At 38.2% G+C, this 171,366-nt stretch carries 160 protein-coding genes, 4 pseudogenes and 1 riboswitch (1 of these 165 running past the window's edge); of the genes and pseudogenes, 39 read left to right on the forward strand and 125 right to left on the reverse strand.

The genetic code is table 11. The features are described 5' to 3' along the window. The 4 genes from ACS604_RS03730 to pobA all read right to left on the reverse strand — a co-directional run. Positions 1 to 361, reverse strand: the start of a protein-coding gene (locus tag ACS604_RS03730; protein WP_474770113.1) for an ABC transporter ATP-binding protein. It extends 842 nt beyond the left edge of the window; the window shows 361 of its 1,203 coding nt (coding positions 1-361); it begins with the start codon at positions 359 to 361; its stop codon lies beyond the left edge, outside the window. Between the two features lie 22 nt (positions 362 to 383). Further along, the gene (locus tag ACS604_RS03735) at positions 384 to 1,421 is read right to left on the reverse strand and encodes a putative 2-aminoethylphosphonate ABC transporter substrate-binding protein (protein WP_474770116.1); all 1,038 of its coding nucleotides are present in this window, start codon (positions 1,419 to 1,421) and stop codon (positions 384 to 386) included. A gap of 91 nt (positions 1,422 to 1,512) precedes the next feature. Then, the gene (locus ACS604_RS03740; protein WP_016141407.1) at positions 1,513 to 2,235 is read right to left on the reverse strand and encodes a UTRA domain-containing protein; all 723 of its coding nucleotides are present in this window, start codon (positions 2,233 to 2,235) and stop codon (positions 1,513 to 1,515) included. Between the two features lie 173 nt (positions 2,236 to 2,408). Continuing rightward, the gene (gene pobA, locus ACS604_RS03745; protein ID WP_474770119.1) at positions 2,409 to 3,623 is read right to left on the reverse strand and encodes a 4-hydroxybenzoate 3-monooxygenase; all 1,215 of its coding nucleotides are present in this window, start codon (positions 3,621 to 3,623) and stop codon (positions 2,409 to 2,411) included. A 141-nt stretch (positions 3,624 to 3,764) separates the two neighbouring features. Here pobA and pobR point away from each other — a divergent pair, with 141 nt between their 5' ends. Beyond that, the gene (gene pobR, locus ACS604_RS03750; RefSeq protein ID WP_474770121.1) at positions 3,765 to 4,580 is read left to right on the forward strand and encodes an IclR family transcriptional regulator PobR; all 816 of its coding nucleotides are present in this window, start codon (positions 3,765 to 3,767) and stop codon (positions 4,578 to 4,580) included. 62 nt (positions 4,581 to 4,642) lie between these two features. Here pobR and ACS604_RS03755 read toward each other — a convergent pair whose 3' ends face one another. The 10 genes from ACS604_RS03755 to ACS604_RS03800 all read right to left on the reverse strand — a co-directional run bounded on the left by ACS604_RS03755 (position 4,643) and on the right by ACS604_RS03800 (position 14,371). Beyond that, entirely contained in the window at positions 4,643 to 5,026 is a 384-nt protein-coding gene (locus ACS604_RS03755) for a carboxymuconolactone decarboxylase family protein (RefSeq protein WP_474770123.1), read from the reverse strand. Then, positions 5,023 to 6,480, reverse strand: a complete 1,458-nt coding sequence (locus ACS604_RS03760; RefSeq protein WP_224991625.1) for an NAD-dependent succinate-semialdehyde dehydrogenase — start codon at positions 6,478 to 6,480, stop codon at positions 5,023 to 5,025. Before ACS604_RS03760 ends, ACS604_RS03755 begins: the two co-directional genes overlap by 4 nt. Before the next feature lie 138 nt (positions 6,481 to 6,618). Next, positions 6,619 to 7,788, reverse strand: a complete 1,170-nt coding sequence (locus ACS604_RS03765) for a hypothetical protein (protein ID WP_474770126.1) — start codon at positions 7,786 to 7,788, stop codon at positions 6,619 to 6,621. Between the two features lie 25 nt (positions 7,789 to 7,813). Further along, entirely contained in the window at positions 7,814 to 9,220 is a 1,407-nt protein-coding gene (locus tag ACS604_RS03770) for a purine-cytosine permease family protein (protein ID WP_000081163.1), read from the reverse strand. Between the two features lie 38 nt (positions 9,221 to 9,258). Beyond that, positions 9,259 to 9,402 carry a hypothetical protein gene (locus ACS604_RS03775; RefSeq protein ID WP_075382724.1) on the reverse strand — a complete coding sequence of 48 codons (144 nt, stop codon included), beginning with the start codon at positions 9,400 to 9,402 and terminating at the stop codon, positions 9,259 to 9,261. Between the two features lie 122 nt (positions 9,403 to 9,524). Further along, positions 9,525 to 10,994, reverse strand: coding sequence for a (Z)-2-((N-methylformamido)methylene)-5-hydroxybutyrolactone dehydrogenase (tgnC, locus tag ACS604_RS03780; RefSeq protein ID WP_031947972.1), 1,470 nt, complete (start codon positions 10,992 to 10,994; stop codon positions 9,525 to 9,527). An 11-nt stretch (positions 10,995 to 11,005) separates the two neighbouring features. Then, on the reverse strand, positions 11,006 to 12,043 hold the full coding sequence (gene tgnB / locus ACS604_RS03785; protein WP_004793333.1) for a flavin-dependent trigonelline monooxygenase oxygenase component: 1,038 nt from the start codon (positions 12,041 to 12,043) through the stop codon (positions 11,006 to 11,008). Positions 12,044 to 12,045: 2 nt separating this feature from the next. Further along, positions 12,046 to 12,978: a flavin-dependent trigonelline monooxygenase reductase component gene (gene tgnA / locus ACS604_RS03790; RefSeq protein ID WP_151962535.1), complete on the reverse strand. Its 933-nt coding sequence runs from the start codon at positions 12,976 to 12,978 to the stop codon at positions 12,046 to 12,048. Positions 12,979 to 13,008: 30 nt separating this feature from the next. Next, positions 13,009 to 13,800 (reverse strand): alpha/beta fold hydrolase, encoded by a 792-nt coding sequence (locus ACS604_RS03795; RefSeq protein ID WP_474770141.1) that lies wholly within the window; start codon positions 13,798 to 13,800, stop codon positions 13,009 to 13,011. Beyond that, on the reverse strand, positions 13,769 to 14,371 hold the full coding sequence (locus tag ACS604_RS03800) for an amino acid synthesis family protein (RefSeq protein WP_151962534.1): 603 nt from the start codon (positions 14,369 to 14,371) through the stop codon (positions 13,769 to 13,771). The genes ACS604_RS03795 and ACS604_RS03800 overlap by 32 nt, the downstream gene beginning before the upstream one ends. Positions 14,372 to 14,523: 152 nt before the next feature. Between ACS604_RS03800 and ACS604_RS03805 the strand changes: the two genes are divergently transcribed. Both ACS604_RS03805 and ACS604_RS03810 read left to right on the forward strand, forming a co-directional pair. Further along, entirely contained in the window at positions 14,524 to 15,186 is a 663-nt protein-coding gene (locus tag ACS604_RS03805; protein WP_061874539.1) for a GntR family transcriptional regulator, read from the forward strand. 62 nt (positions 15,187 to 15,248) lie between these two features. Beyond that, the gene (locus tag ACS604_RS03810) at positions 15,249 to 15,533 is read left to right on the forward strand and encodes a DUF1330 domain-containing protein (protein WP_474770144.1); all 285 of its coding nucleotides are present in this window, start codon (positions 15,249 to 15,251) and stop codon (positions 15,531 to 15,533) included. 67 nt (positions 15,534 to 15,600) lie between these two features. Here the strand turns inward: ACS604_RS03810 and ACS604_RS03815 are convergent, their stop codons facing one another. The 10 genes and pseudogenes from ACS604_RS03815 to ACS604_RS03860 all read right to left on the reverse strand — a co-directional run bounded on the left by ACS604_RS03815 (position 15,601) and on the right by ACS604_RS03860 (position 25,011). After that, positions 15,601 to 16,245, reverse strand: coding sequence for a glutathione S-transferase family protein (locus ACS604_RS03815; RefSeq protein WP_353154735.1), 645 nt, complete (start codon positions 16,243 to 16,245; stop codon positions 15,601 to 15,603). 103 nt (positions 16,246 to 16,348) lie between these two features. Further along, positions 16,349 to 16,606, reverse strand: a pseudogene (locus tag ACS604_RS03820) (TetR/AcrR family transcriptional regulator); the annotation flags it as partial. 134 nt (positions 16,607 to 16,740) lie between these two features. Then, on the reverse strand, positions 16,741 to 18,057 hold the full coding sequence (locus ACS604_RS03825; protein ID WP_353154738.1) for an MFS transporter: 1,317 nt from the start codon (positions 18,055 to 18,057) through the stop codon (positions 16,741 to 16,743). Positions 18,058 to 18,170: 113 nt separating this feature from the next. Further along, positions 18,171 to 19,109, reverse strand: a complete 939-nt coding sequence (locus ACS604_RS03830; RefSeq protein ID WP_474770147.1) for a hydroxymethylglutaryl-CoA lyase — start codon at positions 19,107 to 19,109, stop codon at positions 18,171 to 18,173. Further along, positions 19,106 to 20,299, reverse strand: a complete 1,194-nt coding sequence (locus ACS604_RS03835) for a CaiB/BaiF CoA transferase family protein (RefSeq protein ID WP_474770150.1) — start codon at positions 20,297 to 20,299, stop codon at positions 19,106 to 19,108. Before ACS604_RS03835 ends, ACS604_RS03830 begins: the two co-directional genes overlap by 4 nt. Positions 20,300 to 20,410: 111 nt before the next feature. Continuing rightward, complete coding sequence (locus ACS604_RS03840; RefSeq protein ID WP_174739043.1) at positions 20,411 to 21,337, reverse strand: LysR family transcriptional regulator; 927 nt, start codon at positions 21,335 to 21,337, stop codon at positions 20,411 to 20,413. A 277-nt stretch (positions 21,338 to 21,614) separates the two neighbouring features. Next, complete coding sequence (locus ACS604_RS03845) at positions 21,615 to 22,205, reverse strand: cytochrome b (protein ID WP_174739045.1); 591 nt, start codon at positions 22,203 to 22,205, stop codon at positions 21,615 to 21,617. 12 nt (positions 22,206 to 22,217) lie between these two features. Continuing rightward, complete coding sequence (locus ACS604_RS03850) at positions 22,218 to 23,282, reverse strand: catalase family peroxidase (RefSeq protein ID WP_474770153.1); 1,065 nt, start codon at positions 23,280 to 23,282, stop codon at positions 22,218 to 22,220. 33 nt (positions 23,283 to 23,315) lie between these two features. Continuing rightward, on the reverse strand, positions 23,316 to 23,948 hold the full coding sequence (locus ACS604_RS03855) for a hypothetical protein (RefSeq protein ID WP_474770156.1): 633 nt from the start codon (positions 23,946 to 23,948) through the stop codon (positions 23,316 to 23,318). Between the two features lie 202 nt (positions 23,949 to 24,150). Continuing rightward, positions 24,151 to 25,011 (reverse strand): EamA family transporter, encoded by an 861-nt coding sequence (locus ACS604_RS03860; RefSeq protein WP_474770159.1) that lies wholly within the window; start codon positions 25,009 to 25,011, stop codon positions 24,151 to 24,153. 118 nt (positions 25,012 to 25,129) lie between these two features. Here ACS604_RS03860 and ACS604_RS03865 point away from each other — a divergent pair, with 118 nt between their 5' ends. After that, complete coding sequence (locus ACS604_RS03865) at positions 25,130 to 25,597, forward strand: Lrp/AsnC family transcriptional regulator (protein ID WP_474770163.1); 468 nt, start codon at positions 25,130 to 25,132, stop codon at positions 25,595 to 25,597. A gap of 87 nt (positions 25,598 to 25,684) precedes the next feature. Here the strand turns inward: ACS604_RS03865 and eat are convergent, their stop codons facing one another. Next, complete coding sequence (gene eat, locus ACS604_RS03870; protein WP_004793358.1) at positions 25,685 to 27,100, reverse strand: ethanolamine permease; 1,416 nt, start codon at positions 27,098 to 27,100, stop codon at positions 25,685 to 25,687. Between the two features lie 180 nt (positions 27,101 to 27,280). Here eat and ACS604_RS03875 point away from each other — a divergent pair, with 180 nt between their 5' ends. The 3 genes from ACS604_RS03875 (at position 27,281) to qhpR (ending at position 31,025) form a co-directional block, all read left to right on the forward strand. Next, positions 27,281 to 28,282, forward strand: coding sequence for a phosphotransferase enzyme family protein (locus ACS604_RS03875; RefSeq protein ID WP_013198390.1), 1,002 nt, complete (start codon positions 27,281 to 27,283; stop codon positions 28,280 to 28,282). A 74-nt stretch (positions 28,283 to 28,356) separates the two neighbouring features. Beyond that, positions 28,357 to 29,682, forward strand: coding sequence for an HAD family hydrolase (locus ACS604_RS03880; RefSeq protein ID WP_474770166.1), 1,326 nt, complete (start codon positions 28,357 to 28,359; stop codon positions 29,680 to 29,682). Positions 29,683 to 29,990: 308 nt separating this feature from the next. Next, positions 29,991 to 31,025 carry an AraC-like transcriptional regulator QhpR gene (gene qhpR / locus ACS604_RS03885; protein WP_474770371.1) on the forward strand — a complete coding sequence of 345 codons (1,035 nt, stop codon included), beginning with the start codon at positions 29,991 to 29,993 and terminating at the stop codon, positions 31,023 to 31,025. 149 nt (positions 31,026 to 31,174) lie between these two features. On the opposite strand, the gene ACS604_RS03890 is transcribed toward qhpR, so the two are convergent. From ACS604_RS03890 to ACS604_RS03905, 4 genes are all read right to left on the reverse strand, one after another. Next, positions 31,175 to 32,515 carry an aspartate aminotransferase family protein gene (locus ACS604_RS03890; RefSeq protein ID WP_002157177.1) on the reverse strand — a complete coding sequence of 447 codons (1,341 nt, stop codon included), beginning with the start codon at positions 32,513 to 32,515 and terminating at the stop codon, positions 31,175 to 31,177. A gap of 245 nt (positions 32,516 to 32,760) precedes the next feature. Beyond that, positions 32,761 to 33,318, reverse strand: a complete 558-nt coding sequence (locus ACS604_RS03895) for a TetR/AcrR family transcriptional regulator (RefSeq protein ID WP_474770169.1) — start codon at positions 33,316 to 33,318, stop codon at positions 32,761 to 32,763. 694 nt (positions 33,319 to 34,012) lie between these two features. Then, a complete protein-coding gene (locus ACS604_RS03900; RefSeq protein ID WP_474770172.1) occupies positions 34,013 to 34,471 on the reverse strand; it encodes an Imm26 family immunity protein in 459 nt (152 codons plus the stop codon). Between the two features lie 110 nt (positions 34,472 to 34,581). Next, complete coding sequence (locus ACS604_RS03905) at positions 34,582 to 34,812, reverse strand: hypothetical protein (RefSeq protein ID WP_474770174.1); 231 nt, start codon at positions 34,810 to 34,812, stop codon at positions 34,582 to 34,584. A 227-nt stretch (positions 34,813 to 35,039) separates the two neighbouring features. Between ACS604_RS03905 and ACS604_RS03910 the strand changes: the two genes are divergently transcribed. After that, positions 35,040 to 35,621, forward strand: coding sequence for a histidine phosphatase family protein (locus ACS604_RS03910; RefSeq protein ID WP_474770177.1), 582 nt, complete (start codon positions 35,040 to 35,042; stop codon positions 35,619 to 35,621). Between the two features lie 64 nt (positions 35,622 to 35,685). Continuing rightward, positions 35,686 to 36,192 carry an SMI1/KNR4 family protein gene (locus ACS604_RS03915; protein WP_182917387.1) on the forward strand — a complete coding sequence of 169 codons (507 nt, stop codon included), beginning with the start codon at positions 35,686 to 35,688 and terminating at the stop codon, positions 36,190 to 36,192. 88 nt (positions 36,193 to 36,280) lie between these two features. Here ACS604_RS03915 and ACS604_RS03920 read toward each other — a convergent pair whose 3' ends face one another. The 14 genes from ACS604_RS03920 to paaA all read right to left on the reverse strand — a co-directional run bounded on the left by ACS604_RS03920 (position 36,281) and on the right by paaA (position 52,999). Then, on the reverse strand, positions 36,281 to 41,434 hold the full coding sequence (locus ACS604_RS03920) for a DUF4011 domain-containing protein (RefSeq protein ID WP_474770180.1): 5,154 nt from the start codon (positions 41,432 to 41,434) through the stop codon (positions 36,281 to 36,283). A 198-nt stretch (positions 41,435 to 41,632) separates the two neighbouring features. Further along, the gene (locus tag ACS604_RS03925; RefSeq protein WP_440202205.1) at positions 41,633 to 42,016 is read right to left on the reverse strand and encodes a PaaI family thioesterase; all 384 of its coding nucleotides are present in this window, start codon (positions 42,014 to 42,016) and stop codon (positions 41,633 to 41,635) included. A 75-nt stretch (positions 42,017 to 42,091) separates the two neighbouring features. Further along, positions 42,092 to 42,697 (reverse strand): DapH/DapD/GlmU-related protein, encoded by a 606-nt coding sequence (locus tag ACS604_RS03930; protein WP_440202206.1) that lies wholly within the window; start codon positions 42,695 to 42,697, stop codon positions 42,092 to 42,094. Next, positions 42,684 to 43,649 carry a phenylacetic acid degradation operon negative regulatory protein PaaX gene (gene paaX, locus ACS604_RS03935; protein WP_000062822.1) on the reverse strand — a complete coding sequence of 322 codons (966 nt, stop codon included), beginning with the start codon at positions 43,647 to 43,649 and terminating at the stop codon, positions 42,684 to 42,686. Before paaX ends, ACS604_RS03930 begins: the two co-directional genes overlap by 14 nt. A gap of 53 nt (positions 43,650 to 43,702) precedes the next feature. Next, on the reverse strand, positions 43,703 to 44,992 hold the full coding sequence (gene paaK / locus ACS604_RS03940; protein WP_004702409.1) for a phenylacetate--CoA ligase PaaK: 1,290 nt from the start codon (positions 44,990 to 44,992) through the stop codon (positions 43,703 to 43,705). A gap of 40 nt (positions 44,993 to 45,032) precedes the next feature. Next, positions 45,033 to 46,241 (reverse strand): 3-oxoadipyl-CoA thiolase, encoded by a 1,209-nt coding sequence (gene pcaF / locus ACS604_RS03945; RefSeq protein ID WP_114182637.1) that lies wholly within the window; start codon positions 46,239 to 46,241, stop codon positions 45,033 to 45,035. Between the two features lie 12 nt (positions 46,242 to 46,253). Further along, positions 46,254 to 47,792, reverse strand: coding sequence for a 3-hydroxyacyl-CoA dehydrogenase (locus ACS604_RS03950; protein ID WP_474770194.1), 1,539 nt, complete (start codon positions 47,790 to 47,792; stop codon positions 46,254 to 46,256). Between the two features lie 2 nt (positions 47,793 to 47,794). Beyond that, a complete protein-coding gene (gene paaG, locus ACS604_RS03955; protein WP_474770196.1) occupies positions 47,795 to 48,586 on the reverse strand; it encodes a 2-(1,2-epoxy-1,2-dihydrophenyl)acetyl-CoA isomerase PaaG in 792 nt (263 codons plus the stop codon). Further along, complete coding sequence (locus ACS604_RS03960; RefSeq protein ID WP_474770199.1) at positions 48,586 to 49,359, reverse strand: enoyl-CoA hydratase-related protein; 774 nt, start codon at positions 49,357 to 49,359, stop codon at positions 48,586 to 48,588. The genes paaG and ACS604_RS03960 overlap by 1 nt, the downstream gene beginning before the upstream one ends. A gap of 8 nt (positions 49,360 to 49,367) precedes the next feature. Beyond that, the gene (gene paaE / locus ACS604_RS03965; protein WP_049836275.1) at positions 49,368 to 50,429 is read right to left on the reverse strand and encodes a 1,2-phenylacetyl-CoA epoxidase subunit PaaE; all 1,062 of its coding nucleotides are present in this window, start codon (positions 50,427 to 50,429) and stop codon (positions 49,368 to 49,370) included. A gap of 23 nt (positions 50,430 to 50,452) precedes the next feature. Further along, positions 50,453 to 50,953, reverse strand: a complete 501-nt coding sequence (gene paaD, locus ACS604_RS03970; protein WP_474770202.1) for a 1,2-phenylacetyl-CoA epoxidase subunit PaaD — start codon at positions 50,951 to 50,953, stop codon at positions 50,453 to 50,455. Positions 50,954 to 50,969: 16 nt separating this feature from the next. Continuing rightward, complete coding sequence (gene paaC, locus ACS604_RS03975; RefSeq protein ID WP_174759748.1) at positions 50,970 to 51,725, reverse strand: 1,2-phenylacetyl-CoA epoxidase subunit PaaC; 756 nt, start codon at positions 51,723 to 51,725, stop codon at positions 50,970 to 50,972. Positions 51,726 to 51,737: 12 nt separating this feature from the next. Further along, positions 51,738 to 52,028 (reverse strand): 1,2-phenylacetyl-CoA epoxidase subunit PaaB, encoded by a 291-nt coding sequence (gene paaB / locus ACS604_RS03980; protein WP_000389648.1) that lies wholly within the window; start codon positions 52,026 to 52,028, stop codon positions 51,738 to 51,740. A gap of 32 nt (positions 52,029 to 52,060) precedes the next feature. After that, a complete protein-coding gene (paaA, locus tag ACS604_RS03985) occupies positions 52,061 to 52,999 on the reverse strand; it encodes a 1,2-phenylacetyl-CoA epoxidase subunit PaaA (protein ID WP_004793398.1) in 939 nt (312 codons plus the stop codon). A gap of 265 nt (positions 53,000 to 53,264) precedes the next feature. Here paaA and paaZ point away from each other — a divergent pair, with 265 nt between their 5' ends. Beyond that, positions 53,265 to 55,367 carry a phenylacetic acid degradation bifunctional protein PaaZ gene (paaZ, locus tag ACS604_RS03990; RefSeq protein WP_353154814.1) on the forward strand — a complete coding sequence of 701 codons (2,103 nt, stop codon included), beginning with the start codon at positions 53,265 to 53,267 and terminating at the stop codon, positions 55,365 to 55,367. Positions 55,368 to 55,411: 44 nt separating this feature from the next. Here paaZ and ACS604_RS03995 read toward each other — a convergent pair whose 3' ends face one another. Next, the gene (locus ACS604_RS03995) at positions 55,412 to 56,791 is read right to left on the reverse strand and encodes an L-serine ammonia-lyase (RefSeq protein WP_353154817.1); all 1,380 of its coding nucleotides are present in this window, start codon (positions 56,789 to 56,791) and stop codon (positions 55,412 to 55,414) included. 353 nt (positions 56,792 to 57,144) lie between these two features. On the opposite strand from ACS604_RS03995, the gene ACS604_RS04000 reads away from it, so the two are divergent. Both ACS604_RS04000 and ACS604_RS04005 read left to right on the forward strand, forming a co-directional pair. Further along, on the forward strand, positions 57,145 to 58,053 hold the full coding sequence (locus ACS604_RS04000) for a DMT family transporter (RefSeq protein ID WP_353154820.1): 909 nt from the start codon (positions 57,145 to 57,147) through the stop codon (positions 58,051 to 58,053). Between the two features lie 356 nt (positions 58,054 to 58,409). Next, entirely contained in the window at positions 58,410 to 59,033 is a 624-nt protein-coding gene (locus ACS604_RS04005) for a hypothetical protein (RefSeq protein ID WP_353154823.1), read from the forward strand. 74 nt (positions 59,034 to 59,107) lie between these two features. Here the strand turns inward: ACS604_RS04005 and ACS604_RS04010 are convergent, their stop codons facing one another. The 3 genes from ACS604_RS04010 to ACS604_RS04020 form a co-directional block, all read right to left on the reverse strand. Continuing rightward, entirely contained in the window at positions 59,108 to 59,542 is a 435-nt protein-coding gene (locus ACS604_RS04010) for an I78 family peptidase inhibitor (RefSeq protein ID WP_443272148.1), read from the reverse strand. 159 nt (positions 59,543 to 59,701) lie between these two features. Continuing rightward, positions 59,702 to 60,169 carry a redox-sensitive transcriptional activator SoxR gene (soxR, locus tag ACS604_RS04015; protein ID WP_174741631.1) on the reverse strand — a complete coding sequence of 156 codons (468 nt, stop codon included), beginning with the start codon at positions 60,167 to 60,169 and terminating at the stop codon, positions 59,702 to 59,704. A 199-nt stretch (positions 60,170 to 60,368) separates the two neighbouring features. After that, entirely contained in the window at positions 60,369 to 60,662 is a 294-nt protein-coding gene (locus ACS604_RS04020; protein ID WP_013198273.1) for a hypothetical protein, read from the reverse strand. Positions 60,663 to 61,101: 439 nt separating this feature from the next. Here ACS604_RS04020 and ACS604_RS04025 point away from each other — a divergent pair, with 439 nt between their 5' ends. Beyond that, positions 61,102 to 61,761, forward strand: coding sequence for an epoxyqueuosine reductase QueH (locus ACS604_RS04025; RefSeq protein ID WP_034596265.1), 660 nt, complete (start codon positions 61,102 to 61,104; stop codon positions 61,759 to 61,761). Positions 61,762 to 62,038: 277 nt separating this feature from the next. On the opposite strand, the gene pdxR is transcribed toward ACS604_RS04025, so the two are convergent. Continuing rightward, the gene (gene pdxR, locus ACS604_RS04030) at positions 62,039 to 63,517 is read right to left on the reverse strand and encodes a MocR-like pyridoxine biosynthesis transcription factor PdxR (RefSeq protein WP_474770232.1); all 1,479 of its coding nucleotides are present in this window, start codon (positions 63,515 to 63,517) and stop codon (positions 62,039 to 62,041) included. Between the two features lie 111 nt (positions 63,518 to 63,628). Here pdxR and ACS604_RS04035 point away from each other — a divergent pair, with 111 nt between their 5' ends. Beyond that, positions 63,629 to 64,084, forward strand: a complete 456-nt coding sequence (locus ACS604_RS04035; RefSeq protein WP_174758631.1) for a GNAT family N-acetyltransferase — start codon at positions 63,629 to 63,631, stop codon at positions 64,082 to 64,084. 38 nt (positions 64,085 to 64,122) lie between these two features. On the opposite strand, the gene ACS604_RS04040 is transcribed toward ACS604_RS04035, so the two are convergent. The 4 genes from ACS604_RS04040 to ACS604_RS04055 form a co-directional block, all read right to left on the reverse strand. Beyond that, positions 64,123 to 65,280, reverse strand: coding sequence for a winged helix-turn-helix domain-containing protein (locus ACS604_RS04040; RefSeq protein WP_474770235.1), 1,158 nt, complete (start codon positions 65,278 to 65,280; stop codon positions 64,123 to 64,125). A gap of 130 nt (positions 65,281 to 65,410) precedes the next feature. Continuing rightward, positions 65,411 to 66,592, reverse strand: a complete 1,182-nt coding sequence (locus ACS604_RS04045; RefSeq protein ID WP_296514240.1) for a cyanate transporter — start codon at positions 66,590 to 66,592, stop codon at positions 65,411 to 65,413. Beyond that, the gene (locus ACS604_RS04050; RefSeq protein WP_296514243.1) at positions 66,592 to 67,074 is read right to left on the reverse strand and encodes a nucleoside deaminase; all 483 of its coding nucleotides are present in this window, start codon (positions 67,072 to 67,074) and stop codon (positions 66,592 to 66,594) included. The genes ACS604_RS04045 and ACS604_RS04050 overlap by 1 nt, the downstream gene beginning before the upstream one ends. 16 nt (positions 67,075 to 67,090) lie before the next feature. Continuing rightward, a complete protein-coding gene (locus ACS604_RS04055) occupies positions 67,091 to 67,759 on the reverse strand; it encodes an ankyrin repeat domain-containing protein (RefSeq protein WP_216069828.1) in 669 nt (222 codons plus the stop codon). Between the two features lie 148 nt (positions 67,760 to 67,907). Between ACS604_RS04055 and ACS604_RS04060 the strand changes: the two genes are divergently transcribed. Next, positions 67,908 to 68,765, forward strand: coding sequence for a LysR family transcriptional regulator (locus tag ACS604_RS04060; RefSeq protein ID WP_151962506.1), 858 nt, complete (start codon positions 67,908 to 67,910; stop codon positions 68,763 to 68,765). Here the strand turns inward: ACS604_RS04060 and ACS604_RS04065 are convergent. The 18 genes from ACS604_RS04065 to ACS604_RS04150 all read right to left on the reverse strand — a co-directional run bounded on the left by ACS604_RS04065 (position 68,762) and on the right by ACS604_RS04150 (position 90,396). Further along, positions 68,762 to 69,715 carry a M15 family metallopeptidase gene (locus ACS604_RS04065; protein ID WP_474770239.1) on the reverse strand — a complete coding sequence of 318 codons (954 nt, stop codon included), beginning with the start codon at positions 69,713 to 69,715 and terminating at the stop codon, positions 68,762 to 68,764. The two genes, ACS604_RS04060 and ACS604_RS04065, sit on opposite strands and share 4 nt — an antisense overlap. A gap of 7 nt (positions 69,716 to 69,722) precedes the next feature. Then, positions 69,723 to 70,346, reverse strand: coding sequence for a hypothetical protein (locus ACS604_RS04070; RefSeq protein ID WP_474770242.1), 624 nt, complete (start codon positions 70,344 to 70,346; stop codon positions 69,723 to 69,725). Positions 70,347 to 70,358: 12 nt separating this feature from the next. Further along, complete coding sequence (gene icmH / locus ACS604_RS04075; protein WP_004793176.1) at positions 70,359 to 71,165, reverse strand: type IVB secretion system protein IcmH/DotU; 807 nt, start codon at positions 71,163 to 71,165, stop codon at positions 70,359 to 70,361. A 17-nt stretch (positions 71,166 to 71,182) separates the two neighbouring features. Then, a complete protein-coding gene (gene tssK / locus ACS604_RS04080) occupies positions 71,183 to 72,547 on the reverse strand; it encodes a type VI secretion system baseplate subunit TssK (protein WP_005304041.1) in 1,365 nt (454 codons plus the stop codon). Between the two features lie 16 nt (positions 72,548 to 72,563). After that, a complete protein-coding gene (gene tssA, locus ACS604_RS04085) occupies positions 72,564 to 73,658 on the reverse strand; it encodes a type VI secretion system protein TssA (RefSeq protein WP_474770246.1) in 1,095 nt (364 codons plus the stop codon). A 21-nt stretch (positions 73,659 to 73,679) separates the two neighbouring features. Next, positions 73,680 to 76,361 carry a type VI secretion system ATPase TssH gene (gene tssH / locus ACS604_RS04090; protein ID WP_474770248.1) on the reverse strand — a complete coding sequence of 894 codons (2,682 nt, stop codon included), beginning with the start codon at positions 76,359 to 76,361 and terminating at the stop codon, positions 73,680 to 73,682. 148 nt (positions 76,362 to 76,509) lie between these two features. Further along, the gene (locus tag ACS604_RS04095; RefSeq protein WP_005304032.1) at positions 76,510 to 76,773 is read right to left on the reverse strand and encodes a PAAR domain-containing protein; all 264 of its coding nucleotides are present in this window, start codon (positions 76,771 to 76,773) and stop codon (positions 76,510 to 76,512) included. 16 nt (positions 76,774 to 76,789) lie between these two features. After that, on the reverse strand, positions 76,790 to 77,557 hold the full coding sequence (locus ACS604_RS04100) for an OmpA family protein (RefSeq protein WP_474770250.1): 768 nt from the start codon (positions 77,555 to 77,557) through the stop codon (positions 76,790 to 76,792). Between the two features lie 2 nt (positions 77,558 to 77,559). Continuing rightward, positions 77,560 to 78,519 carry a type VI secretion system-associated protein TagF gene (gene tagF / locus ACS604_RS04105; RefSeq protein WP_474770251.1) on the reverse strand — a complete coding sequence of 320 codons (960 nt, stop codon included), beginning with the start codon at positions 78,517 to 78,519 and terminating at the stop codon, positions 77,560 to 77,562. Positions 78,520 to 78,556: 37 nt separating this feature from the next. After that, positions 78,557 to 82,378, reverse strand: coding sequence for a type VI secretion system membrane subunit TssM (gene tssM, locus ACS604_RS04110; RefSeq protein ID WP_474770253.1), 3,822 nt, complete (start codon positions 82,376 to 82,378; stop codon positions 78,557 to 78,559). Between the two features lie 30 nt (positions 82,379 to 82,408). Beyond that, positions 82,409 to 83,818 (reverse strand): hypothetical protein, encoded by a 1,410-nt coding sequence (locus ACS604_RS04115; RefSeq protein ID WP_312822783.1) that lies wholly within the window; start codon positions 83,816 to 83,818, stop codon positions 82,409 to 82,411. Then, positions 83,815 to 84,813 (reverse strand): type VI secretion system baseplate subunit TssG, encoded by a 999-nt coding sequence (tssG, locus tag ACS604_RS04120; protein ID WP_296514276.1) that lies wholly within the window; start codon positions 84,811 to 84,813, stop codon positions 83,815 to 83,817. Before tssG ends, ACS604_RS04115 begins: the two co-directional genes overlap by 4 nt. Continuing rightward, on the reverse strand, positions 84,777 to 86,588 hold the full coding sequence (gene tssF, locus ACS604_RS04125) for a type VI secretion system baseplate subunit TssF (RefSeq protein ID WP_474770255.1): 1,812 nt from the start codon (positions 86,586 to 86,588) through the stop codon (positions 84,777 to 84,779). Before tssF ends, tssG begins: the two co-directional genes overlap by 37 nt. A 16-nt stretch (positions 86,589 to 86,604) precedes the next feature. Next, complete coding sequence (gene tssE, locus ACS604_RS04130) at positions 86,605 to 87,081, reverse strand: type VI secretion system baseplate subunit TssE (protein ID WP_002048404.1); 477 nt, start codon at positions 87,079 to 87,081, stop codon at positions 86,605 to 86,607. A 78-nt stretch (positions 87,082 to 87,159) separates the two neighbouring features. Next, entirely contained in the window at positions 87,160 to 87,663 is a 504-nt protein-coding gene (locus ACS604_RS04135) for an Hcp family type VI secretion system effector (RefSeq protein ID WP_003651052.1), read from the reverse strand. 49 nt (positions 87,664 to 87,712) lie between these two features. Next, complete coding sequence (gene tssC, locus ACS604_RS04140) at positions 87,713 to 89,194, reverse strand: type VI secretion system contractile sheath large subunit (RefSeq protein WP_004793199.1); 1,482 nt, start codon at positions 89,192 to 89,194, stop codon at positions 87,713 to 87,715. Then, positions 89,187 to 89,690 carry a type VI secretion system contractile sheath small subunit gene (tssB, locus tag ACS604_RS04145; protein ID WP_003651049.1) on the reverse strand — a complete coding sequence of 168 codons (504 nt, stop codon included), beginning with the start codon at positions 89,688 to 89,690 and terminating at the stop codon, positions 89,187 to 89,189. The genes tssC and tssB overlap by 8 nt, the downstream gene beginning before the upstream one ends. 16 nt (positions 89,691 to 89,706) lie before the next feature. Further along, a complete protein-coding gene (locus tag ACS604_RS04150) occupies positions 89,707 to 90,396 on the reverse strand; it encodes a hypothetical protein (RefSeq protein WP_174730278.1) in 690 nt (229 codons plus the stop codon). An 823-nt stretch (positions 90,397 to 91,219) separates the two neighbouring features. Between ACS604_RS04150 and ACS604_RS04155 the strand changes: the two genes are divergently transcribed. Continuing rightward, positions 91,220 to 92,224: a formylglycine-generating enzyme family protein gene (locus ACS604_RS04155; protein WP_144730972.1), complete on the forward strand. Its 1,005-nt coding sequence runs from the start codon at positions 91,220 to 91,222 to the stop codon at positions 92,222 to 92,224. Positions 92,225 to 92,226: 2 nt separating this feature from the next. Here the strand turns inward: ACS604_RS04155 and ACS604_RS04160 are convergent, their stop codons facing one another. From ACS604_RS04160 to ACS604_RS04205, 10 genes and pseudogenes are all read right to left on the reverse strand, one after another. Then, positions 92,227 to 95,193, reverse strand: coding sequence for an ATPase (locus tag ACS604_RS04160; protein WP_474770259.1), 2,967 nt, complete (start codon positions 95,191 to 95,193; stop codon positions 92,227 to 92,229). Further along, complete coding sequence (locus tag ACS604_RS04165) at positions 95,194 to 97,980, reverse strand: DUF2345 domain-containing protein (RefSeq protein WP_474770260.1); 2,787 nt, start codon at positions 97,978 to 97,980, stop codon at positions 95,194 to 95,196. It lies immediately after the preceding gene. Between the two features lie 345 nt (positions 97,981 to 98,325). Then, positions 98,326 to 98,664: pseudogene (locus ACS604_RS04170) on the reverse strand (hypothetical protein); the annotation flags it as partial. A 15-nt stretch (positions 98,665 to 98,679) separates the two neighbouring features. Continuing rightward, positions 98,680 to 99,048 carry an AHH domain-containing protein gene (locus ACS604_RS04175; RefSeq protein ID WP_474770372.1) on the reverse strand — a complete coding sequence of 123 codons (369 nt, stop codon included), beginning with the start codon at positions 99,046 to 99,048 and terminating at the stop codon, positions 98,680 to 98,682. Positions 99,049 to 99,054: 6 nt separating this feature from the next. Further along, a pseudogene (locus ACS604_RS04180) lies at positions 99,055 to 100,341 on the reverse strand (RHS repeat-associated core domain-containing protein); the annotation flags it as partial. 88 nt (positions 100,342 to 100,429) lie between these two features. After that, the gene (locus ACS604_RS04185) at positions 100,430 to 101,584 is read right to left on the reverse strand and encodes a hypothetical protein (RefSeq protein WP_474770261.1); all 1,155 of its coding nucleotides are present in this window, start codon (positions 101,582 to 101,584) and stop codon (positions 100,430 to 100,432) included. 82 nt (positions 101,585 to 101,666) lie between these two features. Then, positions 101,667 to 102,353, reverse strand: a complete 687-nt coding sequence (locus ACS604_RS04190; RefSeq protein WP_474770262.1) for a GAD-like domain-containing protein — start codon at positions 102,351 to 102,353, stop codon at positions 101,667 to 101,669. Beyond that, the gene (locus ACS604_RS04195; RefSeq protein ID WP_238611029.1) at positions 102,350 to 104,029 is read right to left on the reverse strand and encodes a polymorphic toxin type 15 domain-containing protein; all 1,680 of its coding nucleotides are present in this window, start codon (positions 104,027 to 104,029) and stop codon (positions 102,350 to 102,352) included. The genes ACS604_RS04190 and ACS604_RS04195 overlap by 4 nt, the downstream gene beginning before the upstream one ends. A 2-nt stretch (positions 104,030 to 104,031) precedes the next feature. Further along, positions 104,032 to 106,899 (reverse strand): DUF2345 domain-containing protein, encoded by a 2,868-nt coding sequence (locus tag ACS604_RS04200; RefSeq protein WP_474770264.1) that lies wholly within the window; start codon positions 106,897 to 106,899, stop codon positions 104,032 to 104,034. A gap of 104 nt (positions 106,900 to 107,003) precedes the next feature. Beyond that, positions 107,004 to 107,900 carry a LysR family transcriptional regulator gene (locus tag ACS604_RS04205; RefSeq protein WP_238612351.1) on the reverse strand — a complete coding sequence of 299 codons (897 nt, stop codon included), beginning with the start codon at positions 107,898 to 107,900 and terminating at the stop codon, positions 107,004 to 107,006. A 98-nt stretch (positions 107,901 to 107,998) separates the two neighbouring features. On the opposite strand from ACS604_RS04205, the gene ACS604_RS04210 reads away from it, so the two are divergent. From ACS604_RS04210 to ACS604_RS04225, 4 genes are all read left to right on the forward strand, one after another. Further along, positions 107,999 to 109,339 carry an MFS transporter gene (locus tag ACS604_RS04210; protein ID WP_474770265.1) on the forward strand — a complete coding sequence of 447 codons (1,341 nt, stop codon included), beginning with the start codon at positions 107,999 to 108,001 and terminating at the stop codon, positions 109,337 to 109,339. Next, entirely contained in the window at positions 109,332 to 109,733 is a 402-nt protein-coding gene (locus ACS604_RS04215) for a hypothetical protein (RefSeq protein WP_151962487.1), read from the forward strand. The genes ACS604_RS04210 and ACS604_RS04215 overlap by 8 nt, the downstream gene beginning before the upstream one ends. Before the next feature lie 95 nt (positions 109,734 to 109,828). Continuing rightward, positions 109,829 to 110,773 (forward strand): ABC transporter permease, encoded by a 945-nt coding sequence (locus ACS604_RS04220; protein ID WP_474770266.1) that lies wholly within the window; start codon positions 109,829 to 109,831, stop codon positions 110,771 to 110,773. Next, positions 110,773 to 111,654, forward strand: coding sequence for an ABC transporter ATP-binding protein (locus ACS604_RS04225; protein WP_024433808.1), 882 nt, complete (start codon positions 110,773 to 110,775; stop codon positions 111,652 to 111,654). The genes ACS604_RS04220 and ACS604_RS04225 overlap by 1 nt, the downstream gene beginning before the upstream one ends. 50 nt (positions 111,655 to 111,704) lie before the next feature. Here ACS604_RS04225 and ACS604_RS04230 read toward each other — a convergent pair whose 3' ends face one another. The 5 genes from ACS604_RS04230 to ACS604_RS04250 all read right to left on the reverse strand — a co-directional run bounded on the left by ACS604_RS04230 (position 111,705) and on the right by ACS604_RS04250 (position 115,658). Continuing rightward, complete coding sequence (locus ACS604_RS04230; RefSeq protein ID WP_474770268.1) at positions 111,705 to 112,727, reverse strand: ABC transporter substrate-binding protein; 1,023 nt, start codon at positions 112,725 to 112,727, stop codon at positions 111,705 to 111,707. Further along, on the reverse strand, positions 112,724 to 114,535 hold the full coding sequence (gene atzF, locus ACS604_RS04235; RefSeq protein ID WP_312822736.1) for an allophanate hydrolase: 1,812 nt from the start codon (positions 114,533 to 114,535) through the stop codon (positions 112,724 to 112,726). The genes ACS604_RS04230 and atzF overlap by 4 nt, the downstream gene beginning before the upstream one ends. A 12-nt stretch (positions 114,536 to 114,547) precedes the next feature. After that, a complete protein-coding gene (locus ACS604_RS04240; protein ID WP_174727976.1) occupies positions 114,548 to 114,982 on the reverse strand; it encodes a CopG family ribbon-helix-helix protein in 435 nt (144 codons plus the stop codon). A gap of 4 nt (positions 114,983 to 114,986) precedes the next feature. Continuing rightward, the gene (locus ACS604_RS04245; RefSeq protein WP_474770270.1) at positions 114,987 to 115,112 is read right to left on the reverse strand and encodes a hypothetical protein; all 126 of its coding nucleotides are present in this window, start codon (positions 115,110 to 115,112) and stop codon (positions 114,987 to 114,989) included. 192 nt (positions 115,113 to 115,304) lie between these two features. Beyond that, positions 115,305 to 115,658, reverse strand: coding sequence for a winged helix-turn-helix transcriptional regulator (locus tag ACS604_RS04250; protein ID WP_151962481.1), 354 nt, complete (start codon positions 115,656 to 115,658; stop codon positions 115,305 to 115,307). A 92-nt stretch (positions 115,659 to 115,750) separates the two neighbouring features. On the opposite strand from ACS604_RS04250, the gene ACS604_RS04255 reads away from it, so the two are divergent. Beyond that, positions 115,751 to 116,287, forward strand: a complete 537-nt coding sequence (locus tag ACS604_RS04255; protein ID WP_474770272.1) for an NAD(P)H-dependent oxidoreductase — start codon at positions 115,751 to 115,753, stop codon at positions 116,285 to 116,287. A gap of 40 nt (positions 116,288 to 116,327) precedes the next feature. Here the strand turns inward: ACS604_RS04255 and uca are convergent, their stop codons facing one another. From uca to ACS604_RS04280, 5 genes are all read right to left on the reverse strand, one after another. Beyond that, positions 116,328 to 119,933, reverse strand: coding sequence for an urea carboxylase (uca, locus tag ACS604_RS04260; RefSeq protein WP_474770273.1), 3,606 nt, complete (start codon positions 119,931 to 119,933; stop codon positions 116,328 to 116,330). A 2-nt stretch (positions 119,934 to 119,935) separates the two neighbouring features. Then, positions 119,936 to 120,589 (reverse strand): urea amidolyase associated protein UAAP2, encoded by a 654-nt coding sequence (locus ACS604_RS04265; protein WP_257258594.1) that lies wholly within the window; start codon positions 120,587 to 120,589, stop codon positions 119,936 to 119,938. A 15-nt stretch (positions 120,590 to 120,604) separates the two neighbouring features. Next, positions 120,605 to 121,345 (reverse strand): urea amidolyase associated protein UAAP1, encoded by a 741-nt coding sequence (locus ACS604_RS04270; protein ID WP_474770275.1) that lies wholly within the window; start codon positions 121,343 to 121,345, stop codon positions 120,605 to 120,607. 28 nt (positions 121,346 to 121,373) lie between these two features. Further along, positions 121,374 to 121,469: riboswitch (guanidine-I (ykkC/yxkD leader) on the reverse strand. A gap of 189 nt (positions 121,470 to 121,658) precedes the next feature. Beyond that, positions 121,659 to 122,822, reverse strand: a complete 1,164-nt coding sequence (locus ACS604_RS04275; RefSeq protein ID WP_474770277.1) for a zinc-dependent alcohol dehydrogenase — start codon at positions 122,820 to 122,822, stop codon at positions 121,659 to 121,661. A 236-nt stretch (positions 122,823 to 123,058) separates the two neighbouring features. Beyond that, positions 123,059 to 124,009, reverse strand: coding sequence for a 3-hydroxyacyl-CoA dehydrogenase NAD-binding domain-containing protein (locus ACS604_RS04280; protein ID WP_004793237.1), 951 nt, complete (start codon positions 124,007 to 124,009; stop codon positions 123,059 to 123,061). A gap of 203 nt (positions 124,010 to 124,212) precedes the next feature. Between ACS604_RS04280 and yddG the strand changes: the two genes are divergently transcribed. From yddG to ACS604_RS04295, 3 genes are all read left to right on the forward strand, one after another. Then, on the forward strand, positions 124,213 to 125,145 hold the full coding sequence (gene yddG, locus ACS604_RS04285) for an aromatic amino acid DMT transporter YddG (RefSeq protein WP_474770279.1): 933 nt from the start codon (positions 124,213 to 124,215) through the stop codon (positions 125,143 to 125,145). Between the two features lie 127 nt (positions 125,146 to 125,272). Next, positions 125,273 to 125,704 (forward strand): SRPBCC family protein, encoded by a 432-nt coding sequence (locus tag ACS604_RS04290; protein ID WP_004793242.1) that lies wholly within the window; start codon positions 125,273 to 125,275, stop codon positions 125,702 to 125,704. Between the two features lie 420 nt (positions 125,705 to 126,124). Beyond that, positions 126,125 to 126,358 carry a hypothetical protein gene (locus ACS604_RS04295; protein WP_004793244.1) on the forward strand — a complete coding sequence of 78 codons (234 nt, stop codon included), beginning with the start codon at positions 126,125 to 126,127 and terminating at the stop codon, positions 126,356 to 126,358. Positions 126,359 to 126,412: 54 nt separating this feature from the next. Here the strand turns inward: ACS604_RS04295 and ACS604_RS04300 are convergent, their stop codons facing one another. Further along, the gene (locus ACS604_RS04300; protein WP_474770280.1) at positions 126,413 to 126,967 is read right to left on the reverse strand and encodes a TetR/AcrR family transcriptional regulator; all 555 of its coding nucleotides are present in this window, start codon (positions 126,965 to 126,967) and stop codon (positions 126,413 to 126,415) included. Between the two features lie 745 nt (positions 126,968 to 127,712). On the opposite strand from ACS604_RS04300, the gene ACS604_RS04305 reads away from it, so the two are divergent. After that, positions 127,713 to 127,955, forward strand: coding sequence for a hypothetical protein (locus tag ACS604_RS04305; RefSeq protein WP_474770282.1), 243 nt, complete (start codon positions 127,713 to 127,715; stop codon positions 127,953 to 127,955). A gap of 580 nt (positions 127,956 to 128,535) precedes the next feature. After that, positions 128,536 to 128,832 (forward strand): helix-turn-helix domain-containing protein, encoded by a 297-nt coding sequence (locus ACS604_RS04310; RefSeq protein WP_474770284.1) that lies wholly within the window; start codon positions 128,536 to 128,538, stop codon positions 128,830 to 128,832. 84 nt (positions 128,833 to 128,916) lie between these two features. Here the strand turns inward: ACS604_RS04310 and ACS604_RS04315 are convergent, their stop codons facing one another. The 14 genes from ACS604_RS04315 to ACS604_RS04380 all read right to left on the reverse strand — a co-directional run bounded on the left by ACS604_RS04315 (position 128,917) and on the right by ACS604_RS04380 (position 141,591). After that, positions 128,917 to 129,216, reverse strand: a complete 300-nt coding sequence (locus tag ACS604_RS04315) for a hypothetical protein (RefSeq protein WP_144731020.1) — start codon at positions 129,214 to 129,216, stop codon at positions 128,917 to 128,919. Positions 129,217 to 129,259: 43 nt separating this feature from the next. Then, on the reverse strand, positions 129,260 to 129,571 hold the full coding sequence (locus ACS604_RS04320; protein WP_144731022.1) for a hypothetical protein: 312 nt from the start codon (positions 129,569 to 129,571) through the stop codon (positions 129,260 to 129,262). A 206-nt stretch (positions 129,572 to 129,777) separates the two neighbouring features. Beyond that, positions 129,778 to 130,998 (reverse strand): chloride channel protein, encoded by a 1,221-nt coding sequence (locus ACS604_RS04325; protein ID WP_474770286.1) that lies wholly within the window; start codon positions 130,996 to 130,998, stop codon positions 129,778 to 129,780. Between the two features lie 301 nt (positions 130,999 to 131,299). Further along, complete coding sequence (locus ACS604_RS04330) at positions 131,300 to 133,018, reverse strand: acetyl/propionyl/methylcrotonyl-CoA carboxylase subunit alpha (protein WP_474770288.1); 1,719 nt, start codon at positions 133,016 to 133,018, stop codon at positions 131,300 to 131,302. After that, entirely contained in the window at positions 133,018 to 134,601 is a 1,584-nt protein-coding gene (locus ACS604_RS04335) for a 5-oxoprolinase subunit B/C family protein (RefSeq protein WP_474770290.1), read from the reverse strand. Before ACS604_RS04335 ends, ACS604_RS04330 begins: the two co-directional genes overlap by 1 nt. A 33-nt stretch (positions 134,602 to 134,634) precedes the next feature. Next, positions 134,635 to 135,450, reverse strand: coding sequence for a putative hydro-lyase (locus ACS604_RS04340; RefSeq protein ID WP_474770292.1), 816 nt, complete (start codon positions 135,448 to 135,450; stop codon positions 134,635 to 134,637). Between the two features lie 2 nt (positions 135,451 to 135,452). Beyond that, entirely contained in the window at positions 135,453 to 136,217 is a 765-nt protein-coding gene (locus tag ACS604_RS04345; RefSeq protein WP_353157706.1) for a LamB/YcsF family protein, read from the reverse strand. Between the two features lie 34 nt (positions 136,218 to 136,251). Then, positions 136,252 to 137,505, reverse strand: a complete 1,254-nt coding sequence (locus ACS604_RS04350) for an NRAMP family divalent metal transporter (RefSeq protein ID WP_081399177.1) — start codon at positions 137,503 to 137,505, stop codon at positions 136,252 to 136,254. A 340-nt stretch (positions 137,506 to 137,845) separates the two neighbouring features. Further along, positions 137,846 to 138,757: a LysR family transcriptional regulator MumR gene (gene mumR, locus ACS604_RS04355; RefSeq protein ID WP_004793262.1), complete on the reverse strand. Its 912-nt coding sequence runs from the start codon at positions 138,755 to 138,757 to the stop codon at positions 137,846 to 137,848. A 90-nt stretch (positions 138,758 to 138,847) separates the two neighbouring features. Next, a complete protein-coding gene (locus ACS604_RS04360) occupies positions 138,848 to 139,027 on the reverse strand; it encodes a zf-HC2 domain-containing protein (RefSeq protein WP_004793264.1) in 180 nt (59 codons plus the stop codon). After that, positions 139,021 to 139,641 (reverse strand): RNA polymerase factor sigma-70, encoded by a 621-nt coding sequence (locus tag ACS604_RS04365; protein WP_004793266.1) that lies wholly within the window; start codon positions 139,639 to 139,641, stop codon positions 139,021 to 139,023. The genes ACS604_RS04360 and ACS604_RS04365 overlap by 7 nt, the downstream gene beginning before the upstream one ends. After that, the gene (locus ACS604_RS04370) at positions 139,638 to 140,399 is read right to left on the reverse strand and encodes an HvfC family RiPP maturation protein (RefSeq protein WP_474770294.1); all 762 of its coding nucleotides are present in this window, start codon (positions 140,397 to 140,399) and stop codon (positions 139,638 to 139,640) included. The genes ACS604_RS04365 and ACS604_RS04370 overlap by 4 nt, the downstream gene beginning before the upstream one ends. Further along, positions 140,350 to 141,213 (reverse strand): HvfB family MNIO-type RiPP peptide maturase, encoded by an 864-nt coding sequence (locus tag ACS604_RS04375; protein WP_151962465.1) that lies wholly within the window; start codon positions 141,211 to 141,213, stop codon positions 140,350 to 140,352. The genes ACS604_RS04370 and ACS604_RS04375 overlap by 50 nt, the downstream gene beginning before the upstream one ends. A 69-nt stretch (positions 141,214 to 141,282) precedes the next feature. Further along, positions 141,283 to 141,591 (reverse strand): HvfA family oxazolone/thioamide-modified RiPP metallophore, encoded by a 309-nt coding sequence (locus tag ACS604_RS04380; RefSeq protein WP_004793273.1) that lies wholly within the window; start codon positions 141,589 to 141,591, stop codon positions 141,283 to 141,285. 162 nt (positions 141,592 to 141,753) lie between these two features. Here ACS604_RS04380 and ACS604_RS04385 point away from each other — a divergent pair, with 162 nt between their 5' ends. Continuing rightward, a complete protein-coding gene (locus ACS604_RS04385; RefSeq protein WP_174742040.1) occupies positions 141,754 to 142,356 on the forward strand; it encodes an HvfX family Cu-binding RiPP maturation protein in 603 nt (200 codons plus the stop codon). Here the strand turns inward: ACS604_RS04385 and ACS604_RS04390 are convergent. The 12 genes from ACS604_RS04390 to ACS604_RS04445 form a co-directional block, all read right to left on the reverse strand. After that, on the reverse strand, positions 142,353 to 143,150 hold the full coding sequence (locus ACS604_RS04390; RefSeq protein ID WP_474770296.1) for an SDR family NAD(P)-dependent oxidoreductase: 798 nt from the start codon (positions 143,148 to 143,150) through the stop codon (positions 142,353 to 142,355). The genes ACS604_RS04385 and ACS604_RS04390 overlap by 4 nt on opposite strands. 92 nt (positions 143,151 to 143,242) lie before the next feature. After that, entirely contained in the window at positions 143,243 to 144,187 is a 945-nt protein-coding gene (locus ACS604_RS04395) for a DUF4424 family protein (protein ID WP_474770298.1), read from the reverse strand. Positions 144,188 to 144,309: 122 nt separating this feature from the next. Next, positions 144,310 to 144,654: a hypothetical protein gene (locus tag ACS604_RS04400; protein ID WP_174746471.1), complete on the reverse strand. Its 345-nt coding sequence runs from the start codon at positions 144,652 to 144,654 to the stop codon at positions 144,310 to 144,312. Between the two features lie 315 nt (positions 144,655 to 144,969). Next, positions 144,970 to 145,428 (reverse strand): hypothetical protein, encoded by a 459-nt coding sequence (locus ACS604_RS04405; protein WP_238612373.1) that lies wholly within the window; start codon positions 145,426 to 145,428, stop codon positions 144,970 to 144,972. Positions 145,429 to 145,680: 252 nt separating this feature from the next. Then, complete coding sequence (locus tag ACS604_RS04410; protein ID WP_004793285.1) at positions 145,681 to 145,875, reverse strand: hypothetical protein; 195 nt, start codon at positions 145,873 to 145,875, stop codon at positions 145,681 to 145,683. A gap of 171 nt (positions 145,876 to 146,046) precedes the next feature. After that, positions 146,047 to 146,364: a hypothetical protein gene (locus ACS604_RS04415; RefSeq protein WP_353157694.1), complete on the reverse strand. Its 318-nt coding sequence runs from the start codon at positions 146,362 to 146,364 to the stop codon at positions 146,047 to 146,049. Positions 146,365 to 146,494: 130 nt separating this feature from the next. Beyond that, the gene (locus tag ACS604_RS04420) at positions 146,495 to 147,187 is read right to left on the reverse strand and encodes a hypothetical protein (protein ID WP_474770300.1); all 693 of its coding nucleotides are present in this window, start codon (positions 147,185 to 147,187) and stop codon (positions 146,495 to 146,497) included. A gap of 2 nt (positions 147,188 to 147,189) precedes the next feature. Next, complete coding sequence (locus tag ACS604_RS04425; protein ID WP_474770301.1) at positions 147,190 to 147,747, reverse strand: hypothetical protein; 558 nt, start codon at positions 147,745 to 147,747, stop codon at positions 147,190 to 147,192. Between the two features lie 176 nt (positions 147,748 to 147,923). Continuing rightward, positions 147,924 to 148,628 (reverse strand): hypothetical protein, encoded by a 705-nt coding sequence (locus ACS604_RS04430; RefSeq protein WP_474770303.1) that lies wholly within the window; start codon positions 148,626 to 148,628, stop codon positions 147,924 to 147,926. A 284-nt stretch (positions 148,629 to 148,912) separates the two neighbouring features. Then, complete coding sequence (locus ACS604_RS04435) at positions 148,913 to 150,208, reverse strand: serine hydrolase domain-containing protein (RefSeq protein WP_443272035.1); 1,296 nt, start codon at positions 150,206 to 150,208, stop codon at positions 148,913 to 148,915. 12 nt (positions 150,209 to 150,220) lie between these two features. Next, positions 150,221 to 151,387, reverse strand: coding sequence for a carbohydrate porin (locus ACS604_RS04440; protein WP_474770304.1), 1,167 nt, complete (start codon positions 151,385 to 151,387; stop codon positions 150,221 to 150,223). A 264-nt stretch (positions 151,388 to 151,651) separates the two neighbouring features. Further along, the gene (locus tag ACS604_RS04445; protein WP_474770306.1) at positions 151,652 to 152,203 is read right to left on the reverse strand and encodes a TetR/AcrR family transcriptional regulator; all 552 of its coding nucleotides are present in this window, start codon (positions 152,201 to 152,203) and stop codon (positions 151,652 to 151,654) included. 678 nt (positions 152,204 to 152,881) lie between these two features. On the opposite strand from ACS604_RS04445, the gene ACS604_RS04450 reads away from it, so the two are divergent. Next, positions 152,882 to 153,640, forward strand: coding sequence for an HD domain-containing protein (locus ACS604_RS04450; RefSeq protein WP_474770308.1), 759 nt, complete (start codon positions 152,882 to 152,884; stop codon positions 153,638 to 153,640). 136 nt (positions 153,641 to 153,776) lie between these two features. After that, complete coding sequence (locus tag ACS604_RS04455; RefSeq protein WP_174766390.1) at positions 153,777 to 154,397, forward strand: NUDIX hydrolase; 621 nt, start codon at positions 153,777 to 153,779, stop codon at positions 154,395 to 154,397. A gap of 78 nt (positions 154,398 to 154,475) precedes the next feature. Here the strand turns inward: ACS604_RS04455 and ACS604_RS04460 are convergent, their stop codons facing one another. Then, complete coding sequence (locus ACS604_RS04460; protein ID WP_474770310.1) at positions 154,476 to 155,075, reverse strand: TetR/AcrR family transcriptional regulator; 600 nt, start codon at positions 155,073 to 155,075, stop codon at positions 154,476 to 154,478. Positions 155,076 to 155,255: 180 nt separating this feature from the next. Between ACS604_RS04460 and ACS604_RS04465 the strand changes: the two genes are divergently transcribed. From ACS604_RS04465 to ACS604_RS04475, 3 genes are read left to right on the forward strand one after another with little or no spacing between them, the layout of a single operon-like run. Continuing rightward, the gene (locus ACS604_RS04465; protein ID WP_474770311.1) at positions 155,256 to 156,308 is read left to right on the forward strand and encodes a sugar phosphate isomerase/epimerase family protein; all 1,053 of its coding nucleotides are present in this window, start codon (positions 155,256 to 155,258) and stop codon (positions 156,306 to 156,308) included. A gap of 7 nt (positions 156,309 to 156,315) precedes the next feature. Continuing rightward, positions 156,316 to 157,215, forward strand: coding sequence for an alpha/beta fold hydrolase (locus ACS604_RS04470; protein WP_474770313.1), 900 nt, complete (start codon positions 156,316 to 156,318; stop codon positions 157,213 to 157,215). Then, a complete protein-coding gene (locus ACS604_RS04475) occupies positions 157,199 to 158,113 on the forward strand; it encodes an alpha/beta hydrolase (protein ID WP_474770315.1) in 915 nt (304 codons plus the stop codon). The genes ACS604_RS04470 and ACS604_RS04475 overlap by 17 nt, the downstream gene beginning before the upstream one ends. Before the next feature lie 141 nt (positions 158,114 to 158,254). Here the strand turns inward: ACS604_RS04475 and ACS604_RS04480 are convergent. Further along, a pseudogene (locus tag ACS604_RS04480) lies at positions 158,255 to 159,626 on the reverse strand (EAL domain-containing protein). Between the two features lie 391 nt (positions 159,627 to 160,017). On the opposite strand from ACS604_RS04480, the gene ACS604_RS04485 reads away from it, so the two are divergent. Next, positions 160,018 to 160,716: a DUF1826 domain-containing protein gene (locus tag ACS604_RS04485; RefSeq protein WP_474770374.1), complete on the forward strand. Its 699-nt coding sequence runs from the start codon at positions 160,018 to 160,020 to the stop codon at positions 160,714 to 160,716. 48 nt (positions 160,717 to 160,764) lie between these two features. Here ACS604_RS04485 and ACS604_RS04490 read toward each other — a convergent pair whose 3' ends face one another. Continuing rightward, on the reverse strand, positions 160,765 to 161,235 hold the full coding sequence (locus tag ACS604_RS04490; RefSeq protein ID WP_151962451.1) for a Csu type fimbrial protein: 471 nt from the start codon (positions 161,233 to 161,235) through the stop codon (positions 160,765 to 160,767). 516 nt (positions 161,236 to 161,751) lie between these two features. Here ACS604_RS04490 and ACS604_RS04495 point away from each other — a divergent pair. The 5 genes from ACS604_RS04495 (at position 161,752) to ACS604_RS04515 (ending at position 167,482) form a co-directional block, all read left to right on the forward strand. Further along, positions 161,752 to 162,189 (forward strand): DUF2147 domain-containing protein, encoded by a 438-nt coding sequence (locus tag ACS604_RS04495; protein WP_004793326.1) that lies wholly within the window; start codon positions 161,752 to 161,754, stop codon positions 162,187 to 162,189. A gap of 539 nt (positions 162,190 to 162,728) precedes the next feature. Then, positions 162,729 to 165,368, forward strand: a complete 2,640-nt coding sequence (gene mutS, locus ACS604_RS04500) for a DNA mismatch repair protein MutS (protein WP_474770316.1) — start codon at positions 162,729 to 162,731, stop codon at positions 165,366 to 165,368. Between the two features lie 61 nt (positions 165,369 to 165,429). Beyond that, positions 165,430 to 165,960, forward strand: coding sequence for a GNAT family N-acetyltransferase (locus tag ACS604_RS04505; protein WP_474770317.1), 531 nt, complete (start codon positions 165,430 to 165,432; stop codon positions 165,958 to 165,960). Between the two features lie 344 nt (positions 165,961 to 166,304). Continuing rightward, the gene (fdxA, locus tag ACS604_RS04510) at positions 166,305 to 166,628 is read left to right on the forward strand and encodes a ferredoxin FdxA (protein ID WP_003650851.1); all 324 of its coding nucleotides are present in this window, start codon (positions 166,305 to 166,307) and stop codon (positions 166,626 to 166,628) included. 131 nt (positions 166,629 to 166,759) lie between these two features. After that, on the forward strand, positions 166,760 to 167,482 hold the full coding sequence (locus ACS604_RS04515; protein ID WP_174727366.1) for a D-Ala-D-Ala carboxypeptidase family metallohydrolase: 723 nt from the start codon (positions 166,760 to 166,762) through the stop codon (positions 167,480 to 167,482). Between the two features lie 45 nt (positions 167,483 to 167,527). On the opposite strand, the gene ACS604_RS04520 is transcribed toward ACS604_RS04515, so the two are convergent. Further along, positions 167,528 to 167,974, reverse strand: a complete 447-nt coding sequence (locus ACS604_RS04520; RefSeq protein ID WP_353157679.1) for a GNAT family N-acetyltransferase — start codon at positions 167,972 to 167,974, stop codon at positions 167,528 to 167,530. 201 nt (positions 167,975 to 168,175) lie between these two features. Here ACS604_RS04520 and ACS604_RS04525 point away from each other — a divergent pair, with 201 nt between their 5' ends. Next, on the forward strand, positions 168,176 to 168,844 hold the full coding sequence (locus tag ACS604_RS04525; RefSeq protein ID WP_353157677.1) for an O-methyltransferase: 669 nt from the start codon (positions 168,176 to 168,178) through the stop codon (positions 168,842 to 168,844). A 116-nt stretch (positions 168,845 to 168,960) separates the two neighbouring features. On the opposite strand, the gene ACS604_RS04530 is transcribed toward ACS604_RS04525, so the two are convergent. The 4 genes from ACS604_RS04530 to ACS604_RS04545 form a co-directional block, all read right to left on the reverse strand. Beyond that, entirely contained in the window at positions 168,961 to 169,803 is an 843-nt protein-coding gene (locus ACS604_RS04530; protein ID WP_004793411.1) for a universal stress protein, read from the reverse strand. 155 nt (positions 169,804 to 169,958) lie between these two features. Then, a complete protein-coding gene (locus ACS604_RS04535) occupies positions 169,959 to 170,570 on the reverse strand; it encodes an acyltransferase (RefSeq protein ID WP_353157675.1) in 612 nt (203 codons plus the stop codon). After that, positions 170,563 to 171,162 (reverse strand): IMPACT family protein, encoded by a 600-nt coding sequence (locus tag ACS604_RS04540; RefSeq protein ID WP_004793414.1) that lies wholly within the window; start codon positions 171,160 to 171,162, stop codon positions 170,563 to 170,565. Before ACS604_RS04540 ends, ACS604_RS04535 begins: the two co-directional genes overlap by 8 nt. A gap of 92 nt (positions 171,163 to 171,254) precedes the next feature. Next, positions 171,255 to 171,366: hypothetical protein (locus ACS604_RS04545; protein WP_474770376.1), on the reverse strand; the 112-nt coding region annotated here is incomplete at its 5' end.

The following is a 171,366-nucleotide window of genomic DNA, read 5'->3' on the forward strand; positions in this document are numbered from 1 at the left end:
AGTTTTGAAACACAATGCCACAGCGACGTTTTTCAGCACTCAGCAAAGTAATATCTGTTCCCTTTTTTATAACCTTTCCATAATCAGGTTTTTCTAGACCTGCAATTATACGTAGCAATGTGGTTTTACCGCACCCTGATGGCCCCAAAAAGCTGACGAACTCGCCTGCTTTCAGGTCTAAATTAATATGCGTGAGGGCCTGAAAGTGTTGAAATTTTTTTTGAATATCCACCACTTCTAAAACTGAGGGGCCATGTTCAGGATATTTATAAGTCGTTAAGGTCGACAATAAATGCCCTGCTAACTCGGCCTTTTGGTTTTGACCTAGCAGCGATGATTGCAATGACGAAGGTATTTGCATAATGAGGCCCTTATTCAAAAGATCACTTTTCAAAACGCTTTGACCATTCAGCCAAAATACGTTCACGCTGTTCGGCCGCCCAATAAAAATCATTTTTTACAAGCAGTTGAGGAAGGTTTTTCGGGAAACTCATGGTGGTATTTTCAATGCCTTTATAAGCGACCATTGAAAAGTTATGTGCATAGGCTTCATTTGCCGCTTTGCTTACCGACCAATTTATAAATTTTTGTGCGCTACTTAATTTCTTGGTTCCTTTCACAATCGCTGAGGCTTCCATTTCCCAACCTAACCCTTCAGTTGGATAAACCACTTCCAAAGGTGCGCCATCTGCTTTTAATTTAAATGCTGGATAACCGAAAGAAATACCAATTGGAATTTCGCCTTGTGCGGCCATTTTGCAAGGTTTTGAACCAGAGTGAGGATATTGCGAAATATTTTTATCTAAAGCCTGCATATAATCCCACGCCTGCTTTTCACCCCAGATCTGCATCCAAGCAGTCACATCTAAATACCCTGTACCACTTGAAGCCGGATTTGGCATCACAATCAGGTTTTTATAAATTGGGTTGGTTAAATCTTTCCAAGTTTTTGGAATAGGTAGCTTACGTTTTTCTAATTCGACTTTATTTACACAGATTGCAGATTCCCATGCATCCATACCCGTCCAAGTCGGTACAGGTTTTTGACTTACAAATTCGGGTTTTAAATTTTGGACACCTTCAGGTTTAAAAGGCTCAAGCATGTCTTTCTTTTCCATGACCAGCAAACTGGTTAAAGCCACACCAAAAACCACATCCGCTTGCGGGTTTTTCTGTTCTGCCAAAAGTTTTGCGGTAATTACACCTGTTGAATCACGTACCCATTTTACTTTGAGTTCTGGATAAGCTTTGTGTAATTCTTCTTGGTATTGTTTAAGCTGGTCGGCTTCCACTGCCGTATAGACTGTAATTTCTTCTGAGTTTTTTGATGTTGCTGATGAACATCCCATTTGAAAAGCGACCACTACACCTAAAACTGATGCAGTGCCAAGTTTAATTGTCTGTTGAACATACTGTTTCATCTGCAAACCATCGAATGCAATTATTTGATGATCTTATTTCAACAGGTTTATATGACAGTTTGATTAATCTGGTTTAAACCAGATTGTATTTTTATGCTCGTGCTTCGAAATGTAAATCTAAGACATCGTGTAGCCAATATTCTTGGTCAACATCGGTAATCACGCCCTTTTCATTTCTGTTACTACGGCAAATATATAAACCGAGTGCACCGACATTGACATGAAGCGCTTTGGCCTGTTGTTCCGATAAAGCTGTTGGATAGAGGTTAATGTCGGCTCTGGTGATATGGCAGTTATATTCATTTGCCATCAGTAAAGTAATGGATTGCTTGAGATCATGAGTTAAAAACTCAGGAAAAAGCTCGGCATTCACACGTAAATGTTCAACCAACACAGGACGTCCATTAATACAGCGACGACGCCAAACTGAATAAATCGGATGCCCTTTTTCAACTTTTAAATGCTTGGCATCCCAAGAAGTGGCCTGAGTCAGTTCACTGGAAATCACTTCTGTAGAAGGTTCATAGCCTTGTTCAATCACAAACTGGTTAAAGTTTTTTGTCGATTGAGGGTGATAAATAATACGCGGAGAACGAACATACCAACCACGGCGGTCTAATCGATAAATCAAACCATCAGTTTCCAAAGCCAGCAAAGCTTCACGTGCAGCAACCCGAGTGGTTTGGAATTGCTCAGATAGCACTCTTTCCGATGGGAGTTTTGCGTGGGCGTCTAATACACCAGATTCAATATCGTGGGCAATTGCATCGCGAATAGGAATATATTTAGGTATGCGTGCTTGGTCCTGTTCCATACAAACTTAGAATTTATAAATAAAGAAATTAATAGCAATATACTGAAAAAATATGACAAAAGCTTTTATTAATGCTGATCTTTTAAGCAAAGCGCACCGCATCTCAGACTTTTTCCAACTAAATTTTCCCATAGAAAAAGGGCATCTATGTGCCCTTTTATCTTTTTTAATTGTTAACTCGCATGTTTAAAACTATCAATTTGCTTAATCTCATAAGGCAAACCGACATAGTTTTCGGCTAATGTAGTTTTACCCGCAATCGAACCCAGTACATAACTTAGCTCTGCTTGCTTAATCTTATGATCAAACTCACTTTCAGTTTCAAAACGATGCAACAAGTGAGTCATCCACCAAGAAAAACGTTCAGCTTTCCAAACACGTTGTAAGCATTTTTCAGAGTATTCACTTATACCTTGTTCTGAACCCTCAACATAGTATTCAACAAGTGCACTTGATAAATAGGCAATATCAGAGGCAGCGAGATTTAGGCCTTTTGCTCCAGTCGGTGGAACAATATGCGCAGCATCACCTGCTAAAAATAGTTTTCCGAAACGCATTGGCTCAGTCACAAAGCTACGTAACGGCGCGATACTTTTTTCAATAGAAGGTCCTGTCACTAGCTTTTCACGGCTTTCAGGGTCTAGGCGGTTTTTTAACTCATCCCAAAATTTTTCATCAGACCAATCTTCGACGTGATCTGTTAAAGGCACTTGTAAATAATAGCGACTGCGCGTTTCTGAACGCATACTGCATAAAGCAAAGCCACGTTCTGACTGTACGTAAATGAGTTCATCAGCTACAGGTGGAACATCGGCCAATACGCCTAACCAGCCAAACGGATAAACTTTTTCAAAAGTCTTAATTTTATCTTCGGGCACGCTGGCACGGCAGACGCCATGATAACCATCACAACCTGCTATAAAGTCACACTGAATTTGATAGGCTTTACCTTGGTACTCAAACTCAACTTTCGGCGCAGTGTAGAAATCTTTCACCTGTACATTTTGAGCTTCATAAAATGAAGTGAGCTGTGCTGCTTCACGGGCAGTCATTAAATCTTTAGTCACTTCGGTCTGACCATATACGGTCACTTGTTTTCCACCCGTGAGTGCTGCTAAATCAACCCGATGCAATTCACCGTTGGTTAAGATTTCAATGCCCGAATGCGGTAATCCTTTGTCTTTTAGGTTTTGGTCAACGCCTGCTTGTTTCAGTAAGTCGACCGAAACTTGTTCTAAAATTCCTGCACGAATCCGTGAAGCCACATATTCAGCACTACGTTGCTCAACAATAATATGATCGATGCCAGCTTTATATAGAAGTTGCCCAAGCAATAACCCTGCTGGTCCAGATCCAATAATTGCAACCTGTGTCTTTAAAATATCCATAACTTCATCCTTGTTTCATCCTGACTTTTAAATTACTGGCTTTAAGTTTTGTTCACTATGTATTCAAGACGAAAATAACCGTTTATCATTTAGTTTGTCCGAATAGCGGACAGAAACAACCAAAATAATAGGAATGAATGGATGCCTTCTCTCGATGCTTTTTTAGAGCACCCGACCTCGCATGAGAAAATTCGTCAAGATGACTACATTGCAGGATTAGCTAAAGGCTTGGCTTTACTGGAAGCTTTTGGAACAGATCGGCAACGGCTTAATGTCACTCAAGTGGCTGAGCGAACCGGTATTAGTCGTACAGCGGCAAGGCGTTATTTAAAAACTTTAAAATACTTAGGCTATTTAGAAACAGATGAACATTACTTTTGGTTAACCCATCGTGTGCTGCGCTTTTCGAGTTCTTACTTAAGCTCTGCCCACCTGCCTAAAGTCGCTCAATCATTTTTAAATCTTTTGTGCGCGCAGACGTCTCTGACTTTTTCGATTGTAGTTTTAGACGATAATGAAGTCGTACCCATTGCCCGTAGCTATTTACCGCAGCAAGATAATTTGCGTGTAAGCCCTTATGGTATGCATTTAGGCAACCGACTCCCTGCCCATGCAACTTCTACGGGTAAAGTATTGCTGGCAGCACTACCCGAAGAAGCTCAACACACGTGGGTAAAAAATTACGGTTTAAAGCGCTTAACCCCTTTTACCCTTATAGATGAGTCAAAGTTTTTTGAAGTGCTTAAGGGCATTTCATTATCGGATTATTGTCTTTCTAAAGAAGAACATGAACTTGGCGTAATTGCGATTGCCGTGCCCGTTTTTAATGCACAAGGTCAAGCGGTGGCAGCGCTTAACTGCATGTCTCAAACCAACCGCGTACAAGAAGATTATTTAGTTCAGCAAATTTTGCCCTTGCTGCGTAACACGGCAAATGAACTCAGAAATGTGATTTAAATTATATAAATAAGGCCTTGTCCACTTGAACAAGGCCTTTTTATAATATTCAAACCGAAAGTTTATTGCTCAGATTCAAACTCTTTAATTGCCTCTTTAGCAATACGAAAGCTATCTACAGCAGCAGGCACGCCACAGTAAATTGCCACCTGTAAAAGCACTTCACGAATTTTCTCTTTAGGCACACCATTTCGAAGTGCGCCTTTAACATGTAGTTTTAATTCATGTGGACGATTTAAAGCTGAAATCATTGCCAAGTTAATTAAACTGCGCTCAGGCTTACTTAATTCTTCACGTCCCCAAACAGCTCCCCAGCAATATTCAGTCACTAACTCTTGAAGAGGAAGATTAAATCCATCGGCATTGTTGATTGAATTATTTACATATTCTTCGCCAAGCACTTGTTTACGGATTGCTAAACCCTTTTCAAATTTTTCATTACTCATATATTCAATCCTCCAAACAAGGTGTATTTAATTTCTAGATAATCTTCAATACCGTATTTGGAACCTTCACGCCCCAAACCAGACTGTTTAATTCCACCAAAAGGCGCAACTTCATTTGAAATAAGGCCTTTATTAATTCCAACCATGCCATATTCGAGCTGTTCACTCATTCGCCAAGCACGGCCTAAATCTTTGGTATAACAATATGCAGCTAAACCAAATTCAGTTGCATTTGCCATTTCTACCGCTTGTTGCTCGGTTTCAAATTTAAATACGGCTGCCAGTGGACCAAACGTTTCTTGAGTTGCCACATCCATATCAGCGGTAACATCTGCAATCAGTGTCGGTTCAAAAAATAATTCACCCGCTGTATGCTTTTTACCACCAATCACAAGACGACCATTTTTATCTAAGGCATCTTGAATATGTGCTTCAACTTTTTTCACCGCATTAGCATTAATTAATGGCCCAATATCATGTCCTGCTTCTAATCCATTACCAATATTAAAGTTTTGAATTTTTTGGCTTAAGGCAGCAATAAATTTTTCATAAATGCCAGCCTGCACCAAGAATCGATTGACGCAGACACAGGTTTGCCCCGCATTTCTAAATTTGGCAATGAGCGCTCCCTCAATTGCCGCATCTAAATCGGCATCATCAAATACAATAAACGGCGCATTGCCACCCAACTCTAAGGAAACTTTTTTCAAGGTTTTTGCTGAACGCTCAAGCAACATTTTGCCGACGGGTGTTGAACCGGTAAAAGTAAACTTGCGTACAACATCACTTTCAAAAATCGCGTCACCAATATGAACCGCGTCGCCCGTAATCACACTAAAAATTTCAGCAGGCACGCCAGCTTGTACAGCTAAGTCGACTAAAGCCAAAGCAGTAAAAGGCGTTTCAGGAGCCGGTTTTACAATACAAGGACAACCCGCAGCTAAGGCGGGAGCAACCTTGCGCGTAATCATGGCAGCCGGAAAATTCCAAGGTGTAATAGCTGCAACGACACCAATAGGCTGTTTATTTACAACAATACGAGCATCGGGATATGGGCTTGGAATAATATCGCCATACACTCGTTTCGCTTCTTCGGCAAACCATTCAATAAAACTGGCAGCATATAAAATTTCACCTTTGGCTTCGGCTAAAGGCTTTCCTTGCTCACTTGTTAAAATAAAAGCCAAGTCATCTGCATTTGAAATAATTAAATCAAACCATTTTTTTAAAATAATTGATCGATCTTTTGCTGTTTTATTTTTCCATAACGGCCAAGCTTCTTTGGCAGCTTCAATGGCACGCTCGGCCTCAGCCTTACCCATATTGGGGACAGTACCAATCACTTCTAATGTCGCCGGATTTAAAATTTCGGATGTTTGTTGATGGTCTGCATCGCACCACTTTCCAGCAACAAAGGCTTGCTGACGAAATAAAGCGAGTTCATTAAGCTGCATGATCATTATCCTGTTGAGATCTTCTGCATTGATAGTGGAGCGATAGATAAATTAAATAGCTCACCATCAACCTTGTATTATGGCATACCAAAAATTAATTTAAAAAAATTTTCGGTATGCCCGAATGTTTAAATGTTTTTAGAAATAATAAAACAGCGTTAAGTTAAGCAACTTATTCCACTGGTTATCATCCCCTTGTGCCAATGAATCTTGAGTCCCCCCAATGAACGGGTCATTTTTACTCATGATGTATTCAGCCACCAAAGAAAGCTGTTTATGGTCAATAGACACACCAATAATATTACGGATTGAATCTTTCATATTGTCCTGATCTTTATCGTACTGACTGTACATAAAGTACGGCGTAATGTTTCCAATCTGCTTAACATTTTTGAAAGAGTAGCCCACATCTGCGGTATAGAACGTTCCTTTGTTCGCGACATAATATTCAGTGTCGTAAGAACCCATAAGTGACTGATTAGAATTAAGCTGATCCTGATTAGTTACATCATTTTTACCACCTGTAAGGGTCATATTAAAATTGCCATAATTGGCTTTACCAAAAAGTGCCCATGCATGACGACGGCCATCACTCGAAGCGGCTTTATTTTCAATATCCGATGTCCAATATGAACCACCGAGCTGTGTGGTTAAACCATTAATTCCAAGATTTACATCTTGAGTCACTCGGCCCACCCACATGTTTTTTTCTTGCAAATCGGTTTTATTCGGATCATCTGAACTCACGTAGTTTGCTGTATAACGACCTGAATCTTGGGTAGAGCCTGTGTAGTTTCCACCATCTACCGCAAAATACCCCACATCAAATTTGGTTGCTGTCGGCAATTCAAAATGATAATTCAAACCAAGATTATGAACATCTTCTAAACCTGCGGTTGTGCTCATACTTCCATATAGGCTATTGCCCCAGAAACGTCCCGGCCCAAATGGAATCGGTTGAACACCTGCCACCACCTGATCTGTTTTATTTAATTTGTATCCTACATACCCATCAACCAATGTAGAAAAATCACATAGACGGTCATATTGATAACAACGATATTCCGCATGACCAAATAACGGTCCACGCTCGTAGGCCAGTTTTAACTGCGCAGCATCAAAACGAATTTTTTGATCAGAAGCAGACTCTCCATAGTGTTTATCTTGATAGTTAGCGCGAACATAGCCTGATACGGTGAGCTTACCGTATTCACCATCGGTATCTCCAAAACTTACACCTGCGTAACTTGGATAAATTACGGCCATCAATGCTGTGCTTAGAGCCGCTTGTAAATAGCTTTTTTTCATTGTCGGATTCCTTTCACTACAATGCTTATTGAGGTAATTTTGCGTTTAATGCAGGTGCTGAACATTTAATCTTTCCTAGATTAAAGACGTAATACACCACCAGACTCACCACCAATCCAATGACCCAAGAAATATCCGCATCTGGAATTACATCGGCCAATGCACCTGTGAAAAACGCATTTTTTAAGAATGGAATTTGTACCGCAATCCCAATGAAATAAGCCGTAAGCGCTTTTGCATTAAATTTGCCGTAAATACCACCATCACGTGCAAAGATCGACTGAATGTCATAAGACTTTTTATTCACTACATAGAAATCTAGTAAATTAATAGACACCCATGGCACCAAAATAAATAACAAAGCAAAAATCACATTCAAGAAGAAACTAATAAAGTTACTTGATGCCCAAAGTGCCGTTAAAGTCGCTAGAACTAACACAATGATTGATAACACGACTCGGATATTTCGGCTTGGCATCCACTGCCCTGCAAAAGTCTGAATAGAGGTAATACAAGACAGAACCGCACCGTATAGGTTCATGGCATTATGACCAATGATATTGCATAAGAACAAAATCATAAGAACATAACCGAACAGCCCAGTACCCGACTTTACCGCTTCCATAGCATCTGTGGTTGAGCCAATGCTGACCGCAATCGTACCAAATGCCATCGCAAAAATAGTTCCTAACGATGCGCCTAAATAGGTAAAAATAAATGGCTTATAAATACCAATCGACTTCGGTAAATATCGTGAATAATCTGAGGTATAAGGCGAGAAACTAATTTGCCATACAGCACACAACCCAAACATGGCAAACCAGCCTTTCATATTGAAAGAGCCTTTGGCGAGTACATCTGCATTAATATGCGGCACCATAATCATGAGGCCGATCAGCAACGAACCACCCATAAACCAAGTTCCGATTTTATTGAACTTATGAATAAAGTGATAACCGATTACGCCAATTGTGGTTGCTGCAATTGCGCCAATCACGGTCGCGGTTGGCACTGGAATGGCAGGAACAACGGTATGCAGGGTTTTGCCTGACAAAATAATGTTAGAGATGAAAAAACCTAAATAAATGAGGGTAGTAAACAGTACAACCAGCAATGCCCCATAACGCCCAAACTGTGCGCGGCTCTGAATCATTTGAGGAATGCCGACCTGCGGACCTTGCGCAGAGGTTAAAGCCAGAATCGCTGCACCAAAAAAATGTCCACAGCAGATCGCAAGCAATGCACTTACAATATTGAGGTTAAAGGTTAAAATTGACATTGCACCCGTAATCACGGCAAGCGGTGCAATATTGGTACAAAACCATAATGTGAATAGATCGCGAACTTTCCCATTACGTTCAGAGGGAGCAACATAATCAATAGAATGACTTTCGATAGCGAAAGCATTATTGCTATTTTCGTTTTGGCTCATATCCTTAATCTCTCTTTGAGGAATTCATTTCCTCAACATCAAAAAATCTGCCCAGCCAAAGTCATTTCAATATGACTCGGCTTCATCTTTTTATTTCCTTTTACAAACAGCTCATTTCTCTGTTTGTGTTGTTTTAGCCAAGAAAAAGGTAAAGCCAGTCCGATCAATACTTGATTAAGCATCGATACATCTAGTTTTACGTTTTCAACTATTTAAAGCTTTAGGCGATTACTGGGTTTGACTGATTCATTTTTTCATCCTTGAAATTAAAATCCCGTTATATTTTCATACCTCAAGTCATGACTTATCTCATGACAAATGGGTCATCAATTGGCTCATCTGAAGTACGTAACCAAACTGTTTTGGTGGCGGTGTAATCTAAAACCGCATTTGCGCCACCTTCCCGACCATGTCCCGAAAGCCCATGTCCACCAAAAGGTGCAAGTGGTGAAACAGCTCGGTAAGTGTTTAGCCAAACAATTCCCGACCCAATGACTTTGGTCATACGGTGAGCACGGCTTAAATTGGTGGTAAAAACGCCAGCCGCCAGCCCGTAAGGCGTGCTATTGGCTTTTTGCACAGCTTCCGCTTCATCTTTGAAACTATCTACCGATAAAACCGGACCAAATAGTTCTGTGGTAATGCAATCTGCTTGAGGTGCATTGGTGCAATCTAAAATGGTCGGTGGATAGTAATAACCTGCTCGCTCAAGGCTTTTACCGCCAGTAAGAAGTTTTGCCCCTTGCTGGATTGAACTTGCAACAACTTGCTCGATTTTTTGGCGTTGGCGTAAGGTACAAAGCGGTCCAAACTCGGTTGTCATCTCATGAGGTAAACCAATTTTTATGGTTTGTACACGCTCAACCAAACGCTGAACAAATTCATCTTTAATGCTTTCTTCAACCAGTAAGCGTGAACCTGCCACACAACTTTGCCCAGTAGCAGCAAAAATAGCAGCGACCTGAGCATTTACCGCACTTTGAATATCTGCATCAGCAAATACAATAAATGGTGATTTGCCACCTAATTCGAGTGAAACTTTTGCAAGATTTTCAGCCGAGTTACGTACAATGTGTCTTGCCGTTTCTGGACCACCTGTAAACGCAACATGAGCAACGTCCGGATGGCTACTCAGCACGGCGCCACATTCAGGTCCGAAACCAGTAATCACATTGACCACTCCAGCGGGAAAACCCGCTTCATGGACCAATTTAGCAAAAGCCAATAATGGTCCAGGGCCGTCTTCAGAGGCTTTTAACACGACTGTACAACCTGCCGCTAAAGCTGGGCCGACCTTCACTGCCGATAGAAATAACTGACTATTCCAAGGAACGATTGCAGCAACCACACCTACTGGTTCACGAACAATCCATGCTTGCATGTCTGCCTTATCAATTGGTAGAAAACTACCCTCTAATTTGTCGGCAATACCTGCATAATAGCGATAATATTCAGCGACATAGGCAATCTGGCTCGATGTTTCACGAATAATTTTGCCCGTGTCACTGGTTTCAATTTGAGCCAATTGCGGTGCAGCTTTTTCAATTAAATCAGCCAGTTTATAGAGCAATTTACCGCGCTGTGAAGCAGTTAAACCTGCCCAAGCCGGTGCCTTTAACGCACTTGATGCGGCCTGAACTGCTCGATTGACTTCATCGGTTCGAGCTTCCGGCATGTGTGCCCAGACTTCACCTGTTGCAGGATTAATACTTTCAAAAGTCGCTGCACCAGATTCAAACTGACCATTAATATAAAGCTGAAAATCTGCTGTCATGATATTCGCCTCTATGCAAATGCCGGCATAACTTCATTGATCATACGTTCTAATGAGGCTTTTTTACGTTCAAAGCTCATGCCCGTATCAATCCAGAAAGAATATTCGTTATAGCCCATCGCTTCATAAGCTTTTAAGCGGTCAATCACTTCTTGGGCTTGCCCAATCACGTTATTTTTGCGCATCGCTTCAGGTGTATAAAAAGGATGTGCAGCAATTTCTTCAGCACTTAAAGGTGCGATTAAACCTTGATTAATTTCACGCTCATTTTTAAACCATGCGCCGAAATAGTTATAGAAGGTATTGATTTCATCTGCTGCCAATTGAGCATCTTCTTCACTATCTGCCACATAGGTATGGCGAAGCAACATAATTTCAGGGCGCTGAATTTCATTGAACTTTTCGCAAGCTGCATTGAAATGTCCCATGAGTTTTTCAACTTCTTCGTCACCTAAATGCAAAGGCGTTACCTGTACATTACAGCCATTTTGCACAGCAAATTCATGGCTATTTGGATCACGAGCAGCAACCCAAATTGGTGGATGCGGTTGTTGAAGCGGTTGAGGTGCGGAGGTGGTTTTTGGAAACTGCCAAAATTCACCGTTATGCTCATAATCGCCTTTCCAAAGGTTTTTAATGGCAGGAATCATTTCACGTAAACGCTGACCTGCACTCCATGCATCCATGCCCGGAACCATACGTTCATATTCAAACGAATAAGCACCGCGAGCAATACCAATATCTAAACGGCCATTGGTAATAATGTCGGTCATTGCAGCTTCACCTGCAAGTTTAATCGGGTGCCAGAATGGTGCTACCACCGTGCCTGTACCTAAACGAACATTTTTGGTTTTATTGGCTAAATCGACCAGATTTAAAAATGGGTTGGGTGCAATGGTAAAGTTCATGGCATGGTGTTCGCCTGTCCAAACCGCATGCATACCGCCACGGTCTGCAATCTGACAAAGCTCAATCATTTCATCATAAAGCTGCTTCTGGGTTTGCTGATCAGAAACACGTTCCATATGCACAAATAATGAAAAACGCATGATTAAACTTCCTCTTTAACGATTTGACGAACTGTACCTGTTGTCTGATTTCCGTAATAAACACCATACGTTTTCAGATGGTTTTCTTTGCGATAGCGCATCAGCATACTTTCTAAAGCACCGTCTACAAACTCTAGCTTTTCAAGATCATTTAAATCGACAAACTGACCTTTAGTGGCTTGAGCTACGGGTGTGTTGCATAAAAATGAAATATATTGCTGCTGGTTTTCAACGTTTTCATATACAGAGTAAATGAAGTTGGCAGAAGCATCTGGCTGATATTCTGCAAAGATTTTCTCAAGCGCTTTATCAGCACCGTCTTTATCTACCATCACATGTGGAATAGTCCATTTATGTTCGGCAGTTTCTTCAAGCAAAATGGTATTTTCATGACCAATGATCGCACTCATCACCACTTTAGGACCAGAGATGACCTCGGCAGAAAGTTTGGCTGGTGTGAAATATCCACCACGATAATAACCAAGACCTGCAAAACCTGTCGAAGCAAAATCTTCAACTTTACCAATTAAAATAGCGTGGTCACCTGCATCGACAACCTGATAAGTTGTACAGTCAAACCAAGCACTCACATGATCGATCAGCGGGTTTTGGCAAGCACTTTTTGACCATGAAAGATTTGCAAAACGGTCTTCGCTTGGACGAGCAAAGGTATTCGAAACATCCTTTTGCTCTTCTGCCAAAATATTAATTGCAAAATGAGTGGTATTTGCAAAGTTATGATAATTGCTTGATGTCTTGGCAATACTTACTAGAAGTAAAGCTGGGTCCAAAGACACCGAAGCAAAAGAGTTCGCTGTAAAGCCAAGTGGCGTTCCATCTTCTTTACAGGTTGTGACCACGGTAACGCCCGTCATAAATGACCCGAAAGCATCACGTAATTCACGTATTTTATTAATTGTATCCATTTCACTCATTGTTATATTCCTTCAGCAATGTGTGGCAATTTAAACGCTGGTTTCCAACCACGCTTGCATTGCATTATTCACTTTATCAGGTGCAGTTAAGTTCACCATGTGACGTTCATTTTCAATGACAATTGCAGTGCCATGCTTTGCCTGATTCGCCATTTGCACAGCCATTTCTGCAGTTGAGTTAGGATCATCCGTTCCGGTCAACACCAAAGCAGGACAAGTAATCTTTGACCAGTCATCTGCATAGGTTTCATCGCCTTGCGCAAAAGCAGAATATGCAGTGGTATAACCAGACAAGTCGACATTTTCGAGCCATGATTTCACTTTGGTTGCTGCTATACGCTCGACTTCGCTTTCACCAAACCAGCGCTTTAGCGGAGTCTCAACATCAATACGACCTGTTTTTAACTCTTCAGCTCTTTGGATCACGGCATTACGTGCTTGTGTTGTACGTTTATATACACCATTGAGCACAGCCATCCGTTTAACTAAATCAGGACGGGTAACGCTAACACCTGTAGTAATTAGCGAGCCCATTGAATGCCCAGCTAAATTTACAGGTCCTAAATTTAAGGCTGTAATAAATTCGATGGTCCATTCAACAAAATCTTGTAACTTTGCTTCTGCCGGTAATTTGGTGCTTTGACCATGTCCCGGCATATCTACTGAAATGACATGATAATGTTTAGAAAAATATTCAATTTGTGGATACCATGCCGCAGCTTGCATTCCCACTCCATGGATTAGAACCAGAGGCTCTCCTTCGCCTTGCTCAAAATAGTGAGCAATACGGTTATTTGACAGCTGCAGGGTTTTTGACATCATGACCTAACTCTTCCAAATCTTTATAACGATCACCAATACGATGATGTGGTCGACCACCTGTTGCTGCACCAATTACAACAACCAGCTCATCGGCAGCAGGTGCATCTGGAATTGCAAATTGCAATGTTAAGTAATGAGAACGGCGGCCTTCGTCATTTTTATCCATCATTGGAATTAAAATCGGCGCGTTTGCTGGGCCACGGGTATTGTTAAATGCCAAATAAGATTTCGCACCAACAGCACTACGGTAAGTATTACCAAAATGTAAGGTATGAATTAAAGCTGATGCATGTTCAAGTTCACCGTTTAAGCCCACCACTGCACTTTTACCAAAAGCTTCAACGGCTTCGCCCGAACCCACTTCATCAAGAATAAGCTTGGTTAAATGTTCGCTTAAGATTGGTGCAATACGGCGAATTTCTGGTGCTAGGTCTTCTACATAACCTTGCCCTGCCCACGGATTTTTAATGACCGCGGCGGCTGCCACCATTTTTAAAGGCTTTGCTGCTTCTTTGCCGCCATCTACATAAGTGGTTTCTACATGAAGCACTGTTTTACGTATGAGTTCCATTGCTCTTCCTTGCAAGTAAATTATCTTGTCATTCGTATTATGGTATACCATAATACATACTGAAAAAAAAGCAAGAGTTTGCTATGCTAATTTTTATTGAAAAACATGTGATGAAACTCAACATGTTAAAAAACAGGAAAATTTAATTATTTATGAATCTTAAAATTGAAAACCCGCCCGTAACATTACGAGAGCTGTGTTTAGATAAAGTGCGCAATGCCATTATTACGGGCTATTTCCCTTCAGGAAAAAGACTGGTTGAAAGAACGTTATGTGAAGAACTTGGCGTGAGCCGTTCTGTAGTTCGCGAAGTGATTCGTTATTTAGAAGCAGAAGGTTTAGTCGAGATTTTGCCAAACAAAGGCCCTATCGTTTCGCTACTTAACTGGGACATCGCTTCACAAATTTATGAAATTCGTCTTTTGTTAGAGCAAAGTGCTGTGGTTGACTGCACTAAAAACCTCGATGAAAAAACTGCTGAAAAATTAAAGCTTTTATTAGAAGATCTTAAAGCTGCTTTTGCTGCCGATGACATCAATCTGATTATTGCGACCTCAACCCAGCTTTACCAAACCATCTTTGCTACCGCAAAGCACCATATTGCTTGGGAAGTGGTGCAACGTTTAAATGGTCGAATTAGCCGCCTTCGTGCCATGACCATGAAATCAACAAAACGTGAAATTTCAGGTTATCAACGTATTAAAAATATGTGTGAAGCCATCTATCTTCACAAAGACCCTGAAAAGGCAAAACAGGCGGTTGCTGAACATATTGCTGAAGCTGCTGCTGTCGCAAAAAATATTTTAGATGCGTGAAATCACAAATTTTAGGAAAAGGTAAATAGACCTTTATTTAATAAATTATAGGGAAATACGATATGTCTGCTTACTGGATTGCTCATGTCACCATTCATGATATGGAACAATATAAACAATATATGGCTACTGCTCCGCAAGCTTTTCAAAAGTACGGTGCCAAGTTTCTTGCCCGTGGCGGTGCCTCAGAAGTTTTAGAAGGACAAGAGTTTGAACGTCACGTGGTGATTGAGTTTCCAGATATGGAAACTGCACGTGAATGTTACTTTTCACCTGAATATCAGCTTGCCAAAAGCAAACGCCAAGACTGCTGTGATGTTATGGTGAGTTTTGTTGAAGGGATCTAAATTCCTGAATTGATTTCTCTACTTGAGAAATCAATTCTTTTTTTAAGTGCTTAAGACCATTTCGTTTTTAGGCATTGGTTTGATGATGAAGATTTTGTTCTATAGACATGGCTTTTTGCCAGCTTTCTAAGCTTTCTAGACTTTTTACATATTGTTCAATATTGAGATATTTTGAGCGAATATTTAATGAATTAATTAGACCGTAGACTACGAAACCAATCATAAAATCAGCACCCGTTAAGCTATTGCCTACTAAGAATTTTTTGCCTACTAATTGTTGATCTAAATACGAAAATACTTTATCCAACTCAGCATGCGCATATCGGTCCAAGAATTTTAATTGAGTACCATTTTTTAACTCAATCGAATTAAAAATACTTAATAAATATGGAACCATAGCCGAACTTTCTGAAAAATGAATCCATTGTAAATAATCAAGATAACTGTCTGAATCTTTCGCAGGCATAAGTTGTGGAGCAAACTTTTCAATCAAAATTTCTACAATTGCACCTGACTCTGCAATCACTTTTCCATTAAGTTCAATCACAGGTGATTTTCCTAAAGGATGAATGTTTTTTAATTCTTGAGGTGCGAGATTTGTAGTTTTATCTCGAAAATAACTTTTTAATTCATAAGTTTGATTAATTTCTTCAAGTAACCACAGAATGCGAAATGAGCGTGAAGCATTTAAATGATGAAGAATAATAGACATTAATTTTCTCTTTTAAACTAGAAGGACAACAAAGTAAGACCTCACTATATAGACCTATAGACGACCGGTCTAATATTTTTTGTTATCAGCCCAGCATTTTACATCACCTACCTAAACTGCATAAAAAACAATCCAGCACCTTTTCCCTCTCATCCACTTGATTTGAGTCTAAAAGTTGAATGATTGCACCTTCAATCATATATAAAAACAGTTTGGCGTCTTGAAAAGTCGTATCGGTTTTTAGTTTTATAAGCTGGCTATAAATTTCATTGATGAGCCATGTTCGATATCTCACCGCGATTTGATAGGTGTTTGGATAGATCAGGTTCGTTTCAAAAATGGCTTTAAATAATAGAAAGTACAGTTCCTATAAATATGCTAACCCACTTAGAATATAATTATAAAAATTATAAATAATCATCATGTTATATCACTTTAATATTAACTACACTCATGCCACAGCCAACTAAATGGCTTTGAGCATGAGTGAATCGTTTAACCTTTCTCTTGTAATCGTTTTGGTGTAGCCCATATCAATAGTGCAATACACACAACACATAAGCTTGCAATAATATATAGTGCGGGTGTTGTGCTTCCTGTTATGTCTTTAATATGACCAACCATAATAGGACTAACAATTCCCCCCATTTGTCCTAATGTATTAATGAGCGCTGTGCCACCAGCAGCACCTGCCCCCGCTCCAACCAAGACTTTGGGCGGTAAATTCCAAAAAGAAGGAATTGCAGCAACAATACCAGCCCCTAATAACGCAAGTGAAATCACCACCACAACTGGGTTGGCATCAAAGAAACCTGCTGTAAAGAAACCAATAGCACCTAAAGAGAGTAAACCAGCAGTAAATTTTAAACGCTCCCCAGATTTATCTGCTAAACGTCCAACAATTACCATTGTAATTGCTCCCATGAGGTATGGAATAGCACTAAGAAAACCAATCATTTGGGTATCATCAATACCTGAGCTTTTTATTAACTGTGGCCCCCAGAAATTTAGACCATAAGATGCAATTTGAATCAGAAAATAGATAACGCCTAAAATTAATAATCCCGGGGTTTTAATGGCAGCCCATAATGAATGAGAGGCTTTTTCTGGTTGTTTAGGCTCAACCAAACGTTTCAAATGAGCTTTTTCTGAGGTTGATAACCACTGCGCATCATCAATACGATCTTTTAAGTAAGTAAGAACACAAAGACCAAGTAAAACACAAGGTACGCCACCCACTAAAAATAACCAATGCCAGCCACGCATGTTCATCACACCATCAAGTGATGACAACAACACCCCTGAAATTGGTCCTCCAAAGATGCCTGAAAAGGCAGAAGCAAGAAAGAATAATGAAATAATTCGACCACGATAAGTTTGGGGAAACCAAAGCGTCATGTAATAAAGCACACCCGGTGCAAAGCCTGCCTCCATTGCACCAATCAAGAAACGTAATACGTAAAATTGCCATTCAGTAGTCACAAACACCATTAAGGTCGTTGCAACACCCCAAGAAACCATGATGCGTGCAATCCATTTTCTCGCACCAAATTTATGTAGCAATAAATTACTGGGTACTTCAAATATTACATAACCAATTACAAATAAACTGGCACCGAGACCATAAGCTGTATTACTTAAGGATAAATCAGCTTGTAACTGAAACTTGGCAAAACTGATGTTGATACGATCAAAAAAGGCAAATAAGTAACACACCATAATTAATGGCATGATTTTCCATGCTACTTTTTTTATTAATTGCTTTTCGGCAATTGCTTCAGCCGATAATTCCATGCTTTGCTTTAAACTCATTTATTTTCTCCTGAAAATGAGCCTCAAGACACGTTCCATCAAGATTTTAAAGACGAGTTGACCGAAGACGATACGCATATCGCCTTATTTCCAACTATCTTGAATGACGTATCTTAATTAAGTGATTTGATATAATCCGGTATCGGATGTAAGTCTGTATTTCGTCCCGCTTTGGCAAGTTGGCTTGGCGTGTCATGCCCTAAAAGTGCGGGTAAGGTTCTCGAAAGTTGAATGAGAGCATCCAAATCAATAGTGGTCGGTATTCCCATTTCTTCACACATATTGACCAAATCTTCAGTACAAATATTTCCCGAAGCCCCCGGTGCAAACGGGCACCCACCTAAACCACCCAATGCAGCATCAAACCGTCTTGCTCCAGCCTCGTAAGCTGCAAGAACATTAGTTAGCCCCAATCCACGTGTATTATGAAAATGTAGGGTCAGTTGCTCAGGCGAAATTAACGATAAAACGTGAGAGACAATTCTTTTCACTTGCACGGGGTTCGCCATACCAGTGGTATCTGCCAAGGTAATATTATGAATACCCAACTCTAAATAATGTTCAACTAAGCTAAACACTTCTTTTTCACTAATTTTGCCTTCAAATGGACAACCAAATGTTGTTGCTACAGTTCCGTTAAACTGTGTTTTACCCTGTAGTTGCTCCACAATTTCGGTAAATCCTGCAAATGATTGAGCTTTAGTCATTCGCATATTGGCAAGGTTATGAGTTTGGCTAGCTGAAAGAACAAGATTTAACTCATTTGCATTGGCTTCAACTGCCCGAAGCGCACCTTTTAAATTTGGAATTAAGCCAACATAAATAATATCTTTATGGCGCGTAATTCCAGTAAAAACCTCACCACCATCTCGCAAATTCGGAATGGCTTTTGGCGAGACAAAAGACCCTGCTTCAATTCTAGAGAAACCCATGGTTGACAACTGATTAATTAAATCAATTTTCTTATTGGTGGGCACCCAAGTCGGCTCAATTTGCAAACCATCTCGTGGAGAGACTTCTTGTACAACAAGTAAGTCGGAAAATGCTGTCATTGCACTACTCCTGATACACGCAGGCTTTCAATATCTTCAACTTGATAACCGTATTGTTTTAAAACAGATTCGGTATGCTCACCCAACTCAGGGCCACGCCATTTAACCTGCCCCGGTGTTTCAGAAAGCTTAGGAACAATACCCGGCATTTTCACCACTTGACCATCGGGCAACTCGGTTGAAAGCAACATATCACGTGCATGGAAATGCGGATCATTGACCATATCGGCTACAGAATAAATTCGCCCAGATGGAACCTCAGCCTGTTCAAGCTGCTGCAAAACCTCATCAATTGAATGCTGTCGACTCCATGATTCAATTGCAGCATCTAGCAAATCACTCTGTTGCGCACGCCCATCGTTGTGTTCAAACTCAGGTCGATTCGCCAAATCTTCACGACCAATTACATGCATTAAGCGCTTAAAAATTGGGTCACTGTTTCCCGCAATCACAACAAAAGCATTGTCCTTCGTTCGATAGGTATTTGAAGGTGCAATACCCGGCAAAGAACCTCCAGAACGCTCCCGAATAAAACCATGCAAGTCGTATTCTGGGACAACACTTTCCATAATATTGAAGACACTTTCTGCAAGTGACACGTCAACAATCTGTCCATTACCATTATTCGTTTTAATATTCACAATCGACATTAAAGCGCCAATCACTGCATGTAATGAAGCAAGTGAGTCACCTAAACTCACCCCAACTCGTGCAGGCGCAGAGTCTTGTGAACCTGTGGTATAGCGAATTCCGCCCATTGCTTCACCAATTGCACCAAAACCGGGTTTATCTTTATATGGACCAGATTGCCCATAACCAGATATGCGAACAAAAGTTAGTTTAGGGTTAATTGATTTTAAGGTTTCCCAATCAAGGCCTAATTTTTCAAGGGCGCCGGGACGCATGTTTTCGACCAGAATGTCTGTGTCGACAATCATCTTTTTGATTAAAGCAATTGCTTCTGGTGACTTAAGATTAAGTGCTAAAGATTTCTTATTACGTGACTGTAAATACCACCACAAAGATGTTCCGTGATGTAACTTACGCCATTTACGAAGTGGATCACCTTTGCCAATAGGCTCAATTTTTATGACTTCCGCACCGAACTCGGCAAGAATTCGTGTTGCAAAAGGAGCTGCAATTAGGGTACCTATTTCAAGGACTTTTATTTTCTCAAGGGCTAGGCTCATAACAATCCATATTATATCTACTTCCGATAGAGTTAAATTTATGGTGCAATGAGCAGTAATACAATTCTTAAAAGATCAACAAGCCTTCGTGGTTTGCGAAACCTATAAAATTTATTCAGATGTAATTTCTTTATGGGGGTGCATAAAATATTCTTTCAAAAGCAGAGTTACTGGATTTAAAAACTCATCATGTTTGGACACCAGATATAAATCTCTTTTTGCCCAATTATCGGTTAACTCTACACTTGCCAGCCCCAAGGGTTTACCAAAGATTTCGAAAACCTTATGAGGCAAAATTCCAATCCCCATACCAGCCTGCACCATACGGCAAACCGCATCAAAACTCGTCACCAATATCCTGAGTTTAAGCTGCTTTCCTAGCGCTTCAGACTTTTGCTGCAAAATCCGATTAATCGCACTTTGGGTATGCAATCCAATAAAGTCGTAATCTAATGCATCTTCAAAAGAAATAATTTTCTGTTCACTTAAATATTGCTGGTTTTGTATAACCACGACCAGCCGATCGCTACGATAATGATAATAATCCAGATCTTCTGATAAGTTCTCAGCAATGCAGATGCCTAAGTCGGCAATTTTATTACTTACATTTTGGATAATTTCTATACTTGGACGTTCTTCAAGCTCAATCTTAATTTGAGGGTTTTCAACAATAAATGGATGCAGACTTTCGGGTAAAAACTGAATGATCGTTGATAAATTTGCCTGTAATCGTACAAAACCTTTAATGCCTATTTTATATTCTTCTAACTCAACCGAAGCTTTATAAACCGAGTCTAAAATGGTTCTGCAATGGTAAAGCAGACTTTCACCAGCAGGTGTAATTTGCATGCCTTTACCATCACGAATAAACAGTTTGGTTCCAATCAAATGCTCCAAATCAGTCAAACGCTTACTTGCAGCAGATAGCGCAATCATATTTTTTTCAGCGGCCTTGCTCAGAGATTTTTCATCACAGACTGTTTGAAATATCTTTAAAGTCACTAAATCTAGTTTTCGAATAATATTTTCAATATGCATTACACATTACCAATCTTATAACTTGAAGCTCATAAGGCTATGACAAATATTTAGAATTATAGGAAATTTATATTTTCCCATTGTTAGACAGATAAAATATATTAAATTTAAATATTATCAATCATTTAAAACTTTAAACCAAAATCGAATGTAACTTAAATAGAACATCTTTCATTCCAAATTTATTTGTTTTAACTCCATCAAAATATGTCACCATTTCCACTGACTTATCCCTCTTATCCGCCTGATCTGAGCTTAAGAGCTGAATAACTCCTTCTCAATCCACACTCTTCTTTTCATTATCTCTATTAGACTCAGTAGAAGAACCCAAAGCCATACTTGAGAATACGCCATCGCGATAAACCCATGCATGTAATAACGCAGCAGACAGATGACCAATAACGACAGCAAATAACAGCCAAGCCAAAACTCCGTGTAGAGTGCGAAACCATGCATAGAGCGTAGAGTTGGTTGGAGCGATTGGTGGAAGGTCCCAACCCGGAAATAACGTTACAGGCCAATTACCTGCCGAAAGCGTTGCCCATCCGAGCAATGGCAAACTAAACATCAAAAGATAAAGTAGCCAATGTGATGCATGGGCAATAAACGCCTGCCAACGGGGTACAGTCGGCGGCAAAGGTGGAATTGGAAAATAGAGTCGATTTATTAATCTTACGATGACCAACAATAAGATTGCGATTCCTAAAGGACGGTGAATATCGATTAACCACGGACGCCAAGTGATTGAGGTTGTCATTCCTACACCAATAAATAGCATAGCCAAAATTGCTACCGCCATAGCCCAATGTAGTATTCGAGCAGTCAAGTTAAAATAACGTGGAGTATTATCGTTAGATTTGTTTTGCATGGCTGATCTCTCCTATTTACCCACGGCATCCGTTGCTTTGCCAAATCCAATTTCACGTAAGCGAGCATTGTAAGACTGCGCATAGATACCTGCTCTTGCTGCGAGTACCGGATCATCTGATAACTCAATTCCGGGTGGAACCAAGGTTGGGTCAAAGTTAATATCACGGCAAACACCATTTACCTGTTCAGTCACATTTTTGACTTCCAATGTTCCCGCTATAACTTCTTTACGTTCTTTTGGCCAAGGTTGAGATGGGTCATTCACCGTGTCTCCCGGCTCAGCAAGTTGCAAAACTAAATCCCAATACAGCGGCCCTTCAGCTAAACGTTTTTTGATATCTTTAAATAAGAAATCATGGCCAGCTTGATCACGTTGTTCTTTGGTCAGACTAATAAATTTTGAATGAGGACGCATAGACCAACGCACTGGCTGTTCTTGTCCATTGGCAGCCCGCAATATAAATGCATTTACCACATAAAATTCTGCGCCACTAAAACTACCAGTTAATGGCATCTTTGCCTTTTGTTCAATAGACTTACGCGCTTCGGGATATTCTTTTAAGAAAGCTTCAACAAGGACTGGATCAGGTTTACCAGTAGATGGAACTGGTTTAAATGCTTTTTGCTGCGCCAAAAAACCTTCAGCATTTCGCGTAGGGAAATAGGGAAAGTTGTTTAATTTCATGCGCCATTGTGAATGATCAGCTGCAGAAAGTAATAAAGCCATACTGACTGTTGCTGTAGAATTATCTGCCGCATGCGGGTTACCACTTCCAATAGAAAATCGACCAATTGCTGGTATATCAGACTTGGTAAATACAGTCGCTTTAGAGAGTGCTGCCGCTGCACCATTACTGTGGTACATGCCATCAAAACAAATACCCTTACCGTGTGCACGTCGATATCCGGGATCAAATTTACTTAATGATTCGCCCAAAAATGTTTTGCTTGTGATTCGATGTCCAAATAGACCAGCGACCCAAGCAAATGCCAATACTAAAGAGCCCGCGATTAAAGCAATACCTACAAATGGCAACCAATACTTTTTTAGAGTTTTAAAATTCAAATTATTCATTATTAATCCTGTGTAAATTGTATGGCTGCATCCCTAAAGAAGATTTTGATTAGGTAGTAGTAAAATAGGGTCTTCAATATCGTAACCAGTTTCTTCTGGAACCCCCAGATATTTAACGACAACCAACCTCTTATTTTGTTTAGGTACGCTATAATTTTGGGAAATTTTTATTGCTTTGGTGTAATGAACCGCAATGTGCGTCTTACTTTGTAAAGATGGCGATTTTACAACATATTCTGTTTTATATTGCGTGATCTTCCCTGAAGGATCAAACCAAGATGTTACTTGTTTCTGATGCGTTTTTAAGGTCTGAATTTTTACAGTCTTACTATTACTTATGATCAAAGGGGTTAAATTTTTTTTAATTTTATTGAGAGCCTTATCAAACGCTGTACTATCTTGATCATAATCAATCTTATGTGTTTTTGGATTGATATAGAGCGATTTAACTTCAATAAGTTTGTCAGGCGATTTACTATTTAATAGATAATAATATAGTTGTGGTAGGCGTCCTCGACCATCTTCGTAGTGTCTTAATAAATAAAGTTTTTTCTCTTTTTGCTGATAACCCAATACTTCAATTTTTTGTCCACCACTCACTGTCGCATAACTATGCGCGGACAACGTAAGAATCGTGCTAAAAGTTAGAAATTTTAGAAATTTCATCAGTTCATATCCTTGTGATCTTGTAATCATATTGTATAAATATCAATCAGATTAAAATTGCACTTCAGTAAGTGATACTTGCTGTTTTTATATTCTATTTGTACAGAGGTAGCCTTTTTAAGGGGGCTCTATTTATTATTTCTCTCCCCCTTCAAATCGATTCATCTAGCTTTTAGACATAAGTCATCATAAATGAATGGTCTTATGCAGTATTACGTTTATAGGAGAAATAAGAACATCCGGCACACGATGCCATAATAATTGCTATTCCAACGATCTGAAAATGATTTAATCGTTCATCTAAAATTAGCCATCCAGCCAAAGCACTCACCGCGGGTGATGCACTCACTAATATTCCAAAAACTCGCGGATGCAGTTTTTTCATCGCAACCATATCTAATATAAATGGAATCGCACTCGCTAGCATCGCCATGAGCAAACATGTAAGAAGAATCTTATAACTATCAAAAATATGGATAATGTGAGATGCACCTAAAGGTGTGGCAAACAAAGCTGCTAGGAACATTCCAGTTGCAACCGAGCTTCCGCCACCTTGTGCAACTTTAGACCCATAAATAATATATAGCCCCCAACCTACTGCTGCCAATAGAGCATACGTCATACCAATAAAGCTGAAGTTATTATTTGAATTGCCCATGGGTAAAAGAAGCAAACCAATAAGCGATACTCCTCCCCAAAAATAATCTAATTTATTTTTAGACATTAAAATAGCAACCGTAAGTGGCCCTAACACTTCGATGGAAATCGCGATTCCAACAGACATATAAGAAAATGCTTTATAAATTAAAGTATTCATTAAAGTGAGGATTGCCCCATAAATAATTAGATTTTTCCAATTGGTCTGTTTATTCCAGTCTCTCCAAGGTTTAAAGGCAATCCACAAAAAACATGCTGCTAAAGCAAGTCGAGTTAAGGTCACTCCTTCTGCACTAAGAATTGGAAAAAGGGCTTTTCCTATTGATGCCCCTATTTGCACAGAAACTAAAGATAGAAATGCGGCTGCAAATGCCATGCCTTGCTTGGAGTTTGTTTCAATCATCATATTTACCGCTATGGGAATGATTGAAATTTTAATTCTATATATTCAATATATTTCTTCTATTTCACTCAATAAAACGATTAAATAACTCTATATTTAAAGCTTAATGAGAGATTTACTCATGCCAGAAATTTCTTTAGATAATTTTGATTATGCAATCTTAAGAATACTGCAAAAAGACAATAAGACTTCGCATCGAGAAATTTCTGAAAAAATTGGTCTATCCTCCGCTTCCGTTCAAAGACGTATATCTCGTATGGAAGAAAAGGAAATTATTTTAAAAAATTGCGCTATTTTAAATCCGCTAAAATTTGGTGAAAAAATTACGTCTATCATTGAGGTCCGACTTAGCGAAGACCGCTCTGCGGTTATGGACAGAGCGAAGCAATACTTTGCTTCTGTTGAAGAGATTCAACAGTGCTACTTTGTGAATGGAGGCGTCTCTTTTATCATTATCATGCTGAGCAACAACTTATCTCATTTTGAAAGTTTAGTTAGAAAACATTTCGCCGATAATGAAGACGTAAAAACATATCGAACCTTAATTGTTTTGGACCGTGTAAAAGTAAACTTTGAGTTAAATATCTAAACTTTTTTATTTTGGTTTTAAACATTTTAGTCGTTTTATAACACTTAAAAAGAGGCCGAAGCCTCTTTATTTTTACTGCACTCAAACTCAGTCATCAATCATGGCGAACTCTTGTTCAGGCGTACCTTTCACCAAATGGTGACGGCTATATAACAAGTAATAGAGTATAAATCCGACATAAATCAGCGCGGCCAATAACCAAACTTTTGGATTTACCATTAACCCTGCCACTACAGCAACAGCAGCAAGAATTAAAGCGATACAAGACGTCCATATTCCTCCTGGCGTTTTATAAGGACGTGGTAATTCAGGGCGAGACAAACGTAATTTGATATGTGAGAGCATCATCAACACATAAGAGATTGTTGCACCGAATACTGCCATTAAAATGAGTAAGTCACCCTCACCTGTTAAAGAGAGCAAAAAGCCAATAATGCCCGGAATGATAATGGCCCAATATGGCGCTTTATTTTCATTGGTAAGCGATAAGTTTTTTGGTAAATATCCCGCACGTGACAATGCAAAAATTTGACGCGAATATGCATAAATAATTGAGAAGAAACTTGCGACAAGACCCGCAAGACCTACAAAGTTAACAAAACTTGCCAACCATGTGTGCTGACCATATACGGCAATGAGTGCATCAACTAAAGGTGCTCCTGAATTTTTTAAAGCATTTGAGCCGGCAGCACCTGCGCCTAAAAATAAAATTAAAAGTGCAAACGACGCCAATATCAACATTGAACCAATCAAGCCTCGTGGCAACGAACGTACTGGATCTTTTGCTTCTTCGGCAGCCAGTGGCACCCCTTCAACTGCAAGAAAAAACCAGATGGCATAAGGTACTGCGGCCCATATTCCCATATAGCCAAACGGTAAAAAGCTACTCGCACCTGCATTAGCGCTGACTGGAATATCAAACAAACGTGCGCTATCAAAATGTGGAAGCATCGCGACGATAAATACGACCAGTGCAATACAAGCAACGGCGGTAATTCCAAACATGATTTTCAGCGCTTCACCTGCACCTTTCAGATGAATGCCCATAAAAACTAAATAGCAAATTAAATAAACGGCCCAACCGCCAATTCCAAAGAGTGATTGGCAATATGACCCAATAAATACAGCAATGGCAGCAGGTGCAATTGCATATTCAATTAAAATCGCAGTCCCTGTGAGGTATCCTCCAAAAGGACCAAATGCAACACGGGCAAAACTATAGCCACCGCCAGCAGTGGGCAACATTGTTGACATCTCAGACATTACAAAGCTCATGCAAAGATACATAAACGCGACGATGACTGTTGCAATAAAGAGTCCTCCCCAGCCGCCTTGTGCCAGTCCAAAATTCCAACCCGCAAAGTCACCCGAAATGACGTAAGAGACACCCAGCCCCACTAAAAGTAACCAACCTACTGCCCCCTTTTTTAACTGACGTTTTGCAAAATACTCTGCGTCCTGTTGTAAAGCACCAACATCCACGCTTAATTCAGACTCTTTCATTGTCGTATGCCTTATCGACTAAATTTACACCACCAATAGTTGCGCAAAAGATATTCATAAAACTTGACAGCAAAACATCTCCCCGACCACTTGAAGTCAAGTTGATTCATTTTTTCTTTTATAAGATCGACGGCATCTCAACACGAAACGTGTTTAAAAATTAAATTGAGGAGATGGGTTATGTCTGTAGAACAAAATGAATTTTTAAGCCAAGTTCAATTACAAATACTGGCAGAACAAGCAATTAAGCAATATCCATCAGACTATCAAGGACAGGTCAAACTACTGTGTCAGTCTGAAAATGCAACCTATCAAGTTTCGACTGGATCTGCCCGATATGCACTTCGAATTCACCGTCCCAACTATCACAGCAAACTCGATATACAAAGTGAGCTTGAATGGTTAGATGCTTTAAATGCGAGTGGAATCCAAGTTCCTGTTGCGATTGCAGATCAATCGGGTGAACGCGTAATTACCTTGAAACTATCGAATGATATTTATCGTTATGCAGTCCTTTTCAACTGGGTTGAGGGCGACATGCCGACTGTTGAAGTTGACCCCACTGCATTTGAACAATTAGGGCAAATTACCGCAAAGTTGCACGTACATAGTAAGACATGGCAAGCACCTGAAAACTTTCAGCGTATTGTGTGGAATCATGAAACCATGGTTGGTGCAGATGGACACTGGGGAAACTGGAAAAATGCACCTCATTTAAGACCACAAGATCACGGCGTAATTGAAGAAGCTATTGCACAAATTTCGAAAGATTTAAATTTCTTTGGCAAAACCCAAGAACGCTATGGACTGATTCATGCCGATTTGCGTTTAACCAATCTCTTACTACAACAAGAACGTATCGGTGTGATCGATTTTGATGACTGCGGCATGAGTTGGTTTATGCATGACCTCGCTGCTGCGATTAGCTTCAATGAACATTATGCAAATGCACCTCATTGGGTTGATTACTGGTTAAAAGGCTACGAGCGCGTAGGTCATATTCAGTCTGAAGAATATGAAATGATCCCGACTTTTATCATGCAACGCCGCATTCAAATGATGGCTTGGAATGGTTCTCACGCACAAACAGAAATGGCTCAAAGTCTTGGCGATCAATGGTCCAATGAAACCGTGCGTCTCTGTAAAAAATATTTAAACGGACAAATGCCTGTCGGAATTTGAAAAGTGATTTAGATCGCTTTTCTTAATTTTCAATTTTTAGTTTTTAAATTTTATAGAATTTAAAGGAAGGGTTTATGCAAGCTACCCATCAACTGAGCAAAGTTGCCAAAGCACTATTACTCACCAGTAGTCTGGCAAGTATGATTGCTCTAAGCGCATGTAACTACAACCCTCTACAAAGCACATCTCCCGCAGTCGCTATTCCCAAAAAGGAATATATCCAAAAAGGTCAATGGGATGCTTTTAACTTTGACCAACTTAATCAATTAATTGCTACCTATGGAAAAGATAGCCCGAACTACAATCCTGACAAACGCCCGTATATCGTCACTGACTTTGACAATACCTCGGTATTTTTAGACATCGAAGAAGCAACTTTAATTTATCAGCTTGAACACTTAGCGTTTAATGTCACGCCAGAGCAGCTTAATCAGATTATTCGTAAAGGAATTAGCTCGCAAAACTTTGTAGCGGCCTACAATAACCAGCAAGGCCAAGCCGTCAATATTGATAAAATCGCCCCAGATATTATTGCGAGCTACTCATGGCTTTATCACCACTATAGTGGTCTAAAAGGTAAGCAAAGTCTGGATCAAATTAAACAAGATCCGCATTATCTCGATTTCATTACTAAAATGAGATATCTATATGCGGCGATTGGAGACACCTTTGATCATGAAGTTGCATATCCGTGGGTTACTTATTTATTTACAGGGCTTACCGAACAAGAAGTCCGTAATTTGGTGAAAGCAACAGTGGCTTGGCAAATGCAGCAACCGATTGGACCTGTAACATGGACCTCTCCCGCAGCGCTTTCAGGCCAAGCAGGCGTTGTGAAAACCACTTGGGAAAATGGTTTAAGACCATACCGTGAAATGCAAAATCTATTTAAGGCCTTTCAGGACAATGGTATTGATGTCTATGTCTGCTCAGCCTCTTTTATTGATGTGATTAAGGAAATTATTTCTAATCCAGAGATCGGCTATAACATTAATGAAAAAAATGCCTACGCCATGGAGTTAGAACGAGATACTCAAAATCGAATTTTACCTGAGTTTCGTCATGGCTATGCGCAGACTCAAGGTAAAGGCAAAACCGCAACCATCCAGCGCTTTTTAGTCTCTAAATATGGTTATGGGCCAATTTTTATCGCAGGTGACAGTGAAGGCGATCAAAATATGATGCAAGATTTTGCGGCGACTCAGAAGGTTCTAATTATTAATCGATTGCGTAGTCCGAGTTCTGATATTGGAAAGTTTTCTCAGCAAGCTGTGCAGAGCTATGGTCAAGCCAATACTAAGTTCTTACTACAGGGCCGCGATGCCAATACAGGTCAATTTAGACCTTCAATGGCTAGTTTAAGTTATGGTGCACAAACGGCAAAAACTACAAAAAATTAGTATTTCACTTATTTTCTCATGCCTACAATACATGTTGTATGCATGAGAAGCCGCTTAATTTCTTGTTTTAGTTCTGCCCTTTTTGCCTATCTCTAATGCATTTTCTGCCTTCTTTTAGTTCGCTACCCAACGTTAAATACAACTCTTGATCTCTTCTTAAAGAATCAAACCTGAAACTTAAAACAGCAAAACATAAGTCATTATTTTATAAAAGTTTTTAACAACACAAAATCATGGACGCAAGCAAAAACTGGTATGGCTTTTGCTTAATATAAGAATAGTTAGGAATAAATATCATGAGACTTGACATGTTACATCTCAACCCAGCTCATCTTGTCGATTCAAATATGTGTAATCAAGGTGTATTGTCTGCAGCTGCCTCTGGATTAAGCGAGTTTATTCGTCAAAAAGGTGCAGATGTTGATCGCGTTTTAGGTATTAGTGGTATTAATCCTGAACTTCTAATCAGCCCAACGTTGAGCTTACAACTGCCCAATTATTGCAAGGTGCTAGAACAGGCAGCACTGGTTTCTGGTTGTGATAATTTTGGCCTGCATTATGGTCAACAGTTTCAACCGAAATCATTAGGGCTCATTGGGTACATTGGTCTTTGTTCAAATACATTAGAGTCTGCACTCATGAACATGACCAATAATTTTTATTTGCATCAGAAAGATACGCTTAATCGAATGATCGATTTAGGAGATAGCTGGCGCATAGATTATCAGGTTCAACACGGCGCGATTTTAACTCGCCGCCAAGATGCAGAACTGACCATGGGCATGTTTATGAATGTGATTCGTGAAGTGATGGGTCCTCATTATTCACCTCGCGCGATTCACTTTGAGCATACTCGACCTGAATTCTGGCAAGAACACAGCAAATTATTTAACGCGCCTGTTTATTTTGATCAACCTTTTAACTCCATCATCATTTCAAAAAAAGACGTCCAGCATACTATGCCGGGCCGTGATTCTATTTTATTAACAGTAATTTTAGATACGCTGCTGTTACTCAATCGCTCTTCTCAAAGCCAAAGTCTTGCAGATCAGGTTCGCTCTCACATCCAACTTGAACTGAGTGAAGGTGAACCAAACCTTGAAAAAATCGCTCACGATATTGGTTTAACGAGTTGCACCCTTACCCGCCGTTTAAAAAATGAAGGACTGACCTTTACCCATTTAGTCGATCAGGTTCGTTGTGAATTGGCCGAACATTATATTAAGCAGAAAAATATTCCAATTTCAGAAATGGCATTCTTGTTAGGTTATTCAGAAGTAAGTGCTTTATCGCGTGCATTTAAACGCTGGTTTGGTGTTACACCACGTCAATTAAGACACTAAAACATTGCAAATACAGGCCTTGAATAAAGGCCTTTTTATTGTTTAAGCAATTCGAGATAACGTCTAAAGACACATAAGATAATTGAACAACAAAATACCCTTCAAATTAGCTTTAACATCCAACTTGAAGGGTATTTTTATAGAAGGTCTTACTTTAATTTTGTTAATGCTTGATCTAAAGCACCGACTAACCAATCGATATCTTTTATTTGGAAAGCCAAAGGTGGGCGCAGTTTCAATACATTGCCATAAGGACCTGCAACTGAGGTTAAAACTCGATGAGTATTTCTAAGCTCTTCAATAAGGTTCAAAGCCAATGCTTTATTCGGCTCTTTTGTGGCTCTATCTTTAACCAGTTCAAACCCTATAAACAGACCAGCGCCACGGACATCACCGACCATTTCATGTTTATCCATAAGTTTAGTGAGTTCTTTGAGAAGTAGTCCTCCCACATATTTGCTATGGGTTTGCAACTCTTCTTCCTGAATGACTTTAAGTACAGCCTGTGCCGCTGCCATAGAAACAGGATTCCCACCAAAGGTATTAAAATATGGAATTTTATCGCTAAAAGCAGCGAGGACTTCACTCTTGGCCAAAAGTCCTGACACTGGAACTCCGTTACCCATTGGCTTACCTGTGGTAATGATATCAGGCACAACATTGTGACGACCAAAGCCCCAAAAAGAGTCGCCAGTGCGTGCGAAACCCGGTTGTACTTCATCAGCAATAAAGATACCGCCATTGGCATGCACAACATCAACCGCTTTTTGTAAGAACCCAACAGGATTAGGCATTACACCGTCAGAAGAAAATATTGAGTCCGCTAAAAAACCTGCAAACTTGATCCCTTTTGCATTCATATCATCAATTTGTTGTTGGATTTGCTGTGCGAACCATGTACCTAAATCATCAGTTTGAATTCGATAATAATCAGGTGCTGGAACTAGACGAGTTGTAGCATCTAAAGGCTGCTCAGTTCCAAGCGCTGGAGAGCATCCTGAGGTTAAGCTACTGGTTCCATGATACGACTCTTGAGAAACAATAATTCCTGTACCGCCGCTATATTCACGAGCAATACGAATCGCTAAATCATTTGCTTCTGAGCCCGTACACATATACATGGCACGGTCAATTTCATCAGGAGTGGTTTGTAAAAGTTCTTCGGTATAATCCAAAATATTTTCATGTAAATAACGGGTATGCGTATTGAGCATTTTCATTTGCTCATTTACCGCTTCAATCACCGCAGGATGACAATGACCAATGCTGGCAACATTGTTGTAAACATCCAGATATTGATGACCTGCTGCATCCCATAAATATTGCCCCTGTCCTTTCACCAGATGCACAGGATTACGATAAAACAAGCGATAGGATTCACCTAAAATTTTATTTCTTTTATCGGTCAGTTTGCGGGTAGCATGGTCCAGCTCAGCAGCATGTTCTGGACGAAAGCTATTGGTATCCATAATGGTTGAACGCGTACCCATGAATGACTCCTCTATTTATATTCAGCATACTTTTGCATGAGACGATGACTGACGTAGGCAACTCATATGCTGATTCGAAATATTTCAGTATTTGATTGAAGTTACGCAAACCATATTGCTTAAGTATCTTTAAAAAAACTTGACCTCAAACCACTTAAGCCACGATTTGAAGTCAACTCTCAAAGTTCATCCAATAGCTATTTTAGAATTAAGGCTTATGCCTTCCCCCAAATAAGCCGAAACGTCTAAAGAAAGATATTAGAAATCATATTCCAGTGGCTTTCTCTGTTGTCTGCTCCATCTGAGCTTAAGTGCTGAATAATTGTGCCTTCAATCATATATAAAAATAGTTTGGCATCTTGAAAAGTTGCATCGGTTTTTAGTTTTATAAGCTGGCTATAAATTTCATTCATTAGCCACGTTCTATATTTAATTGCAACTTGATAGGCTTTTGGATAGCTCAGTTTCGTTTCAAAAATGGCTTTAAATAGTAAGTAGTAAAGCCCGTCTAAGTCGGTATGTAAAAGATAAAGTTCTTTGAGTTTATCCCCCCTAGCACTTGCGTCTTTGCCGTACTCAGCAATTGAAACCACTTTTTCTTTTAACCGCTCTTTTTGTACGATTAGACAGATTTCAATAAACCGCTCTTTAGAATGAAAGTAGTTATAAAAAGTCGCTTTTGGAATTCCGCACTCTTTCACAATTCGGTCGACCCCAACCATATGAAACCCAAAATGATGAAATAAATGAATCGACTTATTTATGACTTGCATGGCACGTGCAGGGAGAACTAAATTTCGCATCGTTTCACCGTTATAAATTCTTGTTGTTTGCAAATGAGATACTTTTTTGGGAGAAAAAAAGGCGCAGCAAAGCCGTAAAGACTGTGCGTGGCACATCTCGAGTTTGTTATTGCTAAGTTTTAAATAAAAAGACTTAAAGCCTGAAAACCTTAGGGCATTCAAGCTGCTTTAAATTTTTAAGCTGTGTTGTTATAGCTTATGGCATTGAGAGCCAAGAAATAATGGATGTGCAAAGCCAACTCCTTTTTATTGGGAGTTCTGCCAGACATTAAAATTATGGTGGCAGAACGAGAAAGGGTTCGCGGACTGGGTAAGATAAACCAGCACACCCGAAGGTGTCCCTCTCCCGTCCTACCGCTACGGGAGGAGACGAGGAGTTTACACATAAGACTATCCCTCAGAAAGGAATAAATCTGATGTGATCTTACAGCGGTCCGCGACGACCGTCTGGCAATGTGGCCAGCAGGCAAAGGATAAGCTTCACATTTATTGCAGTCAAGCACGCAAAATGCCATTTGATTTAAATTAAATCATTAGAAAAGTAAGGCTAAATAATGAGGGAGTTATTGTTAAGTGGGGGTTATAGAGGGAGGATTTTTAGGCTTATTACGGTGCTAATTTTGAAATGTAAGTGGGAAATTAGAGATTTATTATCTCTTTAATATAGCTTCGTTCCCCGTATCAGAATACTTACTTAAGGCTCTGGTTTTAAATCTTCAACCCATACATTAGGTACACCTGAAAAATAATCTCTCAATCTATCTTCCACATGCTCTGGCTCCCAGACCACTGCACATTCTAAATCTTTAATTTCCTCATATGTTGCAGGCAGAATATTACCTTGGTGATAAATTGAGAACTCCTTGGTAATCACATCCTGCATGAAATATTTATTTGGTATCGCCAAATCTGCCTTAATAGGCTTATTGTCAATCACTACCCACTGACCAGAAGTAATAGCATATTTCATTACGGGCACTCGAAATAATTCTTTTGCTGAATAAATCTTATCGAGACCAAGACTAGAAATATTATCTGTAAAAAAGTCATAAAAAAGTGTTTCCTCTTTATTTATGACCCGACCAAATGCATATTGACCATTTTTTAAATCAATTTGTAATAAAGCACCCTCTTTAAACCTTTGCTTTTTCATGTATTAAACCCCTTGTACGCTCAGTGTCATAATATTTTCAAGTGAGTCCTAATTAATAATTACCCCCATATTTCCCGCTTGATATCTGATACGCAATCTCCTTTAATATTTTAACTAGATAACATAAATTGATTGAATAACTTTTTAACCTCTGAAGTAGTGTTTGTTTTACCAAAAAAGAATGAAACTTGATTTGTTTCAAGCTTTATATGGAAAAGTACAGAATGCTTTTCTGTTAGAAAATCTTCAAATTGATCTGCAAGCTCCAAATTTCGACAAACTAGTATTACGCCGTATTCAGGATCTTCCATAATTTGTACATTAGAAATTAGGTTATTCATTTACTACTGCTCTAAAGTTAGATCGCGTTTATATCCTTTACTCTTAGGATGAATGTTAGGGTTATAAAAATATTAGATGAAAAATTTGAGCCTTCAAATATTATTAATTGGAATTTTAAACAAAATTCTTGGCATATTAAGAGAAATTGGGAAACTTATAGTAAATAGCAAAAACTCTTTGGAGTTGGGATTAGCTCCACCGCTCCCAAGAGTTCAACGGAACTAATATGAGTATTTTTCTGATCAGACATGCTGAAAGTGAAGCCAACATTAATGGAAAAACCTTGTCGCATGCTTCAATTACTTTAAGTGAAAATGGGCATAAACAAGCTCAAGAACTATGTTTAAAACTTCCAGAGATTGACCATGTGATTGTGTCTCAATATTTGCGTACACATCAAACCGCCGCCCCACTACTAGAAAAATATAATCTCACTTATGAAGTAGATGAACATTTGCATGAGTTTAGCTATTTGTCTGAGCGTAAGTGTGCCCATACCAATATGGATGACCGTAAAACTTGGGTAAATGCATATTGGGAGAAAATGGATTATCAGCATAAAGATGCCGATGATGCCGAGTCTTTTGAAGATCTATATATACGAGTTCAAGCTTTTCATGAAAAGTTAAAGGCTTTGAATGAAAACTATGTCCAAAAGAATTTGGCTGTATTTAGTCATGGACAGTTTTTACAACTTTTGATGATGCAAATACAACAACCTCAACCAATTTCAAAAGATTTAATGCGGCAATTTAGATACAATCTGGGCTATCAGCCAATTAGAAACACTCAGTTTTTTACTTATTGAACTGATAAATTTCATATAAGGTATATAATTTTAGAAACTCTTTAAAATAATGAATAGAGAACTTATGACTCAATTTCCAGATTTACTTAAGAAGTTACACCAATTAGATTTTGATTATGCTGATGGAGATGGTATTGATTTTGAGCCATACCAAGATTTCTTATCACCTGAAGAAACAGCAGGATTTTTAACAGCTTGGACTGGGAATCCTCAAGCTGATGCTAGTACATTATTATTTTTTGGCCAAGATGGTACAGGTGGGTGTGCTGCTTTTTGGATAGTAAATAAAGACAAAAATATATTAGATCAACCCATTGTATTCTTAGGATCAGAAGGAGAAATGGGAGTTGTAGCGAAAGATTTTAATGATTATCTTTGGTTGTTATCACAGAATCATGGTCCATTTGAATCTATCGAATATCCTGAAGCTAACACTCAAATTAATAATGATTTTCTGACTTTTGCAAAACAGAATTCTAAATCTAATTCTAGATCAGTTACTGAAATTCTAAATGATGCTCAAAGTTCTTATCCTAATTTTAAAACTTGGATAGAAGACATGATTCGATAATGAAATGCCTATTAATACAATGGGTATTAGATAAAACGAGATCTGGCAAAAAAACAGATAAGGTCACCCTTATCTGTTTTTATACAATTTAAGCCACATCTTCTTTAGATTTTATCTCTTCTAATACATTTACCAATTTAGTTAAGTTTTGCTCTGGATCTAACCACCAATCTACTGTCCAAACCGATAAAACTTCCCAACCTAGTCCATTTAAAACAGTTGGTCTCAGCTGATCACGGTCTCGTGCGGTAGCTGCTTTAGCATAGTTTTCACCATCCACGATAATACCAGCAATATAACTACCCGAATTCAAATCATCCTTAATAGCTAGATCTACACAACTATCGCCCTGACCTATTCCAAGGTCCACACTCCAGCCTTGTTCTTGCAGCTTAGTTTGTAGGTACTGTACGAATTCTTTTTTGCTCTGCTGTTTACTTTGATCAGAATAATTTAAATGCAACTGACCACTTCGAGCAAAAATGAGGAAGTCTTTTAGATCCCTTACCCCTTCGCTATTGGTACGTGCCAAGTTAATTTCTTCTGGACTCAAGGCAGAGAAAACATGTAATCCTTGACGGGCACGAGTAATTGCTACATTTAAACGGCGCTGTCCACCTTGACGGTTTAACGCACCAAAATTCATTGATAAGCGACCATCCTGATCTTTAGCATAGGTAATTGAGAAAACGATAATATCGCGCTCATCCCCTTGTACATTTTCTAAATTCTTAACGAATAAAGGTTCAATGCCTGATTTACTCAATGTCTCTAACTCAGGATGATTTGCCAGTTCATTATCCAGTAAATCTTCAATCAGCTTTTGTTGGGTCATATTGAAAGTTACAACACCAAGAGTCAGAGGGTTCTCCTGTCCTAATTGTGACTGTAAATGCTGAATAATAAATTCAACAATTGCTTTCGCTTCATTACTATTGGTACGCGTATCGCCTTTATCATAGACACCCTCAACCATATGCAGTTTTACAGCAGTATCTTTAGCAACAGGTGCAGGGAAAGTAAATAAACCACCTTTGTAATATTTCTGATTACTAAACTGAATGAGGCTTTCATAACGACTGCGGTAATGCCAGTTCAAAGCTAATTCTGGTAACTGAGCAGCAAGACATTCATCCAAAATACTTTCTAAGTCTTCAGTTACTTCCTCATCGACCTCTTCTTCAGAATCTCCTTTACCAAAGAAACTTGTTGGGGGCATTTGTTTATTATCGCCCACCACAATGGACTGCTTACCTCTCGCCAAAGCACCAATCGCATCCCATACAGGAATCTGTGATGCTTCATCGAAAATTACCACATCAAATTTTGCTTCAGTATCCAGATATTGAGCAACTGATAACGGACTCATTAATAAACATGGTTTTAACCCAACTAACACGTCAGGAATCTGACGCATTAATTCACGTACAGGAATATGACGGCGCTTTTTACCTAACTCTTTATTGAGAACAGTCCACTGAGCCTTATGTTTATCTTGTTCACTAAAAATAGCATTCCAACGATGAATAATCTCATGACTCGCAGCAAGCTGGTGATCTTTGTCTTGTTGTGCAAAGGTCTGGATTTTCTGTTCATGCCGTTGACTGTTGAACTGATTTAATTCAGGGTGTTGACTAAATTGATGAGTAATCCAGTGTCTCGCTAAATTAATATTCAAGCGCTTTAAAGCAGCATCCAGTTCCAATGGAGTATCTAAAAGTTCAAAGGCCAAAGGTTTTAACCCCTGTTTAATTAACTGGCTCTTTATAGCCTGCCAATTTAACCAATGTCTCCAAGATGAACTGTGTTGTTGCAATTGCTGCTGTCTTTCAATAATTTCATTAAAATTAATATCTAGGTATGGAGTAAATTGAACATCATTTTTCAGTGCGTGATCATTTAGCAATTGACTGAATGTATTTTCCACTTGAGCTATGTTTTGTTTTATTTCATCCAAACTATTATTTTTACTAAATTCTACGGCTTTTAATAAAGTTGCTTGGTCTGTAATTGTTGATGCAACTATTTGCTTAATTTCTTGCCACTGATTGTGAATAGCTTCAAAACTTTGCCATGCGCTATCTTCACCCTGCCAGTAAGGACCAAGTTTACTTGCCAACTGATTTTCACATTCAGTGAACTGTTTTTGTTGACTTTGGATATGTTGCAAAATTGGTAAGTCATGTGCAACCGCCAAAGCTGTAGGACGTTGAGTAGAGCTTTGATAAGTTTTGACTAAGTTTCTCAGCTGGAACTTAGCGAACCATGAGAATGGGAAAATTTTTGATTCTGCTTCACGCCATTTAAAGGCAATTTGACTTAAATCTGCTTGATAAATTTGAGATTGATATTGTCCAACCAACGAAGAACGCTGCTGTCTTAAATCTTGGACTAACTGCTTCGCTTGCGTAATAGTGTTTAAATCTAAATCTTTAATAATACTTAGTAATTTTAAATCGGTTTGCTGAACAAGAGCAGATAATGCCGTAAAAATAGAAACATCATGTTTAACCTGACTCAGATTTTGCTTTTCACCAAACCCGAAAACTTCTTGCCAAGTAGAAACTGAATTTTGCAAACGTTGTATCTGGTCTACAAGTTGATCTTGTAATATCTGATATTGTTCTTGCCATGCTAAGCTCCAAATCGGCTCAGCCAAACCTTCTGCAAAACCATTCAATATATCTTTCGCATTTCCGTTGACGAGCTGACGTAAACCTATGGCTTGTGTCACGGTCTCATTCAGTAGCTCACGTTTTTCTGCTGTCAATGTTGCAATACTGATATCAAGAAAACGTAAATGCGGTGTATCCCGATAACGAAGTTCATCACTCATTGCTGCATACAAACTCCAACCAATAGGATGTGGTGTATGCAGGTTTTTTACATGTTGATTCAGCTCATCACGGGTTTGAATGAGTCTGTCTGAGAGTTTCTGCCATTCTGTTGTTTTAGGTTGAGCACTTAAAAAGTAAGGATCATTATTTTTCTGCGCTCTTTCTCTCAGTTGATCGAGTACTTCCATTTTTTGAGATTTTGATGAGTGTAGCTGCAAGCACAGTTCACTTAAGCCAATTTGTGTCAAACGGCGATAAACGACTTCTAAAGCAGCCATTTTTTCAGAGACGAATAATACCGATTTACCATCTGCCAAACATTGAGAAATCATATTGGTAATGGTCTGTGACTTACCTGTTCCAGGGGGACCTGATAACACAAAAGTACGCCCCAATGCCGCGGACATGACTGCCGCTAACTGCGAAGAGTCAGATGATAATGGCGTAAATAATTGTTGTGGCTTATATTGTTGGTCTAATTGAGCAGGTTGCGGGAATTCATCTTGTTTAATAAAAGGTTCCCGTGGGGATTCAATCAGATGATTTACCACAGATTGATTTTTTAGTTGATCCATCCGTGAAGACAAATCAAGCCACATTAAATATTTTGAGAATGAGAACTGACCAATTGCAGCCTCAGCTTTTACTTCCCATCCTGCTATATTTACAATCGCCTTTCGTACAATATGTAAAACCTTATTAACATCTATGCCGGAATCATCTGTTGGTAAAGGATTTAAGCCCGCAATATCAAGTTCAAAATCCTGTCTTAATAATTGTAGTAAAGTAGAGTTAAAACGTGGCTCATCATCATACATAAATAGACGATAGCCTGTTTTAGCTGTCTCACGTGTAATCTGTACAGGAATGAGTAGTAACGGTGCCTTAAATGTACGTTTTGAGCGTTCGGACTCTCTCCATTCAAGAAAACCAACCGCAAGAAATAAGGTATTGGCCCCTCCTTCTTCTAATGCAGTACGCGAAGCACGATAAATCTCAACTAAACGCTTGGTTAATGTGCCACTATCTAAAGAACTAAATAGTAATCTTCTTGCAAGGCTCTCATCTACATACTGATAAATATGCTGACTTTCATTTTCTCGTTGTACTCCTTTAAGAGAAATAGTATCAATACTTCCAAAGAAAAATCCCTCTTGATTTGCAAGCGTATCTTCAAGCTTACCAAGCGTTTTCTCAGAACACTGTAATGGGATGCTGTAACGATTATCTTTAAAATTTAATAGCTTGTTTCTTAGACTTAAATCTAACAAACGCCGTAACCAGCGATCTACTCTTGTCACTTTATTTTCGGTTGTCTGTGCTTCTACACCATACGCAGGGGTAGAAGTAGGTATCCATTCAACCTCTGTGTCATCCACATAACTTTTCTTGTCTTGTAATGTAGAGATTGGCTTAATTCCTCGTAAGCGAGATTGTCTCACATCTATTGCAAAATAAAATTTCTCAGCAACATCATTAATATGAACTAATGCAGCATCAAGAGCTTTGTTAAGTTTTGCTTGTTGGGTTAATAATGTTGTCTCAATAAAAACTATTTCCCCTAACACATTTCTTTTTCTAAGTGCTTGAACATCATCAATAATCAGGTCAATATTTGGAGTTTCACTCAACCAGACACCGAGGTACGCATGTCCCTCTTCAATAATAAGTAAAGTATCTAAACCAATTTGTTCAGCTAATGCGCTTAATAGCAATGTTGTATCTAAACAACATGCTAGCTTTTCTTCAAAAATTTGTTTCACTAAACGTACACGTTGCCCGCTTTTAACAAAGCTTGCTGGACTAACAATATAATGAATGTCTTGTTCCAGTAAGGACTCCCAAATTGCGTTCAACTGAGATAAAACAGAATCTCTATCTCGATCCAAATACCCATTTAATGAACCTAATTGTTTTGATTTTAGAATTTCACTCGCTTTAACAAGAATTGGACTAAGTGCTGAAGCATTAGGTTGTGAAAAACTTGCCAACAACTCAATTGGCTGACGTTCTCCGCCCCAAGTATCAATGGTCAATACATCGATTTCTATCTGTTGTTCTGCTAGTAGTTTTTCATTTTCATTTAACCAAACTACTTCGATACTTCCTTTAATATTCTCAGGTATCTCTTGCAATAATTTAATATCAAAAGCTAATTTTGGTTTATCAAGAGCCAAGACTTGATTGGCTTCCAAACTCGCGATATTGATGATGTGTTCTTTGAAATACTCAGGATTAGAACGAATAACGATTCGAGAACCAGAAATTGTTTCAGTTGAAGAGATTAGAACTTGTCGAATAAGGGGCACTGAATTTTGCTGTAAAACAAAGTTCAAAGCTGATGCACAATCAACCTTTAATGAATATTCAGGATTAGGTTGTTGTTTATTATCAATTTCTGGCACTATTGCCCCCTTATCTATTTTATTAAATCTAATTAAAGACGTATTTAAAAAACTAAAGTTACAATATTAAATGATATATGTCTTATTTTGAAATTAAACAAACCGCAATATTGAAATAAACAGCAAGTTCTTGCTGCGTTACTATGTGTTGATTCAGCTATTTTATTTATATGACATGAGACTCATAACCTCATAATATTACGGCGCAAGTCTGTAACACGTAGATGTAAATAAAGCGACTCTATTATTCAAGCCATCTGTTATCACTACTTCATAATGCGCAAATTTTTTACTACTTCCGACCTTGGTTGCCGTTGCAAATAACATTCTATCTTTAACACCGCTCATATAGCGAACATCTGCCTGTAGGCCAGTATATGGCGCATCCCCTGCATTACAAGCCATCGCAAAAGCAATATCGGCTAAAGAAAATATGACACCACCATGCACCCCGCCCAAGGCATTCGTGTGTTCGTCTTTTACATTAAGCTTGCAACGCGCCTCATCAAAACTGCGATGCAGCACTTCAACACCTAATAGCTCTGCGAATTGATCAACCGCAGTATTTTCCATTTTTTGCACAGACGTCTCCCTACTCGTGCGAGTATTCCTTAAGTATTAAACCTATGTGTATTGAAATCGACTAATTAAAAGTCGTTAAACGCTATCTTGTTTAATCTGATAGTTTGAAGAACTAAAGTCCTTATAGGTCAGGCGGTCATCCGACTCTGAGCTTAATGGCTGAACTTCTTGCATTGAGTTTAAGCAGCGCTGTGCAAGCTCAATGTATTCTTGCGTGCCTCTAGTTTTCCACTTTTTTTCTTGTTCTGACAAATCACGTGTAACCTTGGCAGGACTGCCCATTGCCAATACATTTGCCGGAATAATATCTTTGGTTTTAACTAAACTATTTGCACCAATAATGGTGTTTTCACCAATTTCGGCATAGTCCAAAATTACGCTGTTCATGCCGACCAAAACATTTTTTCCAATACGACAGCCATGCAAAATTGCCCCATGCCCAATGTGCCCCATTTCCTCAACTAACGTCACACTTTGTGGAAAACCATGTACGGTGCAGTTATCTTGTATATTGGCATTTTGCTTAATATGAATACGACCAAAATCGGCACGCAATGAAGCAAATGGCCCTACATATACACCCGCTTCAATAATCACATCACCAATTAAAACAGCGGTTGGATGTACAAAAGCCTCTGGGCTGACGACGGGAATAACACCGTCAATACTATAACAAGGCATGATTTAACCTCTCATTTGTCGCAACCAAACCTCCGAAACGGCGCCAATAGTGTGCTGTGGCATTTGGCATTGGTCCTTCTGCTGTTGCGGCAACAGACAAGAAGTATTCATCGGCAGGTTCAAATACTTTTTTATAAATATTCATTGATAACGTTCGTGCACTAATCGCAGGCCAGTCAGTTGGCAACAATTCAAGCGGTAATGCAGGGTCTTTCAACAAAATCCGTCGATAATAATGAATCAGCAAAGTTCGAATTTGAAAGGCCTGAACAGGTTCGAGTTGTTCGTTTTCCTGCATCAGCAACACGCCAATTTCTCTAAAAATATCGAGAAACTGTAGATATCTTTGGCGCAATTCATCGATTGGCCAGTTGGTTCTGAGCATACGTCCAATGGTATCGACCGAATTATTAAAGAGCTGCAAGGTTTCGGCTTTAAACACCACCACTTGCTCACTCATATTTAAGTCAACCAACAAGCGTTGCAGTTCAATACGGTTACAACCCGGATAAGCCATTAAGTTTGTCGAAATATTGGCAAATCCTAACCATTCGAGTTCTTTCTTTAACAACGCTTTATTTTCAGTGTCGAGGCTAGACATCAGAATAAGATCCCAATAATGATCCCACTCTTTCATCTGGTCGTTATAAATGCGTTGCTCTGCTTGCAAATAAGTCGAACGGCTCGAATCGGTAATGCGATAAAAACTGGTTCTGCCGATTTTGTCCGAACATAGCCAATCATTTTTAACTAAACGAAAAACAGAGGTTCTTACAGCGCGGTCATTAAACCCAAACAGCTCTAATAACTGAATCAGGCTCGCAAGACTAATGTTTCCACCCCGATGAAGTACTGAATCTCCAAAAATTGTCGAAATAAGCGAAGTTCCACTTAAGGTTTCATTCTTTACAACAGAATCAATTATTTGCTGTATTTTTGCACTCATACTCATGTCTTGGCGTTTAGTTTCAGGGTATAGATTCTATACCCTGAATGATCTTGATGTTAAGCAATCTGACGCATATCGATTACCCGCTTTGCCTTGCCTTCCGAACGAGGTAAGGTCGCTTCTGTCACAACTTCTACAGTAACGCTAATCCCAATCATGGTTTTAATACGTTTCATCAACTCCTGAGCAAGTTGATTGGCCTGTATATTACAGTTATGACACATCTCTGTACGAATATGCAAAGTATCCATATGGCCTTTTTTAGTCACCAAAATTTCATAATTTGGAACTAAATGCGGAACTTGCAAAATTTGCTCTTCAATCTGAGTCGGGAAAACATTCACACCGCGAATAATGAGCATGTCGTCACTACGGCCCACAATTTTATCCATCTTACGCATTGCCAGATTTTCTCCAGCGAGTAAACGGGTCAAATCACGGGTACGGTAACGAATAATTGGCAAGCCTTCTTTGGTAATGGTCGTAAAGACTAACTCGCCAAGTTCGCCATCTTTACAGACTTCACCCGTTTCAGGGTTAATAATTTCTGGGTAGAAATGATCTTCCCAAATGGTTAGCCCTTCACCCTCGCCTAAGCACTGCATGGCAACGCCCGGCCCCATCACTTCAGACAAACCATAAATATCGAGTGCTTTAATATTGAGGCGTTCTTCAATTTCACGGCGCAGTTCATTGGTCCATGGTTCAGCACCAAAAATACCGACTTTTAAAGACGTATTACGTGCAGTACCAAATTGCTGTTCTAGCTTTTCAATAATACTCACGCAATACGATGGCGTAACCATAATTGCAGTCGGTTTAAAATCTTGAATGAGCTGAACTTGCTTTTCAGTTTGGCCGCCAGACATTGGAATAACCGTTGCACCTAAGCGCTCGGCACCATAATGTGCACCTAGACCACCAGTAAACAGTCCATAGCCATAAGCCACCTGAACCATATCTTTCGCGGTTAAACCTGCCATGCGTAAGCAACGCGCAACAATGTCCGACCAAGTATTAATATCTTTTTGGGTATATCCCACCACGGTCGGTTTACCTGTTGTGCCTGATGATGCATGTAAACGCACAATCTGTTCTTGCGGTACGGCAAACATCCCAAACGGATAGTTGTCTCTTAAATCCTGTTTAGTGGTAAATGGAAACTTCGCCAAATCGTCTAAAGTCACGAAGTCATCAGGATGTACACCCGCTTCATCGAACTTTTTCTTATAGACCGGACTATTTTCATATACAAAAGTCAGGGTTTGTTTTAACCGTTTAGTTTGCAGCTCTCTAAGCTCTGCAAGTGTTAATTGTTCAACATTATCCGTTGTAAGGCTGTCCATCGCCTATCTCCTCATTATGTAATTTTTAAAACCGTCTAAATTAATTTAAATTTTCCAAAATCAGTGCAACACCTTGTCCAACACCCACACACATTGTGCACAGTGCATAGCGTCCACCTCGTTTTTTTAGCTCACGTGTTGCGGTAATCACTAAGCGAGTACCGCTCATACCAAGCGGATGTCCTAACGCAATCGCACCACCATTTGGGTTCACACGTTCATCGTCATCTTTTAGACCAAGTTCACGCATACAAGCCAAAGATTGGGCTGCGAATGCTTCATTCAGCTCAATCACATCCATCTGATCTAGCGTTAAACCTGTTTGCTTTAAAATTTTCTGCACAGCCGGAACAGGACCTATACCCATATATTTGGGTTCAACCCCTGCACTTGCAATGCCAATTACACGTGCTAAAGGTTTTAAACCATGTGTATTTGCAAATTCACGGTTGGTAATTAACACACACGCAGCACCGTCATTTACACCAGAAGCATTTCCGGCAGTCACCGACCCACCTTCTTTTTTAAATGGGGCTTTTAGTTTTGCGAGTGCTTCAAGTGTCGTTTCACGCGGATGTTCATCGCGATTCACCACAATCACGTTTTTCTTACGGTCTGTAATCTCGACAGGCAAAATCTCATCGTTAAAGAAACCATTTTGTTGTGCCGCAGCGGTTTTTTGCTGACTACGCAATGCAAACGCATCTTGGTCTTCACGGCTAATTTGATATTTTTCAGCTACATTTTCGGCAGTTTCCGGCATGCTGTCAGTGCCATATTGTGCTTTAAGTTGCTTATTTACAAAGCGCCAGCCAATAGTGGTGTCATAAATTTCAGGTGTACGGCTAAACGCTTCGGTTGGTTTAGCTTGTACAAATGGCGCGCGGCTCATTGACTCAACACCACCTGCCAACACAAATTGCGCTTCGCCTGCTTTAATTGAGCGCGCCGCAAGTCCCACAGCATCTAAACCAGAAGCACACAGGCGATTGACCGTCATCGCTGGCACTGTATCAGGTAAGCCTGCCAAGAGTGTCGCCATGCGTGCAACGTTACGGTTGTCTTCACCTGCTTGGTTGGCACATCCTAAAAACACTTCGTCTACCGTATTCCACGGTAAGTTCGGGTGTTTATCTTTTAAATATTTAATGGGCAATGCAGCTAAATCATCTGCACGTACAGCACTTAAGGCACCTGCATATCGTCCAATTGGGGTACGAATAAAATCGCAAATTAAAACGTCTTCCATGTTGACTCCTGATTATGCAAATTCGGTCATATCACGTGAATATTGAGTAGCAATGTTTTGAGTTTTCGCTACGTATTGCTTGAGGTAGATACTCGCGCGATATTTTTCCTCTCCATACAGTGCATATAAGTTATTTAAGGTTTGGAGCACATAAGCGCCGCCCATTTGTGTCAACCACTGGTAAGGACCTTTAGGATAATTCACTCCATATTTCATGGCATTATCAATATCTTCCAGACTCGCAACACCATGTAAACTTGCTTCACAGGCTTCATTAATGAGTAAAGCGATGGTGCGTAAGGTTAACAGTGCCGGATGGTCTTTAATCCACATCACGCTAATACCAAACTGTGCAAAGTAAGCCTCAACTTTAGCCAGATCACTTGCTTCACAAAGCTCGTTATGACTGAGTACTAAAGCTTCCGCTTGTTCAAAATCATGATGCCAATCCATTAAAACCACTTTACGGCTTAGGTAATGAATATTGGCTGACTCACCTTGGCTTAAACGTAAGTCGATATCATCAATTTGAAGGATATTGTCATCACTCGCAGATCCGCTTTTTAAGCCTAAACGCGTTAAAAATGCAGGTAGCTGAGACCAAGTCCCTTTGAGCTGAATATGGGCATCAACGGGTTTGACAGTCACAGCTTTAGGCTGAAATGTCTCGTACTGATTTTTTTCGTTATAGCAATAAAAGCCTTGTTTTGACTTACGGCCCCAAGCGCCCGCATCGACTAATTCCTTTTGAATGAGGCTTGGACGGTAGCGTGGCTCGTAAAAAAACTCTTGGTAAACGCTTTGCGTCACCGAAAAGTTAACATCTTGACCAATGAGGTCTGTAAGTTCACATGGCCCCATCGCAAAACCGCCGCACTGCTTTAAGGCATAATCTAGCTGGTCGTAGCTAGTGACTTGTTCTTGTAGTGCTCTAAAGCCTTCTGCATAAAACGGACGTGCAATTCGGTTAACAATAAAACCTGGAGTCGACTTGGTGAGTACGGGAATTTTTTTCCAATTCAACATCAAGTTTTTTAAAGCCAAACATAAGCTGTTTGGAGTTTTTAAGCCTTGTACAATTTCAACCAGTTTCATGACTGGCGCAGGGTTAAAAAAGTGTAAACCTACCACGCGCTCAGGGTGAGTAATGCCAGCCGAAATTGCAGTCACTGAAATTGAAGATGTATTACTTGCAAAAATGGTTTGTACACTACAAATTTCAGCGAGTTGTTTAAATAAAGACTGTTTAACTTCTTTTTTCTCAACGACTGCTTCAATCACCAAGTCAGCATCACGTAGTGCTTCAACTTGATTGACCACCGTTAAACGCGCTAATGCTTCATCAGCTTGCTGTTGGGTAAGCTTGCTCTTTTCAACCAGCTTTTTAAACGTCTGCCCTAAACCTTGAACGGCTTGTTGCGCTTTTTGAGCGTCTAGATCATATAAAACAGTCGAGTGCCCGTTTACAATGGCTAACTGGGCAATGCCGATGCCCATGGTGCCAGAACCAATGACGGCAATTCGGGCACGAGATAAGTCTAAATCTGTCATGCTTAGCGCCCTTTAAAATTTGGTTCACGTTTATTCATAAAGGCTTGCACACCTTCACGATAATCTTCAGAACGTCCCGCAATACGTTGTAAATCACGCTCTAACAGCACTTGCTCATCAAAGGTGTTATTGCTTGATTGATGAATCGCTTTTTTAATGAGAGATAGACCAAACGTAGGTTGTTTCGCTAAACGTTCAGCAAGTTCAGTGACTTTTGTTTTAAGCTCGGCGTCTTCTACAACATCCCAAATCATGCCCCATTCTTTTGCGGTTTCTGCTGGGAGCTTGTCACCTAACAAGGTCAAACCCATCGCACGTGCATGACCTACAGTACGTGGTAAAAACCATGTACCAGCCGAGTCTGGAACCAAACCTAGGCGGCAAAATGCTTGTACGAAGTTTGCCGATTTGGCTGCAATCACTAAATCACAGGCCAGTGCAATATTTGCCCCTGCACCTGCTGCCACGCCATTTACGGCGCAAATAACAGGCTTTGGCATATTTACAATCGTTTTAATCAGCGGGTTATAGTAAGTTTCAATGGAATATCCTAAATCTGGAGCTTCAGCATTTGGGTCAACTACACGGTCGCCTAAATCTTGCCCTGCACAAAAGCCGCGACCTTCGCCACTAATCACAACACAACGAACATCTGGATTTTTGGTCCACAGGTTTAAAACCTCAGCCACTTCACGGTGCATATCAACGTTAAAGCTATTCAGTGCTTTTGGGCGGTTAAATGTCAGGTAGCCAACACCATTTTTTTCTTCAGCAATAATATTTTGATAGTCCATCACTCACCTCTAAACACTGGCTTTCTTTTCTCAAAGAAAGCATTAATCCCTTCGTTTCGATCTTTTGTAGCCGCCAGCCAGACAAAGTTTTGACGTTCAAACTTGAGTCCCTGACTTAAAGTCGTTTCATGAATACTTTTAATTGATTGTTTAATCACTCGAATCGCCAAAGGCGCTTGTTTGGCAATTTTGGCTGCAAGCTGAACCGCATATTCAACGGTTAATTCAGTCGGCACTACTTGGCTGCAAATGCCGTGTTGCTCTGCCTGTTTTGCCGAAATCATTTCACCTGTCATGGCCCAGCGCATGGTGAGCTGTTGTCCCACCAAGCGCGCTAAACGCTGTGTTCCACCTGCACCCGGCAACATACCCAAAGTAATTTCAGGTAAAGCAAAACGGGCATTTTCACCGCAAATCACCATATCTGAATGCAAAACCAGCTCAAACCCAGCACCTAAGGCATAGCCATTGACTGCACTAATCAGTGGCTTACTAAATGCATCAATTTTTTGCCAAAGCTTCGGGCGAATATCCAGTTGCAAAGACACGGCATCCATTGCAGCCAGCTCGCTAAGATCTGCTCCAGCAGCAAAACATTGTGAGTTACCCGTTAAAACCACTGCTTTAACTTGAGCATTATGTTCAGCTTCTTCGAGCAACTCGCATAAACACTGCAATGTTGCATTGTTTAAAGCATTTCTTTTTTCTGGACGGTTTAGGGTTAATAACAAAACACCGTCAGTTGCTGTGCTGACTTTGATTAACTCTTGCATGACAGCCTCTACTCATCAAAACTCAAACGAACATTTGAGCCTTTTGGTAAGGTTTGACAGCTCAGTACATAGCCCTTTTCAACTTCATCTTTTTCAAGGCTATAGTTAAGGAACATATCGACTTCACCAGAAACAACTTTACAACGACAAGTCGCACATACCCCACCTTTACAGGCATACGGTAAGTCAGCACCCGCACGCAAAGCCGCATCAAGAATACTTTCATCGTCCTGAGCCACAGAAACAATCAGCTCACGACCATCTAAAATGATGTTTACTTTTTCTTCTTTACGGTTTGCATCAGCTTCAGCACTACGTTTACGCGCTTGTCCTGTGTGGAAACGTTCGGTGTGGATTTTTTCTTTTGCAATACCATAGTTTGGCAAAGTGCTCTCTACGGCATTCATCATTTCATCTGGACCACAGGCAAACACATGATCAAAACTCGTTTCAAGCACATCAAAATCAAAAAGTTGTTTTAGCTTTTCTTCATCAATACGACCATTCATCAGCTCACTGTCATTGAACTCACGAGAAAAAATATTGATGAGCTGAAAACGTTCTTTAAACTGATCTTTCAAATCCATAATTTGCTCGGCAAACATGGTTTGTTTCCATGAGCGATTGCCATAGAGCAAGGTAAATTTTGCTTCAGGTTGTTCAAACAACACTTGCTTAACAATCGATAAAATTGGAGTAATACCACTGCCCGCAGCAACGCCTAAATAGTTTTGTCCGCCCATCTTGGCTGCTTTTTGAAAAAACACGCCTTGTGGTGGCATCACTTCAAGCACATCGCCTACTTTTAAATGGTCATTTGCCCAGTTTGAAAATTGACCTTGATCAATTTTTTTAACCGCAATACTGATGTCTTCTTTTGCCGCATAGCTACAGATTGAATAACAACGGCGGATTTCACCCGCTTCGGTTAAATGGCGAATGGTTAAGTGTTGACCCGGTTGAAATTGAAATTGTTCTTGTTGTTCAGGTACAACGTCAAATGCAATACAAATTGCCTGATCGGTTTGAGGTGTAATACTTTTTACTTTTAATGGTACAAATTGGCTCATGGCTGATTTCCTTATCTAAAGACTTAAATACATTTGAAGTAATCAAAAGGCTCAAGACAGTCCTGACATTTATAAAGTGCTTTACAGGCGGTAGAACTAAACTCTGTTAACAGTCGGGTATGTCGGCTTTTACAACGTGGGCACTCAACACCATCTTTTAAGTGAACGTGAGTACCACATTGATGCGCCAACCCTTCAGGTGGTGCAATGCCATAAACTTGTAGTTTCTTTTTACCCGCTTCAGACATCCAGTCCGTGGTCCATGCTTCTGATAAATCGACCATGACTTTGACTGGTGTCAAAGCTTCTGCGGTAAAGGCTTCAGCAATTTGTGCTTTGAGCATATCTGTTGCTGGGCAACCGCTATATGTCGGAGTTAAACGAACAATAATTTCTTGTTGTTCGTTAATCTCTACACCGCGAATCATGCCTAAATCGACAACAGATAAAACCGGAATTTCAGGGTCACTTACCGTTTGTAGAACATCCCAACATTGGTCGATGCAATGACGAATCATTTGCATGGCTCACCTCCTTGTCTTACCAGGTCATTCCCGGATAAGTTCTTTGAATACATTGCATTTCAGCCAATAAATAACCCAAATGCTCGGTATGCAATCCTTGTTTCGCACCACGGCGATAAGCACCGTTCACAGCAACATTTAATTCAAAACGCTTAAGCTCATCTGCAATGGTTTGGTTCCATTGTTCTTTTTCATTTGAAAAATCTGGAATCACACCTTCTGCAACTAGTGCTTGCTCGTCTGCACTCAGTTCAAATAATTCAGCGGTAAAGCGCCATAAATTATTTAAACCGTCTTGCACACGTTGATGCGCTTCATCTGTGCTTAAACTTAAACGTTCCATCCAGCTTGTCGAAAAACGGATGTGATATTTCACTTCTTTTAAAGATTTCACGGCAAGTGCGCTTAATTCAGGAAGCGAGCTTTGCGTTAAAGCCGTCATTAAATGAAGATGATAATGGTCCATCAACCACTGACGTACAATCGTTTGCGCAAAATCACCATTGGGTTGTTCACACAACAATAGGTTTAAAAACTCACGCTCAGTACGGAAATACGCAAGCTGATCTTCATCACGTTGAGCTTCATCATATTGACCAGCCAACGTTAGAAAGTTTCTTGCCTGACCTAATAAGTCCAAACCGATGTTTGCTAAAGCAATATCAATTTCAAGCTCAGGTGCATGCCCGCACCACTCAGCCAAACGCTGCGATAAAACCAGTTGACTGTCGCCAATATGTAATAAGAATTTAGATAAAACTGACTGATTCATGTGCCATTCCCCTTACATGTGCTCAATGCCGTCTGGGATATGATAAAAAGTCGGATGACGATAAACCTTATCTAATGAAGGATCGAAAAATTCTGCTTTTTCATCTGGCTGTGATGACTTAATCAGTTCGGAACGAACCACCCAAATGCTGATTCCTTCATTGCGACGTGTATAAACATCACGCGCATGTTGCAATGCGATTTCATCATCAGGTGCTCTTAAGCTGCCTACATGACGGTGGCTTAAACCTTGTTTACTACGTACAAATACTTCGTAGAGCGACCAGTTGTTTTTATCTTCCATTTTGATTTCCTCAAATTTTTCCATAAATCTTGTTAAGCCACTTTGTTCGCTTCAAGCTGCTGTTTTTTCGCATAGACCACGGCTGCATCACGAACCCATTTGCCGTTTTCCCATGCTTTACGGCGTGCTTCGATACGCTCGTGATTACATGGTCCACGTCCAGCAATCACTTCATTAAATTCGTGCCAGTCGATCTCGCCAAACTCGTAGTGACCTGTTTCTTCATTCAGTTTTAAATCTGGGTCTGGAACTTCCAAGCCAAGCTGTAAAATTTGCGGCACCGTGTTATCAACAAACTTTTGACGTAATTCATCGTTACTAAAGCGTTTGATTTTCCATGCCATGCTTTGTGCGCTGTTTGGAGAATGCTCGTCACTTGGACCAAACATCATCAGTGCTGGCCACCAATAGCGATTTACCGCATCTTGTGCCATCTGTTTTTGTTCTGGTGTACCGCCTGCTAAAGCCATCATGGCTTCAAAACCTTGGCGTTGGTGGAAACTTTCTTCTTTACAGATACGTACCATTGCACGTGCATATGGCCCGTAAGAGGTACGGCAAAGCGCAACTTGGTTTACAATAGCTGCCCCATCGACAAGCCAACCAATTGCAGCGACATCTGCCCAAGTCAAAGTTGGATAGTTAAAGATTGATGAGTATTTCATTTTCCCATCAATCAATTTTTCCATCATGTCATCACGGTCAGCACCTAAGGTTTCTGCCGCACTGTACAAATACAAACCATGACCTGCTTCATCTTGTACTTTCGCCAACAAAACTGCTTTACGTTTTAAAGTCGGCGCACGAGTAATCCAGTTCCCTTCAGGCAACATACCTACAATTTCAGAATGGCCATGTTGCCCGATTTGACGAATCAATGTTTTGCGATAGGCATCAGGCATTTGATCCTTAGCCTCGATCGTAATTTCATTGGCAATATTTTGTTCAAATTTCTGGTAGTTGTTTTCCATTCTTTCATTCCCTGTAGGCATCGCCCTTAAATCTATTTTTCGATACACCAAAAACAAAGTCAATCACTTTTTTAGTATCAAATTAAATACAACCAATAATTTGAAATTAAATATTTGAAATTATTAAATTTAAATCAATTGTAAAAAACCTTTTTACTTTTACAAATCAAAATAAAGTTGACTTTTTGACAAATTAATCTGAAATTATGAATCATATTTTTGCAATTTTTATAATTGATGTATCACATAAAAAAGGAGTTTGGTCATGCTTGAACAAGCACACCTAGAAGGAACCTCAACTGACACAGATTTTCAGCAGTCTGAGCATCAACTGCCTCACCTTGCTTCTTATGTCTATGGAACATGGCATTCGACGGGCGAAGAACTACGTCCTGTTTACCATGCCATTACGGGTGAACCGATTTATGCCGTAAGTAGTCATGGCATTGATATGAAACGTGTTGTTCAATATGCCAAACAAAATGGTTCAGAATTGGCTAACTGGACGTTTCATCAACGCGCTAATGCTTTAAAACAAATTGCCCAATATTTACTGGAACGTAAGGAAGAGTTTTATAAGCTTGCTTATGCAACAGGTGCAACTCGTAAAGATGCATGGATTGATATTGAAGGTGGCATCCAGACATTATTTGCTTATTCAAGTTTGGTTCGCCGTGAACTCAATGACGAAAAAATTATTACCGAAGACAGCTGGATTCAGTTATCTAAAAATGGCACTTTTGGTGCTAAACACATTTTAAGCCCTAAAGCGGGTGTTGCCGTTCACATTAATGCTTTTAACTTCCCAATTTGGGGAATGCTTGAAAAGATTGCACCAACGCTACTTGCAGGTGTGCCATGTATTGTGAAACCCGCGACTGATGGTGCTCAATTAACTCAAGCGGTTGTAAAAGCCATTGAAGAAGCACATGTATTACCAAAAGGCTCGCTACAACTCATTTGCGGGCAGACTTATGACTTGTTAGAACAGTTAGGCCCACAAGACTGCGTTACGTTTACAGGTTCTGCCTACACAGGTCAAAAACTACGTAACCACCCTCACCTCAATAAATACTCGATTCCATTTAGCATGGAAGCTGACTCGGTAAACAGCGCAATTTTAAGCCCTGAGGCAAATGAGGAAACTGTCGATTTATTTGTGCGTGAAGTCTTCCGTGAAATGACCACAAAAGCAGGTCAAAAATGTACTGCGATTCGTCGTGCATTTGTTCCTCAAAACTTGTTAGCCAATGTACAAGAGAAGCTCACTGCCAAACTTGCTAAAGTTGTGGTGGGTGACCCTCAAAAAGAAGAAACCACCATGGGCGCTTTAGCGAGCATTAAACAAAAACATGATGTTGCAGAAAAAGTTGCCGAGCTTAGCAAAGATGCAAAAATCGTTTTTGGTGGCAACGAGACCTTTACGTTTAATGCAGATCATCCTGAAAAAGGTGCTTTTTTCGCTCCAACTTTATTGCTCTGCGAACAACCTTTACAAGCAACAAATGTTCATACCACAGAAGCTTTCGGTCCTGTATGTACCCTCATGCCATATCAAAACATTGAAGAGCTTAGCGATCTTGTTTCACGTGGTGAAGGTAGCTTAGTGGCTTCAGTCGTTAAAAATAACGATGAAAATATTGAACAGATTATTCAAAAAATTGCACCTTGGCATGGCCGTGTGCATGTACTCGATGCAGAGTCGGCAAAAGAAAGTACAGGACATGGTTCACCACTGCCTCATCTTGTACACGGCGGTCCTGGACGTGCAGGTGGCGGTGAAGAGTTAGGTGGTATTCGCGCCGTTAAACACTACATGCAGCGCACTGCTATTCAAGGTTCTCCAAATAGCCTGACACAAATTACCCACTCGTGGACTGCTGGCTCGAAAGTTAACGAAGACCGTGTTCATCCATTTAAAAAGTCTTTTGATGAGTTAGTGATTGGTGAACGTTTATTAACGGCACGTCGCACAGTAAGCGAAGCAGATATTGTCAACTTTGCTGGTTTAAGCGGTGACTATTTCTATGCCCATACCGACAAAATTGCAGCTGCCGAATCTTTCTTTGGTGAGCGTGTTGCACATGGCTACTTCATTGTATCTGCCGCAGCTGGTCTATTTGTCGATGCAGCACAAGGCCCTGTGATTGCCAATTACGGTATGGACAACTTACGCTTTGTTGAACCCGTTAAAATTGGTGATTCGATTCAGGTTGAATTGACCTGTAAGCAAAAAACGCCTAAACCACAAAAAGATCCGTCTCAGCCTGCGCATGGTGTTGTGGTGTGGGATATTAAAGTTAAAAACCAACGCGGTGAACTTGTCGCAACTTACGACATTTTAACTTTAGTTGCTCGCGAGGCTTAATGTTTAAAATGAGATGGGGTCACCTCGTCCCCATCTCATTTTTTTTAGCACTCAATTGCGTTAACAGCGAGGCCACCTTTTGAAGTCTCTTTATATTTTTCAGACATATCTTTGCCTGTTTCCTTCATGGTTTGAATCACTTTATCTAATGTCACAAAATGCTCACCTTCATCATGAAGTGCCATTTGTGCTGCATTAATGGCTTTTACGGCTGCAATTGCATTTCGTTCAATGCAAGGCACCTGAACCAAACCACCAATCGGGTCACACGTTAAACCCAAGTTATGTTCAAGCCCAATTTCAGCCGCATGCTCCACTTGCTCAGGTGATGCTCCTAAAATCTCGGCTAAACCAGCCGAAGCCATCGCACATGCTGAGCCAACTTCTCCCTGACATCCTACTTCTGCACCAGAAATAGAAGCATTGAGTTTACATAAAATGCCAACTGCGGCCGCACTTAGAAAAAAGCGAACAACTTTGTCTTCGGAAAAGTCTTTAGAAAAAGTCACGTAGTAATATAAAACTGCTGGAATAATTCCAGCTGCCCCATTTGTGGGTGCAGTCACTACTCGGCCACCAGCAGCATTTTCTTCATTTACCGCTAAAGCAAATAAATTGACCCACTCCATGGCGTGAAAAGTTGTCACAATCAGGTTTGAATTTTTCTTATTTAATAACTTATCGTGAATTTTTTTAGCTCGACGTTTTACGTTTAATCCACCTGGTAATATCCCTTCATTAATTAATCCGTTGTGAATACACTGCTGCATCACTTTCCAGATGTCCATAATTTTGCTGCGAATCTCAGTTTCACTACGCAAACTTTTTTCGTTTTCAAGCATTAATTCACTTATCGATAAATGATGAGTTTTACATAAGCTTAAAAGTTCAGCCGCACTGTGAAATGGATATGGAACTTTAACGTCATTGGTTTCAGATTGGGTTTGTGTTAATTGTCTTTGACTAATAATAAAACCACCACCAATCGAGTAATAGGTTTCTTTATATAAGATTTCTTCCCCGTCGTTATACGCAATCAGCTCCATCGCATTGGGGTGATAAGGCAAAGACTCATCTAAAAAAAGTACATCACGTTTATAGTCAAAAGAAATACTCTTTTGCTGATTAAGCCGGATGGCATTATTTTCAACAACATCTTCAATCAAGTTTGTAGTTGCTTGCGTATCGATATGTTCAGGGTCAAAGCCCATTAAGCCTAAAAGAATAGCCTTATCTGTCGCATGACCAACACCGGTTGCTGCAAGCGAACCGTATAACTTCACCTGAACTCTAACCGTGTTTTGTAAATCATTTTGTTTTAATAAATCATCCACAAAACTGTATGCTGCTCGCATGGGTCCAACTGTATGGGAGCTAGATGGACCAATACCAATTTTAAAAAGATCAAATACACTAATAAACACTGGGTCCTACCTTCAATTCATTATTATTCGTATGTTCGTCGTTATTGTGTCCTTTCGGATGACATTAAAATTATCATTAAGCTGTCCATAAAGCACTGAAAATAAATGTGTCATTGCCTAAAAACAACGCAATCAATACTGAATTTACTATTTTTCAAATAGTAGATTTTTCTATTAAATTAAATGATAAATTCTTCAACAAAATTATGTAATTTGCATATACTGTTGCATTAAGACGGACAGTCGTCAAAAAAGTTCCTATCCATTCAGCTGAGTTATTCTTTACAAGATCAATCATTCTTTTCTTGTAAAAATTGTGCTGCATAAAACTTTTAAAGTTTGAGTCACTCCATATGAACGCGCCAACAGAAACAAAATTTTCCCTGACTTATTATACGGGTTTCTTATCTGTAATATTTGCTGCATTTTTATGGGGTACTGCTGGTACCGCTGCGTCTTTTGCAAAAGGCATTAGTCCAGTCGTGATTGCGACTATATCTGTAGGTTTCGGAGGGTTAATTCACACTTTTTTAAGTTTAAAAGCGATTAGGAAAGATTACCAAAAGCTTTTCGACTATAAAACGAAAGTTTTTATTGCCGCAGTTGTCTCTATTCTTTGTCCTTTTGCATTTTATTCATCTGTCTCGTTGGCTGGTGTTTCCATTGGTACCGTCATTTCAATTGGCTGTGCCCCTTTGTTTTCGGTCATGCTCGAATGGTTATTAGATAAACGTAAACTCTCTTTAAAATGGCTCATTAGTTTTATTTTAGGTTTTTTAGGAGTTGTCTTACTCTCCTATTCAGGCGAACATAGTCATCAACATCAAGGGATTCAGTCAGAACGTCTTTTAGGCGTATTTTTTGGCTTACTTTCTAGCCTGAGTTATGCAACATATTCATGGATTATGAAAAATTTAATTCATGAAGGTGTCGACTCAAGAGCTGCGATGGGCGTGATTTTTGGTATTTCAGCAGTTCTTTTATTACCTACGCTATTTATTACAGCAACTCACCTATTTGATTATCCAACGAATCTTTGGGTAGCACTTTATATTCCCATCGTACCTATGTTTTTGGGTTATCTATTTTTTAGCTTTGGATTAAAACGTATTCCTGCGAGTCAAGCCATGACTTTAGCACTCGTTGAAATTCCCGTAGCAACTTTATTAGCGGTGCTATTAGTAGGTGAAAGCCTAACATTTAGCAGTTATTTAGGCTTAATCCTAATTTTCTTATGCGTTATTGTTCTCACTAAAAAATAAAATTCAAGTAACAGATAAAGATCACAAATTTAAAAATTTTCGGCACAAATCAAAAATTAATCTACAGTGTCGAAAATCCATCATCTGGACTGTTATCAATTACAGTCCGATTCTCTCTTTTAAGTCGCTTAAGAAACAATCACGAAACATTAGCCATTAGTCGTACGTCCCTATTTTTATTCATTTTTGCTGGTAAAGTGCTTTACATGGTTTGATACAACCTACTTAACTCAGATGCATAATTCACCTGTTCTTGCATCTGATGTTTTTCTGCCTCTAGTCCGCTAGAGGCTTTTTTTATTATTGATTTAAATGCTGATATATTAAATTTCTAGACATAATGAAAGACAAGAAAAATGGATCGAATTTTCAAATTAAGTATTTTAAGTTTTCCTGTTTTATTGTTAAGTGGTTGCATTGGCTGTTATAACCCGACTGGCTGTAATCGAGATGATTCCCCTTATTTCTATACAAAACAAATCACTCAAGTCAAAGGCGTAACAGTTCCTGTTGGAACAAAACTGGTTTATAAATCTCAAAAGTCCAAACAGAAAGATGAGCAAACTGCACCACTTAAAGAAGAACATATAACCGGAATAAAGCTACCAAAAGATAGCGCTATGCTTTGGGGAGGAATGCCTACTAATCATCTCCTTCAATTTGCTAACTCTGAAATGCAGGGATTTACAGTCTACCGAGCACAAGGAACTCCCGCTGTATATTCCAATCAATTTTTAAAACTCTGGAAAGAATGTGATAGTGATTTAGATGTTTCTATCAAAAATAAAAATGACTGGAGCTTTAATCCTTCAAATATGAAAATTATTGGATGTGGAATTAACTATCAAGAAAGAGCTTCATACAACACCAATAATCCAAGCCAAGATAAAGTTGATATTTTTCTCATCAAAATTAATCACGCTTTGCAACAACTGCCCCAACAAAAAGAGTATCCAGTCATTCATTATTCCCAAAATTAAAGTCATAAAAAAGCCTGCATCTCAACAGGCTTTTTTACTTCAAGATTTGGTTTAACAAACTTTAATTAAACAAATTAACCACAAGTTGCCTGAGTAATTTTCTTAGAAGCAGGATCAATAGTGACTGTAACTCGGTTTGTACGATAATCCATTGTCATTGGTTGACCAGGAGCCACTTTACGCACAATCTCTGATTGAGTCTTTTGTTTAATTTGATCATCAGTCAGACCAGATTGCCCCACTAATTTTTGAGCTTCTTCTGCTATACAGTTCGCTTGGTTATCACGGAATAATTTCCATTCTTCGACGACTTGGCCATTTGGTAAATGACAATACCCAACCTGACCATTTGCTTCATTTCTAATTTCTAATTTCCCACCTTGTTCAACACAATATTGACTAGCTGGGTTTGGTGAACCAATTTTTGGTGGAGTTGAATCTTTATGTTGTACAGACGAACAAGCCGTTAACGAAACAAGCGCTAAGCCAAGAAAGATCATTTTTTTCATAATTTTTTGCTTCTTACTAAAAAAACTAAAGATATCAAAAAAATTCATGTTCCATATGACTTGCTTACAATAAAAAACTCACTTGAATGTTCTAGCAAAATAAATTTAATTTATTGGAAATTAAGATATTCCCAATTAAAAGCCATTTTTTGAACTATTCTATTCAGGTCTTTCTAAAATCCGGGCCCCTGATCCGTCTTGTCCTAAAATATCTTCAGGATTTCTTAATGGACATTGCTCTAATGATAAACAACCGCAGCCAATGCACCAGTCCATTTCGTCTCTTAAGCGAGTTAGTTTTTGAATTCGATCATCTAAATTTTCTCGCCAATGACTCGATAAATCCTTCCATTGCTTAGCTGATAATTTGCTACCAATCGGATACTGACTTAAAGCTTCTTTAATCTCATTTAAAGGAATACCTACCCTTTGAGCAACTTTAATAATCGCAATATATCTTAAAATAATTAAGGGATACCGACGTTGATTACCATTCGTTCTTATACTTTTTATAAGTCCTTTCGCTTCATAAAAATGAAGGGTTGAAACAGGAACCCCGCTCCTTTTTGCAACTTCACCCACAGTCAAAACGCGACTAGGGTCAGCTTTTTTATTTTCACTCATCACATTTGACCTCAACTTTACTTGAGGTTTATAAGAGTACGTCTTTGTTTTGTCAAATAAATAACAGAGGTTTTGTTATATGTTATGAGCCGCTTTTATCAAGCTATGGTTCTTATCTGTAAAAACAAAAGATAAAAAATGAATCTGATGATTAATCCAGTTCAATCTATAAAATAACTTGCTATCAGTTAAATTTAAGTAATTAGTTTTGTAGAGTACACGGACATCCACAAATCCAAAACATATTGTACACGAAAGGCATTGGAGCGCCTAAGGGATAGACTTTAATTTGCTCGATCTTATAAGTTTTTTTACGTGATTCAATGTGAAGTATATTATCGTGACGTGCAATCACAATTCCCTTTTTATATAATTTTTTCCTTTCATTCTTTGCGTCAAATTTATATACCAAAAAGTAAACTTTTTCTCCTACGCTAATCTTTGAATGATTAACCATAATGTAACCGTTACAATACTTACATTGCCAATCTTTCATATCTCAAATTATCACACGCTTAAATTAAAAAAACACACTGAATTTTATAGTATAAATTTATTAAAGATATAAATCTAAAGAAATACTTTAATTGAAAAAATAAGGTTTATTTGTGACACATATCACAATAAAAACTTAAAATTATATTCTGATACATCAATCACTTATCAAAAAATATTTAAGGTTTATTATTTTTTAACATATAAAATCCACCCATAATTTATTTAATCATATAGTATATTTAACAATAACTTTAAGGTTAATTATAAAGATGACTTTAATATTTAATTCAATATTTAATTCATTATATTTAGCTTAGTACTAAAAATATTAATAAATAACATTAAATTAATTTCACAGTAAGATTGAAAATAATTCATTTCACATTATATAAAAAATAAATATATAATGAATTGCATTACAATTTAATTTTTTTATTATGTCAACTCAACGTTTAAAATTAGAACTCCCATCTGGACACGATCAATTATTACTTCATTCTTGTTGCGCTCCTTGTTCAGGAGAAGTGATGGAAGCCTTGATTGACTCAGACATTAAATTTTCAATATTTTTTTATAATCCTAATATTCATCCAGTAAAAGAATATCTCATCCGTAAGGAGGAAAATATTCGTTTTGCCGAAAAGCATAATATCCCGTTTATTGATGCAGACTATGACACTGACAATTGGTTTGCTCGAGCAAAAGGTATGGAAGATGAACCCGAACGTGGTATTCGTTGCACCATGTGTTTCGATATGCGATTTGAACGAACTGCCCTTTACGCATATGAAAACGGCTTTAGTCTCATCAGTAGTTCGCTAGGAATTTCTCGCTGGAAAAATATGGCGCAAATCAATGACTGCGGAATTCGTGCTGCTGCGCCCTATCCTGAAATTCAGTACTGGGATTACAACTGGCGTAAAAACGGTGGCTCAAGCCGTATGATTGAAATCAGTAAACGAGAAGAGTTTTATCAACAAGAGTATTGTGGCTGTGTATATTCTTTAAGAGATACTAACCGCTGGCGTATGGGTAATGGGCGTGATCGTATTAAACTGGGTGTTAAGTTTTATAGTAATGCTATGGAAGAAGATTAATTTTTATTTCTCTTTAAGAATTAATTAAGTTATTCCGAACTATATTTATTTTTGATAAAAAAACGGCCACATCTGGAGAATGTGGCCAAAAGGTGTACTAAATAAGCTTTGATGTAGTTAGATTAATTGTGCTAGCTTAAAATAATATTAATTAAAATTAATTTTTAAAAATTTTAATAACATCTCTATTTTTATATAACCAATTGATCATCATAGAAATTCATATTCAAGCATTTAAAAAATGATTAATTTTATCTAAATAACAAAACCTAGGCTATTATTTTTCTTGTAAATAATGTGCAATTTTTTGAATGTTTTCAATAATTTCATTAGGTGTGTGAGCTGCATAGCCAAAAAGTACCGCGGCCTTTTTGTTTGGCATCTGACAATATCTTGACAATGGCTGAACAGCCAAGTTTAGAGCTGAACACTGATCAATAAATTCTTGCTCTGTCCACTTACCTTTTAACCAGCACACTCCATGGATACCTGAATCTGTAGGTTGAACACTAAGCACATCTGCAAGATGCTCATCAATCGCTTTAATCAATGCTTGTTGGCGCTCATAGCAAGCTTTTCGAACTTTGCGTACATGCCGAGCATAGTGACCTTTTTGTATAAATTGAGACAAAGCCACTTGCTCTAAATAAGAACTTCGAACATCGGTATAGTATTTTGCTGCACTAAAGGTTTCGATCAATGCTTCAGGCACAACCATAAATCCTAACCGAAACTCTGGAAACATCATTTTGGTAAAAGTACCAGAGTAAATAACTCTTTGCTGCTGATCTAAACCTTGTAGAGCTTGAATAGGATGTGTGCCATAGCGAAACTCACTATTATAGTCATCTTCAAAAATCCATTTCTCTTGTTGAGATGCCCAATCGAGTAACGAAAAACGGCGGGCGAGACTTAAGGTTCCACCTACAGGAAACTGATGTGAAGGCGCTGTATAGACCAGTTTGCTTTTTGAATAACGACGAATAATGTCTGAGACTTGCATTCCCTCTTCATCACTTTCAATTAAATTTACCTGTGCACCAAAACTTCGGAAAATATTAAAAGCAGCGTCATAACCTGGGTCATCTAAACACACCTCATCATTTGCTTGAAGTAAAGCATAGGCCGTTAAATGAATAGCTTGCTGCGTCCCATTTACGATAATAATTTGCTCTTCGTTGCAATTCAGCCCTCGGGTGGAGCGGACATATTCACAAATTGCCTGACGCAGAGGCAGATAGCCACGCGGGTCGTGAAATTGACCAAGTTGATAATACGACTGCCGCCAAGCTTGATTTAATAACTTTCCCCAAAGTTGATGAGGAAATAAATCAACACAACCTACACCCACATGGAACATTTTTTTCTTTTGACTTGACCACGACTGCTCTCGCCATGAGGTTAATAAAGCTTCAATATTCGGATTAATATTTAAGGATTGATGATTATTTTTAGACGTTTTTTTTGAATTTTCTTGAACATGTATTAACTGATCTGGCACAACCTCAGCAACATAGGTGCCCGAACTTGGTTTGGTAAATAAATATCCCTCATCAAGTAATCGTTCAAGAGCTGCCAATACAGAGTTTCTTGAAATTGACATCATCTCTGCTAGGGCACGACTTGAGGGTAATTTTGTTCCGGCAGATAGCCGTCCATCTAAAATAGCATCACGCAAAGCCGAATATAGCCCATCTTTAATCTGCCCTTTTGGCAAAATCAAATGTGGGAACGATGCCGAAATCGAAGCTGCCATAATAAACTGGTACTTTAAAAAATATCAAAAGTGTACCTTATAAAAATACCACTATCAAAACTACACTCTAGTTGTCCATTTTCCATTACTTTAAAATAGAGTGTAATTATTATGCAAAATCAAGCTATTCAAATCATCCCTGTTCAACAGCAGGACTATTCACAATGGGAAAAATATTGGCTTGCTTATCAAAATTTTTATCAGGTAAATTTACCTTTTCATGTCACAAAAGTGACTTGGGAACGCTTTTTCGATGAAAATGAACCCGTTTATTGTGCTGTTGCCAAACAAGGCGAGCAAGTTTTGGGAATTGTGCATTATGTTATTCATCGTTCAACATGGGCAGAAAATAATTATTGTTATTTAGAAGACCTCTATGTTTCACCTGAAGTTCGTGGACAACACATCGGTAAGCAACTGATTGAGTATGTGCAGAAGCAAGCAATTGAACACAATTGTGACCGTTTATATTGGCATACTCAAGAAACCAATCTAACAGCACAAAAGCTTTATGACTGGATTGCACAAAAACCAGGGATTATTGAATATCGAATGCCTTTGAACTAAAAAAGTAAAAACACCAAAAGCTGGAGTGCTTTTGGTGTTTAAATTTTAGTACGAATAAGCTTAATCACTTTGTTATTAATCGTTAAGCACTGGTTAAATGCTGCGAAACGTTTGAGCTCTTGATCTAGTTCAAAAAAGAAATGCTCCTTATTTTTTACTGGTTTTTCTAGATGCAGACTAATTACTTCTAACTCTTTTATAGAACGATGCGCTTTACAATCTAGTCGACCGACTAAATCATCTTGATATAGAATCGGCAAACAAAAATAACCATATACCCTTTTAGCCGCCGGTACATAGCATTCAATCCTATAATCAAACTCAAATAAAGAAGTTAAACGGTCACGATGAATAAGTGAGTTATCAAACGGCGAAAGTATTTTTAAAGCAAAATCAGTAGTAAGCTTTTGTTCTATAGCAGCCACATCAACATATAAAGTTTGACCGTCGGCAAGTTTAACCGCTGATACAACACCAGCATCAACCTGCTCTTTTAGCACAACACGCATAGCCTCTTTTAAATCATTTTTCTTTAAATGAACTAATTGCTTCCATGTAAATGCCCCATGTGCTCGAAGCGTATTATTAAATAAATACTGCGCATATTCATAAAGCGTAGGCATAGTTAAATCAATATTTTCAGGCAAGCAGCGCTCGGTCAAATCATAGACCTTTTCCATTCCGTTACGTTCACAGATCATCAGGTCACCCTGCATATATAACTGCTCAAAAGCACGACGGCCTGGTCCAGTATTCCACCAGTTTCCTAAACTCTTTTTATTATTCTTATCAATGTCTCGCAGTCGAATGTTACCTTCGGCACGAACACGCGCCAAAATTTCATTCATGAGCTGCTGATCGCCTCTATTAAAATAACGGCTTTCCCCTTTCCTAACAGACATCATAGCAGGCAGTGCATAGCGATAATCTTTCATAGGAAGATAAGAGGCGGCATGATACCAATATTCAAAAATCTGGCGCTCGCGTACCAAACTATTTAAATGATTTAAATCATAGTCAGGCACTCGGCTCCACAATATATGGTGATGAGCTCGCTCTACAACCGATATGGTATCAATCTGTACATATCCTAAATGCTCAATAGCCTGTAAAGTACCGTCCAGACCTTTTGCAAATCGACTGGTTTTTCCTAAGCCTTGATTAAATAAAGTGAGCTGTTTTAAAGAAGAAGTCATAGAAATCAAATATTGTTGTATTCATTTAGAAGCGGAAAAATTTCAGTTCTATCCTATCACTATTTCCTAATTTGCTTGTGCTTTAGCATCAGTAATTCTTTATAAAAAGAATCTCAGCCAACTCAACATTTTACAGATTCACCTTAAAATAACTTTTAGAAGCCAATCTAATCACTAAAATAACAACCAATATCACACTGGCTAAATGAAAAAGCCATCCTGCTTTGTAAGCCCCAGTAAAATCATGCAAAATTGCAATAATCCACGGCGGAATTGCTGCCAGTAAAAAACCACCGCCTTGCATCAGTGCAGATAAAGCACCGGCATGAATGGGTTCATCAAAATGGTCTAATGCAACTATAAGCGTTAAGGCAAAACATCCTCCCAAACCCGCGCCCAAACAAATTGCCCAGAGAATAGCGGCTATCTCAGGCATAAAAGCTATTCCTGAAAAACCAATCATTTGCATTGCTAACGTAAACCATAGCCATGGACGACGGTCTTTATATTTCCTAGCTAAAACAGGCAAAATGAGTGCTGAAGCTGCTTGGCTCAAGGCGAGAAGAGCAAGTAATTTCCCGCTTTGTGCTGCGCTCCAACCCTGATCTTGAAAAGAAGGTGCTAACCAAGCCACGACTGATGAATAGCCACCATTTACAAGCCCAAAGCAAGCCATTAATAACCAAGTTCGAGGTTGCTTTAATAACTTTCTTACAGGCGCACGATGAATGGATGAACTAGCTTTTGTAGGTAAAAAAACCAGCGCCAATATAAATGCAAATAAAGCTGGAATAGCAAAAAAAGCCAGTCCAATAAACCATAAACCCGTGATATTTGAAACTACAGGTGCTAACCATGCTCCTAAGGCACCACCGCCCATAAGCATGGCTGAGTAAAGCCCCATTATCGGACCAATATGTTGGCTAAATTCTCGTTTAATCATGCCGGGAAATGCCGCTTGTATCATCGCGACTCCGAATCCAATAACTATGGTACTAAGAATTAATCCTTCAGCAGTAGGAAATAAAAATCGGAAAGCACATCCCGCACAAATGGTCAGCAATGCACCAAGAATAGCCTTTCGTTCACCGACAAAGTTTTGCAATATTGGCCCAACAAATGCAACGATTCCCATAAGCATCATCGGTAGCAATGTGAGCAGTGCTACCCCTTGTAGGCTTAAGCCAGTGGCTGTTCGAATATTGGCAATTAATGGTCCAATACTTGTAATAAATGGTCTTAAATTAAGACCCACCAAAGCCACTGTCACAATAAGCATGGGGCGGGTCAAAAAAACTCCAGACTGCTTCATTATTCTGAGCCTGAATGATTGGCTTGATAATTCTTCCAATGCACATAAAGATCAGGGCGGTTTTCAACTCTGATCGGTATATATTGAATTTTCATTGATTGCTCAGCAAACGGCTTGGCAAGCTCAATATATATTTCAGCTGTAGACAGACCAAATGGTGTTCCGTCTTCATTAGAATAAGCATAGCTCACCGACTTTATACCGGCTAAACGCATTGCAGCCATACACATTGGGCATGGGTGTCCACTTGCATATACAGAACAGCCTTCTAGGTTGGCAGATCCTAAAATTTGACTGGCTGCACGAATCGCGAGTAATTCAGCATGTGCGGTTGGGTCATTCGTTGTCAGAATCTGATTTACGCCTGAAGCAATAACTTCTCCATTCTTTACCACCACAGCGCCAAATGGCCTGCCACCTTTTTCAATATTGTTATAGGCAAGCTCAATCGCATTACGTAAAAACTGTTCACCTTTTTCCATCACATACTCTCATTTTCTATTTTGCACCAGCTGCAAGTAGTCTTTTTTCAATTTCGCGGTATTCTCGTGAACGCGCATGTTGTAAGGGAGTTATCCCGTCTTTATCAGCCAAGTTCGGATCAGCACCTGCTTTTAATAAAATCTCTACAACGTGTTGATATTTGGGTTCTCCATTTCCCAAAATGATGGCCTCAAGCAATGCCGTCCATCCCAAATTATTGACATGATTAACATCTACACCAGCGGCAATTAATGTACGAACTGTTTCGACATGGCCTCGTTCCGCTGCTGGAATGAGCGCAGTTCCACCGTAACGGTTAATACTTTTTAAATCGGCACCATGCATGAGTGTCATTCTTAGAATTTTTAAATATCCTTGCGCACCAGCATATAAATATGGACTGTCTTGAATATTATCTTTTGCATTTACATCAGCGCCTGCCTCTATCAGCAGATGAGCAGCATGTACATTATTTGCTCTTGTTGCGACCATCAAAGCAGTTGAACCAGTTTCATCTCGCTCATCAATTAAGGTCTTTTGGGATAAAATCTGTTTGATAGATTGAGTGTCGTTATTTATCACTGCCTGATGTAAAGGATAATCACCCATTGCATTCGTCATATTTGTAAAACCCAAAGCCCCTAGTGCGACAATCAGATTCATCCATAACAGTGACTTACGCATGGTGGCCTCCCAATAAAAACTTATGGCAAAACATTTTGCAATTAGAATAAGCTTCACCAAAAGTATTTGGAAATTAAATTATTTAATCGATAGTATTAAGATTATAAATACTTATTTCATCGGCTTTTAAGCGTGGCAGTACCTAATAATGTTTGATCCTCGCCTTTTACGTGCTTTCGTTACTATTTTTGAAACGGGCAGTTTTACCGCAGCTGCCGATCGATTACACCTGACTCAATCAACAATTAGTCAGCAGTTAGCGCGCCTTGAAGAATCAGTGGGACATGCACTTATAGATCGGACAGCACGACCTTTCAAATTGACAGTGTCTGGAGAATATCTGATTGGTTATGCACAAAGGATTTTGACCCTTCAAGAAGAAGCTGAAGCACTACTTAAAGATCCGGCAGGAAGTATTCCTATTCGTATTGGTTTACCAGAAGATATGATGAGTCCAGCAATGGCTGAAGTTTTTGGTATATTTGCCAAAGAGCATCGTTCCATTCGTTTAGACGTAACCTCTGGCTTGAGTCGCAACTTAACAGAACGTTATCGGAATGGTGAATTCGATATTATTATTGTCAAAGAACCTGCGGCCAGTGCTGATCACCACGCTACATTCCCAGAAGAAATGGCATGGTTTGAAAGTGAGAATTCAACAACTACATGGTCTGACCCCATAAGTTTAGTGACCTTTCCTCAAGGTGGACTTTATCGGGATGAGATGTTCGCAACGTTAGAGCGCGAACAGCGACGTTGGTATATTGCCTTTACGGGTAGTAGCCTAGAAAGCGTGTTAGTGAGTGTTGAAACTGGCTTAGGGTTATCGTTATTGCCTGTGGCGACAACCCATGGACGTCGAGTACGTCGATATGATTCATTAGGGACTGTCCTCCCTATGGTCGTTTCAATTTATACATGGGAAAAAGCTGGGATCATTTCCCAGCTTGTAGACAAGATGACAACTGTTTTACAAGAACGTTTTCAATCATCAATAAGTGTTTAACTTACTTCATTCAAACTTTCAGCAATCAGTTTTTCTGCCATTTCCTGTGTTTTTCTTAAGCCCGGCATACGGAACTCGGTATGACCATAATCTTGAATAGATTTCCAACGTCCACCCCATGTAAGCCCAACCGATTCAGCAACTTGCCCATATAAACGATAGCCTTGCATAGCCCAAGGGTCTCTTTCAGAAATAACCACTTTTCCATTTCGTTTAAAGGCGACATCTGCTGCCAGACCAAATTGATGATAACTCTGATACCCTTTTGCTCTTGTCGTGTTCGGATTACCTGCCAACATATTCTGACGCACAGGACTACGATATCCCTCTAATAGAACCAACTCATAACCATATTGTTCTTTCATGATTTTAAAAACCATGAGTAAACGCTGCTTATAACGGGGGTTCATTTTGCTCCATTTACGATCTACTAAACTGGTATCTAAAATAGCTCGCCCATCAAAACTCGTATTATCAATAGGTGAAGAATTAATGGTTCCACTATTTTGAGCAGAATATTGTTGCTCTAATTGTGTAGCCTCTACAATTGCGGCTTCAATTAGGCTTTCATCCACTTCTGGTGGCGGTGATAGTATTTCACCGTTCAAAAGCGCGTAGATTTGAGGATCTGTTTTTTTGAGATATTCAGCTTCAATTCGAGTTGAGCTAATAGGTCGAGTAAAAGCAAAAACTAATATACTGGTAAATAAGAAAAAGCCTGCAATAACAATCCACCACTGCTGTAAATGCCAATGGGATTGCAGCTTTTCAGGCGCAGCCGCCTGATTCATTGTTTGAGCAAATTGTCTAACCTGATTAAGCTGTTTACGGCCTTGTGGCAGTAATGACAAAACAAAATCTTTGCTTCTCGTCCTTAGCTCATAAGACATTAAAAATGCTAAACCAATTGCTAAACATGTAAAGCAAAAGAAAATGAGAAAAATCATCATTTGTTCATTAATTCACAGCAAAAGGACTTCGTGTAATTTTAATATCTACCGATGCTTTAGGTGGTTCAACCTCAGCTTCGGGTTCGGCTGGAGCTTTATTCTCAACAACTGGTTTAGCCTGTGCCGCTTGTTGTTGCGGCGTTTTAGTCACTGGCTTTTGCTGAGTTGGCTGTACCTTCGGTTGAGCCGTTTTAGCTACGCCCGTCTGTAGTTGAGGCACAACCTGAACTTTCTTTTCACCCGTTAGTTGTTCGTCAAATGGAGAAACTCGCTGTTGATTGACAGTAGCAGGCTTATGCTGAGCAGGTTTAAAGATATTACTTAATTCATTATCTTTAGGTTGTTCAAAACCATCACGACTCATTGAATCTGTTTCGTTGTCTTGACTGACAGCAACCTGATTTTGTTCATCAGAAGAATGAGCAGTTTCTTGATTTAAAATCTGTTCTTCTGTTGATTTACTCTCAATTGCTATTGATTCTGACGAATGCGGTTGAGACAAGAACAGGAATAGCGAGATGCTGACAAACACCCCGGCAATAACACCAATGACAATATAAAGTATTGGTGATTTCGGCTTTTTTTTATTCGATTGTAAAACTCGAATAGAAGTTGGTTTTTCCTGAGCCATTTCGTACCATCATCAAGGTAAATAAATTGTAATATGTGCTTGCTCTTGAGGAGCAGAAATCACATTTTGATAATTAGATAATGCTTTATCATTTTGATTATTCAGCATAAATCTTAACCCAGCAAAGGTAAGCAATGCAAAAATCAATAAAAAGATCAAAATCCAAAAGAAAGGTACTTCGCGATGAATAATATTTCGTATCTGATCGGGAATGGCCGAGAACGGCGAAAAGGCAACTTTTTTTCCTTTCAAATAGTCAATTTCGTCACCTACTCTTGATACTAAATGGTTGAGACTTTCCGTAGATTCGATTCGGTACTTACCCTGAAAACCTAATAAAAGGCAGTAATGAAATACTTCTAGAGCAGCTAGACGTTCTTTTCCACGGCTACGTAATTGCTCCAATATTTCAAAGAAGCGATAACCCGCTAACTGAGAACCAAACAAGCTCAATTGTAACGGGCTAATTAACCAAGCATTTTGCAAATTAAAATAACTAGGGTCTTGTTGCGTTACGATCGTTTCATCAATCAAAGCACAGAATGCATATTTAGCATCATGAATATCATCAGCTGAAAATTGTAACTTTTTGGCTTGCTGCTCAAATTGATTGAGTAAATTTAAGATTTTTTCACGAAACTGCTGAGCGTCTGCTGGCACATACTGATTTCGAATTAAAAAAACCAAATAAAAGCCGTCATGCAATAAATCAATAAGATTGATTGCCTGTAGTTTTGCTTGAGACTGGCTATTATTGTTCCCACCCGTTCCAATTTGTCCATCATCAAATAAAGAAGGAGCACCTGTGGATTGTGACATTTTTCTCTCCTTTACCCTTAAGCGTTCATAACCGCAATCAGTTCAATACTGATATCTTGGAAACCAGCTGGAACATAAATACAAATCGTTTCTGAATCTAACATGCGCTGATAAAGTTCATGATGTGGTTCAATCTCGAAATAGCTCACCCCAGAACGTACCGGTATTGCAGTTGGAACTTGAATTAAGTGATGCAATGGAATCGCAGGCAATGCAGCAACTACACGTTGTTCCACATCTAAAGTGCTACCGATCTTGAATCGTAAAGGCACAATCTGGATTAATTCATGTGTCTGCATTGCGCTACTTGATACAGCAATATAAAGTCGAGTATCTCGAGTAATCTTATCGGTCTCAAGACTTCCCACCCAATATGAAGGTCGGATTTCTTTAAGCGCAATGCTGATATAACGACTCGAAATAATCGTATCGAGTAAATCACGTAGAATCGTGTCTAACTGCGAAAAACTTTCTTGTAAATTATGATGTTTATAGGCAGGCAACTGATCGACATCATAGGCCGTCGAGAACGTTAATAATGAACCTGCTAAACGCAATAATTCGAAGAACAAACGCTCTGGATGAATTTGTGGATATTGCACAAAATGATTTAGACCAGCATGAGCTGTATTTAAGGCATTTACCAACCAGAACGAAACGATATCACCTGAACGGAATTCAATTAATTTCTGTTCATTTTCTCGGTTATTGGTTTGAATCGTCTTAATTTTTGCCTTAATAACGTTCAGAGTTCTTTTTAAGTTTGAAATGAGTGTTTCAGAGGCATCCACGTGCAAAATTGGTGGAATAAACTTTCGGTCAATTTCAAAAGCACCAGAGCTTTGACGTTTAATCTTTCCAATCGGCAGATATAAGAAACCATCCAGATTATGATCTGGATTACTATGCACATCTAATAATTTAAAAACAGCACGGCGGCGTAGCAAACTAATATCTGCTTCGGTAGCGTTAGTAAACAGATCATGCGTTTCGACAAGGTGGGATTGATATCTGCCCTTTTGTGCTTGGTTTTGATCAATTAGATTTTGCTTATTTGCTTGTAAGAGTGGTAATGCTAAATAAATTAGCATCTCACCCCGTAAATTAAGATCATCCAATAAAATTGGTTCAGGCAATAAATCATATGCAGGTGCCTGATAAATTTCACCGTCTTGCCAGATCATCTCGACAGACTCAAGAGCAAGAATATGTGTGCTCAATTGAGCCTCATCGAAACTTAATTTCTGAATACCATATGAAAAAGGTACGACCGCACGAACCGTATGATTCAAGCGTTGTTCATGATAGGTATCTTGAATTTGGAAATGTTGAGGTCTTAAAAATAAACCTTCGCCCCATAGGACTTTTTCAGCTTTAAACATATGTCTTTACCAATCTTTATTCATATTCATTTTTAGGCTGCACACCTAACATTTCCTGAACCATTTGTAATGGATGCTCATCTTTGATGACTTGCGCTAACCATTCATGTAATGGCATTTGACTCCATTTAATGGTTTTTTGAAGCATATAACTCACAGGACTATGCGGCTCGTTTGCCTGAAAGTAATCCGCAATTTCTTGCAGCACTTTCATTGCTTGCTCACGGTTCGCCAAGTGTGTTTGTGCTTGAGGCTGAAAAGCAGGCTGATCTGAAACAACTTGTACAGGCACTTGATTTTCCATAGATGAACTCGTGATGACAGTCGCCTGCTCTTGGACTGGCGTAAGTCCAGTACCGAAAGCTTCTGCTTTATAAATCTTGCGTAATGTGCTGTGAATAGTTTCAAATGCTGAATCAATTGCACCAAAACTCGGTGAGTCTAGCCCCATTAAATGGTCAAGGGTTTGCTTTAAAACATCCCACTCGGTTAAGACTGAGCTAAAATCTTGATAATTAGAATATTGAAAAGTTTTAGACGTATTAAAAATAGCTTGATCGAACTGCTCTAACTCCGATGGTCCCGACTGACTATCGTACTCTTCAGTTTGTTTACGACGAATGTTCTCGTGATATAGAAAATTATCGTAATCAAGCAAATTGTAATAAGACACTGTATTGGTTAAAGAGACTTTCTTCAACAAGCCAGGTAACTGATTAATTAAACCCTGTAATAAACCAATGCGTTGATCTAAGTCATCATCTTCAATAACAGGATGAATTTCCTGCCAATATTGATTAAGCATGGTATGGCTTAAAGTTAAGCCTTTCGCCATACCTTCAAAACCGTAAAGATGAGTCCAAGCCTCTATGAGCCAAGTTAATAGACGAATATCTTTTGTATTCTCTTTTAGCAAAACACTCGTTTTATTTGATACAAAATCCCAGTCGGCTTGTTTTCGCTCAGCCACCCAATCGCCTTGATCTAGCAATAGATCATCTTGTGTTTTCGCCTTTTTGATTTCATGAAATTCATTAGAAAATGAAAAGTCATCACCACAAGGTAAGCTATCACTAATGGGTTCAAGGAGTTCAGAAATATCAATATTCATCTAATTTTAGCTCTATTCAATTTAAACTTCTGACTTCAACTTTTTACTGGTCCTTTTTTTAGCAGCTTTTGCAACCGGATCTAGTAAATATTGAATTTCGTCATCTTTAGCATCAATCATGATAATTTTTGGCAACTTTTGCTCTGCTAAAGCCACTAAAATTTCTGTAGCCAATGCAGGTAACACCGTAGAATTTAAAATATTATCAACATTACGCGCACCACTATCGACTTCTGTACAGCGACTTAAAAGCAGCTCTACCACATCTTCAGAATACTGGACTTGTGTACCGTATTGTTTTTCAATTCTTGCTGTAATCTTGCCTAACTTATGTTTAATAATTCGTACGAGTAGATCGTCATGCAATGGGAAATATGGCACAACTCTCATTCGACCTAAAAATGCAGGCTTGAATTGCTTATATAAACTTGGTTTTAAGTGGTCAATCAATTCTTCAGCTGTCGGCCAGTCCTCGACTGGTGTATTTAAGCACGCTTGCATAATTGCGCTTGAGCCAGCATTTGAAGTCAATAAAATAGTGGTGTTTTTAAAGTCAATTACTCGTCCTTCACCATCTTCTAAAGTACCTTTATCAAATACTTGATAGAACAGTTCCTGAACATCACTATGTGCTTTTTCAATTTCATCAAGCAACACAACGCTGTAAGGGTTACGGCGAACAGCTTCTGTTAAAACACCCCCTTGACCATATCCCACATATCCAGGAGGTGCACCTTTAAGCGAAGATACAGTATGTGCTTCTTGATATTCAGACATATTGATGGTGATTAAATGCTGCTCACCCCCATATAATTCATTTGCCAAAGTTAATGCAGTTTCAGTTTTACCTACACCACTTGGGCCCACCAAAAGAAATACACCTTGTGGCTTATTCGGATCTTCAAGTCTTGCTTTTGAAGTTTTAATACCCTGAACTAATTGTGTAAGTGCATAATCTTGCCCCATTACACGCTCGCCCAATTTATCTTCAAGCGTTAATATCTGTTTAATTTCATCATTAACCATTTTTCCAACAGGAATTCCGGTCCAATCAGAAATAATTTCATTAATGATTTGAGAATTTACTCTTTCAAATACTAATGGTTGCTGGCCTTGAATTTCAGCAAGATCTTTACGCAGTAGATTAATCTGATCGAAAGCTTCAGACTCATTAGAATGATTCTGTGCTTCTAACTCTTGAATTTTATGAACAAGTTCTAATTCTTTTTGCCACTGCTCTTCAGTTTCATGAATCTCTTTTTGCAAAGACTCTAAATTAGCTTTTAAAGCTTCCAAGCGTTCATGATGTATTGGAATCTGACGATGTTCATTTTCTAAAATTTGCTGTTCAAGCTTTAAGTTATGCTCTTGGGCTTTTAACTGATCAAGCTTTACAGGTTGGGCATTTTGGGTCAACGCAACACGTGCTGCTGCCGTATCAAGAACACTAACTGCTTTATCCGGAAGTTGACGACCACTAATATATCGATGTGAAGAGTGAACCGCTGTAACGATCGCCTCATCATCAATTTGTAATTTAAAATGCTGCTGCATGACAGGAATCATCGCACGCAACATATCTACCGCAACTTCTTCGGTTGGCTCTTCTACCTTTACTACCTGAAAACGTCGGCTCAATGCAGCATCTTTTTCAAAATATTGTTTGTATTCTGCCCAAGTTGTCGCAGCAATAGTACGCAACTCACCACGTGCAAGTGCTGGTTTTAAAAGATTTGCAGCATCATTTTGCCCTGCTTGTCCACCTGCACCAATTAAAGTATGCGCTTCATCAATAAATAAAATAATAGGATGAACCGAGGCTTGAACCTCTTGAATCACTTGCTTTAAACGATTTTCAAATTCGCCTTTAACACTTGCACCTGCCTGTAAAAGTCCCATATCAAGCACATGTAAATGGACATTTTTAAGGGCATTAGGCACTAAACCTTGAGCAATTTTTAAGGCTAAACCTTCGACCACCGCTGTTTTACCAACCCCCGGTTCTCCCGTTAAGATCGGGTTATTTTGGCGTCTACGCATTAAAATATCGAGCATTAACCGAATTTCATATTCACGCCCAATAACCGGATCTATACCTCCTTGTTTCGCTTTTTCAGTTAGATTAATCGTATATTGATCAAGTGCTGGTGTTTTAGCAGTTTTGGTATTTGCTACAGTCGCGCCTATTGGTTCAGCTTCACCAGAAGATGCTTTTGTTTCATCTTGTTGTTCAATACTCTTCTCACAAATTTCAAGAAACTTATGTTTCATTGAATCAATTGGTAAGAGATCAAATAAACTCGAAGCACGAGTCGCAATTTGATATAAATCAGGTGCAGTTAATAACGCCACTAATAAATGACCACTGCGAATAACTGGATTTTGCTCAGCCGAAGCCAACAACCATGCTTGTTCAAACAAACGAACAATAGATTTAGCAAAAATAGGAGTTCGTGAGTTACCTTTCGGTAATTGAGAAATTGTTTCTTTTAAATCATCAGCTAAAGCTTCAGATGAAATTTTATATTTCTTTAATAAAATCTTTAAATCATTCTCTAAAGATTGATTAAGTAACTCTAAGAATAAATGCTCAATTTCAATTTCGTAATTTTGTTGAATAACACAAGCATTAGCCGATTTTTCTAAAGCAGTTCGCGCAACTGTAGAAAGTTTTGTAATTAAAATTTTTAAATTACTCATCATTACTCTCAATATTTTTAAATAATTTAATGCTTAAAATCATAATGCCTGTATATTAACAAAATTCAGCTTTACCAGACAAACTACTCATCATTTCAAGCGTTAATATGTTTTAGTAGATATTTATATCTATATAAAAATATCTCTACCCTTATCCTTGATTAACTAAACTCTGTTTTGGCAATAATTTACAGCCGCATGATAATGAATCATTTACACGCGCCGCTGATTTACCCATGACAAGCATATTCGGATCTCCCGATACAATCGTTGCCACTATTTTGTGTAACGGGCAAGTCGCCTTATCTCCTACACAAGCAATTGCAATTCCATCAATTAAAAATGTACTGTTTCCTGAAATGACTTGCCCTCCACCAGTGGTTGGGCATCCAATCGTAATGTAAGGGCTAGCCATGTTCTTCTCCTTATATTTATAGAACAGTAAACTCAATCCGACGGTTTTTCTTTCTTCCTTCCGGAGAAGTGTTATCTGCAACTGGCTTAGATGAACCTAAACCTTCTGTAGATAAATGGTCGGCAGGAATACTCTTGCTAATCAAATAGTTTTTAACTGCTAATGCACGGTCTTGGCTAAGTTTTAAGTTTTTAGTCGCATCACCTGAACTATCTGTATGTCCCACGATTTTGACTCTTTTGCCGCCTACTTTGTTTAAAGCAACAGCCATCTCATCTAGAATTTTTTGGCCTGCATCAGTTAAAACTGCGCTACCAGATTCAAACTCAATAATTCGATTTTTAAGTGCATCATCAATGATTTTCTGCTCAGCCTGATTGACTGATAATTGCGAATACAGTTGATATGGTGGCTGTACTAACCCTTGAAAAGACTGAATTGTAGGCTGAATATCTGCTGGATTCAGCATTTTTCCACTCAACTCAAACCGAGTACCATTTACACTTAATTTCCCTTGTGAAACCTTTTTAAGATCAGGGGTAATCACTCGAGTTACCGAGTCACTCCATCCATTTGGAGCGGCTACGGGTCTTACTTGTATTTTATCTACAACCTGATCGGCACCATAAACAGACTGCATTTTTAATAAGATAGTCTGTTTACTCGCCTCGTTAGGAACCACACCTTCTACAACAATGGGCTGAGCCAAAGCATAATTAGCAATCGCATAGATAAAACAGCCTTTTATGAGCTGTGAAAGTTTAGTTTGATATCGTTGATTCATTATTATTCACCCAAAAAAGTCTGTCTAAATAGTTTTAAGCCTTGATTTAAACTTAATTGGCGTTGGCATAATGATTGTTCTAGCGTAGCTAAACCAGCATTTTGTTCCAAATAAGTATCAATCCACTGAGCTTCTATTAAAGAAACCCAATGTTTACTATCCATATTCTGAGTAAAAATATCGCTCAAGGCTAAAATATCAGCCCCTTGAAAGCCGAAGAATAATACAGGTTGCTCTCGATGTAACAAACCTATCAACACCTCAGTATTATGTTCCTTTAAAAAGCGACAAATAATACTGACCCAAAAGGCTGCTATTTCATAACTGTAAGCAGGATTATTAATAGGCAAAATTAAAACTTTATTTAAGCGACTGGTTCCATTTTGTAAAATTGGCTGAAGTAATAATCCTAGCCCAATCATACTTTGCGCTAACTCATAAATACTGAGCTTCATTAACTGAGCAAATGAATGCATCGTATGATTTTCATAGAAACCTCCACACTCGCGTTCAGTTAAAACCTGAATTTGATTTTGTAAGTGGCCTAATTTTCCAAGTAATAGATCTGAATCTTTAATTCCTTTTAAAGTACGATTATTTTGAAATAAATCAACGAGTACATGTTTATAGCTATAAGGTGCATATAGCAAATTATCATACGGTAAATCAATTTCTAATAAATGGCTGAGTACCATTGGAAAAGATCGACCCGAACTATCTTCACTTGCGAGAAGGTTAGCCGCTAAAAACATATTTTCTTTCGGATTCGCAATAAAGAAATCCAGTGAAGGCAACGTATTATAAGCTTCTTTAAAGCTGCCCGATTGCATTGCGTATTCCAATGCTTCAGTAATCCACTGATCAAGCAACTGTATTAGAGCATTCTGACCTTTTGTTTTTAAAAAGTCGCCTCGTGCAGGACTTTTGCCGTAATACAAAGGCGTTGTTTTTAATGTCTGCATTATTGCTCCTCCTTTCGCATAGAGGTTATTTTCCATGTCATGGTTTAACTCCCGCAGAAGGCTGAGCAAGTGCTGAAACAGGATTTTCTGTTTTTGCTGGAGCAGCTGCTTGAGCTGGCGCCTGCTGAGCAGACACTACACGAGCAGCTTTATCTGCAGTGACTTTATCCACTAGTTGCATACCGGCATAACCACGGCTTGAACCAATACTGCCTGAATTACTACTGATCAGACGGAAATTCATTTTTACAACTAATGATGGATCAGTTTTACTACGCCAAAGCATTTCAAATCCGCCATTTTGTTCTTTACGCTGAGCACTATCAATTAAGCGGTTAATACCGTATTCACCCGGCTCATCAAAAATCGTATGCGTTTGACCTTGTAAATCCACAGCTGTAATACGAGCACCTGGAATACTGCCTTGATTTGGCCAAATGAAGTTCACCCACTGTTGCACACCGTTCTCATAAGTCATGCGCTGACCATCAATATCCACGGTATATGAAAGCAATTGTGGATTCGGAATTGGGTAGAACTGGAAGTTAGATTGATTAGTTGCAGGTGCAGCAGGAGCTTGACTATTCAACTCACCTGTTGCCATACCATTGGCTGGTGAAACATATCTTTGGAAATTCATGACGAATTGAGGATTTAAACTAATTCCTAAATCCTTCCATGTCTTAGACGTTAATGTATAACCACGACGAATAACAAATGGATCAAGATTTTCTTTTACAAAACGAGAAATGCTGCCGTTTTCACCTAAGATTTGTCCAATTTCACTACTTGTCGCCTGCAAAGAAGCAGATGAATTAAATGGATATTTCTTAGCAAGATTTGCTGTAAATGGCTGATACGCCTGCATGACCCATAATTTATTAATTTCGTCTTGTGTCGGCGTAATTAAGCTCTCGAAAGCCTGTGTCAGTGGGCTAACTACTAATTTTTGTAGTAATCGCTGATCAATTTCACTAAAACCAACCGCCATTTTTTCATCTACAATTTTTTGCGTTTGGTTAAATACAGAAGTTTGCTCATTCAGGGTTTGCTTGACTAATGTCATCGCATTAGGCCCAACTTCCCCTGCATTCTTAAACTCATTAAATTTACTACGAACAAGGGCTAAATTTGTCATATATTCATCAAGCAATGATTTACCTTGTTGATCATCGCGTTTGCGAACCAACTGATAGAACATTTGATATTCTTGAGAAATAGCACCCTGAGCATTAGTTGCCACTTGATTAGCAGCCTTATCATCATGATTTAAAACCTTACGTTTAAACCATGCAATAAATCCTTTTTGTGGAGCTGCCAACTCAGCTTGTACAACTGGATTATCCCAGTTTGTTTCAATTGCAACTCTTTCAATTAATGTTCTAATTGGAGAGTTCTGTGGCTCACCTAAAACATCAATATTTTTTACTTGCTGAGGGAATTGGGCAGCCTTAGCATAATGAATACCATTTAAGAATTTTCTCCATTCCGCAATGTATTCTTGCTTATAGAGCGCTGTCAGTTGCTTTCTAATTTGCTCTGGACTACCTGAGAAAGTTAAATCATCAGATTGACGGCTATTTAACACCCAATCTTTACTATCTGTTGGCTTATCTGCCGCTTCTTCAATTGCTTTTTCTACATAGTCATTCCATGCCTTTTGGGTAAACACACCCGGTAATGCATAACTACCTAATACAACATTTTTATTTGCTTCACCCACAATCTGACTTACAGTCAACGCAGGGAAACGTACTGCTGCACGCATTTTTATTTCGTTATAAACACGATCACGCGCCGGCATTCCTCGAACAACAGAGAGCAATACTTGACGTGTTTGATCAACAATTTGAGAGTCAGCTTCTAAAATTGGGAACTGTTTATCATTCGCTAAAGTCATTGCGTATGACAAGATCTGTTCAGCTTCCTGAATCATATCTGCGCGTGGCATTTGGCCTTTATTTGCGTCTAACCACGAACGCCAGAAACGCGTAACCTGATCACTCAGATGACTTGCATCCATGTATTGTGGATTACTCATCATTAAATACGCTTTTAATGCATTATAAGCATCTTGAGGATTTGTATCTGAAGGTTCTAAATATTGTTGAGACTGAGCAGTTTGCTTGATTTCAACATTCGTATGATTCGCTTTTAATGTTGCTTCATTATTTTTTACACGTTGCAAATATTGAGCAATGTTTTGCTGTGTCGGTGTTAATACAATTTGCTTAACACCTTTTAAATATTCGGCTTTTAGCTTTTCACGAAGCTCATTGCCCTGATATAAACCAAAACTAAACTTAAGCGGTCTATTTTCATCAAACTCATCCAACTGCTGTAGACGTCTTTGAAGAATAAGTAAAGCTTCTAATTGGGTAGACAGTTGCTGACCAGAAGCTCTTTCTAATTGAACAACCTTATTTAAATCAGCTTGAACTTCACCAATTAATTGTTGGTTATTACGATAAGACCAAACCCATACGCCAAGAATAATTGAAACGCCCGCCAAAGCACCAATAAATGCAATATAACGCTGACGTTTTCTACCCGTATTTACGTGCTGCTTAACAAGGTCTTTATCTTTTAAAATAACGTCTGAAAATAGGCCATTTAAGAAATAGCCATGGTTAGGAGTAATTTTTGAATGATCTTTTGAATCACTTTGAGCAACCTGTGTGAGCTGGAATTCTTGTGCAATTTGCTCCGTCATTGGACTTTCAATCACACCTTCCTGTAAAGCACTGGTGAAGTAAAACCCACGGAAAACAGGTTGAAATTGATATGGATTATCTTCAAAAAGTGTACCGATAAAGCTTTTTAAAGCGGGTTTTAATGTTTTAAATTCTAATGGGAAGGTCATTACACTTGGTGAGATATTTTGCGAATGACGGCGACTCAAATGAGTCGAACTTACCCCTTTTAGACCATCATAAAGAATGGTGTAATGTTTTTCGAACAAATCTACCGCGTTATGAGAAGAACTCTGCTCATATGGAAGCGTTGCTCCCCAAGCTTGGTTATATTCTTGAGCTTCGTAAAATTCAAAAAACTCGGTAAAACCTGCAATCAAGTCCATCTTTGAAAAGACTAAATAAACAGGTACAACTACTTCTAGACGTTCAGTTAGATCTTGAATACGAGCACGTAAATTTTTAGCAAGCTTTAATGAGTTTTCAGGACTTTGACTAATGAGCTCAGCAATACTAACAATTAAAATCAAACCATTAACTGGAGCTTTAGAGCGGTTCTTTTTTAAAATATTTAAGAAACCTAACCACTCAGAATGGTCTTCACTATAAACAGAATAACGGCCCGCTGTATCGAGCAAAATACCTTCTGTAGAGAAAAACCAGTCACAATTTCGAGTACCGCTTAAACCAGCAGATACCATTTTTTGATGTGTTTCTTCGAAAGGAAACTTTAAACCAGAATTATAAATAGCTGAACTTTTACCTGCAGCTGGGTTACCAATAACCATATACCAAGGAAGCTCATATAGTGCAGCATTCCCTTTTTTATCACCCAACTTAGATTTACGAATCAGTTGAATTGATTCTTTCATTTGTTGACTAACAAGCTGAAGCTCTTCTTTATCTTTATTTTTGCCATATTCAGCTTGGTTATCTTTTTCAATTGCCTCAGCTAACTCTTCACCTTGAGCAGCATGCTTTCTTCGTTGAATAAGCCAATAGATACCATAAACAATAAGACCCAAAGCATAGGCAGTTGCTAAAGCCCAGAATATATGACGAGGAATTGAAGTATATGAAGACATCAATGCCACGAACAATGACAAGGCGATAATTGCTTTAGGATTCGTGATGTACTGCCACAAGTAGCCTAAAATTGTATGCATTCTATTCTCGTTCTAAGTCCAAAGTTTAAATTAGTTATTCAACACCATCACATCATCTTCTGAATTTTCAGTGACACTTTGCACAAATGTATGTGCTGACACTGTATTTTCACCAAAGACAAAAGGAATGATATGTTCAGGGAAATGCATGCTCAGCATAAAGCCATAAATATCAGCCAAATGTTGGGTATGCCCTAATGAAGATTTCACATAAATATAGTGATGGGGTTCTACAGGTGTTTGAAGAAAGTGTTGCTGCAATTTCTTCGAAACTTTTATATCCGTCTGATCTGATAGTATCAGTACATAAGGTTCCTCACCTTCATGCTGAGGTAAATCATGAAATTCAAAATTAGTAAAAAGCTTTGCCGTATCTTGTTGGCCTACAACAACTTTTAGATTTTTTGTAGGTTCTAATTTTTGAATTTTTACTAAAGGATCAGCAAGTAAACAGCTTGCTGCAAATTCAGCAGGAATATAATCTTTAATCATCCAAGACTTTTCATCGACTAGATCCTGATCAATTTCGGAATCGGCGACGAGCAAAAAGAACATCTCATGCTCCCTTTTATGAATACCCTTTAATAGGTGTATCAGTTCTTGGTAAGCCAGTTGCTCTCCAAAAAAATGATATTCAATATGGATCTTTTGAGCAGGAATGCCGATCTCAGCAAAAAACTCTAAAATTAATTCATTACTTTGTTCATCATTCCAGATATGTAATAAATCCTCCGAAAGAAGGATATGTAGATTTAAGCGATTTAAACGATAAACTTCTACTATCGGCATTTGAACATCATCATATTCAGACTCGGGATCAACCCATGCCGGATGCATATGATATTCACGGGCTTGTTGTGACTCATAAAATAAAGTCGAACGTTTTAAATGCTCTGCAAGAAGATATAAGTTTTCTATATTTTGTTCTAATTGCTGTTTTATTAATAACATCATACGAACTTGTCGTGGAGATGCGTACTCGCTCTCCTCATGATTATCTTCATCCAAATCTTTAATACGATAAGATAAAAGAGGCAATCCATAAGAATTTAACAGTTGATCATCCAGCTCTGGACTTTTAAAGTTTTGTAGCTCCGCAATAATGCTTTCATTTTCACCAAGTGCATGGAGAGCAAAAGAAGAATAAATATTAAAATCTAACTGTTCCAGTGGTGCATCTGTTACTACATTTTGTTTTTGACTAGCATCATCTTTATCTTGATTTATAGCTTGTTCTTTCTTTTCTTTATAATTTTTATAAGCGCTATAAATTAACCAAGGCGATAAGATCACCAAGGTAATAACTGCTGGTAGCATCAAGAAATAAAGGAAAAAATCTCCTTTATCAGGGCTATATTGAACGTCACGCCAGTAGAAAATAATAATTCCACTAACCACTGTAAAAATAGCAATAAATGAGAGTAATATTTTTTTAATCATATTTTCTCTCCAATAAGGCTATAGCAAGTTTCATGACTATGCACTTTAGGTTGTTGTGATATAAGAAAAGAACCTTGCCCCAAACCATTTTGATTATGATGGGTTAGACAAATAGGTTGTATTTCTGACTCATCCAGTACGAGTCGAAGATCTATTGATAAAGTTGGACTACACCAAGTTTCTACAATTTTTTTAAGCTTTAAACTTAACTCTTGATTTGGTAAGAAACTGAGATATTGCTGACGCTTTAATGGCCCAATTTGAATTTCAATTTTCCCATCAATTTGCTGAATAGTTTCACCACAAAAGGTATTAACACCAAGTAGACTCGGCTGAGCTCCACCTAAAGTCGTTAACTGGTCACTCGCTAACTTAAAAGATTCTTGTATAAATTCTTTAATCGTAATTTCATGTTTAAAAATACAAGACAACATCGTTTTTAATGCATGAACTGTATTGTTCTGGCCCTGCATTAATCCTGAAAACTCTGCAAAATAGTCATCAAGCTCTGTTTGCTGATGTTGTGATCGTACATAGCCATTTAATGCATGCAAAATATCGAGATAATCATTTTTATGCTCGATCTCATATCGAATCGGCAAATTATAGGTAATGCTCGACTCTACATATTGAGCAGTAAGCTTATGGTTAAATAAGCTCAGAAACTCTTTAGTTTCAGCTCTTTGCTGACGCGGGGCCTGCTTAATCTTATTCGTATATGTATAAGGCAGAGCGCCTTGTATGCCCGTAAGACCAACAATTAAATTCGTGATATAAATCCGCTCGTCCGTTAATTCTAAATTTTCAATTTCTGTAGCAGGAAAATTTAAATTAAAGGATGTCTCAAACTTAAAATGATCACCCCAAGATGTACCAACTGTGCGACTTGAATCGTGTCTTAATAGCCGTGTTGCTTGGATAAATTCAAAAGACTTTGGCTTTGTAAAGAGCTCAGCTGTTATAGAAGAGTCTTGCCACCAACGTTCTGACTGCATTGGTATAACTCCTGCTGAGATGAATAATCCTTAACGACCAAATCAACGAAACTATTAATTTGAACCTTTAAATTAAAAACACGACTTAACAATTGGCTAAAAATGTATAGGCTATGCCCTCTAAATACTGATGAATCAATTTGCAATTCAGCCTTCACACCCCTTACAAACATTGGAAATGGCTTTCCATCTACAAGTTTGTGAGTAAGTGAAAATTCAAGATGCTTAATTGATTCAATAATTAAATAATTTTCTTTTGATAATGGTAAATTGTATAACGCAAGTAACTCTTTAATATGGGATACCGCATCACCTTTCATTAAAGCTAAACTATTTAATGAAAGATGTGAAATAACACGCCACTGCTCACTCTGGCTTTGACCAAATTGATATGGTTTTGTAGGTCTTTTTAAAACAATGGCACGGCGAGCCAAACTACTATCATTCAGGTTCAATATATTATTAGACTGCCCCAATGCTTCATGTGGTAAGTCACGATTTGAGCACAATAATTTTGTGCTAATAAAATCCGAACGTGTTGAAGAAGGATTTAAATTTTTAGAAATAATTGAATATCCCATTTCGACGAAATTGGGCTGTAGTTTTTGATAGTTCACTGAATAGAAAAAACGAGCCTTATCAGTATGGTAGTGACTCATCGCGAAAAAAGGTAGCACAGGAACATAGCTTTCTTCGTGACTAGTTTTTTCACGCACCATATTCATTTCAGTGATTGAATAGACTTGATAAAACTCAGGATGATGTGCGTCTGTAATCAGTGGGTATTCTAATTGCTTGTGTACAATTTTTTGAGGTTCAGCGTATTTTTCAAATAAATTAATGACGGGTGTAGTAAACAATTTAAAGTTAGCGACATTTAATTCAGAATAATTTCGGACTACAGCTTGATCATTTAAATTTAATTTAAAATGTATAAGCACCTCAAAACTACTCTCTTCTAAAGATAGAAGCTTTAAAAAACTTAAATCGAGTTTTAGATAATTAAATTTTTCAGGAAAACAAAAATATTCCATCAGTAATCGATAGGCATGATGAGTATGCTGATCAAGAGGCAATAGACTTTCTTGCTCTGTAAAGCCAGTTAATTCAAATGGATTTTTATTCAGCTCAACAACTTTCTGCCCTATTTTAATAGCAAAAGTTGTCCCCTTCTTAAAAATACTGTCTAGTACTTGAAGTGGAAAATTAGAAATTGCATCTAAATAAATAGGTAGTTTTTCATCTTTTAAACATAGATGAGCATTGTTAAAAATTTCGAATTTAAAATTTAAAGTCGCATTTTGACTTAAATGCATATGTGTACTAGGTGTGCTTTTAAACTCTAGCGCTTGCAAACTTATCGGGAGTAATTTGACTTCTTGTGTAGTATTAAACTCACACTGAACCCCTTTAAAACTACGCGACTTTAAGATGGTATGTGCAGGAACAATATGCGCTTCTGTGAGCTGCTTTATCTTATTTATATCTTCGAAACTTACCACCGAACAAGCAGGAAAGTGACGTAAGTATTGAGGGAACATCACCTCAAATAGAGAGCGCGTAAATACGTCATAGCTATCAGCAAGCTTTTTATCAATGCGGGCAGCAATTAATGAAAACGCCTGTATAAGACGCTCAATATGCGGGTCATCAATCTGCTCTTGATTTAAAGATAAGCGCTGAGCAATTTTCGGATATTTTTGTGAAAATTCACGAGATTGCTGACCAAATTCTTGTAGTTGTTTTTCGTAAAACGGTAAAAGCTCTTCTATCACAACACACCCACTACGCTTAGGTTCTCGCTGAAATTACATATTGCTGCGTTGTCGGTTTTAGCAATGCATCAAAAACGACAGGTTCATACAGTGGATGAATATTTAGATAAGCCTGAATACTTAAACATAGTGCCCCCATATTATGTCCATCCAACAACATCTCTACCCGTATTTGTCTTAATCTAGGTTCATGAGCTGCTATTGATTGTTCAATGGATTGGCAAATCTTGTCTCGATCTAGCGGATTGGCTGTAGAAAGCCCCACAAAATCAATAATCCCGAACTGAAGTATAGATTTTTTAACTAGCGGATAATCATCGACCACATGATCCAATTTAGCGACTCGACTATTCAGCAAGTCTTCTAAATCTTTTGCTACCGATTCTCTTAACTGCTGAATAGAAAGACCCTTTGCATAATCTTCACTTTCAGGAATTAAGCGATCAAACAAAGTTGAACGAAATCCGTATGGATAAAGCCGATCTAAATTCATTCGAGTTCACAACAAGCATGCTTAAAGACAGCAGAGGCTAACTTTATGTCAGCCTCCACCAAATATTCACTTAGATAATTATGCTGCGTAAGAAGCAGTATTATTAGAAAGTGACCATTTCTTAGTAACAGCACCTTTAGCAGTACCGTTAATATCTTGTTGGTTATAAGTCCACTCAACAGCTGCGTATTTCAAACCAAACGCTTCAGTTGGAACACCTTCTTCGTTAACAGTTGGAGTTACACTAGAAACTAGAACATGCTTCAATTTAATTTGTAAGTACTTGATACGTTTATCGCCATTTGCACGATAAAAATCAATTTGTACTTCATCAAATGTATAACCAGCTGAACATGCTTCCCATAATTTCGGGCTAGTTGCATCTAAGTCTTTAATAAAAAGCATATCTGAATGTTCAACACGTTCAGCAGTATGGCCACCAACACTACTTGAAGTAGCAGATTTAGGTTGACGAATGTTGTGAGACCAAGAGTTAACTTCTAACCAGCCTTTGTGCTCAGAGTCACGAGACTCGCCATCAACTTTATATTTACCGCGAAACTCAACGTATATATCTTTCATTTAGAACTTTCCTATTTGTAATTTAAAGTTATTCTTTCGCTGACCTTTATTAATTTGAGGACTGAGGTAACTCAGTAACAAGTCGCAAAGAAACTGACAACTCATCCAGCTGGAAGTGTGGTCGCAAGAAAACCACAGATTTGTAGTGACCTGGTTGAGCAGGATCTTCTACAACTTTTACAGACGCTTCGCGCAGAGGGTATTGAGCTTTCGCTTCTTGAGAAGCGCCATCATCAAGTAATACATACTGTGACAACCACTCATTTAAGAATGCTTCAACATTTCCAGCAGAAGCAAAGCTACCCACTTTGTCTCTCATCATTGCTTTTAAATAATGAGCAATACGTGAAACGGCCATGATGTACTGAATTTGACTTGATAAAGCAGAGTTAGCATTTGCTGTATCATTGTCATATTTTTTAGGTTTTTGAGTTGATTGCGCGCCAAAGAAAGCAGCGTAATCGGTATTCTTACAATGCACTAAAGGAATAAAGCCCAAATCGCTTAATTCTTTTTCACGGCGATCAGTAATCGCAATTTCTGTTGGGCACTTGAATACCACTTCGCCATCTTGTGTTTTAAACGTATGAACAGGTAAGCCTTCTACTAAACCACCGCCTTCAACACCACGAATTGCAGCACACCAACCATGCATATCAAATGCATTTGTTAAACGAGTACCGAAAGCATAAGCAGCATTCATCCACAAATATTCGTTATGGTTTGCACCCGAAACATCTTCAGCAAAATTAAACCCTTCTGTAGCAGTTCCTTCCTTTGGATGATAAGGAAGACGACCAAGCACATGCGGCAAGGTTAAAGCGACATAACGAGCATCTTCACTGTCACGGAATGAACGCCATTGAACATATTCAGCTGTTTCAAAGATTTTCGACACATCTCTAGGGCGGTCAATATCTGTAAATGATTCAAGACCAAGAATGCTTGGACTAGCCGCCGAAATAAACGGTGCATGTGCCGCTGCAGCAACATGAGAGATTTGCTCAAGCAAATACATATCAGAAGGTGTACGGTCAAATTCAAAATCACCAATCAGTGCTGAATATGGTGCACCACCAAAAGATCCATATTCTTCTTCATAGATTTTTTTGAACAAAGTACTTTGATCAAAGTCTGTAGCACCTTGAAAATCTTTAACCAGCTCTTTTTTAGTCGTATTCAACATACGAATTTTAATGAGGGGATTAGAAGGTGTTTCTTGACAGAAGTAGTAAAGACCACGCCAAGTTGACTCAATCTTTTGGAATTGCTCATTGTGCATGATCTGACTTAATTGATTTGAAATCAGTGCATCAATTTCCGCAATACGCTTATCGATTGATAAAGTCATATTTTCAGAAACTGTAATTGTGCCTGCCATTACTTCTTTGGCAAGTTCACCTATTAAGCTTTTTGCACGCGAATGTTCTTCTTCATTTCGAGCAATACGACTCTCTTCAACAATCGAGTCTAGAAGATTAACTTGTTCATTTTCAGCAAGAGGCATTGCTGCCGATTGAGCATTATTCATGATCAGCCTCCGCACTTAATTTACGGATTTGATCAGTACTCTTAAGCACTTCATCAAGTAAGTCTTCTAAACGCTCACTGTTAGAAATCTTATTTCTTAAATCTGTTAAACGCTCACGTGCTTCAACAAGTTTCTTTAATGGGTCAACCTGTTGAACAACATTTTCTGGGCGAAAATCTTCCATTGACTTAAATGTTAAATCAACTGCAATTCTTCCACCCTCTTCAGTCAGCGTATTATCTACTTGAAAAGCAGCTCTTGGAGACAATGACTCCATAACTTCATCAATATTATCTAAATCGACATTAATGAATTTTTTATCTTTTAATTTTGTACGTTCAAGCTCAGAAGCTGCCGAAAAATCACCCATCACACCAACAACAAATGGTAGTTCCTTCGCTTCTTTTGCATCACCAATTTCGACATCATATGTAAGCTGAACACGTGGAGGTCGAATTCGCTGAAGCTTCTTTTGTACGCTTTCTCTCTTAGCCATAAGATTCTATTCCTGATTATTTAATTAAAGGGTCAAAAGGCGAACTTTTTGATTTATTAACATTGGCTACAGGGGCAGTTTTTGGTTTAACCGCAGTTGCTTTTGCTGGAGTTGCTACTCGTTTTGTTGCTGCTCTGGAAGCTGTAACTCTGTTGCGGGTTACAGTTTGTTTTCTATAACTTCTTCTTTCATTATCAACTGAGCCACCTTCTGTAGCCGCCTTAACATTTGAAGTATCTGGCGCAGGCATTGAAGTATGGATATTTTCAATTAATTGTTTAGCGGGTGGATAAGTTACATCATTGCTTAAATAACGCATTTCCTGACTTCGCATTTGCTGCAAAGAGTTATTTGCAATGCTTACACCAGATAAAAATAAAACATCTGTTATTAATGAACCGCGTATATTTTGACTTTGCAATTGACTTGCCAAATTTAATGCTTTAACTGGTTGATTGGTTTGATAAAAGCGCATAGCTGCTTTAGCTAATAAATCATTTTTTTGAGTCGTATTATCACTATCACAAACTTGTTTAAAAATATTCAATAGCTCAGGGTCATTCTGACCTTCTGCTAAAGGATTTTTTTTAATACAACTTTTTTTAAGTTTTACAGGCTCAAGTTCTGCTGCATGAGCACCTGATAGACCGATAATGTTTCCAGTCAGAGAAAGTATCAAAATACTTCGTTTCAACACAACTTTCATTCCTCTGTTTTCTTATTTATTCAAGGCTTTACTGAAAAGTTAATATTGATAAAACATTAAAAAATCAGTCTAAAAACCTTATATTCAAAAAATTTACGCGCAGTTTATCATATAAACAAACATATTTTATATAAAAATCATATCAACTTAAACTAAAAGTAAATAGTTAAGATGGTTATAAAATATAGCTTAATAAAGTTATTCTTATAAAAATATAATATTGTTATTTTTTGTAATTAAAAATAAGTTGTTGATTTTTATATATTAATTAAAAATTAAAACTAATTAATAAATTATCATAAATATCATTCATTTAGTTTTTATGAAACATTTGCTTAACAATATTTAAGTTTATATTAACCAGAAGATATTTCTATTTGGTTATGAACACATCATCAAAACGTAAAGTAAAAATTAAAGTGCAAAAAACATAAAACTTGTCAAGACTAATCTGTCTATCTATTATGCTTATTTATATAAATTCAATTTTCTGGTTAAAGGTTAAAAAGTGCCACACCCTGCCCTAAGCATGCTTTTAGACAAATTATCAAAAAAATAGAATAAAAAATTTAAGTTTGTTTTTTGTAAATATATCATTAGGAATTATAAATCTCTCTTTTAACTATCCAATTGGTTCATACCTGATTTCTCTCCCCAAAGAGCATCTAATCTATTTTCACTTATAAAGTATCTGAGTTCATTTTGATTCTTCATAAACTATAATGATTATTCGCTAAGTTGAATAACAAAACCGCTCTTTATATCTTTCAAGTCTCTCACTAAAATAGTTTCATCAATATTCAACCTAATGATTTCCTAAAAAATGATGAAACGGAATATAGCTGTTGTTTTATTTTCAAGTTTTGCTTTAAGCGCTTGTGCTAAATCTACTGAAACAAATCATAAGTCATCAAAGCCCTCACCAGAACTTCAACAAAAAATTCAGAAATTGGTTGAGAAAACCAAAAAGAATATGATCTTTGTTGAAGGTGGTAGCTACCTAATGGGTGACTTTGGACTAGTAACTCCAGAATTAGAAAAAATGGTTCCAAACAGTATGGCAGTGAAGAACCCGAAGGGTAATACTGAAAAACCTAGTAACCAACCATTCTCTCCAGGGGCCGATAATAAAACACTTCATAAAGTTACACTGAGTAGTTTTAATATGAATGCTTATAAGACCACCTTAGAGGACTTTAATACTTTTACTGAAGCTACTGGACAAGCTGCGAGTACGGATAATAAACGTTATGGTTCAAATATTGCTCACGAAGTAGCAACTGGTATGGCTTGGCAACAAGCCAAAGAATACTGTCAGTGGCTTGGGCAACAAGTAGGTACACCGATGGACTTACCTACTGAAGCGCAATGGGAATATGTAGCCCGAAATAAAGGACAATATACTTTATTTGCAACAAATACAGGTAAAGTAGAACCAAAGAAAAACCTATGGGGATTAGATCAATATGATAACTACAGACATTTACATGACTTACAAACTGTCGCGAATATTCCGGTTATAGGTCAAACACCACCAAACCCTTTAGGTTTTTATGATCTTGTTACTAATAATTATGAATGGATGAATGATTGGTACGATAAAGATTATTACAAACACTCACCTAGCAATAACCCAATAGGACCAAAAACAGGTACTGAAAAGGTTTTACGAGGTACTCTAGCAATGGGAGCCGATAACTTAATGATGGCTGATGGTTTTAATATAGCTAGAAGTAAAGCCTTACCTATTCCAAATGATGAAAGTAAATCAAAGTATCGCTTATATTCCGTTCGTTGTGTTGCCAATATCCAGCAACCGATTAAATAACTTTAAGCCATATATGAACCATCAGAGTTTTGTTGATAATTTGCTGCAATAAACAATTCTGCATCAGTACCATCGACTTCAAGCGATGGTACAGCTTCCGTATTTAAAGCAACTAAAGTATCCGCATTAACAATACTTGGGTCTTCAGCCATTTTCTCTCTTAACTTTTTCAACTCCCTTGGATTATTCATTGGTGCTTTTTCATGTAAAGGAATTGTTTTTACAACTTTTGAGCGTAATTTTTCATATTGCTCTACATATTCACTTCCACGTCCAACTGTATCTGAATTAAAAGCATATTCTTTTACAATATCTGAGACCTGAGACCAAACACCATCATGTAAAAAAACCAAGAGTTGTTTTTCTAATTTTTTAATACTATTAGTTGATTTTGAACCATCAAAAGACATTCTTTGGAGAACATTTAACCATTCATTTTCTGTTGTAATAGTTTCAAAAATTGCAATAACAGCTTGCTTATGACTAGGTAAATATGGAGACGTTAAAGATGTCGGGTAGTCAGCTAAATGAGTAACTTTATTGTGTCTAGTCATTTGGTAGATTAGCATTCCCTTGGCTTCAGGGGTTGCTTGTTTTAGCCACTCCGGTTGTCTTTTAATTTTATTGGCTAAATCAACTGAATTTTTCGCATCGGAATACTTACCATTAAAATTATCAAACTCCTCAGCAATGTCATTGAGAGTTTTAGCAGTTATAGAGTCATTACCCAGAGCAATTACAGCCAATTGACTTAAATTTCTAAAAGCATCTTCCGCAATAAAACCTAATATTGTGAATTGAGCGCGTATAAGCTGGTAGTGCACCCATTTCAACACTTCAAGCACCTGACTAAAATCAATAACGAAATCTAATGCACCTTTTGCCCCCAAACCAACACATAAGGCTGCTTTAGCCCTAAAACGGAATTGATTTTCTTGTGCCCAATAAAATAGTTTAAAATTAACTCCCGCTCCCAATCCAGCACTAGCAGCAAAATCCAATGCCAAACTCGCCAAAGCCTTGAAATCTTTAGCTTCCGGTGAAAGCCATTGAAATTCACCCGATGGTTTGATACCTGCCTCAGCGCCAGCAAATGCCTCAATTTGCCCCTCAGAACTTGCACCACTACCAGGAATGATGGTTTCATCACGATCCATTGGTACAAATCTTGGGCGGCTTTCCCCCATATTATTGGCAAGTGAAGGATTTCGGTTTCGCCTACCATTGGCAGCTAATTGCTGTTGACCATCTTTACTGTAGCTGATCTCTAAACCAATTCCTGCGGCCACTTTTGCACCAGCAAAACCATAGAGCTCCATGCCAACAATAAACCGGAATGCCCCTAGATCAATGTCATCAAAGTTCAACATCCAACCTTTATCACATGGAATAACATAGGTAGTTTTTGCTTTCCCCTCAAACAAAACCAGCTTACCTTGGGCATTCACATTTGCCTTAGCATTCACTTCTCCACTTTCAGGTTTCCAACTCGCACTTGATGAGAAACCAGCACCACCAACACATCTTAACCATTGAGATTGAATATCTACCGTTAAACTATCTGAAAGTTTAATTTGTTCAACAAAACCTGCACTAAAAGCAGAGAAATCCCAAACCTTTGTTCCAGTTTGCTTGGAATATTTTGCAAGATCTAAACTAACTTTTTTAAATTCATTATGGATAGTCTCTTGGTTAATTTTCTTAAAGTCTTGTTTTATATCTTTAAGTTTCTTTAACTCTGTCCCTAAAACCGTTACCTTAAAGCTCTCTTTGTTTTTTTTCTTTTGTTGTAACTGCATATATCGGTCGGTACGCAGATATCGACGTCTAAAATCAAACTCTTGCGTGTTACCATTTGGATTTTTCTTTTGACGCGCTTCAAATGTAATGACTTCTGTTAGATCAGCCGCTTTTTTAAAGTTTTTATTTAACTCCTCTTCGATCTTTTTCTCTGCTTCTTTTATTTCTTCTTCTGCTTTTTTAACATTAGAAACACTACCAGATTTTATTGCTTCTGCTAATTTATTTTTAGCATCAAAAGAGTTTCCAAATAATTTGTCTAGTTTCGAACTTTCCTTTTCAAACTCAGCGTAATCCTCTGCTGAAAGAACTATCATTTCCTCTCTATGCATATTTAAAATAACAGGAGGTTTTCCATTGCCCTGCAAAGTTACTGTCGTATTCTTATCTTGCTTTGTTATCTTCGCAACAGACTTCAACTGTACAGTGACATAATTCTTTTTACTCATAGTTGCAAAATGCTGTATGTCTTTTTTATCTGGTTGAGCAGACATATTTACGAATTTAAATTTTACGAATATAACTTCACCTTTTGGCGAATATAAAGGTGGAGTAAAACCATTCTTATCTACAACACTCATTTTTACATTAGGTAAACTAATTTTCTTTTCCTTACCCTCTTTGTCAAAAGTAAAAGTTTCAAATGGAATATTATCAGATAGTTTAGTCCCCCTAAATCCTTCTATTTTATAGCGATAATATTGTTTGATTTGATATTCTATAGTAGTGATTCCTTGCTTTTCTTCTTTTATATGGAGACCTGAACTACCATTAATATTAATGGCTTTCTCCCACTCTGAATCCGTTCTTTTAATCCAAAGATCATACTCACCAGCTGGCAGATGCATTTCTTTAGTAAAACCTTTCATGTCAGTTTTAGCTTCTCGGTTCTGACTCAAGCTTGGACCTTCATGTACATCTTTATATCTCGCCATATTTTGGGCGATCGTCTGAGCTGGAATAGGTTTATTTTTATAAATGGAGTTAAAATCCAACGGCTGCACAAGAGGTTTAGGATTCTTTGCACTCCCAATAGCTATCGCAAGTTTATTTACCTGTCCTGGCCGTTTTCCCTTTTCAGTTACAGAATAATCCATTCCATGGCAAACAATCGTATCATTATCAGGCAATACATTAATAAATAGTTTTAATTTAATCTTATTCATCATTTATTCTTCTTCAAAAGTTACAAAACCATCGTGAACGTGATCTTCTAAACTAATTTGGATTTGCTGAGGGCCCTTGGTTGTGATCTTCTGTGTTTTACCTTGACCATCTGTCACACCACTGACCATTTCCCCATTCGGTAAAATCATTAAATATTTTTTACTTTTCAATGGATTTCCAGTTATATCTTTGGCTATATAAGTTAAATGGTAATCTGGCAACATTGCCAATTCTGGGTTTTTCGCTGCCACCTTGGCTCCCCCCATAAACAAATGCTGCCCTGCTTTCACCTCAAGCTTACCGCCCGTAACAGGGAAAATACCTGAACCATTTAGCTTTACTTGAGACCCATTTGCAGTCAGATTAATTTCAGTTGGACTAGTAATAAAAACCGTGTCTTCGGTTGACGTAATCTGTACGCCCTTTCGAGCAATGACATCTAAGGCATCACCTTGTGCCTGAATTTCAACTTTACCTTGACCAGCAAAAATCCGAGCACCTTCTTGCGCGGCAAACAGACTTATTTTTTGACTCGCATGACCCACTATATTTTTTTGTGTACTGAGATTAATACTGTCACCAGCACTTTGAGTGAGCTGTCCATTTGCACTAAGGTATATATCTTCATTACTACTTACAGCAATACTTTTTGGAGATGCTAACACCATCACTGCTGATTGAAACTCAGCAGCTTTTTTAGGATCTTCTTGTTTGAGAACTTCTAAGAAAGTCTGAATATTCTCAAGCATATCTAATGGATCAGTTTGCTGGTTTTTAGCAACTTCGCTGAGTGCCTTGGCATTGTTGAGGCCACCTTCTATTTGTTGTTTTGCTTCATTTGCATCTAGGTGTACATCTTGAGCTTGATCCTGCTTGTGGGTACTAAGGAGTAAACCACTGCCTGCTCGTACTGCACCCCATTGGTCTGTTCTGAGTTCGAAACCTTCACCACGACCTTCACTCTCCGCCTTATCTTTTGGATGGCTTAAGTTACCCAAGTTGAGCTGACTGGCCGCATGGCTACTTTGTAGCTGGGCACTGATTTGCCCTGTGGTATCATCAAAGCGTAGCTGGTTAAAGCCTTTGCCGTCGACTTCTTCGGAGCGGATGCCACTGAGCTTTTTAGTGTCGGGTAGTTGGCCTTTTTGGTCGAATTGCGTTGGGTGACGTTCGGCTTCATGAATACGCCCCACCACAAATGGACGGTCAATGTTGCCGTCAAAGAAGTCGATCACTACAATCTCACCGACACGTGGCAAGAAACGTGCCCCATAACCCTCACCAGCCCATGGGGTGAGTACATCTACCCAAGCTGAGTCGGTATCATTGTCGTTACTTCCTGCTCCACCGTCGTGACTATGGTCGTCAGTTCGGGTAAATAGGAAGCGGACTTTAATACGACCCCACTGGTCGACATGAATACTTTCACCCTCTAGTCCCACCACTCTAGCGCGCTGTGGGTAAGCTGCTGGTCGGTGCCCTAATGGATCATACTCAGGAACAGTTTTAATATTTCTGCGTGACAAGATGAGCTCATTACCCTGACGCTCAGTCTGGTCATTTAACTCAGATTGACATTTTTGCCATTGGCTTTGACTAACAAGTTGATTGATTTGTTTTTGCAAATCTTTAGGCAAATTGTTTTGCAGATAGAAGCTTTTGCCAATAATCAGAAACTCTTTGTCTGTCCCACTATGCGTATCTATTTCAGGATGTTCATTCAGTTCAAACCAATAACCGACTTGCGCGTCACGTACTGTAGTTTGCGCACGAAAATATTTTGATTGAGACGCATAATAATCAGATAAATTTTGATTGAGTTTTTCTAACTGCTGATGACCCGATGCAGTGGCTTGATCTTCACCTTTTAAATCTTGTATCCAAGCAGGACTGACATGCCATGCATGTTCTAGACTTAAACTCGCGTTATCCTGATTAGCACTATGACTATGCTTTGACTGAACACTGCCCATGCCTTCTTCTTGACTTAAAGCATCCGCCTGCCAGCGTTGCACATGCACGGCTGTAGATTGTAAGCTTCGAGTTGGCACAAGGCTCGTCATACTGTCTTGTTGTTCAACAGCACTACTGCGGTGATAACGGATATTTCTTCGGTCTAATACTAAATATGATTCATTATTATCAATTAAACGTAACTTTTGTGATTGAATTTCATCCGAGCTATTAGTGACAAACAACTGAGCTTCATCAATTAACCAGTTAATGCCTTCACTACGCCAAAGTCGGGTTAAAAACTCATAATCTGTTTCGTTACTTTGCATAACAAAAGGTCGAACATCGTAATCTTCGGTTAGACCTTTTAAATCTAAAGTTAAGGCAGAAGCAAACAACGGGCTTTTGTTCTGCCACTCAGTAAATAGAATTTCAGTAATGTCCCGTACACTCTTATTCATAAACACACGGCTATTGCGGCGTTTATGCCATAGCACGGTCGGGTCTTGTAATCTCAGTTTATACAATGTTAATGAACCATCACTCTGCCCCTGACTGGCTTCTGTAATAATTCCTGTGGTTCTAAATAATTGTCCATGATCAGTTACTTGATTGACTGCAACCTGACAACCAATAAATTGTTTTAATGAAATATGGGCATTAGTAGAAAGACAAAATAACTCAGCAGTCAGTCCTTCATTTAGCTGATGCTGCCCTTCAATGCTTTGTAAAAAGACTTGAGTATTCAACGATGGATTAGAAAACTGAACATGAAGCACGCGTTTTTGCGAACTGATACCCAAATCTTCTATAATTCTATGTATATGAGATAACATCTTTTTTATGAAAACTTTGTCAGGATTGGCATTATTTTATAAAATACAGAAACATCTGTCTATTTTGTAAAGAAAAACTTAACCATATGAATACACGAATGAATGAGAATGCTATCCGTGATAAATATAAAAAATGAATTAACAACTTACGCTATTAATTCACTTTTAAAAGTTGTTAATATTTTAGTATTCTAAGAAATTCATTTTTAATTTAAATTTATTAATAATATCCACAAATTTTTGACTTACTACATAGATATAAGGTTTATCCGTATCTCTAGCAATAAAAAAGTCATCTGTTACAAGATCTTTTTTTATGAAATCATCCTCATCTAATAAATTGTTTTTTCTCTTAATATACATAGCATAAATATCTACCTCTTCATTCCTCACATAGCACTTATAGAAATCACACTCATCTTCAAGAATTTCTTTCATTTCATTAAAAAATCTTTTTGAAAATAGTAAAATTCCAGAAGATGAATAATAAAAATCAGTCTCTAATATCTCATTTAATTGATCAGAAAAAATATTATCATAATCTAAATTTACTCTAGGATTTTTTAAAAATTGATTACTTAAGTCAAATTTAAAATAATCAATGACAATTTCTTGCTTCCCTTTCAAATCAAAATAAAAATCTCTATCAATATACTCAGAGGGATAAATTGTATAAAAATTCACAAATAATTCCTCATCTTACTTTCTTTTCAATGGTAAAGCACAAGTGTACTTTCCTGTTTGTGTTCCTATTCTAAGCTCTTGCTGTAACTTTTGAACTTCTCTTTGGTAATCTCTATAATCCCAATTTTGACCTCTTGATTTCATCTGGATCGCATCTAATTTTCTCTGAACACGTCTATTATATTCTGCATGTTCTTTAGTCCACCCACGATGTAATCCCAGTTTATCATTTTTATCAATTCCTTCGCATACCGGCATATACATCATGTTTGAAGCAGAATTTATATCCATATTTGATTTAGCAAACACCTCATGACCTTTGAGACTATATGGAATGATATGCTGACGTTGATAACCTTGTTTAGTCGGCATCCAAGTTGGCATACGCTCCAAACCAAGAGTATCAATCCACCCAATAGGACTAGGACCATATTGATAAAGATTATATCCACCCAACAATCCAATCGGGTCTTTATTAATAAACCGTCCTACATACGGTGAATAATAACGATAACGGTTGTAATGAAGCCCAGTTTCCCCATCAAAATACTGACCTTGGAAACGGATGTTATTGCTTATAATCTCTGAATTTTCAAAGAAATCTGACTTAGTCTGTTCTACCTTACACTCACCCCAAGCTTTATATTGAGCTTTCCAGACAATGGCGCCTGTCTGGTTACTCATTTCCTGCGGTGTGCCTAAATGGTCACAATGATAGAACCATACATCATCAAAACCTTGGCTTTGTTTTGTTGTATTCCAAAGCGGGGCTTTATAAATACTATATGGTTTATCTGTCCAGTCTTGAGTTTGATGTAGCTCAATTGAGTGATGATAAGCTGCTTGCAACAGAGGCACAAAACTATCTTTTTCGTAGAAATAGTGTTTAGTTATATCAGCACTAGATTCATACGCTAAAGTATCACCATCCCAACCATAAATAATGTTCTGCTCTTGACCTGTATGGTGGTGTTTACTTCTTTTTTGAATACGTCGACCTAAAGCATCATAACGATAATCTGCCGTATATTGCTTGTTTCGGCTACGAACAAGACGTCCCAAAACATCCCACTCAAGATTTAAATCACCTTGTGATGACTTTTGTCGAATCAGCTGTCCAAAAGCATCATATTGATATTGTTGGTCAAGATATTCCTGCACGACATTATTAACTAAGCGGTTGTAACCAAGACCTTTTTCAGTGGCAGTATGTTGTGAGGAGTGCTCTTTGGTACTGTTATAGCGATCTAAAATATTACTTGCTGGATCAAAATTAAAAGTCTCTTTGCCAAGCTTACTAGTTGCCTCTAATAAACGCCCAACAGGATCATATTTATAGTGAATGGTTCCACGACGAGTATCCTTAATGAGCGTTAACTCACCTGTTTTATCGTAATGATATAAGCGTTCAATCAATTGATTGGTATGCTGGATAGCATTATTTTGAGTTTGGGCCTGATAGCCTTTGTCATGCCCATTCAACATTAATTGCTGAGTTAAGCGCCCGACTTCATCATAACGTTGTTGTTGGCTAAGTCCATTTGCATAGTGGCGTAATGTCTCTCTATGTAAATCATCACGCTCAAAACTAACAACATCTTCACCATTTAAAACCACACCATAGACATGCCCACTTCCATAAGTCAGCCAATCTATTTTTTGTCCATCTGGTTGTAATTCGATTATTTAATTCATCTTAGAAATACTCTCTCACATAAAAAAGCCTATCAATTGGATAGGCCTCATACATAAAGGATTAACAATATTATTGATTTTCCATATCTAAATACCAAATAGTCTCTCCCCAAGAATTATCTTTAATTTCAGGCATGATTTCACCTTTGGTAAAGTATCTCTTCTGCATATTATTAGCTGGGCTATACCAATCTCCAGAGTATGGACAAACATCTCCAGCCTCACACTTTAATAACTGTCTATCTAACTCATCGTTATCGGGATGGCTAATTATCTCCCAAAGATTTCCGTCATAGCGTATAAGTTTTTTATATGTTAGCACCCAAAGAATATTTTCTTTAACTTCAACTGATATTACTCCTTGAACTGCTTCTAACTCTGAGACTATGGAATATTTCCCCTCCTCATACAGATAAAGCCCTTGTTCAGAAGCTATATAAATTTTATTATTATAAAAAGCAGCATTATAAAATGTAGAATTAATACTTATATCTTTTAAATTCTTAAATCCATTATCAATATTACCTCTTAAAAGTGTTCCATATTGACCCAGAACCAGAATGTTTTTTCCATCAGGACAAGGAACTATTGCATACAGTGCAGATGGGGTTATACGATTAACTTCGAGCCATTTTAAGCCATTAAAAAATGCAATAAAGCCTTCATCATTTTGTGTTCCACATACATAAACACTATTATTATCGAAACTATTTATATCATAAAGATTTCTTTTGAAATTTAAATCTTGATCATTATTTAGAAAAAAATCATCATTTTTAGGAATTTCTAAAGGTTTCTCTTCTAAGTTGTTGGCGATACTTGTCCAGTTTTCATCTTCATAAATATAGATTTTTGCACCATCTCCACAAGCATAAATCCTATCTTGAATTACACGTAAACGATTAAATTGCCCATATATAAACTGCTCATTAGTAATAGGACATATTTGTTGGTACTCTTCACCAGCCTGCTGAAAAATCTCTACATTCCCCTCTTTATCAAGCGAGATTAGAGATCTATTATTTAATGAATTCGCGTAAGCCACTGAAATAACTTTCCAGCCATCTAAATCATGACTAGACCAATTTGTATCTGATTGATGACGATAAATGAATACTCTGCTAAAAGTATCCCATGAGTCCAATTCGTCAATACTAGCAGAAAGGTAATAGTTGTTATTACTAATAGCGCATCCTGAACTAAAAGTAATAGGTATTTTTTTCATATTCCAATAACTTCACTTATTTTCTCAGTTTTGTATTCAGATCTTTAGAAAATACAAAATAGAAAAAAAGCCCTAATGGGCTTTAATCATCCTTACCTAGACCTTGTTCGTCCACAAATTTTCCGATATCGAGCATCATTCGTGGTGTATCAAGAGAAGCTAAAAATTGTAAATGTGAAATAATCGGTAACTTACGAACATTTTCAAGTTTTGCTTCACCACCTAAAATTAAAGCGGGTTCAAAACCAAACATTTCATTTTTATTTAATTCCCCATATTTTTTTACTGCTCGATCAAATAAAGGTTTGTTTTTATAGTCTTTTATATTTATAAATCTTTTTTCTTTAGAAGACATAAAAATTCTTATTAATAAATCACCCTCATCTTTTTCCATAATTTCCATACTTGGAAATATTTGATTCATAAGTGGCGAAATAGTAAAACATTGCCCATGTATAGTCCCCCAAACACTTAAATCACCAAAAGCTGTTCGAGCAATCACAAAATATTCTTCGTGAGGAGGGAGTTCAACATGCTCTAACCAAGCATCCAAAACATCTTGATAATCCTCTGGATTTACGAACCAGAATAGTCCATTGCCCCATCCTGAAAAACCATAGGCTTTCCAGTATTCGAGTAATTGATTAGGTAATTTCCCTTGATATTTTTTTATAATTTCTTCGGAAACAGTTTCTGAATAGATTGGTGGTCCAAACCCCTCATCCTGATAGAAAATTTCAAAATTTTCATCCATCATAAATTCACTCATTTTTTACACCTTTCCAATTTTGCATTCATACCTGTTTTACTTCTTTCACCTACAGGAACCTTTTTCGCAGCCTCATCTAATGCCTCAACCCTCGTTTTCCATTGGCTACCAATTGAAGAGTTAGTATTTTTTAAACCTATAGCATCTGATGCTACTTTGTTCTTCCCACCTACAATTTGGTCTGGATTATGCAATGCTGCCATTTCATTCATAATACGACTCGATTTACCAGAGGCTAGTTTCTTCGCTTCTCTGGGTCCAACACCTTGTTTTTCATATTCTTTCTGATATTTTCTAATTAATGTTTCTTCATATTTATCTCGCGCATCAGCTGCTGGCCCACCACCACCTCTCCCGTTATCATCAAAAGCTTTGCGTCCTTCAAGATAATCATCCACGCTCATTTCATTGAGACCTTTTTGCTGGTTCGCCAATTGCCAGTCGGTCTCTTTTTTTAAGTATTCATCAACTGTTAAATTCTTACTGCCTTTCGGATAATCCTCTTTAATCATTTTAGCTGCATTTTTTCTTGCACTATCAGTATTTACAGGGTTGAAACAGTTTACCTTTGTTTCCTTCATTTTTTTAGTGACAGGTTCTTTAACTTTTGGCTGATGTACATTTTCAGGAGTTTTTCCTGCAGCACTCGAAGCTGTGCCTGCACTATGTGCAGCATTTGCCTGAGCGGTTTGAGGGAAAGATGGCCTAACTGTTTGAGCAGGTGCAGGAACAGGTTTCACTTTTGTACCCACAGTAGCATAAGCAGGTTCATACTTAACTGATTGCTTTAATAAGTTTTGCAAATGCTCATCAAATTCTTTAAAGCCTTGTTTAATTTTTATGGCTGATTTATGGATCATTGAAACTAAAGCGGCTTCAAATCTCTCCATTCTTACATAAATAGATTTAGCCCACCCTAAACCCATCCAATTAATTTTAGCTCCATAGCTTAACAGTGACTTAACACGTTTTACCAAACCTAATAATTGATTAAGTATTGACGTGATAATATTAGTAACAGAGCTAGCATAATCTGAATACTTTATCTTTTTCAGAGTTTGAATAATGTTTCCTTTCATAAAACCGTTTAGTTTAGAGACTATCGTCGCTAAATGAGGTGTTTTTTTAATAAGGAATAATCCAACACATTTAACTACATTTCCTATTTCACTACCAACAGCCCCACCTATAAGTCCGCCTACACCAGCTCCAGGAGCTGCACCAACACCACCAAAAACAGCCCCACCTGCTCCACCAGTTGCCGCACCTGTTGTAGCAGTCACACCAACTAAAACAAACGGAAGCAGATAAACAGCTAATAACATCCATTCCTGTATATCATCTTGTTTCTTGGGGTCATTTAGCATCCTCATAATGACTGCAACCGCATCACGAGCACTGAATACAAGAACCGTTCCAGGAACAAAACCTGCAAGCATTTCTGTGACAATCACAGAAACAGGACGCTCATCCGTATTGAATTCCCCATAAATAAAACTTTTAACCCAACTTTGAGCACCGTCTAAGGACTTACTATACTGTGCAATAAGCTCATTAAGCTCTTTCTCTATCCATGTTGCTGTCTGATTAAAATTGGATTGCAAACTGCTGACAGATTGATTAAAACTTTTCTGTAGCTGTATTTGATAACTACTAAATGTCTGTAACATATCCATAATTATTCTTCTGGTTGATCTTCTGGAAAGGGGAGTACAAAAATTTCAGTTTTAAATAAGTTATCTATCTCTTGCTCAAACCTCATTTCTAATGCTGAATCCAATGAGTTTCGATCTTCTCCATATTCAATGACAGCACGTCCATTTTTCTGGTCACTATAAAATGCCATCCCATTCGAATCAGTTTTACCTTTTTGTGTGGTTCCATCAGGCAAATGAATTGTATAAGGAATATTTGGACTAGGCGCGCCATCCGCATATACCTTTCTAAATTCAAGCTGTTTCTTAGGTATCGAGAAAGCAGGTAAAATTGGTAAGTTCTGTGTTGATGAACCTCCCCCCATAAACAAATGCTGCCCAGCTTTTACCTCAAACTTGCCACCAGTGACAGGGAAAATTCCCGAGCCATTAATCTTGATTTGAGACCCACCTGCCGTGATAACAATTTCTTTAGAAGCACTAATTTCAATTTTGTCTTCTGTTGAAATAATCTGAACAGCTTTACGGGCAATTAAATCTGCTCCATCACCCTGAGCCTGTATTTCAACTTTGCCTTTGCCTGCATAGAGTCTTGCCCCTTCTTGAGCCGCAAAAAGGCTGATTTTATTTTGGGCGTGTGCAATCAGGTTCTTTTGAGTGGCCAGGTTAATGCTATCGCCCGCAGTTTGACTTAACTGAGCATCTGCGCTGAGGTGAATGTCTTCATTACTGGCTAAAGCGATACTGTTAGGTGCAGTTAATATCATCAAAGCTTGCTTAAAAGCGGCAGCTTTGTCTTGATCTTTTTCTTCAATTTGTTCTATGAACGTTTTTAAGTTCTCAAGAACTTCCAATGGATCAGTTTGCTGATTTTTGGCAACTTCACTGAGTGCCTTGGCATTGCTAAGGCCGCCTTCAATTTGTTGCTTGGCCTCATTTGCATCAAGGTGCACGCCTTGAGCTTGATCCTGTTTATGGGTACTAACGAGTAAACCACTGCCTGCTCTTACCGCTCCCCACTGGTCTGTTCTGAGCTCGAAACCCTCACCTCGGCCTTCACTTTCCGCTTTGTCTTTTGGATGGCTTAAGTTACCCAAGTTGAGCTGGCTTGCTGCATGGCTACTTTGTAGTTGGGCACTGATTTGCCCTGTGGTGTCATCAAAACGGAGTTGGTTAAAGCCTTTACCATCGACTTCTTCGGAGCGGATGCCACTCAATTTTTTAGTGTCAGGTAGTTGGCCTTTCTGGTCGAACTGCGTTGGGTGGCGTTCGGCTTCATGAATGCGTCCCACCACAAACGGACGGTCAATGTTGCCATCAAAGAAGTCGATGACCACGATCTCACCGACACGTGGTAAGAAGCGTGCGCCATAACCCGCACCTGCCCATGGAGTGAGTACATCAACCCAAGCGGAATCGGTGTCATTGTCGTTACTACCTGCGCCACCGTCATGGCTATGGTCGTCAGTTCGGGTAAACAGGAAACGGACTTTAATGCGTCCCCACTGGTCGACATGGATACTTTCGCCCTCTAACCCAACCACTCTAGCGCGCTGCGGGTAAGCTGCTGGTCGATGTTCTAGTGGGCTATATTCAGGGACAGCTTTAATATTGCGTCGAACAACATTCAGCTCAGCAAAGTGGCGCTGCTCAGGGTTTTGGCTATCGAGTTGAGCTGCCTTAAGCTTGTCTTTTGGCAACAAGCGCTCAAGTTGCTGTTGTAATTCTTTCGGTAAATTATTCTGGTTATAGTAGTGCTTGCTTAAGATTAAAAATTCTTTGTCAGCACTGTCATGTTGGTCAAGTTCTGGATGGTCATTGAGTTCAAACCAATAACCCACCTGTGCATCACGGACATTACCTGAAACGGTAAACTGTTTAGAACTCAGGTGATGATAAGCATTAATATGCTGGTTAAGCTGTTCAATCTGGCTATTACCAGAAGATGTTGCTTGGTCTTCACCTTTTAAGTCCTGCATCCACGCTGGGCTGACGTGCCATGCATCTTCAAGGTTTAAGCTGGCATTATCATAGTGTTCGCTGTGCTTTTGTGTGCCTTGTACGCTGCCACTACCTTCTTCTTGTTGCAGGGCATCGGCTTGCCAGCGTTGCACATGTACAGATGTCGGCTGTAAGCGGCGCTCAGCTTTGACTTGGGTAACGGTATCGAATTGTTCTGTGGCACTGCTGCGTTGGTAGCGTAAGTTACGGCGTTCAAGAGCTTTATAATTTTGGTTATCGTCAATTAAACGTAAGACTTGTGGCTGAATGGACGTATTCGGGTCAGCGACTAAAAGCTGAGATTCATCAACTAACCAGTTAATGCCTTCGCTACGCCACAAACGGGTTAAAAAGTCATAGTCGCTTTCGTTTGACTGCATCACAAATGGACGCACATCGTAGTCTTTAGTTAAACCAGATGTATCGAGCGTTAGACTTGAAGCAAATAACGGGCTTTTCCCCTGCCATTCTTTAAACAGAATTTCGCTAATATCGCGCACGCTTTTACTCATAAACACGCGGCTATTACGGCGTTTATGCCAGAGTGCAGTTGGGTCTTTTAAGGTTAAGTTATAGATGGTGAGTGAACCGTCGCTTTGCCCTTGGCTCGCTTCGGTAATAATGCCTGTTGTTCTAAAGAACTGGCCTGTATCCGTCACCTGATCGACAGCAACCTGACAGCCGATAAATTGTTTTAATGCAATATGCGCGTTTGTCGACAGACACAGTAATTCAGCAACGCTACCTTGGTTGAGCGTATGTTCACCCTCAACGCGTTGTAAGAAGACTTGGTTATTTAATGATGCGTTGGAGAATTGCACATGAAGAACGCGGTTCTGTGCGACTAAACCTAAACTATCTAAAATTTGAAATATTTTATGGGACATCATTATTATAAAAACTGAGTCATAATCGCCGTTATTTTATAAAAAACAGACAGAATTGTCTATTTATATAAAATAGTTTAGCTTCCATAACTTACATATTTTTTAGTTTAACTGAAAGAAAGATTGGCTATTAAATAATCTATAAATGCTCTCGTTTTGGCCGGTAAATTAGAGGTATGAGGATAAAGTAATTGAATACTTTGTAGCGGTAATGAAAAATCGGGCAATAGTCGAATTAGGCGATTTTGTTGAATATCTTCATCGACTAACCATGCAGGACAAATCGCCACACCTAAAGATGAAAGAGCCATTTGATGAATTGCAGTCACCGAGTTTGATTCATACTGACTTCGAATAAAAGGTAATGAATATTGCTCCCCCAAACTGTTTTGCAAAATATATTGTGAATCTTGCCAATTTAATAAGGTGTGGCCAATCCAAGGAACATCTGCTAAATCAGATATATTTTCTATAGGATGGTCTTTTATAAACTGTGGAGTAGCCACAAGATAAATTGGATATTCTCCGATTTTTCGAGTTTTTAGAGATGAGTTTTTTAAATTCCCCAGTCGAATAACCAGATCTAATTTTTCAGTCACTAAATCATCGAAAGATGAATTAAACGAATACTGTAAACGTAAATGTGGGTAAAGCCGACAAAACTCAGGAAGCAAAGGCAAAATGAAACGTTGACCAAATTCATTGGTAGATGAAAATCGTAAAGTGCCTGTAATGCTTGTACCTAAGTGTTGGCTTCGTTCAAATGCCTCATCAATCTGAAGTTGGATTTGTTTAAAATCCTCATAAAAATGCTGACCGATTTCAGTTAATGCAATATTACGGGTGTTGCGAATTAACAGGCTTGTATTTAGCTGCTTTTCTAATTGTTTTATATCAATACTCACCATTGATCGGCTTAAGCCTAAAATTTCAGCCGCCTTGGTAAAAGAACCGGAATCAACGACTTGTAAAAAACTGGTAATTTGCTTGAGGTTTTTTTGCACAATTAAGCCAATTGTTTAAAATTATCAAACAATGATTTTACTTCGCTTGCATCGACAATAAAAGAGCTGGATCTTACCCTGCCTGCACGGAGGTAGGTATGTCTTATCGATATAAAATAACAACAGTGTTTTTACTTGGGTTCTTTATTGATTGCATCAACATTTTTATGTCTGCAATTGCATTACCTAATATTGCATCGTCATTTTCAGTTAGCCAATCTATGGTCGCTTGGGTAACAAATGCTTATATTCTCGGCCTCATTTTAATTATGCCCATGAGTTTATGGTTAGCCACCAAACTTGGGAACCAAAAATTATTGTGTTATTCAATGCTGTTATTTTCGATAAGCATCTGTTTTATTGGCTTTAGTGAATCGATTTATAGCTTAATTTTTTGGCGATTTATTCAAGGCGTAGCTGGAGGTTTATTAATTCCAGTTGGGCAAGCACTCGTATATGCATTATTCCCGAACCAAGAACGCCAACGCATTTCTACCATGATTATGGCAATTGCACTGATTGCGCCAGCTTTTTCACCTGCGATTGGCGGCGTGATTATTGATTCATTGAATTGGAGATGGGTGTTTTTATCTAACCTTCCTTTTTCTTTAATGGCAGCAGCTCTGGCATGGTTATGGATTAAAAAAACACAGAATGTGTCGAGTGAAAAACCAGACATAAAAGGCTTGGTTATTTTTAATATAAGCCTATTATCTTTGTTACTGTCCTTTTCATTTTATAGTGATTACCATAACACCTCACTAGCTATAACGAGTTTTCTCATTTCAGTTGGAATGCTTATTTTTTACATTCGACATGCGAAAAAAATTTCCCACCCTGTACTTAATCTTGAGTTATTAAAAAATAAAAATTTACGTAATGCATTTATTGTCTATTACGCCGTTCCGGGTATTTTTACAGGCGTTAATTTACTCAATATTTTTAATTTACAGCTTAACTTTGGCTTTAATGCAAAACAAACTGGTTTATTCATGTTGCTCTATGCAACTGGGGCACTCGCAGCCATGATTAGTGGTGGCCTGCTCTATCAACGGTTAGGAAAAAAGTATCTTCTTATTATTGGAATAACACTACACAGCTTTGGCATATTTCTTTTGTTTTGTATTTCAAACACTAGCCCTTTGAGCTTTTTAGTGATTGCTTATTTATTGATGGGAATGGGAGGCGGACTAAGTGCCAATATTGCCCAAATTAGCTCACTGATTGATTTTTCAGGCCAAGATTTATTACAAGGAAGTGTGCTCTGGAATATTAATCGACAAGTTTCATTTAGTGTCGGTACTGTTGTTCTCATTTCGATATATAACTTGATGTCTGGCTCAAGCGATCTGCTTCGCTATCAACATACTTTTTTAATTGCAGCTTTGCTCTGCTTACTTTCACTCATTCCCGTTTTAAAGGAGAAAACCCATGTCTAAACAAATGGATCTAGTCATTCAAAGTGTTATTGACCTACATATTTTAATAGAAAATGTATTTACAGGCAAAAATGCAGAGCAAAATCTGAGCCCACTTTTAGATAGCTTTGATCAAAATTTTAAGATGGTGACGGTTCAAGGTCAGAGCATTGGTTTAACTGAAGTGAAGAGTTTATTCAGCCAAAATATGGGCAAGAAACCTTCTTTAAAAATCGACATTATTAAGAGTACAGCTTTATACGAATTTGAAAATTATTGTTGGGTGCAATATCAGGAACATCAGCAAACGAGTGAAACCGAAACATTACGCACTTCGACAGCCTGCATTAAAGTAGAAGGTGAAAAATGTTATTGGGTTTACTTACATGAAACCTTAGTTCCCTCGTCTTCTTAACTCATCGAGAGCATCTTAAAGATGGCACCTATTTTGCTTAATAATATTACGTTTTATGAAAATCGTAATACTGATCAAAATGGGGAGTTGTCGATATGGGTTATGTTGCAAAGGAATTTACGCGAAAGAACAAGCTGATTCTCAGTATTTGTTCTTTCGTGATTCCAATATGTCTTTGGTGCGCAATCAGTTACTTACCTTTTGTTTGGCATCCTCAAGTACAAATCACGAGTTCGGGAAGTGTTTCTTACTTACAAGTAGGAAGTCGCATTGATAAAAATGTGTTCTATCTCGAAGCACAAAATGCAGTCAATCGAAATTCTGCACCACCACAAGGTATTTTAGTCAATCCGATTTATTTACCCGCTCCCCACGAAGTCGCTAAGGCTTTAGTCACCGCCTTTACCACACCACCAGAACAACCTGACTCACCGTGGTTTCATCAAAGTTTATGGCACAGTATCAAACTGGTTTTTTCAGCCTTTTTTATCTCTTCACTGATTGGGATTCCATTGGGTATTTTGTGTGGTTTTTCTAAGCGAATATCCCTGTTAACGGAACCTTTTGTTGAGTTTTTCCGTTACTTACCCGCTCCCGCCTTTGGCGCACTTGCTGTAGCAATTTTAGGGATTAATGACGCACCTAAAATTGCCATTATTGTGATTGGTACTCTCTTTCAGCAAATTCTAATTATTGCCAATACCACACGAATGGTTGATCGAAGCTTAATTGAAGCTGGCTATACACTTGGCACCAATAAGCTCAAAAGTTTATTTCATGTAGTGATCCCTGCAGCTTTACCTGATATTTACCGTGATTTACGTGTGCTATTGGGTTGGGCTTGGACCTATTTAATAGTTTCAGAGTTGATTGGTACAACTTCAGGTATTACGTGGTTTATTACTCAACAGGCACGCTATCAAAACTTTGACAATGTCTATGCAGCTATTTTGATTATTGGGGTAATTGGTCTGGTCTGTGATTGGATATTAATGAAGTTAGGTGAGCGGATGTTCGCTTGGAAAGTAGGAGTAAAATAATGAACGATTCAACATTTAACGCACATGAATACTTTCAAAAAATTTATGAACGTCCTGTTATTTTAGAAGCTAAGCAACTGAGCCAAGTCTTTAAGCATGGTCAAACTGAACGTACTGTTTTAAATAAGCTCGATTTAAAAATTCACAAAAGAGAATTTATTTGTGTGATTGGTCCTTCTGGCTGCGGAAAATCGACGCTTAGCCGTGTCATTGCAGGATTAGACCCATACCACAGCGGAGAAGTTTTAGTAGACGGCGAATGCATTACTGGCCCATGCCCCGAGCGCGGCATGGTGTTTCAGGGTTATACCCTTTTCCCGTGGAAAACCGTAAAAGAAAACGTGATGTTTGGCCCTCAAATGCGTGGAGCTAGTCAAATGACCGCAGAAGCTCAAGCACGTGAATGGATTAATATTATTGGTTTAGAGAAATATGAAAATCAGTATCCGCACCAACTTTCTGGTGGTATGAAACAGCGCGTTGCAATTGCTAGAGCTTTAGTTAATCAACCTAAAATTTTACTGATGGATGAACCTTTTGGTGCACTCGACCCGCACACTCGTCAAAAAATGCAAAAGCACTTGATGGACTTATGGCAAAACATTGATATCACCATTATTTTTGTAACCCATGATATGGATGAAGCCATTTTACTGGCAGACCGAATTGTGGCACTCAAAGCCAACCCAGGTGAAATTAAGGAAATTATTGAAGTTAATTTGCCGCGTCCACGCTCACTCGACTTAATGAGCACACCTGAGTTTAAACAGCTCCGTTCACGGGTAGATTATTTAGTTCATGCTGAAGAAGATGAGCTTGACCCTGCTTTACAAGACTTACCAAAAATTCCACGTATGACTCAGGTCAGTACAGAAAAATAAGAAACACATAAAAAAGCCCAAGTTGAACTTGGGCTTTTTATTTATTTGGCTTATTTGAATTGTTCTATGAGTGTTGGATAAATTAGCCCATCTACATTTTGCTCAGTTTTATAAATGCCATTTTCAACGTTAAATTTATTGACGTGATAGGTCGAGCCATAAATCGAGTCAAAACCTTGAGATTTAGCAAATACTTTTTTATTGGCATTAATATCTAATAGATGTGTGCCACCTACCATCAAGTCATATTGTTTCGGATCAACTCCTGATCGGTTCGCCATGATTTTAACCGCATCGGCATGGGTTGCAGGGTCATTAATATATTTAACTGTTTTGTCCCACACCTGAATGATTTTTTTCCATTCTTCTTGATGGGCAGTTAAGTGGCTCATGTTGACGGTCAAGGTATCGTAAATTAAACCCGGTTTGTCTTTAGAGCTATAGATAATTTTAGAACCCACTACTGCTTTTAAGGCCTGACCCGCAACAGGTTGCCAAACTGCAATGGCAGAAATATCTGGGCTATTAAATACTTGAGGTAATTGATTCGTCGCTGAGTTTACCAGTTTCACCTCATCCGCTTTAATATTATGGTCAGTTAAAGCTGTTGCCAGTAAAAGATGATCAACCAAGCCTTTTTCGACACCGATTGATTTTCCTTTTAAATCTTGAATAGTGTTAATACCCTCTTTTGCAATAATGACATCATTGCCCGCAGAATAATCCGTTGCCAGGATCATCATGCCTTGAGTACCACCCGAAGCTGTTACCAAGTTATCGCCATTGGTGACCAAGACGGCATCGAGCTGATTTGCCGAAAAGGCCGAAAGCGAAGCTGAGTAATCAAACCATTTAAACTCTACATTTAGACCTGCTTCTTTTAACCAGCCTTTTTCAATAGCCACTTGCCAAGCTACCCAACCCGGCCAATCACTATAGCCAATGGTAATTGGTTTTGTATTTGTAGCCGCCTGAGAGTCTTGTTTGGCCTCGGGCACTTTAGCGGTATTGTCACACCCACCCAACACAACTGCCGATAAAATAGATACGGATAAAAACGCTTTTTTAATCATATAGAAACTTCCCCAACATTTTTACTAACAACACTTTGAGCGGTTTGATTGAGTGACTGTATATAGGCTCGCCAGCCTCCAAAATGGCTAATATCGGTTGCATCATGAATGGCATAAGCTTCGCAAATAAAGCCTTTGACCCATGTTCCATCTTTTAGTTTCAGGTTCCCAATACCAAGTGGTGCGGGCACTTCAGCCACAATGGCTCCAAAATTTGCTAATGGAATATCCCACACTTCAACTTCAATTGAAGTACCTGCCTCATCGCATTGCAGCCCTGGTTTTGGTGGTGTGGTATTTTTTAAAGCAAAGAGTTTATAAGCATCTGCCGTCTGAGTTTTCTTAAGCAAAGTGGCATTGCGACTAGTGAGCTGAAAATTAAGAGGCATGCCTGTTAAGTGCGCTCCGACGACAGCAAGCTGTACTGAATGATTCGATTGGATGTCTATACTTTTTTGATAATGTTGAGTTGATTTACCCAAACTCAGCGGTGTTTCGGTTTGCCAAAGCTGCGCAAAATTTGCCAGTGCCTGATCGTGCCAAGCTGGTGCAATAAAGGTTACTCCACTTGGTAAACCATCCTCACGCAGTACATTGGGTAAGGCTAAAGCAGAAAGATCGGCAAAATTTACAAAGTTGGTATAGGCTCCCATGTACGCGTTTTTAGTCAACGGGTCGGCTTCAACTTCGGCAATGGTGTAAATGGTTGGCGCTGTCGGAACCATCAACGCATCAAAAGGCTGTAATGCCAAATTAATTTTTCGAGACAGAACGGCGCGATTATATTCAGCTTGAAGTGCATCTGTTGCCTTGAATTTATCTGCCTGCGCAATAATTTGAGCAATGACTGGATGGGCTTTGTCACGTGTTGTCATGCGTTCAACGGCGACTGTTCTTTCCGCTACCCAAGCATCGTTATACAGTGCAGCAGCAAGTTCATTAAACGCGCTGAAATCAATACTCTCAACTTCATAGCCCAGTTTTTTAATGCGCTCAATTGCAACTAAAAAGGCTTTTTCAGATTCAAGGTCACCATAAAACTCAAGCTGAGCAGGAATAGCAATTTTCCATTTAGAAAATTGAGTTGCTACATTGGCTGGATGTGTTCGTGAATATTCATCATTTTCATCATATCCCTGCATTAAACTGGCAACGGTCCACGTGTCATCAACATGCAGTGCAAAAATAGAAATAACATCAATAGTTCGACAGGCAGGAATTAAACCTGTGGTAGAAAACCAGCCTTTTGTCGGTTTTAGGCCCACAATATTGTTATGGCCCGCAGGAACACGCCCTGATCCTGCCGTGTCGGTACCCAAACTAAAAGGTACTATACCGTTAGCCACTACTACAGAAGAACCAGAACTTGAACCGCCGCTGATATATTCAGGGTTAAAACTATTTTTTACTGCACCATAGGGAGAACGAACCCCGACCAGTCCAGTCGCAAACTGATCGAGGTTGGTTTTGCCCACTACAATCGCCCCTGCTTTTTTCAGCTTGGCAACGGCGACCGCATCTTGCTTAGCTAAATATTGAATTTCTTTACAGCCAGCAGTGGTGGGAAAACCAGCAACATCAATATTGTCTTTAACTGCAAATGGCACGCCGTATAAAGGTAAATCAGCAATATTCTGATCATTTAAAACATCAATTTGTGCCTGAATCTGCTCGCTCGATGCAATTTCAATCCATGCATGGTCATCATTTGTGATTTCTGCAACATAGCCAAACAAATCTTTAAGATGGATTTGTTCAGTTTGATATGCCGTTTTCCAATCTTGGATGGTCCATAAATTTTTCAACACGCTACTCCTCATTTAGTCATTTTGCTGTATAGGTGGCATCACGGCATCCATCAGTTCTAAATGCCCTTTAATCACCCCTTTAAGCACAATAAATTGCTGGCTAATTTGTCTGAGTTCAGAACTCGCGCCCTGCATTAACATGACTTGCAATATCTTTTGTTGGTCGAGCTGAATATGAAGTGAACTAATCACTTGTGCTAAAAACTGTTGTTGTAAATCAACCAACTGATTACGTAAGGTCATTTGATTCGCGTCATAAAGCAGAGTCAAAGTACCCACCATGACTTCATTGGCCTGCGCCTGCTCTGCAATTAAGTGTTTATTAATCATGTCGACAATGGCTTGTGAGCGACTTTCATAATTCTGCTCGACAATTTTTTGGTCGAGTGCGTTGAGTGTCGTTTCAGGGACGGTAATACTGATTCGAGCCAACTTTTGTTTCGCCACAGTCTTATCCTTTTGTTTTAGGCAGATGATTGTTTTGTTTGATATATACGCCCGCACGTACGCTAAGTAATTCGACTAAAAAGGCTTTTAAAGTTTGCTTTGGTTGAACCACAGGTTTTACATCGTTCATATCGCACCTCTAGTTTGGTATTACCAAATTCAGTTTTTGTATTACTGATATGAGATGCAGAAAATGTGCCAGTTTTAAAGCGTCGTTTTGATGGGTTTGATGGATATTTATGAGTAATTTTTGGGCAAAAAAAGCCCCATGCACAGGGATGGGGCTAAAAGTTTACGTTTTTTAAAAACTAATTTTTTAATATTATTTCGAACCAATCATCGTATGTGCCCATACCGATAAAGACTCTAAAACAGGCTTAAAAGACTGGCCCAATTCGGTCATTTCATACACCACTTTAATCGGCGCTTTTTCACCATAAACTGTTCGAGATATTAAGCCACTTTGCTCTAATTGCTTAAGTTGCAGGCTTAAGGTCATTTCTGTGATGGTTGGCATTAATTGATTGATTTCATTAAAACGTTTGGGCCCATCTTTTAGATAATACAAAATAACGCCTTTCCATTTTCCACCCACCAAATCCATAGCCATACTGATATGACATGGATACGTTTTTCCATTCATGCTGATTTCACATTTATTTTCAGTATTTGCCATTTTTAACGCCACCTATCAACTTTGATAGTTATTGTACACCCATACTATAAAAATTATAGTGACTATGATTTTTATAGCTACAAGGCATTATTATGGCTTTACTTATTTTGGCCCATCCCTACTACGCTCAATCAATTGCAAATAAAACGATTGTGAATGAACTTATAAAAACCTATCCAGACCTTGAAGTGCGAGATATTTTCCAGCTTTATCCGGACTATAAAATTAACGTGATTGCTGAACAAGAAGCGTTACTACGCCACGACACTATCATTCTGCAATATCCAATGTTCTGGTTTAATATGCCGGCAATTTTGAAATTATGGTTTGATGAAGTTTTTACTTATCAGTTTGCTTATGGCTCTCAGGGCGATAAATTAAAAGACAAAAAAGTCATTATTAGTATGACAGTCGGGCAAACAGAAGCCAACATGGTGAACGATCAAGTAAACTTAATCGACAGCTTTTTAAAAGCGGTTCAACATTCAATTCAATATACGCAAATGCAGTTAAGCGCCACATTCTTGCTTTATGACGTGTCCCCTTTATCAGGTCATTCAGAGTCGAAAATTGAGTTAAAAGCGGTTGAACATGGTCATAAAGTATTAAAGCATTTGACCGAAGCATAAGATTTAAAGAGAGCATCAATATCGATGCTCTCTTTTGGGTTTAAGCCACAGGTGCCAAGGTAAAGAGTACTTGCCCTGTTTTTACAGTCTGCCCTTTTTCAATGGTAATGGTTTCAACTTTCATGCGTTCGGGCGCAATAATTGGAATTTCAATTTTCATTGCCTCAATGACTGCAAGGGTCGCACCTTCTTCAACAATATCTCCCGATGCACATTCGATTTTCCAGATTGAACCCGGCATGTGCGATTCGACTGCGCAGCCTCCTTCGGGAATAGCAAAGGTTTCGCCTTCATCAACCGCATCAAGACTTTCAGAGATATATTCTTGCAAGCCTGCTTCGTGCCAACGGCGGCGCTCAGCTTCAAAATTGGCTTGTTGCGTGTCTTTAAAAGCTTGAATGCTGTCTTGATGTGTTTTTAAAAACTCATTGTATTCTTTTAGGTTGAGTACACCATCTTCAATGCGAAGTTGTAGACGGCCTGCCTGAAAGTCTTCACGCATTTGTAAAAGTTCAGCCTCAGAAACTTCATAAAACTTCACTTGATCAAAAAAGCGTAATAACCACGGTTTGCCATCTTCGAAGTCGGCATTTTTACGATAACGACTCCACATTTGAGTAGTACGGCCAACAAACTGATAGCCACCCGGCCCTTCCATACCGTACACACACATATAAGCCCCGCCAATGCCGACAGCATTTTCAGGTGTCCAAGTTCTCGCAGGGTTATATTTTGTGGTGACTAAACGTTGGCGTGGGTCGAGTGGTGTCGCCACAGGTGCACCTAAATACACATCACCCAAACCCATCACCAAATAGTTTGCGCTATAGACCACATCTTTAACTGCTTGCTTGGAAACTAGACCATTAATACGGCGTATAAACTCGACGTTATCTGGGCACCACGGCGCATCTGGACGAACAATTTGTGTGTAGCGCTCGGTGGCAAGTTGAGTTTGTGAATCTTCCCAAGCTAAAGGTAAATAGACAGTTCGTGAAGGCACCTGCATATTTTGAATATCGGGTAACTCGGCTTCTGCTTGTTGAAGTTTTTGTAAAAGCTCCAGTTGATCGAGCTGGATTGAATCAAAATGAATTTGTAATGAACGAATACCCGGTGTTAAGTCAATAATGCCCTGAATATTTTGATCTTTGACCCATTGCATGAGTGCATGAATACGGAAACGTAAATTTAGATCGAGTACCAACTCCCCATATTCAACCAACAAATAGCTATTTCCTGCTGGTCGATAGGTCACGCTTGGTAAGTCCGCTTCACCTTCTAAAGTTGCCAAAACTGCATCTTTTAAAGTTTCGGGTTCTGCTTGAATGGTTGGGTTAAAATTGATCTGAGTTGTATCAGCCGCGGTTAAACTTTGATGATATTTTTGATCGAGTGTTTTTGCTTGCGTGTAACTGACTGGTACAAATTTGACTTTATCACCTGCTTTTAATTGCCCGATTTTCCAAAGCTCGGAATGAATGACCACCGCAGGGCAAACAAATCCACCTAAGCTCGGACCATCCGGACCCAAAATAATTGGCATATCACCGGTAAAATCAATTGCGCCAATCGCATAAGCATTGTCGTGAATATTGGAAGGATGTAAACCTGCCTCACCGCCGTCTTCACGTGCCCACTCAGGTTTTGGGCCAATTAAGCGAATGCCTGTACGGCTCGAGTTATAGTGAATTTCAAACTCATTGGCAAAGAAGGTATCAATATCTTGTTTGGTGAAAAAATCTGGCGCACCATGTGGACCATACATGACTGCAATTTCCCAGTTTTGGGTAAAGCTAGGAATTTGTGCTTGAGCTAAAGCGGTGGTCGATTGAGCGGAATATTCAGTAATTGGCAGCATATCACCAATTAATAAATTACGGCCTGCGTGCCCACCAAACTGCCCTAAAGTGAAAGTCGCCTGTGATCCTAAATAATCAGGAACATCGAAACCACCTTTAACACCAATATAGCTACGGCAACCTGAACGGATAAGCCCACATTTTAAAACTTGGCCTTTTTTTACATTGACGGTTTGCCACATCGGTACAAGTTCACCATCAAGTTTTGAAGGCATATCACCGCCTGTAATGACAATTTGGCTGTCGCAGTGAAACTTTAAAGTTGGCCCTTGCAAGGTACATTCAAGCCCTGCGGTATTTGGTTCATTGGCTAGAAGCTGGTTTGCCACAGTTAAACTGAATGGATCGATGGCACCTGATGGCGGTACACCGACATCCCAATAACCTAGTCGACCTGTTACGTCCTGAATGGCGGTTTGAATACCAGACTGCAACACCTCAATTTTTTGAGTTTTCCATTCAAAGGTATTTAAAAAACGAGTAGTTTGGGTACCGAAAGCAAACACATCGCAAGCAATAATGTTTTGTAAATATTCTAAATTGGTTTCAATGCCTGCCACTTGAGTATTTGCAAGACTAGTACTCATTGCCTGTATGGCTTGTTCACGTGTTGCTGCGGTCACAATGATTTTAGCAATCATCGGGTCATAAAAAGACGATACCGTTGACCCTGTTTCTACCCATGTTTCGACTCGGGCTTGTGGGTCAAATTTAACATGGGTAAGTAAGCCTGCACTTGGTTGGAACTGTTTAATCGGATCTTCAGCATAAAGACGAACCTGAATAGAGTGTCCTGTTGGCTCTAACTTTTCTGTTGGTGCAGACCAATCGCCACTTGCCAATGTAACCATCCACTCGACCAAGTCGACATCAAACACTTGCTCGGTCACGCCGTGCTCGACTTGCAAACGCGTGTTCACCTCTAAGAAATAAAACTCTTGGGTTTCGGTGTCCATGACAAACTCAACTGTGCCAGCTGAGCGGTAGTTCACCGACTGCATCAGTTGAATCGCAACTTTTTGAAGGTAGTCGGGTTGTTGCCCATTTAAATGTGGCGCAGGTGTTTCTTCAATCACCTTCTGATTACGGCGTTGCACCGAACAATCACGCTCACCCAGCGCTAAAACTTGCCCTTTCCCATCGCCAAAAATTTGTACTTCGATATGGCGTGCATGTTGTACAAATTTTTCTAAGTACAACCCTGCATCTTTAAAATTGACCTGCGCTAAATAAGACACGGTTTGATAGGCATCTTTTAACTCTGTTTCATTCCAGACCAGACGCATACCAATACCACCGCCACCCGCGGTACTTTTCAGCATGACTGGATAACCAATACGGGCTGCTTCAAATAACGCCTCAGCTTCATCGGCAAGTAATGAGCTACCCGGAAGTAAAGGCACATTGCTTTTAATAGCCAGCTCACGCGCAGTATGTTTTAAACCAAAATCGAGCATTTGGCTTGAAGTAGGCCCAATAAACGCAATACCTTGGCTTTCGCACAAATCACAAAACTCGGCATTTTCAGATAAAAAACCATAACCGGGATGAATGGCTTCTGCACCAGATTGTTTTGCTACCTCAAGGATTTTTTCAATATTTAAATAACTTTGATGCGCAGGCGCAGGGCCAATCAGAAAAGCTTCATCGGCTAAAGTCACGTGTAAAGAATCACGGTCAGCTTCGGAATAAACCGCAACCGAAGCGATCCCGAGTTTTTTAAGGGTGCGAATGACGCGACATGCAATAGCACCTCGGTTAGCAATCAGAACTTTTTTAAACATGCTTACACCCCTTCCGCTTCACGGACAACCAGTTGAATTTTGGTTGGGTTATAGGCGTTACATGGGTTATTGAGCTGGGGGCAATTTGAAATTAAAACAATTAAATCCATTTCCGCCCGAACTTCGACATATTTACCCGGCGCTGAAATTCCGTCATCAAATTTAAGCTGACCATCTGGTGTCACAGGCACATTCATAAAAAAGTTAATGTTTGGGCCGATGTGACGGACATTTAAGCCATGCTTTTTTGCAATCGGGTGTTTTGCCAAGGCATACATAAAGTTGTTACGGCAACTATGCATAGGGTACGTTTCATGTGCATAGCGAACCGTATTACTTTCACATGAACAGGCACCGCCAATGGTGTCATGGCGACCGCAGTTATCATCATGAATAATGGCAATTGGACGACCCAAGTTACTGTAGAGCTTGGTGCCCTTTTCTAAATAGATTTGTTGGTTGATGGCCAAGGTATCCATTGCGCTATAACGCTCAGTCGGGTTTTCGGCACTCATAAATAAAGTATCGACCGCTTGGTTTCCCTCAAGGTCAATAATTCGAAAATATTGGCCCTTTTTAACCTCGCACATCCACGCTTCACCCGCAGGACAAACTTCATTTAAAACTGCTTTTTCAAATGATTGTAAAACTGTCATGATGCTTCTCCTGATTTAAATATTGCTAAGCGCGTAGTAGCGGGCTGTATTTTGAAACGCACGCTGATTTTGCGAACATGCATCACGACAAATATCGCTGTCTGTTAGAGAATTGGCTTTAAATAAACTGAGTTGAATATCAGCAGGTTGATAGCTTGGGCTAGTATCTAAACCATGCGGCGCGGCAGATAAAAATAGTAAACAGTCCATTTCAAAACGCAGTTCAATGCTTTGATTGGTGTTGTCAGAACTGACATAAGACAAAGCGCCATTTTCATCTGGCGCAACTTTAGAAAATAGGTTAACGGCGGCACTCAGGTCTTGGCTGGCAAGTCCGTATTTACACATTTCAATGAGTAAGCTGTCTAAGCCGTTTTGGTACATATCATTGCGGGCATCTTGAAATGTGCGATTGCCAAATTGCTTTTCAATTTGCTCAGGTCGACTTGGGCCACAAAGTGCATCGTTCCAACTATGATCGTCATGAACAATGGAAGCCATCACACGCCCAAGGTCTGAGTACAATACATTGGAAGCTTTTAAATAAGCGGTGTGTTGCCCTTTTAAACTGTCAGGCATATTAAAACGTTCAAGCACATCGGCAGCATTTACACAAAACAAAGAAACATTTGCCTGAGCGCCAAGGGAGGTAAATCTAAGAAGAGTTCCCTTTTGAATACGACCCGACCAGTGATGTCCTCCGGGTAAAAGTTCGGTCCAAATCGCCTGATTGTTATGATAACTTGCAGTGTTCATAGCTACTCCTGTCGGATAGTTTTAGACTTCCTCCCGGGCTTTTATCCCTCCGTGTAGTTCGCTAGGAACCGTGAACTCTCGGTCCAGTCATACTGTAAGTATCGGAACCCTAGATCACTTTTAATTGTTTATGACTATGCAAAGGACATGCCAGCTTAGTATTACGTTTTTGGTTAAAAGTAATACTAAGCTTGGGCAATTTGAGTGCGCTTTAGAATGAAAAGTAAAAAGCTGCACTAAAAATTGTGCATCTTGAAAATAAAAAAAGCCCCTTTTCACTAAGGGGCTTAAGAATGAATTATAAGAGAGCGTATTAAGGAAGCAGAATCACCTTACGGCAGTCCTCTTCTCTTTCATTAAAAATGCGATATCCCTCTGCGGCATCTTCTAATTTCATTCGATGGGTAATGATGGTTTCCGGTGATAAATCACCACGCTCAATAAATTCTAAGAGTTGCGGTAAATATTGATGCACATGGGTTTGTCCCATTTTAAAAGTCAGGCCTTTATCAAAAGCATCGCCAAATAAAAAGCCATGAATTGGGCCTGCATATACACCCGGTACGCTGACTACACCACCACGACGAACTGCGGCAATACATTGACGAAGCGCTGCACCACTTGAACCTTCAAGCTTTAAATTGGTGAGCACTGTCTCAATCACACTGCCTTTTGCCTCGAAGCCAATCGCATCAATCACAGCATCGACACCACGGTAATTGTCGGTATGCTGAATAATAAATTCGGCCGCATCGACTTCATCAAAATTAACTGGAATAGCACCGTATGTTGCCGCTGCATAGTTCAATCGATAGTCATTGTGATCGACCATAAATATCTTTTCTGCGCCGAGCATCTTAGCGCAAGCAGCACTTAACAGTCCGACTGGCCCTGCACCATAAATTGCAACGGTTGAGCCACGTTTCACTTGGGCATTGGTCACGGCTTGCCAAGCAGTCGGTAAAATATCAGTCAAGAAAAGTACTTTTTCATCTGACAGTGAAGTGGGCACTTTAAAAGGACCTTTATTGGCTTTTGGCACACGCACATATTCAGCTTGCCCACCCGGTACACCGCCATATAAATGGCTATAGCCAAATAAAGCTGCACCCGGTGGAATCTGCTTTTTATTAATAATTGCGCCGCGCCCCGTATTGGTTGTTTCGCAGGCAGCGGTCAGGTCAAGTTGGCAAAAGAAACATTCACCACAGGCAATCACAAAAGGAACAATTAGTCGATCACCCTTTTTCACTGCGGTGACGGCTGGGCCGACTTCTTCAACTACGCCCATAAATTCGTGCCCAAAGATATCGCCTTGCTCGGTTCTAGGGATTTTGCCTCGATATAAATGTAAATCAGAGCCACATATCGCTGTGGCAGTCACTCGTAAAATAATGTCATCCGGTTCTTGAATAATAGGGTCTGCTACTGTTTCTACTCGAACATCTTCTGCACCGTGGTAAGTAAGAGCGCGCATATTGTTATTCCTCTATTTTCTGTGATGTCCTTTGATTATGAGGAGGCTTTCTTTACGGTTTGCAACGATTCTTACTCTTCACGTAAGGCATATAGTTCAAATGCAACGCGACAGAGATTTCAGTAACATTTAATGAATATAAGATTATTTCAGCTAAGGATGTTTTTGTTATTTGATCCAGCAAAAAGCCAATCATCCCTGCAATAAAATGATTGGCTTTGTCTTAAAAATTTGACTTAGTCTAATTTTAGTTGCTGTCTAAGCTTTAAGATATCGACCAGACCTTTGTCTCGGGTTTGATATAAATCGATATCCTTATATTGGGTTAAAAGCTGATTGGTTTCTGCTTCTAACAACTCTGTTGTCTCGTCTGAATGTTGAAATGCTTGCATATCGTTCCACCATTCTGTCATTGGTGGGCCTAAATGATGAATTGCCTCTTTAAACCCCTTTTGGTTGGCAAGCTGCATATTAATGTAGGGACCAAATAGCGCCCATCTTAAACCCGGCCCACTGGTAATCGCGACATCGACATCTTCGGCAGAGCACACGCCTTGTTCAACCAATGAAAAAGCTTCTCGCCATAGCGCAGCCTGCAAACGGTTTGCGACATGCCCTTTTACTTCTTTATTTAAAATGATTGGGTTTTTGCCCAGCTGTTTATAGAACTCAGAAGCCTGTTTTAAAATTTGAGGATCTGTCAAATTACCGCCAACGATCTCGACCAAAGGTAAGAGATGAGGCGGATTAAAAGGATGACCTAATAAAATACGTTCTGGATGTTGCGCCTCTTTTTGAAAGTCAGACACTTTTAAGCCCGATGAACTTGAAGCAATAAGAGTATGTTGAGGGCAATATGCTGTGATTTCTTGATATAACTGTTGTTTTACATCGAGACGTTCAGGGGCATTTTCTTGAATAAAATCTACGTCTGAAACTGCATCTTTTAAATGATTAAAAATTTCCAGATGAAGTAGCACATCTGATAAGGAATGGGTGTGTTCAGCGTTTTGATCTAAAGCCAATAAATCATTTAAATTTGCAGATATTCTATTTTTAAAGACCGCTTCATCTATAGGATATGGGTCGTAAACCTTAACTTTAAATCCTTTATATAAAAATAAGGCCGTCCAACTCGCACCTATTACACCTGCTCCAACAACACCAACCGTTTTAATGACTTCCATATTTTCCTCGTAAAAATGTTGTTTTATTCGAAATTTCTTTACTCAATTGAATGCTAAATAAACATAGCAGATTCAACCAATCAATAAATTTAATTGTTTATATTTTATATAATTTGTCCTATATTCCTTAGCTTGAAAATTGAATCCTTTCATTAGTACAACTTAATCTTTTACCATTTTTTAACCGTTATTTACTGAATTTTATGTCAAAAAATCTAGCAACATTGATTGGTTTAAGTGCCATTCTCATGTGGGCATCTCTGGTCGGTCTGATGAAACAAGTCAGCGCCGCCCTTGGACCTGAGCTAGGTGTTACGCTTATTTATTCTTTAAGTGCGCTACTGTTACTGGCCATTTTCAAAGTCCCAGACTTTAAACAGATCTCTAAAAAATACTTAATATTTGGCACAATTCTATTTGTCGCGTATGAGGTATGTTTTTCATTTGCGATTGCTTATTCTCAGACAGCGCGACAAGCAATAGAAATTAGTATTGTTAACTATCTGTGGCCGAGTTTAACGGTTTTGGCTTTCGTGATTTTTAAGGAATTAAAGTTTAATTTTCTTATTATTCTCGGCTTACTTATTTCAATTTCTGGCATTATTTTTATTCAAACTGGAAATGGTGATTTTAGTCTAAATAGTATTGTCGATAATTTTCACAGCAACCCACTGAGCTATATTTTGGCATTTACAGGTGCCATCATTTGGGCTTTTTATTGTGTACTCACAAAAAAAATGAGTAATGGGCAAAATCCAATTTCCATTTTCTTTGTTGGTGTCGCGCTCACTCTCTGGCTCAAGCTGCTTGTATTTGGGCAATTCGCTATTCCCTCAATGGATCTTCCAACAGTCATCACCCTTTTAGTTGCATCCGCTGCCATGGGTTTTGGCTATGCTGCTTGGAACATTGGCATCATTCATGGAAACATTACCATACTTGTGGTGGCTTCTTATTTCACCCCAATTATCTCGTCCATTTTGGCAATGTTTGTTTTACAAACTCAATTATCGATGAGCTTTTGGCAAGGAACAGCAATGGTAACGGCTGGTTCTTTTATTTGCTGGGTTTCAACCAACTGGTCTGTGATTCAGCCCTTATTTAAAAAATTAAGAAAAGACCAAAAAGCATTGTAGATTTATCGCAGTGCTTTTTTCGGACTTAAGATAACTCCGACGAATTAGAATTCCCCCACCATCAAAAGCGTGCTAACATCCAAATTCTGACAATCGTCCATGTCAAAATATTTTCAGAGGGAATAAGATGTTAAAAACTCAAAAAATCAACATCGTACAAGAATTTGATGCACCCGTAGACAAGGTCTTTGCAACCTTAAGTGAGCATGAAAACCTAAGCAAACTTTTCGCTCCGGCTAAAGTGACTCGTATTAGCAACGGAAAAGACGCCCGTAATGGTGTTGGCTCTGCTCGTAAAATGTCTATTCCACTCACCCCTTCATTTGTAGAAACAAATTTAGTCTACAAAGAAAATGAACTTATCGAATATGCAATCACGAGCGGCATTAGTCCAATTAAGGGTCACCGTGGTGTAATGAAATTTACTGACTTGGGAAATAACCGTACCCGTTTGGAATACACCATTAGCTTTAAAGGTCGCGTTCCTTTTATTGGTCCAATTATTAAGGCAGCCTTACAAAATGGTGTGAGCCGTGGGCTTAAAAAACTTAAGTTTTAATCAAAACATATCAAAATAAAAGCCCTTTATCGGGCTTTTATTTTTAAGTAGATGTATGGATGAACTGCCGCATCAATTTCTATAAATAGGAAATTTAAAAACCTAACCACAAAAACAAAAGCCGACTCGTTAAAGTCAGCTGAATACTACAGTTTGAGAAAATTGCTTAAATCGTTATTGTTCGTGGCAATCTTCTATCTATTTTCTTTTTCTAAAATTAATTTAACCCTTAATTATGACTATTTGATTAAAAAAAATCAAAAACCTTGAATAAAATGCAAAATAAATCATCATTTATGAAATTAGTGAAATTCAAATCACATTTATTAAAAGTAATGTATATCAACTAGATCTTTAGAAACTTTCTAAAGTTTAGTATGCTAAAAATAACTTACTAATTAATAGAAAATAATCAATCCAATGGAACATCAAAGTTTGTTAAAGGAATTAAATTCACTTATTGAATATTATTCCAAAAGAACAGATTGTCCGCCTACCCGAATTCGCATAGGTTACAGAGCCTATGCAAAACTCATGCAAAATCCAAAGTTTGCTGATGAAGTGTCAAACTCTGCTTTAGACCCAAACAAACGTAAATATAAAAAGTTGAAAATTAAAGTCACTAAAGATGACGATCAGCTTGAACTCGAATAAATAAAAAGCCCAGTTACGGGCTTTTTTCCTTTTAGAATGTGTTTGAATTTATCGCTAAGACAACATTATTAAAAAATACTCAAGTAGCTTGTCTCGCTCATCTACACTGTTTTTACTTAAAAGCTGCACCATTGCCCCATCAATCACAAACAAAAACATGTGGGCATCTTTCATTGAAGCCGTAGCTTTGACGGTTAAAAGCAATTTATAGATTTCGTTGATTAGCCAAGTTCTATATTCAATCACCACGCGATAGGCTTTTGGGTAGAGCTTTTCAATTTCAAAAATTGCTTTAAAGGGTAAACGATAAAAGCCATTTAAATCGGCATGTAGCAGGTAAATCTGTTTGAGTTTATCAAGCACCATTTCTTCACGATAAGATTTGAGAATTGAAAACACTTTTACTTTGAGCGCATCTTTTTGAAAAGTGAGACACATCTCGATGAGTCTTGCTTTTGAATGAAAGTCGTTATAGAAAGTAGCTTTGGGAATTTTGGCTTCTGCAATAATTCGGTCGACACCGACTTTATTAAAACCATCTTGATTAAATAAATCTTTTGCTACGTGAAGCACGCGCAGTGCTCTAAATGAAGATTCTAAATTTTTCATGTATACCGCTTAAAATAATTTTTTGTTGTATCTAAAAGAGATAGAAATGCCGTCACTCTTAAAATGAGTGCTAAAAAACAGGCATGCAAAAGTGGCACTAAAGGTGTGCTCGCCTATCTCGGTTTTATTGTTGCTATGATTTTTTAGTCGTAACGATTTAAGGTCGTAGAAAACCTACAAACGGTTAAAGCGTTTTAAAGACCAGTTAGGTGGTATGGGCAGAGAGAGTTTGGCAAAGACCAAAAATTGAGAAAAATTAGTACGCATAGCGGACTCCTTTGGCTATAAAGAAGTTTCACCGCATTACTGCTAAATAATGGTGGCGAAACGAAAGAGGGTTAGCAGACTGGAGCCAAAGAATCCAGCACACCCGAAGGTGTCCCCCTCCCGTTCCGCCGCAGAGGGGGCACGCAGGGATTTCCACAAAAAAGTTAGACTTTTTCGTGTACTTTGGCTGATGGTCTGCTAAAACCAACTGGCAATGTGGCCAGCCCGCAAAGGATAGTATTCGCTTTTGTTGGCGTCAAGTGTGCGAAATGACAATCGTATTAAAGTAAGACTGTTGGATATTAAGATTTAAAAAGTTATTTCTTACTAAAATTTATTTTCAAAAAAGTTAAATACTTTAACTTTTGTATTGATTTTAACTTTCTACCGTAATAGTATTCTTCTTAGATAGTTTCGACAAGTTACTTATATACAGAGGTGATTGTTTCAAGTTCTGCCCTAATTTAAGGACATCCAAATGAATGTTGAACAAGAAACAATCCTTCTAGCTGTTAATGATTTGAAGAAAATAGCTGAGGTTTTACGGAAACATAAAGAGTTTCAACTTGCTAAAATAATTGATGAATATATAAAAAATTCATCAGTTTTAGAAAATCCAAGTAATCAAGATTTTCCTGTTGACCTACATAAAGTTGTTAATACGAGTTTTAATCTTTTGAAACTTATGGAAATTTTAGAGAAAATTTTTAATGATTTCTAACAGCGACCTCAGTTCTTCTTGCAATAGAACACGTTATTTTCTGCTCTATAAGTTTTTGGACTTCAAGATAATGGAGGTAAGTGTCTTGAAAAATAAAATTTTAGCAAAGAGGAGTTAGCGTATGAATACGTTGAACCAAAACCCTGTAACAGAAATCTCTAACTAATACTCTGAATATAAACAAGAAAATGGAGCAATCATTTTCTTGTTTGAAATAAAAAAACTGACATTTTTTATTTCAGTTAGTAATTCAGTCGAAAAAGATCGAAATAGAAGGTAATAAGATGAAAGTATTACGTGTGTTGGATTATATTACTCTAGCTGAATTAGCTGAAGTAACCGAGAGAGTTTTTAGAAGTGCTTTTTCTCGTTTATCCGCATACATATATACCCCTATAGAACTGAGCCTAAATTTTATACCTCTATTTTTATCCAACTATTCTCAACATACCCAATATTTGATTTGCATGTCAGAACCAAATCAAAGTAGTGCTCAGATGTGGGCTTCCCTAGTTCACTTTAAGTCTCGATATTAAATATTAAGAATCAATTTTCTTTTTAAATTCTTCAGGTAACATTTATGACAACATATTTTTCAGGTTTCAAAATAAAAGGCTTACGGTTAAAATACAACCTACAAGCTTTAGAAGTAGCTACAGCTTTAGACATCACCCCTACTTACCTTTCACTAATTGAATCAGGCAAAAAAAAACCGTCTTTAAAAGTCTTAAAAAAAGCCGCTCAATTGTTTAATGTTACTCTAGATGACTTTACAGAATCAGAAGAGCTAATAAATGATTTTGAAGAACTCTCAAAAAAAATTGATATTGCAAATATTATTGCCGTACTAGAAATGACCCAGAAAATGAAAGGCTAGAAGTAGTTTTATTATTATTTAATACACTGAGCTATAAAAACTCTTTCTATTTAAACTAGATTCTGACCTTTTAATCTAAACAATTTAAATGACATCATGTCGAATAGCCCACACAACCAAAACTAAAATAAACGTAATAAGTGAACTTAAAGATGAAGATATTAATAAAGAAAGAAGTGCTAAGTGATTAGGACCATCTACAGTAAAAAAGTGCGCATTGGTCCAATCTTTAGGAAATAAAATTGCTAAAACAAATAGAATGATAATAAAAAAAAATAAAAACCATATTGGCGCTAAATAGCGCAGCTTCCACCCTGCTTTAACTACAAAATAGCCAATGCCATATAAGAATATAAAAAAAATAGCAAAACCCAATATAGACATAGCACCCTCTTTAAGATTGTTTTTTACATTAACTACTTATCCCTTATTTAAAATTATTATCTTCTGGATGAAATCCAAAAAATATTGCTCCGACTACCCATCCAGATAAATATATAAGCTTACCCAGTTCTGTTATTCCACCACTAAGAATGTGCCACAACATCAATCCTCCTGTTAAATAGATAGAGAAAAAGAGAAAGCAAAAAACAATTGAAAGTAAAAGAACTAAGTATTTATTTAAAAATTTATGAACAACATATAAAAAAACAGATAAAGACTTTTCAATTAAAAATATAGTGTATCGCCCAACAAGCAAACCCACAAAAAATGTAAGTATTAGAATAAATATTGGCACAGTTTAAGTTATTCCTTTTTTAATATTAAAATAATTTTCTATTTCTAATTATAGTTCCCAACAAGAAATAGAACTTCATTTCTTTTCATTTGCTTATCATTTTTTATCAAGCATTTAATATGCCAATTTTTATTATTGTTATTAAAAAAGAAGATTTAATAGGAGTTAAGCAATTTGAAATCACTCAACTCCTTAGAAATGCTTAATCAATCCATCAGCTTTTTACGGCGATACAACCCACAATCCCCAGAAAATAACGCTGCCAGCAAACAAGTAATAATCGCATACGTGGCAACATTCATTCCAAATAGCTCAATGGCTAAAATAATAGAAGTTAACGGTGCCTTACTCGCCCCTGAAAACAGGCTCACCAAACCTAAGCCTGCAAGTAATGAAAGTGGCAGGTTTAAAATCGCTCCTAAAGCATTACCTAATGTCGCGCCCACATAAAATAGTGGTGTAATTTCGCCACCTTTAAAGCCTGAACCTAGAGTAATGGCAGTAAAAACGGTTTTATTAAAAAAGTCGTAAAACTCAATCGGTACATAAAAAGATGCAATGATTTTATCTGTGCCCAAACCGTTGTATTGCTGATGTGCAGTGAACAACGTAAGTAGCATAATCACAATACCACCGACCATGGTTCTTAATGGCAAATAGCGAATATATTTGTAAAAGATGTCACTCGCAAAATGAATTGCAGCTATAAAGAATCGTGCAACCAGACCAAAAACCAACCCTGCCGCAATCAAGTTCATGAGCGTGCCAAAATGAATGGCTGGAAACTCACTAATCACATAAAAAATATGCGGATGAACAATATCGAATAGTTCAGGGATAGTCGAAGCAATGAGAGCCGATACAAAACATGGAAAAATGGCTGAATATCTTAAATTACCTAATGCGGTAATTTCTAAACCATAGATTGCACCCGCCAGAGGCAAGCCAAACACCCCTGCAAAGCCAGCACCAATACTGGCAATTAAACAAATTTTGCGGTTATCGTCCGAGATTTTTAAAATATGACTCAAGTGGTCAATTAAAGCACCTGAAAGCTGGACTGCTGGTGCCTCACGCCCTGCCGAACCACCAAACAGTTGCGTTAAAATTGAAGTAATAAAAATGATGGGGCTCATTCGTTTTGGAATGAATGACTTGGGCTGATGAATTTCATCAAGGAGTAAATGGGTTCCCCGTTCAATGGGCGATCCATATTTTTTAATCAGATAGCCAATGCCAAAACCCACAAAAGGCAAAAAGTAGATGAGCCAGTGATGCAGACTTCGAACTTTGTTTGAAATATCAAAGGCGACAAAGATTAAAGTCGAGGCTAGCCCCGCTACGACTCCAATCACAATCGAGATGACGAGCCAATAGACACTGTATTTTAGAATTTGATCATATTCAGATGAAGGTAGAATTTTCATTCGCGTTCTTCAATTCGCCTTTAAAATGGATGATAAATTCTCAATTATTTTTATGCAGCCAGCTCATTAAGTGAGAAATGCTTAAACTGGGCTAAAAATTAAAGCTCGCATAGGCGAGCTTTCAATACAGTGATTAATTTTGATACCACTTAACTGTGATAAATATCTCATAATCAGTACTAGCTTTCAAGTTGAAAATGGTTAACGGGCTTTGTGAAAATAATGTATTAAGTTAATAAATAATTATTCCATTTGCCTGATCAAACTAATGTTCTATCAGGCTAATTTAGTGATTTAAAACTTAATTAATACTACCAATCACCGTTTCTGCATGGCAGGTCGCGCCCTTCTCTGCGCCAATTTGAATAATACCACTACGATGTGCTAGTACCTGCACTTCCATTTTCATGGCTTCCATAATGGCAACAACTTGGCCTTCGGTGACTTGCTCACCATTTTCGACTTTCCAAGCGCTAATCACACCATTAATTGGAGCAAGTAAATGTTCGGCACTCACTTCTGGCTCGGCAGTTTGTGCCTGAACTGCGGTGGCTGGGCCTTGTGCAAACATGCCTGCGGGTAAACCTAAACGGTGTAACTTGCCATCAATTTCAATATAGCTCAGCAACATCGGTTGTTGATGGTTTGGAATACCACGTTTAGTGGGCTTTAACTCTTGTTTAAAGTCATTTTCGATCCAACGCGTGTGTACATTAAACTCATCGGTAAAGTCAGGTTCATTAAGTACCGCACGGTGAAAATCTAAAACCGATGCAACGCCTTCAATTTTAAATTGCTTTAAAGCACGTTTAGCTCGAGCAATTGCAACTTCACGAGTTGGACCAGTCACAATCAGTTTTGCCATGAGTGAATCAAAATGACTAGACACTAAAGAGCCAGTTCGAACACCTGTATCAACTCGTACACCGTGACCAAACGGCGCTTCAAATAAACTCAACACACCAAATGCAGGAATAAAACCACGTGCTGGGTCTTCGGCATTAATACGAAACTCAATGGCATGGCCTTGTGCCTTTGGTGTTTCTTTAATAGAAAGCACTTCACCTTGAGCCACGCGAATTTGCTCAACCACTAAATCGACTTTTGAGGTTTCTTCGGTCACTGGGTGCTCAACTTGCAAACGGGTGTTCACTTCTAAGAATGAAAGTTTGCCGTCACGACTCAGTAAATATTCGACTGTTCCCGCACCCACATAGTTTGCAGCCTGACAAATGTTTTTTGCCGAGGTTAAAATTTGCTGGTAAATCTCGTCGCAAATAAATGGCGCTGGCGCTTCTTCGACTAACTTTTGGTTACGGCGTTGCAATGAACAATCACGTGTACCTAGTACCACAATGTTGCCGTGCTGATCGGCAATCACTTGTGCTTCTACATGACGCGGTTTATCTAAATATTGCTCGACAAAACATTCACCACGGCCAAAAGCAGCTTTCGCCTCTCGTACTGCCGACTCATAAAGCTCTTTCACTTCTTCGAGTTTCCACGCGACTTTTAAGCCACGGCCACCGCCACCAAATGCGGCTTTAATGGCAATCGGCAAACCAAATTGTTTGGCAAACTCTAAAGCTTCATCACCATTATTGAGTGGGTCTTGCGTACCCTGAACCAATGGCGCACCGACAGAAGCAGCAATTTTACGGGCTTCGATTTTATCACCCAGTTTTTCAATCGAACTTGGTGATGGCCCTACCCATTTTAAGCCTGCATCAATCACGGCTTGAGCAAACTCGGCACGTTCAGATAAAAAGCCATAGCCTGGATGTACCATGGTCGCTTTCGATTTTTTTGCAACTTCGATAATGGCTGGAATATTTAAATAGGTTTCACTGGCAGTAGCACCAGCTAGGCCCCATGCTTCGTCTGCAAGTTCGACGTGCATGCTGCCAAAGTCATCATCTGCATATAACGCGACCGAAGCAATTCCCATGTCACGGCAAGCATGAATAATACGAACGGCAATTTCACCACGGTTAGCAATCAATAATTTTTCTGTATTCATCATTCATTCTCAAAATCTGTAAATTCGGCAATTTTTTTAAATTTGATACGGCAACCTGCTGGAATCTGTGCCACCAAGTCCCAATGGTGTTTAGCAACAGAGCCAATGACCGGATATCCGCCCGTTAAAGGGTGATCATTCATAAACAAAACGGGCTGCCCGCTCGGTGGAATCTGCAAAGCACCAATGCATGTACCTTCACTTTCCAACTCGTAGGTAATTTTGCGAGTCAAAGACTGTGCACCTGAAAGTCTTAGCCCAACTCGGTTGCTTTCATTGGTTACAAGCCATTCTTGCTGACAGAGCAGCTCAATACTTTCTCGTTTAAACCAGTCTGTACGCGGCCCCATCACAATATCTAGCTCAACGACTTCGCCAGCTTGTGGCAAATCGAACTTACCCACTTCATTTACGCTAATATTGGCTGCCTTTACCTGTCCTTGGTAAATGGTATCTCCGAGTTTTAAAGGTTCTGGCCCTAACACTGCCAAACTGTCAAACGAAGCGCTATTGAGTACTGGTTCAATATCTATACCACCGCGAACTGCTAGATAGTTTCTTAAGCCTGCTGTTGGTGGCTGAATTTGAAATTCATCACCTTCATCCAAATCAATCGGCTGATAGCTTGCAAAGTCTGCGGTTTGTCCGTCGGCAAATTTCACACGAATGTTTGAAATAGCCCCAGCCACCGTAATAATGCCCGCATGCTGCATTTTGGCTTTTAAGCCACCATTTAAAACTTCAATAACAGGTGTATCGGTTGGGTTACCTACAATACGGTTAGCACTATGCATGGCAGATAAATCCATTGCACCAGCCACGCCAACCCCAATATTGGTCTGATTTAAGCGTCCTTCGTCTTGAATAAGAATCTGTAAACTTGGCGCAGTGATCGTAAACAGTGGCACCGATTGTTTAGGCTCAACCGTACGCGTGATTTGCTGCGGTACATTTACGGTTGTAGGCTGATGCGTGACATCCTCAAAATGCACGGTCATGCCCGGTAAAAGTAGTGCTGGATTTTTACGCTCTAAATCCCACATTTTTTCTGATGTTGTACCAATCAGCTGCCAGCCGCCCGGACTGTCTTTTGGATAAATACCAGAGTATTTTCCAGCCAAACCCAAAGAGCCTGACGGTATTTTTTTACGCGGAACTGTTAAGCGTGGAATATCGGTAAAAGGCTTATCGGGACTGCTCATATAAGCAAAGCCCGGCGCAAAACCAATAAAAGCGACATTCCACACGCTTTGGTGATGTTTTCTAATCACATCGGTAACAGACAGCCCTTGTAACTCGGCAACCTGAGCAAGGTCTTCACCGTCGTAACGAATCGGCACAATCACTTCTTGGCCGCTACGCTCAAATCCAGAATCAACTTTAAGGCTCTGAATTGAAGCAACCAGCGTTTTAAAGTTGGTTTCGATCTCGTTAAAAAAAACCAAAATTGTTTTTGCAGCGGGGACTAAGTCTTTAATTCCATTCAATTGCGTATTTTGCAATTTATTGTACAACGCCAAAGTTTCTTCAAGGCTCGCAAGCTCAATCAGAAAACAATCGGCGTTTACCGATAAAAAACGCATTTGCTTATCCTTTTTAATTCTTCTTTAGTCCAATTAGCCAATCCAAGCGCGGTCAGGAATGTCGGTAATAAACATATGCCCTGGTGCATGACTAATCGCAAAAGGAATTTTCGAGTTCATAACAGCTGCTTGCGGTGTTACCCCACATGCCCAAAACACTGGAATTTCACCCGCCTCAATACGAGAAGCATCACCAAAGTCAGGCTTGTTTACATCTAAAATTCCTAAGCTTTCAGGGTGACCAATATGTACAGGTGCGCCATGCACGCTTGGCATACGTGAAGTAATTTTTACCGCTTCACTAATTTGATGCGATGGAATTGGTCGCATAGAAACCACCATGTTTCCTGAAATACGCCCTGCCGATTGACACTGAATATTGCTTAAATACATCGGTACATTGGTGTCGTCATGAATATGGCGAACTTCAATACCCGCTTCTTGCAAAGCTGTTTCAAACGAAAAACTACAGCCAATTAAGAAAGTCACCAAATCAGGATGGGCGTTGTAAATCTCGCTCGCATCGGTCACTTCATCGACCATTTCTCCATCTTTCCAAATGCGATAGCGCGGGAAGTCAGTTCGAATGTCTGAGTCTGCCGCAAGCTTAGTTGCATAGATGCCTTCTTCGAGCACATCAAGCACTGGGCAGCTTTGCGGGTTACGGTGCGCATAGAGTAAAAAGTCATATGCCCACTCTTTTGGCACCGAAATCATGTTGACCTGCGTCATGCCCGCAGCCATGCCTGCTGTCGGTTTATCAAAGCCAGCACGGATTTTTAAACGCGCATCTAAAGCGGCTTCAAGCTGAGCTGGGTCGACTTTAATATCCTTATACATTGTGCTCATCCTTATGCATTGTTTACAAATGGGCGAATTTCAATATTGTTTTTTACAAGCTCGGCTTTAATGGCTGCTGACATCTCTAGCGCACCGTCGGTGTCGCCATGTAAGCAAATGGTGTCGGCCTGAATTGGGGTAAATACACCGTCAATTGACTCAACCCCACCATTTTTAAGCATTGAAACCACACGGCTCGCAACAAATGCCGAGTCGTGTAAAACCGCACCTTCTAGACGCCTAGACACCAATGAACCATCGCTGTTATAAGCGCGGTCTGCAAATGCTTCAGACACAACTTTTAAACCAGCCGCACGTGCCTGCTCGACTAAGTTTGACCCAGCCAAAGCAACCAAAACCAGTTCAGGGTTATACATTTTAATTGCGTCAATTACTGCTGCTGCCTGAGCTTGGTCATGTGCAATGGTGTTATAAAGTGCGCCATGCGGTTTAACATATTGCACTTTTGAGCCTGCCACTTTAGCCAAGCCATCGAGTGCAGAAATTTGGTAAAGCACATCGGCAATCAGTTCATCACGCGACAAATCCATATTACGGCGGCCAAAACCAACAAGGTCTGGGTAAGACACGTGAGCACCAACGGTCACACCAAGCTCAACTGCTTTACGAACCGTTTTTAAAATGCCGAGTGGGTCGCCAGCATGGAAGCCACAAGCAATATTGGCACTGGTCACGACAGGTAAAATCTGATCATCATTACCCATTTTCCATGAGCCAAAGCTTTCACCCAAATCACTATTTAAATCTACAAACATGGCATTATTCCTTTATCACTTAACAAAGTCTGGCTTAAAGTTTGGTCAAATAGTTAAACACTGTCGTAAACGACATATAGCCCATCCACCATGTCAACAGACATGTTAACCCACCCAAAATAAGCAACCATTTTGGATAGTTATAATTACCCATTAAATCTTTACGGCATGCAGCAACATACACAAAAATTGTAAGACCAATTGGCAACACCAAACCGTTAAAACCACCCACAAAAATGAGTAGACCTGCTGGAGTTGCACCCAATAACACATAGAGCAATAAGGCCAATGCGATAAAGGTAATGGTCGTATAGTTGGTTTGTTTTGGTGTTAAGTTCTTTTTAAACGCAGTAAAGAATGACACTGAAGTATATGCTGCGCCAATGGTGCTACTAATACCTGCTGCCCAGAAAATTAAACCGAATAATTTAAAACCAAATGTACCCGCTGCATATTGAAATGCTTGAGCTGCCGGATTGGCGTCATGGCTGGCTAAATCAATCGTTGCACCGCTTACCACAACACCTAAAAACGCTAAAAATAATACATAGCGCATGATGCCGACAACAATAATGCCCTTGGTCGCAGCTTTAGCAACTTCATCAATATTTTCAGGGCCAACAGCACCTTTATCGAGTAAACGATGGGCACCTGCATAGCAGATATAGCCACCAACTGTACCGCCGACAATGGTGGTAATAATGGCAAAGTCGATCTGATCTGGAGCAAAAGTTTGATGTACAGCTTGACCTACAGGAGGCATTACAATGACAGCAACAATAATAATCAGCAGGATTTTAAGCAATCCCAACACGATCATGCTTTTATCCATAGCAAGCGTTGCTTTTCTTGATGCAAAAATCAAAATGGCTAACGCACCACTTAAAATACCGCCCCACTTTGTGTCTAGGCCAAAAAGTGCATTTAAACCTAAAGCTGCACCTGCAATGTTACCAACACTAAAGAAAAAACCGCCCAAAATCACCAGAAACGCCAGTAAATACCCACTACCTGGTAATGCTTTATTGGCAATGTCTGATGCACGCATTTGAGTGAGTGTGACCACTCGCCAAATATTTTGTTGAACTACATAATCAATCAGAATGGAAACTAAAATTGCGAAACCGAATGCTGCACCTAACTTGACTGTAAATACAGCGGTTTGGGTTAAAAATCCTGGCCCCATTGCAGAGGTCGCCATCATAAATATTGAGGCTACAATGGCCCATTGGCGATCTGATAAAAAAGAAGATTTCAGTAAAGACATATTAATGCGTTCCTCATCCATTTGAGCTTAACAACGCTATTTTCAGGTTGAACCAAGAACATTATTTTTCCCAAACAATATTCTTTAATCCTTTAAAATGACAAAGATTCCCTGTTCCCCAATCAACACAATCGGTGATCAAATCTTGTATTTACGATAAAAACATAGCTAATCCCTACGAACAATAAGACTTTTTACATAAAGTTAAAATTATAAGTTTTTGATTTTTATTTATTTTTAAATCACTTATAAACAAGGATAAATTTTACTTATCGATGTAGATAAGCTGCTTTTATGATTTCACATAAAAAACAGCTTCTTAAAACAAGAAAAATAGTGACTTAAGATATTCAAAAACAGCCTAGTTTTTAATTTGTTCATTGAGTCTTTTCATGGCACTTTCCGACACCCTAACGGCAACTTCGGTTAGTTTTTCTTTCAAAGCAACATCATTTCCTTGAATATAGATTGAAGTGAAATGAAACGTCTTTAACTGAATGGGTGTGTTTAATATTTCTAATCGGCCATCAGTAATTTCTTTTAAAGCGGTTAAAGTCGGCACAACAGCAATGCCTAAGCCCTGCTCGGCTAAACGCAATAAAGTCGCTAATGAATAACTAGTAATTGAGAGTGGTTCATCTATTCCTTGTTCTTTCATTCTGGCTTTTAATTCTTTATAGGGATAGGTAATTTTGGGGTAAGTTAAAATAGTATGTGACATTAAAGTTTTAAAAGACATTTGAGCAACTCCGCCTTTAAATGACGGTGAAGCCAAGAAACTTAGTTCAAAGTCACATAAAGTCTGTTCAATACATTCAAAAGCTAAAGTTGGCCCAAGTAAAAAGGCCATGTCTAAATCCCCTGTGCGAACACCTTCTTGTAAGTTAGGCGTCAGGTCTACCACAATTTCGACTGAAATTTTTGGGAACTCTTGTTGAACCTTTTCGATATATTCAACTAACCACGTATAAACGATTGTTTCGGAAACTCCCAAACGAATGGTACCTGTCAGGTGCTGATTTTCGGTCAATTCAGCCACTAGATCTGTTTCTAGGCGCATAAACTTTTCAGCATATTTAAATAGTGTTATACCTTTATGGGTCAATTTAAATTTTCGCAAACTTCGGTCTAAAACTTTAAAACCTAATTCATTTTCAAGAGATGTGATTTTTTGAGAGACCGCAGGCTGCGTGGTTTGCAATTTAGTTGCGGCCTTATTGAAGCTATTTAAAGTCACAACCCAATAAAATGCTTCAAGATTCTTTAAATTCACGTTTCATCCTGTCTTAAAAATTCCTTCACTTTTATAGTATGTAAGCTTTTAACACGTTAAGGCCAGCAATAAATAAATTTTTAACTAAAGTTAGTCATCCAAATTTTTAAATACTTTAGAAAGCTGACTAATTGTTTTGATTTGTTTTGCATAACGGCGGCATGATCGACACGCCAACAAATGCAATTGCAAACTACTTTGCTCACGTAAAAACAGCGGTCTATCTTGCTTTTCAGACAATAGTTGAGTGGCTTGTCGGCATGTCAACATGAACAATCCTCCTTCAATAACCATTTATTTTCTAAGCATTCGCGTAATCGGGTGCGGCTTCTATACATCAATACATTAAAATTTGAGATAGAAATTTCCAGCTTATTACAGATTTCATTAGAACTGAGTTCAATCACTTCTCTCATCATAAAAACTTGAGCATATTTGGCTGGCAAATGATCTAAACAGGCTTCAAAAATTATCCAGAAATCTGACTGCTCTATCATTTCTTCGGGACTTTGCCATGTGTGAGGTGCTTCATATTTGTGCCAGTGTCCTGACGCATCGAATAACTCGTCGACACTGAGCTCGCTTTCCTCATCTTTAAATAATTCAGACATTGCAACCAAACGTGACTTTTGTCGAACTACATCAATAATTTTATTTTTTAAAATCGCGAATACCCATGTTTTGAACGCAGCCCGCCCTTTAAATGAATCTAAATTTTGAAAAGCGCTCGTTAACGCCTCTTGCACGACATCCTCAGCTTGCGGAAGCGACGATAACTGTAAAAAAGCAAATTTAATCATTTGCTGTCTTAAGTCTTGTAAAAATACTGGATTATGCAGTTGATCCCCTAGGTCGTCATGAGGTGATGCCGCGGCTGAAGTCATCTCTGTACCTCTTTAAAACTATGGGGGGTTTGAATTAATCGTAATCGACTTAATAGATTTTTTAGTTCTTGAATTTGCAGATAAATTTCAGGCTCAGACAAGTCAGTCAATATAGATTGAATGAGTATATAAATATCATGCTCAGTTAACATTATATTTTGAGTTAACTGTTCAATTAGCATAGCAAACAATGGAGAAAGTTGTTCAATACATACTCTATCCTGATCATCGCGCCAGACCATGATTGCACCTGGCATAATTTCAACTTGTTCTTGTGTAGTTAAAGTCGTCCACATATAAACAGGATATTGATAAACCAATACCCATACTTTAGTGCTTAATTGCCAAGCGTAATTTTCATGCAAAACGACATCTTCAATTTCAACAGTATCTAAATACAATTCAAGCCATTCAAATTGCAATAACTCAGCCAACCAAGGGTATTCTTGCAATATTGGGTGCCGCTGATCTGTCAAATATTCTCTAAACTCAAGAGAAATATCATTATACAAAGGTGAACGACACTTAGCTTTTTGAAAAAACTCCGAGAGTACTTGTTGCCACTTTAACTCTGGTAACATCGCGCGAGCTACAGGATAAACTAAGTCAATAAATGAACTGACATTATTAAAAAGTAAATCCCGATAAATTTGCATTCTTTCGACAGGAAGCTCTTGAGGGATTTCCAAATCAGGATCTCTAATCCATTCACAAAACTGTTGTTGCAGGGTTTGGAAGGGTGTTTGATTTCCGTTCATAGCCACTCTCCTGTTGTTGAATGAGTTTAATTTTAGCGAGTTCCTCTTCTAATTCTTGCCATGACGGAATATTAAAGTCACGCTCAAGCAAAGTTGGTTTCACACCACAGACTTGATAGGTATATCTCAGTAGTTCCCACACGCGGTCACAAACCTCTGCCCCATGTGTATCAATTAACAAATTTTTCTGAACTTGTTCATGTCCGGCAATATGTAAATAACGGATTCGTTCTTTTGGCATGTCCCGAATAAATCCAAATGCATCACTACCATGATTAATACTATTGACGTAGACATTATTTACATCCAGAAGCAAATCACAGTCTGCAAATTGAAGCACTTCACGAATGAACTCAGCTTCACTCATTTCGGCATTTGGCATTAAATACGTAGAAACATTCTCTATAACTAATCTTTTCCCTAAAATATCTTGCACACGTAAAATACGTTCAGCGACATATTTAACCGCGGCTTTCGTCATGGGTATTGGCAACAAATCATATAAATAGCCCCCATCATTTGTATAACTTAAATGTTCAGAATAAATTGGTACTTCGTATTGTTCTAAAAAGCTTTTTATTTTGCCGATAAATTCGAGATTAAGTGGATGCGGTCCTCCAATAGATAATGACAAGCCGTGACAAATTAAGGGCGCTTTTTCAGCACACTGTTCGAGTAATTTTGCATGTCGTCCACCAAAACCAAGCCAATTTTCTGGGGCAACTTCAATAAAGTCTGGATATGTTTTTGCAGCTAGAAACGAATCTATAAAATCACGCCTTAAACCAAGTCCTACACCTGACAGCTCCATCATGGTGATTTCTCCTTTTGGAAATGATGCCGACACTTACTAGAAGGCCGACATCATCCATGATTAGATTGTTTACTTAGCGCCACACTTACCATCAGCGACTTTTTTATCTGCACCACACTTGCCATCTGCTGCTTTTTTGGTTGCTCCACATTTACCATCTGCTGCTTTTTTATCTGCTCCACATTTTGCTTCAGCAGATTTTTCATGTTTTTTCATTTTGTTAGCGCCGCATTTTGCTTCGCCACATTTACCATCTGCTGCTTTGGTTGCATGCATTTCAGTTGTTGTATTAGTTGCTGCCACAGTCACTTGTGTAGCGCCTACCACAGAAAGTGCTAATAATGCTGCCACTGAGGTCATTGAGTTGAGTTTGTTCATTTTTGTATTCCTTTAAAGATAATTTCTCGGTTTGTACACATGTACATAAAGTTAGACGGACCAAATCCTTTTTTATTACACCGTAAATAAAATTTTTTTATGTAAGAAATACAGTTTTCATCCGACTAATTACTATTCAATCGTATTGGGTGTGAAATTATCATGAAGAACTTTATTTATGGCTTATCTAAATATTATCAAAATCTCGGTAAGTCTCTACAACATATTGATGGCATTGCGGCACTGGCTATTCGATTGTATCTCGTTCCAATATTCTGGATGGCAGGCACAAATAAATTGATGCATTTCAGTGATATTGTAGAATGGTTTGGCAATTCAGATGGAGGTTTAGGACTTCCTTTCCCCTATTTAATGGCCGTCCTTGCAACATCAACTGAACTAGCAGGCGCCATACTCTTAACATTTGGTCTGTTTACCCGTTTAATTAGTATTCCCCTTATTATTACTATGCTGGTCGCTATATTTACGGTACATCTGCCAAATGGCTGGCAAGCAATTGCTGATCCGAATGCACCTTTCGCCAACATGCAAGTATTAGCCTCGGCTGAAAAGTTAGAAAAAGCCCGAGAGATCTTGCAAAACTATGGCAACTATGACTGGCTTACGTCGAGCGGTTCGTTTGTTGTTTTAAATAATGGAATTGAATTTGCCGCGACCTACACGGTTATGCTGCTTGCTCTGCTTGTGCTTGGAGGTGGCCGTTATGTTAGTTTAGATTATTGGATTAAAAATAAATTGTGCTAATCAACTATTGCGCCCGAGGTCATATTTACAACAGTTGCCGTCATTGAGTTCGCATGTTCCGATGCTAGAAAAGCGACAGTTTCTGCAACCTGAGAAAGTGTCGGTAGCCGTTTTAGCATAGTGCCCTGAGCCGCACCCTCTAGCCATTGTCCTATGCTGAGCCCCATTGCCTGTGCTTTTGACTCAAATAGTTCTCGCGTGTAGGAACCGGCTTGAACAGCATCAACAATTGCATGTGAGCGAACACCCAGTACTCGTATATTCTTAGGCCCTAGCTCACTAGCAAGTGCTTTAATAAAAGCTTCGACTCCAGCACAGCCCACAATATGGCCTAAATGACCCGGTATCGCCATCCGAGCTGAAGGTGCCACAATTGAAATCATTGTTCCGCCACGATCGCCGCCCATATAAGGAACCACGGCCTTAGTAATATTAAACTGCGCCGTTAGAAATGGATTTATTCCCCCGACAAACTCATCAAGGTTTAATTCCAAAATTTCTTTGCCTTGATTATGTATAAAACTGGTGGAATTAATGACGATATCTAAGCCATTCGTCGCTTGGGCAATTTGAGCAACTGCTTCACTGGTTGCTTGGCTATCTAGCACATCAACGTTGACCGTATGAACCACGCCCCCAAGTTGATGTAGTTGTGTCGCAATATTTTGAAGTTTATTGAAAGCTCTTGCACACAAATAGACACGAGCACCTTCACGAATAAAAACCTTCGCAATTGCAGTGCCAATTGCTCCACTGCCTCCAAAAATGACAGCCACTTTTCCCTTAAGCAACATTGCGGCATCCTCTTGTTATTATGTGCCATCATTAAGTTATGTCACACAATCAAGAGTGATGCAATTTTATACAGTTTAGAGTTTGTATGCGCTTATCTAATTTTGACAAAAATAATATCTAGGTCTTTTTTTGGTACAAACTTGGTTTTAGTCATTTGAAATTGAGTCGGGCTAATCTTTTTGACTGGACCATCCCAACAAAATGAAACCAGTTCGTCTTTATCGCGCTCAATGGTTAATTTAAAGTTTTCAATCGGCTTTGCCCAATTTGCACCCGTCGTCAAAATATAGCCCAGCGCGCTAAACGGCGAATTTTCCGAACTGGCTTTTTTTAAGCCCTGCTTAAATTGTTTATCCATACAAAATTGCTGATTATATTCATCTGGATAGAGAGCAACTGAACCACCCACCAAAGGTTTATATTCATGCTGAATTTTAGTCAAACTATTGGCTTTAAAGGTCTGCTTCCAACTATAGATCACTTGAGATGACCATGGAATTACATCATCTTTTTTAAAACTAGCTAAAATTTTCTGTATTTGTGGCTTATTACATTGTTTTAGCTTATCTACATAATATTCATAATCATAGTTATTACGTAGCCACGGGTTTAACATCTCTTTTTCACTAAAACTACACTGCTTAAACTCATCTGTTGCATCAATCAGAGGTGATTTCTCATCTTTTTGAATAAACGTTCGCACGTGCATTTCTGGTTTAATATTTTTACCATCCACCACAATCTTAAAACTTTTTAAAAGTTCTTCGGTGTGAGCAAAGTCAGACTCAAAGAAATTATCAATGCGTGGTAGCGGAAATAAAATCGTTTCAGTGACGTCTTTATTGCTTAGGTTTTTATAGACATAATCGACTTTAATTCGTTTTTTACTAATGAATAGGTCTTCGCTTTGCATAGCAATCTGCGAATTTTTGAGATATTGAATCCCACCTGTACCTACGTAACCCGTAGAATCATTGGCTAAGCCATAGGTCGATAGTTGAACCAAAACAGCAAAGGTTATTGCAAGCTTTTTCATTTTGAGTGCTCTATGTCATTTTCTAATTATGAAATGTCGATCTGCAATAAAGCATAACTGTTTAAACGTAGGTGTTGTTAATCTTTTAGTGATGATTCATATATCTCTTTAAAAGCTAAATTTTAGTGAAAACTCAATTTCTGCTTCGTCATCTTTTTAGGCACACTTATTTTTCCAATAAAGTTAGTCAGCCATAAAATGCATTCATCACGGTGTTCAAAGTGAGGAATCAAACTGAGGTCAATTTTTATATCTCGATCTGCCAAAGGTAAACTCAAACAATATTCAAAATCGATTGATTTATATTTCAACCTCAGGTCTTTTTCTTCGGCCTGTTTTTTGATTTCCGCCATAATGCGGTTCAGGTTAACAATCAAATCATTTGAAACTTGATTGTTCTCATAGACACGTTCATAGACATTTTCAGCAACGTCTATATATTTTATAAGCTCTGCATTTTCATTCATATCGTTCATGCTCTCTTTTTTTAAAGATTATGAACAGCTAAATGTTTAATTGCGTTAATAGACACATGGCTTATGTGAAAAGCGTATATTTTTCTTTATGAAAAAATAAAGCTAACATATTGTTATCTATAAAAATTAGTCAATCTTGACTATATTTATATACATTTAATATTCTCGAAAATATACTTTTACTCAAAAAAGAAAAGTTAATTCAGACTTTATTTCGGAATAAAAAAAACCGCCCCAGAAGGCGGTCGCTGAACTTTAAAACCAGCAGTATATAGAAGCAAGGTGGACGTTCACTTCTATATTCTTTTATGAAGGAGTTTTATTAGTTTTAATAAAATCCTCAGATTTAAAATAATTGATAATCATATCTGCATGCTCTTCTTTTACAGGAGCAACAGTCACAGGAAATGCATCTTTCGACATCTTAAAACCTGGTGGTAAAAAGTGTGAAATTGGCGGTAATTTAGGTTTTCCCCCTTCTGTGATTCGCTCGATAAAACCAGCTAACCAAAGAAGATACTCACCTTCATTTACGAACTTCGGCATAACACTCAAATCAATCTGGACCTTGCATTCACTTAACGGTTTCGTTAAGTTTTCTTCAAAGTCTATATAGTTGTATTTGAGTTTAAACTCCGTTCCTTTGATAGCTTTTCGAATCTGACTAATTAAACAGTTAAGGTTCTGAGTAATGTCATCAGTGAATAAGCTATCTTTTTTAATATTTTTATAAACCTTTTCGGCTACAGCTAAATACTTTGGCATTAACCTCTATCTCCGTACTATTGTTATAAAGTGCTGATCTATGAATGTTTTCTAACTTTAATTATGCTTAAAGTAATGTAATAAAAGGTATACTTATCAGAGCGGTTTGTAAGTAATACAAACTTTATGTAAATTGCACCATAAAAACACCTAAAAATTTTATGGTTTTGATAACTCATCCGCAAAATGAATGGTTGAATAGAGATAATTAGAAATATTTACTTTCATATTATTTTTTATCGTTTGGTAAAATTAATATGTTTTCATTTGCTTATCCCGTCGAACTAACCCTAAAACAGCACGACGCACTCGTATCTCTTCTTCAGAAAAAGGTAATTGTTCGATGAGTTGCTGAATTGAAAGAAAGTTATTTTCGATCAAGAAGCAATCTTGCTCTGTGGTCCAAGTGGAAGTTGTTGATTGAGTTGGTTTTAAATAACGTTTCATATTTCCTAGCAGATCTGTTTACACATACAAAAACCTGCCTTTAGAGCAAGCTTAAGTTAGATTTTGTGATGATCATTATTATAGCAGTCTGTAGACAATATGTTCAGTTGATCGTGTAGCTGTTTAAATAGGCTTCATAAAAAAGCCCACAAACAGTGGGCTTACTCTAGCTTATTTTGCAGCATTTACCCCAACAATAAACTGACTACAATGAGATCCTTCAGATGCGTTGCCTAATTGCTTTTCAGAGAATTTAAATTTGGATGCAACTGACTCATAATTTTGTTTAAGGCTTTGGCCTGTGAGCTCACCAAGTTCTTTCACTTGTTCTGGTTTTAAAATGCCATGTTCAACCGCTTGATTTACCATGACACATGCTGTGGTCATTGCGTCATAACGTGCAGCTGTTTTAGAGTAACCTAGAGCGCCTATTACACCGCCAACAATTAAACCAATAATGATTGCTACAGTTACATGCATTTTATTCATTTTTTAAATACCTAAAAATCTAATTAAAAGAGGAACACTTTAAGATGTTGTGTTCAAGTCCAATTAGGATAGTCGCATTTACAGGTTGTAAAAAGTTAGATTCTGTCACATTTATTGATAGATAAAAATATCAGACCTTCCTACTTCGCTTTTGTTTTTCGCTTGGCACTTCTAAAGGAATAGCCACCTTACCTGTACCTAACCCGCGGAAAAAATAATTAATGATATATAAGAATAAAAGCCCAAAATAAAAAATCGGGAAAATACTAAATAAGCTGACTGCTATTTCCCAGAACATCACCCCCACTCTGTAATTATAACTAAATGCTATAAGTCCACCTTTACGTCTAGGTCTGTGCTGAGAAATATCATCATCAATAAAATGAAAAATTCCGATAATCAAACATATAGCAAATGTACTTGAGACTAAAGTCTTTTTAATTAGAGGCTTTTCTAACCAAGGGTATTTTTTTGAAGATTCAAACTCGGCTTTAAAAAAGAATTTATAAATTTCTTCTTGATAAGCTTTGTTAATCCCGTGTTCTTTAATAAAAAAATAGCATACTGCACAGCCTAAAAAGAACATGACTATGGTTATATAAATGCTATAAAGAATCGTAAAAAACGGTAATGGCCCTTTCGTACCAACAGTCACATGCATAGTTTGTGTGATGTATTGATATAGCTCGTACTGCCATTCATTTTTTGGATAAGCAGGAAATACAAATAAAGGAATAATAAAAAGAATAGAGCATAAGACTATATTTCCTTTGTTCTCCTTACTTTTCCGTGCAAGCGTAGAAAGAAAATTTTTAGAAGCCATGTCTATATCTTACAATTTGGAATCATGTGTTTAGCTTTATAAAACTCATCAAAAGCCTTCATGTCCCCTAACCATGGAGATATAATTTCCAGATAACGTTGATTGATATTTTTTGATGCCGATAACCTTGGTGAAGAATAATTTTCTTGCTGAATTTTTTGATTATATTGTTGTACAAACATAAGCTTTAAACATAGCCCACGAATGCCCTTATTACCAAAATATGAATACTCAGAATATTTATTTAAGACATCTTTCATTTCTTTAGACTCACCATTCCAAGCATAAAATGAGCTTAATCCATTCAGATCTTTAATGTATATCTCATCATTAATTGGATTTAACTCTAGGCCTTCTTTTAAAATAATACTGTTTATTTCCACTTCATCAGATAAGTCCATCCAAAAAAAAGAAGCCATGACCTCTTCTGAAAATCTTATTCTGGCTTGCTCTGTATCCTTAGGATATACAATAAAAAAATAATACAATCCTAGAAAAATAATAAAACCTAATATGATAGAAAGTAATCTCCAAAAATTAGTACCTTTTATAATATTCATAACAAGCCATTCATTTTATTTAATATCTTGTGAACGAACTTTACTTTATGTTTTAGATGAAATCAAAAGAAGAGAGAGAAATTTTCCTTGTATGAAATATACACTTATTTTATTTATGCTCTTTTATATTCAAAAGAGTACTTTTTTAAAGGGAACTTTGAGATATTTCTAAGTTATTAAGGCAAAAATGGCTTTGTTAGAAATACAAATCCGACAGAGAAAAAAGCATTATCGTGATGAGACATTTGATTGCCATAACTTGCATTTAATTGCACAAGATCCTTATAGATCATGTATTTAAAACCTGCTTGATAAAAGGCGTTATTTCGGTCATTACCATATACTTCGGTAGTTAGCGTTAATGGATTGGCAAGTTGTGTTTCGGTACCAATCCCCCATGTGGTCTGGTTTTTATGGGTAGTATTTTCACGTAACCAGCCAATATTGGTATGGATTAAAAATTTATCATCCAAAATAGAAACACTTAATGGAACATTAACCGTCCAATCTTTTTTTGAAGAATCTTTAGTATTGATTTGAGTTCCAAAAGAAAAACCGATTCCCCAATCATTAGTCTCTAAGGGTTTTAATAAGGTTTTACCTTGAAACGTTGCATAACTGACGTGCTCAGTATCATCGTTTACTCTTCCCACACCTACAGCCAATTCAAAATTTCCACCAAAATTACAAGCTGGCATCGCCCAATATTCTTTGCTGTCAGAATTATGCTGCATCCAAGTTTCAAGTTGGCAGGTTTTTGGAGAAACAAGAGCCGCATCGTCAACAACCATTGGTCGTCCACTATGGCTAGCGTTAGATAAGGCGAATAAACATAAACCAGAAATAAGTGAGCGTTTCTTTAAAGTAAATAACACTGGCATCACTCCCATAAGTCATGGAGCACATGCAAGTACTGCAACCCGTCATGAGTAAATCATGGGTTAATAATAGAAATGAAAAGATGAAAATAAAAAACCTCTTCTTGTATCCACAAAAAGAGGTCTGTCAGGACTTCAGTGGATACTTAGACTATTACCGATCGACTAGCGTCACTCGAGCAAGTACTCACATTGAAGCTCCTAAAAATTAGTTAGGCGGATTCTAAAATTACCTTTGTTAAATATCAAGTTAAAATTTAATGACAGTCTAATCCATAGAAAATCATTTATTTTTGCTGGGTAAGATGCTGAGTTACCGCATTAAAAAATAAACTTTTTTCATTATCAAGTTGAGCAGAAGGCATTGCAGTTTCCCATGTACTCCATTGCATCATTACAATCTTGTCTTTAGGGTTAATAGCGAGCATCTGCCCAAAAATACCCAGTCCCCAGAAAGTTGCATCAGAATTTTGAGTCGTTAATGGTGAACCTTTTTTGGCATGTGAATTCCACCATTGAAAACCATATATCCCGTTTGGATAGTTTTCAGATACCGAACCTTTCGCCTGATTCCATTCAGTTGCTTGCGCTGTCCAACCTTCAGGTAGCATTTTGTCGCCATTAGCAACACGCCCGTCATTCAATATAAATTGTCCGAAACGTGCGTAATCACGCAAAGTTGCATTAAACCCATGGCCACCCATATCAACTTGATTGCGGGTATACGACTGCCAAACACCTTCTCGCTCCATACCTACCCGTTTCCAGACATTGTCCTCGAGATATTTAGCAATATTTTCATGGGTTGCAGCTTCTAAGACTTTACCCACCAGATATGCACCACCCGTGCTATATGACCATACCGTTCCTGGTTCATATTTAGATTTCAAATTTTTCACATTTTTATAGACACAAGCATCTGGATCCTTAGCTGCTTCACAATAGGTCATTTTTGCAAAATCTGAATTTGGATCTTTATAGTTTTCATTCCATTCAACACCTGAGGTGTGTTGTAACAGTTGTTTTAATGACACTTTTTCCCAAGCAGTTCCTTTCAAATCAGGTAAATATTGAATGATTGGATCATCTACTGATTTGATTTTACCTTGTTGAATAGCGACTCCTATCAGTGTTGCCACAATAGATTTTGCGACTGAACGAGAAGTCCATAGAGTTGTCTTATTATTGCCTTGGCCGTAGTATTCATAAGCAACTTTGCCATCTTTTAATACTATTAGACCTGCCACACTTTGGCTTTTTAAGTAATCATTTAAATTATAGTTTTTCCCGTCTACCGAATAATGAATATCCTTATTTTTTATACTGTTCTTTAATTTTGGTAGTTCAAGCACGTTTTTCTTATCAGGATGAAAAACACTGCCATCATAACTACGGAAGGTATTTCGAAAGCCAACCACCCTTTGTTGTTGTGTCCATGTCAACATATCATGTGGATCAGGTAATTTTTTATCAACTGTGGTTGGACAGTCTGTTAGTTCAAGCTGCTGACAACTATATTCAGCGCAAGCGACACTACTGACGAATAGACCTGTGAATAGCAGGCTCATTTTTGTAATCTTCATCTCTTTTTTCCCTTAGTAGAGCTTAATTTGAGTGACTAAACCCACAATCACATTATTGTTGAAGGTTTTTCCTGTAGAGCGGTAGTAGTTATCTGGGTTCCAGATGTATTGTACGAATGGGCTTAAAGTTAAACGTTTGTAATTAATATCGGTATCTAAAGAAAGAAAAGAGGTTGTTTTATTATCATTACCATTAATTTTTTGGGTCATTAAAACATAATCATCATTGAGCTGAGACTGACCAAACTTCACACCTAAATGATTCTTACCTTGATTAATTTTATAGCTTAGCCCAAGTTCCCAATAATTTTTATAAGGTTGGTTTTTCTCATCAATATATGAATAAGCACCAAATACAGTTGGAATATTCTGATTACTAAAATCATGATTAAATCTAAAATTTAAACCATCTGTACCATCATATTTTTCTTGAGTATATGCATTCCGATATTCAGAATTATTATAAAAATATAATAACTCTGCTTTACTATTTTTGTCTTTATATCCCACCCCATATACTTGGGTGTAACCTAGTTGGTGATGAAAGGAGAAATCTAATCCTTTCTTCTTATAAACATAATCATCCGTGTTTACTTCAAAAATTCCTGCATGCATGTAGATATTTTCTGAAAAATTATATTTGGCGTAGCCGCCCCAATACGCATAGTTGGTAGGTAATGAACCCATTGCCCCTTTAATCGGGTCAGTACATAACAGAATATTTTGACAGTTGTTATAGAGGAAATATCTTCTTAGGTTAGTACGCCCAACAGAAGTATATAATGTCTTATCATTCCAATACTTATCCCAAGTGAGTAAACTGAGTTGGGATGAAGCCAAATCATTGGCAGCAATTGCGCCTCCGACATAACTTCCAACTCCTCCAAACCAATTGTTTGAGGTATTTAGCTGTGCATCATCATTTAAGCCATTAAATACATACTGTGCTTTTAAAACACCTAAATCATAATTTTCATTTGCTAATTTAATTTCGGTATTTAGAAATAAACCTGCTGAATTAGTAAAATTATCTTCTACCGCACTTTCTTGGCTATACATGGCTAAATCAATAAAATTTGCCGTGAACTTAAAATTGTCTTTTAGGCTAACTTCTGCATTTGCACTTATGCTATATAAAAGCACGAGTGTACCTATACATCCTTGTTTAGATATATACATAGAATCCTTTCCTTTAAATATAATTAATCATCTTTTTAGCTTTATATTTTTATAATTAAAAACTTAGTAAGATGATTGTTTTTAGCTCAACTCAACATTTATTTAGCTGGATCATTTTAGGCTTACTCACCCATTTCAACCTTATTTGATAAAACTGATTTCAACATAATTATATTGTTCCAACTTGTGCATTAATGACATTAATCTTGTCTAAAAATGACATACCATGCTCCAAACTTAGGCTATTAAATAATCAAAAAATTATTAAAATCCGAATAAAAAACACTCCACCACACTCTCCTGCTCGATTATCGTTTCCGAGCCTAAAAGCTGAATAATTGCGCCTTCAATCAGATATAAAAATAGCTTTGCTTCCTGAAAAGTGGCATCGGTTGTGAGTGTTCTAAGCTGGCTATAAATTTCATTGATGAGCCATGTTCTGTACTTAACTGCGGTTTGATAGGCTTTGGGATAAGTCAGTTTTATTTCAAAAATGGCTTTAAATAATAAATAGTAATTCCCCTCTAAATCGGTGTGTAAGAAATAAAGTTTCTTTAATTGATCAATCACATTCGTGTGGTTTACGTGCTTAGCAATTGAAATTACTTTTTCTTTTAAGCGTTCTTTTTGTACGATCAGGCAGATTTCAATAAATCGTTCTTTAGAGTGAAAATAGTTATAAAAAGTCGCTTTGGGAATGCTTGACTCTTTCACAATTCGATCGATTCCCACTGTGTGAAATCCGTGATGGTGAAATAAATCAATCGACTTATTGATGACGTGTATGGCACGTGTTGGGAGAACTAAATTTTGCATCTTTTTACCGTTATAAATTCTTGTTGTTTCTAAATGAGATACTTTTTGGGGAGAAAAAAGGCACAGCAAAGCCCGTAAAGACTGTGCTTGGCACATCTCAAGTTTTATTGTTAGTTAAGTTTTTAGACGAAGTGATTTAAAGCCTGAAAACCTTACGGCGATCAAACTGCTTTAAAAGTTTAAGTAGTGTCGTTATAGCTTTTGGCAAAGGCTGCCAAGAAATAATGAATATGCAAAGCCAACTCCTTTTTATTGGGAGTTCTGCCAAAGCATTATAAATTATGGTGGCAGAACGAAAGGGGTTCGCAGACTGGTCAAACGAGGCCAGCACACCCGAAGGTGTCCCCCTCCGTTCCGCCATAGAGGGGGCACGAGGGCTCAACACTAAAAGTATGAAACTTTTAATGCTCGTTTGATTCGGTCTGCGACAACCGACTGGCAATGTAGGCCAGCAGGCAAAGGATAGTGCCCAACCCTTTTACAGTCAAGCACGCAAAATGCCATTTGTTTTAAATTAGATCATTAAAAAGTAAGGATAAATAATTAAAATTTATTGTTAAATTGGGGTTTATAAAATGCCTATCAATCAAAGCTCTATCGATGTCTTAAAAGAGAAAACTTGCAAAAAAATATTTATGGCAATATTTTAGAGCAATTACTCTAAAACGAGATCTAATAATGAAAACTAAAAGAATTGGTTCGTATCACTGGATGCAAGCTACCAATGGTCAGCTCAGCTTCAAAGAAAAAATTAAGTTAATTCAAAAAATTATGCTTCCGAGCATTAGGGCCTCTATAAAAATAAATTACTCTCGATTCAAAACTTCCGATGATTTTGATATCGATCAGATCGTAATACCAGATACTCAAATGGTTAAAGTCGCGCTTGATGAACTAGGGGCTAAAGCAAATATATCTATCTACAATCATTCATGGCGAACTTATTTCTGGGGAGCTACTTTAGGCAATATACAAAAACAGCAATTTGATGATGAGTCACTTTTAATAGCCTCACTTTTTCATGATATTGGATTAACTGAGCAACATATTCATAGTAAAGGTTGTAACTGTTTTACCTATGAGAGTGCTAAACAATTTGAGCAAAAGGCTAAAGAACATAGCTTCGATGAGAAAAAAAGTGAAGTTATTAAAGATGCTATCTGCTTACATATGAACGGCTATATAGATCATTCTGACCCAGCAGAAATTACTCTTTTACAGCAAGGCGCATCCTGTGATGTGATTAGCGACGGTCTATATAAACTCCCCCTATCTTTTCAAAAGGAAATTTTAGAAAAATATCCTAGAAAACAATTTAATAAAGAATTTATCGAGCTTATTAATTTAGAAACTAAGAATGTACCAAATTCTCGAACGAGTTTATTAAGTAGTCTTGGTTTACCCCTCATGATTAATTCAAATTTATTTAAAGAGTGAATTTGATTAGAGCTATTAATCGTACAAAACCTATTAAGGCTACGCTTGAAATTTCATTTAACAACTGTTTAATAGAGCTTCGCCTGAGTATGTCTTACCATAGCTAAAATATAAAAGCATGAAGGCATCAGTTGCAATGAATGACTCAGTTAAGTGGTTAGAAACTTTAAATAAAATTACTGGTATTGCTCAAACAGGTTTACATTTCTCAAAAGATGTTTATGACAAGGAACGATATCAGCAACTTTTAGAGCATATTGAGCATCTCTTGGAACTCAAAGAAATTAATACAGAAAATTTTATTAATAACGTGCTCCAAGATGTAGGTTATGCCACGCCAAAACTAGATGTCAGAGCAGTTGTTTTTAAAGAAAATAAATTATTATTAGCAAAAGAAATTGGAGATGGACGATGGTCTGTTCCGGGTGGATGGGCTGACGTAGGTTACTCAGCATCCGAAAATGCTGAAAAAGAAGTTCTGGAAGAAACAGGTTTACGAGTTAAGGCCATTAAACTATTAGCTTTAACAGATAGAACCAAGCATCCACACCCTCCGATGTTTTTACATGTGTATAAGGCTTTCTTCTGGTGCGAAATTATTGATGGTGAGCTGACACCAAGTATTGAAACACCCGAAGTTGGATTCTTTGGTAGAGATGAGTTACCGCCTATTTCTACAGCACGTGTAACAGAAGAACAAATACAGCAATTTTTTGATTATTTAGAGTTAATACCAGACGTTACTAAGTTTGATTAATTAAAAACTCTATGTAAGGCAGATCCCTTATATTTGGAGTTCTGCCACCGCCCTATAGGTTAAATAAATCCCAATTGATTAAATGTTTACAACATATTGATCTAGATTTTTTAATGCAAAATCAATCACCTGAGAAAGCTCTTCTTTAGAATATCCATCTCTTGCTTGAACTGATAATCCATGGAGAACAAGCGCGTAATATTGCCCCAACGTTTCGGGGTCTGCATCTGCAACCAATTGACCGTCTGATTTTGCCTGAACAAATCGATTGACCAGACTCTGCCCTCGTGCAATACGCTGTGCTATCATCCAGTCTAAAACAGCTTGGTTTTCTTCGCCTAACACACTCGCTGCGGACACAACCATGCACCCATACGAGTGGTTGGCTTGCGTGTAAAGTGCTAGCGCATCTTGAAATAATTGGCTGATTGCATCTTTAATATTTTTTTGCTTTAAAGCATTTAACGCGAAATTACCTTCGTTCTTTTCATAGTGATTTACAGCCTCTCTAAACAAAGCCTCTTTTGAGCCAAATGCTTTATAAATTCGAGCTGAGGCAATCCCTAAAACTTCAACTAAATCTGACATTGATGTGCCTTCATAGCCATGAAGCCAGAAAAAATCTCTCGCTTTTACGAGGGCTTCTTCTCGATCAAACTCTCTTGGTCTACCAGCCATAATGACCCTTTATCAAACTTAGTACGTCTTTTCATTATTATTCGAAAAAAATATTTTCACAAATAAATCAATGAGATTTATTCAAAATAGTCCCGTTTTGTTTTGATTTTAAAATAAAAAGTTGTTTTTATCCAAAATTCAGCCTATTGTTTGTCGATCGACAACTAATTAGGTTTTACTATGAAAACCATCAAAGGCCCTAGTATTCATCTTGCTCAATTTAGCGATGACATTTTCCCTTTTAACCGTCTAGAAGATATTGCTGCTTGGGTAGCAAACCAAGGCTTTGAAGCTGTTCAACTTCCTGCTTGGGATAAGCGTTTATTTGACGTCAATTTGGCAGCAGAAAGCCAAGATTATTGCGATGAAATATTAGGTACTTTAAGCAATCATGGCTTAAAAATTAGTGAGTTAACGACTCATATTTTTGGGCAGTTAATGGCTGTACACCCTGCTTATGACTTAATGTGCGATAACTTTGCGCCATCTCATTTACATGGCAATTCAGCAGCTAGAACCGAGTGGGCAAAACAACAAATGCTCGCGTCAATTCAAGCATCTGCCCGCTTAGGGCTTAAAGATATGGGCACATTTTCTGGTTCGCTGGCATGGCCTTACGTATTTCCATTTCCTCAAAGACCATCAGGGCTTATTGAAACGGCTTTTGATGAGTTGGCACGTCGTTGGCTTCCTATTTTGAATGCTTGTGATGAACAAGACGTCAACCTTTGCTATGAAATTCACCCCGGTGAAGATTTGCATGACGGCATTACATTTGAAATGTTTTTAGAGCGAACTCATAACCATCCACGTTGCCATATTCTTTTTGACCCAAGCCATTTTGTTTTGCAACAACTGAACTATGTGGAATATATCGATATCTATAAAGATTTCATTCGCATGTTTCATGTTAAGGATGCCGAATTTAATCCTACAGGCCGCCAAGGAATGTATAGCGGCTATCAAAGCTGGGGAAATCGAGCGGGTCGATTCCGTTCTACGGGTGATGGTCAAGTTGACTTTAAAACCATTTTTTCAAAGCTAGCACATTACGATTACGAAGGTTGGGCAACATTAGAGTGGGAATGCTGTCTTAAAAATAAGGATGATGGCGCACGCGAAGGTGCAGAGTTCATTAAGCAAAATATTATTCATGTCACCGATAAAGTATTTGATGACTTTGCTGCTGCACCTGTTAATCAGACTCAAATTAATCAGTTATTAGGTATTTAAACTCAATATGAAAACTCACCTATTAAATGAAAACTCGCATAACGAATTCCATCATTCTTACATTCACATCGAGAGCAAAAAACTACATTACGTCACCTTAGGTGAAGGTCCAGTTGTATTACTAATTCCGGGCTGGCCGCAAACATGGTACGCATGGCACAAAGTCATGATTGAACTGGCGCAAAAAGGTTATCAAGCCATCGCTGTTGATTTACCCGGAACTGGAAATTCAGCTCCACTGGATGGAAGTTATGATACGGGGCGTATTGCTAAAATTTTATCAATGCTCATGACTGAGCTTAAATATCCAGCTTATTCGGTTGTGGGTCATGATATTGGTATGTGGGTCGCCTATGCGCTTGCATCTGACTTTCCTGAGTCAGTGACTCGTCTTGCGGTCACAGAGGCTGTGATTCCCGGTTTAGCACCCGCACCTCCTATTTTTGTTGAACCGAGTGAAAATATTTTTCTTTGGCATTTCATGTTTAACCAGACCCTAGACTTACCTGAGGCTTTAATCACAGGCCGCGAAGATACTTATTTAAATTATATGTTTGATAAATGGTCATGGCACAGAGATAAAGTTGCGGCTGAAACTTATATTGAAGCCTATAAAGTTCCGGGTCGTTTAACGGCGGGTTTTAATTATTACCGCTCTATTCCAGAGACTATTCGTCAAAATAAAATCAGAGAAACTAAAAGTTTAGACATGCCAGTTTTAGCCATAGGCGCTGAACATGCTACCGATAATGCGCCTTATGAAACCATGAAAAAGGTTTCACCCCATTTAACCAGTGCGATTGTAAAAGACTGCGGTCATTTCATTATGGAAGAACAGTCAGAAATATTCAGCTCACTCATTTTAGACTTTTTGCAGCAGGAAGAACGTTATGCCTCTACTTGCTGAAATTGAAAGTTGGCTTAAGTCCAGACCAACCACAGAGACTGTAAATTCGTTACAAGAACTTAGGGAGCAAGTAAACAAAGACATTATTGATCAGCAAGGCATTCAGCATGATGCAAGCTATCAACAAAGTTTTTATGTTGTTGTTTCAAATGGCACCGAAATTGAGGTTCGCGTTTATGTTCCCTATTCACTCGAAAACACTGAGCAACGTCCTGCTTTGGTTTTTGCGCATGGTGGAGGTTGGTGTTTAGGAAGTTTAGACGCATGGAATCGCTCATGTCGGTTATTAGCAGAATCAACTCAACAGGTTGTATTTTCTGTGGACTATCGATTAGCCCCAGAGTTTAAGTTTCCAACACCTTTAAATGATTTTTTTACGGCATTTCGCTATATCCATGAGCACGCTTCACTATTTGGAATTGATCAAAACCGTGTGGCTGTAGGTGGAGATAGTGCGGGCGCAAATATAGCTGCTGCCACATGTCTAATGGCAAAACACCATTCAGAAATTAAGGTGAGTCATCAACTTCTTTTCTACCCAGCCTTAGATGCTACGATGAGTAGTAATTCTTATCGCCAATATGCCGAAGACTATGGTTTAGAGTCATCCACAATGGTTTATTGCTGGGATCAATATGTGCAAGATGAAAATGAAAAACAGAATGAATTTATCAGCCCGTTACTCGCTCAGTCTTTAGATGGACTGCCAGATGCAACCATTTTTGTTTGTGAATATGACCCTGTTCGCGATGATGGCGAAAGATATGCTCAAAAACTGTGGGATGCTGGTATTCAAGTAAACTTCCATTTGTTAGAAGGAATGATTCACGGCGCGATTCACATGTTGGCAATTAGTCCTGAAAAGGTGAAATCGATCTATCGTAAAATTCACATGTAGATAGATTCGTTTTTATTATTCAAACATGTTGCTTAATTGAGCCACTCTCAAAATTGTTTAATTAAACTTTTGGAGTGGCTCAGCTTACTTTTAAGTATGGATGATAGTTACTGTGAGTTCTTATTAAAATTACTCTTTTACCTATTTTTTGAAATGGGCAATCTGTTTTAAGAAGTCATTTAACGTCATCGGACACCCCCATAAATAGCCTTGAAACTCAGTGCATCCATTATTTTTAAAAGCACTAAATTGTTCAGCCGTTTCGATGCCTTCTACTAACACTCGAAGGTTCAAATCTAGTCCAATTTTAATAATGCCAGTTACGAGTTTATTACTACGTTTATCATCCAACGCTGCCTGTACAAAGCTACGATCAATTTTGATTTGGCTGATGGGCATTTTTTGTAAATAGCTTAAAGATGAATAACCTGTACCAAAATCATCAAGGGAAAGCTGAATTCCATTTTTTGACAGGAAATGCATTTTTTCGATCAAGCTTACACAATTATTTAAAGCAATATTTTCAGTGATTTCTAAAATAAGCCGCGATGGATTTATCTGATATTTTTGAACCATTCCAAGCACTGTTTGCTCAAAGGTAGCTTGCATAAAATGATCAGCACTAATATTGATTGAAAGCGTAAGATCTTTGGTCTCGGCTTTTTTGCTCCAGTCTTGTAAAACTTTGCAGCCTTGAGCTAACACCCACTCCCCAATCTCTGGCATTAATCCAAACGTTTCAGCCGCTGGAATGAAATCTTTTGTAGGCACATAACCTAAAGTAGGATGTTGCCATCTTAATAAAGCTTCTGCGCCAATCAGCGTTTCAGAAGAGTTGATTTGCGGCTGATAAAAAAGCTCAAATTGTTGTTTAGCAAGAGCTAAGCGTAAGTCTTTCACCATGCTGTTTTCTATTTGTATCTCTAATTGCATGGTATAAATTGAAATACAGATCATTAATGTAGCAACACAAGTTGCAATCCATCCGCCATGATCGCGAATATCTTCAGATAGCGGTATAGCACTCTCAAGATTAAAAGAGGTTCCACTAAAAAATATAAAACATCCAATCGACAATAAAATTAAAATGAATTGTAAATAGCTTGGGTCTCTGCGGTAATTCAAATACCCCAATATCGCTCCAGCGGGTAAAAATAAATGAGCTACCTGCGGACGATCAACGGTAGCTATATCAAAAAATAGGCAAAAAACGACAGGAAAAACCAGCAAAACAGCTTGGGATAAAAGAATACCGGCTGAAATTCGACGTATACAAATTAAAAAGAGACTAAATAAAGATATAAATGTGAAAAAAATATCCATATAAACAATAGTCCACATTTGGGCAAATGCGAAATATATGGTCCAAAACAGACAAAACATAAGGCAAATAATGATATTTGCTTTTGCTGCAATTGTAAGTTGCTGATCCTTTACCGCATTGTAATTCTTCTTTTGTTTTTTTAAGTAAGATGAAGCAATCATAAAAATCAACCGTAAAATATTTCCTCATAGACCCCATATTGATCATTCATAATCCATTTCAGGATTCAATCAATAAAAACAGACACCATAAGCCTTTGTTATTTATATTATTAATTTTTATATCAAGTATTTTTAACTTTTTTGGCAAAGCCCACTTATTTAATAAATATTTTTAAAAAACATCACTTTCCAAAGATCTTTATAATTTAGACTATGCTCTTACAACAATACACTTCTCTACTAGGCTGACACAAGGTTTAGATGCAAAAAGTGCCTCCCATTCAACTCTTTATTTACGTCATCAATATATTGAAAATCTTATCTAGATATCCTTCAGCATATTTAATGTGAAATACCCTATTTTCGGCAAAGCTCGGTGTATATTATGCGCCATGGTGTATGATTTACTTAACTCTCATATGAAGAATACGATTTCTGACAACAATCAAATTAGACAAGTTTCTAGCTTCTCTGAGCTAGTAAATACTAATTTCCACGGTGAAATAAATGCCCTTTGCTGGAACAGAAATTTGGTTGGCGACTTTAAAGAAATTGTAGATAAACTTGAGTTAAAAGAGGATATTACAGAAGTTTATGTTGAAGATCTTTTAGCACTAAAACTTTCAGCAAAAGGTCATTTGGCAAGGGAAATTATATTAGAAGATATCCAGCAGTTAACTGAATTTGGTGCATCGCCAGTACTGAATTTACTTAAACATTATGAACGTGATGAAGAGTTAGATTTCATTTCAACAGATGTATATTCATTTCACATTGACCGCTCTCCCATAGAAACAGATACATTTTTATGTACTTATCATGGCGCTGCTAGCGATATTGTGGCCAACCATCAGGTTGAACAAAAAGTTTTAATTCCAGAAATCAGAGAAAAGCTCAAAGAATTACATGACGGTCCAGAAGCTGAATTTGAAGCCTTTTTGGCAGAGTATTTCTTTGATTTGCATTATCAGCCTAAACCCGATGCCCAACCTGTAAATTTAGGCGCAGGACATATTTGGCGCTTAGCAGTAGATCATCCAACGCAAAAGGTTCTGCCTTGTGTACATCGAGCACCTATTGAAAAAGATGGCGAGTATCGGTTGCTGTTGATTTGTTAAAAGATTTAATTGGTTCTCCTATTTATCATTATTTTATTTTTTCTCTTATTAATATATAACGTTCACACGGACCCAATCTTCATACTTGGTTGCCTGAACATTGGTACTCGATGTAATTATCCCATGAATCGGAATATTTTCTTTCATCCCTGTGGCAATTCTTGAATGTAGTTTATCTGCGGCCCCTCCCCAAATTTGAGTATGACCAGCATCTTGATACAGTACATATGCAACAGATGCTGTGCTTGCAGCAGATTTAAGTTCAAAGTTATTGTCTGAAGTTACCGCCACTTGATACGGCGTATTTTGGGTGCATTGAACAGATATATTGGTTGCTGCCCCAGCAACTGGCTGAGAACGAACCACTGAACCAAAATCCAAGTTTCCTTGTGTTGAAACATCACATGTTTCAATAATTGTTAAACTAACCCTTAATGATGTAGATGTATTTCCAGCATCTGCGCTAGTTATTATCAGCATTCCCATAAGAGAAAATAAAGTAGATTTAAGGACTTTCATTTCTTCTCCTTATATTTTCGTTCTAATGTCTATTCATCTTTATATTATGATTTTTCTGTTTCTCTTAAAGAAACAGTTTCAGGATTGTTTAGTTATAAGACTTAATATTGCTCACTGTCAATCGACACTAATCACATGATTTGAATGTTATTTTTTGAATTTGTGATGTATTACACGCAATCTAAATAATTTAAAAATTAGTTGATGTTTTTGTTTCTCTTATACATATATTTTGTCATCATTTATTACAATATATGTCTGCTTACTCACCCCATACTTTTAAAACTCTTAACAATTTATAATCTAATAATCAGCCTTTAATATCTTATTTAATAATTCTGTCCTTTCTCGCAATTGCATAAATAAATTGATCAAAATAATATCTCCACAAATAGATTATAACTTTACATATTGTTTAGCTTATAGATTCAATATTAAGAAAACTGTGAAGTTAAATTTAAAATTAATAATTTAGACCTTTAAAACCATCCATTTTTAATTTGAGAAATGATTGATATGAAAAAATATTTACTCTTACTTTTACTTAGCTTTTATTCGATTCATTCATTTGCTTCGGACAAACTACATGGCAGTGTTTGGAAAACCATTGATGATGCAACCAATCAACCAAGAGCACTGGTAAGATTTAGCGAAGACAAAAATGGTAATCTGTCTGCGAATATTGAAAAAATACTTGTTCCGGCTGAAGCCAACAAATGTACGATGTGTGAAGGTACCTACAAAAACAAATCTTTAATTGGTTTAACCATCGTCAAAAATTTAAAAAGTGTCGGTCAAAATAAATATGACAAAGGATCTATCCTCGACCCACAGTCAGATAAGACTTATAAATTTAGTGTAACTGTATCACCAGATGGCGAAAAACTTATCGCTCGTGGATACATTGGTATCTCTGCAATTGGCCGAAACCAAACGTGGTATCGAATTAAGTAAGCTTCTAGATTGTTAAAAGCCTTTATCTATAAATTGCATGGTTTTTTGAAGATATCATTTATCTTAAGGACCATGTGATTTTATTTCAATTATTTATTGGTATTAAAAAAAACTCTCCAAAAAAACAATCTCCTGCCCTTTCCAACCTCCTTATCTGGTGTGTGCTTAAAAGCTGAATAATTATCTCCTAAACCCCATGTAAAAATAGCTTCAGATTATAGACAGACGTATTGGCATGTAGTTTTATAAACTGGCTATAGATTTCATTTATCAATCTATACCATTTGAAAATTAGATACTCATTAGCTCTTTTTATTAGTCGTGTATTTCAATCCCTCACTACTCTTTTTTTCATTATCTTAAATTTGTTACCATTACTTATCTGGAGTGACTCCAATTCGCTTTATACTATCGATGCCAATTTTCAAAGTTCATCCAGTTGTGTTGTTTTCTTGAATTACATCCTTTTTTTAAAAGACTTGAAATTGGTTAGATGACCAAACGTAAAATATTATTGATTTTTTAAGGGTTTATTACGCATGAATAGCGCTGAAATCATGGCTGATCTCTCCACCCACACTCCAATGATGCAGCAATATCTCAAGGTTAAAAAAGACTATCAACATGCGTTGCTGTTTTATCGTATGGGCGACTTTTATGAACTATTCTTTGAAGACGCCCATTTAGCAGCTAAACTTTTAGGTATTACCTTAACCCATCGTGGTAAAGCAAACGGCAACCCGATTCCAATGGCAGGCGTTCCCTATCATTCGGCAGAAGGTTATCTTGCACGTCTTGTTAAAGCAGGACGCACTGTAGCCATTTGCGAGCAAGTGGGAGAAGTAACAGGTAAAGGTCCGGTTGATCGTAAAGTTGTTCGTATTCTGACCCCAGGTACTTTAACTGATGATGCATTACTCAGTAGTTATCAATCGTCTAATCTCGTTTCATTATGCATTCATCAAAACCAGATTGGTTTCGCGTTACTCGACTTAAGTGCAGGCATTTTTAAAGTTCAACAACAAGATTACAAGCCAGAACAATTGCCTATTGAACTTGCGCGTTTAATGCCAAGTGAAATCTTGATTGATGAAGACTTGGTCGACACAAATATTATTGAGCAAATTAAAAAACACTTAGAATGCCCTGTTACCAAACGTCCAAATGTAGACTTCAATCTAAATAACGCACAAAAAACTTTATGTGACCAGTTTACGGTATCAACACTTTCAGGTTTTGGTTTAGACCCATTACCTTTAGCTAAAGCTGCTGCCGCTGCACTCATTCACTATGCAAAAGAAACCCAAAAAACTGCATTACCACATATCCGTTCAATCCAACTTGAACAAAGTACAGACTTTATTGCGCTTGACCCAATCACGCGCCGTAATCTAGAAATTATCGAGCCACTATTTGAACATGGAACATCATTATTCCAACTGGTAAATGATTGCCAAACTGCAATGGGTGGCCGTTTATTAAGCCGCACACTCATGCAACCTGTTCGTGATACAGCCTTGCTTGATGCTCGTTTAGATGCGATTGAGCAACTCATTCAAGGCTACCATGAAAGCCCTGTTCGTTTAGTGCTTAAAGAAATTGGCGATATTGAACGTGTGCTTAGCCGTGTAGCATTGGGCAGTGCGCGACCACGCGATTTAGTACAGCTTCGTCATGCATGTGCACAAATTCCAGCTGTAAGAACGGCGTTAACTCCAGTTATTCAAGCGAAAAAGTCTAAGTTATTAGTTCAACTTGATCAAGAACTTGGAGATTTTAAAGCGCTTCATCAGCATTTGATGGCAGCTATTGTTGAAAATCCTCCTGTATTACTTCGTGATGGCAATGTAATTGCAGAAGGATATGATGCCGACCTTGATGAATTACGCCAAATTCGCGATCATGCAGGACAATTCCTGATTGATTTAGAAATCAAAGAACGCGAGCGCACAGGTATTAACACCCTTAAAATCGGCTATAACCGTGTAAGTGGTTACTACATCGAATTGACTCGTGCTCAAGCAGAACAAGCCCCTGCTGACTATATCCGACGTCAAACATTAAAGAATGCTGAGCGCTACATTACGCCAGAGCTAAAAAGTTTTGAAGATAAAGTCCTGTCGAGTGAGTCGCGCGCATTAGCACGTGAAAAAGCATTATTCGAAGCTTTGCTTGAAAACCTTCGTGAAAATATTGCTCACCTACAAATGATGAGTTCAGCAATTGCTCAAATTGATGTAGTTGCAAACTTTGCTCATCAAGCGCGTTTAAACAATTGGGCACGTCCTGAATTTACCCCAGAAACAGGTATTAAAATTCAGGCAGGTCGTCACCCTGTGGTTGAAGCATTAAATAAAGCTCCATTTACCCCAAATGATACGTTCCTTGATGCTCAGCACCGTATGGCAATTATTACCGGACCAAACATGGGTGGTAAATCAACCTTCATGCGTCAAACAGCATTAATTAGTTTACTTGCTTATTGCGGTAGCTATGTTCCAGCTAAAGTAGCCAAGCTTGGTCCAATTGACCGAATTTTCACTCGTATTGGTTCAGCCGATGATTTATCTACAGGCAAATCTACCTTTATGGTTGAGATGACAGAAACTTCGCAAATTCTGCACCATGCCACCAATCAATCGCTTGTTTTAATGGATGAAGTTGGCCGCGGAACCAGTACCTATGATGGTTTATCTTTAGCATGGGCTTGCGTGGTTGATTTAACGAAACGCGTAAAATGTTTATGCTTATTTGCCACTCATTATTTCGAGTTAACTGAACTTGGTAGTGAAGCAGGAATTGATAACTATCATGTGACGGCGCAAGAGCTTAACGGCAACCTGATTTTATTGCATAAGGTTCAGCAAGGCCCTGCAAGTCAAAGTCATGGTTTACAGGTTGCAAAGTTAGCGGGCATTCCTGCCAACGTTATTAAAGAAGCGCAGAAGCGTTTACGCATTTTGGAAAAACAGCAACAGCAACATCTCCAAACCAGTTTTCAAAATGATTTGTTTGCTCCACCAGATGCAAACTCTGGTTCACAAATTATAGAAAAAGTTGTCGAGATCGAAGTTTCATCCCCTGCTCTAGACTTACTTAAGCAAATTGAAGTCGATAACTTATCGCCTCGTCAGGCACTTGAACAACTCTATGAGCTGAAAGCAGCACTCAAATCTTAATAAATCAAATTCGAATAAGTAGGCTTAGGTCTGCTTATTCATATTGGAGAATAATATTTATATGACCTTAAGATCTTTGCAATATTCAGAAATCGATCTTATTTGGCAACAAATTAGCCGCCGTGAATTAATCACTCAAAACTACATACAAAAACAGCAACATCTAGACTTAGTTGATTGTTTTTTTGATGTACAACATTGGGACGCATACCATCTAGAAAATGACCCACCTAAACTGAAACAACTCTTTGAGCAAGGTTCAATATTTGTCGGCGCATTTGATGCTTCTGAAAAAATGATTGGTATAAGCGTAGTCTCAAATCAACTTATAGTGGATTACCCTCACGCAAAGTTACTACACTATTTCTATGTCGATGCAGACCAGCAAGGTCAAGGCATTGGTGCTAAGCTTATGCAAGCCGCAAAAGCATCCGCCAAGCAACTTGGTGCAAAACAACTGTATATTTCAGCAACTCCAAGTCGGCGCACTGTAGACTTCTATATGAAACATGGTGCAGAACCTCTAAGTGCTCCAGATCAACAACTTTGGCAGCTCGAACCTGAAGATATTCATTTAATGTGTAACGTTTAACTCTCAAGATTTAAGGATTTTTAGCTAAAAAAGCTAAAAATCAAAATTTGTAAAAGAAAAAATGAAAAGTTAAGGCATTTATTAAAATAGATGCCTTGACTCAAATGACATCTAAATAATTAAATAAAATATTTTTTAAGTTATTGTTTTATAAAATATATTATTATTTTAATTTTATAGATTCGCAGTTCTTAAGGCTCGAAGATCTGTTTGATTATCAACGCATTAACTTATCTTCATATGCATGAATAAAGAATATCAATAAAAGCAATTGTTTGTTTACCCCTTTTTTGCCTAAAATAAGCTATTCGAAATGAAACCATATTTTTTAGGTAGCTGTCGCCATGACCTTTGTTGTCACTGAAAATTGTATTAAATGTAAATACCAAGATTGCGTAGAAGTTTGTCCTGTTGACTGTTTTTACGAAGGTCCGAATTTCCTAGTGATTAATCCGGATGAATGTATTGACTGTGCATTATGTGAACCAGAGTGCCCGGCAAATGCAATTTTCTCTGAAGATGAGTTACCAGAAGGTCAGGAAGTATTTATTGAATTAAATGCTGATCTATCTCAAAAATGGCCTAACATTACGCAAATTGGTGATCAACCAGCTGACCGTGAAGAATGGAACGGCAAACCTGATAAATTACAATATCTTGAAAAGTAATTTCAAAAAAAGATCAGCAACCGCTGATCTTTTTTATACCCTATTCAAACATTTCATTGCAAATTCCACGTAATTTGTGCATTGTTTTGCATTAAAATAGCCGCAATATTTATAAGTGCTTAATTTTTCTTATGCGGAAGTTTTTGCAGAGTATGGTTCCCTTATGCATAATCCCAGCGGTTATGATAGGTTGTGCCAGCTCTCCCCAACACACAACAACAGGCAAAACCTCTCCAAGTGGTAAACGAATCTTTATTCCACAAGAGCGCGTTATTATCGAGCGCCCGATCCCACCTAAAGTTGAGCCTGCGTCTTATCGAGGCTGGTTAGGTTCTGGTGAAAATTACCAACGTGTTCGTGAATATGAAAATTTCTTAACCCGAAACAACGTCGCAGGCATTGTGCCAAGTTTTGAGTTATTACGCTCAGCACGTGATTGGCAAAAATGTGGACGCTCAGAATATGCCGTGCCTAATCGCGAACTTTGGGGCAATTCTTTATCGACCCTACGCGTATTTAAATATTTAGTAGCAGCAAAAGTTCTAACCGACTTTGAAGTAACCTCGGTTTATCGAGATTTACCTTTAAATGAATGTGCTGGTGGCGCAAGCTCATCTAAACATTTATTTAATTCGGCAATCGATTTCCGTATTGGTCCTGAGTTCCCACAAGCTCAAGACTATGCTTTTATCGAAAATACCAAATTTAAACTTTGTCAGTTCTGGGCTCAGCATGGTCAAAGCTTAAATATGGGTATTGGATTATATAGCTCTGGGCAAATTCATATTGATACTCAAGGCTATCGCACTTGGGGACCAGACCTCACCCGAAACAGTTCGATGTGTAATTTTTAAATTAAAAAACTCCTTTCAATCGAAAGGAGTTTTTACTTAAGCCTATTACAAGCGTTTAGCTAAAGAGATAAGTTTTGAACGCGTTTTAAAACCATGCTTTTTATAAAAATCTTCAGAAATAGAATCTCTTAACGTGTGTAGAACAATAGTTTCTATTTTATTTTCCCTACACTTTCCTTCTATATGCTTTAAAAGCTGGGTACCTATTCCTTTACCTTGATATTGAGGATGTATAAAAAAATCATCTAGAGAATAACGTATTCCTTGTATGGTCGGATGAATATGCCCCATCCCAATTCCAATTAATTGGTTTTCCCATTTTGCACAAAAGCCAAAAGAACATGCAGATTGAAAATAACTCTCAAAATATTTTCTCATTGGTTCTAAATCATCAAATTGCTCATTCCATGGCTCACGACTAAAAGCTAAACAATAAACTTCAATAGCTTTTTCAAAATCTACATTTGTGAAAGCACCCAACGTAATATTCATCTTATTTATACATTCCTAACTAATCATTTATAAAATAAGCAATAAATGAGCCTTTTGTGATCATTTTTTAATTTTGGTGATTGGTTTAGAAAAAGTAATTTGCTTATTCAATAATCAACCAAAATTTCTTGAACCGAAGGTTTTTGCACTCTAGACATAAACGTTTAAAATAGCCCGATCAACATATAGGTAAATTTGATTATGCAGCAGATGTGGACAGACATTGACCAATATATCGATTCACATTTAATTCCTGAAGACCCGCGACTCGAATATGCATTAAAGAATACCGACGAACACGGCTTTTCAAATCATCTTGCAGTGGCGCCTAACCAAGGTATGTTCTTGCAGATGCTTATTCAAATGAATAAATGCAAACGAGTTTTAGAAATTGGAACCTTTGCTGCATACAGTACCATCTGGTTGGGTCGTGCTTTGCCTGAAGATGGTTATTTACTCACAATTGAAGGCCGTGCTACTCATGCAGAAATGGCTCAAAAAAATATCGACCATGCTAGCCTTCCGGTAAAAGTCGATCTTAGAGCTGGCCGCGCTGCTGATATTCTGTCTACAATTGATCCTCAATCTATCGAGCCTTTTGATTTTATTTTCATTGATGCAGATAAACAGGGCTATCCAGAATATCTAGAATTGAGCCTAAAATTCTCTAGATCGGGTACGATTATTGTGCTGGATAATGTGATTCGCGCAGGTGATATTTTAAATCCAGATAATAAAAAACCGAGTATTGAAGGCATCCGTGAAATGTTTAAAGCTCTCGAAAATCACCCACAAATATTGTCTTGTACAGCCTTACAAACGGTTGGTTCAAAAGGTCATGATGGCTTCGCAATTGCAATTGTGAAATAATGGTTAAAAAATCATCTTTTTTATTTTGTTATTTATAATCAATAAATTACTTTTATTACTGTTGCTTTTCCATATAGTTATCCACAAGATTTGCGGATAACTATATGGAAATCTTATCATTTAGCCACAAGTAACGGTACAGTCGCGTTTCGGAATATGGTTGTCGCAATACTTCCTAAGAAGAATTGATGAATCTTGCTATGACTAAATGCGCCCAGCACAATAATTTGAATACCGTGTTCTTGTTGGTACTCTAAAATATTTTGTGCAACATCACCATAGCGATAAACGGTCACAACATCAATGCCCGCTTGTTTCAGGTAATGCTCAGGTTCATTTAATATTTCTGGATGATCACCTACATATACCAAATGACATTGCAGTGTGCGCAATAAATCACTTTGGGCAATACGGCGCATCATTTTTTGGCAAGTTGGTGAATATTCATAGGCAAAGATAAAACGGGTTGGTATTTTAAAGTTTTCCCCAATAGTTAAAACAGTACAATTGGCTCCGCGAATAAAGTTCTCAACATTACTACCGATTGGTTTATGTTTTTCGGCAGCTCGCTCGCCGACTCGGCCTAAAATGACGATGTCATTTTCATGCAATAGATTAAAACTTTGTTCTAAAAAATCACCTTTTTCTTGAATTTTTGAACTGGTAATACCATGTTTTTCTTGAATAAGATCAGAAATATGACGGAGTAAATTATTGCTATAGTCTAAAGCGAGTTCACTTTGTTTTTGTTCCAGCTCAGCTAACTCTTTTAGCAGCATTGCATTGCTTTCAAAGCCAATTACTCCACTAATTTCACCAAGATGATAACTTGCAGGGTAATAGTCTAGAATTTGTAATAATACAAGTTCTCGTCCGGTTGCTTTAGCCACCCATGCTGCTGCATCTGCAATAGCATTTATACACGGTGATGAGTCAATACACGCAATAACACGGTTCATGTTAGCCTCTCTTCTTAAGGTCTTTTGCCTTGGAGATTATTATTAAAACTTAGCTTTAACTTAACATAGATAAAAATTGGTATGTTAAGGTTTATGTATAAAAATCAACTTTTTTGTTTAAAGATCAAACATTTTATTACATTCTTAAGACTGCATTATTCTCTTAAACGAATAAATTTTGCGGGATTTCCACCGACAATATGGTAAGGCTCAACATCTTTGGTCACCATACTATTCATCCCGACCACGGCATGCCTACCTACTTTAATCCCATCTTTAATACCAACATGTGCCCCTAACCAAACGTCCTGCTCAACTTCAATTCCTTTAGAAGTGACAGGCTGCTGGTAAAGGGGACGATCTAACTGCATCCCATGATCAAATGCATATAAATGACAATATGCTGCAATACGAACTTGGTCATGCAGTTTTATGCCGGCTCGTCCACCGTCTAAAATACAATGATGATTTATCGCGACTTCATTACCAATTTCAAGCGGTCCATGCAGACTACAATCTGCTGCGATAAAGCAATTATCACCAATAATAATTTTGCGTCCCGGCTCAGCAAAAATATGAGCTAACGGTGAAATAAAACAGTTTTCACCAATCTCAACAGTTTCCATGTCCATCAAATAAGCTTGATATTCTTTTTGCCATTCTTCAGCCCAAGCACGATGTTTAGGCTTTAAAGTCCAATATAACCATGGCATATAGTTTAAGCGGTGCTTATGTTGCTCCCGATATTTCAATAAGGAATCAGTCATCAGTTAATTCCTCTTCAATTTTTAACTCTTCACGGCCACGTGTTACATCTCGGAGTTTCAAGGCAAGTGGTTCAATTTGATGTATTTGTAGTCTTGCTTCGATATCTACACCTGTTGCAGTGTAGGTTTCCTGATATTCAATTTGTTGTTGAGTAAGTTCATATTGAAATATGGCCCACTCATTAAAGTGACAAGAAAAGTAAATCGTTTTCTTTGCAATGAGTTCAATACGCTCAGCCAAAAGCAAGCATTGCCCAGCACAACCTCCATATGCTCTAACAAGCCCACCTGTTCCAAGTTTTATTCCACCATACCAGCGGTTAACCATCACAATAATATTCGTCAGGTCATTCCCTTCAATGGTCGCCAAGATTGGACGGCCTGCTGTTCCTGACGGTTCACCATCATCGTTAAAGCGTACGTTATGCCCAATTTTCCACGCCCAACATTGATGAGTTGTCGAAATATCTTTATTGAGTTCTAAAAATTCTTTAACTTGCTGTTCATTTTCGACTGGCGCAGCAATAGCCTGAAATCTGCTTTTTTTAATTTCTTCTTCAAATGTAATCTGTGATGCAATCGTAAAAGCCATAAATTAAATAAAGCATAATAAAAATCAAATTATAACGTGAATTTAATAGAATCAAACCCATAAAAAAGCCCCGAATCTCGGGGCTTTTTTTATTATCTTTCTCGTAACGCTTCTTTTGCTTTATTAAATGGTTTAAGTAAGTAATCCAGTACTGTTTTTTCACCTGTACGAATATCTACTGTTGCCACCATACCCGGTGTAATA

Source organism: Acinetobacter sp. Li1LvA2, assembly GCF_056156705.1.

Excerpts from the sequence above, each read along its gene's own strand:
- ACS604_RS04020 (WP_013198273.1), bottom strand. The coding sequence starts at position 60,662 with ATGAAAGATTGGCAATGTAAGTATTGTAACGGTTACATTATGGTTAAT.
- ACS604_RS04070 (WP_474770242.1), bottom strand. The coding sequence starts at position 70,346 with ATGGCTCAGGAAAAACCAACTTCTATTCGAGTTTTACAATCGAATAAA.
- ACS604_RS04315 (WP_144731020.1), bottom strand. The coding sequence starts at position 129,216 with ATGTCTATATTGGGTTTTGCTATTTTTTTTATATTCTTATATGGCATT.
- ACS604_RS04025 (WP_034596265.1), top strand. The coding sequence starts at position 61,102 with ATGTCAACTCAACGTTTAAAATTAGAACTCCCATCTGGACACGATCAA.
- ACS604_RS04465 (WP_474770311.1), top strand. The coding sequence starts at position 155,256 with ATGAAAACCATCAAAGGCCCTAGTATTCATCTTGCTCAATTTAGCGAT.
- ACS604_RS04175 (WP_474770372.1), bottom strand. The coding sequence starts at position 99,048 with ATGCCAACTTGGATGCCGACTAAACAAGGTTATCAACGTCAGCATATC.
- ACS604_RS04495 (WP_004793326.1), top strand. The coding sequence starts at position 161,752 with ATGAAAAAATATTTACTCTTACTTTTACTTAGCTTTTATTCGATTCAT.
- ACS604_RS04435 (WP_443272035.1), bottom strand. The coding sequence starts at position 150,208 with ATGAAGATTACAAAAATGAGCCTGCTATTCACAGGTCTATTCGTCAGT.
- ACS604_RS04215 (WP_151962487.1), top strand. The coding sequence starts at position 109,332 with ATGTCTAAACAAATGGATCTAGTCATTCAAAGTGTTATTGACCTACAT.
- ACS604_RS04050 (WP_296514243.1), bottom strand. The coding sequence starts at position 67,074 with ATGGAAAAAGGTGAACAGTTTTTACGTAATGCGATTGAGCTTGCCTAT.
- tssB (WP_003651049.1), bottom strand. The coding sequence starts at position 89,690 with ATGGCTAAGAGAGAAAGCGTACAAAAGAAGCTTCAGCGAATTCGACCT.
- ACS604_RS03950 (WP_474770194.1), bottom strand. The coding sequence starts at position 47,792 with ATGACAGATTTAGACTTATCTCGTGCCCGAATTGCCGTCATTGGTTCT.
- ACS604_RS04360 (WP_004793264.1), bottom strand. The coding sequence starts at position 139,027 with ATGTTGACATGCCGACAAGCCACTCAACTATTGTCTGAAAAGCAAGAT.
- pdxR (WP_474770232.1), bottom strand. The coding sequence starts at position 63,517 with ATGGCAGCTTCGATTTCGGCATCGTTCCCACATTTGATTTTGCCAAAA.
- paaE (WP_049836275.1), bottom strand. The coding sequence starts at position 50,429 with ATGAGCCAATTTGTACCATTAAAAGTAAAAAGTATTACACCTCAAACC.
- ACS604_RS04335 (WP_474770290.1), bottom strand. The coding sequence starts at position 134,601 with ATGCGTTTTTTATCGGTAAACGCCGATTGTTTTCTGATTGAGCTTGCG.
- ACS604_RS03810 (WP_474770144.1), top strand. The coding sequence starts at position 15,249 with ATGTCTGCTTACTGGATTGCTCATGTCACCATTCATGATATGGAACAA.
- ACS604_RS04460 (WP_474770310.1), bottom strand. The coding sequence starts at position 155,075 with ATGGCTGGTAGACCAAGAGAGTTTGATCGAGAAGAAGCCCTCGTAAAA.
- tssA (WP_474770246.1), bottom strand. The coding sequence starts at position 73,658 with ATGAATATTGATATTTCTGAACTCCTTGAACCCATTAGTGATAGCTTA.
- ACS604_RS04275 (WP_474770277.1), bottom strand. The coding sequence starts at position 122,822 with ATGCGCGCTCTTACTTACCACGGTGCAGAAGATGTTCGAGTAGAAACA.
- ACS604_RS04455 (WP_174766390.1), top strand. The coding sequence starts at position 153,777 with ATGAATGACTCAGTTAAGTGGTTAGAAACTTTAAATAAAATTACTGGT.
- ACS604_RS04250 (WP_151962481.1), bottom strand. The coding sequence starts at position 115,658 with ATGGCAAATACTGAAAATAAATGTGAAATCAGCATGAATGGAAAAACG.
- ACS604_RS04505 (WP_474770317.1), top strand. The coding sequence starts at position 165,430 with ATGACCTTAAGATCTTTGCAATATTCAGAAATCGATCTTATTTGGCAA.
- paaK (WP_004702409.1), bottom strand. The coding sequence starts at position 44,992 with ATGGACAGCCTTACAACGGATAATGTTGAACAATTAACACTTGCAGAG.
- ACS604_RS03865 (WP_474770163.1), top strand. The coding sequence starts at position 25,130 with ATGCCAGAAATTTCTTTAGATAATTTTGATTATGCAATCTTAAGAATA.
- ACS604_RS03805 (WP_061874539.1), top strand. The coding sequence starts at position 14,524 with ATGAATCTTAAAATTGAAAACCCGCCCGTAACATTACGAGAGCTGTGT.
- ACS604_RS03915 (WP_182917387.1), top strand. The coding sequence starts at position 35,686 with ATGACTCAATTTCCAGATTTACTTAAGAAGTTACACCAATTAGATTTT.
- ACS604_RS03765 (WP_474770126.1), bottom strand. The coding sequence starts at position 7,788 with ATGAAAAAAAGCTATTTACAAGCGGCTCTAAGCACAGCATTGATGGCC.
- ACS604_RS03890 (WP_002157177.1), bottom strand. The coding sequence starts at position 32,515 with ATGGGTACGCGTTCAACCATTATGGATACCAATAGCTTTCGTCCAGAA.
- ACS604_RS04295 (WP_004793244.1), top strand. The coding sequence starts at position 126,125 with ATGGAACATCAAAGTTTGTTAAAGGAATTAAATTCACTTATTGAATAT.
- ACS604_RS03815 (WP_353154735.1), bottom strand. The coding sequence starts at position 16,245 with ATGTCTATTATTCTTCATCATTTAAATGCTTCACGCTCATTTCGCATT.
- tssE (WP_002048404.1), bottom strand. The coding sequence starts at position 87,081 with ATGAATTTAGATCGGCTTTATCCATACGGATTTCGTTCAACTTTGTTT.
- tagF (WP_474770251.1), bottom strand. The coding sequence starts at position 78,519 with ATGCAGACATTAAAAACAACGCCTTTGTATTACGGCAAAAGTCCTGCA.
- ACS604_RS04005 (WP_353154823.1), top strand. The coding sequence starts at position 58,410 with ATGGATCGAATTTTCAAATTAAGTATTTTAAGTTTTCCTGTTTTATTG.
- ACS604_RS03855 (WP_474770156.1), bottom strand. The coding sequence starts at position 23,948 with ATGAAATTTCTAAAATTTCTAACTTTTAGCACGATTCTTACGTTGTCC.
- ACS604_RS04515 (WP_174727366.1), top strand. The coding sequence starts at position 166,760 with ATGCGGAAGTTTTTGCAGAGTATGGTTCCCTTATGCATAATCCCAGCG.
- ACS604_RS04525 (WP_353157677.1), top strand. The coding sequence starts at position 168,176 with ATGCAGCAGATGTGGACAGACATTGACCAATATATCGATTCACATTTA.
- ACS604_RS04100 (WP_474770250.1), bottom strand. The coding sequence starts at position 77,557 with ATGAATCAACGATATCAAACTAAACTTTCACAGCTCATAAAAGGCTGT.
- pcaF (WP_114182637.1), bottom strand. The coding sequence starts at position 46,241 with ATGGAAGACGTTTTAATTTGCGATTTTATTCGTACCCCAATTGGACGA.
- paaX (WP_000062822.1), bottom strand. The coding sequence starts at position 43,649 with ATGAGTATGAGTGCAAAAATACAGCAAATAATTGATTCTGTTGTAAAG.
- ACS604_RS04405 (WP_238612373.1), bottom strand. The coding sequence starts at position 145,428 with ATGCCAAAGTATTTAGCTGTAGCCGAAAAGGTTTATAAAAATATTAAA.
- ACS604_RS03960 (WP_474770199.1), bottom strand. The coding sequence starts at position 49,359 with ATGCAAGAGTTAATCAAAGTCAGCACAGCAACTGACGGTGTTTTGTTA.
- ACS604_RS03775 (WP_075382724.1), bottom strand. The coding sequence starts at position 9,402 with ATGCTTAATCAAGTATTGATCGGACTGGCTTTACCTTTTTCTTGGCTA.
- ACS604_RS04225 (WP_024433808.1), top strand. The coding sequence starts at position 110,773 with ATGAACGATTCAACATTTAACGCACATGAATACTTTCAAAAAATTTAT.
- ACS604_RS04155 (WP_144730972.1), top strand. The coding sequence starts at position 91,220 with ATGATGAAACGGAATATAGCTGTTGTTTTATTTTCAAGTTTTGCTTTA.
- ACS604_RS04220 (WP_474770266.1), top strand. The coding sequence starts at position 109,829 with ATGGGTTATGTTGCAAAGGAATTTACGCGAAAGAACAAGCTGATTCTC.
- ACS604_RS04475 (WP_474770315.1), top strand. The coding sequence starts at position 157,199 with ATGCCTCTACTTGCTGAAATTGAAAGTTGGCTTAAGTCCAGACCAACC.
- ACS604_RS04385 (WP_174742040.1), top strand. The coding sequence starts at position 141,754 with ATGAAGAACTTTATTTATGGCTTATCTAAATATTATCAAAATCTCGGT.
- ACS604_RS04185 (WP_474770261.1), bottom strand. The coding sequence starts at position 101,584 with ATGAAAAAAATACCTATTACTTTTAGTTCAGGATGCGCTATTAGTAAT.
- ACS604_RS04165 (WP_474770260.1), bottom strand. The coding sequence starts at position 97,980 with ATGTTATCTCATATACATAGAATTATAGAAGATTTGGGTATCAGTTCG.
- ACS604_RS04190 (WP_474770262.1), bottom strand. The coding sequence starts at position 102,353 with ATGAGTGAATTTATGATGGATGAAAATTTTGAAATTTTCTATCAGGAT.
- ACS604_RS04000 (WP_353154820.1), top strand. The coding sequence starts at position 57,145 with ATGAACGCGCCAACAGAAACAAAATTTTCCCTGACTTATTATACGGGT.
- ACS604_RS04390 (WP_474770296.1), bottom strand. The coding sequence starts at position 143,150 with ATGTTGCTTAAGGGAAAAGTGGCTGTCATTTTTGGAGGCAGTGGAGCA.
- ACS604_RS04520 (WP_353157679.1), bottom strand. The coding sequence starts at position 167,974 with ATGAATATTACGTTGGGTGCTTTCACAAATGTAGATTTTGAAAAAGCT.
- ACS604_RS04325 (WP_474770286.1), bottom strand. The coding sequence starts at position 130,998 with ATGAAAATTCTACCTTCATCTGAATATGATCAAATTCTAAAATACAGT.
- ACS604_RS04245 (WP_474770270.1), bottom strand. The coding sequence starts at position 115,112 with ATGAACGATGTAAAACCTGTGGTTCAACCAAAGCAAACTTTAAAAGCC.
- ACS604_RS04400 (WP_174746471.1), bottom strand. The coding sequence starts at position 144,654 with ATGAATGAAAATGCAGAGCTTATAAAATATATAGACGTTGCTGAAAAT.
- eat (WP_004793358.1), bottom strand. The coding sequence starts at position 27,100 with ATGAAAGAGTCTGAATTAAGCGTGGATGTTGGTGCTTTACAACAGGAC.
- ACS604_RS03800 (WP_151962534.1), bottom strand. The coding sequence starts at position 14,371 with ATGGAACTCATACGTAAAACAGTGCTTCATGTAGAAACCACTTATGTA.
- ACS604_RS04010 (WP_443272148.1), bottom strand. The coding sequence starts at position 59,542 with ATGAAAAAAATGATCTTTCTTGGCTTAGCGCTTGTTTCGTTAACGGCT.
- ACS604_RS04150 (WP_174730278.1), bottom strand. The coding sequence starts at position 90,396 with ATGAAAGTTGTGTTGAAACGAAGTATTTTGATACTTTCTCTGACTGGA.
- ACS604_RS03830 (WP_474770147.1), bottom strand. The coding sequence starts at position 19,109 with ATGACAGCATTTTCCGACTTACTTGTTGTACAAGAAGTCTCTCCACGA.
- yddG (WP_474770279.1), top strand. The coding sequence starts at position 124,213 with ATGTCAAAAAATCTAGCAACATTGATTGGTTTAAGTGCCATTCTCATG.
- paaA (WP_004793398.1), bottom strand. The coding sequence starts at position 52,999 with ATGGAAAACAACTACCAGAAATTTGAACAAAATATTGCCAATGAAATT.
- tssH (WP_474770248.1), bottom strand. The coding sequence starts at position 76,361 with ATGATGAGTAATTTAAAAATTTTAATTACAAAACTTTCTACAGTTGCG.
- ACS604_RS04410 (WP_004793285.1), bottom strand. The coding sequence starts at position 145,875 with ATGAAACGTTATTTAAAACCAACTCAATCAACAACTTCCACTTGGACC.
- tgnC (WP_031947972.1), bottom strand. The coding sequence starts at position 10,994 with ATGACAGCAGATTTTCAGCTTTATATTAATGGTCAGTTTGAATCTGGT.
- ACS604_RS04270 (WP_474770275.1), bottom strand. The coding sequence starts at position 121,345 with ATGAACACTGCAAGTTATCATAACAATCAGGCGATTTGGACCGAACTT.
- tgnB (WP_004793333.1), bottom strand. The coding sequence starts at position 12,043 with ATGCGTTTTTCATTATTTGTGCATATGGAACGTGTTTCTGATCAGCAA.
- ACS604_RS04420 (WP_474770300.1), bottom strand. The coding sequence starts at position 147,187 with ATGGCTTCTAAAAATTTTCTTTCTACGCTTGCACGGAAAAGTAAGGAG.
- ACS604_RS03845 (WP_174739045.1), bottom strand. The coding sequence starts at position 22,205 with ATGCAAAACAAATCTAACGATAATACTCCACGTTATTTTAACTTGACT.
- ACS604_RS03740 (WP_016141407.1), bottom strand. The coding sequence starts at position 2,235 with ATGGAACAGGACCAAGCACGCATACCTAAATATATTCCTATTCGCGAT.
- mutS (WP_474770316.1), top strand. The coding sequence starts at position 162,729 with ATGAATAGCGCTGAAATCATGGCTGATCTCTCCACCCACACTCCAATG.
- paaB (WP_000389648.1), bottom strand. The coding sequence starts at position 52,028 with ATGGAAGATAAAAACAACTGGTCGCTCTACGAAGTATTTGTACGTAGT.
- ACS604_RS04230 (WP_474770268.1), bottom strand. The coding sequence starts at position 112,727 with ATGATTAAAAAAGCGTTTTTATCCGTATCTATTTTATCGGCAGTTGTG.
- ACS604_RS04540 (WP_004793414.1), bottom strand. The coding sequence starts at position 171,162 with ATGGCTTTTACGATTGCATCACAGATTACATTTGAAGAAGAAATTAAA.
- paaC (WP_174759748.1), bottom strand. The coding sequence starts at position 51,725 with ATGAATCAGTCAGTTTTATCTAAATTCTTATTACATATTGGCGACAGT.
- ACS604_RS04470 (WP_474770313.1), top strand. The coding sequence starts at position 156,316 with ATGAAAACTCACCTATTAAATGAAAACTCGCATAACGAATTCCATCAT.
- ACS604_RS03835 (WP_474770150.1), bottom strand. The coding sequence starts at position 20,299 with ATGAGCCTAGCCCTTGAGAAAATAAAAGTCCTTGAAATAGGTACCCTA.
- ACS604_RS04135 (WP_003651052.1), bottom strand. The coding sequence starts at position 87,663 with ATGAAAGATATATACGTTGAGTTTCGCGGTAAATATAAAGTTGATGGC.
- ACS604_RS04395 (WP_474770298.1), bottom strand. The coding sequence starts at position 144,187 with ATGAAAAAGCTTGCAATAACCTTTGCTGTTTTGGTTCAACTATCGACC.
- tssK (WP_005304041.1), bottom strand. The coding sequence starts at position 72,547 with ATGTTTAAAGCTGAAAAAGTCCTATGGGGCGAAGGTTTATTTTTAAGA.
- ACS604_RS03770 (WP_000081163.1), bottom strand. The coding sequence starts at position 9,220 with ATGAGCCAAAACGAAAATAGCAATAATGCTTTCGCTATCGAAAGTCAT.
- tssC (WP_004793199.1), bottom strand. The coding sequence starts at position 89,194 with ATGAATAATGCTCAATCGGCAGCAATGCCTCTTGCTGAAAATGAACAA.
- ACS604_RS04425 (WP_474770301.1), bottom strand. The coding sequence starts at position 147,747 with ATGAATATTATAAAAGGTACTAATTTTTGGAGATTACTTTCTATCATA.
- ACS604_RS03735 (WP_474770116.1), bottom strand. The coding sequence starts at position 1,421 with ATGAAACAGTATGTTCAACAGACAATTAAACTTGGCACTGCATCAGTT.
- ACS604_RS04380 (WP_004793273.1), bottom strand. The coding sequence starts at position 141,591 with ATGAACAAACTCAACTCAATGACCTCAGTGGCAGCATTATTAGCACTT.
- ACS604_RS03930 (WP_440202206.1), bottom strand. The coding sequence starts at position 42,697 with ATGCCTTGTTATAGTATTGACGGTGTTATTCCCGTCGTCAGCCCAGAG.
- ACS604_RS04065 (WP_474770239.1), bottom strand. The coding sequence starts at position 69,715 with ATGATGATTTTTCTCATTTTCTTTTGCTTTACATGTTTAGCAATTGGT.
- ACS604_RS04445 (WP_474770306.1), bottom strand. The coding sequence starts at position 152,203 with ATGCAAAATTTAGTTCTCCCAACACGTGCCATACACGTCATCAATAAG.
- ACS604_RS04440 (WP_474770304.1), bottom strand. The coding sequence starts at position 151,387 with ATGTATATATCTAAACAAGGATGTATAGGTACACTCGTGCTTTTATAT.
- ACS604_RS04340 (WP_474770292.1), bottom strand. The coding sequence starts at position 135,450 with ATGAGCACAATGTATAAGGATATTAAAGTCGACCCAGCTCAGCTTGAA.
- ACS604_RS04035 (WP_174758631.1), top strand. The coding sequence starts at position 63,629 with ATGCAAAATCAAGCTATTCAAATCATCCCTGTTCAACAGCAGGACTAT.
- ACS604_RS04490 (WP_151962451.1), bottom strand. The coding sequence starts at position 161,235 with ATGAAAGTCCTTAAATCTACTTTATTTTCTCTTATGGGAATGCTGATA.
- ACS604_RS03910 (WP_474770177.1), top strand. The coding sequence starts at position 35,040 with ATGAGTATTTTTCTGATCAGACATGCTGAAAGTGAAGCCAACATTAAT.
- qhpR (WP_474770371.1), top strand. The coding sequence starts at position 29,991 with ATGTTACATCTCAACCCAGCTCATCTTGTCGATTCAAATATGTGTAAT.
- ACS604_RS04370 (WP_474770294.1), bottom strand. The coding sequence starts at position 140,399 with ATGAACGGAAATCAAACACCCTTCCAAACCCTGCAACAACAGTTTTGT.
- ACS604_RS04255 (WP_474770272.1), top strand. The coding sequence starts at position 115,751 with ATGGCTTTACTTATTTTGGCCCATCCCTACTACGCTCAATCAATTGCA.
- pobR (WP_474770121.1), top strand. The coding sequence starts at position 3,765 with ATGCCTTCTCTCGATGCTTTTTTAGAGCACCCGACCTCGCATGAGAAA.
- ACS604_RS04160 (WP_474770259.1), bottom strand. The coding sequence starts at position 95,193 with ATGATGAATAAGATTAAATTAAAACTATTTATTAATGTATTGCCTGAT.
- ACS604_RS03905 (WP_474770174.1), bottom strand. The coding sequence starts at position 34,812 with ATGAATAACCTAATTTCTAATGTACAAATTATGGAAGATCCTGAATAC.
- ACS604_RS04415 (WP_353157694.1), bottom strand. The coding sequence starts at position 146,364 with ATGAATAAAATGCATGTAACTGTAGCAATCATTATTGGTTTAATTGTT.
- ACS604_RS04040 (WP_474770235.1), bottom strand. The coding sequence starts at position 65,280 with ATGACTTCTTCTTTAAAACAGCTCACTTTATTTAATCAAGGCTTAGGA.
- fdxA (WP_003650851.1), top strand. The coding sequence starts at position 166,305 with ATGACCTTTGTTGTCACTGAAAATTGTATTAAATGTAAATACCAAGAT.
- ACS604_RS04290 (WP_004793242.1), top strand. The coding sequence starts at position 125,273 with ATGTTAAAAACTCAAAAAATCAACATCGTACAAGAATTTGATGCACCC.
- ACS604_RS04060 (WP_151962506.1), top strand. The coding sequence starts at position 67,908 with ATGTTTGATCCTCGCCTTTTACGTGCTTTCGTTACTATTTTTGAAACG.
- pobA (WP_474770119.1), bottom strand. The coding sequence starts at position 3,623 with ATGGATATTTTAAAGACACAGGTTGCAATTATTGGATCTGGACCAGCA.
- ACS604_RS04530 (WP_004793411.1), bottom strand. The coding sequence starts at position 169,803 with ATGAACCGTGTTATTGCGTGTATTGACTCATCACCGTGTATAAATGCT.
- ACS604_RS03760 (WP_224991625.1), bottom strand. The coding sequence starts at position 6,480 with ATGCAGCTTAATGAACTCGCTTTATTTCGTCAGCAAGCCTTTGTTGCT.
- ACS604_RS04095 (WP_005304032.1), bottom strand. The coding sequence starts at position 76,773 with ATGGCTAGCCCTTACATTACGATTGGATGCCCAACCACTGGTGGAGGG.
- ACS604_RS03795 (WP_474770141.1), bottom strand. The coding sequence starts at position 13,800 with ATGATGTCAAAAACCCTGCAGCTGTCAAATAACCGTATTGCTCACTAT.
- ACS604_RS03860 (WP_474770159.1), bottom strand. The coding sequence starts at position 25,011 with ATGATGATTGAAACAAACTCCAAGCAAGGCATGGCATTTGCAGCCGCA.
- ACS604_RS04375 (WP_151962465.1), bottom strand. The coding sequence starts at position 141,213 with ATGATGGAGCTGTCAGGTGTAGGACTTGGTTTAAGGCGTGATTTTATA.
- ACS604_RS04330 (WP_474770288.1), bottom strand. The coding sequence starts at position 133,018 with ATGAATACAGAAAAATTATTGATTGCTAACCGTGGTGAAATTGCCGTT.
- ACS604_RS03880 (WP_474770166.1), top strand. The coding sequence starts at position 28,357 with ATGCAAGCTACCCATCAACTGAGCAAAGTTGCCAAAGCACTATTACTC.
- tssG (WP_296514276.1), bottom strand. The coding sequence starts at position 84,813 with ATGCAGTCAGAACGTTGGTGGCAAGACTCTTCTATAACAGCTGAGCTC.
- ACS604_RS04310 (WP_474770284.1), top strand. The coding sequence starts at position 128,536 with ATGACAACATATTTTTCAGGTTTCAAAATAAAAGGCTTACGGTTAAAA.
- ACS604_RS03850 (WP_474770153.1), bottom strand. The coding sequence starts at position 23,282 with ATGAATAATTTGAATTTTAAAACTCTAAAAAAGTATTGGTTGCCATTT.
- ACS604_RS03875 (WP_013198390.1), top strand. The coding sequence starts at position 27,281 with ATGTCTGTAGAACAAAATGAATTTTTAAGCCAAGTTCAATTACAAATA.
- ACS604_RS04485 (WP_474770374.1), top strand. The coding sequence starts at position 160,018 with ATGAAGAATACGATTTCTGACAACAATCAAATTAGACAAGTTTCTAGC.
- ACS604_RS04115 (WP_312822783.1), bottom strand. The coding sequence starts at position 83,818 with ATGATTAAAAAAATATTACTCTCATTTATTGCTATTTTTACAGTGGTT.
- ACS604_RS04345 (WP_353157706.1), bottom strand. The coding sequence starts at position 136,217 with ATGTTTGTAGATTTAAATAGTGATTTGGGTGAAAGCTTTGGCTCATGG.
- ACS604_RS04535 (WP_353157675.1), bottom strand. The coding sequence starts at position 170,570 with ATGACTGATTCCTTATTGAAATATCGGGAGCAACATAAGCACCGCTTA.
- ACS604_RS04350 (WP_081399177.1), bottom strand. The coding sequence starts at position 137,505 with ATGGATGAGGAACGCATTAATATGTCTTTACTGAAATCTTCTTTTTTA.
- ACS604_RS04045 (WP_296514240.1), bottom strand. The coding sequence starts at position 66,592 with ATGAAGCAGTCTGGAGTTTTTTTGACCCGCCCCATGCTTATTGTGACA.
- paaG (WP_474770196.1), bottom strand. The coding sequence starts at position 48,586 with ATGGACTATCAAAATATTATTGCTGAAGAAAAAAATGGTGTTGGCTAC.
- ACS604_RS03895 (WP_474770169.1), bottom strand. The coding sequence starts at position 33,318 with ATGCGAAATTTAGTTCTCCCTGCACGTGCCATGCAAGTCATAAATAAG.
- paaD (WP_474770202.1), bottom strand. The coding sequence starts at position 50,953 with ATGCAAATGATTCGTCATTGCATCGACCAATGTTGGGATGTTCTACAA.
- ACS604_RS03900 (WP_474770172.1), bottom strand. The coding sequence starts at position 34,471 with ATGAAAAAGCAAAGGTTTAAAGAGGGTGCTTTATTACAAATTGATTTA.
- ACS604_RS04195 (WP_238611029.1), bottom strand. The coding sequence starts at position 104,029 with ATGGATATGTTACAGACATTTAGTAGTTATCAAATACAGCTACAGAAA.
- icmH (WP_004793176.1), bottom strand. The coding sequence starts at position 71,165 with ATGTCACAATCCACAGGTGCTCCTTCTTTATTTGATGATGGACAAATT.
- tgnA (WP_151962535.1), bottom strand. The coding sequence starts at position 12,978 with ATGAGTGAAATGGATACAATTAATAAAATACGTGAATTACGTGATGCT.
- ACS604_RS04280 (WP_004793237.1), bottom strand. The coding sequence starts at position 124,009 with ATGGAAGTCATTAAAACGGTTGGTGTTGTTGGAGCAGGTGTAATAGGT.
- ACS604_RS04055 (WP_216069828.1), bottom strand. The coding sequence starts at position 67,759 with ATGCGTAAGTCACTGTTATGGATGAATCTGATTGTCGCACTAGGGGCT.
- ACS604_RS04365 (WP_004793266.1), bottom strand. The coding sequence starts at position 139,641 with ATGACTTCAGCCGCGGCATCACCTCATGACGACCTAGGGGATCAACTG.
- tssM (WP_474770253.1), bottom strand. The coding sequence starts at position 82,378 with ATGCATACAATTTTAGGCTACTTGTGGCAGTACATCACGAATCCTAAA.
- ACS604_RS03840 (WP_174739043.1), bottom strand. The coding sequence starts at position 21,337 with ATGCATATTGAAAATATTATTCGAAAACTAGATTTAGTGACTTTAAAG.
- ACS604_RS04200 (WP_474770264.1), bottom strand. The coding sequence starts at position 106,899 with ATGATGTCCCATAAAATATTTCAAATTTTAGATAGTTTAGGTTTAGTC.
- uca (WP_474770273.1), bottom strand. The coding sequence starts at position 119,933 with ATGTTTAAAAAAGTTCTGATTGCTAACCGAGGTGCTATTGCATGTCGC.
- ACS604_RS03825 (WP_353154738.1), bottom strand. The coding sequence starts at position 18,057 with ATGAGTTTAAAGCAAAGCATGGAATTATCGGCTGAAGCAATTGCCGAA.
- ACS604_RS04450 (WP_474770308.1), top strand. The coding sequence starts at position 152,882 with ATGAAAACTAAAAGAATTGGTTCGTATCACTGGATGCAAGCTACCAAT.
- paaZ (WP_353154814.1), top strand. The coding sequence starts at position 53,265 with ATGCTTGAACAAGCACACCTAGAAGGAACCTCAACTGACACAGATTTT.
- ACS604_RS04305 (WP_474770282.1), top strand. The coding sequence starts at position 127,713 with ATGAATGTTGAACAAGAAACAATCCTTCTAGCTGTTAATGATTTGAAG.
- ACS604_RS03755 (WP_474770123.1), bottom strand. The coding sequence starts at position 5,026 with ATGAGTAATGAAAAATTTGAAAAGGGTTTAGCAATCCGTAAACAAGTG.
- ACS604_RS04300 (WP_474770280.1), bottom strand. The coding sequence starts at position 126,967 with ATGAAAAATTTAGAATCTTCATTTAGAGCACTGCGCGTGCTTCACGTA.
- ACS604_RS04265 (WP_257258594.1), bottom strand. The coding sequence starts at position 120,589 with ATGACAGTTTTACAATCATTTGAAAAAGCAGTTTTAAATGAAGTTTGT.
- ACS604_RS04430 (WP_474770303.1), bottom strand. The coding sequence starts at position 148,628 with ATGCCAGTGTTATTTACTTTAAAGAAACGCTCACTTATTTCTGGTTTA.
- ACS604_RS04210 (WP_474770265.1), top strand. The coding sequence starts at position 107,999 with ATGTCTTATCGATATAAAATAACAACAGTGTTTTTACTTGGGTTCTTT.